Source organism: Streptomyces sp. YIM 121038 (assembly GCF_006088715.1).
Taxonomy (GTDB): domain Bacteria; phylum Actinomycetota; class Actinomycetes; order Streptomycetales; family Streptomycetaceae; genus Streptomyces.
On record NZ_CP030772.1, the window covers coordinates 1 to 230,686 of the forward strand.

A 230,686-nucleotide genomic window follows, 5' to 3' on the forward strand; every position below is an offset into this window, starting at 1 on the left:
TGTTGGTGACGTTCTCGTACTGGCCCCATTGTGGCCAGGTCGACCACCGCGTCATTCACCCACGCGTCGTCCAGGGCCGCGTCGTTGCCGGTGCTCCAGGCGTCGACGATGCGGTCCCAGTGGCGGACGTTGAGGGTACGGAACTGCACGACCCGCTGGTGGGGGCGGCTGACACGGGACTGGTTCAGGGGGTGGAACTCCACCCGAGTACCGCGGCCTTCACGATTGAGACGACTGGTCAGGTACCGGGCCACGTTACGGCGGCGCACCGTGCGGTAGGCCGTCTCGATGTGCTGCAGGTTCTGCTTGGAGGGGCTGCGCTGGCCGGCCAGCCAGGCCTTCAGGGTGCGGTCGGTGACGGTGAGGCCGGCCGCACGGGCCGCTTCACGGGCGTGGGGGGTGCGGGTGAGGTAGTGCAGACGGGCCATCAGACCACGGCGCGCGGTAATGGGCGTGGCGATGAATCCAGCGAGCCGGTCGAGCTGCCGGGCAACAGCCTCGTGGCCCTTGACGCCATGGGCACCGTACTTACCGAACTCCATCGTCCTTTCCGGCACTTTCCCCTCCTCCCATCACCATAATCGCTTGGTTACACACTACCGCAATTCCCGCTACTCCGCAGTGAGTTGACGGCCATTTCACAGGCTTTTCATCGCCGGAATTTCGAGGTGGTGATTGGGGTGTGTGTTCGACTGCTCGCTCGGGCGAGGAGGGATGTCCCGCATCCGGCAGACAGCGCCGGGCGTGGCGGTCTAGGTTGTCACAAAAGGAAGTTGGTTGGGTGTTCGGCTGATCCGCGGGCACCCCTGCAGAGCATCTCCGGGAGCTGATCGTGAAGGTGGATGCGGCCGTCCGGTCGGAGGCCGAGCTCGCGGCGTTCTACGACCACCAGGACGACGCCGTCGCCGCCATCATGCGGGTCTACACCCCCTCCCCCAGGGCGCGGCGTCCGCGGTTCCGGGCCCAGCTGCACATGGCGCCCGGGCTGGGCAAGACGTGGGTGGCCGCGCGGATCGCGGGCCTGGTCGCGGCGCGGGGGTCGTTGCTGATGGTGGTGCCCACACGGGCGCTCCTCGAGCAGACCTACCAGGTGCTGCGCGCGGCCGGACGCGGCGGGCCGGTGATCGCGGTGTACGCGCCGCGGGACGCCGCGCTGGCCGGTGAGCCGGGGGTGCGGGTGACGACGGACCCGCGGGTGGTGGCGTGGCACGCGAACGCCTTCGCCGCCCAGGGCGGCCGGTTCACGGTGCTGGCGACGTACGCGAGCGTGGAGAACTCACTGATTGCCGGGCACCGGCTGAGTGTGGAGCGGGACGGGGCGCGGCCGCTGCCGGAATGGGACCTGCTGGTGTGCGACGAGTCCCACCACACCGAGACCTCGCGGGTGTGGGGGCGGATCAACGAGCAGCACCTCGTGCCCGCGTGGCACCGGTTGTCGATGACGGCGACACCGCGGCTGCTGGGGGCGGTGCACTGGGATGAGCAGGGGCGGCTTCGGGCGAGTGATCCGGTGGTGCGGCTCTCAGAGCGCAGGCACGGCCCCGTCGCCTACCGGCTGGGGCTTCGGGAGGCACAGCGGCGCGGGAAGCTCGCGCACAGCCCCGTGGTGGCCGCCGAGGTCGACGAGGCGCGTCTGCGCGAGCTCGTCGCGGCGCGGGGACGGGCTGACGCGGGAGTGCGGGCGGAACTGCTCACCGCGTCGCTGGGGGCCGTGCTGCGGGCCGCAGGGCGGGTGGGGTGCCGGCGGCTGCTGACCTACCACTCCACTGTGGCTGGAGCACGCGCGGCCGCGGCCTCGCTGGCGCAGCTGGCGCGGGTGCTGCATGGGCAGGGGACGTCGGCGCCGCGGCGGGTGTGGGCCGCAGCCCTGCATGAGGGCACCCCGGCCAGGGAGCGGCAGCGGGCCTTGGCGGCGCTGGCGGCGGGCACAGATCTCCGGGGGCGGCCGGTGGACCTGGCGGTCGTGTGTTCCGTGCGGCTGCTGAGTGAAGGCGTGGATGTCCCGGCCGTCGACGCCGTCGCCCTCGTGGACCCGCGCGCGGCGCAGGGCGACCTCCTGCAGATCGCCGGACGCGCCGTGCGCTACGACCACGGGAACCCGGACAAGGTCGCCTCCATCATCGTGCCCGTCCTCCACCTCGCCCAGGCCGCTGACGACACGCTGGTCGGGCCGGACTGGGTGCCGGTGATCAACATGCTGCGCGCACTGGAGTCCTACGAACCCGACCACACCGACCGCGCAGACGAGGAGCCGGAGGGGCCGCAGGAAGCCGTACGGCGGCTGGAGCGTGCCGGGCGCAGCAGCAGCCGCGGCCCCCACCGCGTGCAGCCGGCCACGGAGGCGCGTGAGCGGGCCGAGGAACGCGCGCGCGAGCTCCAGCAGATGCTGGAGCTCACCCGGCAGCGCTCAGCGGCCGTGGTCGCGGACTGGCTGAAGATCACCGTGCTGTCCGACCCCGTCACCGCCGACACCGAACGCCTCATGCGCGCCGTCACCGCCTACCACCAGCGCACCGGGCACCTGCGGGTGCCGGTGGACTGGCAGGAATCCCTCCCCGTCGACTACAGCCGCATCCCCCTGCTCGAGAAGGAGAGCGAGGAGCAGCAGGAGCTGGCGGAGGGGCTCGGGGAGGATCTGGTGCCCGAGCTCGCGCAGGAGCCGCAGGTCGTGGTGCGGCTGGGGTGGGAGCTGGAGCGGGTACGGCGGCAGTGGCGCCGCGACCGCGACGACCTGCGCACCCTGGTCGCAGAGCTCGGGCCCGAGGAAGGCCTGGAGGTCTGGCGCGCGCGGCCGCGGCGGATGCCCGCGGACCTGGCTGCCCTGCTCGGCGAGTACGGGTTCGTGTGGGAACCCCGGGCCTCAGCACGGCAGCTCCTGGTCGAGGCAGCGCGGGAGTACGCGGACCGGTACGGACACCTCCTGCCCGGCATCGAGGAGACCATCAGCATCGATGGGCAGGAAGTACGCATCGGGAGACTGCTGAGCGAATGCCGCAGACCCTCCTGGGGCGCCCGGGACGAGGAGCAGGACGTTGCCCGCGTGCTGGAGAAGCTCGGCGTGTGGCGGGTGCGGGACGGCGCACCCTGGAACGCTGGGTGGGAACGCAAGCTCGTCCTCCTGGAAGCCTTCCACGCCCAGGGCGGGCGCCGCGGCGAACTCCTCACCGGACAGCGGGTCTTCCGCGGGGACGATCTCGGCAAGTGGCTGTGCGACCAGCACCGACGGTGGCCCCGGCTGGCAGAGGAGCAGCGCCAGGTGCTCCTGGAGCTGCGGATGGGGCCAGCCACGGGCGACAGGCGGGTCAAGACTGCGGGCGCGGCCCGCGTGCCACGCAGCCGCACGGAGCGGCTGATGGAAATCGTCACCGCCGCCCGCCAACACCTCGAGGAGATCGGCCCGCTCGTCGGCGAAGACGGCCGGCACTGTGTTCACGACACCTACCGGCCCCGCGTTAACGGCATCGAGGTACAGCTGCGGCGACGCCTCAACGCAGTGCGCTCCCGCTTCCCCACCTATCCCCCGCAGCAGCAGGCGCTGTTCGCAGGTCTCGGCCTGCCCTGGGCGGAGACGGCCCACGACAGCGCGCAGGAGCAGCTGGGCGGCCCGGTACCGGGGCATGCCCCGGACGGATCTGGAGGCACGATAGGGGTGTGAAATGGGATACGAGCGTCGAAGTCCGCGTCGAAGCGGGCTGGCAGGCAGTGCATGCTGAGGGACGGGTGCGGGGCGAGCTGCTGGAAGCGGCTTACGAGGAACCCCGCCTGCGGCGGCTGTTTCCCTGGACTGGGATGGGAGAGCTGCACTTCAGCCGCTGTACCGAACCACGGTGGACCTGGGACATCCCTTACATTCGGCCCGCCGCTGGCGGCACCTACCGGGTCTCCGGCCCGCTACGGAGCCAGACGGTAGGCCCGGCAGCCACAGCGCGGGAGGCCATCGCCATGGTGATCCAGCACCTCCCGTCAGGCTGCGGCCCCGCTTTCCTCGGCACCCCCGAGGAACTCGCAGCTCATGAAGCCGCAACACAGAAGCAGCAGACACACGAAGGCTGAAGAATCGGGCACGCGGCCGTGTGCCGGAATCTGACCGGCCAGGCCGGGAGCAAGCCGGCTGCGGCGACGTCATGAAGTTCCGTGTCCGTGGAGCAGCTGCTGCATCGGGGCGTGAGGGGTCGGCGGTCCCTTGTGCCAGTCAGTCCTGCTTGAGGGGGAGAATGAAGGGAAGGAATGCCAGGTGGATTTCCCGCTCGGCATCGTCGTTGGCTCGAATCACGAAGTCGTAGCGGCCGTCGGACGGCCGGGCATCAAGGGTCCGCTTGTGGTTCGGGTGCTCTTCGATCTTCTGGATCGCTTTGCGGATCGTGCTCGTCGCGTCTCCCCGTCGGATGAAGAGCAGCAGGGCGCCCTTTGAATCGCGCCACACGTGATACTTCAAGAGTTGGGTGAGTGCATCACCGACGACTTTAGGGCCGTCCCAGATTTTGCACTCCCCAATGAAGACATTGCGGTCTTCCACACGGACCAGGATGTCCGTCTTGCCGTCCCCGTTGAACAGCTCGCCCCCGCTTGCTCCCATGAACGTGCTGTTCAAGCTGACCAAGAGCAGGTTCCTGATGTCTTCCTCGCCCAGTTTGGCGATGGTTCCAGGGGTCCGCTCGAGAGCGTTACGGGAGTGCGTAATGACGCGAATTGCCTCTTCGTAGTCCTTCTCCAGGAGTTCCCATTCGGGCTGGAACGGCTGCGCGGCTACGGGATGGCGCCGGGGCATCACCTGCCGACGGCTGACGGGAACGGAGAACGCTGGCGGCCCGTCATGCTGCCGCACAGGGATCCCGAGAGCAGCTTCGAGCTCCCGATCGGCGAGGATCTTGCGCTTCCTGAGCGACACCCGCTCGGACACCGTCTTCCTCAGGAATTCGTTGTGGCCCGCGATCTCGGAACGTGCGCTGTCCAGGTTCTTCTCGATGATGTCGAGTTCATCATTGATCTTGTGCAGGACGACGGCGGGGTCAGAGGTCTTCCCACGCCAGATCACCTCGATCTCTGAGCCCACGATCTTCGCGGTCTGTCCGCTCAGCAACGACGTGTAGGCACCCGGGCGGTATCTCATCAGGTCCAGGTCGCCCTCGCAGGGCACCAAGAAGGTGATCTCAGTCTGCCGGATCTCCCGGCGCCCCATGAAATCGTCAACGGTCGAGATGTGGTCGCTCGAGGGCAGTCGCTGCATCCGGTCCCGATGCACCACGGGAGCCTGTGCTCCGTACTCATCGATCAAGTGCTCAATGATGTCGGTCTCGGGCGACGCCAACAGATCATCCGCGTCCCAGGCGTTGATCGCTTTCATGGCCTTGTCCAGGCGACCTGCAAGAAGTTGCCGGAGACTGCCTTTACCGAATGGCCCACTGTGCTCACGCATGCCCCCATTGTGAACACCACCACTGACAATCGGTACGAGGGCAGCGGTACGCAGGATGCGTACGGCTTCGTCGGCAGGGCGGGCCGCCGAGTCCTGGACGCAGCCGCCAGCACCAGAGGACCGAAGCCGTCGCGGTGACAGCCCCGGGCCCGCTGTGCACTTCTACGCGAGCGCCCTGCCCAACGAGTGCCCTGCACCCTGGTCATGAGCCGGGGTGCCGGCGGAACACGGTCAGGCACAGGCCACACAGCACGGGTCCTTGCTCATAGAAGAACGGTGTGACCTGCTGGCGGCGGGGCGGGACGCATTCACAGGCGATCGCGAAGCGGGTACCGGACCGGGCGGTGCGCGGGGCTTCGACCATCTGGACGGCGGCTTGGAGCTGGACGGCGGCCGCGGCGTCGAGTGCGGTGATGACGTCGGTCCACCGGGCGGCCTCGGTGTCGGTGAGGATGCTGTGGGCCCTGCCGACAAAGGGGTCCGAGCGGCGGGGCGGCAGCAGACCCACCTCCCGGGCCAGGTACGCGCTTGTTGTGCCAGCGTCGGTCGCCGCCGCTGACATCGGTGATCCCCCGGTTCAGGGCCAGCCCGTGGGCGGCATGGTGCAGCAGCCCTTCCAGCATCAGACGCACTCCGTGGCTCAAGGTGGCGGCTGCGACCTGCAGTTCCATGACCAGGCGGCCGTCGCGGACGAAGCGGCGGCCTGTGCGCAGCGTGGTGCACCTGGTGGGATCGTGCTTGCTGGCGGTGGGCGGGGTGGTGACACAGATGTCCGGCACGGCCGGGTGGCGGGCGCGGATTTCCTTCCACACGGTCTCGATCGCGCTGATGATGACCGCGCCGTGGGCGACCGGTGCGGTGCTGGGCCGGACCGGCTCCAGACGGGCAGTGGCTTGGGCGGTGGGGGGCGGGCTGGTCACGGCGTGGTGCCTTCCGAGGTGGGTGGGATCCGCGGGCCCGCGATTGCAGGGCTCGGGGGAGGTTGTATCGGGTGTGAGGCCTGGTAGGCGTTGGGGGCGCGGGCGCGGCGGGGGCGGGGGTGTTGTCGGGGGGCTGGGGGGGTCCATCTCGTCCAGGCCGTCCAGGACCGGCAGTACCAGGTGGTGGCGGACCACAGCGAACGTCCGCAACGCCCGCTGATGACCCCTCTATGTCGTTTCTTTTGGATCATCTGGTCGCGATGATCCGACGTGCCCCGTCTGCTGGAGGTGCCCGCCGGGGCGGGTGTTTTGCCCCGGCGGTGGTGAGCCGTCCTGATCAGGGGTTGTCGCCGTCCGGCGGCGGGGGCGCGGACTGCTGGATACGTTCGCGCTCGACATCAGCGTTGATCTTCGTGCGGCGGGTCTCGCCGCGCTGCTCAAGGTGCGTCTTGACCATGGTTCCGGTCTGGCGCACCGTCTCGACGCCCACGGCGCCGGTGGCCATCGCCTCGTAGCAGGCGGAGCCGACCAGCGATTCGTTGAGTGCGGGATCGTAAGGATGGCCCGGGGTGGGCCCATTCGTCGTCATGACCTCATGTTCTGGGCCCGGCGCCTCACCGAGCCAGCATCTGCGGCCGAACGGGTGGGTGTACCGGAGGGCTGGAGGGTGCAGTGCCCGTGTTCAGCCCCAGGGGTGGCCTGACAGATTTAGCCGAACGGGCTCCCCGGGCCGTGCCGGGGCGATAGACCGGACATGACGAACAGTCAAGCACCGGGACGCCCGCAGGGAGGGAGCACCACATGACACGTGCTGCAGAGGGTCGCGGAGTGGAGGGGAGTCAAGACGGTTCGATGACCGAGACCGAGTCGATCTTCACGCTGCCGTACACCGCCGACATCACCCGCGCCGACGTCGATGCATTGGACGCCTTCATGACCGCCCGGCTGCACGAGCTGCGCCTGGCGCACCGCAACGACCCCGAGGTCTGCCGGGTAACCCACGGCCTGGGGGCCGCGATCAATCGGCAGCTGTTCGAGCTGCGCCGCGACTTCGCCGACGACGGCACCGCCGAGGCGCTGGAGGCCCGGATGGGGCACTGGAACGAGCTCTGCCGGCTCACCGCGGGCTGGCGGGACACCGAGGGATATGACGTCGACCGCTGGCAGCAAGTCGCTTTCCGCGAAGCCCGGCAGGCTGCCGAGGCAAAGAACCACAGCGACTGGTGGGAGGCCCAGCAGGCGGCGGATGCGGTGGTGGCGGACGAGCGCGCCCGGCGGGCCCACCCATGACCGCGGACCGGCCGGTGTGCCTGCTGCGCTACGCCGACGAGCTGACCTGGGCCGACGTCGAGGCGGTCCACGACTACCTCATGGATGGGGTCCGCCCGCTGGCCTACGACGGCCCGTCCGGCAACGCACAGAGGACCGCCCTCGGCTTCGCCACCGCGCTCACCCACCTGGCCGCCGCCCTGCACCACGACCTCCTCTACCGGCAGAGCGCCGGGCCTGCCGTCGAGGCCGAGCGGCTGCGCCGGGTGCGCGCCACCTGGAACAGCGTGTGGCACCTGGCCGCTCCGTGGCGCGGCGCCGAGGGCTACGACGCCCGGCGCTGGCTCCAGCTCACCTATCTCACCCGCCACGACGAGAAGGAGCACACCGCCCGATGAGCATCCTGCAGGCCACCGCCGACGCCGCGGCCACGCCCGAGACAAGGGAGCATGTGACGGGCGCTCAGCCCGGCGGCCGTCAGCGGACTCGGGAGGCGAATGGATGGCGTTGCTAGCCGCGCTCGGCGACGGCGGCCAGCGCATCACCGTCCACGTCGCCGACCAGGACGGCGCCGCACTCGTCATGGCGCTCTCCCACCAGGACGGGCCCGGCCCAAGCGGCGAGGCGTTCCTGGAGGAGATCGCTGCGCTGGGGGTGCTTTCCTGCGGGGCCGACACCGGACGCGACGAGCCGGGCAACCGGCTCTGGGCTCTGCTGGAGCTGTAGGCCAGGCTCGTAGAGGTCGTCTCACAGGTAGCGGATGTATTCCAGCTGGTCGCTGGCGAGCCACTGGGCTCCGTCCGGGCCGCCCGGCCCCTGCCGTTGGTGGAGTCGGTTGCGTCATCCCAGCGAAATCGGGCCGATCGGACCGCCGGCCACCGAGTCCCGGCAGGCGAGGCAACCGGCGTCGGCGCAGTGGGTGACGCCCTGATCGGAGATCATGGCGTCGACCGCGGCGGCAAGGGTCTCCTTCGCTGGGTAGACGCTCCACAGGCACCCGCCCACCCGGGCAGTGCGTGCCAGCGGCTGCAGCCAGGGTCCCAAGCGTGGGAATCCCTCTGAGCACGAGCCTGTCTCCACCATGATCACTCGGTCGTCTGCTGTGCGCGCCCAGCGGATGGGCAGCTGTCGGCCGGAATCCTGTTCGGCCAGGTGGAGCGCGGTCATCCGGTTCAGTCCGACACCCACCAGAAGGATGGAGCCGTTGGTGTCTGCAAGGGCACGCACGGGTCCATACACATTGGTCGGGGTCTGAGTGTCGACGAGTTCGGCGGCTTGTGGCCCGATGGCTGCGAAGGAATTGAGCGGGTGCTGGCCGCGCCTCGCCGCGCCTCGGGCGAGCAGTCGGGTCGGCAGTACGCCCATGCCTGGGTTGATGACGCCGCAGTCGACGGTGTAGTGGGCGGCTGCCTCGGGTCTGGCCGCCGCCTCGTCGGGCAGAGCCGCGTAGTCGATGCCGTTGCGGGCCGGGCGCATCGTAATTGGTGGAATGACGCCGAACTGCGGTTCGGTGAACGACGGGACCAACACGGTGCAGCCGCGGGAGAGCAAGGCGTCCAGTACAGCGTCCGCTCCGCCCTCGATGGGCTCGCCGAAGGACCGAAGCGATGCATGGATCATGACCGGCCGTTGCGCCAGTGCCAGTTCGTCGATGGTTGCGACGAGTTGTTCGGCAGTGATCACCATGATGCCGCGTTCCCTTCTGTCCGGTGCTCCGCGTGATCTGAGTGGTGAGTTGTGAAGTGTTCTCAGGCGACGTGGCGTGCGTCGGCGACTTGACCGTGCTCGAGCTGCTGGAGTGCCGAAAGGGTCGCCAGTGTGTCGGGGTGGGGCTCTCCGAGCACCCGGCGCCGGGCCCTCAGGACCTTCTCGTACTCCGCCGCCGCCTCGTTCCAACGACTTTGCAGGGTCAGGACCCAGGCCAGTTCGTGGTGGGCGGACAGGGTGTGGTGGTGCTCGTCGCTGAGTATCCGCAGGCGCGCGTCCAGCAGTTGCCGGTACATCACCTCCGCTTCGGTAGACCTACCGCGCCTGGCCATAATCCACGCCAACTCGTGGATTGTCGTCAGTGTGTGCGGATGTTCCTCGCCGAGTACCTGTCGCCGGGTCCGCAGGACGGGCTGCAGCTCGGCCTCGGCCTCCTCCAGCCGCCCCTGGTTCGCCAGCGCCCAGCCGAGTTCGTGACCGGTGTACAGAGTGGCGATGTGCTCCTCACCGAGTGTCCTTTGGAGAGCGGGCAGGACACTCCGGTAGCCGCTCTCCGCCTCTGCCCAGCGTTTTTGGGCGGCGGCGACCCAGGCCAGCTCGTGGCGGGTGACCAGCGTGTCGGGATGATCCTCGCCGAGTATCCGCCGACGTGCCAGGTACACCAGTCGGTACATGCCCTCCGCTTGGTCGTGGCCGCCCATGGTGGCCGTCTCCCACGCAAGCTGGTGCTGGAGTTGGAGGATCAGAGGGTGATCCTCACCGAGGCTGGACGCGTGGTCCAACGCAGCACGGCACAAGCTTTCGCCGACACTGATGGCTCCACTCTGGTCGAGGGCGCAAGCTGTGGTGCAGGCGGCTGAGATCAGCGCTGCGAGGGGCTCATGCACCAAGTGCAGGGCAACAGTGCCGAACAGGGCATGCAGATGCGCACCGATCAACTGGAAGCGTCGCCAGTCGGCGGGCGCGTACGGACTCAGACCGGACAGGGCCGAGGTGATGAGATCGACGGCGACTCGCCGAACGCGATCCGCGTCCGGCTCGCCCGGGCGCGCGACGCCCGACGCCAGGTGAATACGGTTGCTGTCAGCCACCACCGGGTGGATGACGATCGCAGTCTGCGGACCGGATATCCGCGCTTCGATCAGGCCCAGCCTGCTCAGGCCGCGCAGCGCCGTCTCTAGTTGGTCTGCGTCGCTCTCGTCCCCCTCACCGGCATGGCCAGCGGCTGGCGGCCGAAGCAGGCACGCGAGGTAGCGTACGTCGAGCAGGTCCAGCGGTATCGAGGTTGCGGCGGCCCAGCAGGAGAGCAGGCGGAGCAGGGGACGCGCGTGCGGCACTCCGCATCGCGCCAGATCGTCCAGGGAGATTTCCCACGTCCGCGTCACCATGGCGCGAGACTCCGCCTGAGGGTCGTCCAGTAGCGGCGCCCTCCCAGCGCTGTCGAGTGCGTGGTGGTAGGCGGTGAAGGTTCGCCACCGCGCAACGGCGGAGTCCAGATATGTTCCGGCGAGATACAGCGCCAGTGGCAGGCCGCCCAGCCGCTGGGCCAGCAGCCGCGCTCCGGCCTCGTCTCCCGCCTGGGGGGCCAGGTCGAGCAACACCCGGACGCTGGCGTCCTCATCCACCGGACCTATGGGACGCACCTTGGCGTGCCGCCCCCACGTTCGCGGGTCGCAGTCCCGGCTTGTCACCACGGTCAGTCCGCACGGGGACGGACGTATCCAGCCGGTTCCGTCACTCACCGCTGATCCGCCTCCCGCGACGGAACGCCTCCATCCGCCCCGCCATCTCGACATACCCCCGGCAAGCACCGCAGGATCGTCAGCGTTATCGAAGATCAACAGCCATCCGGGCGCTGTCTGCTCCAGCAGCGACCAGAACCGGTCAGGGGCGTCCGGCGCCCCTGATGCCACAGCATGCAGGTCGGCGGGGGTGGCATCCAGCTGCCGGGCGACCGTGACCAGCCCGGCCGTGAGACTCAACTCATCCGCGGCCGAAATCCACCACACCCGCCTGCCCCGACGGCGCACCCTCCTTCCGCGGAGAGCACGCTCGGCCAGCGCCACCGCCACCGTCGACTTGCCGACACCACCAAGCCCGACAAGCACAATGGTTGCCGCCGGGGGCCTGCGCAACCACTCCTGCAACTGTCCCAGCACCAGGTCGCGGCCGCGCGTCTCGACCGGCAACCGCCCAGTGGGCGGCACCACCGACGCCCCCAGCACCGACGGCGTCCGCGGCACCGGGTCCTGACGGTTGTCCACCGGCTGGACCCGTAACTGGATCCACGTCATACCTAACCCGGCACACGTCCCCAACGTGCCCGCCGCCGTCCACACCAGGCTCGCGTCCACCAGTCCCCCCGGAATAGAGCGCCTAGGGCTCCGTGACACAGACTTCCAGCCGTGCTCTGCGCATAAACCAGCGCAATGACGCAGCCGTGGAACACAGGGAGGCGCTCCACGGCAGTCCGCGGGACGAAGTACGCACCACACACAGGTCGAAGATGCGTGAAGGCCTTGATGCGGCTCCGCGAAGCCAGCCTCCGCGGCAACAGGCGCCTACGCGTACCTGTGGACTGGCACGAAACCCTCCCCCTCGGCTACACCCGCGTCCCTCTGTTCAAGAAGAAGGACAAGGAGCAGCAGAAGGTGGCGGAGGAACACGAGCAGGATCAGGTGCCCGAGCTCGCGGGAAGGCAGGAGCTGGCGCAGGAACAGAAGCCCGAGTCCGACCTGGACCGGGCCGCAGGACAGGGTCAGGAGCAGGTGGAAATGCAGGACCGGGAGCGGGCCGAGGGACAGGCAGGGGGGGCGGGGGCGAAAGTCGACGGAGAAGCAGGAGCGGGCTGTGGGGCTAGGGGTCGTGGTGGTCCGGCTGGAGCGGGTGCGGCGGCAGTGGCGCCGCACCCGCGACGCCCTGCGCACCCTGACCGCCGAGCTCGGCCCCGAGGAAGGGCTAGAGGTCTGGCATGGGCGGCCGCGGCGGGTGCCCGCGGACCTGTCCGCCCTGTTTGGCGAATACGGGTGCATGGGAAAGCCGCAGGCGTCGGCCCGGCAACTGCTGCTGGAGGCGGCTCGGTTGCACGCATAGCCATATGGGCACCGCCTGCCCGGCATCGAGGAGACCATCAGCGCCGACGGGCAGGACGTGCGGATAGGGAGACTGCTGAGCGAGTGCCGCCGACCCGCTTACGGTGCGCGGGAGCAGGAACGCGACGTGGTCCGCGCGCTGGAGGAGCTCGGCGTGTGGCGGGTACAGGACGGAGCACCCTGGAACGCCGCCTTCGAGCGCAAACTCGTCCTGCTGGAAGCCTTCTACAAAGAGGGCGGGCGCCGCGGCGAACTCCTCACCGGACAGCGGATCTTCCGCGGCGATGATCTCGGCAAGTGGCTGTGCGACCAGCACCGCAGGTGGCCCCGGCTGGCAGAGGAGCAGCGCGCGGCGCTCCTGGAGCTGCGGATCGGACCGGCCACAGGCGACCGGCGGGTCAAGACCGCGGGCGCGGCGCGTGTGCCGCGCTCGCGTACCGAGCGGCTGATGGAGATCGTCACCGCTGCCCGTCAGTATCTGGAGGACGTCGGGCCGCTGGTCGGCGAGGACGGCAGGACTTGCGTCCACGACACCTACCGGCCCCGCATCAACGGCATCGAGGTGCAGCTGCGGCGGCGGCTGAACGCGGTGCGCTCCCGCTTCCACACCTACCCCCCACAACAGTAAGCCCTCTTCCACGGCCTTGGCCTGCCCTGGACACAGACCGCAGACCACGGCACGCGGGAGCAGGCACAGCAGCGGGAAGACGGCAGGCAGTGACGGTGTCCACAGGGCGTGAGCCACGTTGTGTGGGGTGTGGCCGAAGAACCTGACGCCAGCGCCTCCACACCACACGCCAACGACAGGCCCGACTCACCGGTGAGCAGCTCCAGCAACTCGCCGACCTCGGACTCCACTGGGCAGCAGATGGACAACGGGCATATAGCTGAAGGGGAGCCTGTCATCCCGTACTTGATCAGATGCTTTGTCCGTGCCATGCCTGGTAGACGGCGATGGCAGTCGTGACGGCAGTCGCCACGACGGGTGTCCACAACCGTACGGTCCTGGCCCAGTTTCGGTTCCTGCGCCGCCCCTCGGACCATGTCTTGTGGTGTGCTGATTTCTTGCCGTGCATCTGTCTCTCCCGTTGGTCCCGTCCCCGATGTCTTGTTGGGACCAGCGTGTGTCTGCAGCATTCCCACAGTCACGGGAGTGTCCGACCGGGGGCACGGGAGGAGCGGGTCATGGCACTGCTCCGAGACCTGCGGTGCGCGCCATGGTGATGAGCTGCGCGCGGTCGGTGGCGCCGAGTTTGGCTTTGATGTCGGTCACAGCGTTCTCGACCCGCTTGGTGCTGATGCCTAGGCGGGCCGCGGCGCTGGCGGTGGTCTGCTTCGGGGTAGCGATGATGTTGAGGATCTCCCTTTCCCTGGAGGTCAGTTGGGGGAAGGCGGCTTCGCGTCGGGCTGTGCGCAGGTCATCGAACCAGGGGCGCATGCGGGCCGTGTCGGAGAGGTTGAAGATCCACGCGCCGGCGGCGACGTCGCGCACCGCGCGGATGATCTGTGTGACGTCTCCGGCCTTCATGAGGAAGCCCGAGGCGCCGGCTCGCATCGCGGCCATGACGTTGGGGTCTGCCTCGTACTCGGAGTGGACGAGAACCTTGGTTCCGGGGCGGGCTTTTTGGATTTCCTGGGTCGCCCACAGTCCGCTGCCGTTGGGCATTCGTACGTCCATGACGACGACGTCGGGACGGAGCTTGATGGTCTGCTCCACGGCTTCGTGGCCGTCGCTGGCTTCGGCGACGACGGTGATGCCGGGATCGGATTCCAGCAGTACGCGCAGTCCGTACCGGGTGAAGGCGTGGTCGTCGGCGATGACGACACGAATGTCCTGGTCCGTCATGTGATCCCGCCCTTCACTGTCTGTTTGCTGTGTTGTGTTTCTGCGCCGGGCAGGGAAGGCGGCAGGCGCGTGACGACTTCGGTGCCTTGGCCGGCACGCGGATGGATCTGGCAGGTTCCGCCGATCTCGGCGGCACGTTCGCGCATGGACCCCATCCCCACCCCGGGCCGGAAGCGGTCGGGAAGTCCCCTGCCGTCGTCCGCGACGGTCAGCACGAGAGCACCGCCCAGTTCGACGGTCACCCAGCAGTTATCGGCGTGGGCGTGCCGGAGGACGTTGGCGACCGCCTCGGCCACGATCCAGTAGGCCGCTTCCTCGGTTGCCGCGGGCAGCCGCGGGATCTCGTCGGGCAGTGCGGGGTGCACGGTCAGCGGCACGCGCTCGAGATAGATCAGAACGGCTTCACGCAGCCCCAGCTGATCGACCGGTGAGCGCAAGCCCGTGGAGATCCGGCGCAGGTCTTCGGTTCCTTGGCGCATATGGACCAGGGCGGTGGTCAGCAGTCCGTGCGTGGCGTCGAGGTCGGTGTGCAGCTTGGTGAGGGCCGCTTGGAGGGTCCAGGTGGCTCCGGTGAGCACGGGGCCAACCCTGTCGTGGAGGTCTCTGGCCAGTCGGCGGCGTTCTTCGGCCGCCGCGGCGACCGCGTGCTCTTGCGCGCTCAGCAGGGCCAGCGACAGCCGCACGGCTGATGCGGCCTGCGCGACGTGCCGGGCCACGTCCCGCAGCAGGCGAAGATCCGCCGCCGAGAAGCGCTCGTCCAAGGGGCGGAGCCCGACCATCAGGAGGCCGATCTCTTCGCTCTGATGTACCAGGGGTAGTTTCAGCGGTTCCCGGACCTCGGTGCCGTGGGTGGCTACGCGCATCCGGTCGATGCCCGTCGCCGAAGTGCTGTCCAGTTCGATGGCCACGTAGGGCAGACGCAGAGCTTCGGCCACGGTCGCAGCAGCTTCGGGCAGGATCTTCTTCGGATCGCTCGTTGCTTCCATACGGCGGCCGAGCAGGGCCAGTGCCGTATAAGGGTCATCCCTCAGGCCATAGACGAGCCGGCTCACCGAGCGCTGGAGCAGCGTGCGCAGGGGCTGCAGCACCACGGCCACCACGCCCGTCGCGAGCAACGGAGCCACCCCGGAGGCCGAACGTTGCAGCAGCAGCCCGAATGCGCTGACGATGCCGATGTAGAGGCCGACGACACCGGCGGTCAGTCCGGCGTAGATGAGCGTGCTGCTGAGCATCCGGTCGATGTCGAACAGGTTGTGGCGCAAGATCGCGATAGTGATGGCCGTGCCGAGGAGTACCGGCGCCAGATCAACAGCAATCGTTCCGGCAGGGTTGTCTCCCACCAGGATCTGTATCGCCACCAGGAGGATGGTCATCATGGTGGCCCAGGCCACCCAGTTCAGCTGCCGGCGCAGAAGCCCGGTGGAGTTCCGATACCGAAACAGCAACGAGGAAACCGACACCAGAAAGGGGACAAGGATCGCAAATACCGACACGAGGCCCACGTGGGTCACGCTGAACAGCAGTGCTGCGATGCCCACCGGGTTGGAGACCGAGGGAAAGTACCCGAACCCCAGCGGCCCCGGAGCGAAAGCCCCGATGGACACGCTGATGAGCCCGCAGACACTCACGTACCGGGCGGCGAACCGCCAGCGCACAGACGACAGATGGCCGTTGGGGAAGAGCAGGAAGAGGAACATCAGCGGGAAGATGAAGAGCACGAAGCCCCAGCTGCTGATCCAGGCAGCCAGCACGCCGCCCGACAGCTCCCGCGGCACCGCATAGAGCCCATAGGAATGGCTCAGGAGGTCGAGGGACGCACCGAATCCGGCGGCCAGCAGCAGCCACCCCGCGGGATTGCATGGTCGGCGGGTCGCCGCCAGCAGCCCAAGCGTTGCGAAAATCAGACCGGTCGGGGATTCCGCGGCGATCAGCCACCACGGGTGATATTCCGGGCGTGGCGTTGCACGCGACAGGACTGCGAAGACGCCATTCGCAGTTGCGGTGGCCATCGCAGCGATACACAGGCCCCAGGCTGTTCGCTTCGTCGCCAAACGTGACAGCCAGCCCAGTATGCGGGGAGTCGCCGTGTGCGCCGTGTGAGCTCCCGTGAGCTCGTTCATGGCTCACCTCCAGCACGGTCACTGTCGCGGTGGCGTGGTCCCGGCTGCAAGGGACTCGCCTCCCGGGTTGCCGGGAGCTGTGCGCCGGGCAGGCTGCGGGGAAGACGTGCGATGTACGCGCGGCCGCCGCCGGAGCGGGCACGGAACTCGCACATGCCCCCGATCGCGATGGCACATTCCCGTATCGAGGCCAGCCCTTCGCTCGGCCGAGCGGCTCCGGGCGGTCCCTGGCCGTCGTCGGCAACGGTCAATGTGAGGTGCCCGTCGCTCAGTTCCAGGCTCACCCAGCAGCATGCGGCGCGAGCGTGCCGGAGCACATCGGTTACCGCCTCGGTCAGGATTCGGTACACCGCCTCCTCGACCGCCGCAGGCATCGGGGGGAGCAGGTCGGGCATGTCGGTGTGCACGGTCACGGGGACGCGGTCGAGGTAAGCCAGAACGGCCTCACGCAGCCCCAGCTGATCGACGGGTGAGCGCAGCCCCAGCGCGATCCAGCGCAGGTCGTCGGAGCCCTGCCGGATATGGACCAGTGCCCCGGTCACGAGGTCAGCGGCCCTGCTGGGGTCGGTGTGCACTGCCGCGCAGGCCGTCTCTACGGCCGAGGCGGCATGGCTGAGCACCGGTCCGACACTGTCGTGGAGGTCCCGGGCCAGGTGCCTGCGCTCCTCGGCCCGTGCAGTCACCGCCCGCTCCTGCTCCTGCAGCAGGGCCAGCGACAGCCGTACCCCCGCTGCCGCCTGCGCGAGGTGGCGGGCCACGTCCGCGAGCAGACGCAGGTCCGCGCCCGAGAAGCCGTCCTCGGCCGCTCTCGCCGCGACCGCTAGCGTGCCGATCTCCTCGCCTTGATGGACCAGCGCGAGCCGCAGCGCCACGGGGCGCTCGGCTCCGTGTACCGCGAGGCGGCCTCCTGCGGCGCCGTATGCCGCCGCACGCTTCACTTCGACGGCTACGTAGGGCAGGCGCAGGGCCTTGGCGATGGTCGCGACGGCCTCGGGCAGCAGCTGGCGGGGGGCGAGCACCGTCTCCAGGCGGCGGTCGAGGCCGGCCAGTACCGCGTACGGATCCTCCCTCAGCCCGTAGACCAGACGATTGACCACGCGCTGCAGCAGCGCACGCAAGGGCTGGAGGACGACCGCCACGACACCGGTCGCCAGCAGGGGAGCCTTCGCGGTGATGAAACGCTGCGACATCAGTGCGAACAGGCTCACGGCGCCGATGTAGAGTCCGGCCACACCCGCGGTCATCCCCAGGTACAGCAACGACCGGCTCAACAGGCGGTCGATATCGAAGAGGTTGTGGCGGACGATCGCGATCGCGATGGACACGCTGAACGTCACGAGGATCAGATCGATAGCGACGCTGATCCAGGGGTCCTGGAGCAGCACCGCCCCCGCCAGCATGACCAGGCTCGCCAGCGCCGCGAACGCCACCCATTTGAACTGCTGCCGGGACTTTGCATTCGTGCGGCGGTAGCGGGCCAGGAGTGAGAGGGCGCAGAGCACGAAGGGGCCGGCCACCTGCACCGACGACAGCAAGGCTTCGTATGGGACGTAGAACGCCTCCAGCGGCAAGAGGCCGAGCGGGTTGCGTACGTTCGGGAAGTAGTCACGGTCAATCGTTCCCAGCAAAAGGGCAACGGACAGTGGGACCCATACTCCGCACACACCCGTGTACCAGGTGACGATCCGCCATCGGCCGGACGGCAGCGCGCCATCAGGGAAGCACAGCAGCAGGAAATAGAGCGGAAAGAAGTGCAGAGCAAAGGCCCAGTTGGACACCCACGCCGCCAGGATGCCTGCGGGAAGGTCCCGCCCAATTGCATACACAGCGTAGGCGTGCCCCAGCGCGTCGAGCGCGCCCCCGAACCCGGACACCAGCAGCAACCACCCGATCCGGTTCCCAGGGCGACGCCGGGCCACCACGAAGCCCGGGTAGGCGTAGGCGACGAGCGGCACGGGCTCCGCCACGGCGAGTAACCACGGGTCCCAGTCGGGCCGGGGGTCCCCTCGGGTCGGCACGACGCACACCAGGGTGAGGATCCCCATGCCCGCCGTAAGAATCCATAACACCCACGCGGCCCGCAGCCTGACCAGCCGGCCCCGCGCACCCCCCGTGCCCGGGGCCGGCTCCTGTACCAGTCCTGCCGATTCGTTCACGGCCCACCCCGCCACGTCACCCGCACAAGAGACCCAGCCCCTACAAGGCAGGTGCTCTAGTCACGTGACGAACCTCCCAGAACCACGCTCTTCAAGACAACGCAGAGAGACGCAAGTACGAAAAAAGCCATCCCGCCGCGCATTCTCGGGCCCCGAAGACCGCGAGCCGAGGAGCACCCTCCAGCGACCGCAGGTGTGTTCCTCAGCCGCTCAAGGCGCCGGTCTCCCCTGCTCACATGACGGAGGGACCGCACACACCCGGCGGACGGGATGCCCACCCATCAGGGCCCCGCCAAGGCACAGCAGACCGAGGTGGCAGCTGGAGGCTGGCCGGAAGGCAAACAGCAGGTCATACCCGGGGATGCGTCGGCGGGCGGGCAGCGCACCCCTGCGTCGCCGCAGGAGGGGACGCGTTCCTCCCGGGACAGGCCCATCGCACCGTCAGTCCGCTTCGTATACGGCCCTGCGGACCGTACGCGTCGGCCTTGCCAATGAGGTTTAGGGGCACCTTCGCCCACTCATGGTGGAAGGCGGGCGCTGCGGTGCGGACCTCGTCGGCTCCCAGGCGGTCGATCCTGTTCCAGGTAGAGATCCGCGCGGCCTGTTCCCTGCGCAGCTTCTTATAGCCGCGCTGGTCACCGATGAACACGACAGCAGGACGGCTGTGGCTGTCTCCCGCGTCCCACAGAGAGCGAATCAGACGCAGGCAGTCGGCGTTCAGGTTCTGTACATCGTCAAGCACCAGGGCATAGCGGCGGCGGGCGAGTGCCTCGTGCAGCAACGCGTCCACCGCTGCGGGCCGGTGGGGCACAGGCCCGTCCAGCACCAGGGCGTGGAAGAGTTTCTCGCGCAGGGTGCGCGCGGTGGAACTGAAGCGGAGCCATGGCCAGATCATTTGCTCGCATCCGATGGTGCGCAGCGCGATGGAGGCGCCGAGTGTCTTGCCGACACCTGCGTCGCCATGAAGGCACGTCATGCGACCGCCCTCAACGGCGTCCTTGATCGCGGTCTTGGCTGCGTTCAGTGCCCAGGTCGGCACCAGTCGGGCCAGTCGCCGGGAGTGCCGAACTCTTCTGTCTGGCCAAGGGCAGAACTCATGTCGGGATCCTCTGCGGTCAAAGCGGCTGTCGGCGGCAGTGCCGGAAGCCTCAGAGCGGACGTCGAGTGGTGGGTGGGCGCAGACGCGCCCGGGCCGAAAAGGCCGGGGCGGCGGGGGCGGCCGGGACAGGGACGTTCACGTGCTGGCAGCGGGCGGCGGTGTGCCAGTCCTCGGCGGGGTGCGGGTGTGTGACGGCCGGGATGTCGAGGCCGGCGTCGCGGATGAGGTGGTCGAAGCGGATGGAGGTGCCGAAGCAGCCGGCAAACAGCCCGAAATGGTCGGCGGTGCGCGGGGTGCGGTGGCGGAAGGCGAGGGCGGCGGCAAGCAGGGGGCGGGCGCGGGCCGGAATGGCGTACATGTGCCGGGGGCCGGGCGGCATGCCGATGTAGATCCTCGAGTCGCGGTCGATGGCCAAGAGGGTGGCCTGCTCGTCGACACTGGTGATCTGGGTCATGGACAGCAGGGACGGGTCGGTGCCGGTGAACAGCAGGGCGGCTGCCGCGGCGGCGCGCAGCGGATTGGGCAGGTTCGTGGTGAGAGTGTGAGCCACGTGCGGGGTGATCGGCACGGTGGTGACGCCGGGGCCGCAGCGCGCGGCGAGGTCGTCAGGGACGTCGAGGTGGAGCTGCCGGCCAAGGAAGTGGGCCTGGGCACCGCGTACGCGGGCGAGGGTGTGCCCAGGGCTGGGGCTTGAGACAGTGAGGCGGGACAGGAACAGGCGCAGGCTCTCCATGTCCTTCCAGTCGGTGGGTTCGTGCGGGCCGGTGCCCTCGTCCGGGGATATGACGGTGGCCGTCGCCGCGGGCGTGAAGCTGGGGTGACGGGCCAGCCAGGTGCGGGCGGCGGCGTGGCCGGCCCGGTACTGGCTGTCGGTGCGGGCGAAGTCGTCCTTGTTCAGGTGGCGTCTGCACTCCTGGAGGAAGGAGGCGGCGTCGCCATCGGGCAAGTCGGGCAGCGGAGGGATGTGATCGGGCGGGGGCGGGCCGTGGCGTCGGCTTGTGTCGGGCGGGCCGATGGCGTCCAGGATGGCGGGGGTGCCGGAGACGGTGTGTGGATCGGCGAGGCCGGTGGCGGCAAGGCGTGCCCGCAGGCGGTACTCGGTGGCCTCGGTGGAGGTGTGGGCGATGAGGACGAGGCGGATGCCGGTCTCGGCGCGCCAGGTGGCCAGGCGCGCCAGGCGTTCGGGGGTGAGGCGGTGGGCGCGCAGCACGATGGCCTGCTTGAGCCCGGTGGTCAGGGTCCAGCAGGTCACGGCGCGCCAGGCCGCGTCTGTGGACATCCGCTCGGCGTCGGGGCGGGTAAAACTGTCGCGGCCCATGGCGCGCAGCAGGTCCAGGGCGAGGTAGGCGAGGCTGTTGGTGTGCGGGGTGGGATCGGCGGTGATGCAGCCGCCCTGGGGGTGGGCTCGCTGGTGGGCGGCGTGGTGGATGGTTCGGTCGTCGCTCGCGTCCAGCAGGAGCGTGACGGGCGGCGGGGCCGACGGTGCGGTGAGGTGGGCGGGGGCGGTCATGGGCGGTGGGAGGTGTCGATACGGCGGATGATCTGCCGCAACAGACCCGGGTGGGGGCTGGTTGCACCGGTGGCGGTCAGGGTGCGTTGGATGTGGTGGGTGAGCAGGGCCCAGCGGCGCAGGCTTCCGTGGGCGAAGTCGCCGTCCAGCGACCAGAGATGATCGTGTGCAACGGTCTGCCACAGCGGGTGCAGGACGGGAACGGTACGGGGAATCTCATCACGGGCCAGCGGTGGGAGGGTGAGCCACTGCGCGGTGCGGGTGTGGAGCATCTGCTGGGCGCGCAGGGCCCGTTCACCTCGCTGTCCGGCGATCAGGACGGTGCACAGTCCGCCGGGAAGGTCGTCGTGCAGGAACCGGAGGTACTCGAAGCATGCCTCGGGCATCCGGTCGGCTTCGTCGACGACCACGATGCGCGGCCTGGCTCTCAGCGCACGGCGGATCAGGGCGTCGGCAGCCGCCGGTTCGGCCGGCGCAGCGTTCTGCAGTTCGAGAGCGTGGTGCAGGTGGGCGCGCAGGTCGGCCGGCCGGGGCCTGGCTCCCAGACGCAGCGAGACGCGCGCCTGAGGGAAGCGGGTACGGGCAGCGTGGTGGACGGCGAAGGTCTTACCGACTCCAGCGTCGCCCAGTACGCACAGGAAACGCTGCTGCTGGCAGGCCTCGGCGAGCGCGTGATCGACTGCCACGAGACCGGGAGTGAGGACGGTGCGCGCCCCAGGAAGGCTGAGGAAGTGCAGTTCCGGGGGCGCTGGTTGACCGGCGAGGGGGAAGGGCCGTGGTGCCGCCAAAGGCCGCGCCGCCGTCTTGGTCAGCATCGGGCCAGGGCCCAGTCGACGACCTCATCGTTGACCTGCTCGACGCCGAAGTACTCCATGCCCTTGATGACGTGCTTGGTCACCTTGACCCACTCGCGGAAGGAGCCCAGCGCGTACTGGGTGTCGACCCGCTTGAGCAGCGCCTCGTCCACACCGCGCCACACGGGGTGGGAGTCGGGGACGGTTTTGAGGATCTCGTCCTCGGTCATCGCGAGGATCTCCAGGCGAATGTAGATCCGGGAGGCGAGCGCCGGGTCGCTCTGCAGGGTCTCGTAGGCCTCGCGGCCGCCGACGAAGACGATGGCGGGCTGGGGGTCGCAGTTGTCCCACAATTTGCGCAGGAACTCGAAATTCTCCCGCCGGTACTGCTGGGCCTCATCGCACACGATCACATACGGACGCCGCGGCAGGGCTTCGCGCAGCAGCTTGTCGAACGCGGTCGCAGTGCCGGGCATCTTGCAGTTGAGCCGCATCTGGTGGAACAGCTCCTCGCGCAGGTCCTTCGGCCCGGGGCGGGAACGGGCGAAGTCGAGGGGGAGGATCAGGTCCGGGTTCATCTCCTGGATCGTGGCGCGGGTGGAGAAACTCTTGCCAAGCCCCGGGTCGCCGTAGATCACGGACATGGCCTTCGACTCGACGGTGTCGATGACGGTGTCCTTGATCTGCAGCAGGGTGTCCGTGGCGACCAGCGTGGAGTCCTTGAGGCCGAGGAAGTGCTGCGGGCGCAGGTCGGGGCGGCGCCTCGATGCCTCGCCCGGTGATGCGGTGACCGGCTGGCGGCGCTGGCCAATGTGCTTGTGCTTGGGGGCCGTTGTCACGATGCGTCGTCCTTAGATGTGGTGTCGGTGAGGCCGGGGCGTTTCCACGCGGCCGGGATCGGGGTCAGGGGCCGGTAGGGCTGTGCCCGACGGCGAGGCAGCGGGGGCGGGACGGTGCCCTTGAGTTCGGCGCGGGCCTCCCGCTCGGTCATACGCAGGGCTCGGACAGGCACCTCGGGCCGGGTGGACGGCAGGTGGCGTTCCCGCTTGCGCTCGCCGGAGCGTTTCAAGGCCCGCCGCAGCTCCGCGCTGTGCTCATCGCGGTCGTGCAGCACCTTGGCGCGCAGTTCCTCGCTGGCCTCGTTGCTGAGGAAGGCCCGGCCCAGGTAGCGGTTGCCGCGGAAGGTGTACAGATCGATCTCGTGATGGTGGTGCGGCATCCACCGCACCCGGACCTCGAGCCCGATCCGGCCCACCCCGTTCTCGGGCATGTAGGCACGCTTGTTGAACTCCACCCCGTGACTGGTGATCTTGCGGGGCCGGTGGTCGCTCTCCAGCATCAGGGCGCGCAGCTCGGCCGCGCTCGGCTCGGGCCGGACCTCAGCGGGATCGGCCAGCCAGGCCGCAAGCGGCGTCATACCGGTGCGCTCGATGACGTGCTCGGTGTTGTGCTTCTCGACCCACTCGCCCAGCAGGCCCACGAACGCCTCGAAGGTCAGCGGCGGGTCCGTCTCGCCGAGGCGGCGGCGGTGATCAAGCCGGGGCGCCTTCGTGTAACGGGGCAGGTCGGCGAAGAAGCGGGTCATGCTGGTGTGGTTCAGACGCTCGATACCGCCCTTGTGGCGGGCGCTGCGCACCCGGTGCACCGGCACGCCCAGCAGGCCGAAGGCGCGCAGGACGGTTTTGGACAGGAAGTCGGCGCCACCGTCGACGCGCACCAGGTGCGGCAGCCCGCCGGGCGGGCCGTAGGGGGCCTCGCGCAGCACGGCCATACGTACCGCGGCCAGGACCGAACCGCGGTGCGCGGAGCCAGCGGTGACCGCCCAGCCCATCACATAGCTGGTGCCGCGGTCCTCGAACCACGTCACCCACACCCTCGACGGCTTGCCATCGGGCATCATCACGACGGTCTCGGCCTGCTTGTGATCCCCCTCCCACACCTCATTACGGGCCACCGCCGGCCGCTGGAACGCCGGATCAAACCCCCGAGCCGCGGGAATCCCCTCCCGCAGGCCCGCCATGAACCCCGGATCAAGATCCCGGGCAATCGCATCGTGCAGCGTCGTCAGTCCCGGCGGCTTCTCCCCTGCCGCCACCGCCACCTCGACCAGGCGCTCATGAGCGCGCTTCACGTTGCCCTGATAATCAGCGAGGACATCGATGATCTCCTCGGTGATCCGGAACCGGCGACGTTCCGGCTTCTCCACACTGCCGGTCTCCTCCGCGCGGACCAGCCAGCTCCACACCGTCCTCTTGTGCACACCCACCGCGTCAGCGACCAGCCGTACATGTCCGGTCGTCAACTCCCCCGCGGCCCGCAGCCGCAGCAACTGAGCCACCGCCGCAGGCCTGAGCTCATCCCGATGCCGCCCCAAACCGATGTCCATGGCCTCGGACGCGTCGCCAGTCTCTGTCATCGGTACCCGTGACAGGGGTGAACGGATAACGCAACAAGGGGCACGATGCCAGCCTCCAGCAGTCAACAGCCGCCCCACACAAGGGCAGTTCAAGCAACGCCCGTGGCGAGCGCGACGGAAGCGACGCTAGAGCCCCCCACGCGGAGAGGCAGGCCGAGACCTCCCCAAGACGAGTGACACCCCATCGATCCGCCCCCGGCTCGGGCACACACGCGCTATAGAGCTCGCCACGAAGGAGATCCGACGAACACGCCACCCGCCGGTCCGGGGTCATCACCACCAAATCCGGATCACCGCCACCAAGATCAACCAGCTGACACGGCCAACGACCAGCACAAAAACGATCCCGCATCAATGGCGAGGAAACCCGAACACCCCAACCCCTCTTCCCCGAACCTCACACCCGCAGCCGGGAACTGGACCGTGCGGTGCGCGCGTACAAGCGCAGCCACCCCGGGATCACCCTGGACCAGGCCCGCCAGGCCGTCGCCGCCCGCTCCGCTGCGCCGGTGCTCCCGGCCCGGATCCCTGGTGCTCCCCTGCCTCACCCCGCGGAGCGGCTCGAGGGGTACGTCCAGCGGGTCGCCGCGGCCATCGGCGTTCAGCGGCACCGCGCCATGGAGCTCCTGGGCCTGCAGCCCGGCACCTCGGCCACCGACCGCCTGGACCACCTCGCCGCGGCCCCTCTGCCCGACGACACCGTCCAGGCCCTCACCGCCGTCACCGGCATGACCGCCGAACAGGCCCGTGCCCTGACCGCCCCGCGCGCACGCCCCGACCTGGAGACCGTACGGCGCATCACCGAGCACAACTTCGCCGCCGGGCACTACCACCGCGGCGGCGAAGGCAAGACCACGACCTCCGGCACGCTGTCCGGCGCCCTGTCGCTCCACTTCGCCGAGCGGGCCCGCATGATCGACCTGGACACGCAAGACACCCGGGACCAGCCCGAAGGCACGTACTCCGCGGCGCTGGTCGACGTCCCCTGGCCGATCGACGAGCGCAGGCCGCCCGTACCCCCGGAGCTCTTCGACGCGATCACGAAGGCCCTCGACATGACACCGGAAACCGACACCGACACCCAGCCACACCCATAGCCCCCGGCGACACCGCCACGGCACGGACCCGGCCGGGAGATCGACGGCACCCGGGCGCAGCACGGCAGGCGGCGGCACGGCGCGCGGCCGCGAGCAGCGCGTACGGCGGCCGCGCGCAGCCGAACGGACGGGGCGGCGGGAACGGCAGCCGGGCGGCGCGTACGGACGGGCACACAAGCGGAGAACGAGGAGCCGCTCGGCGACGTCGCCGAGCTCCAGGAGCACGCCGGCCAAGGCACGGGCGAGGCGGCCAGGGCGCGGCCGGGCGGCGCAGACCTTCAGCGCCGGGCAGCCGGCCCGCGGGCCGGCGAGTGCGGGCCGGTAAGCCCGACCAGGACCTGCACCCGCGGGCACCGCGGCCCCCCTCGAACATCGCGGCCGGGGCCGCGAGCGCGGAAACGCAACGAAGTGGCGCTCCGGGCCCGGACGTGACCCGGAGCGCCACGGGCCCGGTCGCGGGAGCAGGGCGCAGCGCGCAACGAGGCGGCCGAGGATGACGCCGGACGGGCCCGGCGGCGGAACCGTACGGGCAGTGGCGGGAACGGGGCGCAGCCGGACGCGGCGCAGGGGCGAACGTGCGGCGCGGCCGCGGGGACGACAGGGCGGCCGCGGCGAAGGTCGGCGTGACGCGGTACCGGAACGGCAGAACAGAGGCGGCGAGCGGCGGGAGCAAGCCGCGCAGCAGCCCCGCGGCCAAGGGCAGCCGCGGCTGCGGGGTCGACGAAGACCCGCCGATGGGCAGCAGGCACCCGGCCGCGGGTGCGGCGGGCCGGAGACAGCACACCGCGTCGACGTCGCCGAGCGACAGACACAACGAGCAGGCACGGACGGCGAACTCGACCAACACCCGCCACGCTCCGCAGAGCACCGCAAGCACAGCACGGGCGGTGCGGGCGGCGGCCCGGGGGCGGCGCCGAGCTCGACCAAGGCCTGCCGGAGCTCGAGGCGGCCCGGAGCGGCCGGGGGCCGGGACACACGCGCGAGGCGCGGGCACGCGGCGCCCGGACAGCGACACCGGCCGAGAACACACAAGCGCCGGGCGACCGGCGGACCGGCCCGCAGCGGAGCGGGGGCCGGGGACGGGTACCGGGACCGGGCCGGGGCGGCAGCAGGCACCACTGCGAGCGGAACCCGAGCAGCGGCACGACGAGCACGAACTCGAAGGCGCGGCAAGGACAACGGGCAGCCGTAGAGAGGCACGGGCGGCGAGGCAGCATCAGGCGACGAAGGCCCGGTACCCGCGACCAGGACGGCATGCGCCGGCGCAGGGCGCCAGCGGCCACCCGAGCACGCCAGACCGCCGAGCCCGGCACGGACCCCGCCGAGAGACGGCAACGACGGCCGGACGCGCGACCGCGAGCGCCGGGCACCGCGGGGCGCAGCGCGGCCGACGGGCAGCCGAGCCCGGGGCACGGCGCGGGGAACGAGCCGCTCGAGTCGACGAGCGCCAGGAGCACGCCGGACGCGGCCGCGGGCCGGGCGGCGTTGCGCGCAGCAGGCACACGACCACGAACGCGGGCGGGCAGCGAACACGCCGCGGGCCGGGCGGCGGGTTCGCGGCCGAGGCGCGGCGGGCCGGAGGCAGCATCACGTCGACTCACCGAGCGACACACACCGAACGGGCACGGACGGCGAACTCGACCGGCGCGCGGGGACGGGGCGGCAGGTCCGTGTCCCCGGGGCCGCGGTGATGTCCACCGAACACCACCGCGCAGACAGGCAGTTGGGGGACGGGGCGGCGCAGCGCGCGGGGAAAGGGCGGCGGCCGGGCCGCGGCACGGCGCGAGCCGGACGGGCCCCGCCCGACCGTACGGCCCGGACGCGGACGGAGACAGCGGAGGCCTTCGGCGCCGAGCGGAACCCCCAGCAACGACACGGCCCGAACGGCCGCACGGCGCGGGCGGTACGCGGCCCAGGCGCGGGGGCGGAGGCGGGGGCGGCCGGAGGACGCGGCTGCGAGCGCAGGTGAGAGGCGGGAGCAGCCCGGAGCGCCGCAGGCCGGGCCCCCGCGGCAGGACGCGACGGTGAAGACGAAGGCGCGACACCGGCCGCCAGACGTCGGCGCCTGGCGGGCACAGCTGCGGGCCGGGACGCGAGCAGCAGCACGACGAGGACGAACTCGAACTCGACGGCACAGCAAGGACAGCGGGCGACCGGAGCCGGGGCGCGAGCGCGGGTCGAGGCGGCGCCACACGACGAAGGCCCAGCCGCCGGCGACCGAGACGGTACGCCGCGGCCGGCGCAGGCCGCCGGCAACCCAGACCAGCGCGCCCGGCACCCGGCGGCGGGCCGGGAAAACGGCGCCCGGCACGGCCGGGCCCCGGGGCGGCGCACGGGCCCCGGGGGGCCCGGCACAGCGGCGAGCTCAACCAAGACCTGCACCACGCCCCGGACACGACGACAGGTCCCCGCTTCCCCACCGCCGTTGTTCAGTGATGTTCGGCGAAGTTCGGCGAACACCACCGAACACCCAGGGCCCCGACCGCGCGGGGACGGGACCCAGCAGAGCAAGAGACAGGACCCGGCAGGCCCACGGCAGAGCACTGCCGCCCCGCGCGGGAAGGAAGAACGAGCCGAACGCCGAACAGCGACAGCTCGTCGACATCGACGTCGAGCTCCAGGAGCACGCCGAGCAGGCACACAACCCAGCCCGACAGCACAACGGCGGCGGACGCGCGGCGGCGCAAACCGCGGGCAGCCAGGGGCGGCCGAGGCAGCGGACGCGCAGCAGCACAGGGGCGCGGCGGGGGCAGCAGGGCGGCCGGACCCCGGGCAGCCGGGGCCGCGGGCGGGCCACGCGGCGGAGGCCTTCGGCAACGCGCAGCAGGCCCCCGGGCCGTGGACACAGCGGGACGGCCGCGGGCGACCGGGCCCGGGGCGCGAGCGACGCGCCGCCGGACCCGGCGGCCCGGCGGCGGGCAGCGGGCGGCCGGACGGCGGGCGGGATCGTCGAGCACGGGGCGACGAGCTCGACGAGCAGCACAGCGGCCTCGGACACGGCAGGTACGACGGCACAGCGGACACACAACGGGAGCAGCGGGCACGGAGGCGGCGCGCGGCCGGGCGGCGCGCGGCCCGGCCCCGGATGCGGCGGGCCGGAGGCAGCAACACGTTGACGTCGACGAGCGACAGGCACAACAACCGGGCGCGGACGGCAAGCTCGACCAACACCCGCCCAAGACCGCGCTCCGCAGGGCTCGGAGTCGGCGAGCACGCGGCCGCAGCACCACGTCGACGCCGACGAGCACAGCACGCGGCGGCGGGGTGCGGCCGACAGCAGGCCAGCACCACCGTTCGCTGGTGTTCGGCGAAGTTCGGCAATGCCCACCGACCACCACCCCATCCCGACCACGCGGGCCGGGCGGCCGACAAGGCGGGCACAAGCCGTCGACGCCCGTCAGCGTGGTGCTGACGGCCGTGGCCGTCAGCACCACGCTGACGCGGCGACATCGACGAGCTCCAGAAGCACAACCGCCAAGGGCGCGAGCGAGACGGCAGGGAAGCGCAGCGGGCGCGGACGGGCGGCGGGCCGGGGACGGGCGCGGCCGGGGACAGCGGAGACCTCCAGCGCCGGGCAGCAGGCCCCCGGGCCGTGGACAGGCGACCGCGGGCCGCGGCGGGCAGGCGACCGGGGCCGGCGAGTACGGAACGGTGAGCTCGACCAGAACCTGCACGACGCCAGGCCCCGCCCCTCCCTCGGCCCTTCACCGGTGTTCAGCGAAGTTCACCGAGCACCGAGCAGCGCAGGCCGGACGCGCGGCCGAGGCCGAGCGCGGCCCGGCCGCGGGCGGCGGGCCGGGGCGGCAGCCGGGAGCGGCACGGGACGTCGCGGGGCCGGGCGGGGTACGGGCGGGGATGCCGGGGCGGCGGCCGGGCCGGGCCGCGGCACGGCCGCGGGCACAACGAGCGGGCCCGGAGGTGGGAGTAGGGCGCAGCCGGGGCACGGCGCACGGAGAGCGGACGAGCGGAGGCGGCGAGGCCGCGGGGATGACACGGCGGCCGCGGCGAAGGCCGGTGCTGACGCGGTACCGGGACGCGAGGAACAGGTACGGCGGCGCGCGGCGGGCAGGGAGGCAGCCCCCGCGACCACGGCGCGCGGCGGCCGGACCTCGCCGAAGATTTCAGTCGGTCCTTCAGCGCCGCACCGACCCTTCAGGTGAGCGAACTCGTTGGTAAGGGCGTAGCAGTCGGGTACGGCCCGGCGACAGAGGAGGAGCAGAGGATGAGCGACCGCCGAATCAGCTCGAAGGGCTACCACCACACCGTCGAGGCATGGACGGTAGGCCGCTTGCGGGCGGCTCTGGAGGGGGTGCCGGACGACACGATCGTGGCAGCGTCGATCCCGCTGAGCCTGGCCCCGCGCCCCGCTGACCCGGCTGGCGGAGAGGACTACGACTGGGTCATGACCGACGTAGAGGAGGCGCCGTCAACCGGACCCGAGCCCATCAGCTGGTACTCGATCGGCCAACTGGACGGTACATCCACATCCACCGGGTGGTGGAGGATGAGGAATTGGCGGACTGAGCAACAGCTTGATACTGAAGTCTTTTGCGCGGCGGCTTGCCGCGCAGCCATCGCACAAAAGACTTCAGTGCCCACGTCACAGCCCTACCGACAATCTTCAGTGCGGCCCAACACGCGGCCAGGGGCGGCTGGGGCCGGGGCTCGACGAGAACCCGCCGACGGGCAGGCGGGGCGCGGCGGGCCGGAGACAGCATCACGCCGACGTCGCCGAGCAACAGACACAGCGAACAGACGCGTGCGTGCGGCGAGCTCGACCCACACCCGCCCGAGGCCGCGCTCCGCAGGGCTCGGGGCCTGGCGAGCACGCGGCTGCAGCACCACGTCGACGAGCGCCAGGAGCACGCGAGCGGCCGGGCTGTACACGACCAGACGGCGGCGAGCGCGGCAGCAGGTCCCCGCCGGGCCGCCGTTCACCGGTGTTCGGCACAGTCCGCCGAACACCACCGCACCGCGCGAGCGGCTGGCGGGACGAGCTCGACCAACAGCTGCTGGGACAACACCTCGCGGGCCGGGCGCCGGCTGCGGCGGGAACAGCAACGGACTCGACGGCGACCTGGCCGAAACCCGGGACGACGGCGAACCGCAGGCACGGCCCCGGCCGCCGCCTGGCGGGCGGGCGAGGCGACGGGCCCGGAACGGCCGCGTGCGACAGACCGGGAGCAGCACGGCGGGCGAGCGCGGCGGCGCGGGCGAGCGCGGCACCTCAGCGACGCGCGGCCTGGGCAGCGCCGGGCCCAGCCCCTCCCCCGGCCCTTCACCGTGTTCGGCGAAGTTCGGTGATGTCCACCGAACACCACTGCGCCCCCACCACGCAGGCCCGGCCGCGGGCGGCGAGTAACGGGCCGAGTCGCAGGACGTCGCGGGGCCGGGCGGGGTACGGGCGGGGACGCCGGGACGCGGCACGGCTGCGGGCACAACGAGCGGGCCCGGACGGCGAACTCGACCAACACCCGCCCGAGACCACGCTCCGCAGGGCACAGCGCGAGCAGTGCAGCGGCGGGCGGCGGAGAGCCCGGGCGCAGCACTACGTCGAGGAGCAACAGCGCGCGGCCACGGCGGGGCGCGGGCGGCAGGCGGGGCACGGGCGCGGCCACGGCCGAGGCACGGCAGTCAGACATCGGGCCCTGCTCACCGGCCGGTGAGAATGTCGTGGGTGCCGATACGGCACCAGACGATGTGCTGCTCACCGCGGACTATCTCCGGGCCGTACTGCCACATCGCCCGGCCGTTGCCGTCCCAGGTGAGTTCGAAGACGCCAGGCGCGCGGCGTACGCCCTTGATACGGAGACCGGCACGGAACGGGCCCCCGGCGCGCAGGTCATCGACGAAAGCGGTGACGGCCCGGCGGAAAGCACGGCGCTGGGCGGGAGTGAGGCGGCGGTGATCACTGGTGAAACGGGGCAGGGCCTCGTAAGTGGGCAACGGCGAACTCCTCCAGAACGCACGAAACCCCCGGCCGGTCGGCCGGGGGCAGTAGTGGCTGGTCGTGTTGAAGAGCGAGCATCGGTGACCCGGAACAAACCGCGGTGGCAGCCGGGGGGGGGCGGTCGGGAAGTGCTGTGGCGGGCGAGGAGCGCGCGCGGGACGCCCTCGCCGCGGCCGCCGGGAGCCAGGCAGCGCGGGCACGCGCGGAACGTCCCCGCCGCGGCCGCCGCCCTCCCTGGCTGTGCGTTGGATGACAGCGGCGTCTGCGGGAGTCAGCTTTCGGAGCGGGTGGTGCTGATGAGGTCAGCGCACAGCGCAGCACGGCACGCGGCACCGACGAGCGAGCCGGACGAGCACACCGCAGCACGCGGCGGCGCGCGGCAGCGAAGACGAGCGGCCGGGCGGACGCGGCCGGAACTCAACTACCTGCCGACAAACAACGGCAGGCGACGAAGGCCCCGCGCCAACGACCAAGGCCCCGGGTCCGGGGCCCGGCGAGCGGGGAGCGGGGAGCGGCGAGCGGGCCCGGGGGGGGCGGCGCCGCACAACCCGGAGCGAGCAGCGCGGCGGCAGGAGCCGGGGGCACGGGCGCGGGGCAGGCGCAGGGGCGCGGGGCAGGGCGGCCGCCGGCGACTCGGAGCTCGGCGGACAGCGGGCGCAGCACCGTGCCGGCGAGTGCCAGGAGCACGGCGAACAAGCCGAACAGCGACACACAGACCACAGGCCCGGCCGAAGCGGCAGGTCCCCGCCTCCCCCGGGCCGTCGTTCGGCGAAGTTCAGCGAACACCACCGCAACCCCGCACGCCCCGGCCACGCACAAACGGGGCCCACGGCAGAGCACTGCCGCGCCGCGCGGGACCAACGAACTCGACCACGACCTGCACCACACCCCAGACACGACGGCGACGGCACAGGCGGCGTCGACGAGCTCCTGGAGCGCGCCGAGCAGGCACACGATCCAGCCCGGCAGCACAACGGCGGCCGCCCCGAACAGCCAAAACGCGGGCCAGACACGGCCAGAGGAAACGCGGCAGAACCGCGGGCGGCCCGGGGGAGGGTAGGCGGACGGGCGAGGGAGGCCTCCGGCGCCGAGCAGCAGACCCACGACCACAGGCGACCGGGCCCGGCGGCGGGCGGCGGGCACGGGGCGACGAGCTCGACGAATACCTACACCAGCAGGGCCTACGGCCGAGGCGCGGGACACGGCCCCGGCGGGGCAGACACGGCCCGGGGCGGCGCGGCCCGGCCCGGCGCGGCGCGGCCCGGCCCGGCGCGGCAGCACCACGTCGACGAACGCCAGCGGCACGCCGAGCGGCGGCGGCCGCCCGGCACTTCACAGAGAGGGCGCGTCGGGGGCGGCGAGCAGGCACCGCTACGGACGAACGGCGAGCACGGGCCGACGGTAGCGCGACGAGGGGAGCCGCTTGAGGAACGCAGGACCGAGACCACAAGCACGGCGCAGACGGGCGCGAGGGACACGAACGGACAACGCGGACGGCGCGGCGCGGCGCGCGGCAGCCAGGGACGCCGGCAGGCGGCGGACGGCGGAGCAACAGCGAGGGCGGCGGACGGCAGCCGGGCGGCCGCGCCGCCAGGAGCTCGCCGACGACCCGCCGAACAGCGGAACGGCAGGCGACGAAAGCCCCCACGCCAACGACCCGGAGCTCGACCGCCAGCAGGCACCCGCCGCACTACGCAGTCAGCCGCGCTGGTGTGTCGCGCTCCCGGCCGGGCCGCGCCGCCGGATCCAGGCCATGGGCCAGGATGTTGATCAGCGTCCCGTTACTCAAGTGGACGTCCACGCCGTCGCTCAGGTCGTCGTAGACGGTCACGACCTCGCCCGCGGTGCCCTCCGGCAGGCCCGGGTCAGAGAAATTCGTCCTGACCGGCATCCCCGGGGCCAGCTCCGTCTGCCTCATGCCCAGAGCCTCCCATCATCACAGCCTGCCAGGACCAGCGAGCCCGGCACGGACACCGCCGAGGAACGGCAACAACGGGCGGGCGCAGCACGGCGGCAGGCAGCGGCACAGCCCGCGAGCGCAGCGCGGCCCGGCAGAGCAGCAGACTCGCGACGCGCGGCCGGGACACGGGAAACGAACCGGCGGGTGACGGCTCGGCCAGCACGACCACGGCGGGCAGCGGCTCGGCCGCGGCCGCGGGTGGACGGCGCTGGACGCAGCAGGCACACAACCACGACCGCAGTGGGCAGCGAGAGCGCGGTGGGCCGGACGACGAACACGACACACGGCGGCGAGCTCCCGCCGGAACACAGACGGGCCCGGTGAGGGAGCGACGGACAGGCGGAACGGGTCGAGCAGCAGGTTCGTACCCGAACACACGCCCCAACAGCGCGCGGGACCAGCTTGACCAACACCTGCTGGGACGGCGGACCCCAGCGGAGTACGGCGGCGGGCGGCGGGAACGGCAACGGGCTGGATGGAGACCTGCCGACGCGGGCGGTCCGGAGGGTGCACTGCGAAGACGAGATACAACTAAGGGGTATTGCGCAACGTTAATTTAAGCAGTAGAGTCATACATGCAGGGTGGCGGCGCACAGCGAGAGCCCGGAGCAGTGGATCGCCAGACGGAAGCCCCGCCTTACGGGCGCACAACCGGCAAGGACCTCCTATGAAGTTCACGACCGATATCCGCTTCAACGCTCGCGAGGTTGAGGAGTTGCACGTACTCCTGAGCGCGCACGCCGGGGAGGTCACAGGCCTCTCTCGCGTCGTCAAGAAAGTGGCGCAACAGGCGGCGACGGTCAAAACCCTGAAGGCCAAGGCCGCCCGGCCCTACAAAAAGATCGATGCCGATGAAGTCCGCGAGGGCTTCATGGTCAGCTTCGCTCCGATCGGCGTCAATGAGGACGACGAAAAGCGGCGCGTCGAAGGTGAAGTGGTGGAATTCCACTCATCAAGGGATGGCTACAAGGCTCCGTGCTTCATCACCATTCGCAACGAACACGGCTTCAAGGTATGCCACGAACTGCACCCGTTGACCGAGGTCCGCCGCTACGACACCTAACCGTGGGCACCGGGTCCCCGCCCCGAGGACCCGTACACATCCCGAAGGACCCAGGCACCGCACAGGCCGCCACACCCACACCCGAGGCATCCCGGAAGGACATAAGGATGAACGCCCCAGGACTCCCCGACGGCTTCACGCTCGATGACTGGCTAGAGCTGATCGACTTCTACCATGCGGTGGAATCCGAGGGTCTGCTGTACGCAGCCGAGAACTACCCACCCCGATTCACCGCTCCCGGACTCCCCTCCTCAAGCGCCCGCTTCGAGCACGTGGAGCTGTACGAGAAGCACGAGCCCACTATCGAGCAGTGGCTCGATCAAACCGACCCGCACGAAGTCGAACGACTCACGCAAGACCGCGACCGCCGCCGCCGAGAAGCCGCAGACTTCAGCCTCCTGTGGGCCGTCCACCCCGGAGGCGACTGGGAGCGTGACTACTCCAAGGCATTCGTCACCCGCGCAGCTGCCGAAGCTTATTTCACCGAATGTGACGCCCTAGCCGCACGGTACCCAAGCAACTTCGTCGTCCACCCCGACCGCCGCATCCTCAAGCGTGACACTCCCGGCGGGCCCTGGGCTACCGCCGACTGACTCCCGCCGTGAGCACATACACCGCAGGCCCGATAGGAGAACCTCTTTGATCACCCTCGACATGTCGAGGCAACCGCCGCAGCGCGCGGTGGACCTTACGACCCCTGAAGCGGTAGCGGTTGGCCAGCAGGTCTACAACCGCATCACTTCCGGCCGGTGCACGGATGTTGCAGCTGAGCTCAATGGCGCATACGGCCGGATGGCGGCTGCTGCTGCGCCGCTCGCCTCCCGATGCGAGCGCCAGATCCAGCAGGCCAGCGAGTGATGCCCGCCCTTCCTCTGCGCTCCCGGTGCGCAGGTGACCCTCTGCCTCGGGACCGGTTATGACTGTGCAGCCCCCATGGCGCCGCGCCCCGGCACTCATGAGGGTCTGGGTACCGGGGCGGCGCCTACGCTCTACCCATCCGAGCCGAGCCGCCCCCTGGGCTTCGAGGATCGAGCACGTCCGGGTGGCCGGCGCCTGCGGGGCGTCGGCGCAGAGAGATGACCCACACAACCCTGGGGTATTGCGTACTTTTAAATTCACCAGTAGAGTTCTACTCGTTGGGGCGCGGGAGCGCTGCAACTCCTCTACTGATCACATACCCCTGGAGCGCTCATGCCTGTTGTCGCGGACTTCGATCTCGCAGCACTCAACTCGGCGACCAAGTACCCCTCGATCTTGACCTATCACGAGCTCGACAAGAGGAACGGTGGACTGGTCGAGAAGCCCACCGCGTTCAGCGGTGACGTCGTCCTGACCGAGAAGGTCGACGGCACGAACGCCCGGATCATCACTCTGCCTGGAGGTGACTTCTTCCTGGGCAGCCGCGATGAGTTGTTCTACGCGCATGGTGACAGGGTCTGGAATGCAAGGCACGGCATCGTCGAAGCGCTGCGCCCGCTCGCGGAGCGGCTCACCTCGCCCGACGACGAGATTCGTGTGTACTACCTGGAAGTCTTCGGCGGGAACAAGATCTCCCGAGCGAGCGGCCAGTACACCGGGGCGCAGGCCCTCGGTCGCCGCCTGTTCGACGTGTCCGCCATCGATCCCTCGATCCTTCAGCTGCCGCTTCCCGAGATCGCATCCTGGCGGTACAACGACGGTCAGTACTTCCACACCGAGGAGCGGCTCACCGAAATCGCCTCTGCGGAAAACATCGACATGGTGCCGCGCCTGGGGACGGTCCGGGGCAGCGATCTGCCGACGGACATTGTCGGCATGCAGGCCTTCCTCACCCAGCACCTCGCCACCACGCTCGTCGCCTTGGACGAGGGGGCGGGCGGGAACCCCGAAGGCATCGTGCTCCGCAGCACGGACCGCTCCGTGATCGCCAAGGCCCGTTACGAGAATTACGCACGTACCCTTCAGCTCCGCGCCAGGAAGAAGTGACCCCACCCCAGGCAGCGGACTCCTACATATACGCCCGGGGGTACCGGTCGCTCAGACGACCGGTGCCCCCGGGCGTTCCGCCCACACGTACTACGGTCAGAGGAAGACCACCGTGCCCACCCCTGCTACAGCGCTCGAATCAGCGTTGGCTCCTGTCCCTCTGCCCGCGACGCGGAAGTCGTCCCCGGCGCAGGCGCACTGCTGCTCGCGGCCCTCGCGGAGTACGGGCTCACGGCGGATACCGACGGCGTGAGTTACGCCGTGCCAGTCGCTCCCGACACACCTCCGTCCATGACGACCGGGGCGTACCCCTCGTCGGCCCGCTGCACGCAGGCAGCGGGCCCGTGGACTACGCGGAAGACTCCGCCTCCGTCGCGGCCCTGATCGCCGACTACCTCACGGCGCCCGTCTCCCGGCACTGCGGTTGCTACTCGCAGGAGCGCTACGGACGGTGGCACGACCGTGAATGCAATCGATACCGGCGCCCGTGACACCTCCGAACCTGAAGCGCGCTCCGTGTCGGGGTGCCCGTGGGGCCACACGCGATGGTTCCGGCCGTCGGGACGTCTCTGCCCAGTCGGCAGGGGCTGGAGGGACGATGGGGCTGTTCCTCAAGCACGAAGAAGCGGGTCGGGAAGGCAGTGCCTTCCCGACCCGCTTCTTCGTGCTCCCCGGCCAGTTCGGGCTTCCGGCCTGCGCCTCAAGGGTCAGGCACCGATGCCGACGTAGGAGACGTAGGTGTAGGCACCCCAATCACTGTCCATGTCGGCGATAACGTCGTCCCAGATCTCTTCGAGCTTGTCGCTGTCGCCTTGTCTCATGGCGTCCACCGCGTCGTCCCAGATGTAGCGGACGTTGGGAAGCATGCGGTGGGCCTGCTCGCCCAGCAGGTTCGGGCGCCGCGCTTTCTCGTCGACGAGGTCCTGGTTGACGGGGTGGATCTCGATGGATGTGCCCCGGCCCCGGTTGTTGAGGTGCTGCTTGAACGCTCCCAGGTTGTTCAAGACGCGCTCGGCACGCAGGTTCCAGTACGCGGTGTCGATCTTCTCCTTGTTCGAGGCCATGGGCTGCTGGGTTCCGGCGAACCACTTGTCCATGGTGCGCGGCCTCGCGGTGATACCGGCGTCGGCCATGGCCTGCCGGCCTGCGACGCTGTTGAGGTAGTTCAGGCGGGCGTTCAGCCCTCGGTTCGTGGTGACCGGGGAGCGGATGCCGCCTTCGCGGATCAGGCGGGACAGAGCTGATTCCATGGCCGCGCCCAGGGCCTGGCCGCCGCGGACGTTCTCCGCGGAGCGGTTGGCGCCGAGACGGCCGAAGTTCCTCCAGCCGCTGTCGTCGTACGGCATGGGTTAGCTCTCCCCGAGGGTGTAGAGGCGCTTCTGCTTGATCTCTTTGGGCATACGGCCTTCATTCCAGATCTGTCGCCAGTCACCGACGACGTGGATCTCGTCGACGCCGGAGACCTGCACCAGGGTAAGGCCCTCCTGATAGGCCCGGTGGGCTTTCATCCAGAGGCTGGCGAAGGCCTGCGATCGGATGATGTGGACCCAGTCGGCCCGGCGGAGTTCCTGGTTCTTTCCTGATTCACCGATCGTGGAGGTGAATCGGGAGTACATCGCCTTGACGTACTCCTCGGTGACCTTGTCGTCTTCCTGAATTGCCTTGGTGCGGGCTTCGTTGAGGATGCGGCGGAACTTCTCCAGCAGGGCTTCCGTGCCGCCCGAGGTCCATGACTCCAGAATTCGCGGGGGCTCGGAGAGGTCAAGCTCGTGGCAGCGGATGAGCAGGCGCACGGTCGCTTCGTCCAGCAGGTACGGGCCTGGCTCGACCCGGTTGCCGAGCGGGTTCGGAAGGTCGTCGTGGCGCCATTCGAAGTGGTCAACGCGGTGGATGCCGGACTCCTTCGCGAGGAACCCGCGGGTGTGGTGGCGCAGCGCGCCGATCGGCAGGTAGGTCTTGAAGGCCGACAGGTAGGCGGCGTTCGTGTCGAGAGCCGTCACGTCCAGGGGCGGCTGCAGGCCGTTCTTCACGGCCGTGAGCAGCGCCCTGTTACGCCACTTGTGACGCCCTTCCCAGATTTGGTCTGACTCGTGCTGTGAAGGCTTGGAGAGGAATTCGAGAGGTTCCGGGTATACGGAATGCTCGTACGTGGCGCCGACTCGGGAAAGCTTGAACAGGGCCATGGCGTCCGGTACAGCTTTGCGCTTGAGCAGGTTGATCGCGGCGTCGACGTCGCCGTCGGCTTCCTGGAGTGCCTGCTCGACAGCGGATTCGATCTTGTTGGTGAAGAAGGTGTACGTGCGGCCGCGGCGGACGTTCCCGCTGTCCTCCGGCGGGACCGTGCCGTCCTGGAACGCCTCCGAGACGTCCTCGTCGCCGCTCGCGTGGTCTTCAGCGATCGGCTCGCGCGCAGGGGCGGAGTCGGCTCGCTCTGTCACGGTCGTCGGTGCGACGGGGGCGGAGACGGGTTTGATGCCTGCGATCGCTGCTGCGGTTCCGAACGCGGTGAGCGCGGTGCGCAGCTGTGCGTGCTCCGCGCTCCCGTCGAGTTGCAGGCGCCGTCCGGCGAGGTGAGCGGTGCGCGCCCGGGCCCTGTCGAGCGCGTTCTGGTCGCCGCTCTCCAGGGCTTGGGCCAGGGCCGTCAGGGCTGACCGGGCGGCCAGGGACAGGGGGGCCGTCGCGTCAGCGGCTAGGAGGGGTGCTGCGGCGGAGGCGAGTTCGCGTTCCGCGGCGCGGAGGGCTGCCGCCGGCGCCTGCGGGGTGGCGGCGCGGCGGGCCGAGACGTAGGCACCGAGTGCGGCGCCCAGACTGTGGCCTTCGTCCGTCTCGGGCACCTGCGGACCGCGTACGGCCAGGTCCTCGACGGCCTGGCGCAGGCCCTCGAGTTCCGGCCCGCTCTCGGTTGCCCGTCCATGGGCGAGCGCGCTGAGCGCCCCCTTGAGGCGTGCTGAGATTCCGGTGGCCATTCCGGAGGTGAAAGGCTGTGCGGCGGCGAGCAGCTTGTCCTCGGCGCTGAGGTCGACCGGCGCGCCCGGTGCAGTCGTGCCGGGAGGAGCGGGGGCCTGCGGCGCGCGGGGATTCGCCGGGGCGGCCTTGGAGGGCTGGTGGGCGGGGGCGTCGGTGAAACGGGCGCAGGTGAAGTCGGCGTGCAGCGCTACGGTCTCAAGGACGCCGAAGTCTCTTTCTGCGTAGCTCACTTCGGCCTGTTCGCCGCTCTTCGTCACGGTCAGGGTCACGTCGGCGTCCAGCGCGGCCAGCAGGTTCGCTTCGTCCGTGTCGACCGCGGCAACGACGGGCACACGCAGCACGCGGGCTAGGTGCGCGAGGGACTGGACGGCGGCTGGCAGGTCCCTCCCGGAGAGCGGTACCAGCGGGTCGGGAACACGTTGCAGCCGGTCCACGACGATCAGAGCGAGTCCCGGGACGTAGCGGGCGGCATCTGAGATGTCCGAGGCGCGCAGCCCCGCGCCGTCGTCGATGTGCCACACCTCCCCCGCGAGTTGCTGAAGCTTCCCTGCGACCTCGGCGGCCGTTTGGGCTTCCTGGTCCGTGAGCTGCTTCTGCCGAAGCCTGCGGTAGTCCACTCCGCCCTCCGCGGCGATTACCCGCATCGCCACGTCCTCGCGGGTCAGTCCCGATGCCGCGTACAGCACGGAGCGCCGACATGTGAAGGCCGTGTGCCGGGCGGCGGCTCCGACGAGGAGCGAGGGCCCGGCCCCTGGGGCGCCCGCCACGAGCGTCAGCTTGCCCGGCAGTAGCCCACCGACAGCCGCGTCCAGCGCTGTGAGCCCGAACTGGAGTGCCTCCTGCGGGGTTTCGTTCCGACCTGATGCCAGCGCCTGCTCCAGCACCCCTCCGAGCGCCGCGAGCGGCCGAGCGCCCGGGCGGGCAGCGGGGGAAGGAGCAGGTTCTGTTGCGCGCGGTCGGGAGGGCCGTTCGTCGGCGGTGCTCTCCGCATCAGCGACCGAAGCGACTGAATGCCCGGGGTTGCCGGATGGCCGTGCGTCCGGCGCCCCGACGGGCTCGGGCAGTTGCCCGCCGTCTCGTGCGGTGTCGCCCACCTGCACCGACGGCGCATCACCATTGTCGGCACCCGCCGGAACTACTACAGGGGCGTTACCGGGGGATACGAGCACAGCGTCGACCAGGACGGCCAGCGGCGCCGTGTCGGCCCGGTCCAGAAGCACCTGCGGCACCCCGGGGCTGTGGCCGTCGCCCGCCGCAGCGCTGATCAGGTCACCGAGCTTGCCCCGCGCCTCGGTGCGCACCCACGACGGCCAGGTCGGCAGGCGAGCACGCGCGGATGGGTCCAGCAGTTCAAGGGAGATGAGCGCTGCCCGGAAGACGCGGCCACGGGCGCGCTTGACCAGCACCGTCACGGTGCCCTCCCGGGCCGAGTCCACCAGCGCGTACAAGCGGGGGCGCGCTGCCGACACCTGCACCTCTTCAGGGGGCGGGAGAGCGGATGCGTCGGCGCCGCTCGCTTCCGGCTCCGGCGCGGGAACAGAGGTCATCGGACAACTCCAGACGTAGACCGGCGGCGCGCTGTAGGACCGGGGGGTACGTGGCGCGGCGCCTGGGGGCTGCCAGCACGCTACGGCGACCCGTAACGAATCAAGCGCTACACACGTAACGATAGTCGGTGCGCGCGGTGCGGCGCAGCTCAAACACGTAATGAACTTCGCTCGGGCGGCGGGCCGGGGGCGCCGACCCGTAACAAGTTCTCCACTGAACTCGTTGGGGTATTGCGTATTGTTAATGACGCACGTAGAGTTCTATCCATGAAGCGCAGAGACCTCCCGAACCGCACCAAGGACCCCGTCGCATTCGTGGCCGCCTACTCCATCTGGTACGCCCAGTGGTACCTGGCCTTCGGCCTCCTGATCCCCGCTCCGCTCTGTCTGGGAGCGCTGACAGCCATCGCGCTGCCCGGCGATGCGGGGACCGTCCGGATCACCATCGGGCTCCTCGTCTGCTTCGCCCCGCTGTGGCTTTCGGTGGCGCTCGCCCCTCGCCTCGTCGACCGCCTCGACCGGCACTACGAGTCCCAGGGCCGCTGACCCGCACCACATCGTCACGCCGGGCGCGGCAAGCGCCCGGCCCACCCCTCTAGGCAGAGAGCAGGAACCATGAAGATCACGATGCCGTGCGGACTCGGAATCGGCCCCGGCGGCCAGTGTGCCTCCGGTACGTGCTTCAACGCGGCCACCCGCGTACTGGAGCACCACGAGGAGACGGGCATCTGGCGCTCCGGCGCCTACTGCATGCCATGCCTGGAGCGGCGGGTCCGGCCAGCGGCAGAGGTCGCGGCCGCCGACGACCGCGACATCCGTTACGGCCGCACCGGCGGCACGAACGGCCTCCCCGACGACCGGTGGAAGATCCGCGAGTTCGCCCCGGACGAGCTCGCCGAACTGAAGGCCATCCGCAACGGCCAGCTCCTGTGCATGTACGTGGAGCCGGGCGTCTTCCGCTGGGCGACCGGTGCCGAGGTCACGGCCGACCGCGAACGCCGCGCGGCCGCCGAGAGGGCGGAGAGGGACAGGATGCAGGCCCGGTTCCGCCGGTAGCCGCCCCTTCCCACGGTGGTGGGGGCGGTTCCACCCCCACCACCCCCAGACATCACTCGAATCTGAAACCTAGTCACAGGACAGGACCCATGAAGCTCACCGCCCGCTCGCTCACCTCCCACTACGGCCCCTCGCTGATCGGGGCGCTCGGACTGGCCTACGTCTCCTTGATCGTGCTCCCCTTCGACAACGGCGTGGCGCGCTTCCTCATCGGAGTTGCCGCAGGAGCGATCGGCAGCGCGCTCGGACGGCACGTTGCCACGCGTCTGCGCCGCGACAGCTAGACGAACTGGGGCGCAGGGCAGGATCGCCTGCACTGCGCCCGGCTCAAGGCGTGCCCGTCGACCGGACCGAGCGCGGGGCACCTCACGCGCCGCGTGCCTTACTCCATCCCGCAAGGCCAGGAGACGCACCTTCCATGATCACGAACAAGACGCTGCCGGTGCAGGCCAACGGGCACATACTCCGCGGCCCAGCCGAAACCGAAGTGATGTGCTGGCAGGGCGAACTGTTCCCCCACACCATGCTCACCTGTGCCGTCTGCGGCCTTCGTACGGCCGGGCAGATCGTCGACGGAGACGTTCACATGCCGACACCCTGCGCCTTGCAGGACGGCATCACCACCACGATTACCCTTGACGTTCCGTCCGGGAAGATCCTCGTCAGCGACAGCCTGCGCCCCGTCTACGACTGGGACGACCGGGGGCTGGCACCCTACGAGTCCGCCCTCGGCCAGGCGCAGGCTATGAAGGCCATGGCTGCAATCGGCTGTGCTTTTGGTCCGGTGCTCCACGGTGCAGACCTGTACCGCACAGGGCCGGACAGCTACGTCATCGCCAATCCCATGTTGGACGAGTACGGCGAGCCGGTGATGCCCGACACAACCCATCTGGCCCGCGTCCACTCCGGTCTCTGGGCCTACTCCATCGCCGATTTCGAGCACTGGAAGAGCCGGGGCGGCGACCCTGCCACACTCGACTGGACGGACACGGTCGTCGACGTCACACCGGGCGTCTACCAGTTCACGAACCATCAAGGGGAGCGCGGTTTCGAAGCCGACTCCGCCGAGACCGTGATCTTCGCGCACGTGGAGCGTATCGCCTGAGCCTGCCGGTTCCACGCAGCCTTGCACGGGAAGGTGATCCTTCCTCCCCCGCTCGACCGGGCGACCGGGTATCCCATCGGAGGGCGGTGAATTCACCGCCCTCTGTGAAACTGGAGGTGTTCCACGTGAAGAGGTTCAGCGGTAGCCCATGGGGCCGGTGGGCCATGTGCTGGGGAGCGCCGTCCGCCACCGTCGCGCTCGGCACCGTGGTGCTCGCCACGGCGGTCCAGGTGCGATCGGCGGGCGCGACCGCCGTGGTGATCGTGGTGTCCCTCGTCGCCCTGTTCGCGTTCGTGCTGTCCATGCCTCGCAGCGGCCGGGGGTGAATGCTCCTCCCCCGCCGCAGGGGGCGATCTCGCCGCCCCGCCCCCGCGCCCCGATCGGCCGCTCCCCGGGGCGGCCTTTCCCATGCCCTCTTTGCGGCATTTGTTCCATGCGGGTTCTGCCCGCCCCACCCCGGCCCCGCCCGGCCCGGCGCGCCGCAACCCTCCGGACAGCCCCGCCGTCTCCCAGCCCTACGAGGCACCGCACCCACCGGACAACCTCACCCACGTACCGCACTCCACTGAACGCCTGAAATTCACACTGCCTCTGGGGCCTTGTCATCTGTTCCATCCGCTGCACTCTGCTGTTCTGCTCTGCTGCTCTACTCCGCTGCGCCTCTTACTCCTCCTCTCTCACCGCCGGCATGGCTCACCCTCTTCGCCTGTGCTGTTCCTGGCCAACTAGCCCTGTAGGGAAGTAGTCGGCGTTCACGCAGTCTCAGAAAACGCCCTCTGACCTGCTGTTTTCAGGTTCCGGCAGGACACCTCTGCCGCGACCCGGAGCGCGACCTGGAGCGCGACCCGGAGCGCGACCTACGGCGCGACCCGGAGCGCGACCCGGAGCGCGACCCGCTTCAGCACCCCTGACGAGCCGTTGACGTCCGCCGGGGGTGAGCTCTCCCTCCTGTCGGCGAGGGCGCACCGGCTGGAGGAGGAACCGCCCCCAGGGCACTCGGGTTGGCCGGGGTGAAAACACCCCGGCGGGAGAGGGGCGATCGCTCCCCCATGGGCGCAGCACAGCAACATCCCAACGAAACCAGGGCGGGGCGAATCCGCCTCCCAGGCCGCCGAGGTGATTGCACCTCCCTGCCGCGCCCTGCCAGCGGAGAGTGCCCGCTTACGCGGGGGTGATTCTTCCTCTGCTTGCGCGACGGACAGACAGCGAAAGGGGCGGCGACCCCAGACGTCGAACTCCAGGAGGCAGGGGTGTTTTCTCCCCGGTGCGGTCGTGGGAAGCGTACGTGTGCGCCGGAGCTGGATTACGTGTGCTGGTGTACTGGCCGCAGGCACAGGCAGAGGTGGCGCTCGCCCCGGCTGTAGGTGTAGCCGTGGCCGGAGCAGTCGGGGCACGCCGGGTCGTGGTCCAGGGGGACACCTTCGGTGCAGTCGACGGGTTCTTGCCAGACGGGGACGAAGACGCCGCCACCCTGGTCGTCCCAGGTGAGTGTGACCATGACGACGCCGTCCCCGGCGCAGCCGCCGGGACAGTCCGGATCGTGAGGCTGCTCGGCTTCCTCGGGGTGCGCTTCGCGGTAGACGTCCAGGAGGTACTGCAGGGCGTTCTCGTCGTGCGTGCGCGGGCGTCCGTCGAGGTCGCGTACGTGGTGGGCGGCGGTTGCCGCGGCCTGCGCGGAACCTCGGTCCGCGGGGGCCAGTAGGGCCGCGTTCCACAGCAGCAGGCCTCGTGCGATGTGGTGCTCGCGCAGTTGCGTGTCCGCGTCGTCGGCGCTTCTGCCGTGGTGCTGGCAGGTTCTGGCCGCGGTGTACGACCACAGCATGGTGCGGATCATCCGCGACGCGGGCGGCCATTCGAAGGGCAGCTGTTCCTGTGGGCTCTCGGCGGGATCGGCCACGGGCTGGGGCGTTCGCAGGTCGGAGTGACCATGCATCGCGGCGTAGGAGGTGCGCAGGTAGTCGGTGCCGCTCAGGGGGGTGGTGGGCAGGTGGAAGCCGTCGTGTGCCAGGAGGTTGGTTCCCAGTCCGCGGGCGGCCTCGTGGACTTCGGGGTCGCGGGCCCCGCGGATGGCGAGGATGTCGTAGAACGCGCCGAGGTGGATGAGGCGGGCTCGCGCGAGCCGGTGCACCTGGTCGCTGCGGAATGCTTCCGGATGTTCGAAGGTGGCGTCGTGCTGCAGGTGGGCCCAGCGTGCTTCGAGGATCATGCGCTGGGCGGAGGGGCGCTCCTGCGCGTAGGCGGCTACGGCATGCTCAGGCAGGTACGTCGGTGAGAAAGTCACGGGTGCCGTTCCTGGTGTGTCGGCGGGGGCGGTGGTCGGTCGTGAGCGGGGTGCAGGCGACGGTGGTGATGCCGTCGAGCCGTCCCCGGTCGTCGTAGGTCAGCTCGAGGTCGAGGCTCTGGTGCTGGGTGCGTGGTGCCGAGCAGTGGTCGCAGGTCGCGTGTGTGAAGTCGCCGGCGGCGCTGGCGGCGGCGAGGTTGTGGATGTGCCTGCGCTCGAGGGTCAGATGGGCGGGCCGGGTGTGGTCGGCGGCGCCGTGGCTGTGCGCGAGGCTGACGAGGATCTCGTCCGGGCTGAGTTCGCCGGGGCGGTGCAGGCTGGTCATCGTGGAATCCGGTGGCGCGCTCTGGGGCCGTGGTACGGGTGGAGGGCCCGGCTCTGCGCTGCCGGGCCCTCCTGCGCGGGTTCAGAAGTGGTCGTTGATGTCGACGCTGTGGTACTCCTCGCGCGTCACGGTCTCCCAGTCGGTCTCGGTGCCGTCCTTCAGCTTCAGCTCCCACTTCTCCGGGGTCCGGTATCCCTTGAGGACGGCGACGGTGGTCGTTCCGCATCCCGGGCGTGTTGTGCTCTTGTCCGGTGTGCGGGGGGTCTTGGCGTCTCCGCGCGGCGAATCGGGCTTGGCGGGCGCGGGCTTGGGCTTGGCCGGGGCGGGCTTGGCAGGCTTGGGTGCGGGAGGCCGTGGCCGGGTGATGCTGGTCCGGAGGGTCTGCGTCCGCGTGGATCTGCACGGAGCGGGGCGTTGTTCCTGCGCGTAGATCGGGCCAGCAGCAGCGCGGTGGCGCTTGTCGATGACCTTTCCGTGGTCCAGGTCGGCGTTGTCGGTGCCGCCGCACGCGGACAGGAGAAGTGCCAGGGCTGAGGTTCCGGTGACCGCGATGGAGCGCGAGGCGGAGGGGCGCAAGGTGGGCGTCCTTCAGTGAGGTGAGGTGGGTGTGGTGGACGAGGCGGGCGGCCGCCGTGGATGCGGCCGCCCTGCTGCCTCAGGACCGGGGCAGACCGGTGACCAAGCGGTTGTAGAGCTCGGCGCTGGGCATCGACAGCGGGTCGTGGCCGACGGCGCTGATGCCGACGTTGCCGGGAAGGCGCGACAGGCAGCCGAACTGGTTCTCCTGGCCGAACGGGACGAACTGCCAGCGCACGTTCTCGTGCTGGGTGGAGCGGAGGAAGTCGGCGGTCTCGTCCTCGTCGTGCGGCGCTCCGTCCGTCTGGAAGACGACGAAGGCCGGGGTCGCGTCCTGGTAGGCGGTGGAGGCGCGGTAGTGCTCCATGACCGCTTCCATGGCCGGTCGATAGCGCGTGCCGCCCATGCGGCCGAGGGAGTTGTGGAGTTCGGCGATGCGGCCCTGGTGGGCGCCGAGTGCGACGTCGGCGAGCTTCTGGGAGCGTCGGAACAAGCCGCGTCCGCGCCCGATGGTGCGTACGTCGTCGTCGAAGAAGGCGACCTGGACGATTCCGTCGTCGTCGACGTGCGCGGTCAGGCTGAGGATCTGGTCGCTCAGACGCTGGACCGTCCCGTTGAGGTAGTAGCCCTCCATGGAGAGGGAGCGGTCGATCACGAGGTAGACGGCGGCGCGGGTGCCGATGAGGTCCTGCTTGCGGAGGCTGTCCCCGGCGTCCTTGTACATGTCGATGAGGTCGGGGGCTGTTCCGGCGACCTTGTCGAGGCTGATGGCGGACGTCTTGCGGAGGGAGTGCGTGGACATGGGTTCTCCTCAGATGGTGGTGGCGCAGCGGCGGAGTTTCGCGGCCAGGTCGGTCAGGGTGTCCGGGTCGGGCATGTCGGCCGGGTAGCAGCCGCCCTGCTCCTCGGCGCACGCGTCGACGAGCGCGCCGACCGGCCCGGCGAGGTTGGCGAGGGCATAGCTCAGGTCGAGTAGCACCTCGCGCCGCGCGCTGGTGTTGCGGAGGTCGTCGGCTTCGGCGAGAAGTGCGGCCGTGGCGCGGAGAGTGCGTGCTTCGTCTGCACCCGGGGGGTGGGTCTTCACGGGGATACTCCTTGCCGGGGTGGGGCGGGCGGTGCGTCGGTAGTAGAGGTGTGTTTCACGGGGGCCGTGTGACAGTGCGGAGCCGTTTTTCTGCGGCGGTGCGATCGTGTCTGCGGATGCCGCTGTGCTTCAGCGGGTCAGCAGCTCGGCGAGTACGCCGTCGATGTCCATCGCGGTGGGCTCGCTGCCTGCGGGGACGGCCAGGAAGGTCTTCGCGAGCCAGGCCTGGATGGGTGCGGCGGGTCCTTCAATGAGCGCGCATCCGTCGGAGGATTCCAGGTGGAACCTGAGGTACCGGTCTTGGAGGGGGCCGATCGGGGTGATCTTCACGTCGCCCATTCCGGCGGAGCCGCTCAGCCCCTGGTTGAGGAGGTCGCGGGCGAAAGTCCACTGGACGACGTCGTGAGGGGTGATGTCGAAGAAGACGTCGACGGCGTAGGGGTCGGTGCTTGTGTAGCGGAACCTCGCGGGGACGGGGATGCGGGTGTCCGGGGTGACAGCAAGTGTCATCTGGACCTTCAGTTCCAGGCGGGCAGTGCCCATGAGGGAGTCCTGTTCGTCGGCGTAGAGCACGCGTTCAGCGAGATGGGGCGGCAGCGAGATGGCAACGCCCTGCGATGCTCAAACCATACCGTTCAATTTACCGTTACGCAATACCCCTTCTTGTGTCCGGTCTGCTTCTCGTCGACGGGTGCCCACGGAAGCGGCTGCAGCGCTCATGGGGGTGTGCAGGCCGGGGTGCCGCACCTGAACGGCGGGAACGGTTCCCGCAGGTCACCACCGGTTCTTGATAGGCGAGAGGACTGGCTTTGATCGACGGCTGGAAGCCGATCAAAGCCAGTCGGCCGCCAGTGGTGGCCGATCAGCCGGCTGTTCACCGCAGGCCCTCAATCGCCGCGTCCAAGGCGGACAGGTAGATGCCGCGTGGGGCGCCGTCCAGCTCTCTGATCCGCTCGGACGACAGCTCGATCTGCGCGGAATCCAGTTCGCGGCGCAGCGCCTTGCCGAGTTCGCGGAGTCGGTCCTTGTCGTCCTTGTCGTCCCAGCGTCCCCAGCGGTCGGCGTCGTCCTTGCGCAGGTATGGATGGAGCTGGTCGTAGGTCAGGTAGGCAGGGTCCTGCTCGAGCGTGAACGCCTCCCGCAGAAGGCCGACGATGCCGGGAAGCGCGGTGGGCCTGCCGCGTCCCCCGGCGGGGGTCTCATCGGCGAGCACGTCCAGGAGCTCGTGCCATGCCTCGTCGAGACCGGCCTCGGTCAGCGTGAAGGTGAGGTCGGGAAGACCTGCCGTGGCGCGCTCGGAGCCGAGGCGAGCCGCGTACTCGGAGGTGACTTCCCGGACCTTGTAGCGGACCGGGCGGTCGGGAACGCCGGGCAGGCCCTGCGCGTAGATCTGCCCGGCATCGTTGATCTCGGTGTGGGTGGCTGCGCGCAGCAGGTCGGGGCGGTATCCCTCGGTCAGTGCGCCTCCGCCGAGGAGTTCGGTGACGTCGACGCGGCGGCAGGAGCCCAGGACCTTGCTGGAGAGCTTGGGGCCGATCGCCTCCCCGAGCCACTCCTTGGTCCCGAACTGGCTGCCGCCGATCACCCAGATCGCTTCCTTGCGGCCGACCAGGAGCAGTTTGATGAGCAGCTTCTTCGCCAGGGCGGGGAGCTGGGCCCATTCGTCGACGAACACCACGATGGCGGGATGCTGTTCTGAGACGCGCCACTTGTTGCCCCAGCCGTAGCGGGCGCGCTGGCGGGCGCGGGCCGAGCACAGGTCGAGGAGGAACTGCAGCGTGGCGACGATCTTCTCGTCGTCCATGCAGGCTTCGAGGGTGATGGCCTCGCCGAGGTCGCCGACGCCGGTTCCGACCGGGTCGAGGTTGAAGGCGACGGCGTCGCGGCAGGCTGTGACGACTTCGGCCATCGCCAGCATGACGCCGGACTTGCCGGCGCCGGAGTCGGCGACCATCAGCAGCATCAGGCCTGCGAGGGCGAAGAAGAGCGGCTTGGCGTCCATCGAGACGCCGTAGTCGGCGGGCTCGGTGATCGACATGGACAGCGGGGCCCGGTACGTGACGTCGCCGACGAGTTCCGCGTTGAAGGGGGAACGCAGCATCATGCGGACGGTGCAGGCTTCTCCCGCGTCCGGATCGCCCTCGATGAGAAGTCCCGTGCGGCGCAGGCGCAGGAGGGTGATCAGTCCCTTGTAGGTGTCGTCCTTGTTGAGAGCGTCGGGGGTGCCGGTGCGGAAGGTGACACGGGCTGACCATCCCCACGGCTCCTGGACGACGTCGGTGACCTGGTCGACGTCCTGGCCTTCGTGCAGCAGGGCCCGGCGCAGGGCCTCGCCTGCTTCCTCTGGGGTGGTGGCCTGGGCGATCGGGAACGGGGTGAGGTCCTCCTCCTGGGTGTCGCTGGCGTGGGCCTTGGTGTCTTCCTCGGTGGGCGGGGCCAGTTCGGGGAGCAGCAGGTCCTTCGGAATGGGGCGCTCGGTGAGTTCCAGGGGGTGGTGGGTCAGCCACCATCCGCCCGTGGCCAGGAGGGGAGCGGCGCCGAGGAGAGTGGCGGGGAAGTGGGTGATCACTGCCCCGGCGGTGCCCAGGACGGGCACGAGGGCGCTGAAGCGTCCGAGCGCCATGAGGGAGCGGGCCCTGCGGATCTGTTCCCTGGTGGGCTGCTCCGCGGTGAAGGGGACCGCCCGCACTGCGGCAAGTCCGTTGCGGCGGCGGCGCAGTTCCTGGTTCAGGTGGACGACGGCCTGCTTCTCGGCGGGCTCGAGGCCGTACGCGGCGGCGTCGTTCGCCTTGCGGCGGAGTTTGTTCTCGAGCCGGAGGACTGCGGTGCGGGCTTCCTCGCGGCGTGCCAGGTCGGCTTCGAGCGGCTTGTTGATGATCCGGCGGCGGATCTCGTCGTCGGACATGTAGCCGGCGCGCAGCCAGTGCCGGACCGCGGCCAGGGCGTGGCGCAGGCCCGGCAGGAGGTGCTGGGCGATGGCGTCTGCGGCGGTGCGGGCGCAGTGCGCGACGTGCCGCGCGGTGGCCCGCCACCGCGGCCGCTTCTGGGCGGCCGCGGCGGGCGGTTCCTGGGCGTCCTGCCGGGGCCCGGGGTCGTCATCGTCGACGAGCTCGGCGAACACGATCTCGCCGCGGGGGTCCAGCTCGGCGCTGTCGGACGGCTCGTGGGGGTGGTGCATGGGGCAGGACTCCCTTGGTGGCGCTGGCGGAGGGCGGTGCGGGGGTTGCTTCAGCCGCCGAAGAGCCACAGGCCCAGGTTGTTGCCGGTCAGAGTGGTGGCGCTGACGATGACGCCCATGAAGCCGAGCGTGGTGCCGTAGCAGATGGCCACGACGGTGCCGCCGACCATCTCCTTCCAGTCGGCGGGCTTCCAGTCGGCCGCGTACAGGCGGACGCAGTACCAGACCACGCCGCACAGTCCGATCGCCGCGCCGCCTGCCGATACGGGCGTGATCTCGCTGCGGGGCGGATCCGTGCGGGGGGTGGCGCCCGCGGTCTGCTCAACTGCGGACTCACCGGCGGTGTTCATGGCGTTCCGCAGCGCTCCGGCGATCTCACCGAGGAATCCGGCGGAGTTCACGGTGACGAGCAGGACGGAGAAGAAGACCAGGATGAAGGTCTTCTTCTTGCGCAGGACCTTGTACTTGAATCCGGCGATGACGGCCGAGGTGGCCATGGCGCCGAACAGCAGGGCCCCGAAGGATGCGTTGGCGGTCGTGCTGTCGAAGAGGTCCATGATCAGGCTCCGGCCAGGATGTGTACGAGGAAGCGCCAGGTGACGATGACCAGGCCTGAGACGGCGGCCCAGATGACCGGGCGCGTGATGATCCAGCCGAGGCGTGAGCGCAGGAAGCGCCAGATCAGGCGGCATAGGGACGTGAGTCCGTTCAGGGCGGCGGTGCACAGCAGGCCGACCAGTCCGCCGGCGAGGGAGGCGAGGCAGACTGCGCCGGCGACCGCGAGAACGGCGCCTGCGGGGACCAGCGGCGCTGTGAGGCCGTAGGTGGTGAAGGCGTCGGCAGCCCACCGGGAAGCGGGGGCGCCCTGGATGGGCACGAGGTTGGCGACCGCCGCGCACAGGATGTTGCGCGGCAGCTGCAGCCGGTCCCAGTTGACCGGGTTGCCGTCGGCGTCCGTGCTGTTGCTACGTGTGATGACGGCGGCGAGCAGGTCGGTCCAGCCCAGGCCGAATGCCGCGCCGACGGCCTTCTCGACTCCGCGGCTGACCACTTCGGTGATGTCGAGGCCCGCGGCCGCAGGTGCGGTAGGGGCGTCGTCGGGTGGTTCGGGCGGGGGCGCTGCTCCGGTGACGGCGCAGCGGGTGAGCGTGGTGGAGGCCAGGTGGCAGGTCCCGCTGATCGGGCAGTTGGGGCAGCAGCCGGAAGGGGCCGGTTCGGCGGGCCCTTTGGTCAGGTCGGGGTTGGAGGGGGACATCAGCGGCGCCCGGCCTTCGCGGTCGGCGTGGCGGGCTGGCCTGTGCGACGGCGGCGTACGGCGGCCTGCGGTGCCGGTGCGGTGCCCGCGATCACGTACAGGGCGGGTCTGCGGGTGTCGTGAGGCTGGTCGGCGGACTCGGCCGGTTCAGCCTGGGCGAGCGCGCTGCACTGCTGTTGCGGACCGTGGAGGTCGGCGGGGGTGAATCCCGGCGGAAGGGCGGGCAGCGAGCGCTCGTGCGGCACGGCGGGGGTGCTGTCGCTGCTGGCCGCGGGAATCGCTTCGGCGGGCCGGGACGCGGGGGCAGCGGCCGGGAGCATGCGGCTGGTCGAGGGCGTGTACAGGGAGTCCTCCCACTGCTGGCCGCGGCGCGCGGCGCGGCGCACCTGCCGCTGGCGGCGCACGAGGGCCGCGGTCTGCTCGCGGCGCCTGGCGCGCGCGGTGGCCGACTCCCGGGTGCCGTATCGCGTGCGGGCGAGGCGGTGGTCGTCTCCGGCGACCAGCCATCGCAGGCCATCCGGCAGCAGGAGCCGGCCGCCGGACTGCCGCCGTCGGGTGGGGTGGTGGGTCATGATGTGCGGACTCCCGTTTCGTGGAGGTAGAGGGGGAGACCCGGCCGGGCCCTGGAAAGCGGGCCGGGTCTCCCGGTCTTGGTGCTCCGGACCGTGGTCCGGAGCGGATGTCACACGCGTGCGAAGCGCTGGCCGGGCTGGCTCTTCGCCAGGGCGTTGAAGTAGTTGGCGATCTCCAGGGCCCGGTCGTCGGCGATCCCTTCTCCTGCGGACCGGACCTCGCTCGAGATGGTCCGCTTGCTCAGCTGCTCTCCCTTCGCGAGCAGGCGTTCCACCGCGGCGCGTTCCTTGTCGTTGAGCACCACCTCGTTCTCCGGACGTTCCGCACCACTGGTGCGCGCGCCGTTCCGGGCGCCGGATCCGCTCCGGCCGGAGTCCTCCGGTGCGCTACTGAGGGCGCGCCGCTCCGGCGCTGCTGGCGTTCCGCCTCGTTCCGGGGCGCGAGCCGCGGGTGCTGTAGCGGACGGTGACTGTGTTCCGGTGCGCTCCGGTGCGCCGGAGCGGAACGTGGTGCGGTTGGAAACGCCCTGCTCAGTGGCGGAGCGTCCGGGTGGAGCGAGAGATTCGTGCCGTTCCGCTCCAGCGGCGGACTTTTCGCGCGCCAGCCACTGGGCCCGCCCCGTTCCGTTCCAGTACTCCCCCGCGCCGCTCCGCGCGGTATGCGGTGCGTTCCAGGTGAGGTGGAACGCGGGGACGGTTCCCGGGCTGGAGCGGTGGTGCGGACCGGCGGCCGGAACGCGGGGGATCACGATGCGGTGCAGTGCCAGACCGGAGCGGGCTGCGTTCCGGTCCGCGAGCTCGGCGCCGGCGGCGTTCCACGCGCGTTCCAGGGTGGACAGCGACGCGTTCTCGATCGTCAGCGACCAGGCGGTCCAGGACCTGACCGGGAAGCGGATCCAGCGGATCATGCCGATCTTCGGCCGGGCCCGGGACACCAGCCCCTGTTCGCGCAGGTACTGGCGGTGCACCAGGGAGGCGTACAGCTCCCACAGCACCATGCCGACGATACTCATGGTCCCGAAGGCGACGGCGGCCTGCGTCGGTTCTCCGGCGGGCCCGCAGTGGTGGGCGTAGTTCATCGCGGCTGCTCCGGACGCGAAGATCCACGTCATGATGCGGTAGACGGTTCCTGCGTCGCCCTGCTGCCGGGCCTGGTGGTACATCCAGCCGGTGAAGGCTGTCGTCAGCTCCCAGGCGGCGGCGAAGCCGATCGCGAAGATCGTCTTCCAGCCGAAGGCCTGCTGGGCGTAGTCGGTCTGCGACCACCAGGCCACGGCCATCGGGGCGAGGATCGGGCCCGCGACGAGTACCCGGCGGGCCTGGTTGCGCACCAGGTCCCGCGCCCACTGGCGTCCCTGGGCCAGGCGGTGGGTGAGGGTCGGCCGGTCCTTGGCCCGCCGGTGCTCGCGCCGGGCTTCTGCCCGGCGGTGTCGGCCCTGCTGACGCAGGTCCCTGCGCTCCTGCCGGCGCGCGGTGCGGGAGGTCGCTCGCTCCCAGGCATCTTGCGCCTGGTTGAGCAGTTGGTCGGCCTCCTCCTCCGTCTGCTGTGCCGCTGCTTCACGGCGGGCGGCCTTCTCGGTGATCGAGGAGGCCTGCTCCTTGGCCGACGCGATGACCGCGGCGGCGGAGGTGCGCAGTGCACCCGCGTCGCGGCTGGCCCTCTCCTGGTCCGCTGCGATGTCCGCGGCTGCCTGCTGTCGCAGACGGTCAGCGGCGCTGGATGCCTCCTCGCGGATCCGTTGGGCTTCACGCTCGGCGGCGCGCAGTTGGGAGGTGGCTTCCTCGGAGTTGCGGCGCGCCGAGCGGCTGAGCCCTTCGGCCTCGCGCCTGCCGCGGGCGATCTCAGCGGCGGCCTTGTCCTGCGCTGTCTCCAGTGCCTTCTGCCCCTGCGCGGTGGCCTCTTCGACCAAGCGCAGCCCGGCGGCCTCAGCCGCGGTGTGGATCTCGGCTGCCTCGCGGCCGGCTTCCTCTCGGATGAGCTCGGCCTGGGCCGCGGCGGCGGCCTCGACTGCCGCACCGGCCTGCCTGGCGCCCTCGTGCAGTTCCTGTGCTCGGCGTTCCGCCTCGTCGCGTACCTGGGCGGCCTGCGCCTCGGCGGCCTCCACGAGGGACTTGGCAGTTGCCTCAGCCTGCTGCGTAGAGGCCTGGGTTGCCTCCGTCGTCAGGTCGACGAGGTCGGCGCAGCGATCGCGTGCGTCGGCGTGGAGGGCCAGGATCTCGAAGGTGTCGACGGCTTCCAGGGCATCGTGAGGGCGAGAGGTGGGCTGCGGGATGGCCTGGCGACGTCGACGACGGGACTTCTTGCTCACCGTCGTGCTCCTTGTTCGTGTGGTCGCATGTGCCCGCGCCGGAGCGGGTGGGCACTGCGTGGGGGCGGTCGTGAGCCTCACGCGTGGTGGAGGTGGCTTCCGGCCTCAGCGGGCTGGCCTCCTCGGTGAAGCGCGGGCTACTGCGTGTCGTGGGGGTCCTGCCGGTCTTCGGCTTCGGCCAGTTCGAAGAGCACGCGGTCCAGGTCGTCCTCGTTGGCCAGCGGGCCGTCCAGCGGCGGGGATGGTGCCTCGCTCCTGACGCGGTTCGCCCGGCGTCCCAGCGAGTAGAGGCGGGCACACATGCCGTCCTGGTGGGCGGCGTGCTGGTCCGGGTAGCCGTGTTCGGCCAGCAGTTCCGCGGCGATGGCCAGTTGGCAGGTGGCCGGGCGGCGGAGCCGACCGCTGTGGAATCCGCGTTTGCGCAGGTAGCTGGTGGTGTTGTCGGTCGAGGGCATGGCGTCTCCTCGCAGACGTGCCGGATCGGTGAAGGGGGCCTTCGTACGAGGGCGCGGGGATGTGGCGGCGGCTCGTTCCGGAGGACTGATCTGGGCGGTGGGTGCAGGCGCTGGTCACGCGCGCTGGCGCGCGGTGAGGCGTGGGCACTCAGCGAGGGCCGCCAGGATGGGGGCGGCTGTGCTCGGTGCCGCCGGTCAGGTCAGGGCTCGGGTGCCCGGGCTCCGGGCGGCTGTCGAGGTGGGCCCGCACCGCGTCGGAGGCCTGGCGGGTCACGGAGTCCGTGACGGGCGCGGGTGCCGGCTGGCGGAGCCATGCCCGGTAGGCCCCGGCCTCGGCGCGAGCCTGCCGCCACAGGACCAGGAGCAGAGGGACGAGCGCGTCCGGGGCGGGCTGGGGACCGTCCTGAAGGACGGGCAGGAGAACGATGGGGACCTGGGTCTTCTCCTGCAGGGCATTCAGCAGGCTGCGGTTGAGGGCACGGAGTGCGGCGAGTTCCGACGCGGAGTCTTCGACGGCCGGTGCGGTCTGGTCCGTCATGCGGCCCACCCCGTCGCGCGCCGGTGTTCGGCCGTCAGCTTCTTGAAGCGGTACGCGGCGGCCAGGGTGTCGGCGTGGTTCTGCTTCCGGTACTTGACCGGGACCGAGAAGCCGATGCGGGTTCGGGCCAGTGTCTGGACCTCCCGGGCCGCATCGAGTCGCCGGGCCCGCTGCTCATCCGGACCGCGGTCGCAGATGACCGCAGCGGCCAGCCGGTCGGCCTCTTCACGGCCGAGCGCGAGTTGCTCCTCCTCGGCAGCTCCTCCGCGCACTGCCAGGTCCTGCGGCTCCTCGGGGTAGCGCAGGGCGAGTTCGAGGCACGCAGCGGCGACCGGGCACGGTGTGCAGTACCGGGCGAGGGTCTGCTCCCGGCGCCCGTACCACTCGCTGGCTTCCTCGTCCTCGCGCCGGTAGAAGCTGTCGGTGTCGTTCGTGCCGCTGCAGCGTCCGAGCCGGAGGGCAGCACTCAGCTGGGGCTCGCGCATCTGCGCGGCGACGGCCCGTCCGTCGGCACCGGTGAGGTAGCCGTCGGCGGCGAGGTCGACCACCGGGTAGGAACAGGCGAGTTCGCGGGCAATCTCGTCGGCGGGGTGGTTCTGGCTGGCGGCGCCCGGCGTGGGGCAGCCAACTGGCATGCTGGTCATAGCGTCGTCTGTCCTTCGTGACGAAAAGAGGGGAAGAGGACGGCGTGCATCACCACGGCCTTCGAGGGCTCCAACCCCCTCGGAGGCCGTTTGCGTGGGCACGCCTGCGGGACGGGGCGTCACAACACCCCCAACTGGCCTATCTGGCTTAAGCCACGTGAACCAGTTGGGATGATGGTGCACCGCCTTCTGGATCAAGTCAAGGGCGGCAGCTGCGCCACGATCCCGCCCTGCGGCATCCCGGGGCCTGGCCATGCGGCAGGATGTCCCGCATGGCCAGGCCCTCTACCAGCAAGTACGAGCTCGCCGACCGTCTGCGCACCGAGATGCTCGACGGAGCTCCTGCGCGCCTCCCCGGCACCGTCATCTCGGTCCGCCGGCTCGCGATCGAGCTGGGGTGCGCGCGCAACACGCTGCTCGCCGCGATGAAGATCCTCGAGCAGGAGGGCCTCGTCCGCGCGCTGCCGCAGGCGGGATACGAACTGCTGCCCCCCGCGGCCCCCTTCGAGGCGCACCTCGACGAGCGCGGGCACGTCCGTCCCGCCCGGGAGCAGGCCGGGGACTCCGTCGAGCCGGTCATCGCGACCGCCCTCAAGGCCCCGGAAGCGGTGGCAACCGCCCTGGGCAGTCCGCCGGAGACGCGGGTCATGCTGTGGCGGAGCGTCCTGAGCCGGGCCGGTTCCCCCTGGGCCATCCGCGAGATGTACGTCCCGCTCGGCCTGGTCGACCTCCAGGCACAGCACCTGCTGGCAACGGACCTCGTCGACGCGTCCGAGGTCCTGGACAAGGCCGGCCTGCCGGAAACCGCGTACGCGCACAGCACTTCGGCGCGGCCGACCAGGGACGACGAGTCCGAACTCCTCAAGTCGCCGGTCGCTCTGACGCTTTCGGTCCGGCGGGTCAGCTACAGCGGGAAGCGGGCACGGAGCTGCGAGTATGTGATCATCCGTGCAGATAGAGTTACTTTGACCGGTTCATCCGGCGATGTTCCCAACTATGGTGAACCTGACGCGAAGTGATCCCTGATCAGCGCGACGCGCGAGGGAAACCGGTCCGTCAACAGGCTGTGCACATCGGTTGCCGTTGGGGATAGGGTGACCATCGATTGATCTACTGCTAGCCCTGACAACACGATGCCCCCAGACTTTCCGCAAAGTCCGGGGGCGTGTATCGCGTTCGAGAAACCGAGTAAGGCGGTGTTCTCGTGGTGGAGCGTACCCGCACCCACGCACAGATGCACAGTCAGCCCGGCCTCTGCGCTGCGTCCAAGACGCCGACAGGTCGGGGTATTTCGCTGTGCGGACACCGCCCGCTGCTCGTGGCACGCGTCGAGGGGGGCGGGATGTCGTAGAGACCCGGGCGGGCGCCCCCTAGCAGGGGAGCGCTCCTCGCCCTTCCGTGCCAGCGCCGGAGTATCCAGCTCCATTGCCAGCCTTCACCGCTCCTCCGGAGTATCCAGCTCCGTCGAGCGAAGAACCAGACCGCTAGGTCTGGAGATCACTGCCTCCCAGCAGCAACAGCCCCTAAGGGCTTCAGCCATCCCTGGCGCTAACCAGGGAGGACGGAGTACATCTTGCAGCACCGCCATGGCTTTTGTCAGCTCAGCAGCCCTCCGCAGACGCTCTTCTCGGCCATTCGCCTCTCGTTCGTCACCTCGGCATCACACGCCGTGACGGCAAATCATCCTGTTGGTGAATCAATGCCGCATTGGTCCGGTTCTGTCCTGGGCCTGAGGGCAGCGCGTCCGCGCGACCTGCTGACGGCCGTCCGTCCGCCGGGCCCGGCCAGCTGAATCCGCCCCTCCTCGGCCAGGAATCCGGACAAGGGGGTTCGCCCGCCTGTCCCGCAGTGGCCCAGGAACTGTTCGCGCTCTGCTGCACGCCGACTTTCAGCAGGCGGCCCTTGGCACATCACCGTGCCTGCGGCCGCCGGGGATGACGCCCCTCTGATCGCAGCCGAGCGCCTGGTCCTATCTGCAAGGCCGTTTCTCCCGCACACCGGCGAGAACGGCAACTCGAAGCGCACCGCGGACGGATGAGTCACATCGCCGACGGTGCGCGGGGGAAGCGTGTCCAGTTCTCTGCTCGCCACCGCGCCGCCCGGTCCGGCCCTGCCGCCGCCCGGTCCGGCCAGCGTGCCCGACGGCTCTGCCCGTGCCCGGCGCCAGCGCGTCAAAGTGCCCATGCGCCTGGTGGAGTCGGCGCACTACGCCGATGTGGCCCTGGCCGTGTACATGAAGATCAAAGCGCTCGCGCGGCGGGAGGAAGGCTGCACCGCGGGAGCCACGGTCCTCGCCTCCTATCTCGGGCTCTCGCGCTCCTCCGTCGAACGGGGCATCGCCCAGCTGCGCAGGCCCGGCCCGGATGGGGTCATCGAGCTCCCGGTCAACCAGAGGCGTTCTCTGCCCGGCGGGTCCGGGACCACGGCACGGCGCCGCGTACGTCCCATGCAGCGGGAGGAACGCTTCATCTGGCTGCCGGTCGCCGCCTGTGAGGACCTGACGCCGCGGCAGTTGAGGGCGTACGCCGTTCTCTGCTTCGCCCAGGTTCAGCGGATCCCGCTCTCCGAAGGCGAGCTCGCCGGCCACCTGCGTCACCACTCCGGGGCGCGTGCGGGAACGCCGCTGTCTGCGGCGGCCGCGGGGAAGGTCGTCGACGCCCTGGAGGCAGCCGGCTGGGTGAGCGTGCTCCGCAGGGCCGGGGCGCAGGGTCGCCATCAGTTCATCGCGCACGACATCCCCCCGTTCTCCCAGGGTCCGGAGTCCCGGCCGTCAGCCGGGGCGACGGCCCCCGTGGGTTCAGCACTTGATGAGGGATCGGGTGTGATTGCTGGTGAGGGGTCGCTCGCGACTAAGGAAGACCCGAGTACTGACCGACCTGATGACGAGCGCCGCCCTGCCTCACCCGCCGTAGGCGAGGTACAGGTGGAAGAGCAGGCTTCGCCTGTGGAAAACCCTGGTCCGGATCCTGCCCCTACCGATGGAGTGGCTGGTTTCGCGCTGCGCGCGGGCCAGCAACAGCCTCCTGCCTCATCCTCAGAGCGTCGTAAGCGCCAGGGCCGCTACAACGGGCCTGCGCTGACCTTGCATCCGCGCATCGTCGAGGTCCTCGAGCCGGTTCAGGTGCTCTACGAGCGGGCCAACACGTTCATGCAACGGCGCATCGCCCGTGAGGTCGGCCGTCAGCTCGATCTCGGGTGCGATGCGGAGCGGCTTCGCCAGCGCCTGACTGCCCGGTTCGCGACCGTGATGATGTCCGAGATCAAGGACCCCGCGCGGTGGCTGACGGGTGTCGCTCTGCCGCGGTGGGGCTGCGGCCACTTCGCCTGCGAGGCTGGCGTGCTGTGGCCGAGCGGAGAGCCGTGCGCGACCTGCGCCGAGGTCCTGGCCGCACGCCGGGAGCAGCGCCAGCGGGCCCGTCGGATCGAGCTGGGCCAGTGCCTGGAGCATGGTCTCGGCGGCCGCGACTCGCTGTGCCCGTTGTGCCCCTCTCCCCCCACGCTGAGCCCCGGCCGCGGGTGCCCCGACGCGCCTTCTCCTCTTCCGGACCGTTCGGACTGCCGCGCCTGCGGCTGCCGGATCAAGCTCGTGGGCCCGGCGGTCCGCGACGGCCTGTGCATGCCGTGCCGGAACCTGCGAGAACCGGGCACGGCGCAGCCGCAGAGACCAGCCGCTCCAGTCCGGTGCGCGGGATGGCGTGAGGAAGCGTGCGACCGGAATGCCTTGCCTGCCCGTGACGTCTGCGCTCGGCACCGGGCACAGGAGCTGCTTGCCGAGGCCGCCGGATGAGCAGGCCGCCGTGCGCGCACCGTGTACTGGGTGCGTATCCAGCGGATCCGGGACCGAACGGCTCTGGTGCGGGGGCAGCGCACGGTGCGCGCACCGCCGCGTGGGCGTCTGCGCGCACCGTGCGATCCGGCGAAGACATGTGCGCGTCCGACCGCGTGGTGCGGCTGCGGTGCGTGCGGCGGCGACCGCCACGCACGGCACACCTGTCGGCCTGCGCACCGGGGTGCACAGGAATCGGGCCACAAGACGGAGGGCTGATGCCCTGCCCGGTACGACTCGCCGGTCTGATCACGCACCGTCACAACTGAGAGGCCGCCGGGGCGAGGCAATCCGGGCCCACGGTCGCCGAGTTACCCCTTGTCCGGCTTCCGGATCCTGACGCAAGTACCCCTTGTCCTCCTCCCGGAAGTTTCCCTTCCGCCCCTTGTCCGGCTCTGCGGCCTGTTGTGTTTCTCCTAGACCGGGTTCGCTACCTCGCCGAATCGCCCGTGGCTGGCGGCACGTCAGGCGTGGCGGTCCCAGAGCCGCAGGCGATGACGCTGCCAGGGAGGTCGTTCAACCGCTGTCACGCTGTGTCAGGCGTGGCTGGGGTGCGCGCTCCGTCAGGTGGCGATGCGCGGCGTTGTCCTACGGCTCGCGCCTTCACGGCCTGCTGCCCGTGGGGGCGCCGTCGCGGCCGGATGGGCTGCGGCGGTGCGGCGTGCACCACGCGGCCGGTGCGCCATCAGTTCGCGCTCGGCCTGCGGGTGCGCGCACCCGGGCACCGTGCCACAGGACCTCGCTCCGCACGCGTGCGCCTGGTCCTCCGCGCACTGGGCGCACCGGTGCGCACCCCCTTGTCCGGCCCGCGCACTGGTGCGCGCACGTTCGCCCGCACCCCTTGTCCGGGTGCGCACGGGTGCGCACGGCCGGGTCCTGCGGGGTGCGTTCTGCCTTGACCGCTGTGGCCGGCGGGCGTGATCAGACCGCGGACAAGGGGGGTCAAAAGATCGTCAGCGGCATCCACCGGATGACGAAGGACGGTCTCGGATGTCGCACCGCACCCGCTCTCACAACACCCTCTCCGCCTCGGCCACCGACGAGGGCTCCCGCACTCTGCAGAGCCTCAACAGCGACTGGGCGGCCCTCGCCGACGATTCCCGCGCCTGCAACCAGGTGGCCGCCTGGGCCGCGGAGGACTCCCGGTTCGCTGGCGCCCGGTCACCGCAGGACGTAGTCGATGCGATCACCGGCCTCTTCCGCCGCGGCGCCTGGGAGGACCACGACCAGGCGATGCTCTTCTTGCTGCGGCACGCCCAGGGAACAGGGGCCGAGCGTGACCTGGCCTGGCGTACGGCAGCGCGCGTGATGTTGCCGAAGGCCGTGTCTATGGCGAAGACCCAGCAGCGCGACGGGGTCCTGTGGGACGACATCGTCTCGGCGGCGTTCGCCTCGCTCTTCGAGGTCGTGGGCACCTACCCCCTGGAGCGCCGGCCCCGCGGCGTCTTCGCGAACATCGCGATGGACACGCTCGTCCTGACGCAGAAGACGCTGGCGGCCGACTACGACAACCGCGACGCCCTGCGGGAGATAGGGGACGCGCTCCTGCCACTGGCCGGCGACCGCTCCGCCGCCCTGCTCCCGGCCGGCGACCCCGACCCGGTGACGCAGGCCCATCTGGCCGACTGCCTCGTGCGCGCCGTCGAGCTGGAGATCGTCAGCAGCGACGAGCCGGAGCTGTGCGCCGAGGACCCGCGGGCCGAGCTGCTCTCCCTGGTGATGTGGGCGGTCGACATCCAGGCGCTGAAGGTCAGTGACGCCCAGCGGATCGCGAGCTACTACCTCGACGTCCCTGCCACCCCCGGCCGCACCGCCCGCACCCGCCGGTCGATGGGCAGCGAGGGGGCGCGCCTGCGCCAGCGCGCCAGCCGCGCCGTGCGCCCGCTGCGCCAGGCCGTGCGCACGACGCTCCCGGCGGCCGCCTGAAGTTTCTCCGCCCCTGCTGTCACACGGCGGATCGAAAACACACCTCTACGGGCAATCCGCGTCGCCCTCCTCTCCAGCCTGACCACCGACTTCACGGGAGCACCTCCATGACTGCCACCAGCTCAACCGGCTCCGCCCCTGCCGGCTCGCTCGCCGACGAGGACGAGACTCGCGTGGCCTCGGCCCGCATCACCGCCACCCGCCTGGGCACCGCGCTGGTGCGCGACCCGCTCGACCGCACGGTGCACGAGCAGATGCGCCACTTCCTCGATCACGACTCGGAGCCCGCCCTTCGGTCCTGGGCCGCACTGAAGGCGCGTACCCCGGAGGAACTCAAGTCGCGTATCGCCGAGCTCCTGATGGCTCAGGCCGAGCGGAGCGTGTCGTGAAGCGCCTCCGCCGCAAGGCCCGTCGCCAGCAGCAGGACTGGCCCGAGGACGCCGTCGCCGACGCTGTGGAGACAGCTCCGGCAGCAACCGAGCAGGACGCCTCCGCAGCTGCGGAGGCCGGTGGCTGGAAGACCAGCACGGCGGGGCTCGCCGGTCTCGCGCGCCTGGCTCGTCTGGGTGCGTGGGTACTCGTCGCTTCCGGTCCGGTCATCGGGGTCCTGGCCCTGATGGGGTCGTCCGCGCCCGCCCAGAGCGCACCCAAGTCCGCGCCTGCGGTGAAGTCGAACGCCTCCACCGGGCCTGCGGGGTTCGCGCAGCTCTTTGTCGGCGCCTACCTGGAGGCCGGTGAAGGGTCCGAGGAGAAGCTGACCCCGTACTACTCGGGCAGCGTCGCGCTCACGCACCCGGCCGGGACCCGGAGCGCCCTGCGCACCCAGGCCATGGACGCCCGTGAGGTCTCCCCCGGCTACTGGTCCGTCACGGTCGCGGTCAACGTCGCGGCGAAGTCCAAGAAGGGCGGCGGATACAGCGACGCCGGGGTGCAGTACTTCCGCGTCGCCGTCCAGTCGACCAGCGAGGACAGGACGAGCGGCTACACAGCCGTCTCGCTGCCGGCGCAGGTAGCGGCGCCCGCGGCGCTCAAGCCGGGCGACCTCGGCTACCCCACCTCCCGCGGCAGCGGCGCCAACGACCCTGCGTCCGACACCGCGGCCAGCTTCCTCAAGGCCTACATCGCCGGCCAAGGCGAGCTCGACCGGTACACCTCGCCCGGCGTCCGCATCTCGCCCGTGGTGCCCACCCCCTACACCTCGATCAAGGTCACCGGCGTTCAGGACGACTCCGCCGACGGCACCTCCGCGAAGGTCCCCGGCGACGGCAAGCGCAGGCGGCTCCTGATCACCGTCGACGCCCAGGACAAAGCCGGCAACTCCTTCCCCCTCACCTATGCGCTCGGTCTGACCGCACGGTCAGGGCGCTGGGAGGTCGCCTCCCTCGACGACGCCCCGGCCACCGCCTCCGCCAGCACGCCCTCCGCTGCCCCGGACACGCAGGCCCCGTCGGCGCCGTCGGCTTCGGCCACCCCCGGCGGCTCCGCGTCGCCGCACAGCGGCTGACCTCCCCCACGAAAGAGGAAACGTTCATGCACTCTCTCGCCGCAGACCCGAACACCGTCGTTCTCGCCGGTGACCTGCTCGACTGGGCCACGCTCAAGACCAACCAGATCGGCACGCTGATCAAGGGCGTCGTGTTCGTGATGGTGCTGGCCGCGGTCGCGACGGCGTACTGGAAGACCAAGTCCTGGGTAGCCACCCTCGTCGCGTTCCTCCTGGGCGCGCTCGTGCTGTGGGGCATCGCCAACCTGCCCAGCCTGCAGAACAAGGTCGGCTCCGAGATCGAGGACCAGGGCCTGCACGCCCCGCGGGTGCCCGGCGCCGAAGACGTCCAGGCGTCGCTGTGAGTGCCTCCGAGGAAGACCTCGTCGGCCGCTCCTACACACGCGCCCGTCGCCACCCCCTGGTCATCGGGAAACTGCCCGGCGCCGGACGGCTGCCCGGCGGCCCGTACACGATCACCCAGATCGTCACCATGGTCGTCGCTTTCGGCGGCCTGGTCCTCACACAGTCCCTGTGGGCGCACTTCGGCCTCGCGAACATCCTGATCATGGTCGTGCTCCCGTGGGGGCTGGCCTGGGCGCTGCGCTACGCGCGCATCGACGGCCGGGACCCGGCGCGCGCTCTGCGCTCCCTGCTGGTCTACGCCTCGGCGCCGCCCGGCGGCCGGCTCGCCGGCCGCCCGCAGCGGCGGCCACGCCCCCAGTGGACGCAGACCACCTGCACCGTCCGCCCCACAGGGGACAGCTCCGCCGACCCGGCCGAGACGACTCCCGCGGTGCAGCCCACGCGGCAGGCCGTCCCGGCCCGCCCCGCCCGCCGGCAGGCCCCCGCGGCCGCTCCGACGGCAGCGGCGAGCGCGCCGGCCCCGGCGGCCTCCACTCCGCGCGCCGCGGGCCGCAGCCAGCTGCAGAGCCTCCTCGCCTCGCTCCAGGACCAGAACCCCCGCTCTTAGCGGCGCCGCCCTACGCGCCTCACCTGCAAAGGACTTCCCGCCATGCGTCTCCCCGTCCGGCACATCAGCGGCCACCTCATCTGGACGACCAACGCCGCCACGTGGGGCGTGTGGAAGGTCAGCACCGACAACTACACCCATGCCAGCAAGGCCACGAAGCGGGAGAGGCTCGACGCGCTCGAGGCGCTCTTCAAGGCGCTCCGCGGGGAGGCCCTGCTGCTGAGCCTGTGCCCGCAGGTCGACGCCGCCTCGGTCGTGCAGCGCATGACCGCCGGCATCGACTGGGACAAGAGCCCGGAGTACCTCGACCTGTCCTTGAAAGTCCTGGATCAGCTGGAAGGGCTCGAACTCACCAACCGTGTGGACTTCCTGGCGATACCGCTGCCGCACCTGGACCTGAAGCAGACCGCGAGGGCGGTCGCCTCCTCGGCCCAGGCCGAGCTCATGTCCGCGCTCGGCCTGCCGGTCCCGCCGGTCTCCGCGTCGGAGGAAGCCGCCCGCCTGCTGCAGGCGAACCGGATCGCCGCCGCCTGGCCCTCCGGCATCAGGCTCCAGGCCGCCACGGAAGCCGAGATCCTGTGGATCTACGGACACGCCGCGCGCCGCGGCCTGGACGAGCCCTTGTTCCCGGAGGAGGGCACACCCCGCGGCCTGCGCGGCCGCGGCCACACCGTCGCCGCCCACACCCAGGCCGTCCTGGACGAGGGCGGCCGCGGAGGCCAGAGCCGCAAGGGCCCCAACAACCCGTTCACCCGCCGCTTCGCCAAGGTCACCACCGAACACGGCTCGTCGTTCCAGGCGTTCAGCGTTTTGGCCGAGATGCCCGAAAGCTTCCGCTTTCCCGGCTCGGAATACCTGGCCGCGCTCGATGACTTCGGCTTCCCCGTCGACTGGGCGGTGCGGCTGAACATCGAGCCGGGCGCGAAGGCCGAGCCGAAGTCCCGCAGGCAGCAGCGGGAACTCGCCCACCAGCGAAGCGAGTACGACGGCGAGACCGCGGGCGTGCCCGCCAGCCTCGACAAGGCCTCCTTCTCCCTGGACGAATATCGCAGTCGGCTCACCGCCTCAGCCACCGAGGTCGAAATCCGCGCATCCGTCGTCACCTGCGTGTGGGGCACCAGCGCAGAAGAGGCCAACGAGCGGGCCGCCTCCCTGCAGCACCACTTCGGCGGCAACGACTACACCCTCACCCGCCCCGTCGGCGACCAGGTCCCCCTCTTCCACGCCATGCTCCCGGGCACCAAGACCCCCAAGCCGCTCCTGGACTTCACGCAGTACCTGCTGGCCCGCGACTTCTCGATGGCGATGCCCTTCAGCGGCGCCAGCCTCGGCGACGACACCGGCTCCCTGTACGGCCTGCAGCTCTCCGGCGGCGGTGTCCGCCCCGTCCTGATCGACTTCAGCCACGGCCCCCGCGTGAACGCCTCCGCCAGCGCGGCCTTCGTCGGTGAGCTCGGCTCGGGCAAGAGCGTCGCCCTCAAGACGGCGATGTACTCGATCCTGTCCACCGGACACCGGGCCGGGCACGCGCAGAGCCGTGGGCGCGCCCTGGTCATCGACCGCACGCCGCAGCAGGAGTGGACAAGATTCGCCCTGGCCTGCCCGGGCGAGACGCAGATCATCCGCGTCGACGAGACCGCGGGAGTCTCCCTCGACCCCCTGCGGATCTTCCGCGGGCCGAGGGCCTCGCGCTACTGCGAATCGTTTCTCACCCCGCTGCTGGACATCGCCAGCATGTCGATCGAAGGCGTCACGCTCTCCGAGGTCATCGAAGCCACCCGGACGGGCCCCAACCCGTCCATGACCGCCCTCATCGCCAACCTCGCTCTGCGAGCGAAAACCCCCGACCCGGACGAGCCGAACGACGCCGCCGTGCGCGCCGCCGCCTCCGAACTCGCGCGGAAGATGCGAGCCCTGGCCAAGAAAGACCTGGGCCGCACGATCTTCGACCCGAACCTGCCGGTCGTCCGGATCACCAACGCCGACTCGATCGTCTTTGTTGTCGACCGCCTGGGTCTGCCGAGCAAGGAGGAGCTCAGCGAGCACCGCCTGCGCAGCCTGGAGGTCGAAAAGAGGTACGGGTGGCGCCTGATGTACCTGATCACGGCGCTGTGCAGGGAGGTGGCCTTCGCCAACTCCAACGAGTTCACCGGGGTGTTCCTCGACGAGTGCTGGTGGCTCACCAGCAGCGCCGAAGGCTCCAACCTGCTGCTCGAGATGATCGCCGACGGCCGCAAGCACAACGCGGGGGCCTACGCAGGAAGCCACGACCCCTACGACATCGGGCCGAAGAACGAGATCGGCGACAAGATCCGCGCCCTGCTCAGCCACATCTTCGTCTTCCGCCACCGCAGCAAAGTCCTCGCCGCCCGCTGCCTGGAGTTCCTCGACCTGGACCCCAGCGACCCCGAGATGATCAAGCTGATCACGGAGAACCTGAGCCCGCTCAACGTCTCCGACACCGAGCGCAGCCTCCGCGCCGGCGAATGCCTCCACCGCGACCTGCGCAAGCGCATCGGCGGCATGAAAGTACTCATCCCCGCCGACGACGACGCCGCTGAAGCCATCCACACCACCCCGGGTGGACAGATGGGCGAAGACGAGCCGGCCGTCGACGTGCCGCGCGAAGGGGCCCTGGTATGAAATCCGCGCCTCGTGCCGCGCCACGCCGCGCGCTGCGGATCTGGCTCATCGCCATACCCGTGGCGTTGCTGCTCAGCCTGGCTGCCGCGGTCGCCTTCGCCGACACGGTCCCCAATCCGCACCCGAACCCCGCGCCTGTTGCCCCGGACGCCAAACCGACCACGAAGCCGAAGCCGGACAACAAGGACAAGCCCGGGTCCGGAGCAGGCAAGGACAAAGGAAAAGGCAAGCCGGACCCGTGCGACATGCTGCCCGACGGCAGCCCTCAGCAGAAGTACTGCAAGGAGGGAAGCGGATCCGGCGATGGCGCAGGTGGAGGCGACAAGCCCGCGGCGAAGCCGAAGCCGAAACCAGAGCCGGAGGACTCCTACAACCCCATGGAACCGCGGCCCGGGGTGACGCCTCCCGCCCCGCTGCCCGGGGACGAAGACCGGCCGATCAAGGACCTGACGAAGTCCCCCGCAGACGGCTCCGACGGCCTGCTGCAGCCGTTCAACGTCAAGGACAAAGACGGTGTGCCGATTTCCGCATACAGCGTCGACGCGGACACCGGCGACTGGAACGACATCGACCTCAAAATCTGGAATTTGCTTGCCCAGTTCTTTTTCGGGGTAGCGAAGTGGTTCGTCGGATTCTCGGGATGGCTGATCGACTGGGCGCTGAATTTTGGTCTCGCTAAAATTCTGGTCGAGCCCGCCGATGACATCGCCACAAGCCTGCGCGACCAGGTCATCAACCGCCTGGGCCTGCCCGGCCTGTTCCTGCTCTTCTCGTTCCTGTACGCCGCCTGGCAGATCCTGTTCAAGAACCGCAGCCGCGGCTTCGCCGAAGCGGGGGTGTCCCTGGTCGTCGCTGCTATCGCCACCACCGTGCTGCTCTCACCGGCGCAGGTCCTGCTCGGCACTCATGACCAGCCGTCGCCCGGCGGCTCAACGATGCTGCTCAGCGATGACGGCATGATCGGCAAGGCGAAGGACCTCTCGCTCGAGGTCAGTGCCGTCATCCTGTCGCAGGACCCCAAAAACGAGGCAAAGCCGGAAAACGTCTCCCGGCCGATTACTGACGCTCTTGTCGATGCTTTCATCGTCAAACCGACACAGCTGATGCTCTACGGCCATACTTTCACAGACCCGAAATGCTCGAAGGCTTTCGCTGAGGCCTCACTGGTCAAATACAACTTCGAACAGATGGGGATCGACTTCTTCGAGGCCAACCGGATCAACCCGACCGGCGAAGCCACCTATGCCGCCCAGCTCAAGAACGCGGGTGAGCATTTCACCAAGGTCTGCAAGGTCAAGAAGGGCGACGCGAAGAAAGCTTCGGCCGACATGACGTTCTCGGCCGCCTTCGTCGCCCTCGCCGCGATCATCGTCTCCGTCCTCATGGTGCTGGTCACCAGCACATTCCTGGTCTCTCAGGGCTGGCTGGCCGTCGAAGCTATCAAGGGGCACTGGGCCCTCGCCGCAGGCATCCTGCCCGGCGGCGGCCGCGGAGTGCTGTGGCGGTGGTGCTCGGCCATCGCCAAGGCGATCTTGGGCGTCATCCTCGCCATCATCTTCCTGGGCGTGTTCATCGTCGTGATGATCGCGCTGGTCGACGCTGATACCGGGGACGTCTTGGCCGTCAAGTTCATCTGCCTTGACCTGGCCGCGGTCGCCGGACTCGTCGGCCAGAAGAAGATCAAGGAGACAGCCAGGCAGGTCAGCGTCAACCTCAACCGCCGCCTGGCCAACGCCCGCATCGGCGGCAGCCGCCAGAGCGTGTTCAACCAGTTCGGCCGGTACGCGGAGACCGCCCCCGGCGTCAAGCAGCTGTTCGGCGAGGCCCGAGGCGAAGCCCGCAAGGTCACCAAACCGCTCGGCCAAGCCGGGCGCACCGCCAAGCAGATGTGGATGGGCAAGCCCCAAGGCGGCAAGGGCGGCGGGCGCCTGCGCTCCGCCGCGCGCCTGGCCACCAACGCCGCGGCCGCGGTCGGCACCGGCGGCGCCGCTACCGCGGCCCGGGCCGCCGCACAGGGCGCCGCGAAACAGGCCCTGCGCCGCCGGCTGGCCACGGCCACGGCGAACAAACTGTCGCAGTCCCGCGGCGGCCGCGGGGTTCTCATGGCCGGCAAGGGCGCGGCGGCGACCGCGCGCCTCGGCTGGAAGACGACCAAGGTTGCGACGCTCGCCACCGTCGGTGCTCCGGTCGGCATCCCCCGCGGTATCGCGGCCGCCAAGCGCGGCGGTGCGGCAGCCACGGCGCGCGCCAACGCGGTCAAGGGACAGCTGACCGCGGCGAAGGCCCGGGCGGGTGCGCAGGTCACCGCCAAGGTCGACGGCGCCCGCGCCTTCGGTGAGGAGTACCGCCGCAACCTGCAGACCGCAGGGCGGTTCGTCGGCCGCCACGCGGCCAACGCCCAGCTCGGGATGGCTCAGCCGATGGCCGCCCCGACCCGGCCGTCCAGCCCTCCCGGCACGCGGGCGGCCGCCGTTGCACCGCTCGTCCCCGGGCCCACGCCCGCTTCCGCCACGCCGCCTTCCGGCACGCCGTCGGGGCCGACGACCACAGCACCTGCGCCCTCGAACCCTGGTGGCGGGACCCCGCCCCCGAGTTCTTCCGGGCCCCGCCCCATCCGCAGGGCGACACGGCCAGCCGGCCCGCCCCGGCGCCGTCCCTGACGCCCGGCGGGGGTGAGCGGCACACCCGATCACCCCCGCCTCCGGCGCTCCCGCCTCACCGCTTCTGGCCGCACCCGCAGGAGGTGTCCGATGTCCGCGTCCCACAGCCCCAGCAACTGGAAGGTCTTCGCGCTTTTCGGCGCGGCCGTTCTCCTGGCGGTCACCGGAACTCTGCTCCTGGTCCTCGATCCCGGCCGCACAGCACCGCGCACCGACCCGCCCGCTTCCTCAGCCGAACAGCCGAAGCCCGCGGCGCCGCAGGATGTGCGGCCCCCCGCGCCAACTCCCCCCGCGCAGAGCCCCGCGGCAGCGGAACCAGAGCCAGCCACACCGGACCGTGTCCCGCCGAAGGCCGCCGAGACGGCCCGCCGGTTCGTCATCGTCTGGGGCTCCCACGACGCCCGCCGCGACTCGTCCTTCAGCGCCGCAGGCCGCCGCGCCGCGGTCTACGCGACCGACGAGCTCGCGCGCCAACTGAGCGATCCAGGCCAGCGGTCCGCGCGCCTGTGGCAGCAGTGGGTTACCGACCAGACCCGTGTCACCTGCGCAGTCGACCGCGTAGCGATCCCTGACGGAGCTCCCCCGCCAACCGTGACGCGGGCCTACGTACGGGTCCTCTTCACCTGCACGTCCCGGACGGCCGACCAGCAGCCCACCCGCTCACACGACCAGCTCGCGCTCGAGATGCACCGCCTGCCCGCAGGCATGTGGCGGGTCGGCGCGCTCATCGACGCTTGAGGAGACCGCGATGAAGAAATTCCTGAAGGTACTCATGGGCCTCGGTGTCGCCTGGCTGTGCGTCTGCGGGATCCTCATCGCCGCCGTGATGGCCGTCGTCACCAAACTCGGCAGCGACAACACCGGCAACGACATCCAGAACGCCGGTTTCGGCGGAGGGATCTCCAAGAAGGCAGGCGTCCCTGACTGGCTGCGCACACTGATCGACAAGGCCATCAACGACTACGGATGCCCCGAGGTCACCCCGGCCCTGCTCGCGGCCCAGCTGTACCAGGAGAGCGGATTCAACCCCAAGATCCAGTCGTTCCAGGAGATCGAGAAGGACGGAAAGATCGTCAAAGTGCCACTGGCCAGCGGCATCTCACAGTTCATCCCCGGCACCTGGGCAACGCACGGCAAGGACGGTGACGGCGACGGCGACAAGGACGTCTTCGACCCCGTCGACGCGGTGCCGGCCGCGGTCGACTACGACTGCTACCTCGCCAAGTACGTACGGAAGGTACCGGGGGACAAGTCCGACAACATGCTGGCCGCCTACAACGCCGGGCCGTACGCCGTGAAGAAGTACGGAGGGATTCCGCCCTATCCGGAGACCCGTAACTACGTGAAGATCATCCGCAGTCTCACTGAGAAGTGGACCGACGAGATGCAGGAAGGCGGCGGAGCGCTCTCCGCGCCGAGCGGGCGCGCCGGCCAGGTGGTGGCCGCCGCGCGCACGGCGCTGGGCACTGACTACCAGTGGGGAGGCACCTGCCGCAGGCCCTTCAGCCTCCAGGGAGGCAACGGGTGCGACTGCTCAAGCCTCATGAAGATGGCCTGGGCGAGCGTCGGTGTGAACCTTCCCCGGACAACGTACGACCAGGTCAGGAAGGGAAGCGTGGTGCGCTCCACCGCCGATCTCGAGCCGGGAGACCTGCTCTTCAGTCGTGGCAGCGCCTCCACGCCTGAGCATGTCGCGATGTACATCGGCAACGGAGAGGTCATCGACGCCCCCAAAACGGGGCTGCAGGTGCGGATCAAACCGCTCTCGTACTGGAAGTCCCAGATCCTGGTCATGAAGCGGGTCGGCTGACCAGCGCCTTCATAGGACCGATCCATTGTGTCGGTGTCCGACTTACCTGTCGTCACCGCAACGGCGAGAAGCAGGAAAACCGCAGGTCGACCATGCGCGGCTTCCACGGGAGAGCCCCGACGCGACGCGACGTGAGCCGGTCGTGCCGGGGCCCGGAGGGGCTGTCCGAAGAGGGCTACGCGGCCGGAGCGGCGCGCCGGACGCCTCCCAAGCGGCCCAGTCCGTGTGCGATCCGGTAGACGCCGGGCATGTCGAGCTGTCCGTTGGTTCGACGGTTCAGCACGCCCGCCTCGATCAGTTCCTCCAGCAGGAGCGGGTAGCTGGTCGGGTGGCTCGGTCCGGTCCTGACGCGGCCGACATCCGAAGTGCCCCGTGTGCTCAACTCCTGGATCCGGTCGGCCAGCTCGGCGTTCTCCCACAGGCCGAGGACCTTCTCCTCCCAGATCGGGAGTTGCTGTCCGGCCAACGGCTCCAGGGCCAGTCGGACCCACGGCATCGCCTGGTGGAGTTCGTCGGCCCGTGCGCCGCTGCACACACCGCGGCGGAGGTCGTCGTGGTGCAGCGGGCGGTCGTGCTCGGGGTGGTTGCGGCCGGTGCTCTTCAGCGCGGTGGCCAGGGCGGTGAGGAACGGGCGCGGAGTCACGGTGCCCTGGGCGTCCTGGAGCTGGCAGGACAGGTAGGTGTAGGTATAGCCCTTGCGGGCGTTGTCGCCCATGAACCGGCCGACCAGGGTGGAGAAGACGTCCTCCTGCGTCTTCGGGTCGCAGCCGAGTTCGGTGGGGGCGAGGAACCTGCCGTCCCCGGACTGGACCCAGGTGGGCCAGGCCGCGCGGAAGGCAGCCGCTTCGGTGCTGTCGTGGTTTCCCAGGAGGTGGAAGAACAGGCCGTACAGGGCGGTCCTGCTCGTACGGCCAAGGTAGTCGGTCCGGCCCCAGAAGAGGTCGGCGGCGCGTGCGGTCAGGAAGGCGCGTTCGGCGCGGGGGACGCCGGTCAGGGCTCCGTCCAGCATGTCCGGGCGGATGAAGATCTTCGTGCGGAGCCGGGTGGTGTGCCGGGACAGGGTGAGGGAGAGGTTGAGCATTCCGGAGGCGAGGTGTTCGGCCTGGGCGCGGTCGGGGTGGAGCTGGTCGAGGGCGTCGAACAGGACGAGCCGGACGGTGTCGGCGGCACGTGCGGCCCCTTCCAGCTCTGCCAGGGAGCGCTCGACGGCCCCGGGGTTGCGGACCAGCCAGTCGACGCGCTCGGTCCAGGTGGTCAGGGCGGCAAGGTCGGGGACGCCGAAGGCGGTCAGGGCGACGGCGCTCCACAAGGCGGTCGGCTGTACGCCCAATCCGGTCAGGGCGTGCAGTTCCCCGGCGGACGGTTGGAAGGTGTTGGGGTGGGCGCTGAAGCCGGTGACCGGTTCGGTTCGCTCCAGCCGGGGCATGCGGTACTCCCGGGCGGCGACCGCGCGCAGTTGCGGATCGGTCAGGGCCCGGGCCCAGAAGGTCTTGCCCTGGCCCGTCGATCCGCGCACTACGGTGCTGTCCGCGTACAGGGCCGCCCGGTGGGTGTTGGGGGTGTACATCATCGGGACGGAGAGCGAGGGCGTGTCTGCGGCGAGGGCTGCGGACAGAGCGTCGTGCAGCAGCGTCCGGTAGTCCGCGACGGAGAGGGTGTGGGACATGGTGTCCTTCCTGTTGCCGCTGCATCCGTCAACCAGGTCTGTCAGCAGCGGTGTTGAGGGGCCGGTCCGGCGGCCGTTACGTAAAACTACATCACTGAATTGCATTACGCAATACCCCTTCAAGGTGATCTGTCGTCCGTTCGGCTGCCCGGCGGGCACGGGAGAAAGACCCGGAACCGAAGAGGACGCCTGAAGGCGGCACCAGGACGCGGGGCTACCGCCGCGGTCGCCTCAGCGACGCCGCGATGAAGGCGTGCGCACCTGTCGCAGCGCAGGTCGCTGAGTCCTTGTCGCATCACCGAAGAGGCACTGGCACTGGCCAAAGGGGGGCCGGTAGGGCCGGGATTCAGAAAACTCTCCGACTGCATGTCACACGGATGGCTGGAATCACACCTCTATGGGCATCCGCGCTCCTCCCCCTCTCCGGAGTTTCGACATGCACCCTCTGCTCCCCCTTCCCGCCGTTCCGGTCATCGGAGCCGCCCGATGAATACGAACGACGTCATCGACCGGCTCATCGAGGTCGCGCAGGACCTGCCCGCCTACGGAGAGGCCAGCGTGGCGTGGGTGACCGGCCATGCGGGACTGCTGCTGCTCGTGCCCGTGGCTTTCGCCGGAGTCGCCCTGGCCCTTTCCGTGGCGCGTCGTCGCTTCGGCCGCGGGCCCCTGGGTAATCGGCAGGCCTTCGAAGTACTGCCGACCACGGGCTTCGACCCCGTGCTTGAGGATGTCCTGCGCTTCGCCAAGCAGTTGGCCCAGGCTCAGCGGAGCGTCTCACGCTGGGCCTTCACCCCCGTGCGAGGGACCGCGGTGCGCGTGCGGCTGCTGTCGAAGGGCGGGCTGCTGACCATGCGGGTCGAGGGCCCTGCCCGCGCCGCTGAGGTCTTCCGGCGCCAGGGCTACCGGCAGTGCGAGATGCGCGCGGTCGGCGCTGCGCACGCCGAGTCCGAGCGACCCGAGATCCGTCTGGGCGTCGGCCTTGACGCCGATGCGCCGACCGCCCTGGCGGCGTGACCCCCGAAGGAGGCTGTGATGCGTAAGAAGAAGTCCCCCGGGGGCCACGGGCGGGGCCCCCGCAGGCCCAGGCCCCGCAAGGACCAGCCCACGCAGTTCTTCGCCCGGGCCGAGCTGGCCCTCGCCCTGCCGGATCACCTCGCGCTGCGCGAGGTGCCGCTCAAGCCAGATCCGCTGGAGGCCGTCGCTGCGGCTGTCGCCGATGTACGCGAGGACCTCGGCGAGCGCGCAGACATCGTCTTGGACCTGGTGCCGATCTCACCGGCCAAGGTGGGGCGGCGGCGGAACCAGCTGCTGGCGCGTGCGCGCCGCGATCCGGGCAGCATGCCGGCGATACCGGGCATGCCTCAGCAGGGCACCCGCGGCAGCGGCTTCGCCCAGCTGGCGTCCCTGGGCAGCGAGATCGCCGCCGAGCTGCGGGGCCCGCAGGGCCGTGGTGGCCAGCGGCCGGTGCAGCGTCAGCGCATGCCGAGCATCTCCGACGTCAAGGCGGCCATGGGGAAGTTCGCTCCGGGGGCGGACCCCGTGTTCGCGCTGCAACTGCTCGTCCGGACCTGCTCCTCCGACCCTTCGCGGCCGCGGATGCTGCTGGAGCAGATCATGGCGACGCTCGAGGGCTGGGCAGGCGACAACTACTTGCGTCCGGTCGGTGTGAACCTCTTGGTGACCCGGTTGCGCGCGGACTCGCGGCTGTACCGGCGCAACTTCGACCGCCGGTTCACCACCGGCGAGTTCGCTCCGCGGCGCCGCAGCTGGGTGACGGGTGCGGAGATCGCCGGTCTGCTCAAGCCCGCCACGAAGCACAACCTGGCGGCGAACGTAGCGCGCTCCGGTGGCGTAGTGCCCCCGCCGCCGCCGAGTCTGCCGACCTGGAACGGCCAGGTTGACCTGCTGCCCCTGGGCTGGGTGGCCAAGCCGGGCGGCGGTGAGCGGCTGGCCGGACTCCCGCTGGCATACCTCCTCTTCGGGCTGTTTCTTGGTAAAGCGGGCTACGGCAAGACCGAGATGAGCCTGGTGCAGGCCATCGCGCTCGCCCACAACGGGCACGGGACCCTGTTCCTGGACCCGCACGGCGACGGCTGGCAGCGGGCGCGCCCCTACCTGGCTCACCCGCAGCTCGCGCCGCGGCTGTGGGAGATCGACCTGACCTCGCCCGACCTCGACGCGATGGTGGGCAGCTGGAACCCGTTGTCCATGGAGGACCGCGGGGAGTCGGAGATCCCCGACATCGTCAACGCGATCGTCACCGGATTCGCCAGCGCGCTGAACTGGTCCGACAGCGCTGGCCGAGCCAAGACGATCCTCACCCGGTCCGTGGAGACCCTGGCCCGCCTGTCGTGGATCCTCTCCCAGGCAGGCAGGCCCGACCTGGCACCGACGATCTTCCAGATCCGCACGCTGCTCAACGATGAGGTGTGGCGCGACGCGATCGTGCCGTACCTGCCCAAGACGCTGCGCGACTTCTGGGTGCACACCTACCCGAAGTACTCCAACGAGGCCACCCCGGTTGTCACCAACATCATTGAGCGGCTGGACAGTTCCAACAGCCTCAAGGGCTTCCTGGGGTCGTCGCTGAGCACGTACGACATCCGCCGCGCCATGGACACCGGGAAGATCGTTTTCGTGTGCCCGTCCGGCACCGGCGACACCGACCGCATCGTGAGCTGCTTGTTGATTTACGACCTGTTCCGGGCCGGCCTGGCGCGGCGCACCATGCCTGTGGCGGACCGCAGGGACTTCTACGTGTTCATCGACGAACTCACTGCGGTTGACGGCGCGGCCAAGGGCACGTTGGCCGCGATCGCCGAGCAGCTGAGGAAGTACAAGGTCAAGCTGCTGGCGATGACGCAGATGTCGCAGCGCCTGTCCCCGACGACACGGCAGGGCTTGCTTCAGAACTTGTCGATCTTGTCCACGACAGCCAGCGACATCGACGAGGCGCAGCTGGTCACGCGCAGGTGGGGCAAGCAGGTCGCCCCGGACACGGTCTCGCAGTTGCAGCGCTACCACTACGTCATGTCCGTCACCCTCGACGGCGGGCAGAGTGACCCCTTCCGGGTGCGCGGCGCGAGCGTCGAGGAGTTGTACGGCGACTACCTGCGCCAGGACGACGTCCATCGCTTGGACACCGCGGTCAATGCGAACCTGCGCCGGCGCCCGGTGCGGGACATCCTCGACGACCTCGGCCGCCTCGACACCCGTCTCCGGCTGTTCCTGGCGACACTGTCGCCCCCGCCTCCGGATGACGACGGCGATCCGGGCCCGGAGGAACCGCCGGTCGCCGAGGGCCCGGAACCGCCTGACGACGACCCGGGCCCGCCGACGGAGCAGGAACCGGAGCCGGCGCCCGACAACGTCACCTTCCTCATCAAGAACCAGGGATCACGAGTCGGATGAGCACACTGATCGAGCACGAGCCACTGGACCAGCCGGTACGGACTCTCAGTTTCCACTCCGTTGCCAAGGCGGCTCTGGAACTGCTCTACCAGCACCGCATCATGACCACGGCCCAGCTGCACCAGCTTCTCACTCCGGCTGCCCGCGGTTCCTCCTACCTGCGCCGACAGCTGGCGGCGCTCGAAGAGGGCGGCCTCGTCCAGCGACTGCGGGCTCAGGGGCAGGCCGGTGGCGGCCACTCCTTCAACCGGCCGTACGTGTGGTTTCTGACCGACGCGGGCGCCGACGCGGTGGAACAGGCGGCTGAGGTCCTGGCCCGCCGCTACCGGGTGACGCCCGAGTCGGCGGCCAGCACACGCCAGGCTCACACTCTGGCCGTCAACGAGGTGGGGATCGCGTTCGTCACGCACGCGCGGCGGCTCGGCCACGACTGCACCCCGCTCTCGTGGACGCCCGAGGTCGCCCACCGCATCCGCGACGGGCAGCAGCGCCGGTTCGAGGACGACCACGTCATCTCCGATGCCGTCCTGCACTACGTGCACGTCGGCCGCGGCGCGCGCACGATGCTCAACCTGTTCATCGAGCTCGACCGGGCCACCATGACCGCGGCCGAGCTCGCCCGGAAGGTGTCCGCGTACGGGCGCCTGTACGAGTTCGTGCCGCAGCACCCCAACCGTGCCCGGCGTTCCGCCGCCTCGACGCGGCCCGCGTGGCAGCACACCTATCCCGCCTTTCCGCGCCTGCTGATCGTCCTCGACGGCGCGCCCGGCCCCACCCTGGCCAAGCGGCTCGCCGACCGGACCGAGGACCTGTACACGCTGACGCGGGCCGACCCGCGTCTGGCCCGCCTCGCACGGCAGTTGTCCATCGGCGTCACGACGCTTCAACAGCTGCGTGTGCAGGGACCGTTCGGATCGATCTTCACGCCGCTGCTGCGCGGCACGCCCGAGGAACGGCATCCCCCGACCGACATGCTCCTGCGCCGTCCCGATGCCCCAGCACCCGCTCGGCATCCGCCAGCCCCGTCAGCGCCCCGCTGACCTGCTCCGCACCATCCCCCGTGCGGCCAGGCGCCCACCGTCTGACCGCTCCCTGAGAGGAGGCTCCGCCGATGACTGTCACCGTTGAGGAATCCCTGGCCCCCGGGCCTTCCACTCTGGCCCTGGCCGAGGCTCTGGAGAGCTCTGAGCAACTACGCCAGAGGCGCTTTGAGCTGCTGCCGATGCGCGGCTCGGTCTACACCGACGTGCAGGGACGCGGTCCGGGCCCGAGTACCAGCCCGGAGGGCCTCGCCGATCTGATCACATCGATCTCCACGGTCGGTGTTCTCCACCCCGTCCTGGTCGAGGAACTGCCCGGTCCCCAGGGTCAGGTTCAGCGGCGCCTGGTCATCGGTGAACGCCGCTACCGTGCCTGCCGCTGGGGCGCGGTCAACCAGCCGGACAACCCGCGCTTCGAGAAACTGCCCGCTGTCATCTGCCCCGGCCCGATCAGCGACGAAGACCGCCGTACCTGGCAGTTGGTGGAGAACCTCGCCCGCGAGGACCTCCAGCCCGGGGAACTCGCCAAGGCGCTGCTGCTGGAGCGCAGCGCGATCCTGCGCACCCAGCTCCACAACGCCGACATCGAGGTGAGCGAGGACGTCCAGCGCCTGGAGGACCCCGTCGCCCGGTTCGAGGCCCTGGAGAAGCTGCGCGGCAGCGACGCGAACCTCGCCGCACCCTGGAACCTCGTGCTGCGCCGCCTGGGGCTGCAGATCACCCCGCGGCGGGCCCGCGAGGTGGTGGCCGCCTTCCGGACTCTGCCGCGCGAGCTGTCGGCGGACATGGACCAGCACCAGGTCGCGCTGGCCGCCCGGACCAACCTGGCCCGCCTCAGCCGCGGCCGCCGCGAGGCCGCCGCCGAGCTGTGGCAGGCCGTCAAGCGGCTGGGGCGCACCGACCTGCTGTCGGCCGCCACCCGGGCCCAGGCCACCAACCCGGATATGCCGGCCGACGCCGCCGCCAACGCCGCGGTGACCGCTCACGAGCAGGCCAACGCCGAACGCGCCGCGACTCTCTCCCGGGCATCTGTCCCAGACGCCCAGGAGCCGGACGGCAGCCCGAACCGACTCGCACCCCACGCCGACGCCCCGGACACCCCGACCGGCTTCGGCGACAACGAAGTCCCGCTCTCGGACGCCTACACCGAGCAGCGCGAACCTCACATCCGCACGGATGAGTCCGGCCCGGGCGACCCTCCGCAGGAACCGGCGGACGAAGGCGAGCTGGATGAGATCCCCGAGCCCGTCGACCCGCCGGTCCTTGCCGCGGCCCTGGAGGGACTGCGTGCCCTGAACGCCCAGTTGGCCGAGGGCCGCTCCCTGCACCGGTTCGACGCCGGCTCGCTCCGCATGCTGCTGACCGACCTCCAGCGCCACACCAGCACCGAAAGGACCGTCTGATGCCCGTCTCCCTGCCCATGCCCGGAGTCGGCGGACCGGTGCCAGCCCCCGCATCCGGCTGCGACTGCAACAACTGCCCGTTCTTTATGGACAACCCGCAGGCCGTCGAACCCGTCTGCTCGGGCTGCACCTCCAGCTGCGAGTACTGCGGCTGCGCCCGAGCCGAGGACCCGGCCCCCGGCAGCGAGTCGGCCCTGGCCTGCACCCGCTGCCCCATCCGCTGCGGCACCCGGCCCGACCGGGAGGCGTGGATGCGGGACATCGGCGGCACGATGCACTTCACCGGACTGCGCGTGCCCGGCACCCTCCCCGACCTTCCCCTGTTCACCCCGCAGGTGGACGGGCACGACGTGCGCACGCTCGACGCCCAGCTCACCTGGCCCGCCTACGCACTCGGGCTGCGCCGCGTAATCAGTCCCAAGACGCACAAGATGTTCCCGCGCTGGGAAGGCAAAACCGCCCGTCAGTTCCTGGACCTGCACCCCGAGCAGAAGGCCGTCCTCAGCGGATACGCGGAGGACCCGCTGGTGGAGGCCTACTGGACTCGGCGCAGGGCCGACGGATTCGCCGACATGCTCGCCGCCCAGGAGTGGGACCTCGTGCTCACCCCGAACGCGTCGATGTATTTCAACCAGCCGCGCGCCGAGAACCTGATCAACATGCGGCGCAACCTCATGCTCGCCTCCGAGCTGTCCGCCGCCGGCGTTACCGCGGTTCCCAACATTTACTGGCTGCGCTTGGAAGACCTGGACCGCTACCTCGACTGGCTGGACGAATCCCCCAAGCTCCCGCCCGCCCTCGCCATGAACCTGCAGACCTTCCGCACCCAGGCCGACTGGGAGGAGATGGCGGTGCCCGGGCTGACCTACCTGGCCGCCACCCTCCCGTCCGACCTGCCCATGGTCCTCACCGGGGCAAGCCGCGCCGACCGGATCGCCACCCTCAAGGCGCTCTTCCCCGGACGGCTCCACCTGATCAGCCAGAACCCGCTGCAGTACGCCCGCCACGGCGCCGTCATGACGGAGGACGGGCGTGTCGACACCCACGCCCGCACCGAGGACCTGTTCACCGCCAACGTCCGCTTCTACGCGGGGCTCGCCGACGGCACGATCACCCCCCGGAACGAGGCCTAACCATGGGCTCGGGCACCAGGATCGATCACCAGCACCACCTCGTCGCCACCACCCAAGGGCTGACCATCGAAGCCCCCGCCGACGAGGTCGTCCTCATGCCCGAGGCCCAGCGAGAGATCATCGACCGGGCCCTGGAGATCCAGGCCCAGTGGGACGACAACCACGGGCAGGCAACCCTCGACGAGGCCATGGAGTACTCGGGGCTGCGTGACCGCCTGCGGCACGAGTACGACCTGTGGAACGGCCACGGCCTGATCCAGGAAGCCGAGCGCGAGGAAGCCGAGGCACAGCCCCCCGGCTTCCCTCCCCGAGCCAGCGAACCCCCCGTCAGCATCCCGGTGCAGAGGGCCGCGGCGCAGCAGGTCCTGGACGAGGTTCTCGAGGAGCACCAGGCAGCGGCCGCTCTGGCGGTGCAGGCCCGCGATCGGTGGCCCGACAACCCTGAAGTCAGCTTCGTGCAGGACTTCGAGGCCTTCCGTGAAATCCACGACGCCGCCTGGAACCGGGAGCTTGAGGGAGAGGAAGCGGTGCCGTACATGCTCGAGAACGCCACCGGCGGACTCGGCACCCGCGAGAGCGGGCGCGGCTTCGGCCTGGAGCTGGAGTTCGTCACCGACGGCGACTGGGACGACCAGGGTGAGGCCTTGCGCGCCATCGCACGCGACCTGCACGAGGCAGGTCTGGCCCAGGACAACTACATGTACGGCTACCACTCCCAGCGGAACGCCGGGTACACCGACGCCGCCAACGCGTGGCGTCTGGAGGAAGACTGCACTGTCGCAGGCGAGATCGTCTCGCCGATCCTCTACGACGAACCGCAGACCTGGCAGAACCTCGCCACCGTCTGCGAGATCATCCGGCGTCACGGGGGCGGTGCCGGAGAACAGACGGGTGGCCACGTCCACGTCGGGCTGCACGACTACGACCACGACGTCGCCAACCACCAGCGGCTGATGGACCTGTACGCAGACCACGAAGACGTCCTGTTCCGCCTCGCGGCCAACCGCAACGCACCTGACTCCGAACACCGCGGATTCGAATGGTGCGAGCCCAACTACGTGCAGGCAGAGGGCTACCGCGCCCTCGGCGATGTCCATGCCCGAGCACGGCACGGCATGGCCCTCAACCTCACGGCGGCGCGCGGCCAGCGCAGTGACCACGGTGAGTTCCGGCTGTGGGACGGATCGATCGATCCGGCGGTCATCCAGGCACAGGTCAATGTGTCCCTGGGCATGGCGGCCGCAGCTGTCCGAGAAGACCCGGCAACACCCCGTCACCGCCGCCGACTGGGGCACCACATCGACTACTGGGGCACCCAGCGGCCCCCCGACGCCCAGCTCGAAGTGAGCAGCCTGGCCTTCCGTGAGTTCGCCGACGAGATCCTTCGGGGCCGGCAGCAGATGGCGCAGGCGGCCTCGCTCTACGCCCTCACCCGCTGGCAAGAAAGCGGCTGGTAGCAGCACCCGACGTGCACATACGCGTCGCCGCCCTCACTCGGGCGGCGGCCCACGTACTGAAAGGGGGACACCGCGATGGGGTCCGGCAGCAGAATCGACCACCAGCACCACCTCGTCGCCACTACGGCGGCGGGTACCACCATTACCGCACCCGACGACGCCGTCAGCCTGTCACCAGACGACGAACACCGGCATCTGGCCAGTCAGGTGCTGAGCCTCGGCACGCTGGTGAGGGACGACGAGGCGACGCCTGAGCAAACCGAGGAGTTCTACCGCCTGCGCCAGCGCCTCCAGGACGAGTTCGGGCAGACGCAGCAAGCACTCGACGAGCAGATCGCCGACGATACCGGTGCAGCGGCGGGGGTTTCCATCCCGGCGCAGCGGGGCCTGCCGGACTTTCAGGCCCCGGAAGACCGCGCTGTCCAGCGCGCCGCGGCCCAACAGGTCCTCGACGAAGTCGCCGCTGAACACCAAGCGGCGGTCGCCCTCCAGGAGCAGGCACGACAACAGCAGCCAGCTGAGGAACCGGTCAGCTACACCGAGAACTTCGATGCCTTCCAGCGGGACTTCGAGGCCGCACGCGAACGGGCGGAGCGCGGGGAGCAGGTCATCCCGTACATGACGGAGAACGCCACCGGCGGGCTCGGTGCCCGGGACGGCGGCCGAGGCTTCGGCGTGGAGATCGAGTTCGACATCGAGCCCGGGGCCGACCGCCAGCAGGCGATCCGAAACATCGCCCGAGGCCTGCGGGACGCCGGACTGACCCGTACCGCCCAGCAGTACGGCTACCACTCCCAGCGGCGCGCGGGGTACACCGACGCTCCGGATGGCTGGCGCCTGGAATCGGACTGCACCGTGGCCGGAGAACTCGTCTCGCCGATCATGTACGACGAGCCACAGACCTGGCAGAACCTTGCCGCAGCCTGCGAGGTCATCCAGCGCAACGGCGGCCGCGCCTCCGTGCGGACGGGCGGCCACGTGCATGTGGGCATGCACGACTTCGACCACGACGTCGCCAACCACAACCGGCTCATGCACACCTTTGCCCGGCACGAGGACGTCCTGTACCGGCTCGCGCAGAACCCTGCCGCGGAGGGCCAACGCCACCGCGGAACACGGTGGTGCACGCCGAACCAGGTGCCCTCGGACGGGTACCAGTCGGTCAACTCGGTCCGGGCCTGGCACGGACACGCGGTCAACCTGGAGGGGGCCATACGTGGCGGACAGAGCGCGCACGGTGAGTTCCGGCTGTGGGACGGATCGCTCAATCCGGCCGTCATCCAGACGCAGATCAAGCTGTCCCTGGGGATGGCCGCCGCGGCCGTCCGTCAGGACACCGCTCCTTCCGGACCGCGCATGTCCCTGGGCAGCCACCGGGAGCAGCGCAGCCAGGCCGGGCTCGGACAGCGGCGGCGGCTGTCCGGTGACGACTGGCGCACGAACACCGCCGACTTCCGGCAGATGATCGACACCCTCTACCAGCGCCCGGAGGATATGGCGCAGGCAACAGCTCTGTACCAGCAGACTCGCTGGCAACGCCGCTAACTACGTGGAGACGTCATGACTTTCATCCGCACCCGCAACGCCACCGCCGCCGCTACGCCGCTGGCACCTCCCACCAAGGGCGACGGCAGCACCTACGTCTTCGAAATGATCTACGACGGCGGAAAGTGGCGCGGCTACGCCGACACCCCCACCGAGCTCCTCGTGGGGCTGATCCCGGAGTATCCCGAGCTGGAGAGCCCGAAGGAACGGGCGGCTGCACGCATCCGGCTCGCCCTGCGCCTGCAGGTCCAGCTGCAGGCGGTACTCGCCACGCCGGAGGACCTTGAGCAGTGCACCCCCGAGCAGCAGCAGGCGATCCTCGCACCGAGGGATACGCCTCCCGTGCTGAACCACTGGGACGCCCCCGTGCCGCTCGTGCTCGTGACGTCTTTCTACAAGCCGACGGGCCGTCTGCCCCGGCCCACGGGACCGGAAGGCGCGCTGCTCTGGATCGAGCCGGACGACGAGTGGGCTCTGTTGCGCTCGCTCGCCGAGATCGGCGTCATCCATCTTGGCGTTGACCAGGGCAAGCTGCCGCCGAATGTTCGAGGGGAATGACGTGGGGTCAGGTAGCCGAATAGACCACCAGCACCACGCCGTCGCGCCGACGCGCGGTTCGGATGCCCTCGTCGCCGAGGCCGCACCGATCACTATCGAAGAACGGCCCGAGCGCGGCACCGTACGCATCGCCGACCCGCCCGTGGAAGTCGCCGTCATGAATGGGTTCGTGTTCAATAGCGACGGCGACATGCTGTACCTCCCTGCTCATCCGCGCGACATCCGGGAGCAGGTGACCGACGAACAGGACGCGGTGTTCCACGCCGGTGGCAGTGTCACCGATGATGACGGGCGCTTCCTCATTGAAGGCGAGGCGCGGGCCAGCCGCGGGCCGGAGGGCCAGGTTCAGGTCAGCTCGGCGGACCTGCGGTGCGCCGGGGGCATCGGACATGATGATGAGGATGGTTCCTGCGCCCATCCCGAAGCATTGGCCAGTCGTATCCAGGAGCAACTTGGCGTAGGCAGCCAGGTGGCAGTCGACCGGGCCGCAGCCCAGGAAGTGCTCGACGAGGTCGCCGCTGAACACGCTGCGTCGATCGCGGCACAGGATCAGGCCCGTGCGGAGCGGGCGGCCCAGCCCGCCGTGCGCTCCTACGCGCAGGACATGGACGCCTTCCAGGAGGCCTACGACCAGGCCCGGGAGCGCCAGCGCTCCGGTCAGCCCCTGGTGCCGTACATGACGGAGAACGCCACCGGTGGCCTCGGCGCCCGGGACGGCGGCAGGGCCTTCGGTGTCGAGATCGAGTTCGACTACCCGTCCACCATGACGTACCAGGAGCAGCGGGCGGCCCATGAGCGGATCGCACGTGAGCTCCACGAGGCGGGCATCGCACCCAACGCCAATGTGAACGGCTATCACGCGTCGGAGAACGCTGGGTACACCGACGCTCCGAACGCATGGAGGCTGGAGCGCGACGCCACAGTGGCCGGGGAGATCGTGTCGCCGATCCTGTACGACGAGCCGCAGACCTGGCAGAACCTCGCCACCGTCTGCGAGATCGTACGGCGCAACGGCGGCATCGCTTCCGTGGGCACTGGAGGCCATGTTCACGTCGCTGTCCCCGACTACGACCACACGGTCGCCAACCACAACCAACTGATCAACACCGTGGCCGGCTACGAGGACGTGATCTACCGGCTCGCTCAGAACCCTGCGAATGACCGACACCGCGGCCTGGCCTGGTGCCACCCAAACGACCAGGTGTCGCGCCCCTACTCATCGGTCTCGCAAGTCCGGGACTACAACAACAGCCACCGCATCGGCCTGAACTTCCAGTCTGTACAGGGGCGGAACAGCGACCATGCCGAATTCCGCATGTGGGACGGCTCGCTGGACCCCGGCACAATCCAGGCGCAGGTCAACCTGTCGCTCGGCCTGACGAACGCGGCCCTGCGGGAAGCCGGGACGACCCCGCCCCCGCCCCCGCAGCGAGTCGGACATCACCGCGGGCTCCACCAGGCGAGGCGTGCGTCAGGACAGCGCGGCTCCCTCACCGGGGAGGCGTGGACCAGTAACACGCAGGCGTTCCGCTCTCTGATGGACCGGATCTACACCACCGCCGAGGCCCGCGCGCAGGCCACGGCGGTGTACGCGGGCACCCGCTGGCACGACGGCTGAGGCTGAACGACATACGGCAAGGGGCCGGGCACCGCGTAGTGCGGTGCCCGGCCCCTTGCCGTGATCACTTGCCGCTGGGCGAGAGCCACAGGGTCGGCGCGACGGACCGCGAGAGCTGGGGCTCGCGGAGCGTCCGGTGGTTGCACACCTCCTCGTCGGCCATCTGGTCCTCGACGCTGAAGCCCCGGTACGCGACGATCTCAGCGAGCCGGTCATCCCTTGCCCGCGCCGTCGCGGTGAAGCTGCGGTCGTCGACCATCACCGGCGTGCCCGTGGAGTAGTCCACCATGATCATCGTCCCTTCGGGCACCATCAGGATCTCCGTGAGGGTGACGTCCGCCGTCTTCGCGGCCTTGCGGAACCAGCCGGGGTTGGACGCCCAGTACAGGTTTCCGTCCGTGTCGACCGCGACGGACAGCGGGCTGACCGCCGTGCGAGCCAGCATGACCAACTGCGGCCACCGTCGGTCGGTCCACGCGAGCGCGGCCCGGCCCACAACGGTCTCCAGGACATCCAGGGTGGGCAGGATGACCCCGCCCGCCTGGTCCAAGGCCTGGAACAGGACCTCGGTGTCCGTGTCACCGGTTGCACGCGGGAGTCCGAACGTCTTCCGCAACGGCAGCGCGTCGACGTCGCCGTTGTGGGTGCCGATCAACTGACCCACCTGCAGCGGACTGGAGTTGGTCAGCTTCGCCGCGCCCTGAGTCATCCAGCGGGTGTGCCCGAGAACAGCCGGGGCCTCGTTGAGCGCGCCGATGTAGTCGCGCTTCCACACCTCTCGGAAGCGGCCCGGCCCCTTGATGATGCGCCAGCCGCCCGCCGTCACATCACGACGGTTGGTGACCGGACGCCGGGTGAGTTCCTGGGTTTCGGAGGTGGCGAAAGCCAGCCCCGCCGAGTCCTTTCCGCGCTCCTCGGCCAGGTGTCCGAGTGCAGCGCACATGATGGTCGCGCGAGTGGGGTTACAGGTCTGGTTGCGGATGACTCCGAAGAGACCGCACATGATGTTCCTTCTGCACCCCGGCACCCTCGTGTGGGCCGGGGCGTACTGCTCAAGCCGTCAGGCCGCGCCGCAGCGCGGCCTGACGGGTAGTTCATGACGTAGTGGTGCTGCCCGCCGCACCCCGTCAGGGGTGCGGCGGTGGCTGCTGAGGTCTAGCGCCTCTGTGCCTTGACGTAGTCCTCGTAACAGGGCTCGTCCCTGTGGGTGAACCACGTGCGGGTCATCTCGCCCGCGAGGTACACGTACGCCTCGATGGTGCTGCCGTCGGCAAGAGTGACAGTGCGGACCTTGCGGTCGTAGTGGTTGTCGCCCCCCTCGCCCCGGTAGCCTTCAAGCGCGTCCAGCCGACGGAGCACGACAGGCCACAGCTCGGCGTGGACATCCATCACCTCACCGACGACCCGGCTGCCCTTGCGAGCGAACGCGAAGGGGATGCCTCGGCCGAAGAGGGTGTGGTCCATCAGGTGCGCCGGGCGCTCCTGAACCGTGTTCCCTCGAAGAATGTGCTGGTAGTTGCCCTGCCCGGCACGGAGCGTGCCGTAGACGAAGACGGGCTTCTGCTCAGTGGTGAACTCGAACAAGTCGTTCGCCACCTTTCTGCTACTGCTCGCCGGTCACGTTCTCCGGCGTTGATGCTCTAACTATACACTCTTATTTCAAAGTACGCAACACCCCTCGCTTCATCGAGGCCCGCCACGCCCGCAAGTCACCCACGGAGTCCGACCAGGGGTCCGGCGCGCCAAGGCGCCCCGCCCCATCTGTAACGACGCAAGCATTGAGGGTATTGCGTACTGTGAATGTAGCGCGTATATTCGAGTCGACGGTCGGCGGGTTCTCCCCACCGCACTGAATCCATCCCGAAGGAGCCGCTCACGTGCGGCTCGGCGTCCACCACCCCCTCCCAGCGCGGTGGACGCTCCGGGCCCGGGCGCGCCCAAGGCTCGCCCGGGCCCGTCCAAGAGGGCGCAGAAGACCCGGAGTTGACCATCACGTTCATCATGAGCGCACGCTCCCTCACCCGGCTCGACCAAGCAGCGCTGCGAGCCGCACAACGACTGGAAAACGGCCACCCGGACTGCGCCACCGCAGGCACGACGCCCCCCACCGCATCCTTCGCCACCGCCGAGAGCGCCCGGCACATGCTGCGCCGCACACTCCGGCTCAAGCCGTGGGTTGCCATCGCCAGCCGAAGCGACGAGGCCCACCCCCTGGCCGACAACGCGACCGGCCGGGCATTCCGGCTACGGCTGTCCAACGGCGCCGCAGCGCGCGAGTTCCTTGCCGCGTACGACGGCAACCAGCGCCTCGCACTCAGCATCATCGGCGCATGCCCCCAGTGCGGTGCGCAGGTTCCCACGGTCTACATCAAGAGCCTCGCCGACTACGGCAACTGGCTGCGCCTCGGGCCCAGCCTCGGCGAATCCGCCCACTTCCGCACGTCACCCGCGCATCAAGACGGGTGCCCCATCCCTCACCAGCCGCTCAACACGCCGACATAACGACGCAGGGCCCCCGCCGGCAGGGCCGCGGCCCTGCCGCGGACCGGCCGCAGCGACAGACAAGCGAAGTACCCGATGCACCACAAGAGTTCCCCTTCCCACTCCACACCACCACCCTCACCGCAACACCCGCCGCGCGTGACCGTCGTATCGGTCCCGTCGCCGCGCCGACTGACCGAGAAGGAGCAGATCTTCCACGACGGGCTGACCGAGCATCTGCTGTGGGCGCTGCCGATCGCGATGCTCGAGCTCCTCTCCAGGCCCTCCTGCGCGCTCGAGCAGCAGCGGAAGGCGTCCGCCGCTGCCGTCGGCGGCCGCGGTGACGCCATCCAGTTCCACAGCAAGAAACGGACCGCCGAGGCCGGGCAGCAACTGGATCTCGGCCTGGCCTACCTGGCGATCTCGACGCCGGGCGGCATCACCAGGTTCGGAGTGCACGCCTGCGCCGCGCCTCACGACAACTGCCCGGCCGATGCCGGAAGTCCCAACCAGCTGGAAAGCACGACATGAGCACTCCCATACCGAGCGAAGGTCCCTTCGCGAACGCCCCGAAGAGGCGCTGGCTCCTGACTCAGAACCGGCAGCTGCGCGCGGAAGGTATCTTCAATTTTCCACTTCCGGCTTGGGCAGGTCGATTTCCTGATGGCACGACATATAACGCGTGCCCGGAGGCAGGCGCGTGTGCCAAACTCTGCTACGCAAGGGTGGGTACCTACCGGTGGCCTGTCGTGCTGGCCGCGCACGAGCGTAATCTCTGGATGACCATGTACGCACTGGCCGACTGGGAAGCGCAGATGGCCGAGGAAATCCGTCACAAGCGATATCTGGGAAAATGGATTCGGCTGCACGATTCTGGGGACTTCCATTCTGACGATTACCTTGCGGCCTGGCTTCGAATCATGCGTAATGCGCCGGAAGGAATTTGGTTCTACTGCTATACAAAATCTGTAAGCCGTTTCCGCCGTATGGTTGAACCGAATCCGCCGGAGAACTTCCTGTGGTGCTACAGCTTGGGAGGAATGGAGGACCATCTGCTCGACCTCGAGTCGGAACGTCACGCCGACGTGTTCCCCGGGGTCACTGAACTGGAGGCGGCAGGCTACAGCGATCAGACAGAGTCCGACCTCCTGTCCGTCCTGAGCGAGTCACACAAGGTCGGAATCCCAGCCAACCGAATCCCGATGCTGCTCAAACGCCAGGGTGACTTGCGCTTCAGCGAGCTGCAGCACGCCTTGGACAAGAAGCTCGCCGAGAAGCGGCGACGCGCCGCCGCGAACGGCCTGGACCTCGCGTCCTGACGGGCGCGTCACTCGAAGCACTACCGCCGCAGCCCCTGAGGGGCAGGCGAATCACGGGTGGGCCCGAGGAGCACAGCGCTCCTCGGGCCCGCCCGTATGCCATCGCACCGAAGCAGCCGACCGCGGCGCGCCGGGAATTGCGTAATTCTGAGTACCGCTGTACGTTCGTACCCTGGTCTCGCCCTGCGTCAGCCCTGCCCACCGGGCCCGGGAGACGCGGAGGGGGCCGCTGGCCACGGACGACAGCATCACCCCGCCGGCGCACCGATGTGCCTCGCAGGACACGATCAGGCCATGCAGGCCCTGGAGCAGACATGATTCCCGCAAACTCAAAAATCAAGATGACCACTCTCGAGCGGATCGCAGAGCGGTATCACGTGACGTACATGACCGTCGCCCGCCAGTGGGCGGAGGAGGAGACCTTCCCTCCCATCCTCGACCACGGGAGCAGGGCCTATGTGTACGACGAGGCGGTCGTCGATGAGTGGGTGCGGGAGTGCCGGCCGGAGGTCTGGATCGCGGCTCACCCCAACGAGACGGACAAGGTGTCCCTTCCTTCCGGAAATCCGAAGGACCTGCTGCGTCTCGAGGAAATCGGAGAGCTTGAGGGCCGGTTCCTCTCGCGCGACGCCACGCCGGTGACGACCCTGCGCACCTACATGTCCCCGTCCAAGGGCATCCTTGCCCCGCCCGACCGGCGCCCCGACGACGGCAAGAAGCCTGTCGTCGTTCATGACATGTGGTTCCGGGAGACGGCGTACGCCTACATCACCCGGCCCCGCCGTGTCCGGCGGAACGTCGCAGAGGCTGCGTCGGAGCCTCGGGAGCCGAGCGAATTCCTGCGGCGGTACTTCGAGGAGCACCCCGGTCTACTCAACCTCGAGAGGATCGCTCAGCTCGACGGCCTCGAACACAATCGTGCCCCGACCTCGATGAACACGCTCAAGACCCACCGGAAGCAAAAGAAGCTCGCGCCTCCGGACCGCAGGCCGAGGGATGGCCTGGAGCCTCCTGTCGAGGAACTGATGTGGGAGCCCGCAACCGTCCTGCCGTACTTGTGCCGGCCGGACGGTCGGCGTTTCGGTACGGCGAACCGCACCGACGACGGCGCGTAGCCTGCCGGCCAGTAGGTCCCGCCCCCAGACGTCCTGACACCGAGGATCCGCATGACACGCCACCGTATCGACCGAGCAGGGATCAAGGCGCGGTATGGGGTCAAAGATGCCTCCGCGTTCACCAGGCTCGTCAATTTCCCGGCCTCTGATGAGGACGGCCTGTGGGACGTGACTCAGGTTGATGCCTGGGTGCAGGCCATGCGGCCGCAGTTCTGGCCGCCGCGGCCGGAGGCGGCCGCGGCCAGTGCTACCGCAGCCCCAGTGGCGAAAGCCAAGCCGAAGAAGGCTGCCACAGCCAAGTCATCGGGAGCGAAGACGGCTTCGGGAACAGAGACGGCCAAGGAGATGGCCGGTCGGTTCCGCATGAGCATCAAGACCCCGCACACCTGGGCCAGGACAGAGGAACAGCGGGGCCCGGATGGAAGGATTCGGGTTGCTGCTTTTCCTCAGCCTGTGTCACCAGGCCGGTGGAATGTGCGGCAGGTGGACAACTGGGTACGCCTGTACCGGCCCCGGGTATGGGCGGCCTATTCTGGTGATGAGCCCCGGTACGTGGTCCCCCTTCCTGAAGGGCACCCCAAGGACCTGCTGGATATCGGCGAATACGGTGTGATCAGAGGAAACGCGCTCAGTGGGCAGCCTGCTCTGCGGGCCACCATGCAGTACTACCTGAGGAACGACCTGATCGCAGTTCCTGATCGCATTGCAGGAGACGGTGAGCAGCCAGAGGTCTTCGAGCCGATGTGGTATCGGGAAACGATCTACTCCGAGATCCGGAAAAGGCGCACACGGGAAGCAGTAGAGGTCGGCGAGAAGCCCGTGAGCCGGTTCCTGCGGCAGTACTTCGAGGAGCACCCCGGTCTGCTCAACCTCGAGAGGATCGCTCAGCTCGACGGCCTCGAACACAACCGCGCGCCGACCTCACTGACCACGCTCAAGGCGTACCAGTCCGAGGGGAAGCTGGCGCCCCCTGACCGCAGGCCCGGGGACGGCCAGGAGCCTCCTGTCGAGGAACTGATGTGGAAGCCGGAGAGTGTCTTGCCGTTCTTGTGCCGGCCTGATCTACGGCGTCGCGCGGTGGCGGGCGGCATCGACGGCGACGGGGAACCGGCCGATCAGTAGCTCGCGCCACCCCACCGTTGCATCCCGTGGGGGAATCGGCAGAGTCCGTCGACGAGCTCACTGCGGAGTGACTTACCCCTGATGTGGGTTCCGGCTGACCGGTAGCGGTCAGCCGGAACCCACATCAGGGGTATTGCTTATTGTGAATGACTCGCGTACATTTACATGAGAGCGAGTGGCGCGTGCCTGTCTCGCCCTGACCACCAACGAGGCCGAACCGGCCGATGGGGCGGCAGTGTGCCGCAAGATCCCGTCGCGCGGGGCCCGTCGTCCGAGGAGATCCGTGATGCAGCCGGGACCTCACCTGCCCGAAACCGACGAACCTGAGGCTCTGGAGTTTCTTCGACTTACTCAGTCCCTACCGTTCTCAACCCCGTACACGGGTGAGATCGTCGACTGGGTCACCAGAACCAGTTCAGCGCAGCCGCAACCGGAAGATGCCGGTCTGTCGCCGCCGGGCCGTGCTGTCGCCGCGTTGAGGCGTTACGGCTCTTCGGATGGCCTGGCAGCTGGAGAAGTCGCCGCCCGTATGCGCGATGTCGCGCACGCGATCGCTTTGGTGAGGAACGATCACTACTCGGCCGAAGCCGCCCACAGTGCTCCCCGCGACGCCCGGCAGATCGCTTCGCGGCACGAAGTGCGCAGGCTCTGCGTGACAGCCGGGACTGCTCGGAGCCTGGCGGGCCCCGGGCGGGCGGTCGTCATCGTGCAGCCCTCTGACGAGCACGACGTCTACTGGCCTCTCGGTGACGTGATACGAACCGGGCCTCGCCTCGGCGCCGAGGAACGACTCGGGCGCGAGGTGCTGGCGATTCTCGCGCCACACGTCCGCCTCGCCGACCGCCTCTCATGCGAAGGCAGCGGGGTACTGGTCCAGACGCGGCCTGAGGCCGTCGAAGTCGCCTGGTGGTCCCCCGAACCCGCCGCAGAATCCGGCGCGGACATCCCCGACCCCTGGGCCTTCGGCGGAGTGCGTTCCTTGTGCTCCACGCTGCTCCGCAGCGAGGGGATGACGATCTCTCAACGCACCGGTGCCCTCCTCGTCAGCCGATGACCGGACACCAGCCCCCGTTCCTGCCTGCCCTGTCCCATCACACGCCCCCACCCGCCAACCTCAAGGAGTACCCCGTGAGTACGTTCCATCGCTTCCTGCTCGGCCTGGCCCTGGGCGCAACGGTCACCGTCATCATCCGGACCGTCACCGGCAACACCCAACTCGCACTCGTTCTGGGCGTGGCCGTCCTGATCCTGGTGTGGCTGTCCCGCTTCGTCCTCGACGAGCTTCTCTGAGCCGTCCCTCCGTACGGCGTACAGCGAAAGAACCCCATGAGCACGCCCCTACCGACCGCCCGCACCCACGAGCGTCTGATCCAGCGCCTGGCCGACGACGTCGGCAGCACTGCTGCGGCCGTCTCGTGGGCCCACGCGGCCGCCCTGACGCACCACTGCACCCGGCACGGCATGGTCTATCCCTCCGAACCGCCCAACTCGCCCGATGCGGTGCGCACAGTGCTCGCCGAGCTGGCGTCCTCGCATCCCAGCCTGGCTGACCTCCTCGACCCGCGGGCAGTCCCGCTGTGGACCGCGCCCCTTTCCCAGTCCGCATGGCCGGCCCTGCGCGACTTCCTGGATTCCGGAGACCTCGCCGCCGACGGGCCACACCGAGTGGACGGCTACCGGCTCGGCGACGCGTACCAGGCACTGTCGGCAGATGCCCGTAAGTCGCGGGCCCTGTGCCAGACACCCCCGTGGATCGCCGAACTCCTCCTGGAGCTCTCGCTGGAACCGGCGACCGACGAGGTCGGCCCGCAAGCCGTGCGCATGATCGACCCTGCCTGCGGAACGGGCCATATTCTGCTCCAGGCCTTTCACTCCGCTCGCTGCTACCGGCGCCGTGGCCGCGCCCCGGCTCCGTACCTCAGCACCGCGGCATCCATCGAGCGTGCCCTGCAGACGGTGCACGGCGTCGACCTGGACAGGTACGCCGTGCTCCTCGCCCGCTACCGGCTGCTGGCCACCAGCGCTTCCATCCTCAAGGTGCGCATCGACAGCCTGCCGCGCTTCTGGCCTGTTCAAGTGGCCTGCGCGGACTCACTGCTGGATCGAGACGAGCCGCTACTCGAGCGCGGCCGCTACCACGCGGTGGTCGGCAACCCGCCTTACATCACGGTGGCCGACGCACGGCAGCGCGACCTGATCCGCAAGGCGTACTCGCGCGTCGCGGCAGGCAAGTATCCGTTGGGACTGCCCTTCTGTCAGCTGATGTTCGAGCTCGCGGTTCCTGGCGGTCATGTCGCCCAGTTGACCTCTAATGCGTTCATGAAACGAGAGTTCGGCCGCAGGTTCATCGAGCAGTTCCTGCCGGCGTACGACCTCCGGATGGTGCTCGACACCTCGGGGGTCTACATCCCCGGACACGGCACCCCAACGGTGATTCTGCTGCACCGGGTTCGAGCGCCGCAGGGCAACACCGTGTTCGCAGTCAGGGGAGTCCGGGGCGAGCCGTCGATTCCCGAGGACCCGGCGCGGGGCAAAGTGTGGTCCGCCCTCGCCGAAGCCGTCCGACGCCGCCTGGCCGAGGACCGGTTGCGAGAAGCACTCAACACAACAAGGGGCATTGCGTAATGAAATAATAGCCAGTACGGTGTAACGAGCTTGCCGAACGGCGCCCGCGAAACACCCGCTGTCAGCCCCGGCGGCACCACCTCACTTCCACCTCCCGGAGCGTTCCTCCATGCCGACGGCCCGTCCAGTCATCGCGCAGCCGACACAGCAAAGCGGCCCTCCTCGGTACTGTCCCCGCCCTCGGGGCCAGGGGCTCGCGGTAACAGCTGCCGCCAGCATCGGCGTCGGAATGACCGCGCAGGCCGTGACAGCCATACCTCCGGCGGCCGGTGACGCAGCATTCCTTATCGCAACACTGGCCCGCATAACGGCTTGCACGGCGTACGGCACCGGCGCCATCGCGCTCATGATGCTCACCGCCGTCATGACACAGAGGCAGTCGAAGCGCCTTTCGCACACATCCCGCAGCAGCAAGGAATTCCCGTGACCAGCTCGCCCGCCGCCCCGGAAACGACCGCAGGGTCAAGTCCCGGCCGGGGCTCCATACGTCAGGCTCTGGATGCCGGGCTCCATCCCGCGACCCGGCTCCCGCTCGCTACTTGCGGAGAGTGCATCCACCTTCAGCGCAAAGTCCTCGCCGACCAGTCCGCACGCTCGAAGTGCGGCCTCCTGGTCGGCGTCGGCCGCCGCAATGGCGGCCCCGATCTCCGGAGTTCCACCCCCGCATGCAGCGACTTCACGAGGAAGGCCACCGCACGCCGGACCGTCGCCTCGGCGCACGTTGAAGCAGCCAACTGACCGAGCGCTGCCCAGCATCCATCCAGCACCGCAGTTCCTGAAAGCCCGCTGTAGCCCGGCGTACCAACGGCCTTCGTGTTCCACCCGGCGAGGTAGTCCCTTGATTCCCCTGAACCCCCTGGTTCCAGGGCGTGCCCACAGGCAGGTCGCGCTCCCCTCCACCCTTCCCTCTTCGCCTGACCTCGCCTCCCCCTACCGGCCGTTGCTCACACATATGCCGCCGCCCCTGGGCCATCAGACAGCCCTCGGCACCGCCGAAGCGGAGCGGCCTCCCCCCTACGCCCGCGCCGACCTCCGTTCAGCATCCTCGCTGGCGGACCGGATCACGACATCACTTGAATCGGACCACCGGAACGAACTGCGTGCGGCGGGACTACTGGGCCTGGTCCCCCTGTCGCTCGGCGAGGACGCCGATACTTCCCAACTGCCCCCTCCGCGCGGAGAGCTTCACGCCAAGGTCATGCTCGGGCGAGCCGACATGGTGGCCGCGGTCCGGCAGTGGCGCAGGCTCAAAGTGGCCTACGACGTCGATTCCGACCTGTCAGAGAGCCTGGCCGACATGGAAGTCGACACGAACTTCCCCGGCGAAGTCCTGCGACAGCTACCTCACCCCGATCCGCTGTTCATGCTGAGGAAGCCGGTTGTGATCCCTGACGCGGACGGGGCTCCCAGCGAGGTGCTGGGCTTCCTCGTGGTCGGCCGCCCGGCGCTGAACGGTGTGTGCAGTACGACCGACATCGCCGACGAACTGCCTCTGTACATGATCAGCGTCCTGGTTCGGCCAGCTCACGGCCAGCTCGGTTCAGCGCTGCTGTTCGCCAGCGCGGCAGCTGGGACCACCACGGTCAAGGAGATGGTCGACGCCAGTGTTCACCTGACCGAGCAAGCCGCGGAAGGGCCACGGATGGCACGCAGCGCCACCCACGACTACGTACGGCGCCTGTCCGCCCTCGTCATCTCACACATGCTCTATCTCTGCAGTGACCGGCCAGATGTGAGACCGACAACGGCAGTGGGCGCGCCGAGGGCGCACGGCAGCAGGAACGGGCGCCGCACGAGGATCTACCAGATGGGGTGGAGGCTGGGCCCCGCCATCTCGGCATTCCACCGGAAGGTCGAGCGACTGCGCGAGAGCACGGTGTCCCTCGGCGGCACGGTTGTGCCGCACATTCGGCGCGGCCATCTGCACATGTACCTCCACGGACCCAAAAAGGCCTGGAAGAAGACCCGCTGGGTCGCGCCCACGCTGGTCAACGCCGCCCTCTTCGGCGACGAAGCACACGGGGTAGTCGTCCCGGTCTTCTGACCGCCGCGGCGCCTCAGCCCTCCTCGACGGTGACGCCGGGTGGGGGCACATCACGCTCCCACCTACCACCGCCCGACAAGGAGAGAACCACATGCCCTCCACACGTCAGAACCACCTCCAGTTGTCTGTAGCCGACGTGATGGCCCGGCGCCGCGACATGATCGGAAGGCTCACCGACGCAGGCCTGCCGGAAGACCAAGCCGCCGCGGAGGTGGACGCTTTGTGTGTTGCCGCACGCGAACGTTTCACGCAGGACCTGGCGCGGCAGATCATCGAGCGGAGCAAGCGCCGCGACGCCGCCCTGGACTGGATCACCCGCGACAGCCTCGGCCATCAGCTCCGCGCGCTGACGGGCGCGCTGGCCTGCGCGCTGGGCAACCCGCAGGACACCAAGACGGCCCATGGATACGTACGGCAGCTAGCTGACCGAGAACCCGGCAGGTGATTGCGCACTTTTAATCCCCTTCGCGCATTTACCCAGCCTGGATGTTCGGCCACCGCATGACGTTTGTCGGCCAGGAGAGTCAGCTCGCTGGATGGAGCAGGAAGGCGTGCCCCGTGAACCGTCCGGCGGTCTGCGTGAGCGCGACACCAACGTCGTTCCGTTCCAGCCCGTCACCGGCGCGCCCCTGAAGACCACGCGGCAGGACCGGCGGCGAGTCCCCCCGTACCGACTTCGGCTGGGAGTTAATCCCTCTGCCGCAGCCCGCATGGCTTCTTGAACACCCGCGCCCACTCGCTCAGTTGCACCCATGCCGAGCGCATCCCGCTCGGCGCCCCAAGGGCCCAAGGGGATGCCCGCTCGGCCCGCGGGGCCCGTGCATGTCCGGGACCCAACCCCAGGCGATGCCCCTACGGCATACAGCCCTGGCGGAGAGCTCGTCTCCCCGCCAGGGCTGCATACGTCACCCGCAGACGTCCTCGCACCAGCGCGGCGCCGGCAGGGCGCTCCATCCGCCACCGCACCTCCCCCTTCGACAGGAGAACCCTTCATGACACCGGCCACCGCTCCGGACGATGCCGAGGCCGCCCTGGTCCACGAAGTCACGGCAGCCATCACGGCAGACGGCACCCTCAGTCCCGGAACGTTCAGCGTCGTCGTCTCCCATCGACGACAGCGGCACGCACTGACCACCCTGCGGGACGGCCAACGGGTCGTGCGCATCCTTCCGACGTCGACGGCACCCGTCATCGTGCAGTTCATCCGGGAGAACGCCGCGCGGCTGGAATCGGACGCCCAGCGAATGGCCGAACGGAGCCCGCAGCACCCGGCCAAACACCTTGCGGACGGCTGCGAACTCTCCTGGCTCGGCGAACGCATCCAGCTGCACCTGGTCGACACCCCCATCCCTGTGCAGCTACGGCGGGGGGAGAACGGCACCGGCTTCCTGATCGCCCACCGCGGCGACATCGCCCGTAACGGAGCGCGGCCGATCATCGAGTGGTACTCACGAGCAGGGCTCGCGTGGCTTGAGGCCGCGGCACCGGCCTCCTGGTCCCGGCTTCGTTGCCGGCGTCCGCTGCCGGCGCTGGCGGTGCGCGACTTCGGCCGCAGGTACGGCGGCGACTACCGTGCGCGCACGCATGAAGTGGCGCTGCACTGGGCTGCCTTCCAGCTTCCGCCCTCGCTCCTGGAGTACGTCCTGGTGCACGAGCTGGTCCATGCGACCCGCCCCCGCGGCCAGTCGCATGGCAGCGAGTTCCGGACGCGGCTGCAGCGTGTGATGCCCGACGCCCGGGCGCAGCAGGACGCGTTCCGGGCTGCCTTCCGGTACCTCTGGCTCGGCACCGAAATGGGTATTGCGTAAATATAATCTGACGCGTAGTGTCTAACTCGTCGGCCGGGCTGGTCTCCGATACCGCCAGGGCCTCTTCTCCCATACCCGCCGCGTGCCGTCAGGCCGCGCGTTCATCCGTGCAGGACTCCCCAGCATGAATCCACAGCTCCCCAGGAGCCGCCACGAGTGGTTCCCCTCCTCGGTCACCCTCGAACACCGCGGCCCGTATCCCGCCGAGGTCCTCGGCCACCGGCGCGACGGAATGATCCTTCCGCGCTTCACCGCCGCTACCGCCCGGCAGATCGCCGACGACACCCCCGCGGAATCGCCCGGCGTCCCGGTGATTCGGTTCACCAGCAACGCCGTTGAAGTTCTCGGCCCCGGGCATCCCCCATCAGTACTCGAGCACTGCACACCGGATGCGGCAGGCCAGTACGCCTTCGGCCACGGCACCCTGCCCTGGCGCGAGCACACGACCACCGACCCCTCACGGTTCACCCGCGCCCTGGAGGAGGCGCAGGCCAGCGGATATCCGCCCGAGACTCTCGACGCGTGGACCATCGCGTTCGCCGACCACGGCCACCGCATGGCGGTTCTCGCCGTCTTCCGCACCCCCGATGAGGACGCAGCCGCCTACGACGCCCTCTACAACGCCCTCTACTCCAGCGGACTGTCCTCCTACGAGACCACGGCCGTCCAGGCGGACCACGCCGAGCTCGCAGCCCGGCGGCACTTCAGCAGGGAGCGCGCCCGCCTCGCGCCCGGCGACACGGTGTGGCCGACGGTCGCTCCGGCCACACGGATCACCGCCGACCCGCACTGATCCCGCAGCGCGCCACGCCGCCTCGGCACCTCGATCAGCACCACACGAAAGACAGCACCACAGCCATGCCCCAGTCCGATCTCGCCGCCCGCCTCACGGCCGCACTCCGCTCCACCCAGCCCCAGCAGCCCGATCCCGCTCCGCCCGCCGCCGACCACGGCAGCGGCAACTGCAGCAACCCGGGATGCATCAAGCACACAGGCGTCAGCAACCCGCCCCGGTTCCTCATCTCCCGGCGCAACGGCGCCGACTTCGGCGAATCGGTCGCTGACGCCTGGTACAGGGCATGCGGCAGCAGCCGCATGGACATCCCGGCAGGCGTGGTCGCGGCCCTGGCCCTGTGGCCGACCAAGACGCGAGGCGCGGCTGGCGCCCGGCACCTCTCCAGCTTCATCGCCGCGCAGCCTCCGCGCGTCCTGGTCCAGGGCTACGCCGAGGTGTACGCGTCGACCTGGATGCGGCGGCCCGAGCTCATGGACGTCGCGGCGCCGCTCTTCCGCTGGACCGAGGAGGACCTCGGCAGTCAGGAGCTGCGCGGTGTCGCGGCCGTCACGCAGGCCGCACTGCGGGCCGGCGTGCTCCTGTACACCGGCGACAGCGACCCCTATTTCCGTTCCGACATCGACCTGATGTCGTGGACGATTACCAACTTGCGTCACCGCAGTTCACGCAAGGGCCTCGGTGAGTACCACACGCCCCCGGATATTGCGGACTTGATGGCCCGCATGCTGCTGGACCCGGGCGCCGTCAGAGCGAGCGGCGAGTCGTTCAACGAGCCGACCGCGGGCACCGGCGGCATATTCCGCTCCATGGCCCAAACCCTTCGGGAACGCGATGTGGATCCGCACAAGCACACGTGGGTCATGCAGGAGCTCGACCCGATCGCCGCCGCCGGAGCGGCGGTCAACACCGTGGTCTGGGACCTGGGCCCCAGGGCCGTCGTCGTGGTGGGCGACAGCCTGGCCGAGGGTGACTTGAGCCGCCAGGCCTTCGCCCATCAGCGGGCGATGCAGGCCCACCGTGACTCGATCCGCAAGATCGCCGCCTTCACCGCGGCCACCAGCAGCGCCAACCGGCTGCTCCGTGCCGTCACCAGCGAGCGCGCCGCATGACCGGCACCACGAAGCACGTCGATGATCCGGACTCCCGTCCGGACCTGACGTGGCTGCCCTCAGCACGCGCCCGCCAGGCGTTCCTTCCCGAAGACCCGCAGGAGCACGCGCGGCGACTTATCAGCACGGTCGTCGCCCTGTGGCCCTCCGGCTCGGCACTGGAAGTCCCGCTGGGCACCACCGCGGCGCTCGCGCTGCTCCCGGCCGTCGACGCCGAAGCCCCGGAGCACGCTCACGACCTCGCCGCGCTCAGCCCTGATGATCTGGTGCGGGTGCTGCGGCAGATGTGGGCGCAGCTGTGGTTGGAGCAGCCCTACCTCGTCGAGCGGGCCCATGTGCTGTGGCGGTGGCTGGCCGATCCACCGAGGCAGACCGCCGCGAGTGTCACCGAGCTGACGCATCACCTGTTGCGTGCAGGCCTTCTGGAGTACGGCGCCGACCCCGAGCGGTACTTGGCCACCGACCTGCTGGGCCGGCTGATGCAGCAGCTGAGCAGCCGGGGTGAGAAGGGCTCGCGCGGCGCCTTCCATACACCCGACGTGGTCACGGACCATATGGTCGAGTACTTCGCTGATGACCTTCCGGCGGGCACGGTGTTCGGTGAGGCTGCCGCCGGGTCGGGGGCCATGTGGCGGGCGCAGGCCCGCCTGCTGCACCGCACGGGCCGGGACCCGGCCCAGTTTCGGTGGGTGGGCGCTGAGATCGATCCGCTCGCGGCCGCGGTCCTGGGTGCGAACAGTGTGCTGTGGCGGTTGGGTTCGGATGTGCTGATCGCCTGTTCGGATGCGCTCGCGGGTGACAGCGGCCTGGCGCAGGCTCAGCGCGAGCGTGCCGCGGCCACCGCTCACCGCGATGCGGCCATCACCCCCGACAGGTGATTGCGTAATGTAATTTTAAGATGTAGAGTTCTATTAGCGATTGAGTGCGCCGATCGGCAGCGCTCGCCGCTCCATCCCCGCCCGGTCCCGCGCATCCTCCACGGCCGGGCCCTCTCAACCTCTGCATCAAGGTACGAACTCAATGACCACGCACGCCCTCTCAGTTGCCATCGCCGCCACCTCCGCGGCGGTGCTGCTCACCCTGACCGTCAATGTCGCCGCCAGCAGACACCGCCGGGCGAAGACGAACCGCTGGCTGCTCGCCGCGTCCGGCCTCTTCGCCTGTGCTGGTGTCCTTACGGCCTTCACAGGACCCGGCCACGGGCCCGGCAGCGGTGTGTACACAATTCTGTCCAGCCTCTACTTCGTCGTGGCTCAGGACTTCGGACGCCGCCGCGCGCCCAGGAAGCAGTCCACCAAGGGCTCGGAGCACTGATATGAGCGCCCGCCACCTCCTCGTCTGCCTTCCGCCCCTCGACGACCCCCAGCAGTGGGCGGAAGAGATCGACGCAGCTCTCGCCCCGCACTCCGGCGACATCGCCAGCTGGAGCATCGAGCGGCGTTACGACACTCATCTCGCCCTCCGGCCGGAGGCCCAGCAGGGGTCCGGCCTGGTGGTCCAGAGCCAGCGGGCCCGGACGTCGTGCCGCTCTCGTTGCAGCGGCGCACGCCGGGGCCTCCTGGACTTCGGCGCGATGCGTACTGAACACGCCGAGCGGGCCGCGCGTCTGTACGGCGCGTGGGAGGCGGCCACCGCCGCCATGGCTCCCGCATCCCCCTTCAGCCTCTTCGGCCAGCGCCACCCTCAGAATCGCCACCGGGCCCGGGAAGAGTTCCTGGCCCAGCCGCAGTTGCAGGTCCTCCACGACATCGGTGTCCCCTTCGCGCGGCACCAGGACGCCGAGGCTGCCGCCCTCGTCGCGCTGGACCAGGAAGCGTTCGTCTGCCGCGCCCGGCAGCGGGCTGTGCCCGGCGACCTGCTGCTGACGGAGCACGGCGACCTCCACGTCAATCCGGCATTCCTCAACTCCGACGACGCCGACGAGACAGGAAGCGCCCGCTACCTGGCCCGGGCTAACCGGTATCTCGACGAACTCGGGTCCGATCACCTGGTGTTCAGCCTCCACGGCCGACCCGCCGAGTAGTCGGCGCAGGCATCCGAGGCCGGACAGGCGGCGTGCTCGCCGTGCACCACTTCTCACCCCGCAGGACCAAGGACCACCATGCACACCAGAAGGACCACCGCGACCCCCGCCGCTCTCGCCGCACGCACCGTCAGCAAGCCGTGCGCGCGCTTCGAGCATGACGGCACCCCGTGTGGTCGTCTCACCGACCGCCGCGACCAGTGGTGCGGAACGTGCGCGGGCTTCCACCGCGCCCAGCGGCCGAAGCCGAAGGCCGCGGCTCCCCGCAGATGCGGCAGGCAGTCGGTCGTCGATGCCCCCGAGCCGCTGCCGCTGGAAGCAGATGACGCGCACGACCCTCACCTGAACGTCACCCGCCACGCCATCGACCAGTACCGCCAGAAGCACGGCGGCGACGCCCAGGCGGCGGAGACCGAGATCCGCTCTCTGCTGGAGAACCTCATCACAACCGGCGAGCACCGGCATCTGGAGCGAGGCTCCTGGCATGCCTGGCTGCTGCAGGCCGACGAGGGGTTCACCCTGATGCTCTCGGCCGATGCTTCTTTCGTCATCGGCTACAGCACCGCCCACCGCGAGCGGACGTACGCACAGGTCAAGACAGGAGTGCCGAGCCGGAGTCGAACCAGGGAAAAGGCCTGGGTCCTCCAGCTCCAGGACGGTCTGCCCATCCGGTTTCCCAAGCTGGTCCTGCTCCGCTTCGCCAGGGATGTCCTCGGCATCAACTTCACCCGCTCGACGGGAGAGCGCGTCGTCGCGGAGATTTTCGCCCGCAGCCAGCAGGTACTGCCGGACCCGCCGCCGAGCAACGCGGGACGCCGCAGGGTGACGGACCAGGACGGCCTGAGGTGGCACTTCCACTACGAGCCCGGTTCGCACCCCACAGTCAGCCACCTTCTATGGGAACAGGGACACGGCCCCGAAGCCGCCAAGGCGCAGGCAGAGAAGAAGTGACGGCCGGAAACGGCGCGGCGGGCTGCCCGCCCGCCGCGCCGTTTCCTGCGCCGGTCCCCGAGCGCCACGGCCCCGGACGGCGGGTCCGGTCACTGAGCCCACGGGGCGCCCGCCCCGCCCGGCCCGTTCGTGCTCTGGAGCGGCCGGAGACAGTGACGTGCACGAATACCGGCCGCCCTCCGGGAGATGAGGGCTGATGAAGGTGGTCGTGCTGACCTGGTGGGATGTGTCGGCCGAGTCCTATGCGGACGACTTCGGATGTGAGGTGGGCGATGCCTACTGGCAGGTCGAGCAGTACGTGAGTGCAGCCGCGCAGGAGATCCCGGAACTGCTGGACGTCGACGGCTACGTATTCGGACTGCCCTCCCCGCCGCAGGGTCCGATGCAGTTGGACGGCCGGGTGCGCTTCGCGCTTCACCAGCGCGTGGAGGTCGACCGTGAGCGGTGGGCCGGGGCACGGCAGCTCGACTCGCGCGGCCCGGTCCGTGGTGATCTCGCCGAGTACGTGATCTGGTTCTGGTACCACCTGGGCGGCATCGCGGAGACGGACGCGGTGATGCGCGCCCAGTACCGGGACGGGCGCGGCGGGATCGTGGCCAAGACATTGCGGCCGAAAGACCGGCATCGGAGGTAGGAAGAGGGGAGCGGGGCGTCTGCGCCATCCCGCCTGGGCTGGCGGGTACGTCCTGCGGCACGCCCGCCGGCGGCCGGACTCCGCGGCCATCGGCATATCCCGGCCTTGGTGACGCTCGCACCCCCGACCCCACAAGGGGTATTGCGTAACTCAAATCTGCACCGTACGGTAATACCCGAGAGTGTGACTTCGCCGCTCTCGCCTCCTCAAAGGACTTCACTGTGCCCACACTTGACACCCTGTTCAGCCCTCAGGCGCTGTCAGCGGCAATCGGCGCCGGTCACGTCACCCGCACCCGCGATGCTGCCCTGGGCCTGTCGCTGTACGCCTACACCCGCTCGTGCCAGTACGACCACGCGTGGAACGAGGTCACCACCCGCTGTCGCGGACTGGTCGTCAGTGACGCCGACGGTACGGTCGTGGCCTGGCCGCTGCGGAAGTTCTTCAACACCACAGACCACACACGAGGGGTCGACTACGCCCCGCCGCTTCCGTCGGGCCCCTTCCACATCTACGACAAGGTCGACGGATCACTCGGCCTGATCTTCTTCTGGCGCGGGCAGTGGCGCGCCGCCACCACCGCCGCCTTCGGCTCACCCCAAGCCCGCTGGGCGCAGAGCTATCTCGCCGGGCGCGACACCTCCGCCCTGGTGCCGGGCAACACCTACATCGCTGAGATCGTGTACCCGGACAACCGCGTGGTCGTCGACTACGGAGACCGGCAGGACCTGGTGCTGCTCGCGGCACACGACGCGCACGGGGCGGAGCTGGACCTCGACCACGCCGCCGGTCACTGGAAGGCCGTCGGTTCGGTGGTGCGGCGATGGCCGACGATGCCGCTGGACCAACTGGTCCAGCTCACCGGCTCAGACATCCTCCCCGATGGGGGAACGGCGCGCGGCATTGACACCGAGGGCTTCGTGGTCCACTTCGTCAACGGTCCGCGCGTGAAGGTCAAGTACGGCACCTATAAGCAACTGCACCGGCTACGGAGCGGTGTGACCGCGCGGAGCATCTGGCAGCACCAGGGTGCGTCGCTGTACGCCGGACACGGTGTGACGGAGCTCGGCAAAGCGCTCGACCTCCCCCGCGCCGAGATCCGAAAACTGCTTGCCGACGGAGACCCGCTGCGGACGCTGCTGAACCGCGTTCCGGACGAGTACGACCCCTGGGTGCGCAGCACCCTGAACGACTTCGCTCAACGCGCGGCCACGCTCCGCCAGCAGATCGACGACACCTTCCGCGCCCACGCCTCTCTGCGGGATCGCGGAGCCTTCGCCCAGTCGCTACGTACCGCGCCCCCTGCCGTGCGTTCCGGTGCGTTCCGGCGTTTCGACGGCCTGAGTACCGACCTCGTGGTCTGGCGCGCGCTGAAGCCGCAGGCCACCCACTGACCGCCTCCGGGCCAACCGGCCCGAATCACCGCCAGCCCTCACGCGCCCGTATCTCGGAGAGCACGCAGAATTCCCGGACCGGACGCTCAACAGCTCGCTGCGGCAGGCCCATAACGCCGGATGCAAGATCCCCCACGGCTGTGTCGGCGTCCGCCGCCACCATGCCCCCCCGACTCACCCTTCGCTGACCACCCCTGTTCCCCGTAGGAGCTGAACATGGCACTCACAGAGCTGTCCGACACCGCCCTCGCCCATCTGCGGAAGGCCTCCGCCGACCCGGACGGGCACCTGCCCTCGAAGGTCGGCCCGAAGCTGCTGCGCCTCTTCCTCATGGAGAGGTACGCGTACCGGAACGACGCCGACGGCTACGTTCTGCCCGCGGAGGACGCCCTCAAGGATCTCGCGGCCCGCGACGGCCGGTCACGGCCGTCCGTCATCACCGTGAAGGGCCGCCGCGCGGTCCTCAACGAGGGGCAGTTCACGGCCCTGTCCCAGGAGGTGGACCAAGACGGCCGACTGAGCCCGACCGTGCCGTGGCCGACGGTAGACGCGCTGGTCCGCCTCCAGTTGGTCCAGCGGCGCGACGAGGCCGGCAGGCCCAAGCCTGACGGAGTGCCGTTCCGCACCGAGCTCGGGGACGACGTAGCGAACACCGCAAAAGGCATTGCGTAATGTAATTTCATTGAGTACAGTTTTAGCAACTCGGGGTACGTGGACAGGGCAGTGGCCGGGGCATGCCGAGTGCATCGAGTACGGCTTCTACACCCGCATCGGGCCCCACGGGTACGAACAGTGCGGTCCCGGCACTCCCGACGCGCTGCCCGATCTCAGCCGCCTGCGCGATGAGCGCCGGGGGCCGTACGCACCCAGCGCATGGTCCGCCCCGCCTGACCGCGGCGACCGCTCCCACCAGGAGCCTCGCTCAGTCGCAGGCCCCGACCGGCAGCTGAGCACGCACGCCCTCCCCCCCTGACTGGAACATCATGCTCTACCCGCCTTCCGCTCCCGACCCCGCCGCCGTTCCGCTCCCCCACCGTAGGGACTACCTGACCAACCTTCGTCGGACAGAACCGCACGGCTGCGCCTGGTGCGGAAAGCCCGTCGATCCGCCCGTCTTCACCGGCTCGTACTGCTCGGAGGGGTGCCTGCAGGCGGACATGGAAGGCATCGAGGACCAGCTGCCCGCCTTGCTCCTTCAGCCCGGAAACGGGCCCAGCTCGGCCTACGTCGCGCGCAAGTTCACCGCGTACAACCGCGCCTACGGCACCCGACGATCAGCGGCTGGCTTCCCCGACGGGCACCAGCCCCCGGGCCTGGACTGGACGATCCTGCGCGCCGCTGACTCAACCCCTTCTCCGTGCCCCGTCGCCGTCCGCGCGCTCCGCGAGGTCCCGGCCGGTTCCCGTCCTGCTTGCCACGGCCCGCGCCGGGCGCTCCTCGTCCACTCGCACTGCCAACACGGATAGGACTCACGCCCGCCCGGCGGCCCAACCAGCTCTCCCTTTCCAGACCGATGCGCCGCTTCCGCCCCCTCGCCGACTCCGAAAGTACCCACACCATGACCACCGACCGACCACGCATCGTCAACCTGTCTCCTGCCGATCCTGCCCGTCCTCAGCCCGGCCGAGCCAACGGCGCGGAGGCTGACCGCGCGGAGAACGCGGTCCTGACCGCCTACCTCGCCCACCTGACGGCCAAGGGACACCATGTCCTGCGACACCGCGTCGTCACGTATCCCGCCCTGGCCTCCACTGACCTCTTCGACAGGACTGCCGGGGAAGTGGTGATGGCAAGTCACCGCTCCGACTACCACGCGCTCATCAGCGCCCACGGGGTGCTCAGCGACTGCGCGCAGCACTTCCCGTCGGCCCGCCGCGCGCTGCTGCTCACAGCGGAGCCGGGCCCGGCCGCACGAGAGTTCCTGTCCCACCATCAGATCATCGCGATCTGGCCCGAGGGCGAGTCCTTCGTGCGCGCGCACCCGGCAGCCCGGGGCAGCTGAACGTGAGCCGCCAGAGCGTCGGCCCGCCGTCGACGAGAGCGCAGGAACGCGCGTGGCGCGCGGCGGGTCTCCTCGTCGATGTCGCCGGGCGTGTGCTGCCCGCCACCGCCCGGCCCTGCACCTTCTGCGACGGCCAGGACATCAACGACACCTGCCCGGCCTCCATGGCCTGCCCCACCTGCAGTGCCACACCCCGACAGCGATGCCGACGCCCGAGCGGCCACATCGCCGAGCAGTGGCACGCCGGGCGGGTCCGCGCCGCCGACCTGGAAGACCAGCGCCGCGAAGGCCACGGCGACACCACTCTGCCCGCCCGCTGGGCCAGCACCCAACTGGCCCCCCGCACGAGGAACACGATGATCATCGAGCACACGCAAAACAACTCCACAGGAACATCGCCTTCGTCCGATGTTCCGCGGCCCGGCGCCCCGGACCGGCCGCGTACGGCCAAAGCCTCCACGCCCCGCATTACCCCCGCCCAGCGCCGTGCCCTCCTCGCAGGGGCCAAGGACCCGCTCGGGCTACTGCCCAAGTTCGTGAACCTGCGGACCCTGAAGTCCCTCGCCGACATCGGCTACGTCGGCCTGGACCAGAGCCGAGAGATCCTCCGCGGACGGGAGGCGACGCGGGACGCGCTGGACGTCTGGGGTGGCGCCCTGACCGAAGCCGGCTGGCAGCGGGCCCGGGCCGAGGGCGCGGGCAGGTTCCGCATAGTGGAGTACGAGCGGGTTCGTCTGGAGCACTCACAGCCTGAGAATCCGCATCTCAGCAGGTCAATGACGGTGCCGGCCACCCCGAATCCGGCGCGTGGAATCTCAGCAGTAACTTGCATAATCTGCGAGTGATCGCAGTAATATGCGTTCTTGTGTCAGATTCTGAAAGTCACGTGCTGACTCTCGTGCGCCCGACTGCGGATCCGAAGGCTGGGATGGACCCGGCCGACGTATCGGTGGAGACCGGGCTCGCGGACGTGGTCACGCTCCAACGCCGACGCCAGGCGCGGATCTCGGTGCAGGACGAGGAGAGCTTCTTCCTCGACACGCTGTCCGAGTACCAGTGGGCGCGAGACGTTGCAGGACTGGCTCCAACGACGCTCGACGGGCTGATCAAGCCGGTCATCGAGGTCTGCGAGTTCTACGGCACCGTGCCGTGGCATCTGACGCCCCGCGAGGTCGACCGGTACTTCGCCGGGCCGGGAAAACGGGCCCAGTCGACCCACCGGAACAAGATCAAAAAGATCGACGCGTACTACGCGTTCCTGGAGCAGCGGTACGCCGGCGAGATCATGCGCCGCTTCGGGGCCGCCGTCGAGTCACCGATCGACCCGTTCAACCGGCCACGCCACCGCGGAGACTTCGGGCTGCGCATCCCGCCCTCCCAGGCGGCGATGAAGGACTTCTTCGGCCGGTGGCGCGAGGACCTGCCGAACGCCAGGAAGTATGCGGTCGCCTGCCGCGACTACGTGATGACGAAGATCGCCTACCTCTCCGGCGTCCGTGCAGCGGAGCTGTGCGGGGTGTGCCTGGGCGACATCCACTGGGAGCACGGCCAGTGGGGCCGCTTCGTCGTCCTGGGTAAAGGTGCCCACGGTTCCGGGCCTCGGCCGCGGGAGGCGTACCTCTTCCAGGAGGGGCGTGCCCTGTTGTGGTGGTACATCGAGGAGATCCGGGGCGAGTTCGGCGACGACGCAGAGCACCCGCGGGCGCCACTGTGGCCCTCGGAGCGAAAGTCGAAGGCGATCGCCGACCTGAACGTGCCGATCGCGCCGGCGATCGTGGCGTCGACGTTCCAGAAGGCGCTGCACGCCGCCGCAGCCAACTACCTGACGGGCCCGGTCAACGACCTCTTTCCGCACCTGCTGCGCCATGCCTGCGCGACCCACAACTATGAGCGTGGGATGACACTTTGGGAGATCCAGAAGGTCCTCGGACACGACTGGGCAACTACGACACTTCGGTACATGGCGACTGCGCACGCTGACCCGGAGCTCGCGAATCTGGCGGCGAGCTCCCGGGCCGCCGAGCGACTGGTGATGGACAAGGGGAACCTTCGGTGAAGTGGAATCTACGGATGGTGGCCGCCCAGCGGGATCTGTGGCGGCCGACCGAGGTGCTCGCCGCCTTTCAGCAAGTCGGGTTCAACCCGTCGCTGAGCAAGGTGGCCGCGCTGTGGAACGGCACGCCGGTCACGGTGCGCCTCGATGACCTGGACAAGATGTGCGCCGCGCTGAACTGCACGGTCGCCGAACTGATGCAGGCCGAGCCTCTCGCGGCGGGCCAGGCCACGTCGGAAGTCGGGCAGCGCGCGGTCGGCGCCGAGGAACAGCCGTCGGCAGGCCCGGTTCGGCCCGTGCCCCGGGGCCGTCGTGGTGCGGGTCCGCGTTCGCTTCCGCCGAGCTGAGGGGCTGGCCGGTGGCGGTGAATCGTGGCGAGGGCCTGGCGCGGAGCTGCCCGGTGTGCCTGGGGTGGCTGGTGGTGCACTGGTACCGCGTGTGCGGCGGGTGCCGGACCTGGGTGCGGAGGTACCCCGAGCGCGGGGTGTGCCCGCGGTGCCGGCACGAGGCGCACCTCAATACGGACGGCCTGTGCAAGCCGTGCCTCGTAGCGATCCGTCTCGAGGAGGACGCCGAGTGGGCTCTGGGACTGGAGGAGGCGCGGCCGCGGCCGGTCCAGCTCACGGTCGGCGGTACGTACGGCGACCTTTCGGTGTCGTCTCGACCCCTGCGCCGCCCCACCAAGAACGGCTTGAGCGTGGGCAAGGAATGGTGGACCAAGCTCCGCCAGCAACGTGCCGTCCCTGCCGGTCCGCTGGTGCTGGAGCCGCAGGTCCAGGGCCAGATCCCGCTCTTCACGGTGCCACGGGTGCTGAGCGACGCCACAGCCACAGCAATCGCCGATCGGACGGTCGCCGGGTGGGAGGATGCCCGGCCGGTGATCGAGGCGATGCAGGCTGAGCACCGGTTGACCGTGGCCTGGCGCTGCAAGATCGGCGAGATGGTCCGCCTGGCCCTGGCCGTGCGTGAGGCAGAGGGCGCCGAGGGCCTTCCCGAGGCGATGCTGCGGGACCTGCCGGGCAACGGGGACGCGGTCCGCCTGATCCTGCTGCGGACCGGTCTTCTGGACGAGGCGCCCGAGCCCCTGCGCTTCTCTAGGACGAACCAGCTGACGAACACCCCGTACATCACCGCTCCGCCGCCGCTGCCGCCCCCGGCGCCACGCCAGTGCTCGGACTGCGACGCCTGGATTCCCGCCGGCCGACGGGCAGGGTTCGTCTGCGATCCGTGCCGGCACTGGCGGGAGCGGAACCGGCGGGGGCGGTGCTGCCGCTGTGGCCGCGACGGCCTGGCGCTGCGCGACGATCGCTGCCGCAGCTGCCACCCCTACCGGCTCCTCGACGAAGCCCGCCCCGCCACCCGGCGGTTCACGCAGCTGGTGATCTCGCTCCCGACCGGCAAGGGCGGGCCGTTCGAGGCGTTCCCGGTCGGCGACCCCGAAGTGCCGGACTACGACGAGCGACGGCCAGCACTGCACATGAGCCGCGGTCAGCGGGCGCTGTTCACGATCCGGCGGGACTGGGCACCGGTGCTGCAGCGGCTGCGGAGCGCGCCTACCGGCGAGCCGCCGCTGACCGAAGCCGCCCGCCGCATGGTCGAGGAGTTCACCCAGGCACGGCCGGGGCAGCGGCCGGACTACAAGAAGAACACCCGCACGCTCACGATCCTTCTGTACTGGCTCGGCGCCGACGCGGTGATCCACGAGCGTGACGTGTACGACCTTGCGCGGATCGATGTCAACCTCGCGGCCAAGCCGGTCTGCCAGTTCCTGCGCGATCGAGATCTGCTGGTGGAGGATCCCGCCTTGCACCGGGACCCACATCAGGTGTGGATCGAGGACACCGTGGCCGCCCTGCCGGAACGCATGGCGAGCGAGGTCGCCACTTGGGTGACACTGCTACGTAGTCAGGGCCCCCGCGAAAACGAGCCACGCAGTTACGAGGGGATCCGCCGCTATCTCGGCGCCCTCCAGCCGGTCCTCACTGGGTGGGTCGCATCCGGCATGGTCACGCTGCGAGAAGTCACGTCGACCGACACGAAGTCGGCCGTGGAGAACTTGTCGGGCTATGCACGCCGAGGGCTTGCTATCGCCTTGCGCAGCCTGTTCCGGGCCCTGAAGCGGGAGCGGGTGATCTTCCTCAATCCCGCCCGCGATCTGCCGGTCGGCGACATTGAGGGCCTCCCGAGATCCGTGCCCTCCGACCTCCTGGCCGGCCTGCTCGATCAGGCCCCGACGCCGTTCGGGAAGTTCGTCATCGCGCTGGTCGCCGTCCATGCCCTGCCCGGATCCGACATCCGGGCCCTGCGGACGGAGGCCCTCGACCTGTCCCGCGGCACCCTCGAAGTACGCCGCGGTTTCCTGCGGCACACCCTGTACCTCGAGCAGTTCACGCACCAACTCGCCGCCGACTGGCTGACGTACCGGTACCAGCGGTGGCCGACGTCCACCAACCCCCACCTGCTGGTCAGCCAGAAGACCGCGGTCGATCCCGACCACCCGGCCGTGCATCCGGGCATGCTCCGTCTGGTCCTCCCGAAGGGGGTGACGCCGGAGGGCCTGCGTCAGGACCGCATCCTCAACGAGGCTCTGGAGACCGCCGATCCCCTCAAGCTGATGCGTCTGTTCGGAATCACCGAGCGGACGGCGATGCGCTACGTCAAGGCCGCACACCCCGAGCGGACAGCGAAGCTGCCGCGGTGAGCTCGAGGCACTGGGCCGGTAGTCGCCGGTGTATCCGCGCTCGCTCGAACGCCTCCGGGCACCAGCCTGTTGACGGGCGCGGCCGGTCAGGAGGCCGTGGAAGTGAGACGGTCGAGGACTGCGGCGACAGGGCGGGCAGCGCGGTGGGGTTGGAGTTCGTCGGCCAGATCGGTGAGCAGGCTGGTGCAGCGGCCGGACTCGACGAGCTCGGCGATGTCCATCGCCTTGACGGCGGTCGTGGCGGCCGCGTCAAGGTCGTGGCGGCGTGCCTGGGCGGTCGCGATCCAGGTCAGATACAGGACGCGGTCACGCTGGGCGCCGGGCTCCAGGGCGGTGAGTCCGTCCGTCAGGAGGCTCTCGGCCGTGGCCGGGCCGCCGAGGTCGAGGAACGCCCGGCCGGTCTCCGCCATGTGGGTTGGGCGGCACATCCAGTACGCCCAGTCCGGGTTCTCGTCGCCGGTACGGGCCCGTTCGTACTCCGTCTCGGCCTGGACCAGGAGGCGGGCGGCCTGCTTGGCGTCGCCGGTGGAGGCCGTGGCCCGCACCCGCCAGGTGTCGATCATCGCGGCGACCAGCGGCGTGGTGCGCGTGCCGGCGATGTCGCGGGCGGAGGTGAGTAAGTCGGCGCCGATCGTGGACTGTTCGTCGTAGACACATGCCAGGGCAAGGTTGGCCAGCAGATATGCGCTGTGTGCGGGATCGGCGGCCTCGGCGGAGGCGCGCAGGGCCGCGTGCCAGGCCCGTTGTGCCTTGGCGGTGTTGCCCGCGTCGAACTCGGCCCAACCTAGGAAGCGGGCGTACTCGGCGGCGAGGAAGTGGAGATCGGTGGTGAGCTGCCCGGTGTGGCGGGCGTGCCGCAGCAGCTTGGTAACCATCTTCAGGTCGGTGCGGGCGCTGGTGGTGCACGCGGTGCCGCCGAGCGAGTCGTCCAGATGCCACAGGGCGGTGAGGCGGGCGTGGATCGCGGAGGAGACCTCGACGCCGACGTAGCCGCCCTGAATGCCGCGGGCGATGGAATCCTGGACGTGCTCGGTCCACGTGGTGGTGAGGGCCTGGAGGACCGGCTCGGGCAGGAGCGGGATGTCGGCGCCGTTCGCGAGGGCGGGGTCGGCGGCCAGGTCATCGAGGGCGGACAGGGCGACCTCCGGGGTGAACGGGGCCAGGACGTCGGGTCCGGGCAAGGCAAGCAGAAGCCAGTTGGGCCATCCTCGCGCCCGCACCTGGTCCGGGTCGACCCCGTGTAAGTCGGCCATCGCGAACTGCGCGGGCTTCTCCGGCTCGACCCCGGCCTCCCACCGGGCGACCTTCTCGCGCCGGTACGCCATGCGTCCGTGGCCGAGCGCGGCGGCGCGTTCGGCAACGGCCTCGGCGTACGTTCTCAGGCTGTAGCCGGAGGCGACCCGCACCACGGCGAGCGGGTGTTTCGGCTGCTTGATGATCACGGGCATGTGGCTGTTGCACCCCCGGGTGGGATGGAGCCGAGCACGATCGATGCATTGAACGTAGCTGATCCGCCACGGAGTTGGAGCCCCGCCGACCTGCGAGGCGCGAGAGAGGCAACACCGAGGCAGCACTAACCCTTCTTCCCCGTATGGCTGTTCGGCCGTTTCCTGGAACCAGAGCCACCGGAACCGCGGCCCGGAGGCCCGAACCTCCCCGCTCAGAGGCCGCACGGGAGCCTGCACCGCCCCGTGCGGCCGAGGGGAGCTCCCCCGATCGACCGACTCGTGGAGGAACGTCATGGACACCAGCACCGAGTTCGAGGCCGTCGCCTACACCGCGCCCCTCCTGAGCACCCTGGGCACGGTCACCGGCGCCACCCTCGGCAGCGCCAGCGCCAACAACGCGGACGACACCGAGTACTGGCAGTAACACCACCGCGCTCCTGACCAGGGCGTACGTCTGAACGCGAGTGCCCGGGACACCTTCGGCCGACCGCCGGGAGTTCCGGGCACTCGCCCGTGAACGGCAATCCCCTCAACGACAGGCAAACGAAGGAGCCGACGTGGGCACCCTGCGGTTCATCGCCGGAACGTTCGCCACACACCCTGGCCGCGACCCCCTGGCCAGCTGGCGGCCGCGCGGGGCACATACCGCGTATGCAGCCAGTGCGATGCGGATCTGGACGACCGCGTACGCGCCCGACGAGATCCGCGCCTGCGGGACCGTCGACGGGCCAGGCGAAGTCCTCACGCTCGGCAGCTGTCTGGCCACCGAGCAGGAACTGACCGCCGCCCGGCAGGCGGCCGAACGCAGCGAGTGGGCGGCCACCACACGGCTGCCCGGCTGCTACCTGAGCGTCGTACGGACCGGGCAGACGCTGCGGATCGCCGGCACCCGTGCCGGGACCATCACCGTGTACTGGCTGCCGGTCGAGGGCGGCGTGCTGTGGGCGAGTGCCGCCGCGCCGCTCGCTGCCTATCGCGGCGCCGAGGCCGATCCGGCCGTCCTGCTCTCCGCGTTCACCCTCCGCGGTCTCGACACCATCCAGGCGAGCCACTTCCGTACGGTGCGCCGCGTCCCGCCGTATCACGCTCTCGTCCTGGAGGCGGAAGCCGGTCCACGCGTCGAATCTGTGCCGTCTTCGGCCCGCCCCCGCTCCTTCGCCACCGGGGCTCCGCTCGTACGCGACGCGGTGAGCACGGCGGTCACCCGGCGCGCGACGAGCAACGCCCTGCTCTCCGCCGACCTGTCCGGCGGCATCGACAGCACGACCGTCACCTGCCTTGCCGTCGCGCACAGCCCGCTGCTCGCCGTCACCTACACCGACGCACGCATGGGCGAACAGGACGACGTCCGGTACGCGGAGCGAATCGCAGCCGGCTCCGACGGCATCCGCCACGCCTGGGTGTACGGGACCCGCGACGGCGTCCAGCACTTCGACGCCCTCGACGACCCCGCCGTACTTCCGCTCACCGACACCCCGGCGCTTACCCTCGGACTGCTCGCCATCAAGGCGGCCCAGCTCACCCCGGCCACCGCCCACGGCTCGCGCCTGCACCTGACGGGGCGCGGCGGCGACAACGTCCTGGACGCCCTGCCGACAGCGGTGATCGACCAGTACCGCGCCGGACACCGCCTCGGCGCCTTCCGTAACATCGTCCGCAGTGCCCGTGCCCAGCACACCGCGCTGTGGCCGCTGCTGCGCGAGGCGATACGTACGCAACGAATCGCTTATCCGCAGGCGTTGGACACCCTGGCCTCGCTGCTCGACCGACCTGGTGCTCTCCACAGACCCGGCTGGGCGCCACCGTCGGAGGCCCTGAGCTGGTGCGGCATCACCGCGGCTGCGGCCTGGCTCACCCCGACCGGCCGCAGACTCGTGGCCGAGCTCGTCGGCGCCACCGCGGCGAGCGCCGACCCGCGCACCGCTCCCGGAGCACTGCACGAGCGGCTCGCCCTGGAGTACATGGGCGCCGGGCACGCGAGCTACGACCAAATTGCCCGCCAGCAGTGGAGCCTGCCCATCCACGCGCCGCTCCTGGATACACCCGTGGTCGACGCCTGCCTCGCGATCCCCGGCTACGAACGGTCCCGGCCGGGCGACTACAAGCCGCTGGCCCGCGCCGCCTTCACCGGCCAGGTCCCCGACCTCCTTCTCCAGCGGCGCACCAAGACCGCGTTCACCGGCAGCCTCTACGCCGGTCTGCGGACCAACGCGCCGGTCCTGCGCCGCCTGCTCACCGGCTCCGCCCTCGCTCAGGGCGGGCTCCTCGACGCCAAGCGGGCGGTCGCGGCGCTGGACGGCGCGGCACGGGGTGAGCCTGCACCGCTCGCTGCCCTGCACACGCTGATCGTCACCGAGCTGTGGCTGGCCACCCTGCCCACCGCACGCGGCATCTGGTGGGAGAACACCCTCGCCGACGAACACCAGGAGGCCACCCGATGAGCAGCACGAGCGGCATCTACGCGGCCACCAGCGCCGAGGGCATCGCGCTGATGGACATCCGAACAGGCCGGGGACAGTGGCGGTTCCTGGACCCGATCGGCGCGCAGCTGTGGCAGACGATCACCGACGGCACCACTCCGGCCGAAGCGATCGAGAAGCACACCGCACAGTGGGCAGGCCGCGGCGCCGACCCGAGCCAGGTCCGCGTCGATCTCACCGCGCTCGCCGACGACCTCGAACGCGCCGACCTGCTGCGCCGAACGCCGCAGGTCCACCGGCACGATCACCCCGAGGTCCAGTTCGCCGCCCCCGTCCCCGTCAGCCTGGCCGGATACCTGGCGGGGCACGTCGGGCTGCTCCTGGCGCTCGTCCTGCTTCGGCTGCTGCCGATCCGGGCCGCCGTCGCCGGCGCCCGCATCGTCACCCGCCTGCCCAGCCGCTCTGCCACCCCGACGGAGGCGACGGCCGCGTTCGCTGCCGTCCGCCGCGCCGCCCGATGGTGGCCGGGCCGGGCCGCGTGCCTGGAAGAGTCCCTCGCCACCTTCTTCGCGGCCGCCTTCACCGGCCGCCGCGTGCGGTGGGTGATCGGCGCCAGGTTCGTCCCGCAGGGGGCGCACGCCTGGATCGAGGCAGGCCACACCATCGTCGGCCAGCTCGAAGACGACCGCGTCTGGCCGTACCGTGCTGCACTCCAGATAGAGCGAACCTGACCGTGCGCCCCTGCCCGAGCCCGATACTGGGGCGGTGACCGGACACCCGAAGCTGATGACCGCGCAGGAGATCACGGCGCTCACCACTGCGGCGCTCGCGGATCCCGCTGTCGACCTCGCCATTCCCCTCGGGCTCACGCTCGCGCTTCGCGAGGGCCTGCCCAGCACGGTCCTGGCGTCCCTGATCCGGGGCGACTACCACCCTGCCGCCGGCGACGCCCCCGGCGCTCTCACCTACCGGGACGGCGACGAGATCCGCGTGGCCAGTCTCTCCCCGGAATCCGAACTCCTGCTGTCCGCGTATCTCGAACGCCGTGCACACAAACCGGAGTGAATCGGTGTTTTCTGGTTGTTTATTCTCGTCCTTTCGGGAGTGAAGGCTCGTACTGAAATTCGCCACCCTTCGCCACCATGACCACCCGTATGGGTGACGCGTTGCTCAGGATGTGACTGACATCCGAGCCCGCAGCGGTTCCCGCGAGACTCCCGTACGCCAGGCCCCCGGGCGGCTCCTTCACCTGCCGTGGCCCCGTCGGCGACGGGCCGACGTCGGGGAAGCCCTGCCGCAGTACACGGTGAGCGCCGAGCGGCACGACAACGCGCTGGCCGACGACTTCACGACGATCGCGCGGCGCCTGCCCGCCCTGACGGTGACCGCGCTCCGGCTGGCCTGGGACGCCGACCGGCGTGCCGTCCTGCTCGCTGCCGTCCTGCAGTTGGCGACCGGCGCCATCACCGCGATCGGCCTGTACGCCACCCGCGGTGCCCTCACCCCGCTGTTCGCGCCCGGACCGACGGCCGAGCGCATCCACACGGCGCTGCCCTCGCTCGCCCTGATCACCGTCGCCGCCGTCGGACGCTCCCTGATCGCCGCCACCACACTGGCCGTCACCGCACGGATCGGCCCCCGAGTGGACGCGATCGCCGAACTGCGCTACCTCAACGCCGCCACCCGCGTCCCGCTCGCCGCCTACGACGACGCGGCCTGGTGCGACCACAGCGAGGCCGCCAACCGGGCCTCCAAGGACGCCCACTTGATGATCGACGCGCTCACCGCGCTCACCGCAGCCCTGCTCGGGCTACTCGCCGCCGCCGGCATCCTCACCGCGCTCCACCCCGCGCTGCTGCCGCTCCTGTTGCTCGCCGTGATCCCGCGCGGCGCCGCCGCCGTCCGCGCCGCGCGCGCCGCTCACCTGGCCGAGCGGCACACGCTCTCCGACCGACGGCTTCGCCACAACCTCATCTACTGCACCGCCGGCCGCGCCACCGCCCTCGACGTCCGGGCCAACACCATGCGCCCGTGGCTGCTGCAGCAGTTCACCACCGTCACCGACCGGCTCACCGAGCACGCCGCCCGCGTCGGCCGATCCACCGCCCGCTACCAGCTCCTCGGCGACACCATGGCCGGAGGCGCCGCGCTCCTCGTCTACGGGGCGCTGCTCTGGCTCGTGCTCAGCGGCCACATCCCGGCGGCCGCGGCGGGCACCGCATTCATCGCCGTCCAGACCTGCCGCCTACTGCTCACTCAGCTGATCACCGGCATCAACTCGACTTACAAGACCGGCCTGTACCTCGGGGACTGGTCCACCTTCCTCACCGACGCGCAACAGCGCGCCCAGCTCCCCGCCGCCCCCGTCCCGGTGCCCGCCCGCCCGGCCGTCATCGCCGCGCACAACATCAGCTTCCGCTACCCCGGCAGCGAACTGCCCGTCCTCGAGAACATCAGCGTCACCGTGCGCCGCGGCGAAGTCCTGGCGATCGTGGGCGCGAACGGCGCGGGCAAGTCGACCCTCGCGAAACTCCTCGCCGGCCTCTACACCCCCACCACGGGCAAGGTCACCTGGGACGAGGTGGACCTGACCACGGCCGACCCAGACGAGGTGTGGGCGCGGCTCGCGCTGCTGCCCCAGGACATCGCCCGCTGGCAGGTCTCGGCCCGCGAGAACATCACCCTCGGCCAGGGCGACGGAAGCGACGAGACCGTCATGGACGCGGCCCGCGCCTCGGGCGCGGACGACGTCATCGCCCGCCTGCCCGAGGGCCTCGACACCAGCCTCGCCCCCTCTCAGTGGGGCGGCCGCGACCTGTCCGGCGGCCAGTGGCAGCGCCTGGCCGGCGCGCGGGCCTTCCACCGCAAGGACGCACCCTTGCTGATCTGCGACGAACCGACATCAGCCCTCGACCCCCGCGCCGAGGAAGCCGTCTACGACCGTATCCGCGCCCTCAGTGAAGGCCGCACCGTCATCCTGATCACCCATCGCCTCGGCTCCACCCGCGCAGCCGACCGCATCATCGTCCTGGACGGCGGACGCCTCCTCGAAGAGGGCACGCACGAGTCACTCCTGGCCGATGACGGCGAGTACGCCGCCCTGTGGCGTACTCAGGCACGGAGCTACGCCGACCAGCCCCAAAGGTGAGCCCACGGTGGCACCGCCTCGACCGTGGACGGCGGTGGGCGGTTCACAGGCCGGCGGCGTCCAGCAGGCGCTGCAGGACCTTCTTGGTGTGGTGCTGGCCGCGCAGTGCGCGGGAACGCTCCGCGAAGGCCTCACTGGTGCCTTCGCGGTCGGCGAGCGCGGAGAGGTCCCCCAATAGCTGCACAGCGGCGGGGTAGTTGCGGCCCTTCTGGTACGCGATCATCTCGTGGACGCGGCCCCACGCGGCCTCGGGGTCATCCTGGATGGCGGCCAGGCGGCGCTGCTGGGCAGCATGCGCCTTTTGACGTTCGGCTTCCTCGCGCTCGGTTTCCTCCTGCGCTTCGCGGGCGAGGCGCTCGGCGGTAGCTGCGGGGACGGCGGCTCGAAGTTGGGCAACGGTGCGTCCGCCCTCGCAAGGGGGAGTGCCCGGGTGGGCCAGGCGGAACCGTCGGCGCAGGTCAGCGCCGGCATGGGGATCGTCGTCGTGGAGGAGGCGCACCAAGGTGGCGTCCTTGTCTGTCTGAGGCAGCGTGCTGATCCAGGACTCGTACATGGCGCGCGTGGGCTCAGGGTCAGCGTGTGGGCGAGGTAGGGCCGCCGCGGTGATCAGGTCGGGGTCGATGCGCAGGAAGGTGGCCATATCGGTGAGGGAATCTGGTAGGTCGGCGAGGCCGGCGGGAAGCGCGGGCTCAACATCGTCGTCGTCCAGTTCGTTGTTGCCCAGGCAGTGCAGCCAGGCCAGGTAGAGCAGGCGCATGTCCCCGGCCGCGACGTCGAGACGTGCTTCGGCGATCGAGGGGAGCCATTCCTCTTCGCGGTCGGTGTCTCCGTACTCGTCGAAGTCGAAGAGGTCGTTGAAGTCCTCGAACTCCCCGTCCTCGTCGTCCGAGACCAGCGTGATGAGGACGTGTCCGCCGTGCTGGCGGGCCTCGGCTGATTCGCCGGTGCAGTACTGCTCGGCGATGTGCAGCGGAAGCTGATCAGCGGGCCATCTCAGGATGACCTTGCGGTAGCCCCAGTTCGCGAAGTACAGGTGGGCGTCGTAGAACTCCTCCATGAGCTGGTCACAGCTGCCCTTGAAGTCGCCCCACTGATAAGTGTTCACAAACGTGGTGCGGGTGAGAGCAGCACGGGAGGTCAACTGGCGGATCTCAGCGACCTGTTCGTCAGTCAAGGGCCGGTCGACGGCAAGAAACTGATAGTGCTGATATTCGGACATCGCGGCATCCAGCTGTGCTTCCGCTCCGGGTTCGATGCATCACCGTCGGGCGTCTACGTTCAGTTCGGAGTGCCGTGCCCGCCCAGCGCCGCCTTGGCGGCTTCCGACCGGGCGTCGGCCAAGGAGTCGTCGATCGTGAGGCGGAACCGGCAGCCCTCGAACGAGGACAGCGCTTCGCCCAGCTCTGCCCACGACAGGGTGCGTCCGTCGACCACGACGCGGAACGGCGAACCGTCGGGGTTCCAGACCAGCCGGCCTGCGACCTCCTCGTCCGCCAGCCGCCATCCCGTCCCCCGTGGGTCCGGTTCCAGGTAGCAGTGGCTGATCTCCGCTTCGGCCTTCGCCCGTACCCGGGCCAGCAGCTGGTTCACATCGGCATCGTGGTCGCCGAGCACGCCGAACTCGAACCCTTCGTCCGTGGCCCGGCACTCCTCGACCAGCCGCACCGAGATCCCGGTGGGCGCCCGCCACAGCCGGTAGCGCAGCACATGCCGACGCCCGTCCCCGCCCTCGACTTCTATCGGGGGTGGGGCGAGCGGGAGTTTGGGCATGCCCGTCGCTGTCGAGATCCGCCCGTCTAGGCACGGGTCGCACAGCGGGCCGTCGCCGTCGAGCCACTGATCTGCCGGGCGTCGGCCGCACTCCAGGCACCCGGTCTCAGCCTTCAGTTCGTCCATAGATGCGCCACCTTATGCCCGCTATATTCTACTGCTCGAGCCTGCGCAGGATGTGCACGATGTCGCGGCGCAGGAACGGGGCGCCCTCGGGCCCCTTGACGAAGTCCAGGATGGTGATGTCTTCGTGCGTGCAGCCGCCGTCGGCGTGCTCACGCGGGTTCATGCAGTGGGACCGGCTGTGTTCCTGCACGGTCCACCGGTGTTTGTACTGGATGGACGAGCGTTGAGCAGGCACGGCAGCTGAGGCGCCGTCCGCATCGCTGGGCGGCTGTGGGGCCCGGCGGCGGACGGTGACGAGGCGGACCACACCGTCGTCTTCAATCCCGCGCCTGCGGTCGGCGCGGGTCTTGGTGGGCTTGCGCTTCAGGAGCGTGGTGTCAGTGATCGGCTTGCCGATCTGCTCCTGGGTGATCAGATCCCAGCAGGCGATCAGGACGCGGACCCCGTGCTGGGTAGAGAGGACGTCGGAGGGAGGTGCGAAGACCTGGCCGGCCGACACGATATGCGTGTCGGTGAGGTCCAGGGGCGGAGTGTCACGCTCGTCATCGATCACTGCGTCCTGGACGTGGTACAGGGTGATCCACCAGTGGGGGCCGTCCTCGCACGTGACGGGTTCATAGGCGTCGGCGTTGTTCAGCCGCAGCCAGCCATCGGGTTGGGAGTGCGGGTCCCACAGCCCCCATGAGGCGGCAACGACATCGGAACTGCCAGGAGTTGTGAAGGAGACCGGCTCGGAGAAGAACAGCATGCCGTTCGGCGAGGGCACCCGGTGGGGTGCAATCGGGGTGGTCCGTGGACGGGCAGATTTGCGCACGGCGACGGAGCACATGTCGGCGTCGACGAAGTAGAGCCGGGCTTTGGAGAGGCGCTCCAGTTCCTGGTCGGCCAGGATGTCGCCGGTGGCCGGGTTTCCGCGCGGACCGGGGGCCATGGTCAGGCCGACGATGTCAAGGAACCCGGTCGCCTCCGCCCGGCTGGCGGGGTGATCGACGAACTTCATCGTCTTGCGACGGATCTCCGGCAGGGTGCGGGGATCGGGCGGCCATGGCAGCGGATCCCAGCCGGGCGGCTCGCAGCCCGTCAACCACGCAAGCGTGTTCGTCTCGACCATGTCGGACGGGTCGAAGCGTCGCAGCCACGCTGACGTTCCATCACCGTGCAGGCACGTGATGGCTGCGAGGAGCCGCGACCAGGCGGTGATGCGCTCGACACGCTGCCGGTCCCCGATGACGGTGTCCACTGGGCCCTGGGGGTGGCCAAGAGCCCAGGCGTGCGCCTCGCACTCCCGGGCTGCGCCAGGGCCGACCACGCGGCGAACCCAAGCAACGGCCTCCTGGGCGATGCTGCCGGAGACGCTCTCGTTGACCCCGGCGAGCCAGTTCAGCAGCAGCCATTGCTGCTGCCGCATACAGACGATCTCGGTGCTCCGGTCCGCCTCCGCGTCTACCTCGGGCAGTTGCGCCAGGACCGTGCCGAACACTTGCTCAAGGGGAAACTGCGGGTGGTCGATCACGGTATCGATGAGCATCGTCGCCACGCTGGCGATCGTGTCCACGGCGGCGATCTCGTGCGTCTCCTGCGTCCTCAACCGAGATCTCCCCAGACCGTGAGCCGTGCGATTCCGGAATTCCGCGTTCGAGCGGATCCACGTGCTTCTCCGCATGCTGCCACCCCGCCGCGCTCGCAGAGGACGTCAGTGCGGTTCTCCACTCGAACGGGATCTCGTGTGGTAGCGCCTTGTCCGGAGTCTCTCGTGCGCAGGGCCCTTCTCGGGTTGACGGGTCGGTTCACGAACTGCCGCTTGACCGAGGCCTTCCTTCGGGTGCCCGGGACGGGACCTGGGGCACTCCGGGCATGCCAGGACGTGGCATCTTGGGGGTGTGGAGGCCTCTATGCTCGGGCGTCATGGGCAAGGCGAGCCGCGGGAAGCGGGACCGCAAGAAGCAGATGGGCAAGGGTCGGCCGGCTGCAGGCACGGACTCGTCGGTACTTTTCACCCGCGGGTACCCTGCGTGGTCTCCGAGCGGTGAGCTGGCGGCGCTCCGTGAAGTGAAGGTGATGCAGCTCAAGGGCGATCCGCACCCCATGGCCGTGATGGTGGTGGATCCGCCAGAGGACCGCGGCGAGTGGCTGCCGGCCGAGGCCGGGCCGACCGATGCCCGGGTGCGCTGGGACTTCCGAGGGTCGGACGAGGGCGGGTATCTCGTCGCGGTCTTGTCCCTGCCGAGCGGCCGGGAACTCGTGTCGGTGGCCTTCGACCCCTGACGGGATGAGGATCTGCTCGACTGCATGGCCGAGGGCGCGCTGCTGCTGGTCACCGATGCGGACAACGTGGACGCGATCCGCAGCCGCGAGGCCGCCCGCGGCGTTCTGGCCCCCTCTTCGGCGTCCGAACTGGACGCCGCGCGCGGCGCGCTGATCGCGGACTGGCCCGCCTCCGATCCCGAATCCACCGCGGCGCCGGAATGGGGCCGTGATGAGGCGGCGGAGCACGGACCAGCGGAGCCCATGGGCGAACCGCGCCTGGTTGAGGGCCTGTTCGATGAGGATCACCACATCTGGGCGAAGGCCTTCGTTCTCCAAGGATGGAGCGCGGTCTTGCCGCGCGCCGCATCCTGGTTGCTCGCCTGCATTGCCGAGCTTGAACTCGAGGGGATGCGGGGCGACCCACGGGTACTGGGGAACTCGGTCGGTGCCATCGCCCAGTTCGTCTCGCGCTACGGCGGCTGGGACGCCTCGGTGTGGGTCATGGAGGAGACGGCGGCACTGGCGCCGCCGAAGGACACCGAGCTGCGCCGCGCCTGGCTTCCCACGGTCCTCGAATCCGGCGAACCGACAACACTCCGCCGCCTGCTGGGCACCCTGGTCACGGCCGGTCTCATCGAGGTCGGCTCCGACGGGCAGTGGAAGTTGAACCCGCTGCCGCCGACGGTTCCTGCTCCGCCGGCCGAGCTGCTGGGAGCGGTTCAGGGGACGGCGGTTCAAGGCTGCTTGCTGGAACGCTCCTACGACCTGGGGTCCGCGGTGATCACCGTGACCTGGGAAGAGCTCGCCGCCGACCTCAAGCTGCCGTGGGAGCAGGTGCGCGAGCAGGCCATCGGGCACGTGCAGGCGCCACATTGCCCGTTGATCCCGCTCGACGGCACGCCGCTCGCCAAGACGGGGGAGACGGAGCCGGTGCGGTGGCGCATCGACTGGGTGGCGGCCCGGCTCGACGGCCTGGTCAACGTGCACGACCACCTTCAGCTCGTCCACGACGGCCAGCCGATCACCTGGCACGGTGACGCGCTGCCGGTCCTCGGTCCGCGCGACACCCCGTCGCTCAGCCACATCATGGGCTCCTGGATGGAGTTCAACCGCGCCGAGGACCGAGCGGACGAACACGGTGCCGGTGAAAGCCTGTTGGAGTTCTGCGGGTCACCGGTCGGCATGGCCAAGGCTCTCAAGACCTACGATGCCGCCACCCTGCGGCGCCTGGCGGTGGGCACCCCCACCCCCGAGTACACGGCACGGGCCGAGCAGATCTACGGCCCGGTGATCTGGCGCCAGCTGTCCGACCTGGTGGACGCGGACCTGTCCAGCGCCACCGACGAGGGTGCACTCATCGTGGGAAAGCCGGCCCCGCCCGCGCGCACCCCCTTCGGCCTCCCGGAAACCTTCGGCACCCAGATCGCCCTGACCACCAGCGTCGCCACCCGCATCAACCAGGACTTCGCGGATCCCGGCGTGGCCGACGACCGCCTGGACGCTGCGATGCGCCCCGTCTTCGAACACGACATGCGCGTCCTCACGGTCGGCGGGCGGTGGGGCGACCCCCAGCAGCGCACCGAACCGGCAGCACCGGGCGACGCCATCGCCCTGCGCGCCCTCACCCTGGGCGCGGTGATCGGCCAGAACGCGCTGGCCGACTCCGCCAACGGGCTCCGCGGCGAGGGCATCGCCCTGGACAGCCGCGCGTACGCCAGCACGGGCCTGGGCGCCGCCTGCGCCAGCATCGGACATGCCCTCGCCGACGCCGTGCCCTTCTACATCCCCACCGCCACCTGCGCCGGCGTCGCCGACAGCACCCCGCCCCAGGGCGAGGCCCTCGACGACATCCGCCTGCCCTTCCGCTCCTGCCTGCTCGCCCTCGGCGCCCCGCTGCATCTGAAGTCGCGCAGCGGCCTGTGGCACCCCCGCCTCGCCCACCTCCTCGAGACCGCTCCCAGCGGCCTGCCCGTAGACAACGCGGTGGCGGCTGCCGAGACGCGCGGCCAAGGCCTCGCCATCAACCTGGCCTCGCCGCCGCCCCCGGTGCCGGTCGTGAACGCTGTCTACGCCCGCGGCGCGTTCATCGACGGACTGGTCCTGCTCGCCGACGAAGACGGGCAGCTCGCCGACGAGATGATCTGGCTGCTGCGCATCCCCGGCACCAGCCGCACCACCCTCACCCGCGCCGCACTGCCCGGATGGCGCTCCCTGTCCACCCTGGCGGACACCGTCACCAACCTGGCTGCCGCCCTGGCCTGGGCCTCGTGGAACACCCCCGAGCCCACCGAACTCCCCACCCGCCGCCCGACCGCAGCCACCGCCCGGCAAGAACGCCAAGGACTCCTCGGCGGCGTACGGGTCCTGTCCCTAACCCGCGGCTCCCGCAGCGACGACGCTCCGCGGGAGGACGGCGTCGGTACCGAGACGGGCCGCCGTCTGGCGCCTCACCTTCGGCGAGGGCACTGGCGCCGCTCCCGCATCGGGCCCCGCACCGACTGGGACGGCACCTACCGCAACGCCTGGATCCCGCCCACCGTCGTCAACGCCGCCCTCGGCTCCATCCAGGGACAACGCGTGTACCGCATCCCCGAACCCCGCACGTAGCACGTCCGCGTCCACACCTCGAAAGCGGAATTGCGATGAGCGTAATCCATTGTGCTCATCGCAATTCTGGCGCATGCTGTTCGGCATGAGCGTATTCACCGACATCGCCGCGATCTGCCACCCGATGCCTGCTCCTGGGGACGTGCCCGACGACGTCTTCAACGACGTCTGTCACTCCGTCCAGGCCGAGCGGGACGAGATGATCCGCAACCTCGAAGCCGCCGCGGATGCGGACTGGGAGGAGCACGAGCCGCTGCTCTCGGCGATCGGCATGGCCCGCTACCGCAAGTCGCAGGCCGAGGACGAGATCCGCCGGCTGGTCGCCTACGGGCGGGAGTTCGCCCGCCCCCGCCCCTACAAACTCGCCGACCTCGCTGCCGCCTCCGGCATGTCCATCTCCGGAATCCGCACCGCCTACGGTCATGGCGAAGTCGCGGCCGTGGAGCACGCCCTCGGCCGCACCACCCGGGAGGACTGGAGGGCGACCTCGCCGGACGACCCGGCCGACGAGGAGGGCGCATCGTGACCCAGCGCCACTCGGCCACCAGGACGACGCGGATAAAGAAGGGCCGCGCGTGGGCAACGCGGGCGACCTCATCCGGCGGCGCAGCGGAGTTCCGCGCTCGCCTCCACGAGCAGTCGGCCCGGGGCGTGACGCCGGCCGACGCGATCCGCCTCAAGGCATCACTGACCGGATGGTTCGACTCCGAACAGTGGATTCGCTACCTGGCCGCCGACGGGCTTCCGGAGTACGGGCCGGGCGTGTGGCCCGACCAGTGGCCGTCCGCCTCGCTCGAGGAACGCATGGCGCTCTTCACCGCGGACGAGCTGATCCCTCTGGAGGCGTGGCAGAACGCCGACACCGTCTACGCGGATGCGGCCATGTGCGACCTGGTGACGGCCGCCGCCCAGACCTTCCCCCAACAGTGCGTGCGGCGTGACGAGTTCCTCGCCCCCATCGGCTTCCTGTTCTTCGCCAAGCCCGTCCCGTCAGCCGCCTTCGCGCCTTTGTCCCCCGACCAGCCGTCGATCACCGCCATCACCTGGGCGTGCGTGGACGACGGCGTCAACGCCTTCACCTGGGTCCGCTACCCGCCCGGGGCGTACGACGTCAACGGCGTCACAGTGCAGGTCACCGCGCTCTTTCCGCAGCTCGCCTACTTCGTGCCGTGGGACAGGCCCGCGCACGCGGGCACCCACAGCGTCTCCATACTCAGAGCCCTGTCCGCGCTCGCCAAACAGCCCCTGACTTGCGAGGACTCCCCAAAGATCCACCAATCGGTGCGCGCCATCGCACGCAACGCGAAGATCCGCCCCGAGAGCTTCCGCCGCATCGCCCTGCGCCGCCCCGAGACGGCCGCCCACGAGCTCTCCGCAGCACGCGCCGCCGCCGAAGGCCGCACGCCCGCCGGCCACTGGGTCCGCGGTCACTGGCGCAACCAGTACTACGCCAGTATCGACGAGCACCGGCCCATCTGGATCGAAGGCTTCCCCCGGGCGACTTCACCCAGCCCGCACCCGTCGGCGAGCGGCTCCTGGTGGCCCACGCGAACCGCGCGGAAACCGGCCCCGCCCATGCGCCTCTGTCCGAGCTACACAGGGCCGGTTAACCTCCTCAACGTGATCACGCCCCGTGTCCCCGCCGTCCCGGAGTTCCGACGAGTCGCCGCCGTCCTCCGCAACCGGATCCGCGAGCGGTTCTACACCGCCGGTCAGCGCCTCCCCGCGGCTCCGGCCTTGGCAGAAGAACTGGACAGCAACCGCAGCGCCGTCGAGCGGGCCGTGCGGATGCTGTCGGCCGAGGGACTACTGACCACCAGGCAGGGATCCGGCGCCTACGCCCCGCACATCGTGGACAAGCTGCTCTGGGAGGGGACCACCAGGTACCGTCCAGCCGGCGCGGACGGCACGTGGGCGCAGGACTCCTTCGGCGCGCAGTTGCGCGCGCGGGGGCTGGCTCCGAGAGAGATCACCAACGACCGTGGCGAGATACCGCCCGGCGACGTCGCCGCGATCCTCATGTTCGATCCAACGATCCACGGGTGGCGGGCATGGGCGGAGAACGTCGACCGCCGGGTGGAGTGGGACTGCGACGGCTCCCCGAAACTCTTCCCCCTCTGACAACTCCGGGGGCGGCACGCACACGGGTTCATGCAATCGCGCCCCAGGACACGCCGCGCTCCCTGATCATGTCGCTATGACGGGCAGTGACGCGACCAATCACCGACTCCCCGGAGCGCGCCCAGGCCGCAGCGGCGAGGCACCACAGCGCCCCGCTCCGGCCGTACGCGTACCCCCGCGACGTCGCCGGGAGGTCGGGCCGTGGCTATTTCATCCCGTCGCACCGGGCACGTTCAACGATGAGTACCGGCCGGAGAACCGCCTACTCGCTGCGGAATTGGCTCGTCAGCTTGTCCCTCTGGTTGAGGAGCGATCGGTACAGCCGGGACAAGTGATCTACGACATCCAGGGCATTGTCTTCCGGATCATCGGCGTCCACGATGACGACGCGTTGCGTAAGAAGATCCAGAGTTGCTGTCAGCCTGCCATGATCTTTCAACTCGTCGTCCTGCGCTACAACCTTGTGCGGCACCGTCCCGTGCGTGCCAGCGACCCGGAGCCGCCCGCGCACCCCGGCGGTCGCACTCGTTCCTGGGAGATCAGCCCGGCGGCGCAATTACTCGCGCCGGTGGTCGCCGAGGAACTCGTCACCGAACACCTACGACTCTGACCTGTTGCGCGTGCGCGCCACCGGCACTGAGCGAGAGACCGTGACCCCGTAAGCGACGCTGCACGGATGCTGATCACGTTCACGGAGGGCGGCAAGAGCTGCGGTCGCCGCAGACCATCGAACTCGGCCACAATCACGGCCAAACTCCAGAGTCGCGTGCGGGTTCCGGTCGTTCGAGCTCCGAGAATCCGCGAACCGGCGCACTTTCGACCGGGCGGTGCAGAAGATCCGCCGCCAGGAGCAGGGGCATGAGTATGCCCAAGCGCGGCTCATCGCGCTTGGCGCACCTCTGCCGCGTGCGGGGTGCGACCCCGCTTGCTGGCTCCGGGAGGCCTTGGCGGCCGTCGAGGCCCGAAACGTCCGGCACCGCGGGGCGCACCGGTTCGTGTTCCGCCTCGGCAGCCGACGCGAGCGAGAACAGATCAAACTCGGCTTCTCCCCCCTGCAGCCCTACCCCAAGCAGGTCGATCCCGAGCCGATCCGGGTGTGAGTGCTGAGCTCCTGCCCCGTCCGAGTTTTCCCGCCTGCTCTTGTCAGGCGGCCCCGCCGCTGCTGTCGCGTGCGCTCAGCCGACGCAGCTGACTCAAGGGATACCCCATGCCTATACCCCCCGCCACTGTCCCACTTCGCGCGCCGGACCTGACGACCTACGATCTTCTCGCTCCCCAGCTCTCCGGAGGTAAGGACAGCGCGGTGATGATGGCCGTGTTCATGGACGCCGCCCGGGTCGCGGGCGTATCGGAGCGGGTAATCTCGTACCACTCCAGTCTCGGGGTTCTGGAATGGGGGCCGGTCGTGTTCGAGGGCGTCCGTTATCCGGGCGTCTCCGAGCTGGCGTCCCTGCAGAGCGCTGCCTTCGGTGTTCCTCCTGAGCGGCATACCGAGGTCACCCGCACGGTGCCCGGCCCCTGCGGCACCCGCATGCCGCGCAGCCTGCTGACCGAGATCGCAGCATATGGCCGGTTCCCTCGTCTGGGCAGCCCGTTCTGCCGCACGTACGCCAAGGAGGGCGTGGTCTCCATGGCCTGGACGCCGATCGTCCGCCGCCTGCGAGACGAACTCAGCCGCCCTGTGCGGATCCTGAAGGTCATGGGCCTGCGCAGCGACGAGAGCCGCGGCCGCCGAGAACGCCCGGTGCTTCAGCGGGTTCTGGCCAACTCGGCGCGGATCGTGGATGAGTGGCTGCCGGTCAAGGACTGGCCGACTGACGCGGTCAAGGAGTGGCACGCGGACGCTCCGGTGCCGTATTCCTGGACGTATGACTCGAGGCCCGGTGCCGGTGACTGGGCGGGGACGTCCCGCTGCTCCTGTTCCCTGTGCATGTTCGCCGCGAAGGGCGACGTGCTGCTCGCTCTGGGGCGGCGGCCGCGGCTGGCCGCCCTGTACGCCGAGGTCGAGCAGGTGCGCGGCGACAGTTTCTGCGCGGGCTGGCGCATCACTGACCTGCTCCGTCACGCCGAGCTCTGCGGGGCCCCCGACCCTGGCGTCGTCTGCCAGGACGACGGCCCGGAGTTCACCGCCCTGGAGGCCCAGGTGCGGGCCGCCCTCAGGCAGGAGCCCCGCAGGGATCCCCTGCTGGCCCGCAGCGGCGGCCGCGCGATCTGCGACGGCTGCGCCTGATGGCCCGCCCGAGCGCCGGCCCCGTGCTGGAGAGATGGTTGACCTTGATGACTACTGAGCGCCTTCTCGATCTCGCCGCAGTTGCGCCTGACTGCCACGACGAAGACTTGCTATTGCTCTTGCGCGAGGCGCACGGGCTGTACCAGGAGGGGCTGCAGACTCTGCACCGGAGCGTGGCGGAGCGCCTGGGCGGGCTGTCCGAGGCGGCGCTGGTGCGCGCCGCTGACGCCGCTGGGGTGCCCCGTGGTGCCGGGCGGGACCGTGCCGAGGTCATCCTTCTGCTGGCCCTGGCGGAGTGGGAAGGGACGCCGGCGGCTCTGGCGTACACGCAGATGGCGGAGGACGCGGCGCGCCGCGGTGTCTGCATGATTCCCGAGGAGTGAGCTTCGGGGCCGTCGTCCTGGGAACTTTCCTGGCGCCGCGGCTGGACCCACCCCCGGAAGTCCTGCCATTATTTGTGGAGCGAGCCGGGCAGGCCGGCTCCCACCGACAGGACGGACGGTTCCGCCATGGCCTCGCGCCGCGAGCCACGCCTGGCCGACGCCGCCGAGATCGCGGCTGAACACGGCCTGACACCCGCGCGGATCTCCGCCCTCTACACCACGCGCGAAAGGAACGCGCAGAACGAGCCCTTCCCCGAGATTGTGCGCATGCGCCGCAACGCCCGCCTGTGGGATCACGCCGAGGTCACCCGGTGGTTCGCCCACCGCGCCCCGGCCCGGCTACGCGTGCACAAGCCCCCCTCCCGGAACCCCGAGGACCTGCTGAACGCCGCGGAGGCCTCACGGTTCCTCGGCTACAAGAACCCCAATCAGGTCACCACGTTCGTGCGTGACCACCCGGGCTACTTCCCTGAGCCTGACGTCGTCGAAGAACTCGGCACTGAGGAGAACTCCTACGTGCGGCGGCTGTGGCGGGTCCGGACGCTGCAGGTGTGGATGGGCACGCGCCCCGGCAGCGGCAGACGCGCCGGCGCCAGCCGCAACCCGCAACTGCCCGCCGTTCCCGCCGACGGTGATCCCGACGAGCTGCTGGGGGCGACGCAGGCAGCCGCACTCCTGGGGTACAAGAGCATCCAGTCCTTCTCCAGCAGTCTGTCTCAGGGCAATCTGCCGCTGCTGCAGGAAACCGACGGCGTCGCCGAGAACGCTGGGCGCCAGAACGGGCGCCGACGGTGGACACGCCGGCGCATCCTCGAGCAAGCCGCCCAGCGCAAGCCCAGGAACACGAAGTAGAACCCCGCGCTGGCACAGCTCACCGCCCCCGGCAGCGGCCGAGCCCGACATCCCCTTCTTGGAGGGCACGGGCTGCCGGGTGGGCCAGGTGAGGTGGCTCACTACCACGCGGTTCCTCCGGCGAGGCCGACCGTCGGAAGTGCCCCTGCCCCGCATCCGCTAGGGCGTAGGGTGTGCGGCTGTGCGTGTTCTGATCGTTGGTGGTACCGGATTTCTGGGTCGGGCCCTGTTGCAGGTCGCCGCCGCGCGAGGGTGCGAGATGGTGGCTACCTATCATTCCGCGCAGCCCCCGGGCCGGGGGCAGGCAGACTGGCTGCCGATAGAGTTGCGCGATGCCCCTGACGTGGCGGCCGTCATCCGCAAGGCGAAGTGCGACGCGGTCATCAACGCCGCTCATGGCAAGGCTGATTGGGCGGTGACGGCCCAGGGAGCAGTCCACGTGGCCGCCGCCGCGCGCACGGCCGGGGCTCATCTGGTCCACGTCTCCAGTGACGCTGTCTTCTCTGGCGAGGCGGTCTCCTACGCCGAGACGTGTTGGCCGGACCCGGTGACGGTGTATGGGGCGGCGAAGGCCGCGGCCGAAACCGGAGTTCGGGCGCTGGCACCGTGGGCGGCGCTGGTGCGAACGTCGCTGCTCATCGGAGATGGGCCGGGCAGTGCGGCGGGGATGTCCGGACATGAACGGCTGGTGCACGACCTGGTGAGCGGCGCACGGCCGGGCCAGCTGTTCGTCGACGATGTGCGCTGCCCGGTGCATGTGGCAGATCTGGCGGGCGCGTTGCTGGATGTGGCCGAAGCCCGCCTGGGCGGAATGCTTCACTGCGCCGGGGCCGATGCGGTCAGCCGCTTCGAGCTCGGGCAGTTGGTCGCCGCCCGGGATGGGCTGGATGCCGGTCGGCTGGTGGCAGCGGAGCGCCGCGTCAGCGGCCCGCCGGGCCCCCTTGATGTGCGTCTGGTGGGGCTGGAGACCCGGCGGGTTGTGGCGACGCGGCTGCGTGGGGTGCGGGAGTTCCTCGCGAGGCCGTGACGGTCAGGTGCTGCTGTTGTGAGGTGAGGCAGCCTGGTTCTCCGCGCGGGCGCGGTCGGCTCCGTGGGCGAGGTAGCGCTGCCAGTGGACACGGGCGTCGGGGGCGAGGCAGTCCAGGGCGACCATGGCGGCCATGATGGCGGCGCACACCTCGTCGCAGACCTCCTCGCAGGTGGCGGTGACGGTGCCGTTGGTGCCCCAGCCGCGCATGCGGCGGTAGAGCTCTAGGGCTTCATTGGCCTCCTCAGAGACCTTCGCGAGCAGCAGCTCGCGCGCGGGCTCGGGGGCGTGGCTGCGCCGTTCGTCTCGTCGGCGCAGGTGGTGGATGTCGTCCCACAGGGTGCTCATCGGCTTGTTCCTCGGTGAGGGGATCAGGGGGTGATGTTCAGCAGGTCGCACAGGCGCCGTAGGCCGTGGGTGGCCGGGGCGCGGACGATGACGTCGCCCTCGCGGGCGCCTTCGATCGGGTAGTCGCGGAAGACGCCGTTCTCGGTGAGGCCTTCGGTGTCGAGGTAGAAGATCTTCTTTCCGGCTGTGCGGGCGCGCGCCTGGACGGCGCGGCGGTCGGCGTGCAGGCCGATCACGAGCAGTGCGCGGGTTTCGGGCAGAAGCGGTACCTGCGGGATGCGCTGGTCGTAGCGGCGCACGAAGCACTCCGGCAAGCCTGCGCGGGCGGCGAGGAGGTCGAAGTTGTGGGTGATGACCGGGCCCGCCATGGCCCCGCATTCGTGCAGAGCGCGCAGCGCCTGGTGGGCGCGGGTGGGGGCGGCCTCGAAGCAGGAGCGAAACATCCGCACCAGGTCCTCGGCCTTGGTCTCGGGGTCGGTGAGTACCTCGCGGATCAGAGGGTCGGTGTGGGGGGCCAGGGTGAAGGGGTGGGTCTGGGTCAGGGCGTTGTCGCGGCGGGCGGTGACCCGGTAGACCTCGTGCAGGTAGTGCAGGGGCGGGATCCCGGCCTCGATGGAGGGGCCGCAGCCCAGTTCGACCTGGAAGGGCAGGTAGTCGCGCAGCTCGCGCAGGTCTTCGGCGTAGCGGGGGGTGCCGCGCTGGTCCTTGATGCGGAGGCCTCCGGCCAGCACGTCCCACGGCAGGTTCCGGGCCGGGCGCGAGAGGCGGCAGCCCTGGGAGCGTACGGTGACGTCCACGGTGCGGTACTCCGGCGGAGTGGCTCGGCCAGCGCGTTCGTCCTGCGGGTGCACGGTGGTGTCGGTCACGCTGAAGCGCAGGTCGCCGCGCCGGTGCCCGCTGGTGGAAGCGGTCCAGCCGCCGGTGTGCAGCCAGGCGTCGATGTCCTTGCGCCAGGTGTCCATCTCCTCCGCCGGGCCGGTCAGGGAGTGGTAGAGGTACAGCTGTCCCAGTACCAGGCGCGGTACCGGCTGGGTGTGGTCGAGGGCATAGCGGTGGCGGTAGTGGACGATCCGGCGGCGGCCGTTGTCGTCCGTGCTCCAGCCGGACTGAGTGGCGTTCGCCGGGTCCTGGGTGCGGCGCCAGATTCCTTCCTCGACGGTGCGGGCCCGCTCGTGACGGGTGCCGGCGAAGTGGTCGTGCCACAGCCGCACCTGCTGGGGGGTGAGTTGGTCGATGACGGGATACGGCAGCAGCATGACGCCTCCGGGGGCCGGTGAGGGATCGGCCGCCTGCGGAGTCGCGGCGGCCTGTTCGACTGATTTCGACGATGCCGCCGGGACAGGGGCTGCGTCTGTATGCGCGCTGTAGGCGCGGTCTGACGGCCCCCTTGCCGCTGCCGCGGCCGCGGCGCGAGGGTGGAAGACGTGACTCGGCCGCGGGGAAGGGGACGAGCGTGGATGAGCATCGGACGGCACGGCATCCGCTCTCGTACGTCCGCGCCGAGCGGGGCTGGAGCCTGGAGCGGCTGGCGCGCCTGCTCGCCCTGGCCGCCGAGCGGCGCGGCCTGCGCTACACACCGGGCCGGGACCGTGTCTGGGCCTGGGAGCAAGGGCAGACTCCCAGCTGCGACTACCAGCTCCTCCTGGCCGATGTCCTCAGTCTCGACCCGCGGCTGCCCGATCAGATGCCATGGCCCGCGTGGCTGCCCGCCTTCGAGGCTCCGCGCCCCTTCACTCCCGCGGACAGCCGCGCCGTACTGGAAGAGGCCCTCATGCCCGACACCCCGGACCGGCGCGCGTTCCTCGCCTACACCTCTTCGGCGCTGCTGGCGGTGGCCGCCTCCTGGCCCGGTGCCGCGCCGCTGCCGCTGACCTCCCGCGGCACAGCCGACCGCGTGGACGGGGAGCTGGTGGACTGGCTGGAGCAGCGTGCTGGCGACCTCGCCGAGCTCACCCCGCGGTTGCCCGCCGCCAACCGGCTGGTCGACGCGCACCTGCGCACCTGCCTCCAGGTGATCACCGACGGCTCCTACAGCCCGCAGTGCGGGCGCCGTCTGCACGCGATCGCCGCCCGGCTGGCACAGACATCCGGATGGCGGGCCTTCGACCAGGGCCGGCACGCCGCCGCGCAGCTGGCACCTGGCCCTGCACGCCGCGCAGCACACCACCGACACCGACCTGGGCGCGGGGGTGCTGGCGGACCAGGCCTATCAGTACACCTGGATGCGTCAGGTACCCACTGCGACCGCGCTGCTGGGCTATGCCCTCGACGGAGCCCGCTCGCCTGCCATGCGGTGCCTGCTGCAACTGCGCACCGCCCGCGCCGCCGCCACCACCGGTGACGACCGCGCCGCCAAGGCTGCGCTCACGGCGAGCGAACGGGCCTGGGACCGCGTCCGCCCAGAGCAGACACCAGCCGCGATCAGCTGGCTCTCCGTCGCCGACCTGCGCGTGGATGCCGGGCGCTGCTGGCTGGACCTAGGCAACCTTCCCCAGGCCGATGCCGCCTTCACAGAGGGCCTGGCCGCTCTCGCGCCGCACCGGCAGCGCACCCGCGCCGTCTTCCAGACCTCGCAGGCCGAATCCGCCCTCACCGCGGGAGACATCGACCGCGCCGTACACCACATCCAGAGCGCAGCCGCAACGGCACGCGCGTCCGGCTCCTCCCGCTGCGCATCGGCCGTGGACAGTCAGCGTCGACGGATCATCCGAGCCGCACCTCAGCATCGGGCTGTCACCGCTCTTGGCTGACACCCGCTGGCCGCGCCACGGTTACCGGTTCGTAGCCGTGGTCGGGGGTCCGTGGTCGGGGGTCATGTCGAGGTCGGGAGGTTTCATCGGCGCAACCCAGTCTCCCGGCCGCTCAGGTCGCGGGGTCAGCCCCTTGGCAAAGGAGCGTGCATGGCTCACCGCAGGCAGAGTGCCTCGGGCACAGGCCGGGCACCAAGCCCGGTCGACTCACTGCACCATCAGGTGCTGGCTGCGCTTGCGCAGCATCGCATCACCACGGCCAGCCAGGTGCGTCAGATGCTGCGGCCCCGCGGCTCGAAGCAGTTGCTGTCCCGTGTGCTGAACCGGCTCCGCTCCGAAGGCCTCGTCGACTACACGGTGCTGCCCGAGGTGCGCCGCTCACCCCGCACACATGCGTGGTACCTCACGCCTGCGGGCGCCCGGATGACCCGGGATCTTCCTGTGCTGCGGGGGCGGCCTCCATACCCGGTGACGTCGAGGACGGCAGCGTCACTGAAGACACCGCACACGCTCACCGTGGTGCGAGCCCACCTTGCCTTCGCTGCCGAGGCTCATCGTCTGGGGCACGAGCACGGCCCATGGGACTGGACGCCGGAGGTGTCCCATTCCATCGGTGAGGGGGAGCGTCTCGTGGCTGACGCCGTCATGCGCTACACCGAGGTCGCAGGCCAACAGCGGCGCAAGCTGAGGGCGTTCGTGGAAGTGGATCGCGCCACGATGAGCAGCGAACGTCTCGCGGTGAAGCTCATCGAGTACGCGCGGCTGTTCCGCTATGAGCCCCCGCCGCTTCGTCAGCGTGTGAAGTCGTCGGCCGGCCCGACCTGGCTGCGCTGGTACCCGCTCTTTCCTCGCGTCCTGTTCATTCTGACCGGAGCCTCCCCAGCCAGGTTGCATAGCAGGATCGGCGACCTGCAGGCGATGGCGGCCCAGCATCCACTCGTTGCGTCCCTGTCCCGGGAAGTCCCCTTGGGCGCCGCCGTGCTGGAAGACCTCGAGGAGCACGGAGCCGCCGCGAACGTGTGGACCCCTCTGCTCGGCGGCGCGCCCCGCTCGTGGAGCGGCCTGTAGCGCCGCAGCGATCACCATCCCCGCAGGGTGGTCGGACCCGACCACCCTGCGGTCACCACCGAGGCCCCGTCGTGACGTTGGGTTGCCCTAGGTCGTTTCTGATGGCTCTTGCTGGACTGGGTGGATCAGTTCTGGGGCTGGGCAGGTGCCTCGTATGGTGCGGCGTCACGAACTGACTGATGCACAGTGGCGGAAGATCGAGCCCTTGTTGCCGGTGAACGGCGACCCGGGTGGGCAGTGGGCGGATCACCGCAAGGTGATCAACGCAGTGCTGTACCGGGCCCGTACGGGGGTGCCGTGGCCGGACCTGCCGGAACGCTACGGGCCGTGGCAGACCGCATACGAGCGGCATCGCCGCTGGTCGGCGGACGGAACGTGGCAACGGCTCCTGGCCGAGCTGCAGCTCGAGGCCGACGCGACCAACCCGGACCAGGCCCTGGCCCGCTCGGCGGACCAGGAGGCGGAGTGGGCGGTGAATATCGACTCCACCTCCTGCCGGGCGCATCAACACGCGGCCGGGGCCCGGCACCAGCCGCCACGCGACTTCCCGCAAAAGGGGGCGGGGCGCGTGTGGAGACCGGTGGACGAGAGGCGTTGGGGCGCTCGCGGGGCGGGGTGACCTGCAAGATCCACCTGCTGGCCGACGACCGGGCCCGTCCGCTGGTCTGGCTGACCTCGCCCGGTCAGCGGGGCGACAACCCCATGCTCATCCCCGTGCTGGAGGAGCTGCGGATCCAGCGAGGTGGTCCGGGCCGCCCACGCACCCGCCCGGACCGGCTGCGTGGCGATAAGGCGTACTCCAGCCGTGATACCCGCGCCTACCTGCGGCGGCGGCACATCAAGGCGACCATTGCCCAGCCCGACGACCAGCGTGAACACCGGCGCAGTAAGGGCCGCTTGGGAGGGCGGCCTCCGGCCTTCGACAGAACCCAGTACCGTCGCCGTAGTGCCGCCGAGCGGTGCGTGAGCAAGTGGAAGCAGTTTCGCGCGGTCGCCAGCAGGTATGACAAGCGCGACTACGTCTTCAACGGCACCCTGGCCGTCGCCGCGATCGTCATCTGGCTCCGCGACACCGTCCAAGAGCCATCAGAAACGACCTAGGTGGCCGGGTCTCCAGCCGGGCAGCCGCCGGTTGGCGCGGGTCCCGGGCGAAGGCGCGGCGTCTCGGATCGTCCCTCAGCCAGCAGAAAGGGCAGCGCGACGTGGACATGACATCACCGCAAGGGACCGGTCAGGAGGCGCCCATGCTCAGCGTCCTGGACGTCGTCGTCGCTCTCCTGGGGTGGCTGACCATGTTCTGGTACCTGCCCGTCCTGGCCGCAGTTGCCGTGTGGGCAGGTGGCTCCCAGGTGATCCATCTGCTGGCGGTGCGCGCGTCCTCTCAGCGGATGGCGCTCGAGCTCGTGCCCTCGCGGCATTTCGACCCGGGCCTGGAGGAGATCTTCCGCCGGGGTGTGCAGCTGGCGCGCGCCTCGACGAGCATGCCCTGGTGGGCGCCACGCAGAACCAGAGCAGTGCAGATTCGGCTGCGTGCGGACGGCTCCCGCCCGTTGGCCTACCGGATCGAGGGGCCGGCCGGGGCGCAACGGCTGCTATCGATCACGCCATTCGGTCCCCACGTCACCGTCAGCAAGGCGCCTCCGATCAGCGACAAGCAACGTCGGCATACCGTGCGGGCGGAGTTCGCGCTACGGGGGAGCCCGATCTCACCGCTGCGTGACGTGCCGCTGGATCCTGATCCGCTGCAGCCACTGGTGGACGCGGTGGCCGACCTGCGGGCCGAGCTCGGCGACCTTGCCGAGCTGCGCCTGGATATCCAGCGTGCACCGAAATGGGTGCTGCGAGCCCGCCGCGTGCAGCTGATGAGGGCGGCACGGCGCGTGGAGCAGCGGGAGACCCAACGGGCGGCGAGCTGGGTACGCCGGGACGCCGCTGGTGTCGAGGACTCGATCGGCTGGCAGCTGCAGCAGTTGCTCAGCGGCAAGCATTCCTCCGGCGGAAACCGGCGGTTGGTCATGCCGCCGGTGCCGCGGCGCGTGGACCGTGAGGAAGCGCTGGGCAAACTCGCCCAGGGCGACCACCTGGTGCGCGTTCAGCTGCTCGTGCAGTGTGCCTCCGACATAGCCGGCCGCGCCGAGGCCCGGCTGGCGCAACTGCAGGCCGCCCTGGACGTTTTCGGAGGGCGCGCCCGGTGGGTGATGCGCGGGTGGCAGGTCGGGCCATGGCGCATCGGCGCAGACCGGTGGCCCGGCCGGGCCCACTTCGACCGGCGCTGGGATCTGGGACACTGCCATCCCCCGCGCTCGAACTGGGTGCGGCTGGAAGAGCTCACCGGGCTGCTCAAACCGCCCACCGTGCACTGCCGACTGCCGCTACTCGTCAGCGATCTGCCGACCTTCCGGTTCGGCGACCCCCAGCTGCTGCTCCAGGGGTACTACCAGGGCCCGGACAGCCGCAGGCGCCTGGTGGCCACTCACGCCGCAGAGACGCTGTTCGAGGTCGGGGTGGGCAAGGCAGGCGGCGGCAAGACCGAGCGTGCCCTGGCTCAGGCGATCGGCTGGGGACATGCGGGCGGCGGACTGATCTTCATCGATCCGCATCGCGACTCCTGGCCGCGCGCCCTGCCGTTCCTGGCACACGACGCTCTGATACAGCGCATCGCCCTGTTTGACCTCACCACAAAGGGCCCTGCTCCTCAACTGGGCACGTGGAACCCCCTGGGCATGGACCGGGGCCAGGTCGCACACGAAGTCGTCGAGGCCGTCACCGACTCCTACGCCACGGCTCTGGGCTGGGACAACGCCAACGCCCCGCGGGCTATCACCATCCTCACCGCCTCCCTAGCCGTACTGGTGTGCATCAACCGAAGCGCATGCCAGGAGGACAGGCCCGAGGACCAGGCAACGCTCTTCCAGGTCCGGCCGATGCTGACCAGCCCCGCCTTCCGCGCCGCAGCGCTGAACACAGTGGAGGGCCTGCTGGACGAGGAGACGATGGACTGGTGGCGAACCACGTTCCCAACGCTCCCGTCCGATGCCTTCGCTGTGGTCCTCAACGGCATCAACCGGCTGGCCACCAACCCCGTGACCCGAGCCTTCCTCGGCCAGCCGATCGGCCGATACAACATCCGGGCAACGATGGACAGCCGGATGATCGTGTGGGTGTGCACGGCCGGCACCGGCCCCACCGACCGGCTGGTCACTGCCCTTCTGGCCCACGACCTGCTGCGCGCCGGACGTTCGCGTGTCGATACCCCAGAAGCCCGGCGCGTCCCGTTCCGCGGCTACTTCGACGAACTGATCACCCTGACCGGCGCCGCACCCGAGACCATCGCGTCCATGTTCGAAGACTTCCGGAAGTACAAGATCCAAGTGCACGGGATGACGCAGCTCCTGGGACGGCTCCCCGGCCCCGTACGGCAGTCCCTGGTCCAGAACGCTTCGACGCTGGCCAGCGCCGCCGGGTCAGCCAGCGCCATCGCCCCGATCACCGCTGAATGGGGTGACACCCCCAGCGCGGCCGAAGTTGCCTCGCTGGACCGTTTCGACCACTACGCCTCTCTGACTGTCGAAGGCCGCCGAGTGGGGCCCGTGCTGCTGCACGGGCCCCACCTCGACGAGGTCTTCGCCGACCTGGCCCGCCCTCACCAGGCCCCTGCCCTCGAACGTGCTGCGCTTGCCACCGCGGGAGCTCTGCCTCTGGACCAGCTCACCGCGCGTGCCACGGAACACCGCGAACGCGTCAGCATCTTCCTGAATCAAGCCGTACAAACCAGCACCGGGCCCACGGCCCAGGGCTACGAGTGAGATCTGGGCAGCGGCGCAGACGGAGACTGGCCATCCTCCAGAGGCGCGCACACGGGACAGATCCAGCGGCCGAAGACACGGACGGGCTCAGCCTGGGGTGCACCCGGCACTTCAGGTCCGGGAGTTCCTGCTCCGGCACCTTGAGCAGCAAGGGGATGAACCAGCGCTGCCCATCAGGAGTTCGCTCCACCGTCCCCGTCTCCCTGCTCTTCCTCAGGCGGCTCCTCCGGAGCAGGATCGGGCTCCGTCGCCGTCACGTTTCCCTCGGCACCCAAGTCGTACCCGTTCACCTGATCCGTGCCCAAAGGGGTCTCCTCTTTGTGTGTACTGCCGAAGCAGTGCTCTGCCATCCCCGCCGCCGGAACCTCCTCCTTCCATCCCATCCAGGGCATGTCGGTCGGCCCGAGCCCGGCATGGCGCATCGCTTCCCGCCGCTTCACCTCCGAGGAGAGGCGGGAGCTCTCGCGCGGCACATTGGTGGCTGTTGATGGCGCTCTTCGATTTTGGCCGCAGGTGCTCGGTGATTTGGTGATACCTGCTCTGTGGATCTCCCCGCTTTTCGGGTGACGGTGTTCGGTCTCTTCGCGGGATCTTGTCCGGCGTGTCGTCGTGAGGCTGGCGCACTGTGGACAGCCTGTGTGCGCTTGCGGGCCTGTATGGCGGCTCGGGTGTTCACGCCAAAGCGAGAGGTGGCACTGACCGTAAACAGCCTGTCTCAGACGGTGATGTCCGTGGGAAGGTCAGTCCGCGCTGACCCCGAGTCCCCTTTCCACTCGATGGGATCGTCTATGTCGCCTGAGCTGTCGGTTTCCCGGGACGAGCGTCTGAAGCGGCTGCGTGAGCGGCTGCAGAGCGGTGCGCCTGCCGCTGCCTTTGAGGGGCGTACGGAAGTTTCGAGGGGCGCGCGCCTGCTGTACGGGGTGATGCTGCACGGCGCCGCCCGCCTCCAGTCCGGCCTGGAACCCACCGACCTCGAAGCCCGGCTGATACGGCCGGTGGCGCAGCTGTTGTCGGAGGAAGAGGTGTGCGACTTCGGCCGGGTGTACCAGGAGGAGGCCGCCACCCGTTCCCGGCTGCTCCCGGACACTCTCGCGGCACGCCCGGTCTCCGAGGGGTACTCCATCGAGGACCTCATCCGGGATCTGCCCGCGGTACGCGAGGAGATCGCGGCGCAGGCGAACGTGAACATGGTCGACCTCGACTCCCTCCCTCCTGTTGGAGAGGACAGCGCCCCTGCCGCGCCGGACTCCGAGGAGTTCCAGCAGGGGATGGCCGCCTACGGGTACGGCGCAACGCTGGTGACCGCCGCCGGGCACCAGTCGGTCGCGCAGGACAAGCCGCCGCTGCAGGTCGACATGACACTGCCCCGGTTCTACTGCCGTACCGAATCCCATGAGCTCAGCGGATCGAACGAGATCTACTGGGCCCTGGCCGCCGGTGCCGACGAGGGTGTCAAGCAGGAAAGCATCACCCGCACCTACGGTGATGTGGACCATGGCGAGACCCACAACATGGACGCGAACACCGTCCTGTTCCGTGGGCAGGTCAGCAAGGTCCTCCTCGTCCACATCGAGTGCTGGGAGGCGGACGAGAAGGTCGACCCCGCGCTGGCGAGGACGATCCGGGAGATCGCTACCGGGCTCCAGGACACTGCCGAGATCATGGGTGTCCTGCCGGGGGGCACAGCGTGGGAGCTGGTGGCCGACTTCATCGCGATGCTCGGCACGATCGGCCACCTGATCGGGGAGATCATCGGCTGGCTCGCAGACGACCTGCTCAGCCACCGCACCATCGCCTTCGACCGCGCAGCCATGAACGCCCTGGCCGACCCGATATGGCCAAACCCCGACACCACTTGGTGGTTCATCGGCCCGACCGCGAAAGAGGGGGAATTCTCCCTCGATATCCGCGGCAGGTACTACCAGCCCAGCAGCAACAATGTCACTCTCCTCACCCACAGTGCCGGCTGGGGCGCCCCGTCGATTCCATGGCCTGGTGCAAAGACACCCGACGCCCCCGCGCTGGCCATGCACAACGGCAACCTGTACTGCGCGGTCCGCGGCATGGGCAACCAGGTCTTCGTCAGTCGGCGAGAGACCGACGGACGGTGGAGCGGCTTCGGCCAGGTTCCCGGCGTCAGCACCCTGTACCCCCCGGCTCTGGCCTCCTTCAACGGCCAGCTCTATCTGGCCGTCAAACGCTCCGCCGGCGACACAACCAACAACAGGGCATGGGTCCTGTCCTCCGTCCGGGGCGACAGCTGGACCGCCTTGACCTCCTTCATCGGCTGGTGCCAGACCGGCCCAGCCCTGGCCGTCCACAACAACCGGCTGTGGCTCGCCACATTCCACGGCAAGAACTACCGCAGCCTCATGGTCGGCAGCATGGGCACCGGCGGCAGCTGGCAGACGGCAGCCGAATGGCCCGCCCACCAGTCCACCAGCGCCCCGGCCCTGGCCGTCTTCAACGGCAAACTCCACCTGGCCTACCGCAACACCGACGACAAGATCTGCGTCACGGCACGCGACGACCGGTTCAACGCCGACAACCGATGGCCCGCCCCCACCCTGCTGTCGGGATCGACGCCCAACGCGCCCGCCCTCTCCGTCCGCGGTACCGCCCTGCACTGCGCGGTGCGCGGCGGAGACGACCACATCCACCTCTGCCACACCACGGACAACGGCTGGAACACCTTCGTGCGGGTGACCGCAGCCGGAAAGAGCCTATCCAACCCCGCCATGGCCACCTCCGGCAACGACCTGAACATCGTCTACCGAGCCCTGCTCTAGGCACTGTTTCTCGGATCACGTGCGAAGCCAGATGGCGAGGGCTGCGAGGGTGATGGTGCCGAGGTAGATGTAGCCGCGTTTCTCGTAGCGGGTTGCGACGGCGCGGAAGCCCTTGAGGCGGTTGATGGCCCGTTCAACGGTGTTGCGCTTCTTGTAACGCTCGCTGTCGAATCCGGTGGGCCGACCGCCGCGGGAACCTCGGTTTCGCCGGTGTCTTTGCTGGTCGAGGCGTTCGGGGATGGTGTGCCGGATTCCGCGTCGTCGCAGGTAACGGCGGTTCTTCCGGGACGTGTAGGCCTTGTCGGCCAGCACGTGATCGGGGCGGCTCCGTGGCCGCCCAACTCCGCTGCGGGGCACGGAAATCTGGCTCAGCACCCGCTCGAACTGAGGCCCGTCACCGTAGTGTCCGGGTGTCAGGACAAAGGTGAGGGGTCTGCATCGTCCGTCGGCAGCGAGGTGGATTTTGGTGGTGAACCCGCCGCGGGAACGTCCCAGGCATTCGCCGAGCGGACCACCTCCTCCAGCCGGACGACCAGTTTCCGCACCACCGGATCGACCTGGTTCGTACCCCGCCCCGCCCCCTTTTGAGGGGGCGGGGCCGAGGGGGCTTTCCTCGCGCCGGCAGCATGCTGGTGCGCCCGCACCGTGGTGGAGTCCACCGAGATGTCCCAGTCGATCCGGCCCTCTGCGTCCTCGGCCGCCTGGGCGCGAGACAGCAGCATCGCCCACGTTCCGTCCGCCGACCAGCGGCGATGACGTTTGTAGACCGTCTCCCACGGTCCGAACCGCTCCGGCAGGTCCCGCCACTGCACACCCGTCCGCACCCGATACAACACCCCGTTGATCACCCGCCGATGGTCACTCCACCGGCCTCCACGCGCACCACCACGAGGCAGGAGCGACTCCAGGCGATCCCACTCCGCATTCGTCAAATCCCCACGACCCATACACCCAGCCTGACCCCAACACCCATGTCACGTCAGGAGATCCGAGAAACAGTGCCTAGCCCACCCGCGCTGCCTGGCACGGGAGTTGAGTGCCCACCAGATTGCCGAACGCGGACACCATCTGACCGGTACAGATCTCCAGGGGCCGCCGACCTACCGGGATGCCGTTGGCGAATTCGGGGTCCTGCTACTTCGCCCCGTCGATCGTTTGGTCGGCGGGGCGAAGTCGTGCGAAGTGGCTGGTGCGGGTCCGGGCCAGGGGTGTTCCGGTGAGGTGGGCGTCGAGGCGGGCAAGGTTGATCGCGGTTGCGGTGAGCTGGTGCTGGAGGCGGGTTCTGGCGAGTCCGCGGTAGCGGCACCGGCGCAGACCGGCGGTGTGAACAGCGTGGGAGAGGGTGCCCTCGATGCCGTTGCGGGCCGCGTAGCGTTCCCGCCACTCGGGAGTGCCCTGGGCTGCACGGGCCTGTTGGATCGCCTCGTGTTCGGCCCGGGGCCGCAGGGTGATTTCCCTTCTCGCGGCTCGGGGTGAGCTCACGCACTCGGGGCGCGCGGGGCAAGTGCGGCAGTCAGCGGGTGAGAACCGGACGATGATGATGGGGGCGCCACGATCGGAGATCTTGTCCCGCCATTGGGTGGCGTTCTTGCCGTTCGGGCAGGTCACGGTCTGGCTCTGCCAGTCGATGGCGAAGGCGCTCTGGCTGTAGGGGCCGCTGGCCTGGGCAGTGGTGTTGCCGCGGATGGGGCCGGTCAGGGTGATGCCGTACTGACGATCGGCGGTGACGATGCGGGGTCCGTCGATGTAGCCAGCGTCCAGTAGATGCTCGCCGGGCAGAAGGTCCCTGGCGGCGAGGGCGTCGTGGACCAGGTTGGTGGCCGTGCTGTCCTGGACGGTAGCGTCCTGCGTCAGCACGTTCGTGATCAGGTGAGACGTGTCCGCATCGCAGGTCTCGGTCAAATGGACCTTGAAACCGTCCCACTTGATATCCCGCTTCACACTCGCGCGAGCGTCGGTGTCATAGGGGCTGACCAGGCGAAGAGCACCCGGCGGGCACTCTTTTGGGTCCCGCCATCGCACCTCGCCCTCCGTATCGAACACGTACTGCTGAACCCAGGCCCGGCGCAGGATCTGGACGGCGGGCAGCTCGCGCAGCCACACGGGCGCCCCGGCGGCGTGCACGTCGGCCAGCAGGCGCATGCCGTCCCGGCCGGTCTGCTCGGCCAACTCGGTCCGCTTGGCCTTGCCGGAGGGCAGCCAGTAGTCCTCCGGCCGGGTGGCATACCGGTCGAACCAGGCCGGATCAGCGTGGGCGGACAGCCAGTTGGGGGCCGCAGCGGCGAGTGCGTTGAGCGCAGCGCGCAGGGTCTCGATGACGAACTCCAGCCGGTTCAGCGACCGGATCGCGGCCAGTACGTGGGTGGAGTCGGTGCGGGCCCTGCCTGGCGCCTTCAGCATTCCCGCCTTCCGGGCGGACTCCAGGACGTGGTCGAAGACCTGCTGCCCCGCTTCCGCCTCGACCAGCCGGGTGCGGAACTCGCTGAGTACGGAGTAGTCGAAGCCCGGGTCGGTAAGCTCCAGGCCCAGGGCGTATTTCCAGTCGATCCGGGCCCGCACCGCCAGGGCCGCCTGCCGATCGGGCAGCCCCTCGGCGAACTGGAGTACCGACACCAGCGCGAGCCGGCCCGGGGACCAGGCCGGCTTGCCCCGGGACGGGAACAGATCCGCGAACTGCTCGTCCCGGAACAGCACCCCCAGCTCATCCCGCAACCGGATCGCCAGACTGCCCTTCGGGAACGCCGCCTGGGCCACCCGCACCGTCTCCGCGGGGATCTCCCCATCTCCGATCGGACGCATCGACATCGACACCCACCCCATACGACAACGTCGGCCTTCAAGACCACAACCAGGTCTTGAAGGCCGACGTCACGCAGAGCCCCGAATTCGCCAACGGCATCCCGCGCGGGGTGCGGCCCCTCACACGTGCTCTTACTCCCCACCCTCCCCACTCGTTTGAGAACTGGATCAAGCGGGGTCCAGGCGAGCACCTCCGACCGAATTCAGGGAGCCTCATCACTGTCCCGCCATCACCAGCAGCACGGCGCCGACGCCAGGGCGGTCGCTGGTGCCGCTCACGTCGGCCCCACCCATCAGGCAGCAGTTGCACGCTGCGAACTGCGGGCACAGCGCTTGCCCTGCAGCCGTGGGGCGGGGGCCGGTCGAGCGAGGAGGCGGGCACCGGCTCTTATGCGGTGCCTGCCGCCGAGGCAAGCGGGCCCGCCTGATCGTGCTGTCCGCCCGCACGGTCGTTGTCTGGCAAGGCCGTGGCCGTGCTCACGGCCAGGTGCCTGCTGCTGTGACGAGTTGGGTGAGGTGGTGGGGGTTGCTGGTGCCGGGGATAGGGGCGATGTGGGGGCCGAGTCGGAGCAGCCAGTCCAGGGCGGCCTCCAGGCCCGGCCCGTGGGTGAGGTAGCCGGCGTCCAGAGGGCGGTAGGCGACGTAGGGAATGGCGTGGTCGCGGCACACTTCGAGGAGGGGGTCGTGCCGGTCGTTGATGTTGAGCGCGTTCTGGACGGCCGCGACAGGGATCTCCTTGGCGGCCAGGCGGGCCATTTCCGGGGTGATTTTGGACAGGCCGATGTGGGCGATCTTCCCTTCCTGCTGGAGAGCCTGCAGGGTGCCGAGTTGGTCGGCGAGGGGCACTTCGGGGTCGATGCGGTGCAGGTAGCACAGGTCGAGCTGGTCGACGCTGAGGCGGCGGAGGCTGGCTTCGACGGCCGCGCGCAGGTAGGTGGGGTGGCCGTGGGGCGCCCACACGCTGGGGGCGGGGCGGAGCATGCCGACCTTGGTGGCGATCAGCAGGTCCTGGGGGTAGGGGTAGAGGGCGTCGCGGATGAGGTGTTCGACAGTGTGGGGGCCGTAGGCGTCGGCGGTGTCGAGGTGGGTGATGCCGTAGGTGTGGACGGCCTGGCGCAGCACGCTCAGGGCGGTGTCTCGGTCGGGAGGGTCGCCCCAGGTGCCGGGGCCGGTCAGGCGCATGGTGCCCAGGCCGAGGCGGGAGACGGTTTTCCCGGCGAGGGTGAGGGTGCCCGCGGGCGGCGCGGCGCTCATACGAGCTGCTCCTTGTGGCAGAGCTGGAGGGCGAGTTCGACGGCGCGGCCCTGGCCGGCGGAGTCGCTGGTGACGCGCTGGTGGGCGATGGCGTCCTCGGCCAGCAGGTCGTGCACGTGGCGGTCGACGAGCCTGCGGTAGCGGGGGTCGTAGTCGTGGCCGGTGTCGACGGGCATGTCCGGGTCGAGCACGGTGGCCAGGAGCAGGTCGTACTTGGGGGTCTGGGTGGCGGCCAGGAGCCGTAAGCGCTCCAGTTCCAGGCCGTGCAGGAGCTCGCCGCGGTGCTGGGCGGCCGCGCGCAGGTAGGCCAGGGCGTCGAAGACGGCGCGGTCGGCCAGGACCACGTCGTTGCCTCGGGCGAGGGCGGCCAGTTCGTCGGCGATGCCCTGAGCGATGATCCACTCGGTGGAGGTGATGGTGTGGTGCTGCATTTTCGGCAGGCCCATCTTGGCCGCGCGTCGGGCGAGCTGGCCGGTGCGGTCCACGGTCAGGCCGCGGTCGGCCAGTGCGGTCTGGATGCGCTTGAGGAGCGTGGTCTTGCCGGTGGAGTGGGTGCCGAGCACCCCGATACGGACGGGCTTGCAGGTCACCACAGGGTGTTCTCCTCTTCGGGTGCGGGGGCGCCGGGCAGGGTGGGCGGTACGGCCGCGGCGATGAGCTGGTCGAAGGTGTTGTAGCGCTGGGCGAGGGTGAGCAGGATCTGTGCGGTGGCGTAGGCGTCGAAGGTGGCGCGGTGGCGCTGGGCGGGGGCCTGGCTCAGGTCGGGCTGGAGGTGCTTGATCAGGGCGTCCAGGCCGTAGCCGGGCAGGCCGGGCAGCGCGGCGCGGGACAGGCGCAGGGTGTCCAGGACTCCGGCGGGCTTCCAGGTGGGCAGGTGGGCGGACAGGGCCCGGTAGTCGACGTGGGCGTTGTGGGCGCAGATCCAGGCCGTGCCGAGGAAGCCGTGGACGGTCTCGGCGATCTCGGCCCAGGCGGGCTTGTCCGCGAGAGCGGTGTTGGTCAGCCCGTGGACCTTGGTGGCGAAGGGGGTGATGGGGCGGCGGGGGCGGGTGAGCCAGGCCCCGGCGGTGCTCGTGTCGGGGCGGCCGTCGCGGATGGGCAGGGCGGCAATCTCGACGAGGTCGGGCGGATTCATGCCGTTGCCCTCGACGTCGACGACGAACAGCGGCGGCCAGTCGGTGAAGTTCATGGTGCAGGGGTTCCGTTCGGTGCCGGCCAGCCGATCGCTGCGCGGCCGTGCTGGCGGTGGAGGTGAGGCTTGGCTCGGTCGTGGCACTGGTAGCCGAAGCCGTGCTGGAGGTAGTAGCGCGGGGGTTCGTCCAGTCCCTCCACGACGATGGCACGATCGGTGACCTCGACCGCGCCACTCGCGCCGAGCGCACGGGCCACGCGGGTGACCTTCGCCAGGTCGGGCTTGACCAAAGCCTTCTGGCACCGGTGGATCTGCTCGGGCGGGCAGATGTCGCACAGCTCGCGGATACCGAAGTGCCCGTTGTAGTCGGCCTCCCCGTGGGCGAAGGCCACACCGCAGGAGGTCTTGCGGAACAGCGGGCCCCAGCCGCCGACCTCGCCGCTTGCGACGGCGCCCAGGATCCGCTGCTCCAGCGTCTCGGGCAGGATCTTGCGGCGCGCGGTGTGCTCGTAGGGCATCGGTAAGCCGTGGTCCTGGTAGTAGGCCTGGATCTGTTCGCGGAAGAACAGGCCGGTGAACACGGTGGCGTGCGCGGTGCGCGACAGCTCGCGGGCGCGCTGCAGATGCAAGGTGCTGTCGTTGAGGCCGGGCACGATGGGCCGCCAGTACAAGATCGTGCGGTAGCGCTCGGCGTGCCGGTAGAGGGTGCGCAGGCTGACGGCGGCGATGGCGGAGTCCACCGGCTCGATGGCGCGGTCCTCGATCCCGGAGTGCGTCACGAGCACGGTCAGGCGCAGGTGGCGGAAGGAGTTGAGGACGGCGCAGTCCTCGGGGGTGACGCGCCAGCGGGTGATGATCAGGACGTGGTTGGTCAGGTGCTGCTCGTCCAGCAGCCGCAGCACGGTGAACAGGTGCGGTTTGACGGCGGGCAGCATGGGGTCGGTGGCGCGGTTCAGGAGCTGGATCGGGGTGCGGTGGGGCTGGAAGTAGGGGTGGCCGGTGAGCCGGGCGACAGCCTGGGCGTCGTTCATCAGGCGCCGCGGCGTCTTCATCTTGAAGTTGTCGAACAGATGCCGCACGCAGTAGCCGCACTCCAGGGGGCAGCCGATGATCCAGTTCAGCGACAGGCCCGACTTGCGGTATTCGATTACGTCGGCGAGCTCCGGCTTGAGCACGCCGACCTGCTCCGTGGTCAGGATGGGCAGCGCGCGCCGTGCGCCGGTATGGGATGTGCTGGTCATCAGGATTCTCCCGTCAAAGGGTGGGTGGTCGTCGCGGGCTGGCGGGGCGGGCAGCACGGGGGTGTGAGGAGCTGGCGGAGGCGGGCGCCGTACCAGGTGCCGAAGTCCCGGCGGGCCGCGTCGGCGTCGTCGGAGGTGTGGACGAGGTTGCGGACCAGCCGCTGCTCGGCGAGCGCGGCGGTGAGGCTGTCGTGGCCGAGGTCGCCGCGGATCGTGCCGGGCGCGGCCCGGGTCGGGTCGAAGTGCCCGAGCAGGTGGCGCAGGCGGGCGTGCAGACCCCGCTCACCGTGGGCCAGCGCGACACTCACGCGCCGGTCGGCGAACTCCGCATCCAGGCAGGCCGGGATGTCCCGGTCGGGGAAGTGGTCGGCGTCGACCAGCAGGTCCCAGTAGTGGACGTGGGCCTGCCAGGGCTGCGCGGTCACATCCAGGCGGTCGCTGACGGTGATGTTGTCGGCGGCGGCGATCCGGGCCAGCACCGTTTCCACCAGGCCGCGCTCGACGGCGTCGGGCTTGCACAGGATGACCGCGCACCGCTCGAAGTCCGGCTCGCCATGCCCCCAATTCCCGTACCAGGTGCCGACGTCCCGGCGGGCGGCCGCAGGGTCGTCGGAGGTGTGGACGAGGTTGCGGATAAGGCGCTGTTCGGCGCGGGCCACGGCCAGGCTGTCGTGGCCGAGGTCGCCGCGGAGCGTGCCGGGCACCGCCATGGTGGGGTCGGTGTGCCCGACGAGCTGCCGTAGCCGGGCGTGCAGGTCCCGCTCGCCGTGGGCGAGCGCCACCGTGACCCGGCGGTGCGCGAACGCCGTGTCCAGCAGTGCGGGAAGATCCTCCGGGGCCCGCTTGGCGTCGGTGAGCAGGTCGCGGTAGACGACGTGCGCCTGCCAGGGCTCGGCCACCATGTCCCTCCGCTCCGACACGGTGATCCCGGCATCGCTGATCCGGGCCAGCACCGTCTCGACCAGGCTCCGTTCGACCGCGTCCGGCTTGCACAGGATGACCGCCCACCGGGCGAAGTCGGTCCCCTCGACGACCGCGCCGCCGCGCGGACCGGCGCTCACCGCGGGCTCCCGGCCGCCGCGCAGGCCTCCCAGCGGTGGGCGGCCAGCCACCGCAGCGCCGGATCCAGTGCACCGAGGATGTCCGGGCTGACGGCTACGGTGTGCTCGTGCCGGATCTGCCGGTACAGCTCGAACAGCAGCAAAACCTGCCGCCAGTACGGCTCAAAGTCCAGGTCGCCGATGTAGGCCGCGTTGTAGCGGACCTGGTTGGTCCGCAGCAGCTCCTCGTGCTCCAGCACCCGGCGTATGGTCGCCGCGGTGGTGCTGGCCGGCATCGGGGGGAACTCGTAGCGCACCGGGGCCGGGCGGGTGTCGGCCTCGTGCAGGGCCCGTTTGACGCGGTCGGCGTTGGCGTCGTTGACGTGGGCCGAGCCGATCGTGTGGGTGTAGGAGCCCAGGTGCAGGCCCAGTTGGATCGCCGCGAACTCCTGGATCATCGTGAAGCTGAAGACATCGCTGAGGAGGCCGCAGTCGAGGTCGTTGGCCCGCATGTGGCAGACCATGTGCAGCCGCCCGCCGCGCGCCAGCAGATGCAGGCCCGCCAGGCACGCCACGTCCGGGTTGCCGGGGTCGGCGAGTTCCTGCTGCCGGAAGACGGGCAGGTAGGCGCGCTTGGTGTCCTGCTCGCGGTGCAGCAGCCCCAGCACCTGCTCGAACGGCGAGACCTCCTCGCCGGGTGCCGGGGTGAGCAGGGTGTGCCCGTAGGCCGAGCCGCCCAGGCTCACGCCGTCGGCGGAGCTGGCACGCATGGACGGGGCGTAGTAGCCGATCATCTCCAGGTCCCGGCGCCCGGCCAGGTACCACAGGGCCTCGGCGTACTGGAACACCGGATTCGCCCGGCGCGTGGCCAGGTAGGGCAGGCGCTGGCGGGGGTCGGGCAGGCGGAAGGCGACACCGATCACCTCGCGCGCGGGATTCCCGCGTGCGTCGATGCGGTGCTCGTGCTGGGTGGTGGCGAGTCTGAGCAGCGCCAGGTAGGCGTCCTCGACGCTGCGGAAGACCGGCGTATGCATGAGGTGACTCCGAAGACAGGCCCGGCCGCGCCGTACGGCCGGGGCAGGCTGGGGCGGTGCGGTCAGGACAGCGCGCACCGGACACGCGTGGAGATCGACTTGCAGACGGTGCACACGAGGTGCGCCAGGTGCATGGGGCCTTGACCGCCGCGGTGTCTCGGGCAGGCCCTGCGGTGGCGCCGTCCACCACCGAAGGGTGGGGCGCAACGCCTTGACGGTGGCGTGCTGCGAGGGGTGGTGCCCTCTCCACCGGCTTGTCTGGTTCCCCCGCCGGTGGAGAGGGCGCGGCCGGCCGCCGTGTCCCCATGTCTGGGCGGCCGGGGCGCCCTGGTGTCGCGTCCCAAGCGACGGGCGCCGCTTCCTCCGCTGCGCCTCGGCGTGCCCGCTCGGGGTGCGGCGCTGCCAGAGGACGGGGGAGCGGGGAGGAAGCCCGCTGGTGGGCCGCTCGGCGCCATTGGGTCCGTCACCTCCACGGCACCGAGCGGCGGTTGAAGGGCCGCCGCCTGCGGTCAGAGAGCGGGCGAGGCGCGCTCGTCGGGCAGCGACTTGAGGAGGTCGGCCAGCTCGTCGGCATCGTGCGCGCTGAAGGTCTGGTAGAGCGCGAGCGCTGCCGTGTAGTAGTCGCGGGCGGCCTCCAGGTCGTCTTCCCGTGCTGCGAAGTTCCCGCGGACCCGCAGGAGCCGGGCCTGCCCGGACAGGGTGCCGGTGGTGTGGAAGTCGGCCTCGGCCAGGTCGAGCAGATCCCGCACCCGGGCCGAGGAGGGGCCATACGGCGGTGCGTAGGTCTCCGCGAGGAGCAGCGCAGCGCGACCTGCGTTGATCAGGTCACCCTCGGCGCGGAGGTCGACGTGGGCGGGGCCCGTGTGGTCGGAGGCCTCGGTCACGCGTCCGTTCTCCAGCTCGATCTGCCCCAGAACGATGCGGGTCAGCGCCGCTGCCCGGCGGTCTCCGATTTCCTGGCAGATCTCCAAGGCCTCGCGCAGCAGGGCCACGGCGGTGACCTGGTCTCCCTGCCCTTTGGCACACAGGGCCATCTCATGGGTGGCCTGCCCCTCACTGCGCCGGTCGCCGTCCTCACGGGCCAGGGCGTAGGCGCGTGTAGCCCACGTGAAGCCGTCGCCGAAACGGCGCAGCCCCCGCAGCGCGATGACGCCGGTGGTCAGCATCTCCCGCTGTGCCATCCGGTCCCCGCACGCCTCCGCCGCCGTCACGCCCAGGCGGTGCAGTTCGCAGGAGAGGTCGTGCAGACGCAGGATGTGGACGCCGGGCCAGGCGGCGTGCACGAGCTGCCAGACCATGGGGTGCCACTGCCGCCGCGCGGCCTCACGCACCATCTGCGCCAGGTCGTCCATGTGCGCCTCGACCCACGCGCGTGCGCCGCGTTCCTCGTCACCGTCGCCCTGGCTGAAGTCCACGGGCGGGACGGGGCGTGTCAGGGTGCGGTCCAGGGTGCGGTGGTGGGGAGTCAGGATCCGTTCGGCGCGCGTGAACGTGGCCAGCAGCCATTCCCCCGTGCCGCGCACAGCGTCTTGGACCGCCTTGTTGCCGTCCACCTGCGTGGCTTGCTGCTGGGCGTGGGGGCGGACCTCGTCGTGGAACCGGTAGGACGTGCCGTCGCGGCCGGGCCGATGGCCGAGGGGTTCCAGGAGGCGGGCGCCGAAGAGGTGGTGCAGGGCGGCGGCCGCCTGGTCGGGGGTGAGGTCGCAGGCGCGGGCGGCGGTATCGATGTCGAACTCCGTCAGCGGCACCATGCTCAGCAGCCGGTAGACCCGGCGGGCGGTGCTGTCGGGTAAGCCGTCGCAGGCCTGATCCAGTACGGACGTCACGGTCCGGGGTCCTTCCGAGCGAAGGGGCGAAGCGCTGGTATGGGACAGGGCGTGAGCGAGCGTGGAGAGCCCTCCGGCGGAGCAGGCAGAGGCGCTGGTGGCGGCCACGACCAGGGGCAGGGGCAGATACGCGCAGCGCGCCGCGATCGCCCCGAGAGCAGCTCGCTGTCCGCGGGCCCGGTCTCTGCCGGCGATCCGGGCCATGAGCCGTTCGGCTGCCGCGGGGTCGAGGGGCTCCAGGTCGTAGGGGAAGGCCCCGTGGGCGTTCAGGGCGTCCAGCGGCTCGCGCGAGGTGACCACGACCAAGTGCCCCGGACCGCCGGGAAGCAGCGCAAGGACCTGGTCGGCGCGGGCGTTGTCCAGCAGGACGCCCAGGCGGCGGCCGTAGCTGGCCGAGCGCCACCAGGCAGCCAGCTCGTGCACATCGTCGGCGTCCGGGCGGTGGCCCAGCGCGCGCAGGAAGTGCCGCAGCACCCGCCGCACGACGGCCGCCGCGGGCTCCCCGGGCGGGCTGCTCAGCTCGGCGTACACCTGTCCGTCCGGGCAGTCACCACAGCGGTCGGTCAGCCACTTGGTGGCCAGCCCGGTCTTGCCCACCCCTCCCGGGCCGCTGATGACCACAAGGGCCGAGGCGTAGTCCGGGCAGGCCTTGGCCGCGTCGCTCAACTCGCGCAGCGCCGACTTCCGGTCCGTCCAGGTCGCGGGAACCGGCAGGAGCTGCCGGGGCGGCGGAGGCACCACGGGCGCCAGAGCGTGCAGATGGACGGCCCCGATCTCCCCGGCCTGCACCACCGGGGCACTGACGGAGGACTGCTGCAGATGGTTGCGCGTCGTACCCGCGTGGCCGCCGCTCATGCCGCCACCTTGTGGGTGTCGGTGGGCCGGTGCGGAGCGACGACCTCTCCATTGGGCAGCAGCTCACCGGTGTCCTCGAAGACCAGGACCCCGTTGCACAGCAGGCTCCAGCCCTGCTCCGGGTGGTGCGCCACCAGGAGCGCGGCTTCCCGGTCGGTGGCCTCCGCGGTGGGGCACGGCGGCTGGTGCTCGCACATCGTCTCACGGCCCTTCTGCTCATCGGGGAAGCGGCGGCACAGGCGGAGGGCGGCCGCGTACCGGCCGGAACAGTGCGCGCTGCTAGCCATGAGGGCCCTGCAGCACAACCGCGGCCACGTTCCGGTCGCGCAGGCAGTTGTGCCGGGCCCACTGGACGTTGCCGAGCAGGCTGTCGAGCTGCGTCTGTGACAGCGCCCGGCGGTAGGGGTCTTCGTCCACGGCCCCCTCGGCGCCGGCCTGCTCGTCGGCGACCGGAGTGAGGACGTACAGGGCTCCGTCGCGCGTCAGCCAGCGGGCGACATCGGTGAGGAACCGCGCGACGTCGAAGTACGCCAGGGAGAAGCGGCAGGTGACCAGGTCCAGGCTCCCGGGCGACAAGCTCGTCGGAAAGCTCGTCGGAATCGAGTCGCCGTTGACGTCGTAGGACTTGTACGTCACCGCGGGATGCTCCTGGAGCCGGGCCTGGCGCAGCGCCTCGGGAGAGTAGTCGTACCCGGTGACACGCGCGGCACCCCACAGGGCGAGCTGGCGAGTCCACTTACCCGTGCCACACCCGAGGTCGGCCACCCGCAGGCCGCGCGGGCTGGGTGCCATCAGCAGGAACCGCTCCAGCTCCTTCTGGCTCGGCAGCACATCCCCACGACCGGTCGTGTATCGGTAATCCCAGGCCGCTGAGGTGATGTGCGTGCGATAGAGCATCTTCACGCCCCCACCGAAGCAGCGATGGGGCACGGCAGTGCCGCCTGCACGGACTTCGTGCCCGCCTCCGCGTCCACGACGTAGGCGAGCCGGGCCCTCAGACCGCGGCGAGCCCGGAGGACCAGGCTGGGCACCGGGCCAGCAAATCCCTGCGGCGGCGTCCAGTCGGCGATCGAGGCGAAGTAGGGGAAGCACACGCTCATGTCCCGCACGGGCGCGTTCAGCACGACAGGCACGGTCAGGTCCGACGCTGTGGCTGGAAGAGTAGAGGACGGGACCAGACGGGGCGGGGAGGACGAAGTCGACATCAGGGCCTCATGAGGGAGTCGGAAGTACCAACAGCAGGTGCGGACGAAGGTCCGACTGAGGGAGGGGGAGCGCCACGCAGCGGAGCGTCACGACGGGCCGATAGGCGCAGTTACATGGCGTGCATGGCCCTTGCCGGGTGGGGAGGTGGAAAGGGGCGGTGCCGCTCCAGTGCCTGGTGCAACATCACCGGCCCGACGAGGTGCGTCTGCCGCGCCCCGGCGAAGGGCCGCATCCAGTACCGGCCGGGTGGTGCCTGCCGATCCGGGGGCGGGATGCGTAGAGTCCCGCCCCCGAAGCACTGAGCATCACGGCAGACCCAGCGCCTGGCGGTGCGAGGCGGCACCAGGGCGATGAACCGGTCCTCACGGATCGCCTTGCCCATCGAGGCGATGACGGGCCCGCAGCCAGGGTGTTGCATCGCGTCCAGCTCGTGGATGACCGCGAGACCGCGGCGCCCTGCGGAGAAGACCACGACGTCGAACAGGACCCCCACCGATACCACCCTCTCGGCGTCAGCGGTCAAGGTGAGGATCGCCCGCACAGCATCGTCATTCGCATTCCGCAGGCAGCGGACTGCGTCTGCCAGCTCGGTCATGTCGCCCGCGACGGGGCGGAGGACTTGGGGAAGAGGACGCCGTGCACCGGGCATCGCCCCCTGAGGTGCGTCTGCCATCGTGTCCCGCCCCCGCTCTGACCTGGTCTGAGAGATCCGAGTGAGCAAGGTTCCTCGCAGCCACTGGCAGCAACAACCGTGAACCGAGCGGGAGTCACGGTCGGCGTCTCCGGATTCACGGTTTCGCTCCACCCGACCGTGAAGAAGTCACGGCTTCTCGACGCAGAGTTGCAAACCGATCACTACGCTCGTGCCATGTGACGCGGAGGGAGTCCGGCTCATGGAACAGCACTCGCAACCGCACAGTCCCTCTTGTGCCAAGCGCATCCGCAAGAGCGGGAACGAGGCGGGGCACAGCGTTGCGGAGATCGTGCTGGAGATCCATCGGTGCTGCCACGTCAGCGTGCTGCGAGCTCATCGCCTTGCCCGGGGGTGGACCCAGACAGAAGCCGTGGGCCATCTTCGTGACTTGGCGAAGTCGCTGGGGCTGACCACGCCGCGTACCGATGCTGACCAGCTGCGGCTCTGGGAACTCGGCGATCACCAGCCGCGGCGGAAAGCGATCGACCTGCTGTGCCGCCTGTACGACTGCACGGCGCACGACATCGGCCTCGCGGCCCCCTCGACGTCACCGGGTACCCACCCGCAGCAGGCAATGGCCTCCAGCGCAAGCGGCCTCCCCGCCCCGGATCCGCTCACCGACCGAATCGATGCTGCCCGGCGCTCCGTCGACCGCACCCTCGCGCTCTCCAGCGTCAGCGCCGCGCAAATGGACCTGCTCGACGAACGTCTCCTGGACGTACGGCGGCAGTACCTCTACACCGCCCCGACGGACATGCTGAACGTCCTCCTGCACGAGATGGAGGAAGTCAAAGGCCTGTCTGCCGACCGGCAGCCCGCCGCAGTCCAGGTCCGGCTGTCGGAGATGACCGCGGTGCTCGCCACTCTGATCGCCGACGCACTGATGAAACTGGGCCGGCTCACCCCATCCCGAGCCTGGTACGACACCGCCCAGACAGCGGCGGACGACAGCGGCAACCTGGAACTTCGGGCCCGTGTCCGCGCGCAGCGCGCCATGCTGCCGTACTACTACGGCCCGCTGGAAGGCGCGGTCGTCCTGGGGCGAGAGGCCCGGCTGCTCTCCCGCGGACGCCAGACTCCGACGGCGGCCTTCGCAGCTGCGGCAGAAGCCCGCGCCCTCGCCCGCCAAGGCAACGCGGCCGCTGCGGAAGCCGCCATCGCCGCCGCCCAGCGCATGTACGAACACTGCCATCACGGAGACCAAGACGATGCGTTCGCCTTCCCTGAGCGGCGCCTCCACCTGTACCTGAGCGGCGCCTACACAGCCCTGGGGCGCAGCAGCCAGGCCCGCAGAGCGCAGGAGCAGGCACTCGCCCTGTACCCGGCCCGGACGGGGATCGACCCTGCCCTGCTCCAGCTGGAGGCCGCGATCTGCCTGGCACAGGACCGCAGCCCTGCCGAGGCATGCCAACTCGCTGGGACCACCTTCCTTCAGGTACCTGCCAGCCACCGAACCCACATCCTGGAGGAACGGGCCCGTCATGTTCTCGGGGTGCTGCCACCGGGGATACGAAGCGGACGAGCGGCACGGGAACTCACGGAGATCCTCGCGTTGCCGAAGGGCCGAACGTGACAGCGCCGGGACTCGTCAGCGAGCCTGAACCCCATGACAGCTCCAGCGCCGGCCCCCGGCGGGTTCGAAGAACCCGAACTGCATCAGATCCTGAACCATGCATGCCAGGCAGCACAGCTCGACCCGTCGAACGCCCGCCTGCTGCGCGGCCACACCAACGCCGTGGTGCTGCTGCCCGACGCTCACGTGGTCGTGAAGATCGCCCGCCGTGGGACCCCCTTCGCGACCGTCCAGCGCACCACCGCGTTCGTGCGGTGGCTGATGGACCGCGGCTTCCCCACCGGCCCCCTGTACCCCGGACTGGAGCAACCTCTCCTCGTAGACGGGCACCCGGTCACCATCTGGGCCTACCTCCCCCAGCCGGACCGGCCCGTCAGCGCCGCGCAGATCGCCAAGCCCCTGCTCACCCTCCACAACCTGCCCGCTCCGCCCATGGACCTCCCGCAGCACGACAACATCCGAGCCATCCGAAGGTCCATCGACGCGATCTCCTCGCTGCCTCCGGCCTCCCTCCGACTTCTGAGCGACCGAGTCGATCGACTCGAAGCCGAACTCGACGCAGTGCAATTCGCTCTGCCCACCGGCGTTCTACAAGGCGACCCCCAGCACCGCAACGCACTGCACTACGGGGATGAGGCTGTCCTGATCGACTGGGACACCGTGGCCTACGGCCACCCAGAGTGGGACCTGGTCACCATCGAGGTGCACTGCCGTCGGTTCGGCCATGGCCTCGACCACTACAAGGGCTTCGCCGCAGCCTACGGATTCGACGTCACCGCGCTGCCCGGCTACCCGACCCTCCGCGACCTCCGAGAACTGCGCATGATCACGACGAACGCGCGCAAGACACACCACACACCCGAGAGTGTCCACGAAGTACAGCGGCGCGTAGAGGGCCTCTATCAGGAGGACCACGACTTGCGCTGGCACATCCTGTGATCGTTTACGCATCCTGCACACGGACGCGGACGCCTACGCGCGGTGGGCTGGGAAGACGCTGCCCACTGCCTCCCGGTGGGAGAAGGCGGCGCGGGGCGACAAGGGCCGCATGTACCCGTGGGGCAGCGCCGCCACCGCAACGAACTGCAACGTTCAAGAATCCGGCATAGAAAGGTTGATGCCCGTCGGTACCGCAGCGGCGTGAGCCCGTACGGCGCGCACAACCTGTGCGGCAACATTTGGGAATGGTGCTCGACGCCGACCGCCGCGATCAATTACAGCACCGCGCGGCCGCCACCATGAGCGACGACGACAAGGGATTCCGCGGCGTTCTGGGAGCATGAACGTGTGCCGCTCTCAAACAAGCGCGAGCGGCACACAGCAAGACGACTCCTTCGTGATCCGAGGGCTGTTCGAACGCGTTGCTGCCCCAGCTCGTTGGGTGAGGCGGGCCCGGCCCGGCTCGGCCGGGCGAATCTCCCGGCTGGACGGGATCAGCAGCTGCCCGTGAGCGTGTGTACTCGGTGGCCGATGACCAGTTCATGAGCGTCGGCTACGGGGCGCGACGGCAGTCCGGCGGCCGCCTTGTCTGAGGATGATCGGTTCACGCTTCGTGGCCTCCCTCCGGAGCCCGGTCGGCGACGTTCGTCATTGACTACCGTGACCGGGCAGTGCCTGCAGCACGCGCAACGCTGTGGTGGTAGAAGTCGACCACTGGCGGCTTGAACAGGCCCGACCACGCTGGTCAGAGCTCTGGCATGTCACCGTGGCGGACGGGTTCGGCTGAGGCCTTGCGCGTGCTCCGGTGATCATCGGGACGGCCGGCGGCGTTCCCCCAGAGCCCCTCACGGCCTGAGCGGTTCGCACGCGAGCAGCCAGCGAACACGGGTCGCGCCCGCCGATGGCGGGAACGTCCGCGCGCGGTGCCGGTCACCGTTCGCAGACCGCGGGTCGCGGTGGTGGTCGCCGTTGTCAGATCCCCGACCGCCATCCTCGTGACCGTTTCGTCGCCGTGGTCGGGGTGCGCTGGTCGACGGGCCGGTCGGTGCTCCCGGGTTGCCTCTCGGTTTCACCCCCTTCTGCTCTGACCGGGAGGACGCGCATGCTTGATTCCCCTCCGTCACCGGGCTCGGCGGCACCGCCGACCGCTGCCGGTGCGGCCCTGTGCCAGATGAACCGCCGGGTGCAGTTGGGCCGCCTCATGGTGTTAGCAGCGCTCACTGCCGGGCCGCTCGCCCTGCTCGTGTCCGCCTGGCCGTCGCCCAGCACCAGCAGCGCCGCCCCCGCCTCGAAGCCGCAGCGCACCAGCGAAGTCGCTGCGCATGCGGACCCGGCCGGATATGCCGCGGAATTCGTAGATGCCTGGCTGCGCACGACGGATGACCCGACGTCGCCCGCTGCCGAGCGGGCGCGATCCTTGGCCCCGGAGGTCGCTCTGCCCTCGCGCAAGGACGGTGCGCCGATGCCGCGCCGGGTGACGCCGGTGCGCAGCATCGCGCGCGGCGGCGGTGCTTGGTCGGTAACTGTGGCCGTGCAGTTCGAGGGGGCGGTTCGCTATTTCGCTGTGCCGACGCGGGTGTCCGCCGACGGAGGCTCGGCCGTGATGACCGGTGCCCCGGCGCTGGTGCCCGCGCCAGGGCGTCTGGCGGTGCCCGATTCGCCGTACGGAGTGAGCGTCGAGAGCGGGCCGCTGACCGCGACCGTGCGTGGGTTCTTGGCGGCGTACCTGGCAGGGCAGGGCGAGGTCACCCGCTACCTCGCGCCGGGTGCGAGGGCGTCGGCGGTCTCCCCGGCCGCCACGTCAGTGGCGGTGCGGGAGGTGAGCGCGCGCGAGGATGCGGCGGCCGACGGTCTCGTGCCGCGGCCGGGAGCGCGCGTGCATGTGCTGGCCCAGGTCGAGGCGCGCGATGGCTGGGGCCGGTGGCCGCTGGCGTATGAGCTGACGTTGTCGGCGCGCGGGGACCGGTGGGAGATCTCCGCGATCGCTGCGGGCGGTGGGCGGTGATGGCAGTGGTTCAGGGCCACCGGGTCCAGGTCGCGGGGAAGTTGGCGGATCTGGGGGATTCCTGGATCGAGACGGCGAAGGACTGGGGGACGGCGGGGCTGAAAGCGGCCCTGATCGTGATCGTCGTGGTGGTGATGGTCCAGCGCCTCAGTCTCAAGGCGGGGATCGGCGCGCTGATTTTGATGGTGATCGCGCTGGGCATCTACAGCGCGCGTGATGATTTGGCCGGCCTGTTCAAGGACGAGGTGGAGAACCCCTCCAACGGCGCGCCCGCTTTCGACCACGGCGATCCGCTGCGGGCTGCGTCGTTCAGGGTGGGCCTGTGAACGCGGCCGTGGGTCCGCGGCCAGCGCGCTGCTACACCGCTGCGCGCCGTCATCCGTGGGTGCTGGGACGGTGGGCGGACTGGCGGATCCCGTTCGGCCCCTACAACGCGGCGCAGATCGCGCTGGCCGTCGTCGGCGGCTTCGTTCTGGTCAAGCTGCTGCCGGTGTGGTCTGCGCTCGGCCCGGCAGGCGGTGGGCTCGTGCTTGCTGTCTGGGTCTGGGGGATCTGGGTGCTGCGCCGACCCCGGATCGGCGGGCGCAGCCCGTTGGCCGCCGCGCTGGGACTTTGCGCGCTGGCCGGACAGCCCGCGGGCGGCCGCATCGGCCGGCGAGCGGCCCGGGACCGCCGACCACGCCGCCTGGGTGGCGGCTTCGTCCTGGAGTCTCTGCCGCTGTCCGCCCGCCCCGCGGCCAGGGCGCGCCGCGCGCGCCGGACGGTCTTCTGCGTGGGGATGTCAGGGAGTTCAGGCGGCCGCCGCGGGGGCCCGGCGGGCCCCGGTGGTGCGGACGCGGCTCCGGTGTCGTCGGTGCAGGCGCTGCTCGCGAGGGCCCGATCCGGTCAAGGAGTGCGGTGATGAGGGTTCCTGTACGGCATATCGCCGGGCATCTGGTGTGGTCCGTCCATGGTCATACCTGGGCTGTCTACCGGATCCACCCCGGCCCCGAGGCGCGGGGCCAGGAGAGCGTGCCGGGCACCTACAACCCGGCGACGGTGCGCGGTGAGCTGCTGGAACGGGTGACCACGCTGGTGCGCTCGCTGTCCGGCGCAGCGCCGCGGCTGTTCGGGCTGTGCGCCCAGGTCGATGCCGCCGAGGTGGTGTGGCGGATGACCGAGGGACTGCAGCAGGACGACGGCAGTCTGCAGCCGGGTGCTCGGGGGTGGGTGGAGCAGCTGGAGGCGGCGCTCGATCTGCTGGAGGGGCAGGAGATGCATCAGCGCACGTGGTGGCTGGCGGTGCCGCTGGCCAGTGAGAACCAGGGGCTGAAGGCAGTTGGGGCGCTGTGGGCGGATGTCGCCGATGCCGTCGGTCTGCGCGCGGGGCCCGTGCCGCGCGCGGAGGTCCTGGCCTGCCGGGACAAGGCCGCTCAGGTGGAGGCGCAGCTGTCGGGCGGTCTTCCCTACCGGCCTGCTCGGCCCGCGGAGATCGTGTGGATGATCCAGCACGCTCTGCACCGCGGGCTCGCCGAGCCGCTGCTGAGCGAGGCCGTGGACAGCCCGGCGTACGGCGGGAGCGTCACCGGCGGGGTGCTGCGCTCGCCGAGCTACGCCGATCTGGGCCAGGCCCGGCTGCAAGAGGGCGGTATCGAAGCCCCGAGCGGCCGCGGCGCGGCGCAGGTGCCGTCTTCGCCGTCACGACGCCCTTGGCCCGGGTCCCGGAAGTGGTGGCAGAGCGGGGAGGGCGGATCACCGCTGCGGCGCCGGTGGCTGCAGGTGGAGACCGGCCAGGGCACCGGCTACCAGGCGCATCTGGCGTTGGCGGAGTGCCCGCGGGCTGTCGCGGCGGAGGCGGCGGATCTCTTTGCCCAGTTGGAGGTCCTGGACTTTCCCGTCGACTTCACCATCGACTTGACGCTGGTGGGCGCCGAGAAGGCCCGCCAGCAGGTGCAGCGCAAGAAGAACGAGCTCGTCGATCAGGCCGACCAGTACGGGGCACGGCCTGCGGGGATGCCTGCGTCGCTGCCGGATGCCGCCGGGGACCTCGGCGAGCTGGACGGGCGGCTGTCGCGGACCTCGGTCGAGGTGGAGGTGCAGTCCGTCACCGCGCTGCATGTGTGGGCCCCGACCGCGTCGTTGTGTGACGCGCGGGCCCGCGCCCTGGAGAAGCTGCTGGCGGGTGCGGACTACCGGGCGGTGCGCCCGGCCGGACTGCAGACGGAGCTGTTCCTGCTGGGGCTGCCCGGAGCGGTGCGTGCGCAGCGGCTGCGGGAGTTCGCGCAGTACCAGCTGAGCGAGGACTGGGCGATGTCCGGCGCCTTCACCCACAGCGAGGTCGGGGATCCGAACGGCATCTTGATCGGCCTGGATCTGGACTGCGGCACCACCCGCCCCATCATGATCAACATTGCGGATGCGCCGAAGCAGGACGCCTCCGCCTCCTTCGGGGTGGTGGGCGACCTCGGCGCTGGCAAGAGCGTCCTGGAAAAGCTGGTGGGCTCCAGCGTGGTGGACCGGGGCGGACGCGCGATCTGCATCGACCGCACTCCGGTGCGCGAGTGGGCCCGCTTCGCCCAGGCCGCCGCCCCCGGCCGCTGCCAGATCATCGACGCCGCCCGGGCCGCCCTGTCCATCGACCCGCTGCGGCTGTTTCCCGGCCCGCAGGGGCGCCACTACGCGCTGAGCTATCTCACTCTGCAGCTGGGCATCGGCCCGATGACCACCCACGGTGAGGTCCTGCACCATGCCGTCGAGCAGGCCGCGGCCGGACCGCAGCCGTCCATGCACCGGGTCCTGGAGGTGCTCGACACCGTGGCCGCTGGCGAGAGCGGCAAGCGCCAGGACGCCGCCGCCACCCTGGCCGGGCTACTGCGGGTGGTGGCCGGTAACCCCCTGGCGGCGATGGTGTTCGACCCCGCCCTTGCCCCGGTGCGCCTGGACGGCGCCGATGCCAGCGACATCATCGTCATCACCACCTCAGGGCTGACCCTGCCGCCCAAACAGGTCTTCGCCCATCCCGAGATGCTCCACCAGCAGCCCCTGGAAGCACTCATCGGCCGCGCGGTGCTGTATCTGATCGCGGCGATCGCCCGGCAGGCGGCCTTCCGTGACCTGGGCCGGTTCTGCGCCATCGTCACCGACGAGCTGTACTGGCTCACCAACTCCGCCGAGGGCACCGCGCTGGTCCACGAGGTGCTCCACGACGGCCGCAAGCACGACGCCGGTCTCATCGCGGGCGCCCATGCCGCCGAGGAACTCGGGCCCGACCGCGGTCTGATGGCCTACCGGGCCCTGGGGCGCACCACGGATCGCGAACGTGCCCGCTCAGGACTGGAGTTCGTCGGCCTGGATCCCGACGATGCCGACCTGGTGCGGCTGGTCACCGGTCTCTCCCCAGTCGGCCGCACCGAGCGCGCTGGCGAGTTCCTGCTGACCGCGCCCCGGCAGAACACCGGCCGCATCAAGGTCGTCATCCCCTCCGTGCAGCGCATCGCCTCCCGCATCACCACCACACCCGGCCGCTCCGTGGGTGGCGCCCTGCCGGACGGGCGCTCCGAGGATGCGGTGGCGCGCGTGTCCATCCGGAAGGGAGACCTGCGATGAGGGCCTCCCGTCCGGCCGGGGCGCGCCGCCGCTGGGGTCCCATGGTCGGTGCGCTCCTGTGCCTGGCGGTGGCCTACTGCATCGCCTTGACCGCGGCGCCCCCGCGCGGGCCCGCCGTGACACCCGCCCAGGCGGGCGGCATGGCCCTGGCCGTGTCCCGGGACCGCCAGCAGGCGTGCGCGTGGGTCGTGGGCCCGGGCCGGCAGCACTGCCCGCCCACCCCTCGCGCCCGCACGACGGGTCCACGGGGGCGAGAGGGAAGCAGCTGGCTGCTGGTGCCGCCGCTCGCGGCGGCCGTCGCCTTGGTGATCCTGGGCCGCCGGGGGAGGCGCTGACGGATATGCGCGCGTGGCGGATAGAGCGCGGACGATGGCGTGCGGCGGCAACGGTAGGGCTGCTCGCCGTGGTGTTCCTGCTGGTCAACGCCCAGGTGGTGTACGCTGCTGACGGCGGTGCGGACTTGATGAGCCCGCTGAACGTCGATTCCTCCGAAGGCGTGCCCATCGATGGCTATGAGCTGTCGGCGCAGAGCCAAGGCATCTTCTCCTTCAAGTCCAATGCCTACGGCTGGATCATGGGCGGGCTGTTCACACTCACCCGCCTGGCGGTCGGGCTGGCCTGCTGGGCCATCGAGTTCGCGCTGCGGTTCCCGCTGATCAGCATGCTGGCCGATCCGGCTCAAAAGCTGTCGGACACCTACACCGGCATCGCCGTGGACACCCTGGGGCTCAAGGGGCTCCTGCTGGGCTGGGCCTTCGTGTTCGGGCTGATTCTGTTCGTGCGCGGCAAGGCCGCACGCGGTCTGGGCGAGATCGCCCTGACTCTGCTGATCGCGGCCTTCGCCGCCTCGGCGTTCGTGCGCCCTGACTACCTGCTCGGCGCCAACGGGCCTCTGGTCCAGACCCAGCAGGCGGCCGCCGAGACTGCGCAGGCCACCGTCGCCGCCTACGACTGGGGTGGCAAGATCGCCAGCGGGGATGCAGGGCCGTGCGGGGCGGGTCTGTCCGGCCGGGCGCTGGAGAAGTGCTACGAGATCGAGAAGGGCCGTCCGTACCGGGCATCCGAGGTCGCCCGGCCCCTGCAGGACTCGCTCACCAACGTGCTGGTGGTCAAGGGCTACATGCTCACCCAGTACGGGCGGATCCTCGATCCGGGCAAAAAGTCCGACCGCCAGGCCTACGCTCTGCACCTCAAATGGGTCTCGGGCGGCTACAGGTCCCCCGCCAAAGAGGGCACGAAGTCCTCCAGCCGGTGCAGCCTGATCCGCGGGCCAACCCGCAAGTACTGCGAACGAGGCGAAAAGGGCGTCAGCCCCAAGGATATGGCTGAACTGCCAAAACTCACCCCGGGTGGATCACTGCTCGATGCCGCGGCCCCGATCCTGAGCGATCAGGACGCGCAGTTCGCAGCGTTTCTTGAGGACTTGAAGAAGGCCGGGCCTGTAGGCAAGGCGTGCGCCACCTACGCCAAGGACCCCACCGGCTGGCGGGCCGCCGGTGCCCTGCTGCTGTTCCTTTCGTCCCTGCTGATCTGCGCGATTCCGGTGTCGGGCGCCTTCGTGCTGCTGGGCCTGCAGGCCGCCGACGCCGCGGCCGCCGCGGTCGGCGCGGTGACGCTGATCTGGGCCATGCTGCCCGGCCCCTCGCGTCAGGCGGTGTGGAAGTGGCTCGGTCTGATGGCCGTCTCTGTCGCGGGCATGTTCGTGGTCTGTATGTTCCTGCCCTCCTACCTCATCGGCGTCGACTCCGTGCTGACCAACGGCCCCGATCTGCCCGCCGAACGTCTCCTCGCGCTCAACGGCTTGGGCGTGGTGGGCTTGTTCTTCCACCGCCGCCTGCTGCGCGGCGTCTCCACGGCCGGGCAACGGTTCGCCATGCGGATGCGCTACGTCAAGGTCGGCGGCACCCATCTGCCCGGTGACTCCTCCGAGATCGGCGCGGCCCTGGCCATGCACGGCACCGGCATCAGCGGCGCCTTGGGCGGGCTTGGTCTGCGCGGTGCCGGCGGCGGGCAGGGACTGCTGGGCACCCGTCAGCGGCTGATGCACTCGCTGTCGGCGATGGCCGACGGCACCGGTATGCCCTTCGACCCGCGCAGTGTGGTGTCCGGCGCCACCGCCGAGGCCTCCCGCGGTCTGGCCCCCCTGGCACTGGCGGTCACCGGCGCCCGGCTGAGCGCGCGCGGAGGCTGGGCGGTGCTGGTCGGCCGGCGCCCGGGTGACCGGCAGCTGGAGCGGATGCGCAAACCGACCGCGGAGGGCGACCCGCCCGGCTCCGGCCCCGACGACAGCCCGCCGGGTGCCGGAGCCGGGGGGCGCGGGCAGCACCGCTATGGGCCAGCCGACCGCCACCGCGGCCAGGACGGGCTGATCACCAACCCGAATACCGGTGAGGTACTGCACGACCAGGCACGTGACCGCACGCTGCTGTCGACCCGTGCGCACAACCGACTGGTGCGGCTGCGCGGTTACCGCATTCTGCACCGCGGCGCCCGCATCGGCTACGGAGCCACCTGGGCGCTTCCCACGACCACCCGGCGGGCTCGCACCGCCGCCTCGCGGCACTCCCACGAGGTCCGCCAGCAGCTGCGGGTTTGGGGCAACACCCTCACCGAGGACGGCCGGGCGTGGAGGCGGACACGGCCGACACCCAGAAGCCCGGGTCCTGCAGGACCCGGCAGCCCTGGTTCTGCAGGCCCCGGCAGCCTGCCTCCGGGGCCCGGCGGCACCGGGGACGGACCACCGCCACCGTCGTCACGCGTGCTGCCTACCCCACCCCGGCCCCCCGTGCCTCCCCCACCGGTCAGCCCGCCGCGCCCGGCCGGCACAGACCTGGGCCCGGCAGGACCCATGAGCAGCCTCCCGGGAGCAGACTCCGAGCCCTATGGGACCCGGCCATCAGGCAGCCGGGATACCAGTGCCGAGGCGCGCCGCCGCGTCATTGACCGGATGGGCGGGGCCTCCGAAGAGGAGCGCCGCCAGGCCCGCGAGGAGCTCCGGCGCCGCTATGGCGATGGCCCGGACTCCGGCGGTGATCACGCATGAGGAGCCGCCGCCCCGCACAGCCAGGCCGCAGGCGACACGCGAAGTGGGGGTGCCTGGTCGCGCTGCTCGCCGTCATCGCGGGCTGCACCGCACCTCTGGCGGGCATCGTGTCGGCCGGCTCTCTGCTCACCAACGCCGACGACGGAGGGGAGTCGGACGACGGCTGGGCGGAGAGCGGCAGCGCCGCTGATATCCCCGCGGCCATGCTGGCGGCCTACAAGAAGGCCTCCCGGCTCGTCGGCCGGCACGTGCCCGCGTGCCGGGGCATGTCCTGGCCCGTCCTCGCCGGAATCGCGAAGGTCGAGTCTGACCACGCCTCCGGACGCACTATCGCCAGCAACGGCGATATCCGCCCCCGCATCCTGGGCGTGCTCCTGGACGGCTCCGGCGCGGGCGGCAACACCACGGTCTTCCCCGACACGGACAACGGACGCTGGGAGGGCACCGCGCGGGGCGAACGCGCCGTCGGCCCGTTCCAGTTCCTGCCCTCGACCTGGGCGAGCACGGGCCGGGACGGCAACGGCGACAACAAGCGCGACCCGCACAACGCCTTCGACGCCGCCCTGGGCGCCGCGGTGTATCTGTGCGGGCGCGGCCGCGATCTGACCAAGCCCTCCCAACTGCGGGCAGCGATCTTCCAGTACAACCGCTCCAGCACCTACGTGGCCAACGTCAGCGGCTGGATCTCTCAGTACCGGGCCGCCGCGCGCAGTGCCCCGGGCAGCACAGGCCTGCCGACGGTCTCCGGGCGGGTTCGCAAGGTGCTGGCGGCCGCGCTCTCCCAGCGCGGCGCTCCCTACTCGTGGGGCGGCGGCGGGACGAGCGGCCGCAGTTACGGTCACTGCTGCTCCCCCACCGGGAAGTCCGGCACGCGCATCTGGGGCTACGACTGCTCGGGCCTGACGATGTACGCGTTCGCGCGCGTCGGCATCAAGCTGCCGCGGACCGCGGCCGCCCAGGCGCGTCGGGGCGTGCGCATCCCGGCCAGCCGTGGCCCCGGCGCGCTGCGCCCGGGGGACTTGGTGTTCTTCGGCTACACCCCAGGCCGCGATGCCACGATCTATCACGTCGGGATCTACGCCGGGACGGGCCAGATGATCAACGCGGCGCGTCCGGGGACGGTGGTCCGTCTGGACCCCGTGAACGCCATGCCCGGCTTCGCGGGAGGGGCGAGGCTCCTGTGACGTCATCGCCTGGCACATCGCGGCCGCGCGTCTGGAGACTGCTCGCTGCCACCGTGCTGCTCGCGGTCACCGGGGCGGGCCTGCTCATGCCGCAATCGTCCCGCCCCGGCTCCGCCACCGTCCCAGACCATTCAGTTCCGGCCGATTCTCCCGCCGGATCCGGCCAGAAGCATGCCCGCATGCCACCGCCGTCCTCGACGGGGCCGGGCAGAGAGGGAGTATCCGTGCCACCTGATGAAGCGTCAGCGGCCGTTGTCGAGCTGCCGCCGCGGGGTGAGGGCCCGCAGGCTGACCGTCCCATCCAGCGACACCTGGAGCAGGACTGGCCCCGGGACCTCCCCGCAGCCCAGGAGCAGCAGTTGCGCGCCTGGGGGGCGCGGCTGCTGCGCGCGGATGCCACCGGAGCTGGACGCGAGCGCTTCCCCCAGGTGTTCGGTCGGCGGCCGCCTCGCCTGGTGGCGCCCGCCTTCAGCCGGGTGCGCATCCAGGCCGCCATCGCGCGTCGGGCCCCGGGTGGCGGTGCGCATCGGGCGGTGGTGCACCTGGTGTGGGCCGGAACCGATCGCGGCGGCACGACCCTCGACGCACGCGTCACCGACCTGTACTTCCAGCAACCGAAAGGAACGGACCGATGGACTGCCCTGCCGCTGCCCCCGTGAGGTCTCCCCCAGCCCGCATCACCCGCGCGCCGTGTGTTCCAGAACGCGTTTGGCCCAGGCGGAGGCTTCCGTCACGTCCTGCCCTGCGCGCCATTGGGTCTGCAACGGGCCGCATGCGCTCCCGTGCGGCGCCTGCCCGCGGCCGTCTCATGGGCATGGCACCGGGGATGAGGAAAGTATGTGCTGTGCACGTCATGCGCCGCAGTACGAACGGCATTCAACTTGTGTCACCACAGCTCGAAACGTCCGTATGCTCCCCCGGCACCGCGCACCCCACGTCAGAGGACTACCCCACCGCATCAGCCACACGGGAGGCCCAGTGAGCCGAGCACAGAGCCAGCAGGCACATCCCAGTGTTCGCACACAGAAATGGAGGCGGTCGTGCCCCACGATCCTCGCGGCCTGCGCCGCGGCCGTCCTGACCGCGTGCAGCGACAGCAGCGACGACAACCGAGTGGACCACAAGTCCTCCCCGCCCGCGCCGTCCTCGGCGGCCAGCGAACCCGCGGCGAGCACCGACCCGCTCGCCAAGGACAAGAAGGCCGTCCTGCAGGTCTACGCACGGATGTGGCAGGAGCAGGCCGAGGCTTACGCGCAGACCGACATCAAGGGCACGCAGCTGAAGCGGTATGCCACCAAGGAGGCGCTTGGTCGCACGATGGGCGACCTCCTGGCTATGAAGAGGGAGGGCACGGCCACCAAGGGCGCTCCCTCGCACACCACGAGGGTGCTCTCCCTCAGCCCCGCCCGGAAGGTCCCCCGAGCGCGCTTGGAGGACTGCCTGGACATCAGCTCGTGGAAGACGGTCAAGAAGAAGAGCGGCGAGCCCCAGCCGTACCCGTCCAATCAGCCCCTGCGGTACAAGACCACGATCGATGCCGAGAAGTGGGGGAAACGGTGGATGATCACCAAGATCACGACGCACGGCAACCGCACCTGCTGAGTCGCCACTTGACCGTCCTGCTCACCGCGGCTGCGCTGGCCATGACACTGCCCGAAGCCTCCTGGGCAGGGATCGGGGTGCCGGTTCAGGGCAGCGGCCTGTGTCCAGGCAAGCCCTCCTACGTCACCGTCTGCGCGGAGAAGCCGGGGCGGGGCGGCGGGGGCACCGAGCGCGGCGGTAAACCCGCCGGAGGAGGCAGGGGAGCGGACACGAGCAGGGCACGGCCCAAGCTGTGCGCGCTGGAGCGGCTGGACCCACAGCCCCCGGCTAGCGATCCGCTGTGGAAGGGGCACAGGCCAGGTGACGGCGCGATCTACACGCGGGTCTGCCTGGACGACGCGCTGGGCATGGCGCCGGGCACCATCGCGGGCGGCGCACCGCAGGTCTTCTGGGCCGCTGGCCCACCGGTGGTAGACGTCGACCCGGAGCAGCTGGCCCGGCGAGCCGTGGACAGCATGCTCCTGACCGGGCCGGATATCGCCAGCCCGCGCGCGGGGGGCATCTACACGGTCGGGGTGCCGCTGTGGATGTGGGTGACTCCCTCCGCTACCACCTTCGGGCCCAACACCGCCGAGGCCTCACTGGCCGGGGTGACGGTGTCCGCGACCGCGAAGGTCTCCGTCATCCGCTGGTCGATGGGGGACGGCACCACCGTGACCTGCACCGGGCCGGGCACGAAGTACCGGAGGGCCTACGGCATGGCCGCGTCGCCGACCTGCGGCCACCGCTACCAGACCTCCTCTCAGGGCCGGCCCGGCGGCCGGTTCACGGGCCGCGCGGTGGCGACGTGGACGGTCCAGTGGCATGTCACCGGCGGTGGTGAATCAGGGGAGTTCACCGCGGTGCGCGAGAGCGGTCTGGCGGTGTCCGTGGGCGAGATGAGAGTGCTCGACTAGAGAAGGCGGGATGGCAAGGACGTGGTGTTGAAGAACCTGGCCAGGAACAAGTCCCCGGTGCCCGCACCACCCGGCCCTGAGGTGATGCGCCCGGACATCGGCATCGTCGACCCGCAGCCGCCGCGCCGCCGGCGCCGCTCTTTCATGATCCTTGGCGCCGTCATGGTGCTGGCCGGGGCGCTCGGCTTCGCGGGACTGATGCACGCCAGCGCCGAGCGGTCGGACGTGTTGGCACTGGCACGCGATGTGCCTGCGGGGCAGAAGCTCACGTCCGGTGACCTGCGGGTGGTCGCCCTGTCCGATGCTCCGGGCCTGAAGCCCGTGCCTGCCCAGCAGAAGAACCAGGTGCTCGGGCGTCGTGCGGCCGCCGCTCTGTCGCAGGGTTCCTTGCTGACGGATGGGCAACTGACCGAGCACGGCGGCCTACGGCCCGGTGAGGCGCTGGTCGCCGTCGAGGTCAAGCGGTCGATGGCGCCGGTGGATGCGCTGCGGCCGGGCGATGCCGTGCAGTTGGTGACGCGGCCCCAGGACGGGCAGACGCCGGACAAGCAGCGCGGCCTGGTCGAGGTGGCCGGCCGCGTCGTCAAGGTGGGCACGCCTTCCAGCAGCGGCGATGTCGTCATCCAGGCGGCGGTTCCCGACGGCGACAGTGCGGCGGTGGCCTCCGACGCCAGTGCGGGCCGGGTCGCGATCGTGCTGAAGAGCAAGGGCTGATCATGCCGGTGATGCTGCTCACTTCCGGGTACGGCTGCGGGGTCACGGTGTCGTCCCTTGCCCTGGCTCTGTCCGGCCCCCGCCCGTCGCTGCTGGTAGAGGCCTCAGCCCGGCAGGCGTCGATCCGCACCGGCTACCGGCAGGGGGCCTGGGGCGGAGAGGTGGGCCTGTTCCACCTGGCGCAGGCCCACCTGCAAAACCAGCTCGCCGAAGCCTTCGAGGCGCACCTGCGCCGCCTCGATGAGGAAGGCAACCGGCTGGTGCTGCCGGGACTGACCGATCCCACACAGGCCGGCGCGCTCGCGGGCACCTGGGGGCCGCTGTCGCTGCTGCTGCGGGCGATGGACCAGCAGGCCGGATTCGATGTGGTCGTGGATGCCGGTCACATCGCCGTCGAAGGAGGCGGGTTGCACCGCACCCTGTATCCGGCGCCGCTGGCGCACCGGGCCGATCTGGTGGTGCTGGTGCTGCGCAACACCCTGACGTCCGTGGCCCAGACCCTGCCGGTGGCACGGGTGCTGCACAGCGAGCTGGAGAGCCACGGCAGTGGCTCGGACGCGCTGCGCCTGCTGGTGGTGCGGGAGCTGTCCCCGGCCGCCGGAGGGCTGCGCTCGGACGCGATCGCGCGCCGGTTCAAGACCCCGGTGGTGGATCTGCTGCCCTGGGATGAGGCCGCCGCGCGGCTGTTCACCCACGGCGCGCAGCGACCGCCCCGGCTGGCGAAGCTGCCGTTGGTCAAGCAGGCCCGCAAGAGCGTGCAGGCCATCAGCGTGGCGGTGCACACCCGGCGCCGCGCGCTGGACATGCCCGTTGCGCCGGTGATGTCACCGGCCGAGACCGGGGTGCTGCAGCGCCTGGCGGCGAGCCGCCTCCCGGCCCCGGTGCGGGATCCGCGGCAGGTGGTGTCCCGTGGCTGAGCAGCAGGCAGACCGCACTTCACCGCTGCAGGACGTCCTGCGGGCCTCCCTCGCACAGCCCGTGCCCGCACCAGAGGGTGCCGTCCCTGCCGGCCCCGGCCGCCGTGGACCGGTGGCACTCACATCGCCCGCCTCACTGGAGGTCACCGACCGGTCGGGGGCGCTGCCAGCGACGCCGCAGGACATCGCGTGGCTCCGCGATGAGATCAGCGACGACATCGTCGCCGCGGACGACCAAGAGCCGCTGTCCAACGAGAGCGCCCGCCGGGAGCGGGCCCGCGCTCTGGTCGCTCAGCGGGTCTCGCAGTGGGCCGTGAAACGGGCCCGGCAGGGCACGGCGCTGGCCCAGGCGCAGGTCGACACGCTGTGCCAGGCGGTGTACGACGCGGTGTTTCACGCCGGGCCTCTGCAGAAGTACCTGGACGACCCGCTGGTGGAGAACATCGTCGTCCTGGGCGACGAGGTGCAGGTCGACTACGTCAACAAGGCCACGCAGAAGGCCCCCAGGGTCGCCGAGAGCGATGAGGAGCTCGTGGCTCTGATCAACCGTCTGGCGTCGAACTCCGGGCACCGGGAGCGGAGGCTGTCGAGCTCCACCCCCATGGTGTCGTTCAGGCTGCCCGACGGGTCCCGTGCCGAGGCCACCATCTTGAGCCCGCGGCCGTTTCTGGGCGTGCGCCGCCACGGCGTGGTGGACTCCAGCCTCGAACAGCTCCAGGAATGGGGCACCCTGTCCCCGGCACTGGCTGCGTTCCTGCACGCGCTGGTCCTGGCCCGCAAGAACGTCCTGTTCAGCGGAGATGTGGGCACAGGAAAGACATCCCTGCTGCGAGCGCTGGCCAAGAAGATCCCCCCGGAGGAGCGGGTGGTGGTCCTGGAATCCGACCGCGAACTGCACCTGAGCGGCTACCGGGAAGGCGCGCAGTTCATCGAGCTGGAGGCCCGGGACTCCAACGGCGAGCTCGTCGACGGCCGGCCCGTGGGCCAGGTGACGGTGGAGGACATGTTCCCGCACGCGCTGCGGATGCTGTCCACACGGGTGCTGGTCGGCGAGGTCCGCGACCGCGAGGCCATCGCGATGCTGCAGGCCATGAGTGCCGGCGGCGCGGGCTCCATGTGCACGCTCCACGCTGCCTACCCCAGCCTCGTGCTGCCCCGGCTGGTCACCTTGTGCCGGGGCATGCACCGTGACGACGTCCACGAACTCGTGGGCACCGCCATCAACTTCGTCGTCTACCTCAAGCAGATCAACCAGACACGCCAGGGCGGGCGCCGGCACCGGTTCGTGCACCAGGTCGTGGAAGTCCAGCCCGGCGAACACGGGCGTCCTGCCCTTCAGGAGATCTTCGGCCCGGCTGGATCCGACCCACGGGCGGTGCCCAAACTGGTGCCGTCGTGCATCGGCGAGCTGGAGGAGCAGGCCGGATTCGACCGGCGCTGGCTGGCCGTGCCGCAGTACGGTGCCTGGCCCGCCCCGCTGGATCTGATCGTGAAGGCGGCGGGCGCGGCATGAGCAGTGATCAGTGGAGTCTGCTGGCGGCCCTGTGCGGAGCGCTGGTGACGGGCGGCCTGCTGGCGGCAGCGCGCGGATACTGGCCCCCGCAGCTGCCGGCCGGACGGCCTCCGTCACGGTGGGCCGTGCGCGTGCAGCAGGCCAGGGCCTCGCTGCCGCAGGCGTGGGCGCGCCGCTGGCGCCTGATTGTCCTCGCCTCTGGTGCTGCCTCCATCGGCGGCTGGTGGTACTGGCAGCGCCCGGTGCATGGACTGCTGGCCGGGATCGCGGTCCTGGGGGTGCCATGGATCTGGCATCCGGCCGGTACCAGTGAGCGGCAGATCATGCGCCTGGAGGCGCTGGCCCAGTGGATGCAGCAGCTGGCCGGGGTGCACGAGTCCGGCGGCACCCTGGAAAGTGCCATTACCACCTCCGCGCCCCGGGCACCGGCAGTGATCCGCCCGCCGGTGCGGCTGCTGGCGGCCCGGCTGCGGGTGGGCGCCACCCCGGCGGTCGCCTACCGGCAGTTCGCCGATCACTTCGGCGATGGCGCGGTCGACAACGCGGTGATGCTTTTCCTCACCCACGCCCAGCAGCACGGGCCCGGGCTGAGCCGGGCCCTGCAGTCGATGGCGTCCCTGACCGAGCAGGAAGCCATCCAGTTGCGCTCGGTGGACGCCAAGCGCAGCCAGGTCCGTACCGGCACCCGCTGGATCTCGGTGATCACTTTGCTGATCGCGGCCTATATCTTCACCAACCCGTCCTGGGGCGAGATCTACCGCACCCCCACCGGCCAGGCGGTGATGTTCACCCTTGGGGCGGCGTTCGCCGCGGCCCTGGTGTGGCTGCGCGCGCTGGCCCAGTCCTCTCCCCCGCCCCGGCTGCTGGACGAGCTGTCCGCGTCGGGCCCTCCCGGCAGCCCGGGCCCGCGCGGGCCGGGATACGTGAACAGGAAGCGGAAGGGGGCCTGGCTGTGATGTCACCGGAAGCACTCGCGTGCGGAGCTCTGTGCGGCGCAGGCCTGTTCCTGGTGGTGCGGGAGTTTGTGCCTGCGCGACCGGATGTGAACGCGGTTCTGGACCGGCTGGAGAACTTCGAGCCGGGGCCCGGCCGCGCCCAGGGGGGTGCCCGCGGCGGCGGGTCGGCGCGGTCGTTGTGGGAACGCGCCGGGGAGCAGATCCTGGCCGCGCATGGCCACCGGCTGAGCCTTCCGCGCAGCGATCTGGACCTGCTGGGCCTGTCCCCCGCCGCGCACATCGGCTCCAAAGTCGTGGGCGCAGTCCTGGCGCTCGTGATGGTGCAGCTCGCCGGAGTGGCGGCGGTCCTGGCCGGCTTCGGGCTGTCCTTGGCGCTGCCGGTGCTGGGCTCCCTGGCGTTCGCCGCCTATATCTGGATCGACGCGGACAGGCAGGTGCGGCGCAAGGCGCGCCGAGCCCGCCTCGAGGCCCGCTACGCCATCGCCTCGTTCCTGGAGCGCGCCCAGTTGGAGCGCGGCGCGAACATCGGGCCGGAGGCCGCGGTGCAGCGCACGGCCGAGGTCGGGGACCACTGGGTGCTGGCCCGGATCAGCGCGGCCCTCAAGCGCGCCGAGCTCGCCGGGGTCCCCCAGTGGGAGGCGCTCACGCAGCTCGGGGAGCAGCTGGGGATCCCCGAGCTCGCGGCCCCTGCGGAGTCCTTCTCCCTGGCCGGGGAGGGGGCTTCGATCAGCAAAGCGCTCGCGACCCAGGCCTTGCTGCTGCGCCAGCGGCTGCTCACTGACCGGGAGGCGGAGGCACATGCCGCCTCTGAGCGCATGGTGGTGCCCGGCACCGTGCTGTTCACCGTCGTGCTGGCGATGTTCGCCTACCCCGCTTTCAGCGCACTGACCTCCATCTGACGACCCACGACGGCACTGCCAAGCCGAGGAAAGGGGAATATGCCATGACGTTCGGCCGGATCGACAAGGCAGTCACACACGTGCATGCCGTGTGGCTGGTGCATAAGGAGCGGATGACCGGTCCGCGCCGCGACGCGGGGATGGAGACGCTGGAGAAGCTGATCCTGGGGGCAGTGGTGCTGGGGGTAGCGGTCAGTTTCGGCACGGTGTTCAAGTCCACCTCGACGTCGCTCATGGAGCGCTTCACCGCCGCTGTCGGGCTGTGAGCACGCGCATGCCCCGGTGGTGGCGGCGTCGTGTGCGGGCGGCCTGCGGTCGGAGCGGTGATGCGGGCATCTCTACGCTGGAGTTCCTCCTCATCGCGCCCGCGCTCCTGATCATTTCGTTGATCGTGCTGCAGTTGGGGGTGTTCTTCCTGGCCAGTACCGCGGCCCACACGGCGGCCCGCAAGGGGGCCCAGGCGGGAGCCGCCTACCAAGCCCGGCCCGGTGAGGGCGCCGCACGGGCGAAGCAGTGGCTGAGCGCGGTGGATGTGGTGCGCGGCGCCCGCGTGAGTACGGCGGGCTCCAGCGGGGGGCGTGTGCGGGTCACCGTGACCGGGCATGTCATGAGCTTTCTGCCCTGGGATCTGCGCATCCAGCGCAGCGCCGAGGACACCGTGGAGGTCAACCGATGACCCCCACGACACCGGCCCGCCGCCGTCGCCGCGCAGTCGCGGCCGCGCCGTGGCTGCGCGGCCGTAAGGAGCGCGCCGGGCGGCCGCTGCAAGACCAGGGCTCCTACTCCCTGGAGGCCCTGCTCTGCCTGGTGGTGCTGGTGCCGTTCCTCGCAATCCTGGCCGCCTACGGGCTGGCCGGGCTCGGCGACAGCACTGCGGCGAACGCCGCGGCTGCGGCGGCCCGCGCGGCCAGCGAGTCCGCGGACGCCGCCACCGCGCAGTCCCGCGCCCGCCAGGCCGCGCTGGCCTCCCTGGGGCAGGCACAGCGCACCTGCACCAGTTCCGACATTCACGTCGATACCAGCCGCTTCCCTACCGGGCCCGGGCAGCCCGGAAGCGTCTCCGTGCGTGTGAACTGCACCATCTCACTCGCGCAGTTGGCCGTGCCGGGCCTTCCCGGCTCCAAGACGCTCACCGCCACGCGGCACAGCCCGGTTGACCGCTACGTCGCGCGCGCACGAGGCCGCTGATGAGGGCGGCCTCAGCGCAGGGGCTGCTCGGCCGGGCGCAGGGACGGCCAGGGTTCGCCTGCCGACGCGCCCGCGATGGCGGCTCGGTGACGTTGTACTTCATCGGCTTCGCCCTCGTGATGCTGCTGCTCCTGGCGGTGCTCGTGGACGGCGGGCGGCTGATGATGGCCGACGCTGATGCCGAAGACATCGCCGCCGAAGCGGCCCGCGCCGCCGGACAGGAGATCAACGGGCCCGACGCCATCACCGGTGTAGGCACCCGCGCCGACCCGCAGAAGGCGGCTGCCGCCGCCAGGGCCTTCCTCACGGCCGCTGGCGCCACCGGCTCGGTGCGGGTGGCCGAGGACGGACAGAGCCTCACCATCACCGTTTTCGCCACCTACCGGCCCCTGCTCCTGGGCGGATTCGGCTACTCCAGCATGCAGGTCACCGCGCGTGCCGACGTCACCCTCGAACGCACCGACCCCGGAGCTTGACGATGTCCCGCCCTCTCCCCCACCGCACCGTCGCTCTGGCGCTGCGCCTCCTGGGTGCTGCGGCCAGCCTCACCGCCCTGCTCGCGCTGCTGGGCGGCATCCCCTGGGTCCTGGTCAGCGCAGGCACCCTGCCCCACGGGGTTCCCAGCGGCGCTGACATCGCCGACACCCTGACCTCAAGCGAGGGCGGCGGCCAGGTGCTCTTCACCCTGCTCACCCTGCTGGCCTGGTGCGGGTGGTCCTGGTTCATGCTGGGACTGCTCGCAGAAATCCCCCGGCACCTGCGCCGACGCCCCACGCGGCGCCACCGGCGTCTGGGGGCGCCACAGCGCCTGGCCGGTTTTCTCCTGGGCGGCCTGCTGCTCCTCCCCGCCGGCACCGCGGTCGCGGCTCCGGCCTCCACCGTGGCGGCCACCGCCCCGCAGCAGCCCGCCCCCGACCACAGCCCGCCCGCGCCGGCCCTCGCGTCTGCCGGCAGCGCCGTCTCCACCAGCCCGCCGGCCGCGGCCAAGGGACCGGTGCATATCGTGGGCGCCACGGGCGAAACTGTGTGGGACCTGGCCGAGAAGTACCTCGGATCAGGGCCACGGGCGCAGGAGATCCGCAGGCTCAACCCCGGCCTACCGCAGAGTCCTTTGCTGCCTCCCGGGCTCGAGATCCAGCTGCCCGCCGATGCCCACACCCCGGCCTCTCCCCCGCCTGCTGCCCACCAGCAAGATCACAACGCCATCCAGCTCACCGCCGAGGAAAGACCGCTGAGCAGGCCTTCCCAGCCACGACGGGCGAGCGGCACGCAACGAACGCATACCGTCAGGCCAGGCGAGACGCTGTCCAGCATCGCCGGGCAAGAGACCGGCGACGCATCCACCTGGCCACGCCTGTACGAGGCAAACCGTGATCACCCCCAGCCCGATGGTGCTCCCCGGCTGAAAGACCCTGACCTCATCTATCCCGGGCAGAAGATCCTCATCCCAGCCAGGTCCGATACGCTCCCCGGCGCTGCGCCGGAGGACGACACGAACGAGCAGCCCGGGCAGGCAGACAAGCACAGCGACAAGGGGGAGGCCCACGACGACACGGGCAAACCCTCCGCACGGCCCGGGCAACGCGAGCAGCAGCCCTCCTCCCCGGCCACCCCTGATCAGGATCCGGCGGCGCCGACGCCCACGCCTTCCGCACCGGCCCCTGCTCCTGAGCACGAGCCAGGCTCATCCTCTCCGCTCATCACCCCCGCCCGCACCGCAGGCGTGCTGGCGTCCCTGGCCGCCGCGGTCACCCTGGCGCTGACGATCCGCCGGATCCTCCAGCGCCGCCGCGCCAATCCAGGTCAGCGCATCGCCATGCCACCTGAACCCTCCCCCACCGAGGCCCAACTGGCCCAGGCGGCCCAAGCACCCCAAGCCCACGGCATCCACCGCTTGGACCTCGCGCTGCGCGCCCTCGCTGCCCAGGCATCCCATGACGAGACCGCGGTGCCCGACATCCGCGGCGCACGCATTACCAGCAGTGCTGTGCAGATCCTGCCCGCCGACCCCACAGCCGAGCCGGTGACGCCGTTTACGCAAGGCCCCAGCCCCTGGTGGACCTTGGATCACGACACCGACTTGCCCGCCGACGCCGCACAGAACGACGCCCCGCACCCAGGGCTGGCCACCATCGGCAGTGACGCGGCGGGGAACCTGATGCTGCTGAACCTGCCCCACAGCGGGGTCGTCCTGCTTGACGGTGAGCGCGGTCCGCGCGAGGAGATCCTCACCTCCCTCGCCCTGGAGCTGGCCATGAGCCCATGGGCCAGCGGCGTCGAAGTCGTAGTGGCCGGTTTCGGCGACGGCCTCAACACCCTGCTGCCCACGGCACGCATCGCGCATATGGCGACCGGTGCCCAGGCCGCGCGCGACTTCGCCGAACGGCTCCTGGAAGCACACCAGGAACACGAGACCGGCCTACGGCGGACCCCCTATCTGATCCTGTGCGCCGCCGAGCTCGACGCCGACAGCGCCTGGTCCATCGCGGAGACCCTCAGCCACACCACGGACTTGATGAAGGTCGCAGTCATCGCACCCACACCGCACACCACACTGCTGTTCGACGAGAGTGAGCGCCTCAGCGCCAACGACCGTCAGCCCCAGCACATCTACGCCCTGGAAACCGACGTCACCCTGCAGCGGTTGACCCGCCAGGCGTACCAGGACATCACCACCGCCCTGGCCACCTCCGGTGAGGAGCCCCATCCCGCCGAAGGCCCCTGGCGGCACGTGCCCACCGAACCCCATGCCCGCGCCGCCGCACCCGCGCCTGCCCCAGGCCCAGGCCCAGGCCCAGATGCGGATCGCGCCGCCGCTGGCAGCAGGACAGTGCAGCGCAACGATCCGGACGGATCCCCTCCCCCGGCGCCGCTGGTCAAGCGCTCCTTCACACCTCCGGAAGCATCAGATCCGGATACGGGCGGCCTGGGAGTCTTCCCCGCTCTGCTCGCTGCCTCGGCCGACCCGGCCGCCGTCCCGCAGCCTTTCTCACCCGCCGGCCCCCGCACGACACCCACCGCGGAGCACAAGAACATGGGGAAGGGCCAAGCGCACAGGGCCGAAGCTGTACAGCACGAGCCGTCCGCGGTCCCGTCGCGGGCAACGCACCACGGCGCCGCCACAGAGGCCTCCTCGCCCACAGCCCTCTCTACAGCAGCCGCCCCATCTACACCGCGTATCCAGGTCCTTGGCCCTGTCACCATCTCCGGCGTCGCCGCCTCCAAACACGGAACCCGCGAAGCCCAGCTCGCGGCACTCCTCCACCTGCGTCCCGGCCGTGACGCAGACGCCCTGTGCGCCGACATGGACCCCTCCAGCCCCTGGTCACCCGAGACCCTCAACGCAAGGCTGGGCGGTCTGCGGCGAAGCCTCGGCAACGACCCCGACGGCAATCCCTACGTGCCCCGCCGCGCCGTCAAGTCCGACCCCTTCCGGCTCTCCGACAAGATCTGCTGCGACTGGCATGCCTTCCACAAGACCGCCGAGCAGGAACTCCCCCGCGGCGCTCCGGGACTTCCGCTGCTCGAAGAAGCTCTCGACCAGGTACGGGGCCGCCCCTTCGGCGCCCAAACGCTGCCTTGGAGCGAACCCTTGCAACAGGAGATGGCCATGCGGATCGTCGCCGTCGCGCACACCGTCGCCACCCACCGCCTCCACAAGGGTCCGCACCACGACCTCACACTCGCTCGACGCGCCATCAGCACGGGGCTCGAAGCCGACGAATACTCAGAGCTGCTGTTCCGGGACTGGTTCCGCATCGAATACGCCGCCGGAAACCGCGCGGGTCTCAACACCGCGATCGCCCGACTCGAACAGGTCAACCGGTTCCTGGGCCTGCCCACGGAGCTCGAGACAGAGGAACTGCTCCGTGACCTGCTCACCCACCCGAGCGCCACCAAGCTGCTGTAGGTTCCGCGGTTTCGCGAGCATTTCCACGTGATCACGGGCAGCGGTAACGGTCAGTAGCGGACTACCGACGGCCTACCGGCGAGGGTACGAGGGTAGCCGCACCGGCCCACCATCCGTCCCGCGTTCGCGTGGCCCGTCGCGCCCTGAAGCACAAGGGCGGCATCAGGCGGCGAGGGCGTCAGCGTAGACCGGCAACTGCCAGCCGCCGCGGTCCTCCTTGGAGAACCGTGCAGTGAACGTCGGGGTACCCCCACGCGGACACCCCGATGCGGTCAGCTGCGGGCGGCAGTGCCTCGATGGCGGTGTGCCACGGGTACGCGTCGGGGCCGCCCTGGTGATCAGCGCTGGGGGAGGGTGAGCAGCATGGGGTGCATGAGGGGCGCGTTCGTCACTCGGGGGCGCAGGTCTCCGAGGGTGCGCCATCCCCAGGACTCGTACAGGGCGTGGACCTTGGGGTGGGCCTGGTCGACGAGGAGGGTGGCGCGTTCCTCGGGGCGGTGGGCGAGCAGCGCGTCGTGCAGCTGGCGGGCGGTGCCGGTTCCCCGCCACGGGGCGCGGACCATCAGCTCGGACAGGGGCTTCGAACCTCCGAAGGCGCTCGATTTTGTGATGCACCTCACACTTAAAGTCGTGTAATGCACGCTTGATTTTTCTCTCCCTATTCCCGACAGAGGTGATCGGGCTAACCGCCCGGCCACCTCCTTTTTTATGCACGATGCCGCCTCGCGGGTGGCGCTGCATGGTTCGGGAGGGCCACATGAACGGTGACATGGATCTGCGGACTGCGTTGTTGCTCGTGGTGGGTGGCGGCACGACCTACGTCGCCTTCGAGCATCCGTCCTTGGGCGCTGCGTTGCTGGTCGGAGTGGCTGTGGTGACGCTGCTGCATTACCTGCTGAAGGACCGGTGAGTAGCGCGCAGGGCGCGGAGCCCTCTCAATGCGGGCAGGCAGGATCGGTCAACGGTGCCGCCCGGCGTACCCGGCTGGTCGTAGTGCCGGCGATGCCGGTCACGGGCGGGGCTCCTCGCGGGGTGAGGCGACGGGGTGTCTCCGGTGGGAGACACCCCGGTGCGGTCAGCGGACGGCGGGGAGTGCCTCGATGGCGGTGTGCCACGGGTAGGCATCGAGGTCACCATGGCGGGGCCGGTGCGGAATGAACCCGCTCTCCCCGAGAAGGACCTCCACCCCGGCCTCGCGCAGTTGCTGGACGCTGCGGCCGACCGCGGGGTGGCGTCCCTGGGCGTCGTTCCAGTGCGGGAGGGCCACCAGCGGCGTGCCCATCCCGATGGCTTCGGTGATCAGTCCGAGGGCGAGGGTGTCGGAGATCCCGCCCGCCCATTTGTTCAGCGTGTTGCTCGTCAGTGGCGCGACGAGCATCGCGTCGGGGGGCGGCAGCACATCCGCCTGGCTCGGGAGCTTGTACTGCCATCGCACGGGGTGTCCGGTCAGTTGTTCCAGGGCCTCGATCTCGCCTTCGGAGTCCTCGCTCGCCCACCGGTAGGCGGACGGTGTGAGGATCACGCAGACGTCCCAACCGGCCTTCTGCGCGGCGCGGATCGGGATCTGTATGCGGCGGGCGGGCGGGGCGGCGCAGGCGATGAGGTACAGGGTGTGGGTCTGGGTCACCCGGGCAGTCCACAACGATCAGCAAGCGCCCGCAAGCGGCCTTCCGCGCTGCCGGTGCCGAGCAGCCGCAGGTCCTCGACCGCGGCCCGGGTGCGGGGCCGGCACTGGACTTCCTCCGGAGCCAGGCGCTCGGCCTCGAGCAGCGTGTCGACGGCCCTCTCGCACAGTCCTGCCTGGATCTCGCCAAGCGCGCGGTCGGCGAGCAGATGGGCCCGGCGCTCCGGGGGCAGTCCTGCGAACGCGGGGGCGGGGATGCCGTGGGCGACCGCGACGGCGTCGGCTCCCTCGGAGAGCTGGACGTGCGCGGCGACCTTGTAGAGCTGCACGTTGGTCGGGCCGAAGCTGCTCCATAGCCGGTTGTCGTCGTGTCCGAGGTGCTCGGCGTGCTCGGCGGCCTCGGCGAGGTGGTCGGGCACCTTGCGGGCCAGGGCGGCGGAGTTGCGGTCGTCGGCCTCGGCCGTGGCGGCCTGGGCCATGGCGGCTTTCAAGAACAGCATTCCCAGCACCGACAGCCCGTCCGGGCCGCGCTGGAGCAACTCGCCCTGGAGCCGGTGGGCGGCTGCGGTGACGAAGGCGACCGCCGCAGAGGCCTGGCCGTGGTTGGTCATCGCGTCCGCGAGGTGCCGGGCGGCCGACGCCATGATGACGGGATCCTGCGAGCGCTCGGCGGCGGCGACCGCGCGGTGCCCGGCGAGCACGGCGGTCTCGGTGTCGCCCCATTTGATCAGCGCGGCCTCGGTGAGTTCCAGGGACAGCGACAGCAGCCGGAACGCTTCCATCTGCTCGTCGCCGCGATGGTGGTGGGCGGCCTGGGAGGCGTCGACCAGCAGCGTGGGGATGGCGGCGCCGAGCTGAGCGAAGTGCCCGCGCTGGAAGCCGCTGCGGGCATGGACGAGGGCCCGGTGCAGCAGGTCAACGGAGACCGGCTCGTCGTCGGCGTCGCCGCGGGCCCCGGTGATGACGTCGTGGCGGTGCAGGGCGGCACGGACCGCGTCGAGCTCGCTCTGCCCGGCGCACGCCACGGCCTCGTCGCTGAGGAGCCGCTCCAGGGTGATGCCGAGTTTGGAGGCGGCGAGCAGCATCACCGACAGCTGCGGATCGCGCTGGACCCGCCCGGCCTCCACGTCCTCGACCCAGCGCAGAGATTTGCCCATCAGTGAGGCGAACGTCGCCTGGGTCATCCGGCGCCGGCCGCGCCAGTAGGCGACGCGGCGGCCGAACTGCATGCTCAGAGAGGTGCTCATCGGAAATCTCCGGACCGGAACGCGAACCCACAGGATTCCTGTGGCCTTCCTTCGGTCTACCGCACTTACGGTCCGTTCATGGCCAAGTCCCAGAAGCCCACCCCGACGTGGGGCGCCCTGCTCGAACCTGATGCCCGCACGTACGAACGGCTGCGCAGGGCGTCCCGTGCGGCCACCCGGCTCGTACGGTGCGGCGGCGGCCGGGACGCGGTGGTCATCGCTCCTCTGCGGCGCGGCCTCGCCGCCCTTGACGCGATGAACCTTCCGGTCCTGGACGGGTACTCGGTGCTCGCCGACCATCTGCGTCAAGAACTGATCGTGCTGGTGGCCAGCGGCCAGGCGAACTGGGCTGGCGTTCCGGGAGTGCGGGTGCTCTCCTGCGGCTCCTGGCTTCTGGTGCCCGCCTGCGGCACCGACGGCTCCCTCGCCTCGGCCTGGCTGAGCCCGCCCAAGAGCCGCGCCCCCTGGCAGGGCTGCGACGGGCAGCCCTGTCTGGGCAGGGTGGCGGTCGCGGTCGACGTCGCCGGTCTGCGTGACGCGCTGGCCGCGGTCGACCGGCCGGTCCTCTCCTCGGCCGGGTCATGAACACGGCGCGCGCCGGGGTGGACGGCCCCCCGGGCCTGCTCGGCGCGGAGCCGCCCCTGGGCCGCAAGACCTGCGAGGGGCTCCTCAAGGCAGTGCTGGCATGGTCTGACCCCGGCGCGCTTCGGCCCGGCGACTACCACCAGGTCGGGCTGCTGCTGGCCGGGGCTGGGCAGGCGGTCGCTGCCGATGTACGCGCGTACGCGGCCCGGCTGCCTGATGACGACAGCAGGCGCCCGCTCGCCGAGATCGTCCTGGGCGAGGCCGACCGCCGTCTCTGGCTGGCCGCCCGGAGCCTGCACGACGTGCGGAACAAGGCCCGCATGGTCCGTGCCCTGTACGAACGGCTTGACCGGCTGGCCGAAGCAGCACCGGCCGCCGTCTCTCCCTGATCCGCCCGCCGCCCTTCCCCCGTTATCTTCTTCGCGGTCCTGCAAGAGGGCCGCTGGCCTTCGGGTCCGGCATGGCTGTTCCCCCCTGTCGAACGAATGACCTGGGGGGTGGTGCCACCGGGCCCGAGAGGCGCCGCTGGAGACGCTGATGAGAGGTCCGACACCGCCCCGCCGAGCGCAATGCCCGGCACCTGGTGGGCGGCAGGTCTGCATAACGTGGATGCGCGCACGACGCCAACGCCCCGGCCAGCACCGTACGAACCCGTTCGGGAGGACGGCTTGATGGAGTACGACGAGATAGGCGTCTTCCTGGGCCTGGATGTCGGCAAGAGCCACCACCACGGCCACGGCCTCACCCCGGCGGGCAAGAAAGTCTTCGACAAGCAACTCCCCAACACCGAACCGAAGCTGAGGGACGTCTTCGAGAAGCTGAAGACCAAGTTCGGCACCATCCTGGTGATCGTGGACCAGCCCGCCTCGATCGGAGCCCTCCCGCTCACCGTCGCCCGGGACACCGGCTGCAAGGTCGCCTACCTGCCCGGCCTGTCGATGCGGCGGATCGCCGACCTCTACCCCGGCGAGGCCAAGACCGACGCCCGCGACGCGGCCGTGATCGCGGACGCCGCCCGCACCATGCCGCATACCCTGCGCTCGCTGGAACTCACCGACGAGATCACCGCCGAGCTGACCGTCCTCGCCGGGTTCGACCAGGACCTCGCGGCCGAGGCCACCCGCACCAGCAACCGGATCCGCGGCCTGCTCACCCAGTTCCACCCCAGCCTGGAACGCGTCCTTGGACCACGACTCGACCACCAGGCCGTCACCTGGCTCCTGGAACGCTACGGATCACCGTCCGCGCTGCGGAAGGCCGGACGCCGCAGGCTCGTCGAAGTGATCCGGCCCAAGGCCCCGCGCATGGCGGTCCGGCTGATCGACGATGTCTTCGACGCGCTCGACGAACAGACCGTGGTGGTTCCCGGCACCGGCACCCTCGACCTCGTGATCCCGTCGCTGGCCCGCTCGCTCGGCGCCGTCCACGAACAACGCCGGGCGGCAGAAACACAGATCAGCGCCCTGCTGGAGGCGCACCCTCTTTCCCAGGTCCTGACGTCGCTGCCCGGCGTCGGCGTCAGGACCGCCGCCACCTTGCTGGTCACCGTCGGCGACGGGAGCGGCTTCGCCACCTCCGCCCACCTGGCCTCCTACGCCGGCCTCGCCCCGGCCACCAAGTCGTCGGGCACCTCGATCCACGGCGAACACGCACCCCAAGGCGGCAACCGCGTCCTGAAACGCGCGATGTTCCTCTCCGCGTTCGCCGCCCTGCACGACCCCGCCTCCCGCACCTACTACGACAAGTGCCGGGCCAGAGGAAAGACCCATACCCAGGCGCTTCTCCGCCTGGCCCGACAACGGATCAACGTGCTCTTCGCGATGCTCCGCGACGGCACCATCTACGAACCGAGAACCCCACGCCTCGCTTGACGAAAGACATAGAGGCCCCCCGCGCTGACCGGCATGACCCGCACCGCACTGACTGCGCTGACCGAGACCCTGACCGCCGACTGGCAGGCGCTGCAGAAACAGGACCCCGCCACCCGACGCGACGGCGGCGAACGACGCCGAGCCCCGGGAGGCGGCCGCAAAGCCAAACTCGACCTGGCCGACCGGGTCCTGGCCACCGCACTGCAACAAAACCTCGCCCTGCCGCCCACCGTGCTGGCCCGCCTCCTCGCCGTCAGCAAGGACACCATCCGCCACACCACCAGCGAGACCCGGCGCCTGATGAACCAGCACGCACACACACTCCGGCCCCCAGCGGCACACCTCAACACCCTGGCAGGACTCCTCGTCCACGCCACCACACACGGCGCGACCCTCACAACAGAGATCAAACCAACGCGTTGATTCTTTACGGGCCCTTACTTCCCACCTGGCACTGCTTTCCCTGGGCTCACATGTCCCTGTGTCCAGGCATCCAAGCAACAGGTGGAACTTCATCCGCACCCAGGCCGAGTTCCTGCGCTACGACCAGGCCCTTGAGGCCAGGTGGCCCATCGCGACCGGGATCATCGAAGGCGCGGCCCGCCATCTTGTCGCCGACCGTCTCGATATTGGTGGTGCCCGCTGGGGCCTCGACGGCGCCGAGGCCGTCCTGAAACTCCGGACCGTCGCCGCTATCGGCAATCTTGGGGCCTACTGGAAGCACCACCCCGCAGCCGAACATCAACGGCTCTACCCAGTCTATGATCAGGCCAGATACGCCCTCAGCAGTCAGAAGGGGGAGCTGAGAAGCAGGCATCGCGCTGATACGACCCGCACCTGCCGTCACGGGTTCAGCCCCGATCAGCCATGCCCACTGCCTGCAGGGACGTGCCGAAGCATTGAGTATGCGTGACAACACCAAGGATCATACCGCCCAGGACAGCTCACTGCCTGATGCCGACCTCACTCAGAACGAGCCGCACCCGTCCACGAAGGGCTTCACCTACGGCGAGATGTCGGCCCACCTCGCTGAGGTGTACGGTGCCGAGGTTTCCAAGTCCACCATTTCCACGATTACCGACGCAGGTCTCACTGCCAGTCGGGTCCTCGGCAGTGAGCTGAGGCCACTGCAGACGCAATCGGCGCAGGTTGAGTGTGTCAGCCCGGATCGTTGAAACGCGGCTGGCGAGCTACTCAGAAGCCGTCCCGCTTCCTCTCTTGATCGTTACTTGGCGTGATTGGTGGGCGGCTGGCTCGTTGATGAAGTCATGAGCGATGTGGGGTTGCGGGAAGCCAGGCTGCCGTGTCAGTCGGACTGTGCATGTTCATGCCTGCCCGATCCGGCCGATATCGGTGAGAAGCACGTCTGTGGGTGCTGGTGTCCGTCGAGAGAGGAAGGCTGTGCCTGCGACGACGCGGAGTTTCTCCAGTACGGATGCCGTTGCTGAGACGTCGTAGTCCCGCGTGGTCCGCGCGGTCTAGCAGATCGGTGACGCGGGGGCGAGACGGACGGTCCAAGGGCGCAGTCTGATCCGCCGCGATCCGGCCGGTGATGGTGGTGGGGGTTTGGGCTCGCGCCAGTCACCCACAGGTTTCGTCAGCCGACGCGTCATCAGGGCCATAACGCTCCAGGCCAGGTGGGCCTCAGAGTGCCGGGGAAGCTTCTCGTAGTCACGGCAGTTTCTCCGGGATCTCATCAGCCACGAAATGCTCCGCTCCACCACCCACCTCTTCGGTAACAACACGAAGCCCTTCGTCCGTGGCCGGTTGACGGTCTTGAGGGTGAGGCGGAGGCGGTCCTTGGCCCAGGTGACGAGTTCGCCGCCGTAGGCCGAGTCGGCCCAGACCAGGGTGACCTCGGGGTGGGCCAGGCGGAGGCGGAAGAGGAAGTCGCGGGCGGCGTGGGCGTCGTGGACGCTGGCTGGGGTGACCATCATCATCACCGGCAGCCCTCGTGTGTCGACGGCCAGGTGGCGTTTGCGGCCCGTCGTCTTCTTCCCGGCGTCGTAGCCGGTCGTCGATCTGGGGACGGTGGCGTCGGCCTTGATGGTCTGGGAGTCGACCACCACGGTCACCGACCGCGGGTTCTTGCCCTCCCGCAACCGCACCTGTTCGTGCAGGACGGCGCAGATCCGGGAGGTGACCCCGGCCGCGTGCCACTTGCTGAACCAGCGGAACACGGTCCGCCAGGGCGGGAAGTCGGCGGGGACCGCGCGCCACTGGCAGCCGGTCCGGTTGACGTAGCGGATGCCGTCCACGACGTCGCGGCGGTCGTAGACCTCGGGATGGCCGCCGGTCGGCAGGCTCGCGGCCGGTGGCGGCAACAGCGGCGCGATCAACTCCCACTCGGCGTCGGTGGTGTCGGAGGGGTAGCGGCGTTCACGCACGCCAGTGCCCTGTTCCTAGCGTTCCATACGGGTGAGGACCTCGAAGGTGGCCTTGGCCCCGCCGAGCTGTTCCAGGGCCAGGCGCACCCACTCGTCCGAGGGCTGGCGGCGCGCGTGCGGAGCGAGAACCTGTTCGATCACGTTGGCGATCCGGTGCAACTGGGTGGCAAAGATCGCCCGCTCGTAGGCGACCCAGATATCCGGGTCCTCCGAGAGCTGGAAGCCCTCAGCTTTCGAGTAGGTCACCGGCGGCAGTCCCTCCTTCGCCGCGACCTTCCGCAGGAACTTGATCCCCGCCCAGACCTGGCACGGGGTCCGTCCCGTCGAACCGCACAGCTGGACCAGGCTGGCCCCGGTCGGCCGTGCCTCCCTCAGCGCCTTGCGCACCGCCTCGCCGTGGACATGGGCGGGGTGCCCCTGCGCGGCCACTACTCGCCCCGCAGCAACGCCGCGAGGGCCTCGTCGAGGTCGGTCTGTCCCGTCGCAACGGCCGTCTCGATCCAGTCGGCCGTTGCCCGTAACTTCTCCAGGACTGACCCGACCTGCCCGTGCTGGCGCTCGGTGAACTCCTGCCCCCTCAGCTTCGGCACCAGCCGCGTCGCGCCCGCGATGAAGCCCTGGCAGACCGCTATCAGGTCCACGAACTCCATCTGGCGGTGCCAGTGGCGCACGACGGTCGCCGGATCGTCGAACCGCTCCTGCCCCTCCCCGCCACCGAGCTCGTCGGCCGCCAGGACGTCCTGGAACTCCTCGTCGAACTCGTCGTCCGCCTCGGCCTGCTCGAACTGCGCCTCGTTCACCATGTAGCGGGCATCGCCGTCCCGCATGGCCACGAACACGACCTCACGGCGTTTGAGGAGATCGACCGCGACCCGGCAGGCGACCGCCTCGTCCTGTACCAGTTCCGTGACCGCCTCGACCTTCTCCTCCACCGTGACCGGCGTCGACGTCTTCCAGCCGACCGCCCGCTTCGCTGCGTCCCCGTCCCACGAGTAGCGCCCCGTCCGCTCGTTCAACGGCGGGTGCGCGATCACCTCGAACGGCTCGTCGGCGGAGGCGAGGATCTTGTGGACCTCCCAGGACACCCCGGCCACCCGATGCTCGGCCGGCCACTTCGCCGCCACCCACCGGTACGTCCGCACAGTCGCCGCCGACAACCCCACGTCCTCCGCGAAGTACTTCAGCGAGTCCTCGACCCGCTGCCCGCCCTCGCCTATCCGCAGGTGACCGCCCCACTCCCGGATCGGCTCGATCTCCAAAGCCGCGTCCCCGAGCGCCCACTGCGCAGCGGACTCGACTTCGACCTGACGGAGCGAGGAGGCCACCAACTCGTGGTAGCGGCTCGCGGCGACGTTCCCGATCACAGCCACGCCGGATCACCACCCCCGGCAGGACAAGGACACGGCCCCACGCCGTCGATACGGAACCCCGTCCCGCCTCTCCCAGCACCGTCCACGCCCACCCGCACAGATCACTAGCAATGACCACAAAAGGCCGATGCGAACACATGATCCGTCAACCGCCTACGGATTCTCACCCACTTCAGACCCCTTGACGACCGGACCGGACAACACCCTCCACCTCGTCACTCCCCGTAGATGCTGGACGGCTTCTGAGCTTGACTCTGTCGGGGATCTTGAAGATGCGGGGGTCAGGTTCCCAGGGTTCGCCAGGACTTGGGCCGGGGTATCGCGTGCTGGTCGAGGTAGTGCTGGAAGGCGGTCGGTCGGCGGGGTGGGGAGGCTTCCTCGGCCGGTGGCAGTTGGCTGAGGCGCTCGATGTTGACGGCGATGGCCGTCAGGATGTGCTGGATGTGGGCCTTTCCCTGTCCTCGGTAGCGGCAGCGCCGCATGCCGTGGCCGTGGGCGAACTCGTTGACCGTGCCCTCCACTCCGGAGCGGACCGCGTAGCGGGTCTTCCACTCGGGCTTCTGCTGTTCGGCGCGGACGCGGAGTTGCAGGTCGCGGAGTTCTCGTGGGGGAAAGCCCACGGTGCGGTGGCTTTCGCGGGCGGTGGTGCACTGGGTGCGGGCCGGGCAGGGCTGGCACTGGGTCTTGGTGAATCTGGCCACGATCAGCGGGGCCGCGGTCGGCGAGGAGGTCGGGTAGGGGCCGTGCCAGCCCGCGCTGACCTGTCCCTGGGGGCAGGTGACCTGCTGACGGTCGTAGTCGATGTGGAAGTCGTCCCGGGCGAAGCCCTCGCCTCGGCGGTGCTGGTGGGTGGGGTTGCTCTTCAGCGGCCCGGAGACGGTGACCTGGTGTTCACGGGTGGCCTGTTCCAGGTGGGGCAGGGAGGTGTAGCCAGTGTCGACCAGGTGCTCGGCGGGCAGCAGTCCGCGACGCGCCAGGCGGGTGTGGATGCCGGGCAGGACCTGGCTGTCGTGGGTGGTAGCCGCAGTGGTCGCGACATCCGTGATCACGTTGGGGCCGTCGGGAGCACAGGTCTCCGTCAGATGAGCGGCGAACCCCTTCCAGCTGATGATGTGCCCGTGCCTCGCGTAGCGGGCCGAGGTGTCGTAGGGCGAGACGATCGCCCGGGACGAGGACGGCAGTCCAGGCCCGCCTTCCTTCTCGGCGGTGCGCCAGCGCAGCCGACCTGCCTGATCACGGTGGTAGTTCTGCACCATGATCTGGCGCAGGGCCTGGACACGGGAGCCGGGCGTGCGGTCTGCTCCGTGCCGGTAGAGGTGTTCCAGGAGCCGGGCGGCGTCGTTTCCGGTGGCGAGGATCCTGGTCATGGGCTTGGTGGGGTTCTTGCCCAGACGGACCGGCCGGCCGTAGCGGAGCCCCCAGTCCTCGTCGACCAGGCCGTCGAGCAGGTGCGGGGAAGAACCAGCGACTTCTTCGAGTGCGGCGCGGACTGCCTCGGTGATCAGCTCCAGGCGGGTCAGGTCGCGCACCGCGGCCAGGACGTGGGTGGAGTCGGTGCGCTGCGTGGTGCGCTCGCGCACCAGTCTGGCCTCCTTGAGGCGGGCCAGCGCGAGGTCGAGGAGGCGGTCGGCGCGGTCGCCTTCGGCGAGACGGTCGCGGAAGTCGGCCAGCACACTGTGGTGGAACCCGGGATCGTCCAGCTCCATCGCCAGGGCGTACTTGAAGTCGATGCGGCAGCGGACCGCCTCGGCGGCCTGCCGGTCCGACAGGCCGAGCAGGAACTGCAGCACACAGACCGTGGCCAGTTGAGCAGGCGAGAGCCCCGGCCGCCCGTCCCGCGGGTACCAGTCGGCGAAGTCCTCATCGCACCACAGCCCATCGAGGCGGTCGCGTACCCATATCGCCGTCGTCCCGCCCGGGTTGCTCGCCCGCGCGACTTGCGCGGTCAGAGACGGGACCTGCTCACCGGAACGAGGGCGGAGCGACAAGGGGCACCTCGACAGCTGCGTCGGTCGGCGGAACTACCCGAGCATGCCTGTCGATCATGCTGTCGCACCGAGGAACTCCAAGATCCCCGACAGAGTCAAGCTGAGGTACTCAGCCCAGGGCTGCGGCTTACTGCGGCCGCGCCGCGGCGAGGTCAGGACCTCCTCGACGGTGCATGCATGGGCGTACTTTGCGGACCGTCTTGCGGTCCATCCGCAGCGTCTCGGCGATCACCTGGATCGCGACTCCCTTGTCGTACATCTCGTGCACCGCCGCGAAGTGGCGCCGGGTATTCACCGCCCGCTTGCCCTCGATCACCGGCGCTCCGACAGCAGACTCCACGACTTCGTCGAGTTCCTCGCCCCCGGCCGGGGTGAGGCAGCGGCGATGGGTGACGACGGACTTCTCCACCGTCCTGCACAGGTTGAGCCAAAGATGGAACCTGTCTGCGATCTGGACCGCCTCTGGGGCAGCAGCGCGGACCGCCTCCGCATACGCGCTCGCTCTGTCCCGGCACACGATCTCCGCTCCGGGATGCTGCTGGAGCCAGGCGGTGAAGGTCTCGGCGGTACGGTCGGGCAGGACGTCCACGACACGGCCGGTTTCGATGTCGATGAGCACGGTGCCGTAGACGTGGCCGCGCTTGAGGGCGAAGTCGTCCACGCCCAGCACGCGCGGGCTCCTCTCCGGCGGTTCGGCGGGCAGGGACCGCACGCGGCTGAGCAGGGTGTTCGGGCTGGCTGTGCAGTGCAGCATCGCTGCGAGGCGGGCTCCGGCCCTTCCGGCCAGGAAGCAGCCGATCTTCACCAGCATCCGCTGCTGGAGCTGGCTGCGACGGCCATAGCGGAAGGTCAGGCCCTCGACCTGTTCCACGAAGATCCGACGCGCGCACGAGGGCACGTCGCAAGAAATCGGCGGCAGCCGAGGCGGTTATCTGCACGCCCGCACCAACCACCCGGATGTCCTCTATCGCGACGCCCGCCAGGTGTGGCAGCAGCACTTCAAGTATGTGATCACTCAACGCGCCTGAACAACACAGGACTTGACGGCTAGTCACGCGCGGTCACCCCGAAATGTTGATCAGAGCCGTAAGGTTTCCCCGCGTACGGCCACGTTTCCTCCCCGCTCGCCCCGAGTAGTCCCGCTCGGCGACGCTGGAGCGGGTGAAGAACAGCAGGGAGATCATGGAGATCCTTGAGGCTTACGACCTCACAGGCAGATACCGTGCCGCGGCCGAGCTGGCCGGGTGCGACCACCACACAGTGGCCCGATATGTGAAGATGCGGGCCGTCGGCCAGCACCCCGATCAGCGCCACCATCGGGCCCGGGCGATCAACGACTATCTGCCGAAGATCGAGGAACTGGTGGTCCGCTCGCAGGGCAAGGTCCGCGCGGACGTGGTCCACAAGAGGATCGCCGCGATGGGCTTCACCGGCGGGGAACGCACCACCCGCCGCACCGTCACTGAGGCGAAAGCCCAGTTCAGGGCCGGTCGGCGCCGGGTCTATCGGCCGTGGGTGACCGAGCCTGGGCTCTGGATTCAGTACGACTTCGGCGACGGGCCGGTGATCAAGGGCCGCAAGACCACACTCTTCTGCGTATGGGTGGCCTGGTCCCGTTTTCGCGTCGTCATCCCGATCTGGGACAAGACCCTGCCGACGGTCACCGCATGTCTGGACGCCACGTTCCGCAGGATCGGCGGGGTCCCGGCCTATCTCCTCACCGACAACGAGAAGACGGTCACGATCGACCACGTCGCCGGGATCGCGGTCCGCAATCCGGAGATCGTCGAGGTCGCCCGGCACTACCCGTTGACCGAACTACTGAGGGTATCTTAGCAGGTCAGCGACCCTTTGGCGGGATCGTCGTTGGGTTGGCCGTGGAGTCATCAAGAGACCTGTCGGTCCTGTCCGTGCCCTTGATCGTCGAACTGGTGGCCACGGATGATCCGTGGGAGCCCTACCGACTCGTCGGTGCGGAGGGGACGCCGGTTGAGGGAGTCGCTGCCTTCCTGCGGGATCTGCAGGCGGCCGGACGACCAGCGACAACCGCTCGTTCCTACGGGATGGATCTGCTGCGCTGGTTCCGCTTCCTTTGGGCTGTCGACGTGCCGTGGGACCGCGCAGAGCGCATCGAGGCCAGGAACTTCTCCCGCTGGCTGCAGATCGCTGGGCAACCGTCCCGTCGGCACTGGCGGCGCCCGGATCAAGATGGTCGGTGGGCTGTCGGCGGGAAGCCGTACGCGACATCGGTCCGTACACACAGCGAGACGGTGCTGCGAACCTTCTACGACTTCCATCGCGATGCCGGCACTGGGCCGATCCTCAATCCGTTTCCGTTGGACCGCTCGAGCCGGGGACGGCGAGCACATGCTCACCGCAACCCGATGGATTCGCCGCGCAACGAGCGCGTCGGCCTCTACCGGCCGAGGCTCCCACAGCGGATTCCTCGCAGCGTTCCGGACGCGGAGTTCAACGAGATTTTCGCCCGGCTGCCCTCTCATCGCGACCGAGCCCTGGTCGCCTTCTACGTCTCCACCGGCGCCCGGGCCAGCGAGTTGCTGTCCGCGTGGCAGGGCGGGGTCGACCCGGGCCGCCAGCTGATCAGCGTGGTCCGCAAGGGCACCGGAGAGATCCAGGAGCTTCCGGCCTCGACGGATGCGTTCGTCTGGCTACGGCTCTACCAGCTGGAACTGGAGGACGCGATCCCGAAGGGGCGACGGGTCCCGCTGTGGTGGACGTTGCGCAACCCGTCACGGCCGCTGACCTACCACGCGGCACACCGGATGTTCGAGAGGGCCAACGACAAGGCCGGCACCACGGCGACGCTGCACGCCCTACGGCACACCGCCGCCTACCGGATGGCAGAGGACCCCAATCTCCCCCTCACTGATGTCCAATTTGCCCTAGGACATTCGCAGTTGACCACCACCCAGATCTATCTCACGCCCCGCAAGGAGGAGGTCATCCGGCGGCTGCTGGCCCATCACGCCGAGCAGACGAGACAGGCCGCCGCTCGCACCGCACCCGCCGCTGCCCCTGGCTACTCGGCCGAGTCGCTGGACGTGCTCTTCGGGACGGCCCGCTGATGACCATGACGCTGGAGACCGCGCAGGCCGCGGCGGCTTCGCCGCCGCGGCCGGTCACGGGGTTGCTCTGAGCGCGGCCGCGTGAGGATGCGTGGCCCGCGACCAGGCAGAGCCGCGAGGAGGTCTGGGGTCGGCTGGCTGCCGAGCCCTTCGCTCCGGCCTGCGACAACAACGGCCGCAAGTTCGGGCTCGGTCTGCTGCTGGACTGGCTGACCGACCAGCCCGGCGCCACCTGGCAGGAACGTTGGCTGGCCAGCGGCGCCGACGATGACGGCTCCAACTGGCGGGAGATCCCGTTGCGTTGGATTCGTGAGCGCGGGCACGAGGTCCCCTGGCGCCAGGAGTCCTTCTTCCGGGCGATGCACCCCGCTCTTTGCGCCGACCTCATCCGGCCCTCACTGCCCTGGTTGATCACTTCGTCGCTTCGCAGCAGCGCGCTCGTCGGCATGCTCGCCAAGCACCGCGACCCGACCGGCTTCGCCCGCCTGCGAGAACGCTGCGCTACGGATCCGAGCGTCAGCACGGCCGCGGCAACCCGCACCGTCTACCGCGCTGCCCAGATCCTCGTCGCCAAGGGCGGCGTCATCGCCGACATCGTCCCGGGCGACGTCCTGGAGCTGCTGGACATCGAGGCCGAACCACGCGGCACGAACATCGGTGCGACCAACCTGTTCTATCGGGTCCTGCACGACCTGGACGTCTTCGGCGATCAGGCTCCGGCGACACTGCGCGAACTGCGGACGGGCGGACAGCGCACGCCCGAGGAACTGATCGACCGCTACGGCATCGTCTGCCGCCCCGTCCGCGACCTACTCGTCGACTACCTGCGGGAACGCCAACCCGCACTGGACTACAACAGCCTGGACGCGCTGTCCTACTACCTGGCCAAGCTGTTCTGGTCCGACTTGGAACGACACCACCCGGGCATCGACAGTCTCCACCTGCAGGCCAACGTCGCCGACGCCTGGAAGCAGCGGCTCCGCACCACCACGAAGATTATCCGCACCCCGGACGGCTGCCGGGTCACCACCGAGGCACCTCGGATCAACTACCGCGAGTGCCTCACGCCGGTACGTGCCTTCTACCTGGACCTGGCGCACTGGGCCGTCGAAGATCCCGCCCGCTGGGCCAGCTGGGTCGCCCCCTGCCCGATCGGCAGCGAGGAGATCAACCGCAAGAAGGACAAGCGGCGCCGCAAATCACGGATGGACGCCCGCACCCGCGAGCGGCTGCCAGTGCTGCCCATCCTGGTCCGCAGTGTCGACCAGCGTCGCAAGGACGCCGCCCTCGTGCTGGCGGCCGCCCGCGACACCGCCCCCGGCGAGACGTTCACCGCCGCGGGGCAGACACTGGTACGCGTCGCCCCGCGCCGGTCGGCGACCGCCAAAGTGCTGGCCGAGGACCCCGTCACCGGACAGCGACGCGATCTCGGACGCGAGGAGGACCACGCCTTCTGGGCCTTCGCCATCGTCGAGGTCTTGCGAGCCACCGGCACCCGGGTCGAGGAACTCACCGAACTCTCCCACCACAGCCTGATCCCATACCGGTTGCCCACCACCGGCGAACTCATCCCGCTCCTGCAGATCGTTCCGTCGAAGACCGACACGGAACGGCTCCTGGTCGTCAGCCCCGAGCTCGCCGAGGTCCTCTCCACGATCATCCGCCGGGTCCGCGACAACATCGGCCGAGTCCCCCTCGTCCCCGCTTACGACCACTACGAGCGCACCTGGCTGCCGCCTGCACCACTGCTGTTCCAGAGACACTGCGGTTACGAGAACCGGGCGATCAGCTCGGGCGCGGTCCGGAAGATCCTCACCACTGCGCTCGCGCACACCGGGCTGACGGACTCTGTCACTGGCGGCCCGCTGCACTTCACGCCGCATGACTTCCGCAGGCTGTTCATCACCGACGCCGTCCTCGGCAGCCTGCCACCGCACATCGCCCAGGTCATCGCCGGACACCAGGACATCAACGTCACCCTCGGCTACAAGGCGGTCTATCCCGACGAGGCCGTCCAAGCTCACTTGGCCTTCCTGGCCCGTCGACGAGCCATTGTCCGCGTACGCCCTCATCTCCATAGCGGCGTACAACCTCACGTCCAGAGCTCTCGGCGCGTCGTAGAGACGTTCGAGGAAAGGAGTGATCACCCTTCGGTTCGTCAGCGGCCAAGCAGACGAGTCCGAAGGGTGACCGCTTCTTATGATCCTGGATCCGGAGGAATGGATGGACCTGCGTAGGTTCCGCGTGCTGCATGAGGCAGGCGTGAGTATCAACGCGATAGCCCGGGAGACCGGGCATGACTGGCGGACGGTGAAGAAGTACCTGTCCGCCGAGGGTGCGGTCGTGCCCAAGGCGCCGCCCCGCAAGGGCACCCAGCCCCGCAAGATAGCCAAGCTGGCGCCGGTGGTGGACGCCTGGCTGCGGGGCGACATCGAGTTGAAGGCCGCGGTCATCCACGAGCGCCTCGTCGACCAGTACGGCTTCGACGGCCACTACCAGCGCGTGAAGATGTACGTCGCCGAGGTCAGACCCCGCATCCGGGCCGAACTCGGCCTGGACGACGACAAGTTGTTCGGACTGCACCGCCGGTTCGAGGTGGTGCCCGGAGGGCAGGCCCAGGTCGACTGGGGGGATGAGGGCGGCATCCTCGCGCACGTGGGCATCGCCAAGGTGTACTCGTTCCACATGGTCCTGCCCTATGCGCGGGACCCGTTCTGCTGCTTCACCATCTCCCAGGACCTGGCGACGTTCTTCGACTGCCACCGCCGCGCGTTCGAGCACTTCGGGGGCGCCTCCGCCACCGTGGTCTACGACCGGACAAAGACCGTGGTCAAACGGCATGTCGGGCCGGGCAAGGCGGTGCCGTTGCGTCCCGAGGCGGTCGCGTTCGCCTCGTCCTACGGCTTTGACATCGACGTCCTGGCCGCCTACCGGCCCCAGGGGAAGGGACGCGTCGAAAGGCAAGTGGACATAGTTCGTGATCATGTTCTGGCGGGCCGGCCCTTCGGCTCCGTCACGCAGATGGACACGGCATTTCAGGGCTGGGTGCCCATCCGCCGCCGGCAAGTCCACCGCACCCACGGCGAGGTGATCGGCGAGCGGGCCGCGAAGGACCGGGCCGCCCTGATCCCGCTGCCCGAGCATCCCTACCGGGTGGTCGAGCGGCACCTGCGCAGGGCCGGCAAGGACTGCCTGGTCTCCTTCGAGGGCAGCCTCTACTCCGTCCCCGCCCGCCATATCCGCCCTGGCCAGCAGGTCGAAGTCCGGGTCGCGCAGGGCGAGATCGCCATCCACCACCTCGATGAGGCCACCGGCGGCGACAGCCTCCTCGCACGCTACCAGCGGGCAGACGTGCGAGGCAGCTGGGTGGTCGATGAGGCCCACTGGGACGGCCTCGCGGACGGACACACCCGCAGCGTCACCACCGCCGACGAGCCCGATCACCTCGGACGCCCGGATGCCGTTGAGGTTCAACCAGGTTCTCTGGACGTCCTGTTGGCCCGCACCGCGGTCGCCCGCATCCCCGTCTCCCGCCGCCCACTGGCCGACTACGACCTCGCCGCTGGCCTCCCGATGCCCGGAGTGAACTGATGAGTGACCTGATCACCGCACGGATCCGCAAGCACGCCGACAAGCTGAACCTGCCGCACCTCTCGGCCAGCCTCGAGCAGCTGGCGGCCCGCGCCGACCGGGACAAGATGGGCTACCTCGACTTCCTCGACCTCGTCCTGGAAGAGGAGACCGGTGTCCGCGACGGACGGCGTTTCCGCACCGCCCTGAGACTCTCGAAGCTCCCGCACCACAAGCCCCTGGACGACTTCGACTTCGCCTTCCAGCCCGACCTCGACATCCGCAAGGTCAAGGACCTCGCTGCCCTCTCCTTCGTCGAGGCCAAGGCCAACGCGGCCTTTATGGGTCCGCCGTTAGGAACAGTTCGCATGTCTCAGTCCCCTTCCTGTCTCACGAGTCGCCTCGGTGGGCACCGGTTTGATCGACTACAGCCTGAGCAGACGAATGTCTCAGCGACGACTTCGATTCGTTATTCGTTCGTTATCGTCACGCTTGTCGGAGCTTCCACGATCAGGCCCTCTGTCCGCTGCTGCTGGAACCAGTAGCCCCGCAGTGGCTCTTGGGTCCGGATGCCCGTGCCAGGTCCGCAAGCCAAACCCGTCTGTACAGACCTCGGGGCTACTCGGCTTCTGGTGATGGAGCGTGCTGATCCACCTTGCCCTCTTGGCGAAAGGGTTCCGGGCGATATGCGTGCCATGTAAAGATCAGTGAGGCATGCGCCAAGGTGGTCAGGCTGGGGGGAAGATGGCGGGTACGACAGCTCCGTTCGAAGCATCGGCGTCTGCGGTTGGGTACGTGTACCAGCTCCGCAAGGCCCTTCATTCCTGTGTCGACCAGCACGGCCGCGGGCTTGACTGGTGCATTGCCATCGAAGCGGGCGACGACGTAGAAGAAGTCGTCGAAGGCGGCCGGGTCCTCTACCAGCTCAAGCATCGGGCCGCTGGCGTCACAATGTCGGATTACAGCACGGACCTGTGGAAAACCCTACGGATCTGGGCTCATAGTGCCACCAACAAGCTGCTTGATCTGGACGAGACGGACCTCTTCCTCCTGACCACCGCAGACCTGACTCCCGATTCGGCTGGCTACCTACTACAGCCCGTCGCCTCGGGGGTCAGGGACGAGAGCCGCGCGCTCAAAGCGCTGGAGGCTGCTCGGAAAGCTTCCACCAGCAAGGACAACAAGAAGGCGTACGAAGCCTTCGATAAACTCTCGGCGGATGAGCGACAGGCCATGCTCGCCCGAATACAGGTCATCGGCAATGCCCCAGATGTCGATGAGGTGGAAAGGCTGCTGCTGGAGCGAGTGGTCTCCGCCGTCGGACATACGTATGCCAGGCCCTTCCTGCAACGCCTGGAAGGCTGGTTCTATCAGCGCACGATCCGGCAGCTGCGCACGGACGAGATGGACGCGATCACGGGGGACGAGTTCGACCATGTGTTCACCGACCTGCGTAATCAGTTCCGGCCGGAGAATCTGCCCATCGACGAGGACATCGCCGTCCTCCAACCGGATCCGTCGGACTACGCAAGCATGGTCTTCGTCCGCCAGATGGACCTGATCGACATCGGCAAGACCAGGGTCGGGATCGCCGTGCGCGACTACATCCGCGCCTTCACCCAGCGTTCCCGGTGGTCGGACGACAACTTGCTGTTGCCCGGCGAGATCAGCAAGTACGAGCGCCGGCTCGTCGAGGAATGGCAGGACCTCTTCGCCGAGATGGAAGACAACCTCGGCGCAGCGTCGACGGAAGCGGAGAAGTTGGCGGCCGCCAAGGAGATCTATCGATGGGCCACGCGCGAGGCACGTCCGCGTATTCGCGTCGGATGCGACGAACCGTTCGTCTCCAAGGGCTCCTTCCACATCCTGGCTGACGACCTGCAGGTGGGCTGGCACATTGACTTCATGACACGGCTCATGGCCGTACTGGAGCCGGCAGGAGCGACGAAGGCGTGAACACTCTCACTCAATTCAGCCGGGAAGAACGCGCCCTGTACAACCCGCCGTTTACCGCGCTCGTCACCTGCCGCGCCGTCCAGGGCCATGCGTTCCAGTACAGCCAGCCGTGCCCGATCGCGGTAGCCGTCTTGTCCGCCGTGATGGCCCTGCAACCGGCTGTGCGCCGCACACTGCCGAAATCCCTCAACAGCGGGCTGACTCGATGGCTGGAGGAGAACAAGGCTGTCAAAGTGACCATGTCACAGAACGCCACCGCCTTGGCCGCAGTGGTGCGCCCAGGGCTTCTCCTGGCACTGCAGAGCGACGCCGTACACGTCGATGAGGCAGGCAAGCTCACCGTGGCGCCGGGTCGGCTCACGAAAACAATCAACGGTGCCACGGACGAGATCCAGGCCATCCAGAAGGCGGCATACCTTTTGGGGCGCTGGCTCCCAAGCACGGGCAGCCTCAGCACCGTCATGACATTGCTAGGAGTCCGGCCGTGACGTTCCAGATCAGCGCCATCTCCATCTACAACGAAGACGGCCGCATCCGCACAGTCCCCTTCAAGACCGGCAAGCTCAACATCATCACTGGTGACTCGCGGCGCGGGAAGAGCGCTCTGCTCAACATCGTCGACTACTGCCTGGCCAGCAAGGACTACGTCATCAAGGGCGCTGCGCTGCGCAACTTCGTGCAGGTCTTTGCCGTCACCCTGGTGAAGGATCAGCAGCAATTGTTCGTCGCGCGGCCGGCCCCGGCCGGCAAGGCGGCAACGGCGACCACGATGTGCGTCGTCTCTCAAGCACTTGGCGCACCGCCGCCGCAGCGGGCAGAGCTGAACTTCTCCACCCCTCTCGACATTGCTAAGGACGTCCTGTCGGAGTTCGCCGACATCGACCGGACGGTGCGGATCCCGGCCGTGCGCAGCGCTACCCCGATCCCGCCGTCGGTGCGTCATGCGCTCTTCTTCTGTCTGCAGAAGCAGAACGAGGTCGCCAACCCGGACCTGCTGTTCCACTCGCAAGGCGAGGAGTTCTTGCCAGCGACGATCCGGGCGATGATTCCCTACTTCCTTGGTGCCGTCGATCCCGAGCAGGCGTTGCTGGAAAACCGGCTCCGTCTGCTGCGCCAGGAACTCGCCCAGTTGGAGGCTGCGGTGGCTGCCGCCCGCAGCCTGTCACCAGCCTCCGGGCAGGCACTGGCTCTGGTCACCGAAGCCGTCGAGGCAGGCTTGCTGCAACCGCCCCGGGAGGGGATGACAGCAGAGAGGGCGTTGGAGCATCTCCGCCTAGCCATCGCCGAGAGCGCCCCCACGCAGATGCCTGATGCCGGAGATGATCCCGTCTCCGCCCTCGTAGAGCAGCGTCGAGGCCTGCGTGAACGGCACGGACGGGCTCGCGCACGCATCGCCAACCTGAAGCGTGCCGCTCAGGAGAACAATGAATTCCTGGACCAGGCGGCGGAGCAGCATGCCCGTCTGGCCACACTCAACCTCTTTGCACCAGCCAACACGGCAGACCAGGAGCCGCGTTGCCCGGTGTGTGACAGTCACCAGCCGCAGTTGAGCCAGATCGCGGAGGTCATCAACCGGGACCTCGGCCGCCTCGATGCCGACATGACCGTCATCGGCAGTGACACCCCTGAAATCAACGCCCTCATCGCAGCGGAAGAAGACACCCTCCAGGAGATCCACAGTGCTCTGGGCCGCAATCAGGAGCAGCTCGATACGCTGACCGCCGGCCAGCGCGCTGCGCAAGGCCAGGCGGACGCCTCGCGACGGGCCGTGCTTGTCCAAGGCCGCATCAGCCTCTTCCTGGAGACAGCCGGACGCCATGTCCAAGGTCCTCAGGTCGTGGACCGGCGCGAAGAAATCAGAGCGAAGATCGCAGAACTCGAGGAGGCGATCGGAGCCGGAGCACGAGACGACCGACTCAACAGCTTCGTCTCCCGGATCAATACGAAGATCAAGGACAAGGCTGTCGCCTTGGACCTTGAACACAAGGAGTCACCTATCCGTCTCGACCCGCGGGGGTTGACCGTCGTCGCAGATACCGCCCGCGGTCCGGTCCGCCTGGCCGACATGGGAGGCGGCGAGAACTGGCTCGGCTACCACGTCGCCACCCTCCTGAGCATGCACGAGTGGTTCTCCGAGCAGCGCAGTCCCGTGCCTCGCTTCCTCATCCTCGACCAGCCGTCCCAGGTCTATTTCCCCGAAGATGCTCCGGACAGTACCGCCTTGGCCGGACCCGACAGAACCGCTCTGCTCAACCTCTACAAGACCATCCAGAGCACGCTTGAAGCCCTTGAGGGTGACTTCCAGGTGATCGTGATGGAGCACGCGGACCTGGACGACGAACCCTTCCGTAGCTCCGTCGAGGTACGTTGGAGGCGCAGCAACGGCCGGGCTCTCGTGCCTCAGGATTGGATCACCGAAGACATCGCTGATGACTAACAGACCCCCGTCCGCGTCTCGGCTTCGATGCCTACGGAGTTACTCCAGCCAGGGACCCGAAGCAGGCAGGGCGGCGATCCGGCGCTGTCCCTGCGCAGACGTCTTCTTCTTCAGCTCGAGGTTCTCGTAGTAGAGGTTCGCGGTCACCGTGGCGAGTGCGTCGAGCTTGCCCTGCAGTTCAGTCACCCGGCTGTTGGCCTCGCGCAGCCTACTTCGCAAGTCGGTGATCGCCTCATCGCGCTGCACTTCTCCCGGCGTACGGAGCACAGGGCGGGCAATTTTGGCATCCCACTCGGCCAAGACACCCTCAGCGCGGTGGACCGTGGCGTGGCTGACCTTCGCCTCGCGTGCCAGGTTCTCCTTGGTCAGCGCGCCGTCGGTGTGTAGCGGCTCGCCGGCCAACAGGCGGGCCATGGCCTCGCGGAGCTTGCTCTCCGTGGCGGCGGACACCGGCATCAGGCGTTCTCCCTCATCTTGTCGAACTGCACGGTTGCCGAGCGAACCTCAGCGAGTCGGGTCAGGGCCTGCTCGCGCAGCGGCTTGGACAGCCTCTTCTTCAGCAGCGACACGAGGTCGGCCTCCTCCATCCGCCAGATCCGCTCGTGGGCGAGGGTCAGCACCGAGTTGCGGCATCGGGCGGGCTGGCAGGCCCCCAGAAGCGGGGTCTGGCCGCGCTGATCGGGCGGGAGTTGGTTCTGACACTCGGCTGTGGGGGCGTTCCACAGACAGTGGTTGACCGTGCCCAGGTGCAGATCGGCGAACTCGTCCCGCAGCAGGGTGATTTCCAGACGCTCGTCGGCGAGCTGGGCACGAAGGACGGTGCTCTGCTCGATGACGTCGTTGACCTTGTCGAGCCCGGCGTGGAAACGGGCGGCGCCGGGACCAACCGCGATGACCTTCCCGGCCCGGCGGGCCTGCAGAAGGGAGACCAGCTTCTTGGCCGCGGCAACCTGCAGCTGGTTGTCGAACTCCTTGGCCCACCGCGCGTCGGGCTTGCCGTAGGCAAGCGTGGTGCGGTTCGCCAGGGCCCGCCGGGCAGCGTGCTTGAGTTGCAGCCCGAGCGCGATCTCGCCGTCGGGCTCCTGCGCCGCAATGATCGACATGGTGTGCCGGAACATGTGGGGCCGCACCAGCGCTTCGGGAATCTCTTCCAGGCCGGTGTACTCGCGGTTGACGTTGACGGCGGTGATGAAGTCGTCGATGTCGCGAGCGGCATCGAAGCCGCCGTGGCCGCCCCCGGCCAGTGCGGTGACGGCGGTGAAGACTCTGGTGTCGTGCCAGGTGAGCTGTTCGGCAACCGCGATGGCCTGCGCGACGGGCGCGGTGATCCACCAGTAGCCGCGGGGCCGGGAGTCGTCGCCCTTCACTTTCCGGGAGGCGAGCGCAGGGGCGCCGTAGTACTGGGAGAGTGCCCCGCGCTCGATCTCGTGGATCTCGCTGTCGCGCATGGCGGTCAGCGCGGCGACGAAGACATAGCAAGCAGCCCGCAGCATCCGGGGGTTGAGCCCGTGATCAGTCGCGATGGTGCGGTTCGGATCGCAGGCCACCTCACACACCCACTGACGGCGGAGCTTGGCCTTGTCCCTGCTGCTGAGCCCGAAGACATTGCTGCGCTGGCCATAGACCGTTCGGGCGAGTTCCGTCCAGTTCGGTTCGCCGGCCCACGCGACCTGATCGGCTGCCCGGTGGACGGGAATCAAGTTGTCCGGGTTGTCCAACCACTCAAGCAGGACTCGGTCGCGGTGGGTGAGCCGTTTCTCGGCAGGCGGGGGGAAGGACGGTTCACGTACGAGGCCGGTGTAACTGCGACCGGTCTCAGCGAGCCATTCGAGCAAGCGCTGACGTCGCTTGAGGCCGTGGGGTCTCTCGGCGGCGAACAGCACGATGGTGCGGCCGTTGGTGGCGAGCTGGCTGGCCCGCCGCCAGTTCACCTCACCGCGCCGGGCCCGGCCGCGGTTACGGGGGTTGAGCGGGATGCGTGTGCCGGGATCCGCCAGCCACGCCTCCAGCTCGCGGTCACTCTCCATCTGCGGTGGCGGTCCGCTAGCTGGTTCGGCCTGGCGCCGGTCGCGTTCGGCCAGGATATCTGGGGCGAAGCGGTCGATGTACGCCCAGGCCGCCCGCAGCAGCGGCCACCAGACCTCGGGCGGGATCGCCGGGGTGGACAGCTCGTCGGTCCACACCGATTCGGCGACCTGGGCGCTTGACTTCCCCGGCCAGGGATCCTCCAACGTGGGGACGCCAGTGAGAACCGGCGAGAAGGTGATCAGGTGCCGCAATGAGGAGACCACCTTACGTACGGACGAGGGCTCGGTGATGCGTGAACGCGAATCGATGAACGCCTGCCAGTCCGCCGGATCCCACAGGCCGAAATCGTCCGGCATGTCCTCCTCCTGAGCCCAGGTCCGCAATCTCGCGAGGTCAAAGCAGCTCTGCGCGGTCCTACGCAGTCCCCACTTTCCAGGGGGCAAGAAGATCCCGGCCTCCTGCAGCGCGGCATGTGTGGGGTGGAGCATGCAGAAGGCCACCTCCCGTATGAGCAGGTTCCCTGTCGGATCGCCGGGGAAGTCGCACCGCCACGCGGCCTTGACGGTGTTGGCGGGTCGACGGACGTTGTCCCCCGGCCACATGTCGGGACGGCCGAACGTCGGGCCGGTCACGCCAGGGATTTGGCCGGGAAGATCGGAATAGACCGATTCGTGGTCGGCGAAGGTCGCGGACTTGAGCGCGAGTGGGAGGGCGGGTGTGTTCATCGGTCGTACTCCGTTCGCATCCCCAGGGGCAGGTTCAGGGTGAGGGACTGCTTCTCGATGGTCTTGCGCGCGTCCTCAATGTGGTCGGCGCACTCCTCGAAGACCTGCTTCAGCGCGGTTTCTTGCCGTCCCCAGACGCTGTGCCAGGTCTTCGGCGGCAGTACGTCGCGCATGTGCTGGATGTGGTCGAAGAGCAGCAGTTGCTGGGGCAATTGGGAGACAAAGACGACGGCGTTGTCGCAGATCATGCACATCGCCGGGGCGACGTGGCAGAGCTTGCCCGGCACCGAGTGCGGCGAGTTGTGCGGGTCCTTGCAGTTCGACACGCCCATGTCGAGCTCACCGTCGCGCAGCTCGGCGCCTTGCTCCGGAGTGACGCCGAGCGCGGTGGCGACCTCGGGTTCGCCCAGGCGCGTTTCGTCCTCGTACCGCACCAAGGTCGCTCGTCCCGTGACCGTGGCGAAGACTTTCGACTGGGCGCGGTTCATCGCGGCGCCCGCCAGCACGTGTGCGGTGGTGCCGTGGGCGTAGTGCTGCTGGAACACACGGACGCTGTGGTCGTCGCCAGCAAGGTCGGTCAGGGTGCCGCCGAGTGCGACCACCCGGGTCGTCTTCGCGGTCTTCCGTAGCCGCCGGACGTCGTGGGGCTGCGAGACTCCTTTCGGGAATGGCCGGTCCGGACCGCTGTGGCCACCGAGCCAGTGGGTGAAACGCCGACCCGGGTCGGCGAAGGCGGCCAGCGCGGCTTCCATGCGCACGCTCCTCCGGGACTCCACCGCGGTGAACAACCAAGGTTCGCTGTCGAACGCCTTGCGCGTCAGCGCGTTGGCCTCCAGGAGGCGCCGCAGCAGGCCCGGCACGTCCCATGCGCCACGGCCCGGATACTCCTTGTCTCTGGTCTCCTCGGGCGTGCCGTCGGAGGCATCGGTCAGGTGGAAGTCTGCTCGGATGCGTTCGGCGCGCTCTTTGGACTGGACGATGCGCACGCCCTCGGCACTGAACTCCAGATCAGGCACCTGCAGGGCGTGGAGTTCCTCCGAGGTGCAGTCGGTCATCGCGAGCAGAAGCAGGACGCGGAACGGGAGGTCGATCTCCCGGGGAAACAGCATGTGGTGCAGGCAGCCCATCAAGCCGATGCCGGGCCAGATGCCGCTGCTTTGGGCGAACTCCCGGATCTCCGAAGGCCAGTTGCGGCTCAGCGGAAGGTTCTCGCCCAGCGTCTGGCTGTCCACCAGCCTGTTTCGGGTGGCCCAGATCAGGTTCGGCAGTTCCAGCCACCCGTGTTCACGCGGATCCTGCCCGGCCTCCAGGAGCTCGCGTCCGCGGGCAAGCCGCTTCTCGAGCGAGCGGACATCATCCTGAGCAGCCTTGCGCATGGCCACCCGTTCGGCGTTGCTGAACTCATCCAGGACCTGCCCGGTGGCCTTGCGCACGCCAGGAGGGGCGGCGGCGCGGCGCCGTACTCGCTCGGGAATGCTCAGATCGCGTTCGGCCCCGTGACTGAGCAGGGCGAGCAAGGCACGCTCCAAGCCCCAGGGGCGGCGGGAATACTCGGGGTACTTCTGGAGGAGGTCCTGCCCCCAGGCATGGAGCAAGGCCGGCAGATCAAGTCGCTCGTCCTCCAACCGGGCCTGTGCCGGATCGATGCCCTGCGCCGACAGACGCTTGTCGAGGAACTTCGCGAAGGCGCGGATGGCGGACGGGTAGCCGTGAACGGTCTTGAGCGCGTTCTTGCGGTGGTAATCGACCCACAGATCCGCGAGCTGCCCGGCCAAGGTGGAGCAGGCGAACTCGGATGGGTCAAGTCGCGCATGGACTGGGCGATCTCGTTGACGGAAGACGATCTCCCGTATCCCGATCCGGTCCGGCTGGGGCTCGGCGGCCCGGGGCCGACGGGTACCGGAGGTGCCGCGGCGTTCTCCTCGGCGCGGCATCAGCCGTTCCCCCGCCCACCGTGCCGTGAGGCCAACTCCGCGTATGTGGCGTCCTGTTCGTTCCACTCTCTGATGGCCTGCGCGACCAGGAGGTTCGACTTCTTCTTGTACGTCAGGTACCGCATCGTCGACTCTGGGCGGCGGTGCCCGAGGAGCCTCATCACGGTCAGGAAGGGGTTCCGCGACTGGTGGTCGGCCGCATAGGCCGGTACGCGGCCTGAGCGCGCATACTCCTCCGCGTCCTGCTTGCGCAGCAGTTCGGTCAGCAGTTCCAGCATGTAGATCGCGAACGTGTGCCGTAGGTCGTGGATCCGGACCTGATTCGGCATCTCCAGTTCCAGGCCGTACTCCTCGATGATCCGCAGCGTGCGCGCATGCGCGTCGAGGAATATCTGCTCCCACCGCTGGTTGGAGATCATCCGCCCGTGGCGGCCAACGAACAGGGCCATCGGCTCCAGCCCGTACTCTCCCTCGATCATGGTCCGCGCTCGCAGGTCCGCGTCCATCGCCTTGACGCTCCGGGTCCGGCGCCTGCCGTGCTCGACACCGCGCAGTTTCATCTGGCGCGTGTTGACGTCATCGACGACAAAGAAGTCCTCGCGGCGCCGCCACAGATTCTTCGACGCCCTGCGCACCGTGGCGGCACGCTCGGTCCGGCGGTACCAGTCGACCTCTCGAAGTGTCGCGTCCTGAATCTCCACGGTCCGCGGCAGGCCGAACTTCGCGATGGCCTGGAGCTCCACTTCCTTCGCCGTGCCATCGCGGCGTGGTGGGCCGACCTCTATGTCGAGCAGGGCACGGAACTCACGCAGCCGCAGACCGGTAGTGATCGACAGATTGCCGCCAGCGCTGTCGCGCAGCGTGTGCGCGGAGCGGAACGACGGGTCGGCCGTGCCGTCCGGAAGGAGCCCGCGAAGGCCGACGCGGTCCAGGAACCACCACTGCTCGTACGTGAGGTGCCGTACGTCGAGTGCCGCGGTGGCGCCCCAGCTCAGAACGTCCCGCCCGTTGGGGCGCCGGTAATAGGGGCGCCTGTCCAGCAACTTGACTTCGTCAACTGCCCAGTCGTAGAAGCTGCGGATCGTCACGCGGCGGCGCTTCCAGGTGGCCGGCGACATGGGCTCGTCCCGATGCTCGGTGCAGTGCTCCCGGTACGCGAGCAGGTCGTCCTCCACCGCGGACAGCACATCACTCGGCGGATCGAGGCTCTCCAGGAAGTCGCTGAAGTCCAGGAAGTCGTAGGTGTAGTCCTGCAACGACTTCGCCTTGAGCGTCTTGGCCAGATCCAGGAAGAAGGAGCAGTGCGGTTCCAAGGGCCGCATGTCCGAGCCGAAGAAGAACGGGGTGCCGTCCTTGAGCGCCCGCTCCCGGGTCACGTACCGCAGGCCGTCAAGGTCGGTGCCGTCGGGCGCCGCACCGTAGCGGCGAACCTTGTCACGGGACGTAAAGAAGTAGTCCACAGGGCTCCTTGAGACAGGTGGGAAGCCCCGAACCTAACCATCTGCCAGACACAAAGAAACCCTCCGCGAAGGGAGGGTGAGACAGTCTCAAATGTTTGGCCTAACCGCCCGGAGTAAGCAAGACACACCTCGCGGTGGGGCTCGCGATCGCGGCCTGCAAGGCCGGCTTCTCTGTCTACTTCACCTCGCTGGACGACATGGTCCGCCAGCTCAAGGAAGCCGAGGCCCAGGGGCGTCCCGCGACCAAGATGCGCATCTACCTCAAGCCCCACGTCCTGGTGGTCGATGAGGTCGGGTATCTGCCCCTGGACCGGGCCGAGGCGAACCTCGTGTTCCAGCTGGTCTCGAAGAGGTATGAGACCGGTTCGATCTTGCTGACCTCGAACAAATCGTTCAGCGAATGGGGCCAGGTGTTCGGTGACGAGGTCCTCGCAGCCGCCATCCTCGACCGCCTCCTACATCACTGTGAGGTCATTTCGATCAACGGCCCGAGCTTCAGGCTCAAGAACCGATTCACCACTATCGAAGGAGACGACACCGTGGCATAATGCCGATGCCGATCTCTGGACGTGAGGTCGTACGCGCTTCTGGACTTGAGGTCGTACGCGGACAAGAGAGCCACACCCAGGTGATGCTCAGGCCCGCGGAGACCGGCAGACGGACCAGCAGCCTGATGTGCGCCCCGGGCTTGCTGGCGTGGAGGATGCCCGCGCCCCTCGCCGGGGCTGTCTCCTCCAGCGCCGCATTCACCAGATCTGCCGCATGCGCCTTCACCGCCGCCGCACCATCACGTCCTGCGCCACCGTATGCAGCCGCTGTGGATCCCGTACCGACTCCAGACGCTCCCGCACCAGCGCACGGTGACGCTCCCCGGCCCGGCCCGCCGCATCCGGCACCACATGTTCCCCCGGCCCGATGAGAACGGATGTGGTCAACCAGCAGACCCCGGAAATGAGTGAGGTCCCGTTGGTGACGGGACCTCACGCGGGTCGAGGTCAGATGGCGGGGCGGCTGACGGTGAAGTCGCCGATGGTGTGGTTGGTGATGGTCGGGTCGGTCATCTTGCCGGTGATCTTGGTGACCCGGGAGCGGTTGACCAGGCCGGTGCAGGACACGTCGGTGCTGCGGCCGGAGCCGGTCGGCGACTGGAACCTGATGCTGCCCTTGCCCAGGTTGTTGACGTCGAGGATGAAACTGGAGGTGGTGGACACCTCTTCGCCCGAAGGCAGGAGCGCGTTGACATTGACCGTGTTGCCGTTGGCTGCCGTGGGGGTGATGGTGAGCGTGTACTTGAAGGTGACGTTGTCGATGACCACGGTGAGGTCCCCCTTGAACGGGGCATCCGGCAGCACGCTGCCCGTGAACTCCGAGTTGAGACCGCCACAGGTGTTCGGCGTCACCACGGACGGACCGGCCAGACGGGCTGCCTCCGCGGACGCCGACGGGGCCGCGGCAGTGACGGCCGCGGCCACGGAAACAGCCACCCCGACAGCTATACGCGCACGACGAGACATAGAAACTCCTCTTGTTCGGTGATACCGCGAACACGGCACCACAATCACGGAACAACAGAACACCGGACCAGCCCGCACCGCCCCACGAAGAGAGCCACAGGAGTGAACCGCCGCGGCTGGGGGCGGTTACCCCCCGGGACGGCGTGCGGCCCCGAGGCTGCCACTCGGCCGCGCACCGGCCCCCTTCTCCCCCGGCAGACGGGAGACCGGCCGCCGGGGCGCCGCAGGGAATGTTCCAGGAGATGACGCAAGCGGTTGTCGGCGGCGGCTGAGCCTGAACCCGCGTTGCCGTCGGCGACAGGAGTGCGTGTCCTTGGGTGGTCTGGTTCGTTGATGGAGGTAAGTGCGTCTGCACCCCTCTCAGCAGCGGCTCCCGGGTCTCGCCACCCGGGGGGCCGTTGTTGTGCTGTGGGTGTCCGCCGGGCTCGGGCCGGGGTGTTTCACGGCCGGTCCCCGCAGTCACCCGGGATCCACCGGGCCGGCGCATCGATGAGGAACACGGCACGCACGCCGGGCCGGGCGGGTCAGCGGCGTTGCACCGTGTGCGAGGTCGAGCCCGATGTGTGCCGGCAGGTCATCGGGTTCGGCTGCGAGGAGCAGGGCAGGGCCAAGGCCGAGAAAAGCGCCGTGCCGGTGCACCATCAGGACCGCCCCGTTCTTCGTTGACGTGCTCTCCGGGTGCCGCCGCGTGATCATCCGGTGATCAGCTGCGGGACGTTTGCACCTCAGGTCCCGTCACACTGCAAAGTCGTCCTGCCTGGCCACCTGCGGAGTTACCAGTGGCGCCAGGAGGCCGGAGCAGGAGAGGTCACTCACCCGTTGTGGTGGTTTCCCCGGACTGCCAGGCCACGTCGCCCGCTCGCCGTCGTCCTCTTGCCATGCTGCTCCCGCCGTACCTGATCAAGGACGAGCTCATCAGACAGCCGAGGAGCTGACCATGACGCTGAGGACGCTGAGCCGCCTTGCGGTCGCCGGGGCCTGCGCATTGGCCGCCGTCGCGGGGACCGCCTCCGTCGCCCATGCCCGGGAGGGATGCCGCTACTACTACACGAGCTGGTTCACGGGGCCGAACGGCGAAACGACTGGCTACGGTGACTACCAGGTGGGTGATCTGGACCCGGAAGGCCGAGTATGCCTGGACAGCGGCTGGTGGAAGGAGCACGACGAACCCGACCCGTTTTCCCCCTCGGAGTTTCCGTCGGGGTGAGGGCGGTCACCAAGGTGCCCATGACGTAGATGCCCGAGCCTGACGGACACGGACCCACGTCGCACGTCGCCGGGCTGGCCGGGGGGCCTTGGAGGGTCTTGGGGTCGGTTGCCGCGGGAGGGGCCCGCGGGTGTCGACGGCCTACGGATTCATGATCTGGCCAGGAGGCGAGTTCGGTATCGAGGCCGAACGCCGGACACCCCTGCACACCGACATCGAGGGGCGGGGGGAATCGCTTCATCACGGCACGCACCCACAAGTACGGCACCGGCAAGCTCCCCATCGAGCTGGCCGATGGGCGGACCTTCACCCTCGACCTGGACGAGCTGCCCCGGCCCGAGCCGGAGAACAGCTGACGCAGACGCTCCGCGGGAGTGCGCCACAGCAATGTGCTGCAAACTGCATCTTGCGCCGCCCCGATGGGTCCTTGAGCAGGGCACTTAGCGACTTCGGTTTGTTGAATGCAAACGCCAGTCCGGGTGTGCCCACGCGTGGGCACACGTCCCGGACGGAGCCGGACCGAGGGAGATCGAGCCGGATGGAAACGGGGTTGTTTGTCCCGGTTCTCCGGCAAAACAGCAGGTGAGAAGGGTCTCAGTTCCGGGTTAGACTCCCCTAGTAGGGCTTGGTCGGGTTGGTGCGGGGTCGGGGATGTCGCGGTGACAGGTGGGGCAGGCGCCGGTCCAGAGTGCGAGGAGTAGCTGCACTTCGCGGACGACTCGGTAGAGGCTCAGGCTGGCGCCGTCTCTTTTGGGGAGCGGGTCAGCCGCTGCAGGGTGCAGAAGGCGTGGGCGACCGAGACGAGGGTGACGTGTGGTGGTGCCAGCCGGGCCAGGTGCGGCCTTCGAAGTGGGCCAGGCCCAGGGCCTGTTTCATCTCGCGGTAGTCGTTTTCGATGCGCCAGCGGAGTTTCGCGGTGCGGACCAGGACGGGCAGCGGGGTGTGCTCGGGCAGGCTGGAGAGCCAGAACTGCACCGGTTCGTCCTGGTCGGCGGGCCATTCGGCCAGCAGCCAGCGCACCGGCAGCTCGGTGCCGGCCGTGGCTTTGCGGACTTCACGTCCGGCGGGGCGGATCCACAGGGCCACGAAGCGCGAGTACATGCGCTTGTCTCCGCTGCGGCCGCTGCCCGGCCGGGAGCCCTCGCGCCACTGCACCGGACGGGCTACGCGTTTCCCGGCCGCGATGACCAGTTCTTTCACCCTCAGGGCCGCCTCCGGGTAGGCGGGCACCGGCGGGCGGCCCTGGCCGGTGCAGGGCGGGGTGCACGGCCGGGCGTCCTCGGGCTGGGCGGTGGTCGTGGTGGAGATGCCCACCACGTAGTCGAGGCCGCGCTCTTCCAGGCCGAGCCGGAAGGCGGCGGTGTCCCCGTAGCCGCCGTCGGCGAGGACCTGGGGCACCTCGATGCCCCAGGACCACGTCTCGTCGATCATGCCGAGGGCCAGCTGCCACTTCTCAACGTGCCCCGCCCCGGCGGGGATGGCGCACTTCGCACGTCGTTTCACCTTCACTGCATCGGCCTTCGCCGAGGCGGGATCCCAGCTCTCGGGCAGGAACAGACGCCAGTTCACCGCCGCCGAGGCCCCGTTGGAAGCCAGATGCAGCAAGACCCCGGCCCGGCAGTGGGTGACCTTGCCCGCAGTGCCGGTGTACTGCCTGCTCACGCACGCGGACACGCCCCCGTCCTTGAGGAACCCGGTGTCACCGATGATCAGCGCAGTGGGCTTGATGACCGGCTGCACGCGCCAGGCCAGACGGGCCCGCACATGTGCCGCATCCCACGGGCTCGAGGTGACGAAGTGGGCCAGGGCCTGCCAGTTGCCGTCCTCGCCCAGACGCGCGGCCATCGGCTCCACCGACTTGCGCCCGCCGTCCAACAGCAGGCCCCGCAGATAGACCCCGCCCCACCGACGCTGATCCGACCGCGCGAACGGATCGAACATCTCCGCCGCGAAGTCCTCCAGATCACACCGGACCGCGGCCAACTCCCCACCCAGCACACCCGATCAACGACACGAGCGATCAAGAAGACACGCCACCGCCCGACCAACCTGACCAAGACCTACTAGGACCACCAATCGCCGCTTGACACGCTTGACATCATGTGTCACCCTTTCTTTCCAAGGTAGTTTTACGCGCCTCGGGAGCGTCCACTGGTTCACATCTGTCACATCTCCGCAGTGAGCCCATTTTCAGGTTCCTGCCCCGCAACCACAACGGGACGCACCCCCCGTCAGCTGTTGTAGGTAGTGCGGGGCACGTTTCAGGGGCTGGCAGAGCAAAGCGGTGCTGCAGCTGTCGGGGTAGTCCTCGGTGGCCTTATCTGCGTTGATGAGCTGGCACAGCTCGCCTATTTCACGATCTTCTTGGTGAAGAGGGCCGCACATCCATACCCTTCTCGCATCGTAAGATGGGCCTAGGCAACGTACGCGATCTTCGATGATCAAGGTTGCAAAAGCCTTTGGTCGCAGACAGGGGTCGTTTCCGTGTGCCATCGTCCCTGACCGGTATCCTTCAGCGCCTCCGCGAGGGCGTCGGCTTGTCTCGCTCGCCCGCCGGAGTGTCCGGCCTGAGGGCTTGGCGATCAGCGGTGTGCGAGGACCACTGCTATCGGCTGGGAGCTGTTGCCTGCTCTATGGCTGCTCGCGGTCCTCGACCGGGCCACCGCGCGGGTCGGCATCGCGCGGTGCGCCGCCGACTCCCCCTGAGGGCCGCGAACGGACCGGGCTGGACCGTCTTCCCCGTGCCACCGCCTTGGGCCGTCTGTTGTCCCGCACCGGTGGCGACGCCCCTGACGACGCCGTGGGCCCTTGGCCCGCCCGGCACACGTCTGCCCCCCCCTGCCTCCACCGATCCGCCTGCGGTGACGGGCCTTCCTGTGGACGGCAGAGCCATACGCGGCAGCCGCAGCACGGGCGTGGAACGCCGTCCGCCTGCCCACCACCGTCCCGCATGAGAATCCGGACGGTGATCTCACAGCGGCGGATCGCCGAAGAGCAACGAAATCCCCGTCCTCACCCCGCTCCCGCGGCGGCTGGACTCACCACGAAGGTTGTTCAGGATTAGTTGATCACGGTGTGGACCAGGTGCGGAGGAGTTCGCGCTGGACGACGGTCTCGAGGGTCTGGGCGACGCGGGTAGGAGGGCCGCGGTAGTCCTCGGAGAGGATCTTCCAGTTCTCCAGGTGGCCGATGCAGCGTTCGACCGCAGAGCAGAGGCTGAAGTGAGCGCGGTTGCGGCCCTTCTCCGCCTCGGTCAGCGGGCGGTGCAGGGGCTTGTTGCACGGAGTGAACAAGCCCCTGCCCTGGTAGGCCTTGTCGCCGAGGCCGGAACGCCTGCCGGCGACGGCCGTCGCTCGCGAAGCGGTGTACGCGTAGGCGTCATGGAGGGCACCGGGAACGGGTCCGCCCACCGCGCGGAGCCGGCCCCGCAGGCCCGAGACCATCTGGATGTGGTGTCCTGTCTACCGGTGTTTCGCGGAGAACAGCCGCTCAGTGACCTTCCCGCCCCGGCACAGGGCGGGGAACCCCGTCAACGAGGACCGGTTCGCCCCGGGACAGCCGCTTGATCCCGAAACCCGATCCGTTTGAGGCTCTCGCGCACCACCGGGCGCAGCAGGGTGGCGTACCGCGATACCGTCGGCGGACGGATGCCGAATGCCCGCTATCTCCTGGAGCGCATCGTGCCGCAGAAGGCAACGCACCAAGACCACCGCCCTTCCACAACGGCAGCACTCAAGGCCGTCCCCTGGCCCGGTCCCAGTCCGGCAGGCGGCACTCCACCCTTCCGGTGAACAAGGACAGTCGATACGGGCTCAGACCGACAGTACGCTGGAACCGCATCCCCCCCCCGAACGAGCATGGTAGACGGGGCTTCGACCAAGAAGACCTGTCAGACCAGGCGTTTCGCATGCTTGTCTACCCATGCGGGCTGGACTTGTCCAGCAGTTCGTTGCGTTCCCCTGCCGCCCGTTTTCGTGAACACCGTTACCGGACCGGGAGCCGTTGGCGTCGGCTGAACGTAGGACGCCAGGCCCTGCTGACCCTGGCGCATCTACGGAACGGCACAACGCACGCGCAGCTGGCAGAGGGTTTTCGTGTCGGGACGAGCACCGTCTACCGCTACACAGGTGAGGCAGTCGAGCTCCTGGCGGCCCTCCCACCGACCCGCGTCGCGGCTGTGCACGCCGCGTCAAAGGCGTACGTCCTGCTGGACAGCACGCTCCTGCCGATCGACCGCACTACGGCCGACCGCCCCTTCTCCTCTGACAAACACACCAGGCACGCGATAAGCGTACAGATCCTGGCCGACCCCTTCAGCCGACTGCTGCGGGTCTCGCCCACGCTGCCCGGCGCCATCCACGACATCCGACCGGCCCGCGAACACGGCATCGTCGACGCGCTCACCCAGGGCAGCACCGCTGCCGAGCGGACAAAGGCTGCCAAGGCGCCCGCAGAACGGCCAGGACGCCCTTCCGCGGCCGAGGGCAGAAGGAAGAGACATTGTCGAGGAAGTCCCGGAAGTATTCCCCCGAGCTGCGGGCCGAAGTGGTGAAGGCGGTCCTGGAGACCGGGAACAGTCCGGCGAAGGTGGCACACGATTTCGGCCTGCTCGCGGAAACTGTCCGCACCTGGGTGAGGCGAGAGGGAGAAATCCCGGGAAACACTCCGGATGCGCAGGAAGCGCATGACCGTGCCAGGATCGCGGAGCTGGAACGGCGGGTGCGTGAGCTGGAAGACGAGAACTCCTTCCTGGTAAAAGCGTCGGCCTTCTTCGCGAGGAACCAGAAGTGAGCGGGAAGTACGTGCTCATCGCGGCGGAGAAGGCGAACCACGCGATATCGAAGATGTGCGGGCTGCTGGATGTGTCCCGCTCCCGATTCTAAGACTGGGAAGGACGTGAAGCCTCGACGAGTGAACAGCACCGCAAGGAACTCAGATCAATGATCTGCTACGAATTCGAGCGCTCGGAACGCACCTACGGCTGTCGCCGCATTCACGCCGCCCTGCGCCGCAAAGGCGTCGCCGTGGACGACTAAACGGTGCGCCGGCTCATGCGCGAGCTCGGCCTGATGCCCATCCAGGTCAAGCGCAGACGGGGCCTGACGGTGCCGGACCCGCAGGCACCGCCCATCCCTGACCTGCTGCGACGGGATGTCACCGCCAGCACGCCGGGTGAGAAGGTGATCGGCGACATCACACAGATCGACACCGCCGAGGGCCCGTTGTATCTCGCGACAACAATCGACTGCTCCTCAAAAGCCGTTATCGGATGGGCGGTTAACGAGAACTAACCCGCAGGTCTCGTGGCAGCGGCGATCCGCATGGCTGCCGGACGCGTCAGCTTTCCCGAAGGAGCCGTATTTCACAGCGACAGGGGAAGCCGATACACTTCCCGCGAGTTCGCCGACATGGGTCGGGCGTACCGGCAGTTGTTTCGATAATTCCATGGCCGAGTCATTCTTCGGGAAGTTGAAGACCGAGAACGTCCACCACCGAACGTTCGACACAATGGCCGAGGCCCGCCGCAAAGTCATCCGCTTCATCGAAGGCTTCCACAACCAGCGCAGGCTGCATTCCCGCATCGGCTACCGTCCACCGCTGGAAGTTCTCTACGAGTGGTCCGTGAATCAATCCGCAGCCTGATACAGTAAACTTCTTTGAGTTGGCCACCGATCAGGTGACGGCCTATAGCGCAACGAGTGAGGCCCCCGGGCTGTTGATCGAGATGTCTGACGTCTCAACCACGCTGCTCGGGGGCCTCGTTGGTCATCCATCCTGCCGCACTCGACCTGCCTCATGCACTCGTGGAGTGGGTCACCATGCTGATCGTCACGCGTGAGGGCGACCGGCGCTGCAAGCTCCGCCCGTCTCAGCGCGCGATGGTGGCACCGGTGTACCTGCGCGAACACACCACCCTGGCGAAGATCGCCGCCGGGTTCGGGATCAGCCAGCCCACCGCCCACGCCTACACCAGCACGGTCATCCACCTGCTCGCCGAGCGTGCACCGGCACTGCTGAAGGTCCTGCGCGAGACCGGTCCCGACTTCGTCCTGCTGGACGGCACCCCCGCCGAGTGCGACCGGATCGGCGACGGACGAGCCGACTACTCCCACAAGCACCGCCGGCACGCGGTGAACGTCCAGGGCGTCACCGATCCCGGCGGCCGGCTGCTGTGGCTTTCACCCACGCCGCCGGGCCGGTCTCACGACCTGACCGCCGCCCGCACCCACCGGATCATCCGCATCTGCGAGCGCCAGGGCGTCCCCATCCTGATCCTGGCCGATCTCGCCTACCAGGGCGGCGGCCCCTGGCTGACCACGGGCATCAAACGCAGACCCCTGCAGGAACTCACCCCCACCGAGAAAACCGTCAACCGGGCCCTGGCCACAGCACGGGCACCGGTCGAACGCGGCATCACCCGCCTGAAGTCCTGGCAGACCTTCCGCAGATCCCGATACAGCCCCAACCGCATGACGTCCATCGCCAAAGCCGTCCTCACCCTCGAGCGGCAACACTGAAGAAGCTCACTGATTTGCCTGCGTGCCCGAAAAGTTCGGGGCCCCTCAGAACCTGTCCGCGGGATAGCAATCCGTGAACCGGTGCCAGGCCAGGCCCGGCCCTCGTCGAACAAGCCATGGCCACCCTCAAGAACTGGTGACTCCTCCACAAACTCCGCTGCCCAACCACCCGCATCACCAGCCTCGCACAGGCCATCCCCACCCTTCATCACACCAGCTCAGGACCAAGATAAAGAAGCCTTACTGGTTCCTCCAGCCCCCATCCGTCCCAGTAACACCCATTCCAAATCAGCGGGGAAACTTCAGCTATCTCACCCACCAGCCGTGCACACAGGAGAGAACTCCAGTCCGGAAAGGCATTCCAACTGTTTCGCAAGTCGGTGCAGCAGCCCAGCGGCTGGTGATCGACTTTCTGAAGAGACGCCTCTCACCTTGGAGGAAACAGCCTCAGCGAGCGATCTGAGGAAAGACCCAGCAAGACCGCCGAAGCTCCCAGATCGATGCGGAAGTCGCGCTCTGAAAGTTCGCTCTTTGGATTGGGTGATTCCATGTGTCCTGTAGCACCTGGTGTTTATGCGAGAGAGGTTTCCAGCCGTGTCCGGTCAGTATCTGGTGCCGGTACATCCACTGCCGCGTTCCTCGGTTTTGCTCTTCATGGTCCAGCCGCCCCTACGCTGGTACGCAGCTGGGGTGAATATCTGCGTGTCTTTGGCCTGCCGGGCCTGGAAGCTGAGTTCCTAACTCCGCTTGAGGCAGCTCGCGGCTTCAGGCAGCGGTCTCTTACCCAGCAGGCGAGAGTAGAGTCGCTGCTTGATATCTTCAGGCCGTACACCGAGCCCGGGGCCTACACTTCCGAGGACGCCCAGAAGGTGAGGCTAGCCTGCGTCACGGTTATCGATCTCTACAAGCAGAGACTCAACGACAATGTAAGCAGCCCATTGCTGTCAGCAAAGGTGCAAACCGTGGCCGAGGCGATGGCCTCGCGCGATCTCACTGCGAGCGACCAACTGGCGCGTTCAGCGGCAGTTAAGGATGCCGCCACAGCGGGATCCGATTACTGCAAGACTGCGAAGTGGATTTTCCAGTTAGGGAATCAAAGCTCGGTAGGAAAGATCATCGAGCACATTGACAGTCTCTGGCGAAAAGCTATCATAAATGGGATCTCCGTCCTCAAGAACACACCGCGCGACATAAGGGCCCAGGATTCTCTAAGGAACGCCTTCACGAGTGCCGACGACGACTGGAAGAACCTCGAGAACCTGTTCGCCAAGCGTGTCCCGGAGGTTAACCTTCCGCTGCTGGCCGAGAAACTTGTGCGAGTTTACAGGGGTGAGCTGTCTTCGGTGGGCGATCCGGGATGGTGTCTGGCAGAGGCGGTGTACGGATTCTTCGCCAATGGGGGATCCGCTTGTTATGTGGTCCGCTTCGACGACCAGAGCGTACCGGACCATGCAATGCTGCAGGCGGGTCTGAAGGAACTGGAAGCGGTCCCGGAGGTGGCGATGGTCGCCGTCCCGGACCTGCACCACTTCTCCCCTGCTCTGGACGGAGCCAAGACGCTGATGCAGGCCGTGGCTCAGCACTGCGCCACCATGAAGAACCGCGTGGCTGTACTCGACACCCCCCAGGACAAGAGCGGATCTCCCAGACAAAGGGCACTGCAGAAGGCTGATATCGGGAATCTCGGCATCCCAGAGGAGGCCCGGGGATACAGTGCCCTGTACTACCCGTGGGTCACCGTTCCCGGCCTGGACGGTGCCTCCCGCTCGATTCCCCCATGCGGACACATTGCCGGTGTCTGGGCCCGCACTGATGCACAGCGCGGTGTGTTCAAGGCTCCCGCGAACGAGGCTCTCCGAGGCGTCATCGCTCTCCCGATGCACCTCACTGATGATGAACAGGCCGACCTCAACGAGGCTGGCATCAACTGCCTGCGGGTCTTTCCCGGGCGCGGCATCCTTATCTGGGGCGCTCGCACCCTGGCCATCGATAGCCATGACTGGCAGTACCTCAATGTCCGCCGCCTGGTCTGTTTCCTGGCCGATTCCATCAGGCAGTCGACCAGTTGGGCAGTGTTCGAGCCGAATGATGAACGCTTGTGGGCCACCCTGCGGCAGACCGTACAGAGTTTCCTCAAAGAACAGTGGCGCCAAGGGGCTCTCAGGGGAGCCACACCAGACGAGGTCTACTCCGTTATCTGCGACGCATCGAATAACACCTTGGAAACCGTGCAGAGTGGCCGCGTTATCTGCGATATTCATGTAGCCCCTACCAGCCCTGCTGAATTTATTCACTTTCAGATTCAGCAAACCGCTGGCCAGACCGCCACAGCATGAAATCAACACGAGACGGAAGCAGAGCCGACTGGCCAGCAGGCACATGTAATAGATACGTGGAGCTTGATATCGCGTTCTGCGACTCATCGGGGTTTTAGCTGATATCCGTTTGCTGCTCGGCGCGGTCAACATGGGTCTCTAGCCAGGCACGGAGAGCCTTGGAGCGGCGGACCGTCGGGTCAGCATCAACTGCCTCGAACTCCTCACTTGGTAAATCTTCGCCGCATGAAACCACATTGAGCGACAGGGGCATCCTGCTTCCCCAGGGGCCATTGCGTGAAAACAGTTTTCCGGAGCTGTCCGTGACATGCCGTCATAGGCTGGCTGGAAGCCAATTTAAAACTTTGTGGGTCACGAGGAGTTAGTACTCCAGTGGCACTTCACCATTCGTGCTGGTCAGAGGCGGTCTTTCGACCCTAGCGGTGTGACGGTGCCTCAGGGGCCGGTTTGAGGAAGCCGGGCGTGGACGGCAGTCTGATTCGGGCAGGGTCGGGGCATGATGGCTGACTTCGTCACAGGACGTTGGAGTGCCGAGCTTGGGGACCTGTTCTTGGGGGTGGGTGGACGGTTCGGCCGGGTTGAGGTACGGCGCCGGATGCGGGACTACGTGCGGGGCCTGCTAGGCCCGGTCGGCCGCAAGAACAGCTGGCAGTTGGCCGAGTACGCCGGTCACAACGGGCCGTACGGGCTGCAGCACCTGCTCTCGCGCAGCAGATGGGACCCGGACGAGGTCCGGGACGACGCCCGCAGGACCAGGGTGTGGGCGAGTTCTCCCTTGGTGGCAAAGCATCCCGCTCGCCGTCGCCGTGTCCGGCGCGCACATGCACGACAGTCTCGCCCTCAAGCCCCTGATCCGCGGCATACCCGCTATCCGTTCCCGGCGCGGGCCACGGCGGCGCCGTCCGGTCAAACTCCGTGCCGACAAGGCGTACTTCCCCGCCGGGCACCTCGCCTGGCCGCGGGAACGAGGGGGGTTCCGCGCATCGCCCGGCCTGGCATCGAGTCCGGCGAACGACTCGGCCGACACCGCTGGAAGATCGAACGGTGCATTGCCTGGCTCTTCGGCTACCGCCGCCTCACCGTCCGATACGAACGAAAGGGCTCCCACTTCCTTGCCTTCCTCGGTCTCGCCGCCGCGCTGACCTGCTACAAGAAGCTCACGAAACTCGCCACGTGAGACACCCCCTGAGGGATCACGTCACCGATTCGATCAAGGTCTCGCCGCCGGCTGGCGCCCTGGTAAAGCGGCCTCCGTCCGCGCGAGGGGCCCTGAGGATCACACGCCCACGTCCGACGTGCGCAAACAGTTTTGAATTGATTTCCTGTTCAGGGCAACCCTATTGGCCCCCTGTTCGGAATCTTCGGGGCCCCTCCATCCGACCCGCCACAACCATCCGCGCCGCACAGATTCAACCCGAGTGATAGTTAATCATGCCAAATTCGCCGCGCCCTCAAATAGGCAGCCAAACAGTTCCCACTCAATGGCGGGCGACCTTTTCGGAGAGTTGGATCACGATGAACCCAGTTCTCCAATAATGGACTGCTGTTCATTCCGAAGAAACAGGGTAGCGCTGCTCAGCGCGCTTGAATAAACCTCAGTGCATCTAAATACCATTCCAGCCCTTTGAAGGGATATAGCTATGACCAGTTTAGCCCCCGGCGTCTATGTCAGGGAAGTATCGAGCGGTGTACGCTCGATCGTGGGCGCCGGTACGTCCACCCCGGCGTTCATCGGCTTCACACCCCAGACGGTAATTTCGGCTCCTACGCTGGTGCGGAGCTGGACGGACTTCAGCAAGAAGTTCCTCCCTACGGATGCGGACATCAAGGAATCCCTGACCCGTGCGAGTGCGGCATATCAGGAGGCCCTACAGGCAGTAAAAATCCTGGAGAAGCTGATCAGCGACGCCCCGGATGCGGCGAGCAAGGTCATTGTCACCCAGGCTAAAATTGGGGAAACTCATACCGCTGCTGCCACGTTTGTGGCCAGCGTTGTTACGGCGCTGGCGAACCTTGGGTTACCTCGTTGGCAAGACGTCGACACGGCCTTGGAGGCAGCGCTGAAGGTAACCCACTCAGAGGAGAAGGCAGCAGACATAATTTTCACTGTCTACAGTACGGCTAAAACTCACTACGCCACCGCAGTAGCTCCTACCGTGACTGGCCTCACTGCAACGGCGACCGCGGCGGCGACAGCAGCAGATGCTCTTTCCAGTGCGGCAGTAACAGCCGTGCAGGGTTTCAAGGGAAATTTCGATAAGATTACTGGGGCCGTTGTATCGAAATTTGGGCTGGTGGATGCGTCCCGCATTGCCGCTGCGTATGCTCGACGCGAGCAGTCGGCGAAGGATAAGTGGAATCTGGCAGAGGCGGTGCTGGGGTACTTTGCGAATGGCGGTTCTCAGTGCTATATCGTGCCCCTGGAAGACGGGGGGATTCTTGGGAAGGCTCTGGCCCTTCTGGAGACCCAGCAAGACGTATCGATGGTGGTCGTCCCCGACCTTCACAACAAGGCCGAGGTGGCTGATGTCTCGGCTGTGGTGAACCACTGCGCGAAGATGAAGAACCGGGTAGCGATCCTTCACACACCGAGGTACTCAACGGATCAGGAAGCTCTCGCTTTTCGGAATAGCCTCAATGCCGGTGCCAATCCCGCGTTCGGGAGTCTGTACTTTCCCTGGGTGACGGTCCCTGGGGTGGACGGTGTGCCTCGGTCCGTGCCGCCGGTCGGGCATGTGGCGGGAGTCTGGGCGGCCACAGACAGTTCCCGTGGCGTGTTCAAGGCGCCGGCCAACGTCTCCCTGGCAGGGGCGAGCGGCCTTGATGTGGCGCTGAGTGATGAGCAGCAGGGGGTGCTCAACGACAAGGGGGTGAACTGTCTTCGCAGCTTCCCCGGGAGGCCGTTGATGGTCTGGGGGGCTCGCACGCTGGCTCATTCGTCGGATCGGGACTGGAAGTATCTCAGCGTCCGTCGTCTGGTCTGTTTCCTGTCGGATTCGATTCAGCAGGCGACGAGCTGGGCTGTTTTCGAGCCCAATGATGAACGGCTGTGGGCGACACTGCGCCAGAGTGTGTCAGCTTTCCTCAGGGATCAGTGGCGTCGGGGAGCACTGCAGGGTTCCACCCCGGATGAGGCGTTCTTGGTGGTCTGTGACAAGACGAACAATACGGATGATCTTGTGAACTTGGGGGAAGTGCACTGCGATGTATTTATTGCGCCGGTGCGGCCTGCGGAGTTCGTTCACTTCACTATCCAGCAAACGGCCGGCCAGGCGCCCTGAAATGTCCCTGTGCTGCCGACCCGGTGTTGAGAGGGCCGGCACCTGATGGCTTCTGCGATCTGCCTGTTTGCACGCCAGTGCCGTTGGAAATTCCCTGGGGTTCAGTTAGCTGGCGCCGCTCCCTCTCTTTTGTGATGCTGCCTGGCCTTCCGTAAGGACCGGTCCTTATCTATGGAGTTCTCATGACTATTGGTGATGTGTGCCCCACTAATATTTTCAGTGTCGAGCTGGGGAAGTTCCAGGTCGAGACGCTCATGCGGTGTACAGTTCCGCCGATTGAGATAGACGAGATCGAAGTGAAGCAGGTGTCGGCGACCGGTGAGTCGATTTCCCGTAAGCAGCCGGTACCCCGCGGGCAGAGCGGAGAGATCACGATCACTCGTGGCATGGATCGCAGTACTCAGCTCACAGAATGGATCAATACCTCGTTGGAGAAAAGAAAGTTTGATGATGCCCGGCAAGAAGTAGGCATCGCAGTGTATGACCTGAACAAGAAACTTGTGCGGCGCTACTTGCTGTCCAATTGCTGGGCGAAGCGGTACTCGATGACCGATCTGGATGCTTCCTCAAGCGAGCCGGCCACCGAAGAGGTTGTCCTCACCTACGAAGACTGCAGGATCGAGCATGCCTGATGCGGAGCAGACCCTGTCGGTTATGCCTCCGGAGTCCGGGGCTGTATCACTGCGCACGACGTTCGACTTTGAGCTGCCGCGCGGCTACGTGGATGATTCCGGCGTTGTACACAAGGACGGGACAATGCGTCTGGCCACAGGCCAAGATGAACTGATGCCGTTGATCGACCAGCGTGTCAGGGAGAATCCAGCCTATCTCGGTGTCGTCTTGCTCAGTTTAGTCGTCACCCGGCTGGGGTCGGTGCCGCGGATCGATGCGGAGCTGATCGGGAGGCTTTTCGCCGCCGATCTAGCGTACCTGCAGGAGGTCTACCGGTCCGTCAATGGCCTGGGCCAGGCGGAGACAGCGGCCTGCCCCGGTTGCGGGACCCGGTTCGCCCTGCCTGCTGCCGGGAGCGGCCTGGGGGAATCGTGACGTACCCGCCGAGTCGGCTGAAGCAGGAAGCGGCCTTTATCGCCTATCACTTCCATTGGCCGTTAGGAGATATTTTGAGCCTTTCCCATACAGAGCGGCTCGGCTGGGTACGGGAAATCAACGAGATCAACACACGTCTGAAAGAGCGAGTGAGGTAGCCGTCGATGACGCCTGTCTGTGAGCGGAGTACGGTGCTCCTTACGGCGGTGCTGCCGCCCGCGTGCAGCGGGCTGGCCGTCCTGGTAAAACGCCTGGTGGCGTGGAGGCGCTTTCCCCGGTGTATTTCGGATGAGGGTGTTGTGCTGCCCCGGGGGTGCGTGCTGAGCCTTCCCCCGACCTGGCCGGCCCGCGGGGCAGAGGACCGAGGCTGGTCCGCAGATGCGGTGGGCCCGATACGGGAGGGTGAGTGGCCAGCAGAGCTGCCCAGCCCGGCTCCGTCGGGCGGTAATACGTCCCCGGAGCCATCGCCGAGCGCCAGAACGCTCCCGCCCACACCGCCTTCCGCCTCTCTGCCAGTGCCATCGCCCTTCCCCTCCATTACCACACCGCCTTCCCGTCCTGCTCCAGGGACGCGAGCAGCAAGTCTGAGCCAGCCTCGACGAGTTCCTGGAGCGCCACCGAGCCCGGCGGGGCAGTTCACCTCCCCCAACAGACACCTCTCTGCTGATCTCCGCGGCGGCACCTCAAGAACTGCCGCCGCTGCGGAGATCGCCAGAGGAGGCGCAGCGGAAGACATAGTCCTTGATGCTCTGCACCACGAGGAGGGACACGACCCCATCAGCTCACCCCGACACAACGCAGCAGAGCCGATCGCGCCTGCTGCACCCGTCCTCGTCGGTCTGCAGCCGCCCCTCTCCTTCCCTCCCCCCCGGCTCACCCCCTTGCGTGGCGTGCCCGCAGGCCAGGAAGCAGAGTGGACCAGCCAAGAGGCACGGTCTCCAGCACTGGCAGGGACCGCAACCGGACGGCCACCCCTGGGCAGCTCTCCGCTTCCGCTAGCGGAAGCGGTCCCGGTCGCGGTCCCAGACCCGTCCACTGTCAGCATCACACCCCCCGCCCCGCACGACGCACAACCACCCTGCCCTCTACCCGGTGTCGCGCTCGTGTGGCCCTCCCCCCCAGCCCTCGCACCCTCGTCCTCGCCAGGCGCGTCGGCCACCGCCGTGTCGCCAGCCACCAGTGCCAGCCCAGCGTTTCCACTACCGCCCGCCAAACACCCGGGAGGCCGGGGCGTAGGTGCCCAGAGCGAGGTTCAGGTCCGCGCCGGGGCCACCGGTGCGCGGGCCCTCGCACGGGAGATCTCGCGTGATCACGTGGAGGTGCTTGTGCGTGCGGTGCTGGAACGGCTCGCGCCGTGGGGGCCGCCACGTGCCGACACGGAGTCGATGGCCCGTGACCCGGCCCCCCCGCGGTGAGTCGGAGGAGCTCTGGGGCCATGCGGGGCACATCGTCAGGAGGCCTTTGTCATGAGTACCGACACGTTTGCTGCCGGTTCCCTGTTCCGGTTCAGTATCGGCATGCACCAGCTGGGCTCGTTCACCAGCTGTGAGGGGCTGAGCTGCTACGCCGAGATCGAAGAGCGCCGCGAGGGCGGTCTGCATGACCGGGTGTCGCAATTACCCGGTCGGCTGAGATACAGCAACCTCACGCTTTCACGGCCGCTGACGCACCAGACCACGCTGATCTGGGCGTGGCTACAGCAGGTGAGTGCGCCGTCTACGGGCCCCATGGCCAGTCAGCTGCGGTTGCCAGGGCAGTTGGTGGCGCTGGGGCCCGACGGACGGCCGCTGGTGCGATGGGTGCTGGACGATGTGATGCCGGTGCGCTGGTCGGGCCCGTCGTTCTCTGCGGATCAGCCTCAAGCAGCGTACGAGAGCCTGGAGATCGTGCATAACGGGTTCCTGGAGGTGCTCGTGTGAGCGGCACTCCGCAGTTTCCCTCTCTCCTTTGACGTTAGGACCTGCCGTGTCTCTACCTTTGAGCGGCTTTGCCAGCGGTTTCGCGAGCGGCGCCATCGCGGGGAATGCTTTGGGGAATGCGCTGTTCGGCGGTGCTCTGGTACGTGCCGCGCTCGTGGTGCATGACCCTCCTACGGGCAGCAGTACGGTGCCGGGGCGGGAGCGGAACCGTTTGGTGTTCCATTTCAACCCGGAGTCGTTGCAGATCAGCAAGCAGTCCGAGTGGGCACGCCACGTGGCCAAGTGCGAGGCCAAGGCGAGCAAGCCGGAGTTCTCCGGTGCCCAGCCTCGGTCGCTGAGCCTGCCGATCCTGCTGGATTCCGGGTCCACCCGTGGGTCGGTGCAAGACGAGGCGGAAATGCTGATGGCGTGTTGTACCCCCACGCCGCAGAGTGTGGCCGCTGACCGGCCTTCACCACCGTGGGTGCGGCTGGAGTGGGGGCGATTGCGGACGATGGCGTTCACAGCCGTGGTGACGCACGTGGATGTCACCTACACGATGTTCGCGGGCGATGGTCTGCCCTTGCGGGCGGAGTGTTCGCTGACCCTGGAAGAAGTGGGCGGTGCGGTGGCTCGGCAGAATCCGACATCCGGGGGGCCGGGCGGGGCTGGGTCTCATGTGCTGGTCCAGGGCGAGAGCCTGGCGTCGCTGGCCTACCGGCATTACGGGGATGCCTCGCGGTGGCGCGAGATTGCGCGCAGCAACAGGATCGATGATCCGGACGGTGTGGTGCCCGGAGACCGGCTGATGCTTCCCACTCCGGCGGATGAGGGAGGAGGCGAGCCGGGTGGGTACGAACGATGACTGGTATGCGGCGGAGCCGGTGGTACAGCTGGCGGGCAAGGAGGTGCCACGGGAATGGGCTGGCGCTGTGGTGGAAACCCTGGTGGAGACCTCTGTGGCACAGCCGGCCCGGGCATGTGTGCGCTTTCACGATCCTGACCGCACCATGCTGGCCAAACTCAACGTCTCCATCGGTGCCCGCCTGGTGGTACACGCGGCCCTCGACGGCAGGCGACGGCAGTTGTTCGCCGGTGAGGTGACGGAGCTGCAGACTCAGCTGACTTCCGACACCTCGCAGACCTTCGCCGTGGTGTGGGGCATGGACGGCGGCCATCGGCTGCAGCGAGGCCGGCAGGTACGCGCGTACAGCAATGCCTCGCTGGAGAAGATCGTGCGGGAGGCGGCTGCTCGGGCTGGGCTGGTGTGCGGTGACGTCCACGGCGCACGAGAGACAATCCCCTACCTGGCTCAGCCAAATATGACGGACTGGGAACTGTTGCAGCATCTGGCGGTGGAACGCGGACTGCGCGTAAGTGTCGAAGGCAAGCAGGGGACGGTACTGCATCTGCGCCGCGCCGCCCCCGAGACGGGCCGGCCACGGGTCATCCTGCGGCGCGGGGACAACCTGCTGTCCGTCACGGCAGCGCTGACATCAGCTGGCCAAGTGGATACCGTGGAGGTACGTGGCTGGGATGTGACGCACAAGAAGCCCCTGAGCAGCGAAACAGTCAAGACCGAGAAGAGTGATCGCGTCCGGATCGGGCTGTCGCCCGCGGATGCATGTCGGCCCTTTCGGCGTGCTGGCGGCGCACGGCTGCTGGTGGCGGGACGGCCCTACGCGGTGAAAGCAGAGGCCAAGACGGCCGCGCAGGCGCTGGCGGCCGACTGCGCTGCCGGCTTTGCCGGTCTGCAGGCGGTGGCTAAGGGCAACCCCGGACTGCAGGCCGGGCAGTGGATCACCGTGGCGGGTGTCGGTGCCCCCTTCACCGGCGACTACACGATTTCCTCGTCCCGGCACAGCTTCGCCAGCGGCCAGGGAGCCCGGACGACCTACACCACCCATGTGCTGGTCGACCGGGCACCGGCAGGCCCGGTGCCCGCGCCTGCTCCGCTGTCCGCTCAGGGCGTGGCCATCGGCCTGGTGACCAAGGTCAAGAAAGAGGACAGCAAGGAAAAGGACGATAACAAGGAGGGCTGGGTCCGGCTGAAGCTGCCGTGGCTTGATGAGAGTTATGAGACTGACTGGGTTCGCAGTGTGCAGTTCGGGGGAGTCGGAGGGGGCGGGGTTGTGCCGGTCGAGGTCGGCGATGAGGTGCTGGTTGCTTTCGAGCACGGTCGCCTGGACCGGCCGTACGTGCTCGGCGGCCTGTACAACGGCAAGGACCATCCCAGTGATCACGATGGTGTCCAGCTGTTCGGTCCCGAAGGCAAGGCCAACCGCAGATCTCTGGCGTCGCGAGCCGGGGACCGGATCGAGTTGCTCACCCCCGCCGACGGGCCGCAGGGCATCCGCCTGGTCACCGGGCTGACCAGCGACAAGGGAGACGAGAAGGCGCAGCGCCTGTCGCTGTTGCTGGACCGGTCCGCTCACGCCATCGCGCTCTCGGCGGGAACAGACGACAAGGCCGTTTCTCTGCAGCTGGACTGCGCGGGCCAATTCGCCGCGCTCGGCGCGGGCACCGACAAGGACCAAGCCCAAATCTGCCTCGACCAGAAAAACAAGAAACTCACCCTCGGCACCGGCACCGGCACCAACGCCGTCAACCTCACCCTCAACCACGACACCCAAACCCTCACCCTCGCCGCAGGCACCGACAACAACCAAGCCCAAATCTGCCTCGACCAGAAAAACAAGAAACTCACCCTCGGCACCGGCACCGGCACCAACGCCGTCAACCTCACCCTCAACCACGACACCCAAACCCTCACCCTCGCCGCAGGCACCGACAACAACCAAGCCCAAATCTGCCTCGACCAGAAAAACAAGAAACTCACCCTCGGCACCGGCACCGGCACCAACGCCGTCAACCTCACCCTCAACCACGACACCCAAACCCTCACCCTCGCCGCAGGCACCGACAACAACCAAGCCCAAATCTGCCTCGACCAGAAAAACAAGAAACTCACCCTGAACGGCGGCGCCGCAGGGACCCTGGAGCTAGCGGCCAATAACATCAACATTACAGCCACAGAGAAGCTGACGCTGCAAGGAAAAAATGTCGATATCAATTAAGACGGGAGAGCATCGTGTCAGATCCGGACATCATCGGGGCAGGGTGGTCATTCCCCGCTCACCGCGATATTGACGGCAATGCGCGTCTGGCAAGTGGTACTGACGATATCGAGCAGGCCATCCATATCATCCTGGCCACCGCGCCAGGCGAGCGTGCAATGCGGCCCGAATTCGGCTGCGCCATCCACAACCTGGTCTTCGCCCCAGTCAACGCGACCACGGCGGGGCTGATGGAACAGGCCGTCCATGAGGCACTCGAGCGGTGGGAACCACGGGTTGAGGTGGACAGTGTGACGGTCCAGGGCGACGAGGCCAATACGGCGCGGGTCTACATCAGCATCTGGTACCACGCCCGCAACAGCAACGATCCACGCAACCTTGTCTTTCCCTTCTACACCATTCCTGCGCACGCCCCGGAGATACCATGACGTCCGCGCTGCCTCCCTCCCGTGAAAATCCCGGCCAGGCCATACAAGAGGAATCTGACCTGGACTCGCTGCGCTTTCAGGACGTGGTCGATGATGCGAAACGGATCCTGCCCTCGCTGTATCCGCAGTGGACCGACCACAACGTCTCCGATCCCGGCATCACCCTGATCGAAGCATGCGCCGCGGAGATCGACACGCTGTCCTATCGGCTGGGCCGCATGCCCCCACAGGTCCTCGACGCATACCTCAAACTGCTGGCCCGCCCTCTGCAGCCGGCCACAGCCGCCCGCGCGCTGCTCACCTTCACACAGACCCCCGGCGCCCCCGCCGATCCGCCGGTACCCGTCCGCCTGCCTGCGGGCACTC

Annotated in this window: 200 protein-coding genes and 12 pseudogenes (1 of these 212 cut by a window edge); 143 read left to right on the forward strand and 69 right to left on the reverse strand. The window is 69.3% G+C overall.

The window, feature by feature from the left end; all coding sequences use genetic code 11:
• Positions 1 to 557, reverse strand: a pseudogene (locus C9F11_RS42750) (transcriptional regulator); the annotation flags it as partial.
• A gap of 275 nt (positions 558 to 832) precedes the next feature.
• Here C9F11_RS42750 and C9F11_RS42755 point away from each other — a divergent pair.
• Both C9F11_RS42755 and C9F11_RS49165 read left to right on the forward strand, forming a co-directional pair.
• Complete coding sequence (locus tag C9F11_RS42755) at positions 833 to 3,655, forward strand: DEAD/DEAH box helicase family protein (RefSeq protein ID WP_138957273.1); 2,823 nt, start codon at positions 833 to 835, stop codon at positions 3,653 to 3,655.
• Positions 3,652 to 4,053, forward strand: a complete 402-nt coding sequence (locus C9F11_RS49165) for a DUF6193 family natural product biosynthesis protein (protein ID WP_269078063.1) — start codon at positions 3,652 to 3,654, stop codon at positions 4,051 to 4,053. The genes C9F11_RS42755 and C9F11_RS49165 overlap by 4 nt, the downstream gene beginning before the upstream one ends.
• 139 nt (positions 4,054 to 4,192) lie before the next feature.
• Here C9F11_RS49165 and C9F11_RS42765 read toward each other — a convergent pair whose 3' ends face one another.
• From C9F11_RS42765 to C9F11_RS42775, 3 genes are all read right to left on the reverse strand, one after another.
• On the reverse strand, positions 4,193 to 5,416 hold the full coding sequence (locus tag C9F11_RS42765; RefSeq protein ID WP_138957274.1) for a hypothetical protein: 1,224 nt from the start codon (positions 5,414 to 5,416) through the stop codon (positions 4,193 to 4,195).
• Positions 5,417 to 5,618: 202 nt separating this feature from the next.
• Entirely contained in the window at positions 5,619 to 5,978 is a 360-nt protein-coding gene (locus C9F11_RS49170; protein ID WP_249401518.1) for a hypothetical protein, read from the reverse strand.
• A gap of 695 nt (positions 5,979 to 6,673) precedes the next feature.
• A complete protein-coding gene (locus C9F11_RS42775) occupies positions 6,674 to 6,925 on the reverse strand; it encodes a hypothetical protein (protein ID WP_138957275.1) in 252 nt (83 codons plus the stop codon).
• A 263-nt stretch (positions 6,926 to 7,188) separates the two neighbouring features.
• Here C9F11_RS42775 and C9F11_RS42780 point away from each other — a divergent pair, with 263 nt between their 5' ends.
• The 3 genes from C9F11_RS42780 to C9F11_RS42790 all read left to right on the forward strand — a co-directional run bounded on the left by C9F11_RS42780 (position 7,189) and on the right by C9F11_RS42790 (position 8,331).
• Positions 7,189 to 7,626 carry a hypothetical protein gene (locus C9F11_RS42780; RefSeq protein ID WP_138957276.1) on the forward strand — a complete coding sequence of 146 codons (438 nt, stop codon included), beginning with the start codon at positions 7,189 to 7,191 and terminating at the stop codon, positions 7,624 to 7,626.
• The gene (locus C9F11_RS42785) at positions 7,623 to 8,003 is read left to right on the forward strand and encodes a hypothetical protein (protein WP_138957277.1); all 381 of its coding nucleotides are present in this window, start codon (positions 7,623 to 7,625) and stop codon (positions 8,001 to 8,003) included. Before C9F11_RS42780 ends, C9F11_RS42785 begins: the two co-directional genes overlap by 4 nt.
• 103 nt (positions 8,004 to 8,106) lie before the next feature.
• On the forward strand, positions 8,107 to 8,331 hold the full coding sequence (locus C9F11_RS42790; RefSeq protein WP_138957278.1) for a hypothetical protein: 225 nt from the start codon (positions 8,107 to 8,109) through the stop codon (positions 8,329 to 8,331).
• A 114-nt stretch (positions 8,332 to 8,445) separates the two neighbouring features.
• Here the strand turns inward: C9F11_RS42790 and C9F11_RS42795 are convergent, their stop codons facing one another.
• Both C9F11_RS42795 and C9F11_RS42800 read right to left on the reverse strand, forming a co-directional pair.
• Positions 8,446 to 9,291, reverse strand: coding sequence for an AAC(3) family N-acetyltransferase (locus C9F11_RS42795; RefSeq protein ID WP_138957279.1), 846 nt, complete (start codon positions 9,289 to 9,291; stop codon positions 8,446 to 8,448).
• Between the two features lie 62 nt (positions 9,292 to 9,353).
• Positions 9,354 to 11,606, reverse strand: a complete 2,253-nt coding sequence (locus tag C9F11_RS42800; RefSeq protein WP_138957280.1) for a tetratricopeptide repeat protein — start codon at positions 11,604 to 11,606, stop codon at positions 9,354 to 9,356.
• A gap of 556 nt (positions 11,607 to 12,162) precedes the next feature.
• Between C9F11_RS42800 and C9F11_RS42805 the strand changes: the two genes are divergently transcribed.
• Positions 12,163 to 12,405: a hypothetical protein gene (locus C9F11_RS42805; RefSeq protein WP_138957281.1), complete on the forward strand. Its 243-nt coding sequence runs from the start codon at positions 12,163 to 12,165 to the stop codon at positions 12,403 to 12,405.
• Positions 12,406 to 12,531: 126 nt separating this feature from the next.
• Positions 12,532 to 13,032, forward strand: coding sequence for a hypothetical protein (locus tag C9F11_RS42810; RefSeq protein ID WP_138957282.1), 501 nt, complete (start codon positions 12,532 to 12,534; stop codon positions 13,030 to 13,032).
• Between the two features lie 555 nt (positions 13,033 to 13,587).
• Here C9F11_RS42810 and C9F11_RS42815 read toward each other — a convergent pair.
• From C9F11_RS42815 to C9F11_RS42850, 8 genes are all read right to left on the reverse strand, one after another.
• Positions 13,588 to 14,250 (reverse strand): response regulator transcription factor, encoded by a 663-nt coding sequence (locus C9F11_RS42815; RefSeq protein WP_138957283.1) that lies wholly within the window; start codon positions 14,248 to 14,250, stop codon positions 13,588 to 13,590.
• Positions 14,247 to 16,370 (reverse strand): GAF domain-containing sensor histidine kinase, encoded by a 2,124-nt coding sequence (locus tag C9F11_RS42820; RefSeq protein WP_138957284.1) that lies wholly within the window; start codon positions 16,368 to 16,370, stop codon positions 14,247 to 14,249. Before C9F11_RS42820 ends, C9F11_RS42815 begins: the two co-directional genes overlap by 4 nt.
• Entirely contained in the window at positions 16,367 to 18,415 is a 2,049-nt protein-coding gene (locus C9F11_RS42825) for a histidine kinase (protein WP_138957285.1), read from the reverse strand. The genes C9F11_RS42820 and C9F11_RS42825 overlap by 4 nt, the downstream gene beginning before the upstream one ends.
• Positions 18,416 to 18,875: 460 nt before the next feature.
• The gene (locus C9F11_RS42830) at positions 18,876 to 19,565 is read right to left on the reverse strand and encodes an ATP-binding protein (protein ID WP_138957286.1); all 690 of its coding nucleotides are present in this window, start codon (positions 19,563 to 19,565) and stop codon (positions 18,876 to 18,878) included.
• 109 nt (positions 19,566 to 19,674) lie between these two features.
• Positions 19,675 to 21,135, reverse strand: coding sequence for a hypothetical protein (locus tag C9F11_RS42835; protein ID WP_212767777.1), 1,461 nt, complete (start codon positions 21,133 to 21,135; stop codon positions 19,675 to 19,677).
• Positions 21,132 to 21,821 (reverse strand): ATP-binding protein, encoded by a 690-nt coding sequence (locus C9F11_RS42840; protein WP_249401519.1) that lies wholly within the window; start codon positions 21,819 to 21,821, stop codon positions 21,132 to 21,134. The genes C9F11_RS42835 and C9F11_RS42840 overlap by 4 nt, the downstream gene beginning before the upstream one ends.
• 122 nt (positions 21,822 to 21,943) lie before the next feature.
• The gene (locus C9F11_RS42845; RefSeq protein ID WP_138957288.1) at positions 21,944 to 22,768 is read right to left on the reverse strand and encodes an ATP-binding protein; all 825 of its coding nucleotides are present in this window, start codon (positions 22,766 to 22,768) and stop codon (positions 21,944 to 21,946) included.
• Positions 22,765 to 24,423: a Mu transposase C-terminal domain-containing protein gene (locus tag C9F11_RS42850; RefSeq protein ID WP_249401520.1), complete on the reverse strand. Its 1,659-nt coding sequence runs from the start codon at positions 24,421 to 24,423 to the stop codon at positions 22,765 to 22,767. Before C9F11_RS42850 ends, C9F11_RS42845 begins: the two co-directional genes overlap by 4 nt.
• Positions 24,424 to 24,773: 350 nt before the next feature.
• Here C9F11_RS42850 and C9F11_RS42855 point away from each other — a divergent pair, with 350 nt between their 5' ends.
• Complete coding sequence (locus C9F11_RS42855; RefSeq protein ID WP_249402292.1) at positions 24,774 to 25,442, forward strand: TniQ family protein; 669 nt, start codon at positions 24,774 to 24,776, stop codon at positions 25,440 to 25,442.
• A gap of 5,652 nt (positions 25,443 to 31,094) precedes the next feature.
• Here C9F11_RS42855 and C9F11_RS42860 read toward each other — a convergent pair.
• Positions 31,095 to 31,388, reverse strand: coding sequence for a hypothetical protein (locus C9F11_RS42860; protein ID WP_138967671.1), 294 nt, complete (start codon positions 31,386 to 31,388; stop codon positions 31,095 to 31,097).
• A gap of 1,694 nt (positions 31,389 to 33,082) precedes the next feature.
• Positions 33,083 to 33,310 (reverse strand): hypothetical protein, encoded by a 228-nt coding sequence (locus C9F11_RS42865; RefSeq protein ID WP_138967673.1) that lies wholly within the window; start codon positions 33,308 to 33,310, stop codon positions 33,083 to 33,085.
• Positions 33,311 to 34,019: 709 nt separating this feature from the next.
• Between C9F11_RS42865 and C9F11_RS42870 the strand changes: the two genes are divergently transcribed.
• From C9F11_RS42870 to C9F11_RS47850, 5 genes are all read left to right on the forward strand, one after another.
• Positions 34,020 to 34,415 carry a hypothetical protein gene (locus tag C9F11_RS42870; RefSeq protein WP_138967675.1) on the forward strand — a complete coding sequence of 132 codons (396 nt, stop codon included), beginning with the start codon at positions 34,020 to 34,022 and terminating at the stop codon, positions 34,413 to 34,415.
• A 107-nt stretch (positions 34,416 to 34,522) separates the two neighbouring features.
• Entirely contained in the window at positions 34,523 to 35,008 is a 486-nt protein-coding gene (locus C9F11_RS42875) for a hypothetical protein (protein ID WP_138967677.1), read from the forward strand.
• A 46-nt stretch (positions 35,009 to 35,054) separates the two neighbouring features.
• On the forward strand, positions 35,055 to 35,273 hold the full coding sequence (locus C9F11_RS42880) for a hypothetical protein (RefSeq protein WP_249402293.1): 219 nt from the start codon (positions 35,055 to 35,057) through the stop codon (positions 35,271 to 35,273).
• A gap of 333 nt (positions 35,274 to 35,606) precedes the next feature.
• Positions 35,607 to 36,380 carry an RNA ligase family protein gene (locus C9F11_RS42885; protein WP_138967678.1) on the forward strand — a complete coding sequence of 258 codons (774 nt, stop codon included), beginning with the start codon at positions 35,607 to 35,609 and terminating at the stop codon, positions 36,378 to 36,380.
• 344 nt (positions 36,381 to 36,724) lie between these two features.
• The gene (locus C9F11_RS47850; protein WP_171076176.1) at positions 36,725 to 36,871 is read left to right on the forward strand and encodes a hypothetical protein; all 147 of its coding nucleotides are present in this window, start codon (positions 36,725 to 36,727) and stop codon (positions 36,869 to 36,871) included.
• 216 nt (positions 36,872 to 37,087) lie between these two features.
• On the opposite strand, the gene C9F11_RS42890 is transcribed toward C9F11_RS47850, so the two are convergent.
• Both C9F11_RS42890 and C9F11_RS42895 read right to left on the reverse strand, forming a co-directional pair.
• Positions 37,088 to 37,726 (reverse strand): hypothetical protein, encoded by a 639-nt coding sequence (locus C9F11_RS42890; RefSeq protein ID WP_138967679.1) that lies wholly within the window; start codon positions 37,724 to 37,726, stop codon positions 37,088 to 37,090.
• A 3-nt stretch (positions 37,727 to 37,729) separates the two neighbouring features.
• Entirely contained in the window at positions 37,730 to 40,894 is a 3,165-nt protein-coding gene (locus C9F11_RS42895; RefSeq protein WP_138967680.1) for a DnaB-like helicase C-terminal domain-containing protein, read from the reverse strand.
• 267 nt (positions 40,895 to 41,161) lie between these two features.
• Here C9F11_RS42895 and C9F11_RS42900 point away from each other — a divergent pair, with 267 nt between their 5' ends.
• The 5 genes from C9F11_RS42900 (at position 41,162) to C9F11_RS47855 (ending at position 43,381) form a co-directional block, all read left to right on the forward strand.
• Entirely contained in the window at positions 41,162 to 41,440 is a 279-nt protein-coding gene (locus C9F11_RS42900; RefSeq protein WP_138967681.1) for a hypothetical protein, read from the forward strand.
• 69 nt (positions 41,441 to 41,509) lie between these two features.
• Positions 41,510 to 41,950 (forward strand): hypothetical protein, encoded by a 441-nt coding sequence (locus tag C9F11_RS42905; RefSeq protein WP_138967683.1) that lies wholly within the window; start codon positions 41,510 to 41,512, stop codon positions 41,948 to 41,950.
• 89 nt (positions 41,951 to 42,039) lie between these two features.
• Positions 42,040 to 42,234 carry a hypothetical protein gene (locus C9F11_RS42910; protein WP_138967685.1) on the forward strand — a complete coding sequence of 65 codons (195 nt, stop codon included), beginning with the start codon at positions 42,040 to 42,042 and terminating at the stop codon, positions 42,232 to 42,234.
• A gap of 134 nt (positions 42,235 to 42,368) precedes the next feature.
• The gene (locus C9F11_RS42915) at positions 42,369 to 43,055 is read left to right on the forward strand and encodes a hypothetical protein (protein ID WP_138967687.1); all 687 of its coding nucleotides are present in this window, start codon (positions 42,369 to 42,371) and stop codon (positions 43,053 to 43,055) included.
• A 164-nt stretch (positions 43,056 to 43,219) separates the two neighbouring features.
• Positions 43,220 to 43,381 (forward strand): hypothetical protein, encoded by a 162-nt coding sequence (locus C9F11_RS47855; RefSeq protein ID WP_171076177.1) that lies wholly within the window; start codon positions 43,220 to 43,222, stop codon positions 43,379 to 43,381.
• A 977-nt stretch (positions 43,382 to 44,358) separates the two neighbouring features.
• Here C9F11_RS47855 and C9F11_RS42930 read toward each other — a convergent pair.
• The 14 genes from C9F11_RS42930 to C9F11_RS42995 all read right to left on the reverse strand — a co-directional run bounded on the left by C9F11_RS42930 (position 44,359) and on the right by C9F11_RS42995 (position 56,272).
• Complete coding sequence (locus tag C9F11_RS42930; RefSeq protein WP_138967693.1) at positions 44,359 to 45,336, reverse strand: hypothetical protein; 978 nt, start codon at positions 45,334 to 45,336, stop codon at positions 44,359 to 44,361.
• The gene (locus C9F11_RS42935) at positions 45,308 to 45,661 is read right to left on the reverse strand and encodes a hypothetical protein (RefSeq protein WP_138967695.1); all 354 of its coding nucleotides are present in this window, start codon (positions 45,659 to 45,661) and stop codon (positions 45,308 to 45,310) included. Before C9F11_RS42935 ends, C9F11_RS42930 begins: the two co-directional genes overlap by 29 nt.
• Before the next feature lie 81 nt (positions 45,662 to 45,742).
• Complete coding sequence (locus C9F11_RS48355) at positions 45,743 to 46,237, reverse strand: hypothetical protein (RefSeq protein WP_212767966.1); 495 nt, start codon at positions 46,235 to 46,237, stop codon at positions 45,743 to 45,745.
• A gap of 79 nt (positions 46,238 to 46,316) precedes the next feature.
• A complete protein-coding gene (locus C9F11_RS42945; protein WP_138967697.1) occupies positions 46,317 to 47,039 on the reverse strand; it encodes a VWA domain-containing protein in 723 nt (240 codons plus the stop codon).
• 9 nt (positions 47,040 to 47,048) lie between these two features.
• A complete protein-coding gene (locus C9F11_RS42950; protein ID WP_138967699.1) occupies positions 47,049 to 47,321 on the reverse strand; it encodes a hypothetical protein in 273 nt (90 codons plus the stop codon).
• A 129-nt stretch (positions 47,322 to 47,450) separates the two neighbouring features.
• Positions 47,451 to 47,894, reverse strand: coding sequence for an SsgA family sporulation/cell division regulator (locus C9F11_RS42955; RefSeq protein WP_249402294.1), 444 nt, complete (start codon positions 47,892 to 47,894; stop codon positions 47,451 to 47,453).
• Positions 47,895 to 48,195: 301 nt separating this feature from the next.
• Entirely contained in the window at positions 48,196 to 50,499 is a 2,304-nt protein-coding gene (locus C9F11_RS42960) for a hypothetical protein (RefSeq protein WP_138967701.1), read from the reverse strand.
• Positions 50,500 to 50,549: 50 nt separating this feature from the next.
• Entirely contained in the window at positions 50,550 to 51,056 is a 507-nt protein-coding gene (locus C9F11_RS42965) for a hypothetical protein (RefSeq protein ID WP_100112575.1), read from the reverse strand.
• A 2-nt stretch (positions 51,057 to 51,058) separates the two neighbouring features.
• The gene (locus C9F11_RS42970) at positions 51,059 to 51,754 is read right to left on the reverse strand and encodes a hypothetical protein (RefSeq protein ID WP_138967703.1); all 696 of its coding nucleotides are present in this window, start codon (positions 51,752 to 51,754) and stop codon (positions 51,059 to 51,061) included.
• Positions 51,754 to 52,326 carry a hypothetical protein gene (locus C9F11_RS48360; protein ID WP_212767941.1) on the reverse strand — a complete coding sequence of 191 codons (573 nt, stop codon included), beginning with the start codon at positions 52,324 to 52,326 and terminating at the stop codon, positions 51,754 to 51,756. The genes C9F11_RS42970 and C9F11_RS48360 overlap by 1 nt, the downstream gene beginning before the upstream one ends.
• 110 nt (positions 52,327 to 52,436) lie before the next feature.
• On the reverse strand, positions 52,437 to 54,635 hold the full coding sequence (locus C9F11_RS42980; RefSeq protein ID WP_138967705.1) for a DUF2637 domain-containing protein: 2,199 nt from the start codon (positions 54,633 to 54,635) through the stop codon (positions 52,437 to 52,439).
• A 137-nt stretch (positions 54,636 to 54,772) separates the two neighbouring features.
• Positions 54,773 to 55,090 carry a hypothetical protein gene (locus tag C9F11_RS42985; protein ID WP_138967707.1) on the reverse strand — a complete coding sequence of 106 codons (318 nt, stop codon included), beginning with the start codon at positions 55,088 to 55,090 and terminating at the stop codon, positions 54,773 to 54,775.
• A 148-nt stretch (positions 55,091 to 55,238) separates the two neighbouring features.
• A complete protein-coding gene (locus C9F11_RS42990; protein ID WP_138967709.1) occupies positions 55,239 to 55,628 on the reverse strand; it encodes a hypothetical protein in 390 nt (129 codons plus the stop codon).
• Positions 55,625 to 56,272 carry a WhiB family transcriptional regulator gene (locus C9F11_RS42995; protein ID WP_138967711.1) on the reverse strand — a complete coding sequence of 216 codons (648 nt, stop codon included), beginning with the start codon at positions 56,270 to 56,272 and terminating at the stop codon, positions 55,625 to 55,627. Before C9F11_RS42995 ends, C9F11_RS42990 begins: the two co-directional genes overlap by 4 nt.
• A gap of 272 nt (positions 56,273 to 56,544) precedes the next feature.
• Here C9F11_RS42995 and C9F11_RS43000 point away from each other — a divergent pair, with 272 nt between their 5' ends.
• The 11 genes from C9F11_RS43000 (at position 56,545) to C9F11_RS43050 (ending at position 71,593) form a co-directional block, all read left to right on the forward strand.
• Positions 56,545 to 57,291: a UTRA domain-containing protein gene (locus C9F11_RS43000; RefSeq protein WP_171076178.1), complete on the forward strand. Its 747-nt coding sequence runs from the start codon at positions 56,545 to 56,547 to the stop codon at positions 57,289 to 57,291.
• Between the two features lie 1,049 nt (positions 57,292 to 58,340).
• On the forward strand, positions 58,341 to 60,059 hold the full coding sequence (locus tag C9F11_RS43005; RefSeq protein WP_249402295.1) for a helix-turn-helix domain-containing protein: 1,719 nt from the start codon (positions 58,341 to 58,343) through the stop codon (positions 60,057 to 60,059).
• 1,029 nt (positions 60,060 to 61,088) lie between these two features.
• The gene (locus tag C9F11_RS43010; RefSeq protein ID WP_138967715.1) at positions 61,089 to 62,024 is read left to right on the forward strand and encodes a hypothetical protein; all 936 of its coding nucleotides are present in this window, start codon (positions 61,089 to 61,091) and stop codon (positions 62,022 to 62,024) included.
• A 107-nt stretch (positions 62,025 to 62,131) separates the two neighbouring features.
• On the forward strand, positions 62,132 to 62,413 hold the full coding sequence (locus C9F11_RS43015; protein WP_138967717.1) for a hypothetical protein: 282 nt from the start codon (positions 62,132 to 62,134) through the stop codon (positions 62,411 to 62,413).
• Entirely contained in the window at positions 62,410 to 63,528 is a 1,119-nt protein-coding gene (locus tag C9F11_RS43020) for a conjugal transfer protein (RefSeq protein ID WP_138967719.1), read from the forward strand. Before C9F11_RS43015 ends, C9F11_RS43020 begins: the two co-directional genes overlap by 4 nt.
• A gap of 26 nt (positions 63,529 to 63,554) precedes the next feature.
• A complete protein-coding gene (locus tag C9F11_RS43025; RefSeq protein ID WP_138967721.1) occupies positions 63,555 to 63,872 on the forward strand; it encodes a hypothetical protein in 318 nt (105 codons plus the stop codon).
• A complete protein-coding gene (locus C9F11_RS43030) occupies positions 63,869 to 64,480 on the forward strand; it encodes a hypothetical protein (RefSeq protein WP_138967723.1) in 612 nt (203 codons plus the stop codon). The genes C9F11_RS43025 and C9F11_RS43030 overlap by 4 nt, the downstream gene beginning before the upstream one ends.
• 42 nt (positions 64,481 to 64,522) lie before the next feature.
• Complete coding sequence (locus C9F11_RS43035; protein ID WP_138967725.1) at positions 64,523 to 67,123, forward strand: ATP-binding protein; 2,601 nt, start codon at positions 64,523 to 64,525, stop codon at positions 67,121 to 67,123.
• Positions 67,120 to 69,783, forward strand: a complete 2,664-nt coding sequence (locus C9F11_RS43040) for a hypothetical protein (RefSeq protein WP_138967727.1) — start codon at positions 67,120 to 67,122, stop codon at positions 69,781 to 69,783. Before C9F11_RS43035 ends, C9F11_RS43040 begins: the two co-directional genes overlap by 4 nt.
• Before the next feature lie 90 nt (positions 69,784 to 69,873).
• On the forward strand, positions 69,874 to 70,521 hold the full coding sequence (locus tag C9F11_RS43045) for a hypothetical protein (protein WP_138967729.1): 648 nt from the start codon (positions 69,874 to 69,876) through the stop codon (positions 70,519 to 70,521).
• A gap of 10 nt (positions 70,522 to 70,531) precedes the next feature.
• Entirely contained in the window at positions 70,532 to 71,593 is a 1,062-nt protein-coding gene (locus tag C9F11_RS43050; protein ID WP_138967731.1) for an NlpC/P60 family protein, read from the forward strand.
• Positions 71,594 to 71,768: 175 nt separating this feature from the next.
• On the opposite strand, the gene C9F11_RS43055 is transcribed toward C9F11_RS43050, so the two are convergent.
• On the reverse strand, positions 71,769 to 73,259 hold the full coding sequence (locus C9F11_RS43055; protein ID WP_138967733.1) for a hypothetical protein: 1,491 nt from the start codon (positions 73,257 to 73,259) through the stop codon (positions 71,769 to 71,771).
• 486 nt (positions 73,260 to 73,745) lie between these two features.
• Between C9F11_RS43055 and C9F11_RS43060 the strand changes: the two genes are divergently transcribed.
• From C9F11_RS43060 to C9F11_RS43100, 9 genes are all read left to right on the forward strand, one after another.
• Positions 73,746 to 74,273 carry a hypothetical protein gene (locus C9F11_RS43060; protein WP_138967735.1) on the forward strand — a complete coding sequence of 176 codons (528 nt, stop codon included), beginning with the start codon at positions 73,746 to 73,748 and terminating at the stop codon, positions 74,271 to 74,273.
• Between the two features lie 153 nt (positions 74,274 to 74,426).
• The gene (locus C9F11_RS43065; RefSeq protein ID WP_249402296.1) at positions 74,427 to 76,670 is read left to right on the forward strand and encodes an ATP/GTP-binding protein; all 2,244 of its coding nucleotides are present in this window, start codon (positions 74,427 to 74,429) and stop codon (positions 76,668 to 76,670) included.
• Positions 76,667 to 77,710 (forward strand): replication-relaxation family protein, encoded by a 1,044-nt coding sequence (locus tag C9F11_RS43070; protein WP_138967739.1) that lies wholly within the window; start codon positions 76,667 to 76,669, stop codon positions 77,708 to 77,710. The genes C9F11_RS43065 and C9F11_RS43070 overlap by 4 nt, the downstream gene beginning before the upstream one ends.
• A gap of 71 nt (positions 77,711 to 77,781) precedes the next feature.
• Complete coding sequence (locus C9F11_RS43075) at positions 77,782 to 79,113, forward strand: ParB N-terminal domain-containing protein (RefSeq protein ID WP_138967741.1); 1,332 nt, start codon at positions 77,782 to 77,784, stop codon at positions 79,111 to 79,113.
• Complete coding sequence (locus C9F11_RS43080) at positions 79,113 to 80,246, forward strand: DUF4417 domain-containing protein (RefSeq protein WP_138967743.1); 1,134 nt, start codon at positions 79,113 to 79,115, stop codon at positions 80,244 to 80,246. The genes C9F11_RS43075 and C9F11_RS43080 overlap by 1 nt, the downstream gene beginning before the upstream one ends.
• A gap of 2 nt (positions 80,247 to 80,248) precedes the next feature.
• Positions 80,249 to 81,703: an amidoligase family protein gene (locus C9F11_RS43085; protein ID WP_138967745.1), complete on the forward strand. Its 1,455-nt coding sequence runs from the start codon at positions 80,249 to 80,251 to the stop codon at positions 81,701 to 81,703.
• 75 nt (positions 81,704 to 81,778) lie between these two features.
• The gene (locus tag C9F11_RS43090) at positions 81,779 to 83,248 is read left to right on the forward strand and encodes an amidoligase family protein (protein ID WP_138967747.1); all 1,470 of its coding nucleotides are present in this window, start codon (positions 81,779 to 81,781) and stop codon (positions 83,246 to 83,248) included.
• A 15-nt stretch (positions 83,249 to 83,263) separates the two neighbouring features.
• The gene (locus tag C9F11_RS43095) at positions 83,264 to 83,806 is read left to right on the forward strand and encodes a hypothetical protein (protein WP_138967749.1); all 543 of its coding nucleotides are present in this window, start codon (positions 83,264 to 83,266) and stop codon (positions 83,804 to 83,806) included.
• Entirely contained in the window at positions 83,790 to 85,424 is a 1,635-nt protein-coding gene (locus C9F11_RS43100) for an amidoligase family protein (RefSeq protein WP_138967751.1), read from the forward strand. Before C9F11_RS43095 ends, C9F11_RS43100 begins: the two co-directional genes overlap by 17 nt.
• A 64-nt stretch (positions 85,425 to 85,488) precedes the next feature.
• Here the strand turns inward: C9F11_RS43100 and C9F11_RS43105 are convergent, their stop codons facing one another.
• Both C9F11_RS43105 and C9F11_RS43110 read right to left on the reverse strand, forming a co-directional pair.
• Complete coding sequence (locus tag C9F11_RS43105; RefSeq protein ID WP_171076179.1) at positions 85,489 to 86,367, reverse strand: hypothetical protein; 879 nt, start codon at positions 86,365 to 86,367, stop codon at positions 85,489 to 85,491.
• Between the two features lie 212 nt (positions 86,368 to 86,579).
• A complete protein-coding gene (locus tag C9F11_RS43110) occupies positions 86,580 to 87,020 on the reverse strand; it encodes a gamma-glutamylcyclotransferase family protein (RefSeq protein WP_138967755.1) in 441 nt (146 codons plus the stop codon).
• Positions 87,021 to 87,407: 387 nt separating this feature from the next.
• On the opposite strand from C9F11_RS43110, the gene C9F11_RS43115 reads away from it, so the two are divergent.
• The 26 genes from C9F11_RS43115 to C9F11_RS43240 all read left to right on the forward strand — a co-directional run bounded on the left by C9F11_RS43115 (position 87,408) and on the right by C9F11_RS43240 (position 111,601).
• Positions 87,408 to 87,926, forward strand: a complete 519-nt coding sequence (locus C9F11_RS43115) for a hypothetical protein (protein WP_138967757.1) — start codon at positions 87,408 to 87,410, stop codon at positions 87,924 to 87,926.
• Between the two features lie 138 nt (positions 87,927 to 88,064).
• Positions 88,065 to 88,436, forward strand: a complete 372-nt coding sequence (locus C9F11_RS43120) for a hypothetical protein (protein WP_138967759.1) — start codon at positions 88,065 to 88,067, stop codon at positions 88,434 to 88,436.
• On the forward strand, positions 88,433 to 89,224 hold the full coding sequence (locus C9F11_RS43125) for a hypothetical protein (RefSeq protein WP_138967761.1): 792 nt from the start codon (positions 88,433 to 88,435) through the stop codon (positions 89,222 to 89,224). Before C9F11_RS43120 ends, C9F11_RS43125 begins: the two co-directional genes overlap by 4 nt.
• Positions 89,225 to 89,565: 341 nt before the next feature.
• Positions 89,566 to 90,339: a hypothetical protein gene (locus C9F11_RS43130; RefSeq protein WP_138967763.1), complete on the forward strand. Its 774-nt coding sequence runs from the start codon at positions 89,566 to 89,568 to the stop codon at positions 90,337 to 90,339.
• Positions 90,340 to 90,390: 51 nt separating this feature from the next.
• Entirely contained in the window at positions 90,391 to 91,461 is a 1,071-nt protein-coding gene (locus C9F11_RS43135) for a hypothetical protein (protein WP_138967765.1), read from the forward strand.
• A gap of 286 nt (positions 91,462 to 91,747) precedes the next feature.
• A complete protein-coding gene (locus tag C9F11_RS43140; protein ID WP_138967767.1) occupies positions 91,748 to 92,515 on the forward strand; it encodes a hypothetical protein in 768 nt (255 codons plus the stop codon).
• Between the two features lie 74 nt (positions 92,516 to 92,589).
• Positions 92,590 to 92,751 carry a hypothetical protein gene (locus C9F11_RS47860; protein WP_171076180.1) on the forward strand — a complete coding sequence of 54 codons (162 nt, stop codon included), beginning with the start codon at positions 92,590 to 92,592 and terminating at the stop codon, positions 92,749 to 92,751.
• A gap of 36 nt (positions 92,752 to 92,787) precedes the next feature.
• Positions 92,788 to 94,086, forward strand: a complete 1,299-nt coding sequence (locus C9F11_RS43145) for an N-6 DNA methylase (RefSeq protein ID WP_138967769.1) — start codon at positions 92,788 to 92,790, stop codon at positions 94,084 to 94,086.
• 952 nt (positions 94,087 to 95,038) lie between these two features.
• Positions 95,039 to 96,130 (forward strand): hypothetical protein, encoded by a 1,092-nt coding sequence (locus tag C9F11_RS43155; protein WP_138967773.1) that lies wholly within the window; start codon positions 95,039 to 95,041, stop codon positions 96,128 to 96,130.
• A gap of 91 nt (positions 96,131 to 96,221) precedes the next feature.
• Positions 96,222 to 96,575 (forward strand): hypothetical protein, encoded by a 354-nt coding sequence (locus C9F11_RS43160; protein WP_138967775.1) that lies wholly within the window; start codon positions 96,222 to 96,224, stop codon positions 96,573 to 96,575.
• A gap of 547 nt (positions 96,576 to 97,122) precedes the next feature.
• Positions 97,123 to 97,938, forward strand: a complete 816-nt coding sequence (locus C9F11_RS43165; protein WP_171076181.1) for a YgjP-like metallopeptidase domain-containing protein — start codon at positions 97,123 to 97,125, stop codon at positions 97,936 to 97,938.
• Between the two features lie 124 nt (positions 97,939 to 98,062).
• Entirely contained in the window at positions 98,063 to 98,731 is a 669-nt protein-coding gene (locus C9F11_RS43170; protein WP_138967779.1) for a hypothetical protein, read from the forward strand.
• A gap of 65 nt (positions 98,732 to 98,796) precedes the next feature.
• Positions 98,797 to 99,843 (forward strand): N-6 DNA methylase, encoded by a 1,047-nt coding sequence (locus C9F11_RS47865; RefSeq protein ID WP_171076182.1) that lies wholly within the window; start codon positions 98,797 to 98,799, stop codon positions 99,841 to 99,843.
• On the forward strand, positions 99,840 to 100,721 hold the full coding sequence (locus tag C9F11_RS43180) for an N-6 DNA methylase (RefSeq protein WP_138967781.1): 882 nt from the start codon (positions 99,840 to 99,842) through the stop codon (positions 100,719 to 100,721). Before C9F11_RS47865 ends, C9F11_RS43180 begins: the two co-directional genes overlap by 4 nt.
• Positions 100,722 to 100,863: 142 nt before the next feature.
• Positions 100,864 to 101,157, forward strand: coding sequence for a hypothetical protein (locus C9F11_RS43185; protein ID WP_138967783.1), 294 nt, complete (start codon positions 100,864 to 100,866; stop codon positions 101,155 to 101,157).
• Between the two features lies 1 nt (position 101,158).
• Positions 101,159 to 101,866, forward strand: coding sequence for a hypothetical protein (locus C9F11_RS43190; RefSeq protein WP_138967785.1), 708 nt, complete (start codon positions 101,159 to 101,161; stop codon positions 101,864 to 101,866).
• A 78-nt stretch (positions 101,867 to 101,944) separates the two neighbouring features.
• A complete protein-coding gene (locus C9F11_RS43195; RefSeq protein ID WP_138967787.1) occupies positions 101,945 to 102,817 on the forward strand; it encodes a hypothetical protein in 873 nt (290 codons plus the stop codon).
• 196 nt (positions 102,818 to 103,013) lie between these two features.
• Positions 103,014 to 103,451 (forward strand): hypothetical protein, encoded by a 438-nt coding sequence (locus C9F11_RS43200; RefSeq protein WP_138967789.1) that lies wholly within the window; start codon positions 103,014 to 103,016, stop codon positions 103,449 to 103,451.
• 221 nt (positions 103,452 to 103,672) lie between these two features.
• Positions 103,673 to 104,845 carry an RNA ligase gene (locus C9F11_RS43205; protein ID WP_138967791.1) on the forward strand — a complete coding sequence of 391 codons (1,173 nt, stop codon included), beginning with the start codon at positions 103,673 to 103,675 and terminating at the stop codon, positions 104,843 to 104,845.
• 216 nt (positions 104,846 to 105,061) lie between these two features.
• The gene (locus tag C9F11_RS43210; protein ID WP_138967792.1) at positions 105,062 to 105,517 is read left to right on the forward strand and encodes a hypothetical protein; all 456 of its coding nucleotides are present in this window, start codon (positions 105,062 to 105,064) and stop codon (positions 105,515 to 105,517) included.
• 485 nt (positions 105,518 to 106,002) lie between these two features.
• On the forward strand, positions 106,003 to 106,311 hold the full coding sequence (locus C9F11_RS43215) for a hypothetical protein (protein ID WP_138967793.1): 309 nt from the start codon (positions 106,003 to 106,005) through the stop codon (positions 106,309 to 106,311).
• 92 nt (positions 106,312 to 106,403) lie between these two features.
• Complete coding sequence (locus C9F11_RS43220; protein WP_138967794.1) at positions 106,404 to 106,847, forward strand: hypothetical protein; 444 nt, start codon at positions 106,404 to 106,406, stop codon at positions 106,845 to 106,847.
• Positions 106,848 to 106,849: 2 nt separating this feature from the next.
• The gene (locus tag C9F11_RS43225) at positions 106,850 to 107,692 is read left to right on the forward strand and encodes a hypothetical protein (protein WP_138967795.1); all 843 of its coding nucleotides are present in this window, start codon (positions 106,850 to 106,852) and stop codon (positions 107,690 to 107,692) included.
• Between the two features lie 83 nt (positions 107,693 to 107,775).
• On the forward strand, positions 107,776 to 108,903 hold the full coding sequence (locus tag C9F11_RS43230) for a site-specific integrase (RefSeq protein WP_138967797.1): 1,128 nt from the start codon (positions 107,776 to 107,778) through the stop codon (positions 108,901 to 108,903).
• A 14-nt stretch (positions 108,904 to 108,917) separates the two neighbouring features.
• Positions 108,918 to 109,247 (forward strand): helix-turn-helix transcriptional regulator, encoded by a 330-nt coding sequence (locus tag C9F11_RS43235; RefSeq protein ID WP_138967799.1) that lies wholly within the window; start codon positions 108,918 to 108,920, stop codon positions 109,245 to 109,247.
• A gap of 350 nt (positions 109,248 to 109,597) precedes the next feature.
• Complete coding sequence (locus C9F11_RS43240) at positions 109,598 to 111,601, forward strand: hypothetical protein (RefSeq protein WP_346347493.1); 2,004 nt, start codon at positions 109,598 to 109,600, stop codon at positions 111,599 to 111,601.
• Positions 111,602 to 111,687: 86 nt separating this feature from the next.
• On the opposite strand, the gene C9F11_RS43245 is transcribed toward C9F11_RS43240, so the two are convergent.
• Positions 111,688 to 113,049 carry a transcriptional regulator gene (locus C9F11_RS43245; RefSeq protein WP_138967801.1) on the reverse strand — a complete coding sequence of 454 codons (1,362 nt, stop codon included), beginning with the start codon at positions 113,047 to 113,049 and terminating at the stop codon, positions 111,688 to 111,690.
• 292 nt (positions 113,050 to 113,341) lie between these two features.
• Here C9F11_RS43245 and C9F11_RS49785 point away from each other — a divergent pair, with 292 nt between their 5' ends.
• The 5 genes from C9F11_RS49785 to C9F11_RS43265 all read left to right on the forward strand — a co-directional run bounded on the left by C9F11_RS49785 (position 113,342) and on the right by C9F11_RS43265 (position 118,617).
• Positions 113,342 to 113,473 carry a hypothetical protein gene (locus C9F11_RS49785; protein ID WP_269078158.1) on the forward strand — a complete coding sequence of 44 codons (132 nt, stop codon included), beginning with the start codon at positions 113,342 to 113,344 and terminating at the stop codon, positions 113,471 to 113,473.
• 133 nt (positions 113,474 to 113,606) lie between these two features.
• Positions 113,607 to 115,490: an asparagine synthase-related protein gene (locus C9F11_RS43250; RefSeq protein ID WP_138967803.1), complete on the forward strand. Its 1,884-nt coding sequence runs from the start codon at positions 113,607 to 113,609 to the stop codon at positions 115,488 to 115,490.
• A complete protein-coding gene (locus C9F11_RS43255) occupies positions 115,487 to 116,200 on the forward strand; it encodes a lasso peptide biosynthesis B2 protein (RefSeq protein ID WP_249402297.1) in 714 nt (237 codons plus the stop codon). The genes C9F11_RS43250 and C9F11_RS43255 overlap by 4 nt, the downstream gene beginning before the upstream one ends.
• Before the next feature lie 34 nt (positions 116,201 to 116,234).
• The gene (locus tag C9F11_RS43260) at positions 116,235 to 116,534 is read left to right on the forward strand and encodes a hypothetical protein (protein ID WP_138967805.1); all 300 of its coding nucleotides are present in this window, start codon (positions 116,235 to 116,237) and stop codon (positions 116,532 to 116,534) included.
• 112 nt (positions 116,535 to 116,646) lie between these two features.
• Positions 116,647 to 118,617 (forward strand): ABC transporter ATP-binding protein, encoded by a 1,971-nt coding sequence (locus C9F11_RS43265; protein WP_138967807.1) that lies wholly within the window; start codon positions 116,647 to 116,649, stop codon positions 118,615 to 118,617.
• A 43-nt stretch (positions 118,618 to 118,660) separates the two neighbouring features.
• Here the strand turns inward: C9F11_RS43265 and C9F11_RS43270 are convergent, their stop codons facing one another.
• Genes C9F11_RS43270 through C9F11_RS43280 form a run of 3 tightly spaced genes read right to left on the reverse strand, consistent with a single transcriptional unit; the run spans position 118,661 to position 122,101 of the window.
• On the reverse strand, positions 118,661 to 119,836 hold the full coding sequence (locus C9F11_RS43270; protein ID WP_138967809.1) for a hypothetical protein: 1,176 nt from the start codon (positions 119,834 to 119,836) through the stop codon (positions 118,661 to 118,663).
• A gap of 59 nt (positions 119,837 to 119,895) precedes the next feature.
• Positions 119,896 to 120,513 carry a hypothetical protein gene (locus C9F11_RS43275; protein ID WP_138967811.1) on the reverse strand — a complete coding sequence of 206 codons (618 nt, stop codon included), beginning with the start codon at positions 120,511 to 120,513 and terminating at the stop codon, positions 119,896 to 119,898.
• Positions 120,514 to 120,541: 28 nt separating this feature from the next.
• Positions 120,542 to 122,101: a hypothetical protein gene (locus tag C9F11_RS43280; RefSeq protein WP_138967813.1), complete on the reverse strand. Its 1,560-nt coding sequence runs from the start codon at positions 122,099 to 122,101 to the stop codon at positions 120,542 to 120,544.
• A gap of 317 nt (positions 122,102 to 122,418) precedes the next feature.
• Between C9F11_RS43280 and C9F11_RS43285 the strand changes: the two genes are divergently transcribed.
• From C9F11_RS43285 to C9F11_RS43330, 10 genes are all read left to right on the forward strand, one after another.
• The gene (locus tag C9F11_RS43285) at positions 122,419 to 122,778 is read left to right on the forward strand and encodes a hypothetical protein (RefSeq protein ID WP_138967815.1); all 360 of its coding nucleotides are present in this window, start codon (positions 122,419 to 122,421) and stop codon (positions 122,776 to 122,778) included.
• Positions 122,779 to 122,802: 24 nt separating this feature from the next.
• Entirely contained in the window at positions 122,803 to 125,367 is a 2,565-nt protein-coding gene (locus tag C9F11_RS43290) for a hypothetical protein (RefSeq protein ID WP_138967817.1), read from the forward strand.
• Positions 125,368 to 125,452: 85 nt separating this feature from the next.
• On the forward strand, positions 125,453 to 125,893 hold the full coding sequence (locus tag C9F11_RS43295) for a hypothetical protein (RefSeq protein ID WP_138967819.1): 441 nt from the start codon (positions 125,453 to 125,455) through the stop codon (positions 125,891 to 125,893).
• Positions 125,890 to 127,488: a GntR family transcriptional regulator gene (locus C9F11_RS43300; protein WP_138967821.1), complete on the forward strand. Its 1,599-nt coding sequence runs from the start codon at positions 125,890 to 125,892 to the stop codon at positions 127,486 to 127,488. The genes C9F11_RS43295 and C9F11_RS43300 overlap by 4 nt, the downstream gene beginning before the upstream one ends.
• Before the next feature lie 331 nt (positions 127,489 to 127,819).
• Positions 127,820 to 128,098 carry a hypothetical protein gene (locus C9F11_RS43305; protein ID WP_138967823.1) on the forward strand — a complete coding sequence of 93 codons (279 nt, stop codon included), beginning with the start codon at positions 127,820 to 127,822 and terminating at the stop codon, positions 128,096 to 128,098.
• 217 nt (positions 128,099 to 128,315) lie between these two features.
• On the forward strand, positions 128,316 to 128,588 hold the full coding sequence (locus C9F11_RS43310; protein ID WP_249402298.1) for a hypothetical protein: 273 nt from the start codon (positions 128,316 to 128,318) through the stop codon (positions 128,586 to 128,588).
• Positions 128,589 to 128,695: 107 nt separating this feature from the next.
• A complete protein-coding gene (locus C9F11_RS43315; protein ID WP_249402299.1) occupies positions 128,696 to 129,718 on the forward strand; it encodes a phosphoadenosine phosphosulfate reductase in 1,023 nt (340 codons plus the stop codon).
• A gap of 47 nt (positions 129,719 to 129,765) precedes the next feature.
• Positions 129,766 to 130,101: a hypothetical protein gene (locus C9F11_RS43320; RefSeq protein WP_249402300.1), complete on the forward strand. Its 336-nt coding sequence runs from the start codon at positions 129,766 to 129,768 to the stop codon at positions 130,099 to 130,101.
• A gap of 126 nt (positions 130,102 to 130,227) precedes the next feature.
• On the forward strand, positions 130,228 to 130,953 hold the full coding sequence (locus C9F11_RS43325; RefSeq protein ID WP_138967827.1) for a hypothetical protein: 726 nt from the start codon (positions 130,228 to 130,230) through the stop codon (positions 130,951 to 130,953).
• Between the two features lie 181 nt (positions 130,954 to 131,134).
• Positions 131,135 to 131,980: a sugar nucleotide-binding protein gene (locus C9F11_RS43330; RefSeq protein WP_138967829.1), complete on the forward strand. Its 846-nt coding sequence runs from the start codon at positions 131,135 to 131,137 to the stop codon at positions 131,978 to 131,980.
• Between the two features lie 3 nt (positions 131,981 to 131,983).
• Here the strand turns inward: C9F11_RS43330 and C9F11_RS43335 are convergent, their stop codons facing one another.
• Both C9F11_RS43335 and C9F11_RS43340 read right to left on the reverse strand, forming a co-directional pair.
• The gene (locus C9F11_RS43335; RefSeq protein ID WP_138967831.1) at positions 131,984 to 132,328 is read right to left on the reverse strand and encodes a hypothetical protein; all 345 of its coding nucleotides are present in this window, start codon (positions 132,326 to 132,328) and stop codon (positions 131,984 to 131,986) included.
• 23 nt (positions 132,329 to 132,351) lie between these two features.
• Positions 132,352 to 133,584, reverse strand: a complete 1,233-nt coding sequence (locus tag C9F11_RS43340) for a hypothetical protein (RefSeq protein WP_138967833.1) — start codon at positions 133,582 to 133,584, stop codon at positions 132,352 to 132,354.
• 197 nt (positions 133,585 to 133,781) lie between these two features.
• Between C9F11_RS43340 and C9F11_RS43345 the strand changes: the two genes are divergently transcribed.
• The 6 genes from C9F11_RS43345 (at position 133,782) to C9F11_RS43370 (ending at position 142,741) form a co-directional block, all read left to right on the forward strand.
• Positions 133,782 to 134,669 carry a hypothetical protein gene (locus tag C9F11_RS43345; RefSeq protein WP_138967835.1) on the forward strand — a complete coding sequence of 296 codons (888 nt, stop codon included), beginning with the start codon at positions 133,782 to 133,784 and terminating at the stop codon, positions 134,667 to 134,669.
• Positions 134,617 to 135,078 carry a hypothetical protein gene (locus C9F11_RS43350; protein WP_138967837.1) on the forward strand — a complete coding sequence of 154 codons (462 nt, stop codon included), beginning with the start codon at positions 134,617 to 134,619 and terminating at the stop codon, positions 135,076 to 135,078. Before C9F11_RS43345 ends, C9F11_RS43350 begins: the two co-directional genes overlap by 53 nt.
• 150 nt (positions 135,079 to 135,228) lie before the next feature.
• Entirely contained in the window at positions 135,229 to 136,146 is a 918-nt protein-coding gene (locus C9F11_RS43355; protein WP_138967839.1) for a replication-relaxation family protein, read from the forward strand.
• Between the two features lie 157 nt (positions 136,147 to 136,303).
• A protein-coding gene (locus C9F11_RS43360) for an IS5 family transposase (RefSeq protein WP_212767961.1) occupies positions 136,304 to 137,247 on the forward strand; the annotation gives its coding sequence in 2 pieces (ribosomal slippage) (positions 136,304 to 136,679 and positions 136,679 to 137,247; 945 coding nt in all).
• 143 nt (positions 137,248 to 137,390) lie between these two features.
• Positions 137,391 to 139,952 (forward strand): ATP/GTP-binding protein, encoded by a 2,562-nt coding sequence (locus C9F11_RS43365; protein ID WP_249402301.1) that lies wholly within the window; start codon positions 137,391 to 137,393, stop codon positions 139,950 to 139,952.
• Between the two features lie 788 nt (positions 139,953 to 140,740).
• Positions 140,741 to 142,741 carry a hypothetical protein gene (locus C9F11_RS43370; protein WP_138967841.1) on the forward strand — a complete coding sequence of 667 codons (2,001 nt, stop codon included), beginning with the start codon at positions 140,741 to 140,743 and terminating at the stop codon, positions 142,739 to 142,741.
• A gap of 15 nt (positions 142,742 to 142,756) precedes the next feature.
• Here the strand turns inward: C9F11_RS43370 and C9F11_RS43375 are convergent.
• The 13 genes and pseudogenes from C9F11_RS43375 to C9F11_RS43435 form a co-directional block, all read right to left on the reverse strand.
• Positions 142,757 to 143,688: pseudogene (locus C9F11_RS43375) on the reverse strand (IS5 family transposase).
• Positions 143,689 to 143,875: 187 nt separating this feature from the next.
• A complete protein-coding gene (locus tag C9F11_RS43380) occupies positions 143,876 to 145,546 on the reverse strand; it encodes an IS1182 family transposase (RefSeq protein ID WP_138958190.1) in 1,671 nt (556 codons plus the stop codon).
• 471 nt (positions 145,547 to 146,017) lie between these two features.
• Positions 146,018 to 146,794, reverse strand: coding sequence for an aldo/keto reductase (locus C9F11_RS43385; protein ID WP_138967843.1), 777 nt, complete (start codon positions 146,792 to 146,794; stop codon positions 146,018 to 146,020).
• Positions 146,791 to 147,384 carry an AAA family ATPase gene (locus C9F11_RS43390; protein WP_249402302.1) on the reverse strand — a complete coding sequence of 198 codons (594 nt, stop codon included), beginning with the start codon at positions 147,382 to 147,384 and terminating at the stop codon, positions 146,791 to 146,793. The genes C9F11_RS43385 and C9F11_RS43390 overlap by 4 nt, the downstream gene beginning before the upstream one ends.
• On the reverse strand, positions 147,381 to 147,983 hold the full coding sequence (locus C9F11_RS43395; RefSeq protein WP_138967845.1) for a 3'-5' exonuclease: 603 nt from the start codon (positions 147,981 to 147,983) through the stop codon (positions 147,381 to 147,383). The genes C9F11_RS43390 and C9F11_RS43395 overlap by 4 nt, the downstream gene beginning before the upstream one ends.
• Positions 147,980 to 149,167, reverse strand: coding sequence for a radical SAM protein (locus tag C9F11_RS43400; protein WP_138967847.1), 1,188 nt, complete (start codon positions 149,165 to 149,167; stop codon positions 147,980 to 147,982). The genes C9F11_RS43395 and C9F11_RS43400 overlap by 4 nt, the downstream gene beginning before the upstream one ends.
• The gene (locus tag C9F11_RS43405) at positions 149,167 to 150,228 is read right to left on the reverse strand and encodes a nucleoside-diphosphate kinase (RefSeq protein WP_138967849.1); all 1,062 of its coding nucleotides are present in this window, start codon (positions 150,226 to 150,228) and stop codon (positions 149,167 to 149,169) included. The genes C9F11_RS43400 and C9F11_RS43405 overlap by 1 nt, the downstream gene beginning before the upstream one ends.
• Entirely contained in the window at positions 150,225 to 151,241 is a 1,017-nt protein-coding gene (locus tag C9F11_RS43410) for a thymidylate synthase (protein ID WP_138967851.1), read from the reverse strand. The genes C9F11_RS43405 and C9F11_RS43410 overlap by 4 nt, the downstream gene beginning before the upstream one ends.
• Before the next feature lie 509 nt (positions 151,242 to 151,750).
• Positions 151,751 to 153,922, reverse strand: a complete 2,172-nt coding sequence (locus C9F11_RS43415; RefSeq protein ID WP_138967853.1) for an ATP-binding protein — start codon at positions 153,920 to 153,922, stop codon at positions 151,751 to 151,753.
• Positions 153,919 to 154,119, reverse strand: a complete 201-nt coding sequence (locus C9F11_RS43420; protein WP_138968756.1) for a DUF5999 family protein — start codon at positions 154,117 to 154,119, stop codon at positions 153,919 to 153,921. The genes C9F11_RS43415 and C9F11_RS43420 overlap by 4 nt, the downstream gene beginning before the upstream one ends.
• 82 nt (positions 154,120 to 154,201) lie before the next feature.
• On the reverse strand, positions 154,202 to 154,819 hold the full coding sequence (locus C9F11_RS43425; protein ID WP_138968758.1) for a class I SAM-dependent methyltransferase: 618 nt from the start codon (positions 154,817 to 154,819) through the stop codon (positions 154,202 to 154,204).
• 2 nt (positions 154,820 to 154,821) lie between these two features.
• On the reverse strand, positions 154,822 to 155,046 hold the full coding sequence (locus tag C9F11_RS43430; protein ID WP_138967855.1) for a hypothetical protein: 225 nt from the start codon (positions 155,044 to 155,046) through the stop codon (positions 154,822 to 154,824).
• A gap of 191 nt (positions 155,047 to 155,237) precedes the next feature.
• On the reverse strand, positions 155,238 to 155,723 hold the full coding sequence (locus tag C9F11_RS43435) for a hypothetical protein (protein ID WP_138967857.1): 486 nt from the start codon (positions 155,721 to 155,723) through the stop codon (positions 155,238 to 155,240).
• 298 nt (positions 155,724 to 156,021) lie between these two features.
• Here C9F11_RS43435 and C9F11_RS43440 point away from each other — a divergent pair, with 298 nt between their 5' ends.
• The 22 genes from C9F11_RS43440 to C9F11_RS43550 all read left to right on the forward strand — a co-directional run bounded on the left by C9F11_RS43440 (position 156,022) and on the right by C9F11_RS43550 (position 180,746).
• A complete protein-coding gene (locus C9F11_RS43440; RefSeq protein WP_249402303.1) occupies positions 156,022 to 157,395 on the forward strand; it encodes a helix-turn-helix transcriptional regulator in 1,374 nt (457 codons plus the stop codon).
• Positions 157,396 to 157,428: 33 nt separating this feature from the next.
• Positions 157,429 to 158,334 (forward strand): phosphotransferase, encoded by a 906-nt coding sequence (locus C9F11_RS43445; RefSeq protein ID WP_138967859.1) that lies wholly within the window; start codon positions 157,429 to 157,431, stop codon positions 158,332 to 158,334.
• Between the two features lie 1,102 nt (positions 158,335 to 159,436).
• A complete protein-coding gene (locus C9F11_RS43455; protein WP_249402304.1) occupies positions 159,437 to 160,339 on the forward strand; it encodes a conjugal transfer protein in 903 nt (300 codons plus the stop codon).
• Positions 160,339 to 160,665, forward strand: coding sequence for a hypothetical protein (locus C9F11_RS43460; RefSeq protein WP_138967861.1), 327 nt, complete (start codon positions 160,339 to 160,341; stop codon positions 160,663 to 160,665). Before C9F11_RS43455 ends, C9F11_RS43460 begins: the two co-directional genes overlap by 1 nt.
• A gap of 59 nt (positions 160,666 to 160,724) precedes the next feature.
• Positions 160,725 to 161,240: a hypothetical protein gene (locus C9F11_RS43465; RefSeq protein ID WP_249402305.1), complete on the forward strand. Its 516-nt coding sequence runs from the start codon at positions 160,725 to 160,727 to the stop codon at positions 161,238 to 161,240.
• Positions 161,240 to 163,924, forward strand: a complete 2,685-nt coding sequence (locus C9F11_RS43470; protein WP_138967863.1) for an ATP-binding protein — start codon at positions 161,240 to 161,242, stop codon at positions 163,922 to 163,924. The genes C9F11_RS43465 and C9F11_RS43470 overlap by 1 nt, the downstream gene beginning before the upstream one ends.
• On the forward strand, positions 163,921 to 164,259 hold the full coding sequence (locus C9F11_RS43475; RefSeq protein WP_138967865.1) for a hypothetical protein: 339 nt from the start codon (positions 163,921 to 163,923) through the stop codon (positions 164,257 to 164,259). Before C9F11_RS43470 ends, C9F11_RS43475 begins: the two co-directional genes overlap by 4 nt.
• Before the next feature lie 68 nt (positions 164,260 to 164,327).
• Positions 164,328 to 166,967, forward strand: coding sequence for a hypothetical protein (locus tag C9F11_RS43480; protein ID WP_249402306.1), 2,640 nt, complete (start codon positions 164,328 to 164,330; stop codon positions 166,965 to 166,967).
• Positions 166,964 to 168,151 carry a bifunctional lytic transglycosylase/C40 family peptidase gene (locus tag C9F11_RS43485; protein ID WP_138967869.1) on the forward strand — a complete coding sequence of 396 codons (1,188 nt, stop codon included), beginning with the start codon at positions 166,964 to 166,966 and terminating at the stop codon, positions 168,149 to 168,151. Before C9F11_RS43480 ends, C9F11_RS43485 begins: the two co-directional genes overlap by 4 nt.
• A 224-nt stretch (positions 168,152 to 168,375) precedes the next feature.
• Positions 168,376 to 168,810 carry a hypothetical protein gene (locus tag C9F11_RS43490; protein ID WP_249402307.1) on the forward strand — a complete coding sequence of 145 codons (435 nt, stop codon included), beginning with the start codon at positions 168,376 to 168,378 and terminating at the stop codon, positions 168,808 to 168,810.
• Positions 168,811 to 169,264: 454 nt separating this feature from the next.
• The gene (locus tag C9F11_RS43495) at positions 169,265 to 169,753 is read left to right on the forward strand and encodes a hypothetical protein (RefSeq protein WP_138967871.1); all 489 of its coding nucleotides are present in this window, start codon (positions 169,265 to 169,267) and stop codon (positions 169,751 to 169,753) included.
• 8 nt (positions 169,754 to 169,761) lie between these two features.
• Positions 169,762 to 170,649, forward strand: coding sequence for an ATP/GTP-binding protein (locus tag C9F11_RS43500; protein WP_249402308.1), 888 nt, complete (start codon positions 169,762 to 169,764; stop codon positions 170,647 to 170,649).
• Between the two features lie 27 nt (positions 170,650 to 170,676).
• A complete protein-coding gene (locus C9F11_RS43505; RefSeq protein WP_138967873.1) occupies positions 170,677 to 171,363 on the forward strand; it encodes an SAF domain-containing protein in 687 nt (228 codons plus the stop codon).
• Positions 171,364 to 171,365: 2 nt separating this feature from the next.
• The gene (locus C9F11_RS43510) at positions 171,366 to 172,280 is read left to right on the forward strand and encodes a hypothetical protein (RefSeq protein ID WP_249402309.1); all 915 of its coding nucleotides are present in this window, start codon (positions 171,366 to 171,368) and stop codon (positions 172,278 to 172,280) included.
• Positions 172,281 to 172,392: 112 nt separating this feature from the next.
• Entirely contained in the window at positions 172,393 to 173,793 is a 1,401-nt protein-coding gene (locus tag C9F11_RS43515; RefSeq protein ID WP_138967875.1) for an ATPase, T2SS/T4P/T4SS family, read from the forward strand.
• Positions 173,790 to 174,749: a type II secretion system F family protein gene (locus tag C9F11_RS43520; RefSeq protein WP_138967877.1), complete on the forward strand. Its 960-nt coding sequence runs from the start codon at positions 173,790 to 173,792 to the stop codon at positions 174,747 to 174,749. Before C9F11_RS43515 ends, C9F11_RS43520 begins: the two co-directional genes overlap by 4 nt.
• Before the next feature lie 86 nt (positions 174,750 to 174,835).
• The gene (locus C9F11_RS43525) at positions 174,836 to 175,648 is read left to right on the forward strand and encodes a hypothetical protein (RefSeq protein WP_249402310.1); all 813 of its coding nucleotides are present in this window, start codon (positions 174,836 to 174,838) and stop codon (positions 175,646 to 175,648) included.
• Between the two features lie 44 nt (positions 175,649 to 175,692).
• Complete coding sequence (locus C9F11_RS43530; protein ID WP_138967879.1) at positions 175,693 to 175,914, forward strand: hypothetical protein; 222 nt, start codon at positions 175,693 to 175,695, stop codon at positions 175,912 to 175,914.
• Positions 175,911 to 176,324 (forward strand): TadE family protein, encoded by a 414-nt coding sequence (locus C9F11_RS43535; RefSeq protein WP_138967881.1) that lies wholly within the window; start codon positions 175,911 to 175,913, stop codon positions 176,322 to 176,324. Before C9F11_RS43530 ends, C9F11_RS43535 begins: the two co-directional genes overlap by 4 nt.
• Positions 176,321 to 176,836: a hypothetical protein gene (locus C9F11_RS43540; protein WP_249402311.1), complete on the forward strand. Its 516-nt coding sequence runs from the start codon at positions 176,321 to 176,323 to the stop codon at positions 176,834 to 176,836. Before C9F11_RS43535 ends, C9F11_RS43540 begins: the two co-directional genes overlap by 4 nt.
• Positions 176,836 to 177,312, forward strand: a complete 477-nt coding sequence (locus C9F11_RS43545) for a pilus assembly protein TadG-related protein (protein WP_138967883.1) — start codon at positions 176,836 to 176,838, stop codon at positions 177,310 to 177,312. Before C9F11_RS43540 ends, C9F11_RS43545 begins: the two co-directional genes overlap by 1 nt.
• A gap of 2 nt (positions 177,313 to 177,314) precedes the next feature.
• Positions 177,315 to 180,746 (forward strand): LysM peptidoglycan-binding domain-containing protein, encoded by a 3,432-nt coding sequence (locus tag C9F11_RS43550; protein ID WP_138967885.1) that lies wholly within the window; start codon positions 177,315 to 177,317, stop codon positions 180,744 to 180,746.
• Between the two features lie 338 nt (positions 180,747 to 181,084).
• On the opposite strand, the gene C9F11_RS43555 is transcribed toward C9F11_RS43550, so the two are convergent.
• Positions 181,085 to 181,366, reverse strand: a complete 282-nt coding sequence (locus C9F11_RS43555) for a GNAT family N-acetyltransferase (RefSeq protein ID WP_138967887.1) — start codon at positions 181,364 to 181,366, stop codon at positions 181,085 to 181,087.
• 137 nt (positions 181,367 to 181,503) lie between these two features.
• Here C9F11_RS43555 and C9F11_RS47870 point away from each other — a divergent pair, with 137 nt between their 5' ends.
• The gene (locus C9F11_RS47870; RefSeq protein WP_171076185.1) at positions 181,504 to 181,656 is read left to right on the forward strand and encodes a hypothetical protein; all 153 of its coding nucleotides are present in this window, start codon (positions 181,504 to 181,506) and stop codon (positions 181,654 to 181,656) included.
• Positions 181,657 to 181,821: 165 nt separating this feature from the next.
• Here the strand turns inward: C9F11_RS47870 and C9F11_RS43560 are convergent, their stop codons facing one another.
• Entirely contained in the window at positions 181,822 to 182,373 is a 552-nt protein-coding gene (locus C9F11_RS43560) for a flavoprotein (protein ID WP_138967889.1), read from the reverse strand.
• Complete coding sequence (locus C9F11_RS43565) at positions 182,370 to 183,617, reverse strand: helix-turn-helix transcriptional regulator (protein WP_138967891.1); 1,248 nt, start codon at positions 183,615 to 183,617, stop codon at positions 182,370 to 182,372. Before C9F11_RS43565 ends, C9F11_RS43560 begins: the two co-directional genes overlap by 4 nt.
• A 78-nt stretch (positions 183,618 to 183,695) precedes the next feature.
• On the opposite strand from C9F11_RS43565, the gene C9F11_RS43570 reads away from it, so the two are divergent.
• From C9F11_RS43570 to C9F11_RS49180, 6 genes and pseudogenes are all read left to right on the forward strand, one after another.
• Complete coding sequence (locus C9F11_RS43570) at positions 183,696 to 184,202, forward strand: hypothetical protein (protein ID WP_138967893.1); 507 nt, start codon at positions 183,696 to 183,698, stop codon at positions 184,200 to 184,202.
• Positions 184,199 to 184,591 carry a restriction endonuclease gene (locus C9F11_RS43575; RefSeq protein ID WP_138967895.1) on the forward strand — a complete coding sequence of 131 codons (393 nt, stop codon included), beginning with the start codon at positions 184,199 to 184,201 and terminating at the stop codon, positions 184,589 to 184,591. The genes C9F11_RS43570 and C9F11_RS43575 overlap by 4 nt, the downstream gene beginning before the upstream one ends.
• Positions 184,592 to 184,870: 279 nt before the next feature.
• Positions 184,871 to 186,073 carry an IS110 family transposase gene (locus tag C9F11_RS43580; protein ID WP_138967897.1) on the forward strand — a complete coding sequence of 401 codons (1,203 nt, stop codon included), beginning with the start codon at positions 184,871 to 184,873 and terminating at the stop codon, positions 186,071 to 186,073.
• 18 nt (positions 186,074 to 186,091) lie between these two features.
• Positions 186,092 to 186,496: pseudogene (locus C9F11_RS43585) on the forward strand (ISAzo13 family transposase); the annotation flags it as partial.
• Positions 186,497 to 186,599: 103 nt separating this feature from the next.
• A pseudogene (locus C9F11_RS49175) lies at positions 186,600 to 186,761 on the forward strand (ISKra4 family transposase); the annotation flags it as partial.
• 304 nt (positions 186,762 to 187,065) lie between these two features.
• A pseudogene (locus C9F11_RS49180) lies at positions 187,066 to 187,158 on the forward strand (hypothetical protein); the annotation flags it as partial.
• Between the two features lie 393 nt (positions 187,159 to 187,551).
• On the opposite strand, the gene C9F11_RS43600 reads toward C9F11_RS49180, so the two are convergent.
• From C9F11_RS43600 to C9F11_RS43620, 5 genes are all read right to left on the reverse strand, one after another.
• Positions 187,552 to 188,460, reverse strand: a complete 909-nt coding sequence (locus tag C9F11_RS43600; RefSeq protein ID WP_138967903.1) for an IS5 family transposase — start codon at positions 188,458 to 188,460, stop codon at positions 187,552 to 187,554.
• 15 nt (positions 188,461 to 188,475) lie between these two features.
• On the reverse strand, positions 188,476 to 188,889 hold the full coding sequence (locus C9F11_RS43605; protein ID WP_138967905.1) for a hypothetical protein: 414 nt from the start codon (positions 188,887 to 188,889) through the stop codon (positions 188,476 to 188,478).
• Positions 188,889 to 189,830, reverse strand: a complete 942-nt coding sequence (locus C9F11_RS43610) for a DUF6192 family protein (RefSeq protein ID WP_138967907.1) — start codon at positions 189,828 to 189,830, stop codon at positions 188,889 to 188,891. Before C9F11_RS43610 ends, C9F11_RS43605 begins: the two co-directional genes overlap by 1 nt.
• A 281-nt stretch (positions 189,831 to 190,111) precedes the next feature.
• The gene (locus C9F11_RS43615) at positions 190,112 to 191,818 is read right to left on the reverse strand and encodes an IS1182 family transposase (RefSeq protein WP_138967909.1); all 1,707 of its coding nucleotides are present in this window, start codon (positions 191,816 to 191,818) and stop codon (positions 190,112 to 190,114) included.
• A 127-nt stretch (positions 191,819 to 191,945) separates the two neighbouring features.
• Positions 191,946 to 192,689: a transposase gene (locus C9F11_RS43620; protein WP_138967911.1), complete on the reverse strand. Its 744-nt coding sequence runs from the start codon at positions 192,687 to 192,689 to the stop codon at positions 191,946 to 191,948.
• A gap of 290 nt (positions 192,690 to 192,979) precedes the next feature.
• On the opposite strand from C9F11_RS43620, the pseudogene C9F11_RS43625 reads away from it, so the two are divergent.
• The 8 genes and pseudogenes from C9F11_RS43625 to C9F11_RS43660 form a co-directional block, all read left to right on the forward strand.
• Positions 192,980 to 193,624 (forward strand): annotated as a pseudogene (locus tag C9F11_RS43625) (IS21 family transposase); the annotation flags it as partial.
• Positions 193,625 to 193,728: 104 nt separating this feature from the next.
• On the forward strand, positions 193,729 to 194,904 hold the full coding sequence (locus C9F11_RS43630) for a site-specific integrase (RefSeq protein ID WP_249402312.1): 1,176 nt from the start codon (positions 193,729 to 193,731) through the stop codon (positions 194,902 to 194,904).
• A 296-nt stretch (positions 194,905 to 195,200) separates the two neighbouring features.
• Positions 195,201 to 197,141 (forward strand): site-specific integrase, encoded by a 1,941-nt coding sequence (locus C9F11_RS43635; protein WP_249402313.1) that lies wholly within the window; start codon positions 195,201 to 195,203, stop codon positions 197,139 to 197,141.
• A complete protein-coding gene (istA, locus tag C9F11_RS43640; RefSeq protein WP_138967915.1) occupies positions 197,104 to 198,495 on the forward strand; it encodes an IS21 family transposase in 1,392 nt (463 codons plus the stop codon). The genes C9F11_RS43635 and istA overlap by 38 nt, the downstream gene beginning before the upstream one ends.
• Entirely contained in the window at positions 198,495 to 199,019 is a 525-nt protein-coding gene (locus C9F11_RS43645; RefSeq protein ID WP_138967917.1) for an ATP-binding protein, read from the forward strand. The genes istA and C9F11_RS43645 overlap by 1 nt, the downstream gene beginning before the upstream one ends.
• A 250-nt stretch (positions 199,020 to 199,269) precedes the next feature.
• Positions 199,270 to 200,430: an ABC-three component system protein gene (locus C9F11_RS43650; RefSeq protein WP_138967919.1), complete on the forward strand. Its 1,161-nt coding sequence runs from the start codon at positions 199,270 to 199,272 to the stop codon at positions 200,428 to 200,430.
• Positions 200,427 to 200,918: a three component ABC system middle component gene (locus tag C9F11_RS43655; RefSeq protein ID WP_138967921.1), complete on the forward strand. Its 492-nt coding sequence runs from the start codon at positions 200,427 to 200,429 to the stop codon at positions 200,916 to 200,918. Before C9F11_RS43650 ends, C9F11_RS43655 begins: the two co-directional genes overlap by 4 nt.
• Positions 200,915 to 202,867, forward strand: a complete 1,953-nt coding sequence (locus tag C9F11_RS43660; protein WP_138967923.1) for a DUF3732 domain-containing protein — start codon at positions 200,915 to 200,917, stop codon at positions 202,865 to 202,867. Before C9F11_RS43655 ends, C9F11_RS43660 begins: the two co-directional genes overlap by 4 nt.
• A 39-nt stretch (positions 202,868 to 202,906) precedes the next feature.
• Here C9F11_RS43660 and C9F11_RS43665 read toward each other — a convergent pair whose 3' ends face one another.
• From C9F11_RS43665 to C9F11_RS43680, 4 genes are all read right to left on the reverse strand, one after another.
• A complete protein-coding gene (locus C9F11_RS43665) occupies positions 202,907 to 203,323 on the reverse strand; it encodes a hypothetical protein (protein ID WP_138967925.1) in 417 nt (138 codons plus the stop codon).
• A complete protein-coding gene (locus tag C9F11_RS43670) occupies positions 203,323 to 205,620 on the reverse strand; it encodes a hypothetical protein (protein WP_138967927.1) in 2,298 nt (765 codons plus the stop codon). Before C9F11_RS43670 ends, C9F11_RS43665 begins: the two co-directional genes overlap by 1 nt.
• On the reverse strand, positions 205,617 to 207,395 hold the full coding sequence (locus C9F11_RS43675) for a hypothetical protein (RefSeq protein WP_138967929.1): 1,779 nt from the start codon (positions 207,393 to 207,395) through the stop codon (positions 205,617 to 205,619). The genes C9F11_RS43670 and C9F11_RS43675 overlap by 4 nt, the downstream gene beginning before the upstream one ends.
• A gap of 158 nt (positions 207,396 to 207,553) precedes the next feature.
• Positions 207,554 to 209,014, reverse strand: coding sequence for a site-specific integrase (locus C9F11_RS43680; RefSeq protein WP_138967931.1), 1,461 nt, complete (start codon positions 209,012 to 209,014; stop codon positions 207,554 to 207,556).
• Between the two features lie 104 nt (positions 209,015 to 209,118).
• Here C9F11_RS43680 and C9F11_RS43685 point away from each other — a divergent pair.
• A pseudogene (locus C9F11_RS43685) lies at positions 209,119 to 209,562 on the forward strand (ATP-binding protein); the annotation flags it as partial.
• Positions 209,563 to 210,009: 447 nt separating this feature from the next.
• Here the strand turns inward: C9F11_RS43685 and C9F11_RS43690 are convergent.
• Positions 210,010 to 210,498, reverse strand: coding sequence for a hypothetical protein (locus tag C9F11_RS43690; RefSeq protein WP_138967935.1), 489 nt, complete (start codon positions 210,496 to 210,498; stop codon positions 210,010 to 210,012).
• A gap of 967 nt (positions 210,499 to 211,465) precedes the next feature.
• On the opposite strand from C9F11_RS43690, the gene C9F11_RS43695 reads away from it, so the two are divergent.
• The gene (locus tag C9F11_RS43695) at positions 211,466 to 211,735 is read left to right on the forward strand and encodes a hypothetical protein (protein WP_138967937.1); all 270 of its coding nucleotides are present in this window, start codon (positions 211,466 to 211,468) and stop codon (positions 211,733 to 211,735) included.
• 730 nt (positions 211,736 to 212,465) lie between these two features.
• Here C9F11_RS43695 and C9F11_RS43705 read toward each other — a convergent pair.
• Both C9F11_RS43705 and C9F11_RS43710 read right to left on the reverse strand, forming a co-directional pair.
• Positions 212,466 to 213,733: pseudogene (locus C9F11_RS43705) on the reverse strand (IS701 family transposase).
• A 1,070-nt stretch (positions 213,734 to 214,803) separates the two neighbouring features.
• On the reverse strand, positions 214,804 to 215,178 hold the full coding sequence (locus tag C9F11_RS43710; RefSeq protein ID WP_138967939.1) for a transposase family protein: 375 nt from the start codon (positions 215,176 to 215,178) through the stop codon (positions 214,804 to 214,806).
• Between the two features lie 464 nt (positions 215,179 to 215,642).
• Here C9F11_RS43710 and C9F11_RS43715 point away from each other — a divergent pair.
• From C9F11_RS43715 to C9F11_RS43800, 19 genes and pseudogenes are all read left to right on the forward strand, one after another.
• Positions 215,643 to 216,217 (forward strand): annotated as a pseudogene (locus tag C9F11_RS43715) (transposase family protein); the annotation flags it as partial.
• Positions 216,218 to 216,235: 18 nt separating this feature from the next.
• Positions 216,236 to 216,526 (forward strand): transposase, encoded by a 291-nt coding sequence (locus C9F11_RS43720; RefSeq protein ID WP_138967943.1) that lies wholly within the window; start codon positions 216,236 to 216,238, stop codon positions 216,524 to 216,526.
• Between the two features lie 149 nt (positions 216,527 to 216,675).
• Entirely contained in the window at positions 216,676 to 216,771 is a 96-nt protein-coding gene (locus C9F11_RS43725; protein WP_138967945.1) for an IS3 family transposase, read from the forward strand.
• Between the two features lie 15 nt (positions 216,772 to 216,786).
• Positions 216,787 to 217,026 (forward strand): hypothetical protein, encoded by a 240-nt coding sequence (locus C9F11_RS43730; protein WP_138967947.1) that lies wholly within the window; start codon positions 216,787 to 216,789, stop codon positions 217,024 to 217,026.
• Positions 217,027 to 217,060: 34 nt separating this feature from the next.
• The gene (locus C9F11_RS49790) at positions 217,061 to 217,378 is read left to right on the forward strand and encodes an integrase core domain-containing protein (protein WP_269078173.1); all 318 of its coding nucleotides are present in this window, start codon (positions 217,061 to 217,063) and stop codon (positions 217,376 to 217,378) included.
• Between the two features lie 119 nt (positions 217,379 to 217,497).
• Positions 217,498 to 218,253 (forward strand): transposase family protein, encoded by a 756-nt coding sequence (locus C9F11_RS43740; RefSeq protein WP_138967951.1) that lies wholly within the window; start codon positions 217,498 to 217,500, stop codon positions 218,251 to 218,253.
• A gap of 52 nt (positions 218,254 to 218,305) precedes the next feature.
• Positions 218,306 to 218,486, forward strand: a pseudogene (locus tag C9F11_RS43745) (IS5/IS1182 family transposase); the annotation flags it as partial.
• A 729-nt stretch (positions 218,487 to 219,215) separates the two neighbouring features.
• Positions 219,216 to 220,589, forward strand: a complete 1,374-nt coding sequence (locus tag C9F11_RS43750) for a phage tail sheath subtilisin-like domain-containing protein (RefSeq protein WP_171076186.1) — start codon at positions 219,216 to 219,218, stop codon at positions 220,587 to 220,589.
• Positions 220,590 to 221,085: 496 nt separating this feature from the next.
• Positions 221,086 to 221,337, forward strand: a pseudogene (locus C9F11_RS43755) (transposase); the annotation flags it as partial.
• A 40-nt stretch (positions 221,338 to 221,377) separates the two neighbouring features.
• Positions 221,378 to 221,766: pseudogene (locus C9F11_RS49185) on the forward strand (transposase); the annotation flags it as partial.
• A gap of 463 nt (positions 221,767 to 222,229) precedes the next feature.
• Positions 222,230 to 223,870 carry a phage tail sheath subtilisin-like domain-containing protein gene (locus C9F11_RS43765; protein ID WP_138967957.1) on the forward strand — a complete coding sequence of 547 codons (1,641 nt, stop codon included), beginning with the start codon at positions 222,230 to 222,232 and terminating at the stop codon, positions 223,868 to 223,870.
• A 182-nt stretch (positions 223,871 to 224,052) separates the two neighbouring features.
• Positions 224,053 to 224,502, forward strand: a complete 450-nt coding sequence (locus C9F11_RS43770; protein WP_138967959.1) for a phage tail protein — start codon at positions 224,053 to 224,055, stop codon at positions 224,500 to 224,502.
• Positions 224,495 to 224,917, forward strand: a complete 423-nt coding sequence (locus tag C9F11_RS43775; protein ID WP_138967961.1) for a hypothetical protein — start codon at positions 224,495 to 224,497, stop codon at positions 224,915 to 224,917. Before C9F11_RS43770 ends, C9F11_RS43775 begins: the two co-directional genes overlap by 8 nt.
• On the forward strand, positions 224,914 to 225,075 hold the full coding sequence (locus C9F11_RS50010) for a DUF6760 family protein (protein WP_346347476.1): 162 nt from the start codon (positions 224,914 to 224,916) through the stop codon (positions 225,073 to 225,075). Before C9F11_RS43775 ends, C9F11_RS50010 begins: the two co-directional genes overlap by 4 nt.
• A 1,308-nt stretch (positions 225,076 to 226,383) precedes the next feature.
• Positions 226,384 to 226,836 (forward strand): phage tail protein, encoded by a 453-nt coding sequence (locus C9F11_RS43780; protein WP_138967964.1) that lies wholly within the window; start codon positions 226,384 to 226,386, stop codon positions 226,834 to 226,836.
• Between the two features lie 46 nt (positions 226,837 to 226,882).
• Positions 226,883 to 227,680: a LysM peptidoglycan-binding domain-containing protein gene (locus tag C9F11_RS43785; protein ID WP_138967966.1), complete on the forward strand. Its 798-nt coding sequence runs from the start codon at positions 226,883 to 226,885 to the stop codon at positions 227,678 to 227,680.
• Positions 227,664 to 229,892, forward strand: a complete 2,229-nt coding sequence (locus tag C9F11_RS43790; protein ID WP_171076187.1) for a VgrG-related protein — start codon at positions 227,664 to 227,666, stop codon at positions 229,890 to 229,892. Before C9F11_RS43785 ends, C9F11_RS43790 begins: the two co-directional genes overlap by 17 nt.
• Before the next feature lie 14 nt (positions 229,893 to 229,906).
• On the forward strand, positions 229,907 to 230,320 hold the full coding sequence (locus C9F11_RS43795) for a GPW/gp25 family protein (protein WP_138967970.1): 414 nt from the start codon (positions 229,907 to 229,909) through the stop codon (positions 230,318 to 230,320).
• Positions 230,317 to 230,686, forward strand: the 5' portion of a protein-coding gene (locus C9F11_RS43800; RefSeq protein ID WP_138967972.1) for a baseplate J/gp47 family protein. Its footprint extends 2,813 nt past the window's final position; only the first 370 of its 3,183 coding nucleotides appear in the window; the start codon lies at positions 230,317 to 230,319; its stop codon lies off the right edge, out of view. The genes C9F11_RS43795 and C9F11_RS43800 overlap by 4 nt, the downstream gene beginning before the upstream one ends.

Coding starts and splice junctions, on each gene's coding strand:
- istA (WP_138967915.1), top strand. CDS start 197,104: ATGATCCTGGATCCGGAGGAATGGATGGACCTGCGTAGGTTCCGCGTG.
- C9F11_RS43435 (WP_138967857.1), bottom strand. CDS start 155,723: ATGACCGAGCTGGCAGACGCAGTCCGCTGCCTGCGGAATGCGAATGAC.
- C9F11_RS43035 (WP_138967725.1), top strand. CDS start 64,523: ATGCGTCTCCCCGTCCGGCACATCAGCGGCCACCTCATCTGGACGACC.
- C9F11_RS43350 (WP_138967837.1), top strand. CDS start 134,617: ATGCGGTGCCTGCTGCAACTGCGCACCGCCCGCGCCGCCGCCACCACC.
- C9F11_RS43520 (WP_138967877.1), top strand. CDS start 173,790: ATGAGCAGTGATCAGTGGAGTCTGCTGGCGGCCCTGTGCGGAGCGCTG.
- C9F11_RS47865 (WP_171076182.1), top strand. CDS start 98,797: ATGCCCCAGTCCGATCTCGCCGCCCGCCTCACGGCCGCACTCCGCTCC.
- C9F11_RS43770 (WP_138967959.1), top strand. CDS start 224,053: ATGACTATTGGTGATGTGTGCCCCACTAATATTTTCAGTGTCGAGCTG.
- C9F11_RS43420 (WP_138968756.1), bottom strand. CDS start 154,119: ATGTGCGAGCACCAGCCGCCGTGCCCCACCGCGGAGGCCACCGACCGG.
- C9F11_RS43230 (WP_138967797.1), top strand. CDS start 107,776: ATGGACCCGGCCGACGTATCGGTGGAGACCGGGCTCGCGGACGTGGTC.
- C9F11_RS43210 (WP_138967792.1), top strand. CDS start 105,062: ATGGCACTCACAGAGCTGTCCGACACCGCCCTCGCCCATCTGCGGAAG.
- C9F11_RS43400 (WP_138967847.1), bottom strand. CDS start 149,167: ATGACCAGCACATCCCATACCGGCGCACGGCGCGCGCTGCCCATCCTG.
- C9F11_RS43285 (WP_138967815.1), top strand. CDS start 122,419: ATGGGCAAGGCGAGCCGCGGGAAGCGGGACCGCAAGAAGCAGATGGGC.
- C9F11_RS43105 (WP_171076179.1), bottom strand. CDS start 86,367: ATGTGCGCTGCACTCGGACACCTGGCCGAGGAGCGCGGAAAGGACTCG.
- C9F11_RS43395 (WP_138967845.1), bottom strand. CDS start 147,983: ATGAACTTCACCGACTGGCCGCCGCTGTTCGTCGTCGACGTCGAGGGC.
- C9F11_RS42995 (WP_138967711.1), bottom strand. CDS start 56,272: ATGACCAGCATGCCAGTTGGCTGCCCCACGCCGGGCGCCGCCAGCCAG.
- C9F11_RS42875 (WP_138967677.1), top strand. CDS start 34,523: ATGAACGCCCCAGGACTCCCCGACGGCTTCACGCTCGATGACTGGCTA.
- C9F11_RS42820 (WP_138957284.1), bottom strand. CDS start 16,370: ATGAACGAGCTCACGGGAGCTCACACGGCGCACACGGCGACTCCCCGC.
- C9F11_RS43155 (WP_138967773.1), top strand. CDS start 95,039: ATGCCGCCGCCCCTGGGCCATCAGACAGCCCTCGGCACCGCCGAAGCG.
- C9F11_RS43410 (WP_138967851.1), bottom strand. CDS start 151,241: ATGCATACGCCGGTCTTCCGCAGCGTCGAGGACGCCTACCTGGCGCTG.
- C9F11_RS43780 (WP_138967964.1), top strand. CDS start 226,384: ATGAGTACCGACACGTTTGCTGCCGGTTCCCTGTTCCGGTTCAGTATC.
- C9F11_RS43015 (WP_138967717.1), top strand. CDS start 62,132: ATGACTGCCACCAGCTCAACCGGCTCCGCCCCTGCCGGCTCGCTCGCC.
- C9F11_RS49170 (WP_249401518.1), bottom strand. CDS start 5,978: ATGTCAGCGGCGGCGACCGACGCTGGCACAACAAGCGCGTACCTGGCC.
- C9F11_RS43165 (WP_171076181.1), top strand. CDS start 97,123: ATGACACCGGCCACCGCTCCGGACGATGCCGAGGCCGCCCTGGTCCAC.
- C9F11_RS42785 (WP_138957277.1), top strand. CDS start 7,623: ATGACCGCGGACCGGCCGGTGTGCCTGCTGCGCTACGCCGACGAGCTG.
- C9F11_RS42900 (WP_138967681.1), top strand. CDS start 41,162: ATGAAGCGCAGAGACCTCCCGAACCGCACCAAGGACCCCGTCGCATTC.
- C9F11_RS43565 (WP_138967891.1), bottom strand. CDS start 183,617: ATGAGCACCTCTCTGAGCATGCAGTTCGGCCGCCGCGTCGCCTACTGG.
- C9F11_RS43130 (WP_138967763.1), top strand. CDS start 89,566: ATGACCACTCTCGAGCGGATCGCAGAGCGGTATCACGTGACGTACATG.
- C9F11_RS43775 (WP_138967961.1), top strand. CDS start 224,495: ATGCCTGATGCGGAGCAGACCCTGTCGGTTATGCCTCCGGAGTCCGGG.
- C9F11_RS48360 (WP_212767941.1), bottom strand. CDS start 52,326: ATGACCCACCACCCCACCCGACGGCGGCAGTCCGGCGGCCGGCTCCTG.
- C9F11_RS43255 (WP_249402297.1), top strand. CDS start 115,487: ATGAGCAGCACGAGCGGCATCTACGCGGCCACCAGCGCCGAGGGCATC.
- C9F11_RS42985 (WP_138967707.1), bottom strand. CDS start 55,090: ATGCCCTCGACCGACAACACCACCAGCTACCTGCGCAAACGCGGATTC.
- C9F11_RS43140 (WP_138967767.1), top strand. CDS start 91,748: ATGCAGCCGGGACCTCACCTGCCCGAAACCGACGAACCTGAGGCTCTG.
- C9F11_RS43365 (WP_249402301.1), top strand. CDS start 137,391: ATGCTCAGCGTCCTGGACGTCGTCGTCGCTCTCCTGGGGTGGCTGACC.
- C9F11_RS43530 (WP_138967879.1), top strand. CDS start 175,693: ATGACGTTCGGCCGGATCGACAAGGCAGTCACACACGTGCATGCCGTG.
- C9F11_RS42905 (WP_138967683.1), top strand. CDS start 41,510: ATGAAGATCACGATGCCGTGCGGACTCGGAATCGGCCCCGGCGGCCAG.
- C9F11_RS42870 (WP_138967675.1), top strand. CDS start 34,020: ATGAAGTTCACGACCGATATCCGCTTCAACGCTCGCGAGGTTGAGGAG.
- C9F11_RS42835 (WP_212767777.1), bottom strand. CDS start 21,135: ATGACCGCCCCCGCCCACCTCACCGCACCGTCGGCCCCGCCGCCCGTC.
- C9F11_RS43235 (WP_138967799.1), top strand. CDS start 108,918: ATGGTGGCCGCCCAGCGGGATCTGTGGCGGCCGACCGAGGTGCTCGCC.
- C9F11_RS43425 (WP_138968758.1), bottom strand. CDS start 154,819: ATGCTCTATCGCACGCACATCACCTCAGCGGCCTGGGATTACCGATAC.
- C9F11_RS43665 (WP_138967925.1), bottom strand. CDS start 203,323: ATGCCGGTGTCCGCCGCCACGGAGAGCAAGCTCCGCGAGGCCATGGCC.
- C9F11_RS43135 (WP_138967765.1), top strand. CDS start 90,391: ATGACACGCCACCGTATCGACCGAGCAGGGATCAAGGCGCGGTATGGG.
- C9F11_RS49785 (WP_269078158.1), top strand. CDS start 113,342: ATGGACACCAGCACCGAGTTCGAGGCCGTCGCCTACACCGCGCCCCTC.
- C9F11_RS43055 (WP_138967733.1), bottom strand. CDS start 73,259: ATGTCCCACACCCTCTCCGTCGCGGACTACCGGACGCTGCTGCACGAC.
- C9F11_RS43340 (WP_138967833.1), bottom strand. CDS start 133,584: ATGCTGCTGCCGTATCCCGTCATCGACCAACTCACCCCCCAGCAGGTG.
- C9F11_RS43095 (WP_138967749.1), top strand. CDS start 83,264: ATGACTTTCATCCGCACCCGCAACGCCACCGCCGCCGCTACGCCGCTG.
- C9F11_RS43085 (WP_138967745.1), top strand. CDS start 80,249: ATGGGCTCGGGCACCAGGATCGATCACCAGCACCACCTCGTCGCCACC.
- C9F11_RS43045 (WP_138967729.1), top strand. CDS start 69,874: ATGTCCGCGTCCCACAGCCCCAGCAACTGGAAGGTCTTCGCGCTTTTC.
- C9F11_RS43730 (WP_138967947.1), top strand. CDS start 216,787: ATGCGCGAGCTCGGCCTGATGCCCATCCAGGTCAAGCGCAGACGGGGC.
- C9F11_RS43325 (WP_138967827.1), top strand. CDS start 130,228: ATGGCCTCGCGCCGCGAGCCACGCCTGGCCGACGCCGCCGAGATCGCG.
- C9F11_RS43125 (WP_138967761.1), top strand. CDS start 88,433: ATGAGCACTCCCATACCGAGCGAAGGTCCCTTCGCGAACGCCCCGAAG.
- C9F11_RS43200 (WP_138967789.1), top strand. CDS start 103,014: ATGAAGGTGGTCGTGCTGACCTGGTGGGATGTGTCGGCCGAGTCCTAT.
- C9F11_RS42795 (WP_138957279.1), bottom strand. CDS start 9,291: ATGGTGATCACTGCCGAACAACTCGTCGCAACCATCGACGAACTGGCA.
- C9F11_RS43385 (WP_138967843.1), bottom strand. CDS start 146,794: ATGAGCGCCGCGCCGCCCGCGGGCACCCTCACCCTCGCCGGGAAAACC.
- C9F11_RS43160 (WP_138967775.1), top strand. CDS start 96,222: ATGCCCTCCACACGTCAGAACCACCTCCAGTTGTCTGTAGCCGACGTG.
- C9F11_RS43070 (WP_138967739.1), top strand. CDS start 76,667: ATGAGCACACTGATCGAGCACGAGCCACTGGACCAGCCGGTACGGACT.
- C9F11_RS43725 (WP_138967945.1), top strand. CDS start 216,676: ATGATCTGCTACGAATTCGAGCGCTCGGAACGCACCTACGGCTGTCGC.
- C9F11_RS43180 (WP_138967781.1), top strand. CDS start 99,840: ATGACCGGCACCACGAAGCACGTCGATGATCCGGACTCCCGTCCGGAC.
- C9F11_RS42990 (WP_138967709.1), bottom strand. CDS start 55,628: ATGACGGACCAGACCGCACCGGCCGTCGAAGACTCCGCGTCGGAACTC.
- C9F11_RS43510 (WP_249402309.1), top strand. CDS start 171,366: ATGCCGGTGATGCTGCTCACTTCCGGGTACGGCTGCGGGGTCACGGTG.
- C9F11_RS43570 (WP_138967893.1), top strand. CDS start 183,696: ATGGCCAAGTCCCAGAAGCCCACCCCGACGTGGGGCGCCCTGCTCGAA.
- C9F11_RS42790 (WP_138957278.1), top strand. CDS start 8,107: ATGGCGTTGCTAGCCGCGCTCGGCGACGGCGGCCAGCGCATCACCGTC.
- C9F11_RS43215 (WP_138967793.1), top strand. CDS start 106,003: ATGGAAGGCATCGAGGACCAGCTGCCCGCCTTGCTCCTTCAGCCCGGA.
- C9F11_RS43460 (WP_138967861.1), top strand. CDS start 160,339: ATGGCAGTGGTTCAGGGCCACCGGGTCCAGGTCGCGGGGAAGTTGGCG.
- C9F11_RS43710 (WP_138967939.1), bottom strand. CDS start 215,178: ATGGTCTCGGGCCTGCGGGGCCGGCTCCGCGCGGTGGGCGGACCCGTT.
- C9F11_RS43090 (WP_138967747.1), top strand. CDS start 81,779: ATGGGGTCCGGCAGCAGAATCGACCACCAGCACCACCTCGTCGCCACT.
- C9F11_RS43060 (WP_138967735.1), top strand. CDS start 73,746: ATGAATACGAACGACGTCATCGACCGGCTCATCGAGGTCGCGCAGGAC.
- C9F11_RS47855 (WP_171076177.1), top strand. CDS start 43,220: ATGTGCTGGGGAGCGCCGTCCGCCACCGTCGCGCTCGGCACCGTGGTG.
- C9F11_RS43695 (WP_138967937.1), top strand. CDS start 211,466: ATGACGCTGAGGACGCTGAGCCGCCTTGCGGTCGCCGGGGCCTGCGCA.
- C9F11_RS43380 (WP_138958190.1), bottom strand. CDS start 145,546: ATGTCGATGCGTCCGATCGGAGATGGGGAGATCCCCGCGGAGACGGTG.
- C9F11_RS43220 (WP_138967794.1), top strand. CDS start 106,404: ATGACCACCGACCGACCACGCATCGTCAACCTGTCTCCTGCCGATCCT.
- C9F11_RS43415 (WP_138967853.1), bottom strand. CDS start 153,922: ATGAGCGGCGGCCACGCGGGTACGACGCGCAACCATCTGCAGCAGTCC.
- C9F11_RS43270 (WP_138967809.1), bottom strand. CDS start 119,836: ATGTCCGAATATCAGCACTATCAGTTTCTTGCCGTCGACCGGCCCTTG.
- C9F11_RS43475 (WP_138967865.1), top strand. CDS start 163,921: ATGAGGGCCTCCCGTCCGGCCGGGGCGCGCCGCCGCTGGGGTCCCATG.
- C9F11_RS42935 (WP_138967695.1), bottom strand. CDS start 45,661: ATGACCAGCCTGCACCGCCCCGGCGAACTCAGCCCGGACGAGATCCTC.
- C9F11_RS47870 (WP_171076185.1), top strand. CDS start 181,504: ATGAACGGTGACATGGATCTGCGGACTGCGTTGTTGCTCGTGGTGGGT.
- C9F11_RS43550 (WP_138967885.1), top strand. CDS start 177,315: ATGTCCCGCCCTCTCCCCCACCGCACCGTCGCTCTGGCGCTGCGCCTC.
- C9F11_RS43290 (WP_138967817.1), top strand. CDS start 122,803: ATGGCCGAGGGCGCGCTGCTGCTGGTCACCGATGCGGACAACGTGGAC.
- C9F11_RS43080 (WP_138967743.1), top strand. CDS start 79,113: ATGCCCGTCTCCCTGCCCATGCCCGGAGTCGGCGGACCGGTGCCAGCC.
- C9F11_RS43320 (WP_249402300.1), top strand. CDS start 129,766: ATGACTACTGAGCGCCTTCTCGATCTCGCCGCAGTTGCGCCTGACTGC.
- C9F11_RS43455 (WP_249402304.1), top strand. CDS start 159,437: ATGCTTGATTCCCCTCCGTCACCGGGCTCGGCGGCACCGCCGACCGCT.
- C9F11_RS42965 (WP_100112575.1), bottom strand. CDS start 51,056: ATGGACCTCTTCGACAGCACGACCGCCAACGCATCCTTCGGGGCCCTG.
- C9F11_RS42895 (WP_138967680.1), bottom strand. CDS start 40,894: ATGACCTCTGTTCCCGCGCCGGAGCCGGAAGCGAGCGGCGCCGACGCA.
- C9F11_RS42765 (WP_138957274.1), bottom strand. CDS start 5,416: ATGCGTGAGCACAGTGGGCCATTCGGTAAAGGCAGTCTCCGGCAACTT.
- C9F11_RS42970 (WP_138967703.1), bottom strand. CDS start 51,754: ATGTCCCCCTCCAACCCCGACCTGACCAAAGGGCCCGCCGAACCGGCC.
- C9F11_RS43645 (WP_138967917.1), top strand. CDS start 198,495: ATGAGTGACCTGATCACCGCACGGATCCGCAAGCACGCCGACAAGCTG.
- C9F11_RS43440 (WP_249402303.1), top strand. CDS start 156,022: ATGGAACAGCACTCGCAACCGCACAGTCCCTCTTGTGCCAAGCGCATC.
- C9F11_RS42910 (WP_138967685.1), top strand. CDS start 42,040: ATGAAGCTCACCGCCCGCTCGCTCACCTCCCACTACGGCCCCTCGCTG.
- C9F11_RS42915 (WP_138967687.1), top strand. CDS start 42,369: ATGATCACGAACAAGACGCTGCCGGTGCAGGCCAACGGGCACATACTC.
- C9F11_RS42815 (WP_138957283.1), bottom strand. CDS start 14,250: ATGACGGACCAGGACATTCGTGTCGTCATCGCCGACGACCACGCCTTC.
- C9F11_RS43765 (WP_138967957.1), top strand. CDS start 222,230: ATGACCAGTTTAGCCCCCGGCGTCTATGTCAGGGAAGTATCGAGCGGT.
- C9F11_RS43145 (WP_138967769.1), top strand. CDS start 92,788: ATGAGCACGCCCCTACCGACCGCCCGCACCCACGAGCGTCTGATCCAG.
- C9F11_RS43185 (WP_138967783.1), top strand. CDS start 100,864: ATGACCACGCACGCCCTCTCAGTTGCCATCGCCGCCACCTCCGCGGCG.
- C9F11_RS43170 (WP_138967779.1), top strand. CDS start 98,063: ATGAATCCACAGCTCCCCAGGAGCCGCCACGAGTGGTTCCCCTCCTCG.
- C9F11_RS43540 (WP_249402311.1), top strand. CDS start 176,321: ATGACCCCCACGACACCGGCCCGCCGCCGTCGCCGCGCAGTCGCGGCC.
- C9F11_RS43445 (WP_138967859.1), top strand. CDS start 157,429: ATGACAGCTCCAGCGCCGGCCCCCGGCGGGTTCGAAGAACCCGAACTG.
- C9F11_RS43075 (WP_138967741.1), top strand. CDS start 77,782: ATGACTGTCACCGTTGAGGAATCCCTGGCCCCCGGGCCTTCCACTCTG.
- C9F11_RS43470 (WP_138967863.1), top strand. CDS start 161,240: ATGAGGGTTCCTGTACGGCATATCGCCGGGCATCTGGTGTGGTCCGTC.
- C9F11_RS43295 (WP_138967819.1), top strand. CDS start 125,453: ATGAGCGTATTCACCGACATCGCCGCGATCTGCCACCCGATGCCTGCT.
- C9F11_RS43275 (WP_138967811.1), bottom strand. CDS start 120,513: ATGGACGAACTGAAGGCTGAGACCGGGTGCCTGGAGTGCGGCCGACGC.
- C9F11_RS43010 (WP_138967715.1), top strand. CDS start 61,089: ATGTCGCACCGCACCCGCTCTCACAACACCCTCTCCGCCTCGGCCACC.
- C9F11_RS43545 (WP_138967883.1), top strand. CDS start 176,836: ATGAGGGCGGCCTCAGCGCAGGGGCTGCTCGGCCGGGCGCAGGGACGG.
- C9F11_RS43485 (WP_138967869.1), top strand. CDS start 166,964: ATGAGGAGCCGCCGCCCCGCACAGCCAGGCCGCAGGCGACACGCGAAG.
- C9F11_RS43315 (WP_249402299.1), top strand. CDS start 128,696: ATGCCTATACCCCCCGCCACTGTCCCACTTCGCGCGCCGGACCTGACG.
- C9F11_RS43355 (WP_138967839.1), top strand. CDS start 135,229: ATGGCTCACCGCAGGCAGAGTGCCTCGGGCACAGGCCGGGCACCAAGC.
- C9F11_RS43575 (WP_138967895.1), top strand. CDS start 184,199: ATGAACACGGCGCGCGCCGGGGTGGACGGCCCCCCGGGCCTGCTCGGC.
- C9F11_RS43050 (WP_138967731.1), top strand. CDS start 70,532: ATGAAGAAATTCCTGAAGGTACTCATGGGCCTCGGTGTCGCCTGGCTG.
- C9F11_RS43335 (WP_138967831.1), bottom strand. CDS start 132,328: ATGAGCACCCTGTGGGACGACATCCACCACCTGCGCCGACGAGACGAA.
- C9F11_RS42890 (WP_138967679.1), bottom strand. CDS start 37,726: ATGCCGTACGACGACAGCGGCTGGAGGAACTTCGGCCGTCTCGGCGCC.
- C9F11_RS42885 (WP_138967678.1), top strand. CDS start 35,607: ATGCCTGTTGTCGCGGACTTCGATCTCGCAGCACTCAACTCGGCGACC.
- C9F11_RS42945 (WP_138967697.1), bottom strand. CDS start 47,039: ATGTCCACGCACTCCCTCCGCAAGACGTCCGCCATCAGCCTCGACAAG.
- C9F11_RS43000 (WP_171076178.1), top strand. CDS start 56,545: ATGGCCAGGCCCTCTACCAGCAAGTACGAGCTCGCCGACCGTCTGCGC.
- C9F11_RS42775 (WP_138957275.1), bottom strand. CDS start 6,925: ATGACGACGAATGGGCCCACCCCGGGCCATCCTTACGATCCCGCACTC.
- C9F11_RS42800 (WP_138957280.1), bottom strand. CDS start 11,606: ATGACGTGGATCCAGTTACGGGTCCAGCCGGTGGACAACCGTCAGGAC.
- C9F11_RS43100 (WP_138967751.1), top strand. CDS start 83,790: ATGTTCGAGGGGAATGACGTGGGGTCAGGTAGCCGAATAGACCACCAG.
- C9F11_RS42865 (WP_138967673.1), bottom strand. CDS start 33,310: ATGAGGCAGACGGAGCTGGCCCCGGGGATGCCGGTCAGGACGAATTTC.
- C9F11_RS43370 (WP_138967841.1), top strand. CDS start 140,741: ATGTCGCCTGAGCTGTCGGTTTCCCGGGACGAGCGTCTGAAGCGGCTG.
- C9F11_RS42960 (WP_138967701.1), bottom strand. CDS start 50,499: ATGCACCACCCCCACGAGCCGTCCGACAGCGCCGAGCTGGACCCCCGC.
- C9F11_RS43190 (WP_138967785.1), top strand. CDS start 101,159: ATGAGCGCCCGCCACCTCCTCGTCTGCCTTCCGCCCCTCGACGACCCC.
- C9F11_RS42780 (WP_138957276.1), top strand. CDS start 7,189: ATGACCGAGACCGAGTCGATCTTCACGCTGCCGTACACCGCCGACATC.
- C9F11_RS43195 (WP_138967787.1), top strand. CDS start 101,945: ATGCACACCAGAAGGACCACCGCGACCCCCGCCGCTCTCGCCGCACGC.
- C9F11_RS43670 (WP_138967927.1), bottom strand. CDS start 205,620: ATGAACACACCCGCCCTCCCACTCGCGCTCAAGTCCGCGACCTTCGCC.
- C9F11_RS42825 (WP_138957285.1), bottom strand. CDS start 18,415: ATGGGGATCCTCACCCTGGTGTGCGTCGTGCCGACCCGAGGGGACCCC.
- C9F11_RS43245 (WP_138967801.1), bottom strand. CDS start 113,049: ATGCCCGTGATCATCAAGCAGCCGAAACACCCGCTCGCCGTGGTGCGG.
- C9F11_RS43040 (WP_138967727.1), top strand. CDS start 67,120: ATGAAATCCGCGCCTCGTGCCGCGCCACGCCGCGCGCTGCGGATCTGG.
- C9F11_RS43025 (WP_138967721.1), top strand. CDS start 63,555: ATGCACTCTCTCGCCGCAGACCCGAACACCGTCGTTCTCGCCGGTGAC.